Here is a 221,993-nt window from a genome sequence, read left to right on the forward strand (position 1 = left end):
TCGAACTTCGCCGGCGGCCAGCCAAGTGCGGTGCCCAGCTCGTCCTGCTTGGCGGCGATCCGCTCGGTGCGACCGCGCTGCTTGTGCCCGAGGCGGAGCACCTCCTCGGCGGCTTCGTACAGCCCGCCCAGCAGCTGGCGCTTCCAGCCGTTCCACACGCCGGGTCCTACGGCGCGGATGTCCACCACGGTCAGCGCCAGCAGCATGCGCAGGCGCTCCGCGCTCTGCACCTGGGCGGTAAAATCGAGGATGGTCTTGAAGTCTGCCAAGTCGCGCTTGAACGCGGTGGCGGACATCAGCAGGTGCCAGCGCACCAGCCATGCGACCATCTCTGTCTCGCCGGGCGTGAGGCCGAGGCGCGGGCAGAGCCGCTCCGCCACTTCGGCCCCCAGGACCGAATGGTCGCCGCTGCGGCCCTTGGCGATGTCGTGGAGCAGGACCGCGACGTACAGCGCGCGGCGGGAGGCAAGCTGGTGCAGCAGGCCCGAGGCGAGCGGGTGGTCTTCCTTCAGCTGCCCCTTCTCGATCCGGCTGAGCAGCCCGATGGCGCGGATCGAATGCTCGTCCACCGTGTAATGATGGTACATGTCGAACTGCATCTGCGCGACGACGCGGCCGAAGTCCGGCACGAAGCGGCCGAACACGCCGGCCTCGTTCATCCAGCGCAGCACCGTCTCGGGATCGCGCGGCGACGTCAGCACGTCGAGGAACAGCGCATTGGCACGGGGATCGTTGCGGACGTCGTCGACCAGCTTGGCGTCGCGCGCGGCGGCGCGCATCGCCAGCGGATGGATCTCCAGCTCGTGCTGGTCGGCCAGCGCGAACAGCTCGATCAGGCGGACGGGATCCTCGCGGAAATAGGTGTCGCGCGGGATCGCCAGCCGGCCACGCTCGAGCACGAAGCCCTTGAGCTTGCGCCGCCCCCGCCACAGCGCCGGGAAACCGAAGCGTCGGCCGCGCGCGGCGAACTTCTCGTCGAGATGCGCCAGGAACACGCCGGTGAGGTCGCCCACCACCTTCGCCTGGAGGAAGTAATAGCGCATGAAGCGCTCGACCTTAGACATGCCCGGCCGATCGGCGAAGCGCATGCGATCCGCGATCTCGCGCTGCACGTCGAAGGTCAGCCGGTCCTCGGGGCGGTTGGTGATCAGGTGGAGCTGGCAGCGCACCGCCCACAGGAAGTTCTCGGCGCGGCGGAACTGGCGGTATTCGGCGGGCGTCAGCAGCCCGGCCTCGACCAGCTCGGCGGGTTCGCGCACGTTATAGGCGAACTTGCCGATCCAGAAGAGCGTGTGCAGGTCACGCAGGCCGCCCTTGCCCTCCTTCACATTGGGTTCGACGACGTAGCGGCTGTCGCCCATCTTCTTGTGGCGGGCGTTGCGTTCCTCGAGCTTGGCGGTGATGAACCCGCGCGCGCTGTCTGCCTGGACCTCTGCCTTGAAGCGGCGCGCCGCCTCGTCATAGAGGTCGGTGTCGCCCCACACATAGCGCGCCTCGACAAGCGCGGTGCAGACGGTGACGTCGGCCTTGGCCTGGCGGACCATCTCGTCGAGCGAGCGCGAGGAATGCCCGACCTTCAGCCGCATGTCCCACAGCGAATAGAGCATCGATTCGATCACCTGCTCGCTCCAGCCGGTGACCTTCCAGGGCGTGAGGAAGCCGATGTCGATGTCCGAATGCGGCGCCATCTCGCCGCGGCCATAGCCGCCCACCGCGATCAGCGTCATCCGCTCGGCGGCGGTGGGGTTCGCGTTGGGGTGGAGCCTTTCGACCGTGAAGTCCCACAGCAGGCGCAGGATCTGGTCGGTGAGGAAGGCGCCGGCCGCTGCCGCTTCGAGCCCGCGGGAGGGGTGCTCCGCCAGACGCCGCGCAATTTCCGCCTGCCCTGCGTCGAGCGCAGCCTTGAGCGCCGTGGCACCGGCCTGGCGCAGCGCGGCGGTGTCGCGGGCCTCCAGCGCGGCGAGGCGTTCGGCGACGGCGCGGCGGTCGATCAGGGCGCGCCGGTGGGGGACGGAAGCGAAGCGGGTCGGCATGTGGAGTCAGATAGGAGGATTCGGGGGGAAGTTCACGCGGGAAGGGGTGGGGCAGGGCATTTCTCTTAAGCCCCTCCCCTTCAGGGGAGGGGTTGGGGGTGGGGGCTGACCGAGAAGTTTAGCCCTTGCGGATCCGTCATGCCCCACCCCAACCCCTCCCCTGAAGGGGAGGGGCTATGGCGAGCGACGCCGTCGGGGAACAAACCAGCGTTGCGCGGGTAGGGCGCGGCAATCTGATGTGGAGACGCCGTTTGCTTTTGAAGACCTGCTCCATCGCCGCGACTTTGCTGCTCCTGGCACCGCTGGCCGCCTGCAACGGCCCCCAGCCAGCCGGCAACGTAGCCACGGCGAATGTCGACTCTCCGGTCGTCGCAACGCCCAGCCCTACGCCGACTCCCAGCACCACGCCGGTGGCAAAGGACGAAGCCTCACCCCACTCCGCCGCCAGGCAGTGCCGTTTTGAGGTCGACGGTAAGACGCTGCTCGATGGCCGCTGCCAAGTCTATCCGATGGGTGATGGCGGCTACACGCTCAACACCTGGAGCGCCGGCAAGCCCACCCAATCCCATTTCGCGGTGGTCACTACGCGTGCCGACGGCAAGGCCGATGCGACCTGGAATGCCGATCCCGACGACGACAAGGCGATGGACCCGCTGGGCACCGTGACGCTGCAGGACGGCTGCTGGGTGAACGACCGGGCACGCATCTGCGCGCGGTGATCGCGATCGGCGCGGAACAGGCCGGCGCCTCGGCCCGTTGACCGTGCCGTAACCGAAAGGAGATTTCGATGGCAACCGCCAGCAAGACGCCGAAGTCCACCACCCCGCGCAAGCGGACGCCGAAAGCCGCAGCCGCCGCGCCGGCGGCCGATACCAAGGCGGAGCCGGCGGCAGCGAAGCCCGCACCCAAGGCACGCCCGAAGCGCGCGCCCAAGGCCGCTGCTCCGGCCACCAAGGTCCAGAAGCGCTCCACGCTGCGCCGGACTGGCCTTGCCGCGATCGCGGCAACGGGCCTCGGTGCGATCGGCGCGCTTGCCTTCAACGTGCTCCGCAACCGCCGCGCCGCCGCGGCCGAGCCAGGCACCGTTCCGACCGACCTGATGGGCGACCGTCATCCCGACGGCAGCCAGCGCGCGATCGAGCAGTTCCGCCCTGATCCCACTGCGTCGATCCCCGCGGGCGAGCGCGAAGCATTTGCGCCGGCGCTGGCCGGTGGCTCGGCACCTACGCTGGTAGCCGGCCAGGCCGACGAGCTTCGCCGGAACGACGCCGCACCTTCCTGATACTCCCCGGATCGGCACGGCCGCGCAACCTTCCGCCCGGCCGTGCATTGCCCCAGCACTTCAACATGGATCAGGAGAAAGACCCGATGCGCATCTTCGCTCTGAGCATCGTCGCCGCGGCGACGCTGGTTTCAGGCTGCGCCGAGGACGGCTACGGCCCCGGCTATGCCAGCGATCGCGGCTATAGCCGCTACGATTATAACCGCCCGGATCCGGCCTATAACGGCTATTACGCCGACCGCTATTACCGCGAAAATCAGCGCGCCCGCGAACGTCGCCTGTCGCGGAACGACCGAGTGTATCGCGGTCAGGACGGGCGTTATTACTGCCGCCGCAATGACGGCACCACCGGCCTGATCGTCGGCGGCGTCGCGGGCGGCCTGCTCGGCAACATCATCGCGCCGGGCGGCTCGGAAACGCTGGGCACGCTGCTCGGCGCAGCCGCAGGCGCAGCGGCGGGTCGTTCGGTCGACCGCAATAACGTCACCTGCAAATGATAGGCACGGGCCGGGGTCGTTCCCCGGCCCGCTTGTCATCAAGGAGTCTGCCATGACCACGCGCACCGCCACCGCCCGCTACACCGGCTTCGGCAAGACGGGCAAAGGCCAGCTGACCAGCCCCTCGGGCGTGCTGGAGGCGACGCCGTACAGCTTCAACACCCGCTTCGGCGACGAGAAGGGCACCAACCCGGAAGAGTTGATTGCCGCCGCTCACGCCGGCTGCTTCACCATGGCGCTGAGCTTCGCGCTGGCGCAGGCGGGCTTCAGCGACGGCACGCTCGAGACCACGGCCGCGGTGAAGCTGGAGCAGGATGGCGACGGCTTCACCATCACCCGCTCGGACCTGAAGCTGCGCGCCGAAGTGCCGGGCATCAGCCAGGATCAGTTCGAGGCGCTCGCCAAGGGGGCCGAGGCCAACTGCCCGGTGTCCAAGCTGCTCAAGGCGCAGATCGCGCTGGAGTGGGAGCTGGCCTGAACCCTATCCCCATAAGGGGCGTGGAGAGGGCGGGCGGGTGCGTATCGCACCCGCCCGTTTTCGTGTCAGCGCAAGGGGGCCACGCGCAGCGACGCCATCGGCGCGTCCTTGGTGCGGGTATCGACCTTCCAGGTGATCACCTTGTCGCTGCCGACCGTTTCTGCGCCGGCCTCGTTGTTCTGGCTGATCACCTCGGCATCGGTGGTGAGGGTGAAACTGCCCTCCATGCGATCGGCCGCCTCTGCGCCTGCGGCCATGCCGCCGCCCATGCCGCCGAGGCCTGACGCCTCGTTCTTCTGGCGGGCGAAGCCTTGCGCCTTCACGCGCACCGCGTCCTTGCCGCGCAGCTCGATCGCGATCCAGGGCAGCACGATCTCGTTGTCCTGGTTGTACGGATAGACGAAGGCGTGGTCGAGCACGCCCGAGAGCGCGAAATCGACATAGAAGATGCCGTCGCCGCGATATTCGACGCTGCGATAGCCGGCTTCCTTGGCCAGCTCGACCGCGAGCTTGCGATATTCCTCGTCGCGCTTCGCCTTTTCCGCAGCCTTCACCTTGGCGGGATCGGCCGAGCCGTTCTTGCCCTTCTTTCCTTCCTCTTCCTCGGCGAGCTTCATGAAGTCGCCGCCCAGCCCCTTGAGGTCGAGGGCGACGACCTCGCCCTTGTAGGTAAAGGTGAAGCTGCGATCGCGGTGGATGGTGAGCGCGGAATCGAACTTGCCCGGCACGAACAGGCAGCTCGCCAGCGCGATCGGCGCCAGCAGCACCAGCGCCAGCGTGCGCAGCATCTTGGTCATGAGCTTTTTCCCTTTCAGCCGCGCGTGTTCACCGCGTAGAGCGCCACGGCCGCGGCGTTCGACACGTTCAGGCTTTCCACCTTGGCCGAGATCGGCAGGCGGGCAAGCTGGTCGCAATGCGCTTCGGTATTCTGGCGCATGCCTTCGCCCTCGGCGCCGAGCACCAGCGCGACGCGGCCTTCGCCCATCACTTCGCCCAGCGTCGCCTTGGCATGGCCGGTCAGCCCGACGCGCCAGAAGCCGGCCTCGGCAATCTCGTCCAGCGCGCGCGACAGGTTCACCACGCGGACCCAGGGCACCACTTCCAGCGTCCCCGCCGCCGAGCGGGCGAGGGTGCCGGTTTCCGGCGGGGCGTGCCGGTCCTGCGTGACGATGCCAAGCGCGTCGAAGGCGGCCGCCGAGCGCAGGATCGCGCCGACATTGTGCGGATCGGTTACCTGATCGAGCACCAGCAGCGGGCGCTTGTCCTTGGCGCCCTGCTCGAGAAGATCGCCCAGCCAGATCTCCTCGAGCGGATCGACTTCCGCCACCAGCCCCTGGTGCGGCGCATCGGCCGGCACGAGGCGGCCGAGATCGGCCGCGTCGGCATAGGTGATCGGGATGACCGGGGGCAGGTCCAGCGCCGACAGCGCCTCGCGCGTGCCCCAGATCTTGCGCACCGTCCGCTCGGGATTGGCGAGTGCCGCGAGCACCGCATGGCGGCCGTAGAAACGCGGCCGGGATGCAGGGGCTTGGCTGGGACGATGGCCTCGACGTTTCATCAGTGTGCGGACTCCGGGAAGGGATAGAATTGATCGGCCGGGGTCGGCGCGGTCGCAAGCGGCGCGCGCGGCAGCGGCTGATCGCTGTTGGCGGCGTTGATCAGGAATGCGGCGAGGATGGTTGCGCCCTGGCGCATATCGTCTGCCTTCAGATGATCGAACGTGTCGACGTCCGTATGATGCACCATGGACCCATAGTCGAGGGGGTCCTGGATGAACTGGAACGCAGGAATGCCCACCGCGTCGAAGAAGACATGGTCGGTGCTGCCGGTGCGCCGCGCGGAAACCATGGTGGCGCCCATGCTGTGGAACGGCGTGAACCATTGTGCGAAGATCGGCATCACCGCCGTGTTGCCCTGCGCATAGATGCCGCGGATCTTGCCCGATCCGTTATCGAGATTGAAATAGGCGGCGAGCTTGCCATGGTCGGGCCCCGGCGTGATCGGATAGGCGCGGCTCCACGTCATGTAGCGGACCATGCCGGCAGCGCCGGCGTCGACCGGGCGCTTGGCGATGTGGTTCTCGACATAGGCCATCGAGCCGAGCAGCCCCTGTTCCTCGCCCGCCCACAGCGCGAAGCGGATCGCGCGCTTGGTCTTGATGCCTGAAGCGCGGATGATGCGCGCCGCTTCCATCACCATCGCGCTGCCGGCCGCGTTGTCGGCCGCGCCGTCGCCCATTGCCCAGCTGTCATAATGCGCCCCTGCCATGACGTAGCCGGCCTTGGGATCGGTGCCGGGGATGTCGGCGAGGATGTTGTAGGCCTTGGTGTCGCTGTCGTCGAAGCGATTGACGGCGTCGATCTCCAGCGTCGGCTTGGCACCCATCCTGGCGAGGCGGGCGAGGCGACGATAATCCTCGGCCGCGATCTCGATGCCGGGCAGTGTGCCAGACTGGCCGACCTGGAACTGGCTGTTCTGGCCGTGCACCAGCTTGCCGTTGCGGCTGGACATGATCGCATAGCCGATCGCGCCTTCTTCCTTCAGGAACGCATCGCGCTTGGCCGCGAAGGTGAGGCGGGCAGGGTTGAACGGGCGTTCGCCGGCACCGTTCGGCAGGTCGTAAAAGTCGCGCTTGGCCATCTCCTCCACGCTCCAGCGCTTGAAGGGCGCCTCTGTCGGGTCCTCGATGTCCTTCGGCTCGGTGAGCAGCACCACCTTGCCCTTCAGCTTGCCCTTGAACTGGGCAAAGGCGGCTTCGTCGGCGAGCGGGGCGAGCACGACCTCGCCGGTAACCGCGCCGTTGGTGCCCGGGGTCCAGGGCAGGGGAGCGGCGATCAGCTGCAGCGGGCGCGGGGCCACCATGCGCACGGCCAGCTTCTCGCTCGACCAGCCGCGGCCGAACTCGAACCCTTCCTTGTGGACGTTGGCCAGGCCCCATTCGCGGAACTTGGCCTGGGTCCAGTCTTCTGCCTTGCGAATGCCGGGAGAGTTGGTGAGGCGCGCGCCGATCACGTCGGTGAGATATTGCGCGATTCGCATCACCTCGCTGTGGTTCGTGCCTTGATCGATCACGCGGTCGGTCGGCGTGGCCTGGATCGTCTGCGCGGCGATCGGCGCGCCGGCGAGCAGCGCGACAGTGAGAGCAAGCATGGTGCGACGCATTGGTTTCCCCCCGAAAAAGTGAAGGCGGGACGCTATGCGCGCAAAAGAGTGCACGCAAGGCGTTGACAGGTTCGATTCGCTTCGGCATTGGGCCCCCTCGCTCGCAAGCGGCGGTCTCCATGGATAGGTGGCCGAGTGGTTAAAGGCAGCAGACTGTAAATCTGCCGGGCTTCGCCCTACGGTGGTTCGAATCCATCCCTATCCACCACCGCCGCTGCGAGCGATCCTCTTCAGATCGCCGATGGGAACGTCCGGAGCCAGGGGGCTCCGCCGCGCTGGTTGAATCAACGACTGCCGTACAGCGCCAGGGTGCGGTCGCGATATTCGATCAGCTGCAGGAGGTGGTCCAGCTCGCAGATGCGCTGGACCGGCGCACCTTCCCGAATGGCCGCTTCGATCTGCTCGAGAAGATAGGCTGCGCTGCCGGACCCGTGCGTCAGATAAATGGCTTCGGTGCGCTCGACGAGCGTGGAAAGCGGCGTCACGAGGCTTCCTTGCCGATAAAGGCGATACCTTATCCAAAATGAACCTAGTGGCGCAATGTGCAAGCACTTGCGATTGCGTTGAGCCGTGCTCTAGGTGTGTCCCGTGTCGGGATAACTCCTGACTTGTCCCTGCGTGCTTAAAAATCCAATGTGGATATAAGGATACGCGAGTTTTTGATAATGGATGATCGGGGCGCAGGGATCGAGACGGTGTGCACGCACCTGGTGGATGCGATCGCGCTGCTAGACCAGTTGGACGAGGATGCCGAAGCCGCGCACGTCTCGCTGTCGTTGGAGCGTCTGACGACCAAATACGGTGTCATGGTGCCGTCGGGTGCGTTGCGCGATCCAAGATGAGGTCGAAATACCGGTCCAGGGCGGCGCCGGTCTTCTCGCTCAGTTCCAGATAGGTGAACCGGCGATCGGTTGCGAGGCTGCGCTTGTGGATCATGCCGCGCCGGGCAAGTGCGTTGATCCAGCGTAGCGCCGTCGTGGTGGGCACGCCGGACGCGGTGCACGCGGCGGAGGTCGATACGTCCTTTCCGTCGGCTCGACTGACATAGAGCGTCAACAGGATGTTGAGCGCCGGATCCGCGAACAGATCCCGAGCGACTTCGCGCTCCAGCAGCACACGGCCCCACAAAATCATGCGCGCCAGTTCAAGCCGGCCGAAGGACCTCTTCTCCGATTCGTCGGCGGACGCAGGAGCGTCGCCGGCGAACTGTGTGAAAAGTCGCTTGATTTCGCTCAGCCGCGCATCGACTTCATCGAATAGTTCGGTGCCGCGCACCCCCAATTTGTCCTCCATCGTCGCCTGTGCTTAGGCAGCGATCGTTACTCGATCAACATATGGACGTCGTTAGGATAGCTTAAACCTTCGACTTCATGAATATCGGCCAATCGGAACTGGCATTCCTCAGAAGACGGCGGCGACCAACTGGCGGAACGCATCAGCGCGATGGCTCATGCCATGTTTCGCAACTGGATCCATTTCGCCAAACGTTTCCACATGACCATGGGGGACGAACATGGGATCATAGCCGAAGCCGTTTTCACCGCGTGGCGGCCAGGCGAGTTCGCCGTGCACCCGGCCCTCGAACCATTCCACATGGCCGTCCGGCCAGGCGAGGGCCAGGGCGCAGACGAAATGTGCGGCGCGGCTGGTCTCGGGCGGGAGCGCCTCCAGCTTGTCGTGGACGCGTCGCATCGCAAGGCCGAAGTCGCGGCCCTCGAACGGAGCGACCGGCTCCAGTCCGTCCATGCCCGGCGCCGCCGCGCCCCAGCGCGCCGAGTAGATGCCGGGCGCCAGACCAAGCGCCTCGACGCATAGTCCCGAATCATCGGCCAGGGCTGGCAGGCCCGAGAGGTCCGCTGCCTGCAGGGCCTTCAGTTCGGCATTGGCGACGAAGCTGGTGCCCGTCTCCTCGGGCTCCGGCAGGTCGAGCTCGGCGGCCGAGACCGGCTCGATCCCGTAGGGACCGAGCAGCTCGCGGATCTCGCGCACCTTGCCTGCATTGTGGCTGGCGATCACCAGCTGTCCCGGCGCGAGCTTGCGGATCGCCTGGGGGGTGTCGGCCTCACCGCTCATCCGACGGCCTTCAGCTGGGCGTCGAAGATGCGACCGCAGCCGATGCGGGCCAGGCGGAGCAGGCGCAGCAGGCCTTCCTCGTCATAGGTGGCACCCTCGGCGGTGGCCTGGGCCTCGGCGATGTTGCCGTTGGCCAGCAGCACGAAGTTCGCGTCCGCGTCGGCCGACGAATCCTCGGGATAGTCGAGGTCGAGCACCGGCGTGCCCTGATAGATGCCGCAGCTCACGGCCGCGACCTGCGTCGTGATCGGATCGACGGCAATCGCGCCTTCCGCCATCAGCTTGTTCACCGCGAGGCGCAGCGCCACCCAGGCGCCGGAAATCGCTGCGGTGCGCGTGCCGCCATCGGCCTGGAGCACGTCGCAGTCGAGCGTGATCTGGCGCTCGCCGAGCAGCTTGAGGTCGGTCACCGCGCGGAGCGAGCGGCCGATCAGCCGCTGGATTTCCTGCGTGCGGCCGGACTGCTTGCCCTTGGCCGCCTCGCGCTGGCCGCGGGTGTGGGTGGCGCGGGGGAGCATGCCATATTCGGCGGTCACCCAGCCTTCGCCCTTGCCGCGCAGGAACGGCGGCACGCGTTCTTCGACGCTGGCGGTGACGAGCACGCGGGTGTCACCGAAGCCGATCAGCACCGAGCCTTCGGCGTGACGGGTGAAGTTCGGCGTGATGGTGATTTCCCGCATTTCGTCGGGGGCGCGGCCGGATGGGCGCATGCGATTCAGTCTCCCTAAAGATCGAGCCGGGCACCTAGACCGTGGCGGCGCGTTCCGCCAGTCTTGCACGATAAGGGGAGAAAGACACGCATGCGCCTGTTGGTTGCACTGGTTTTTGCTGGAGCGCTGCTCGGCGGCTGCATTCCGCAGGTGGCGCCGCCGGAGCGACCCGCGCGCCCGGCGCCCGTGCGGCCCTCCCGCCCGGCACCGCCGCCGCCGGCCTCGGGCGGGACGCCCGCCGCACCGTCCGCGCCGATCGTTCGGGGCGAGATGATCCGCTACACCACCAGCCCGTGCGGCGGCGCATGCCCGGTCTATTCCGTCACCGTGCGGCCGGACGGGACCGGCACCTTCGAGGGGCAGCGCTTCACCGCAGTGACCGGCGCGCGCGACTTCCGGGTCTCGCCGGCGCAGTATGAGGCGTTCCTCACCCGCCTGGCGCCGTACCGGCCGCGCAGCGGCACCGTCCGCTATCCGCCGGGCGAGCCACGATGCGGGCAGGCTGTAACGGACATGCCGAGCGTGGAGGTGCAATGGGACGGGAAGGCCGGGCATCGCGCGCTGTCCTTCTACTTTGGCTGTGACCGCGAGCGGAACCGGGCCATGGCCGATGCGCTGGGCTCGGCGCCCGATCTGCTGCCGATCGCAGGGCTGATCGGCGCGCGGCCTTGAAGCCGACCCGCCGCACCGCCTAGATACGAGGCACCATGATCACGCCGCCGATCCACGAGCTGACCGACCGCGCGCGCGACGTGTTCCGCATCGTGGTGGAATCCTATCTGGATACCGGTGCGCCGGTGGGGTCGCGCACCATCTCGCGCATCTCGGCGCTCAACCTGTCGCCGGCCTCGATCCGCAACGTGATGCAGGATCTCGAGGAGTTCGGGCTGCTCGCCGCGCCGCACACCAGCGCGGGCCGGATGCCGACCGAAAGCGGGCTGCGGCTGTTCGTCGACGGGATGATGCAGGCGAGCGAACCCTCGGTGGAGGAACGCGCGGCGATCGAGGCGCGCGCCGGCATCGGCGGCCCGGTGGAGGATGCGATCGCGGAGACGACCGCGGCGCTGTCCGGCCTGTCGGCCTGTGCCGGGCTGGTGCTGGTGCCCAAGGCCGAGACGGTGCTGCGCCAGTTCGGCTTCGTGCCATTGAGCCAGGACCGCGCGCTGGCCGTGCTGGTCGGTGAGGACGGCTCGGTCGAGAACCGGGTGGTCGAGCTGCCCGGCGGGGTCGATCCGATGTCGCTCCAGCGCGCGGCCAATTATATGAGCGCGACGCTTGCCGGGCTCACGCTCGCCGAGGCGCGCGGCCGGATCGAGCGCGAGCTTCGCCAGCAACAGGCGGCGCTCGACGCCGCTGCCTCGGAGCTGGTCGAGCGTGGCCTTGCCGTGTGGAGCGAGGACAGCGGCCGGCGTCCGGTGCTGATCGTCCGCGGCCAGGCGAGGCTGATCGACACCAGCGCCGCCGAGGATCTCGACCGCGTTCGCCAGCTGCTCGACGAACTGGAGGGCAAGGAAGAGATCGCCCGGCTGCTCGACAGCGCCCGCGAAGGCGAGGCGGCGCGGATCTTCATCGGCTCCGAGAACAAGCTGTTCGCGCTTTCCGGCTCGTCCGTGATCGCCAAGCCGGTGCGCGCGCTGGACGGCCGCGTCGTCGGCGTCGTCGGCGTGATCGGCCCGACCCGGTTGAACTATGCCCGCGTCGTGCCCATGGTGGATTTCACGGCGGCCACATTGGCCCGTTTGCTGGCCTGAAGAAAACAGGGAACCATGTCCGAGAATATCGAAAATACCGAACCGACCCAGGGCGAAACGCTGCGGGAAGAGACTGCACAAGCCGCGCCGGAAGTGGCCGAGCAGGATCGTGTCGCCGAGCTGGAGGCGCAGCTGGCCGAGGCCAAGCAGGCGCATCTCTACGTGCAGGCCGACATGCAGAATCTGCGCCGCCGCACCGAGAAGGAAGTGGCGGACGCGCGCGCCTATGCCGCGACCAGCTTCGCCCGCGACATCCTGTCCGTTGCCGACAATCTCGGCCGCGCGCTGCAAGCCATCCCGGCGGAGCTGCGCGAGGACGAGAAGATGAAGGGCCTGGTCACTGGTCTCGAGGCCACCGGCCGCGAGCTGGAGGCGATCTTCGGCCGCCACGGCATCTCCAAGGTCGTGGCGCTGGGCGAGGCGCTCGACCCCAACAAGCATCAGGCGATGATGGAAATGCCCGTCGCCGACAAGGAGCCCGGCACCGTGGTGCAGGAGATCCAGTCCGGCTATATGATCAAGGACCGGCTGCTGCGCCCGGCGCTCGTCGCCGTCGCCAAGAAGCCCGACTGACCGGCCTCCGCCCCGCTCCCGTGCGGGGCGGGGACCTGCCGCCGCGGTTCGTCGCATTGCGGCACGAACCCGTGATTCCCGTCGGTTGACACACGTCCCGGCCGCGCCCATTTGCGGGGCGGTCGCGGAACAGCCGCGACTCTTTCGCAACGGATCCGAGAAGGAACCATGCCCAGTAACGATCAAAGTAGACCGACCGTGCCTGCCAGGGCCGCCGCGCTGAACTGATCGTTCCGGTCACTTCACTTGCGCCGGCCCCGGTGGGCCGGTCGGCAGTGAGGTGTGCCCATGAATGCAGCCATTCGTTTCCTGAACGACCTGCGCCGGATCGGTGCGTCGCGGGACCTCAACACGGTGTTCGACGAACGCCTGACCTTCGGCGAGCGCCTCGCCGATCGGGTCGCGGCGGTCGGCGGCTCGTGGGGGTTCATTATCGGCTTCGGCCTGTTCCTCGGCGCCTGGGCGCTGCTGAACACGGTCGTGCTGGCGGCGCACGCCTTCGACCCGTTTCCGTTTATTTTCCTGAACCTGATGCTGTCGATGCTCGCCGCGCTTCAGGCCCCGATCATCATGATGAGCCAGAACCGCCAGGCGTCGAAGGACCGGCTGGAGGCGCGGATGGACTATGAGACCAACCTGCGCGCCGAGGCGCAGATCGAGGAGCTGCACGCCAAGATCGACGCGCTGCATGCCGATATCGCCCGGCTGGTCGAGGTGCGGGCGCCGCGCTGAGCGGATCAGAAGGAGACGGCGCGCGCTTCCTTCTCGGCCTCGTTGAGCGCGCGCTGGGTGGCGACGCGTTCGGCGCGGACGGCCATCGCTTCCCAGGCGGCCTGGGACCGGAGGTGCCGCTCGCGGACGTTGTCGAGCCCGCTCTGGGCAGCGGCGGTGCCGGCTTCGTCGGCGCGGGCGCGGAACAGTTCGATTTCGGTCATCGGCGGGGCCTCGCTGGGGAAAGAGGGAGGGACATGCGAAAACGGCGGCCCCGGAGGGGGCCGCCGTCTTGGTCTTCAGGTCAGTCAGCCGCCTGGAGGTTGACTGCCGCCATCTTGCCGCGGCGATCCTGCTCCAGCTCATAGGTCACGCGCTGGTTCTGCTGCAGCGTGATCATGCCGGCGCGTTCCACTGCCGTGATGTGGACGAAGGCGTCGTTGCCGCCGGTATCCGGCGCGATGAAGCCATAGCCCTTGTCGGCGTTGAAGAACTTGACGGTGCCAGTGATGCTCATGAGTGTTTTCCTTGCATTGTCGGCGCGCCCCGTGTGGGCGGACCTCGCGCTTCAGGGGCAGGGATGGAAGGAAAACGGAGCCGCAAAGCACCAGAGACCAACGATTTGCGACTTCAGCCCGCCCTATGTGGGCCTCCGGCGCGCCGATTGCAATGGCGCTGCGCGGGATCGCGCGAGCATGCGGCGTTTCAGGTGTGGCAGCGGGCGACGCGCAGCGGCGATGAAAACCGCCCGCATCGCCCGCTATGCGCAGGCGGAAATCGCTGCTGTTGCTTCAGCGATTTCCGGCCGGGACGCCGCTCTTGCCCGCGATCGAGTAGGTGGGGGCGACGTTGCCGGAGAGCGTCGCCGGCCCCGAGGTGCGGATCCAGGACCGATATGTCGGGCCTGCCGTGATGGTGTTGTTCCGTATCGTCAGGGCCTTGTCCACGCCGGCGACCGAGATCGCGTGCCACATAAGCGACGACATGACGTTACCCACGATCTGGATGTTGTCATAGCCGCCGACATTCGCTTCGTCGCCGAAGAACACGCCCTGGAACTCCCGGCCCGGCGCGCCGAAGAACTTGTTGTACGAAATGGTGATGTTCTTGCAGCCGGTCGTCTTGCCCGCGGTCCAGCACTGGATTCCGTCCGGGTGTGCCGTGGGCGCCGGGTTGAACAGGAACATGGAATTCTCGGTGATCACCCCATCGCGGGTGCCGGGAATTTCCATCGAGTCGACGCTGATATAGCTGAAGAAGTTATTCTCGATCCTGAAATTGCTGCTGTCCTCCACGATCAGCGCGATCGCCAGATCGTGGAACGAAACGCCGTTGATCCGAATGTTCTTCGAGTTGCGCACGTACATGCCGCTCATGTCGTCGACCCAGGACCCGTTCGCAGTGCCGTGGACGAAGCCGCCGGTGAGCGAGACATTGGTGCTGTCGGAGACTTGCACCATTTTCGTGTAATAGGGGTCCTTGCCGCGCGCGCGGGTGATTTCCAGGTTCTTCAGGGCGACGTTGTTCACCTTCAACAGCTTCACCGTGCTGAAGCTGGCCGGCGTGAGTGGATTGGCGCTCTGCAGCGTCACCACCCGGTCGAACTGACGTCCGTTGAGCACCAGATCTCCATATTGCCCGCGCGCGAGCTGGATCACATCCCCCCCGCGCGCGCGCTGGAGCGCTGCGTCCAACTGGGCCTTGGTGCTGACGGTCACGGCCGAAAGCAATGCGAGCGTCGCAAGCACGATATTTTTCTCCAGAAACGCGATGAAACGAGGAACTACTTCGTATTCGCGACTGGTTAACGGCTTTTTCGCCAACGTATGATGCGCTGCGGTGAGACGGCTCTCCAGCAGGACGAACGTAGTGCGTCGCGTGTCAAGCCTGCTATTTTCTGCTCGATTTGAGCAGGTTGTCTCAAGCGCGCGACCCATTCTGGGACGAATCGCCATCTCGTCTGTTTATGCTCAAGAATGCAGTGAATCGAGTCGCGACTGCTGCGTCGCAGCACGGGCGCGTTTCAGCGTGGGTGGCGGGCAGGGGGTGTCAGGACGCTCCGCATCCCGCGCGCGCGCGTCAGCGCGGCCGGTGGGTGGTGCCGAGGCCGGGGGTGATGAAGATCGCGGTGCAGCTTTCGCCCGGCGCGACATCGGCGGTGTGCCAGGTGCCTGGCGGATTGATGGCGTAGTCGCCCGGGGCGAGCGTCACGCGGTCGGTGCTGCCGTCGGCATGTTCCTGGTGAAGCGTGCAGGCGCCCTGGGTGCAGATCACGAGTTCCGCGCCGTGCGGGTGCATCTCCCACGAGTCCCAGCTTTCCGAAAAGGCGAACTGCGAGACCAATCGGCCCTCCTGCCCGTCTGCGGCATGGCGGGCGGCATAGGCCTCGAACCAGTCGGGGCCGGTGAAGTCGGGCTCGACGGTGGCGCTGGCGGCGCGGCCGAGATGGGCGGGGTTGGTAGGGAGGTGGGGCATCAGCCTTTTGGCTCTTTGCGATGACGAGCCTTATGATTGTCTATATATTCCCGTCTTCTATCTAAAGAAGCCATGATCGTCTCTGCTAGACGGTAAAACGTGTATAAAATCTCAAGAAATATAAATAACGTCAACGCATTCATCGCCACAAAAATAACGGTACTTGCGATAGATGATGCTTTAGTTAGATAAATCCCAATCGAGCACGATTTTGCAGCGAAAGCCGAAGAGAGATGTGGGTCGGGTTTGCACGCGAACGTTGGAATTTTCAGGTGAATGCTTAGCACTAGAATTGACAACAACCCCAAGACAGAAAGGGTGATAAAGAACCGCGAGCGAACACGAAAGTTGTGGCTGAGCGCCGTCATTATCAAAATATCATTCCTCTCCGTCTCGTTCTCTGGCGCCGGAAGATCGCCTACTGTCAAGTAATGACTTGAAAATAGGGCGGTAAAGGTGAAACCAGCTAAGATAGATATTGAAGAAGAAATTGTAGGGAGGGCGTCCTTAGAAATATCTGAACCCAGGTAAGCTGCGCCGAGCGATAATATGACAGCGGCGGTCACGCGTCTGCGATGCCATCCGCGATCTCCGCGATAGCTTGCATAAACTTCTCGAAGAGAATCTAAAAACATATTAGGGCAAAAGTGGCGTGATGTGTTTGCGCATGACGCGTACAATCTCGCGTTTAACTTGTTCTCTATCCGTCATTCCCTCCTGATTGATTTCAGTATCAAGAGGAAACTTCGTAGAATTGTTGTTGTCTCCAATGAAATATACCGTTCGGTGTTTGCCTTGTTGCCTTATGACGGCGGAGCAACCAATAATTTCATCAGAGTCTAGCTCAATAAGATCGCCCTGATTTACAATTTCGGCTATGAGCTTTTTGCGTTCAAGCTCCGTCCCTTTCGAGGCTCTCGCAATCTCGGCAACTTTGTTGTCGAAATCCTCGCCAAACTCGGAGCTCTTGACGGCGATCACGCCAGATGTATCAAAAAGTCCTTTTCTCTCGACGCGGTCGGCTTTCTTTCGGTAGGTTAACTTCACTTCCACCGGTTGGCCGGAGCCAATTTCACTTGAAATACTTTTGAGTGTTTTGGACAAAATGCGATGATTGCCTCGCAGGAGATAGGTAAAGCATTTGTGCAAGCCTTCGTAGTCGCCGAAAATTCCGTGGTAGGTTACACCCACGACGATTTTTCCTTCTCTCGTCATCGTCAGAAGGTAGTGGAATCGACGAAGATTCAAGCTGTGAGGGTCGATCGCACCAAGCAAGTTGTTGCGGTACCGTTGGCCATAATATGCGCCTTCAAAATCACCGAAGAAAAGTCCCGTCTCCAGTTCCTCGAAGTAGGTGAACGGTATCTCAGTGCCGGCCTTGATAGCTGAAACTACCGCGTCATCTTTGTCATTTAGTTTGCTGGTGTCTTCAATTCGTTTAAGAATTTTGCGAAATTCATCTTCGGTGAAGCCGCTTTCATCGTATGCTCCCGAGCCGTCTCCTCGCGGGGTGCCTTTCACCAAATAATGAAATGCCGCTGATACTAAGGTATTTTTCTGGCGCTTCGCCATAAATGCAGCCCTCCCCTTATGCTGCCCTTTACTGGATCGCGCCTTTGGTTTTCGTCAAGCGAGCCTGTTCAATTCGATAAGAATAAATCGGTAAAGATGACGACCTTACTCCGCCGCCGCCTTCGCCTTCCGCGGCTTGAGCAACGGCGCCAGATACCGCCCGGTATAGCTGCCCGGCACCTTCGCCACCTGCTCCGGCGTGCCTTCGGCGACGATCTCGTCGCCCTGCATCAGACAAGTTCAGCGAGGATGCGGAAGCGCTGGTCGCGCCCCTCGGCGCGCCACCGCGCCACGTATTTTGCGTAGATGATCACGCTCTCCAGCGGAAAGCGCAGCCTCCGCCCGGACGGCTCCAGCTCGTCGATCACCTCGTAGATGCCGTCCCGGTACGTGATCACCTGCGCATGCAGCATCACCTCGTCGACCGCGCTGGTACGTAGCGCCAGCAACTGCTCGAAGGGATAGGGATTGTCTGGCTGTGCGAAGTCGCAGTCGCTGCAGCAATTCCAGAGCGCCCGGTCGAGGTCGGTGGTGCCGACCGACTCCACATCGCTCCGCTCGGCATTCCAGCGCAGATGGCATTCGTGCTGCTGCATGTCCGTGCTTTCCCTTCCGTCTGGACTGGCTGGCGCGGGTGCCGCGTCGGTCGGGCCGCGTGCCCGGCGGCTCCGTCAGGCCCCACCCCAACCCCTCCCCTGAAGGGGAGGGGCTAAGGTTGGGTTACTCCGCCGCCACCTTCGCCTTCGCTTTCCGCGGCTTGAGCAACGGCGCCAGATACCGCCCGGTATAGCTGCCCGGCACCTTCGCCACCTGCTCCGGCGTGCCTTCGGCGACGATCTCGCCGCCCTTCACGCCGCCTTCGGGCCCCAGGTCGAGGATCCAGTCGGCGGTCTTGATCACGTCGAGATTGTGCTCGATCACCACCACCGTGTTGCCCTGTTCCACCAGCGCGTGGAGCACTTCCAGGAGCTTCCGCACGTCCTCGAAGTGCAGGCCCGTGGTGGGTTCGTCGAGGATGTACAGCGTCTGCCCGGTGGCGCGGCGCGCCAGTTCCTTGGCGAGCTTCACCCGCTGCGCCTCGCCGCCCGACAGCGTCGTCGCCTGCTGGCCGACCTTCACATAGCCGAGGCCCACTTCGGCGAGCATCGCCATGCGGTCGCGGATCGGCGGCACGGCCTTGAAGAACTCGACCGCGTCTTCCACCGTCATGTCGAGCACGTCGGCGATCGACTTGCCCTTGAACTTCACCTCCAGCGTCTCGCGATTGTAGCGCGCGCCGTGGCACACGTCGCAGGTGACATAGACGTCGGGGAGGAAGTGCATCTCGATCTTGAGCACGCCGTCGCCCTGGCACGCCTCGCACCGGCCACCCTTGACGTTGAAGCTGAACCGGCCGGGCTTGTAGCCGCGCGCCTGCGCCTCGGGGAGGCCGGCGAACCAGTCGCGGATGTTGGTGAAGGCGCCGGTATAGGTCGCCGGGTTCGAGCGCGGGGTGCGGCCGATCGGCGACTGGTCGATGTCGATCACCTTGTCGCAATGCTCGAGCCCGGTGATCTTGTCGTGCTTGCCGGCGAGCACGCGCGCGCCGTTGAGCTGGCGCGCGGCCGAGGCGTAGAGCGTGTCGAGCGTGAAGCTGGACTTGCCCGAGCCCGAGACGCCGGTGATGCAGGTGAAGGTGCCGAGCGGGATGCTCGCCGTCACGCCCTTGAGGTTGTTGGCGACGGCGTTGTGCACCGTGATCTTCTTGCCGTTGCCCTTGCGGCGCTTGGCGGGCAGCGGCACCTCGCGGGTGCCGTTGAGATAGTCGGCGGTGACGCTGCCTTCGGTGGCGAGCACCTCGTCGAGCGTGCCCTTGGCGACGATCTCGCCGCCATGGACACCGGCGCCCGGCCCCATGTCGATCACATAGTCGGCGGTGCGGATCGCATCCTCGTCATGCTCGACGACGAGCACGGTGTTGCCGAGGTCGCGCAGCCGCTTGAGGGTGGCGAGCAGCATGTCGTTGTCGCGCTGGTGGAGGCCGATGCTCGGCTCGTCGAGCACGTAGAGCACGCCCGACAGGCCGCTGCCGATCTGGCTGGCGAGGCGGATGCGCTGGCTCTCGCCGCCGGACAGCGTGCCCGAGGTGCGATCGAGGTTGAGATAGTCGAGCCCGACATTGTTGAGGAAGCCGAGCCGCTCGTCGATTTCCTTGAGGATCGCGCGGGCGATCTCGCGCTGCTGGGGCGTGAAGGTCTCGGGCAGCGTCTGGAAGAAGCCGAGCGCGTCGACCACCGAGAGATGGGTGGCATAGGCGATGTCCTTGCCCGCCACCTTCACCGCCAGCGCCTCGGGCTTGAGGCGGGCGCCGCCGCAGACCTCGCAGGGGTGGCTGGCCTGGTACTTGCCCAGCTCCTCGCGCATCCAGGCGCTTTCGGTCTGCAGCATGCGGCGATTGAGGTTGCCGATCACGCCCTCGAACGGCTTCTTGACGTCGTAGCTCTTGCGGCCGTCGACGAAGGTGAGGGTGACCGGCTTGCCGCCGGTGCCGTGGAGGATGATCAGCTGCACCTCGCCGGGCAGGTCCTTCCACGGCGTATCGAGGCTGAAGCCGAACTCGCGGGCGAGGCTGCCCAGCACCTGCATGTAATAGGGCGAGGGCGGGTTGGACTTGGCCCAGGGCACCACCGCGCCCTTCTTGATGCTGAGATCATGGTTGGGGACGACGAGATCCTCGTCGAACTCGAGCTTCTCGCCGAGGCCGTCGCAGGCCGGGCAGGCGCCCTGGGGGGCGTTGAACGAGAACAGCCGCGGCTCGATCTCGGGGATGGTGAAGCCGGAGACCGGGCAGGCGAACTTCTCGGAGAAGACGATGCGGTTGTCGGGGATGCCGACGCCCTTCATCTTCTTCTTCGCCTTGGGGCCTTCGCCTTCCGACGCAGTGTCGTCGCCTTCCACCCGGAACGCCTGGGGAGCCTCGCGCACCGCATTGCCCTGCAGCGCCTCCACCGTCGTATCCACCAGGTCCACATAGGCCAGTCCCTCGGCCAGCTTGAGCGCGGTCTCGAAGCTTTCGGCCAGCCGCGTGCCGATATCGTCGCGCACCACCAGGCGATCGACCACCACCTCGATGTCGTGCTTGAACTTCTTGTCGAGCGCCGGGGCTTCCTCGATCAGGTACATCTCGCCGTCGATGCGGACGCGGCTGAAGCCCGCCTTCTGCCACTCGGCGAGTTCCTTGCGATACTCTCCCTTGCGCCCGCGCACCACGGGGGCCAGCAGCAGCAGGCGGGTACCCTCGGGCAGCGCCAGCACGCGGTCGACCATCTGGCTCACCGTCTGCGCGGCGATCGGCAGGCCGGTGGCGGGGGAGTAGGGCACGCCCACGCGCGCCCAGAGCAGGCGCATGTAATCGTAGATCTCGGTAACCGTCGCCACCGTCGAGCGCGGGTTGCGGCTGGTGGTCTTCTGCTCGATCGAGATGGCGGGGCTGAGGCCCTCGATATGCTCGACATTGGGCTTCTGCATCAGCTCGAGGAACTGGCGCGCATAGGCCGAGAGCGACTCGACATAGCGGCGCTGCCCCTCGGCATAGATGGTGTCGAAGGCGAGGCTCGACTTGCCCGAGCCAGACAGCCCGGTGATCACCGTCAGCGTGTCGCGGGGAATGTCGATGTCGACGCCCTTGAGATTATGCTCGCGCGCGCCGCGGACGGAGATCGTGGTGAGTGCCATAGGGGAGGGTTCTAGCTTTGTTCTGAAAAGGATGCCAGAGCCCAGATAGGAAGCGAATGCCTCCGCTGCGAGGGGTGCAGGGGGACAGGTGCATCCATGCCCCCCGGATCTACCCGTTGATCTTCAAGGACGGCGGGCAACCAGCACGCCGGCGACCGACAAGATGTCCGCCGCGTTGTTGCTCCCCGTTAGCGCGTAGCCGCCCTGGAAGTGCAGTGCTGCCTCTTCCGCAGCGGGGCCGAAGAACAGGCCCGAGCCGCGGCCAGTAAAGGTCTGCGTTGCCCCGGCAGCAGCGGTGAGATTCCCGTCGAACTGGTTAAGGCCAGACGCGATGGCTCCGGCGAAGCTCAGGTCGCCATAGCTGAAGCTTGCTCCGCCACCGGAAGGCGTAAAGACGGGCGACAAGGTTCCGGTAACACTGCCGCTGGCAAAGGCGACGTTCAGTCCGCCGGTGCCGCGAAGCTCATAGCCGGCGTTTACTCCGATCCGCTGGCCGTTGCCATACAGCTGTCCGGTGAAGCTGGCGGTGCCGACGCGCGGCAGTGCCGCAGCAGTGGTCTGCAGCCCATAGGTGAACCACGTCTTCACGCCGTCGTCTCGCCACGAGGGCGCCTGCGAGAGCAGCGTGCTATATTCGCCGAAGCCCGCATAGTTCAGGACCAGCTCCCCACTGCCGCCGGTGGGAGCGTAGACGCGCAGCGTGCTGGCGCGCTCGGCAGTGGCGATACGATAGGTCTGGATCCGCGAACTGCTTTCGGCGACTACCAGATTGGCCGCGGTGAAGCTGTTCCCGAAAATTGCATAGCTCCCGGCACTACGATCGATTGCCAGCGTGCCTGCGTTGAGAATCGCCTGCGTATAGGACGGCGTGACAAGGCCCGGTGTGTCGCCACGCACATTCTGCGCCGAGTAGACCAGCGAGCCCGAATGCACATCAAAGCTGCGCGGGGTTGCGACTGTCGCGAGCGTGTCGCCACTGGTGCCGCCCTTCCGCCCGGTAATCGTGCCGACGCTGCGGATCGCGCCATCGCTGGTAAGGCTGACAGTGGAAAAGGTTGCGCCGACTTCCTCAGCACCAGGGCCATAGAAGCGCCCGTTGAGCGTGCCCGAATCCCCGAATAGCGAGAAGGACATGTTGCCGGCGAACTGCCCGGTGGCGCTGGAAAGCGTCGCCACGCTCAGGAAGTCGAGATTGTTGACGCTGCCCTGCACCAAGCCCACGCTTCGCGCCTTGCCGCTGATACGAACGCCGCCGCCCGCAAAGTCGACGTCGAGCCTGCCGCTTCCTGCCAGACTGGCGAGTTCCGCCGGGTACGCCTGTACGCCGATCAGATCGACCGCATAGTTGCCGAACCCGGTGCGCGGCACGGCAGTTGCGGGAGTTCTGACGCCGTAGGTGAAGGCGTCAACGGTACCGGCCGCCGCATTGTTACTGCGTCTGGTCTGCTGCCAGAAGCCGCCGCCGACATATTGGTATCGGTACGCGCCCGAGGTGCCGGTGTTGGTGAGCGTGAGCGAATCGGTCACGTCGCCGGTAGTGCGCTGGAAGACGGTGAGCTGCGCGCTGCTGTTGGCCGCATCCTTGTCCGTAGGCCGGAAGGACTGGCTGCGGCTGCCCGACGTAACGGTGTAGCTGCCGTTCGCAGCGTCATAGGCGACGGCGATCGTAGGGCTGCCGGCGGTTACGGTTCCTGCACCAGTGCTTGGATAGCTTGCCGAGACGGCGGTGCCGTCGGTGGCGAACGTCTCACTGTTGGTGAGCGCGAGAAGCGATGTATTCGGTGTTGGCGCCGGCGTGGGCGTTGGCGTCGGTGCCGGTCCGGGGCTCGGCGTCGGCGACGTCCCGCCGGTGGTAGGCGCTGGTGCGCCGCCGATACCGCCACCGCCTCCGCCGCTGCACGCGGACAACAGGGCACAGGCCGCAAGCGCGGCGATCGAGCTGCTCGTATACTTCATGACTTTTCCCCCTTGGATCGATCTAGCGATGACATGACTGCGCGATCAAGATCCGCTTCCGGCGCTTTTTGCTAGCACATGATTGGGGTTCCGGTGCCTGCGCATCGCTTCGATCGGAAGCGGCGGCTACGCATGATTCATTGCGCGCGCGTGACGGATGTCACACGGGCGCGCCGTCTGCCGTGCCAAGACAGGTTCAGCGCCGGCGGCATGCACATAGCCCGCGGCGCACCAGGTCTCCCAAGGGCCCGCGATTCGGGGGAAGCGCGGCGCCCATGCGGGCGGGCATGTCCAGGCCGGGGGGCTGGAGATGTCCGCCCGCTGCTCCTCCTGCGGCATCCATGAGGCGGGGGGCGGGAGCCGCCGCGCCTGTTGCTGCCGATCGGATCGCCGCCGGCAATGCTTCTTCGCCGCCGCGCGTGGTCGCGCTGCCTTTCCCTCACTCGTCATTCAAGGGCGAGCGCTCGCCCAGATCGCGCCCGGATAGCGGGCGTGGGCAGGGTGTAGGCGCGCCGGCTCAATTGGTTGTGCTTGCCGCCCCAGCGATCGACCCGGCTGCAGCCGGACTTCTTCGCCGAGATCTGAAGGCGGGGAAAGGACGGAGGGAGCGTGCGCACAGGGGAATGCGCCGCCCCCTCCGCCAGGCGCGGCCCGTTTCCGCCCTCCTGGCCGGCGGGGCGGGAACGGGTGCGGGGGACGACTAGAATGCCATGGCGCCAAGTGCCTGCACGGTCGCCCGTGCCGCGGCGCTGGGCCCGGCGGCAACGGCCGATGGCGCGTTCGACTCCTGGAAGCTGTTTGCCTGGCGGGCGAGCTTGTCCACTTCGCGCGCCAGGTTCTGCGCGGCGGCGGAGGTTTCCTCCACCATCGCGGCGTTCTGCTGGGTGGCCCGGTCCATGTCGCCGATCGTGGTCGACACTTCCGTGATCGCGGTCGCCTGAGCCTGGTTGTCGCTCGCCATCTGCGACAGGAGGTCGTTCACCGTCGCCACGTCGCCCGAGATGTTCGACAGCGCGCCGTCGACCTTCTCGACCATGCCCACGGCGGCAACGATGTCCGCCTGGGTGGCGGTAAGCTGGTCGCGGGCGCGGCCTGCCTCTTCCTCGGCGCGCATCGCGAGCGCCGAGACGAGATCCGCGACCACCGCGAAGCCGCGGCCTGCCTCGCCGGCGCGGCCGGCCTCCACCGCAGCGTTCATCGCCAGAACGCGCGTCTGGAAGGCGATCTTGTCGAGTCCTTCGATCACGCTGTCGATGCCCTTGGCGCTGTCCGACACCCGCTCCATCGCGGCCACCGCCTGTTCGGTGATCGCGCGGCCGGTATCGACCGTCGCCTTGGCGCCGTCCGCGCGCTCCACGGTGCGGCGCGCATTTCCGGCGGTGGCCTTGAGGCGCTGGTCCATCTCCTGCACCGAGGCCGCAGTCTCGGCCAGGCTGGCGGCATTGGCTTCGGTGCGGCGGGACAGGTCGCCCGACGCCTGGGCGATCTCCTGCGAGCCGGTGCGGATCGCCTCCACGGTCTCGTTGATTGCGCCGAGAAGGCCGGATAGTGCCGTCTCGCGCTCCTGCAGCGCTTCCATGGCCTTGGCGCGGCCGGCCTGTTCCTGCTCGAAATAGATCGAGACCGACATCTCGAGGTCGATCAGCGCAGCGGTGACGATGGCGCGCAGCTGGTTGAAGCGGGGATCGGGCTTGCGGCGGCCGAAGGGGAGGCGGGGACCGCCTTCCATCGCGGCGAAGCTTTCGATCATCGAATCGAGGATGATCGCGTAGCTGCCGATATACCATTGCGGCGTAAGGCCGATCTGGGCGTGGCGGGCGCCGATGCGCTTCACCCGCTCGACATAGTCGGCATCGAAGGCGGCGCCGGAGAGATGCGCCCAATGTTCGGACTGGAGCTGCTTGGCCCTGGTGATGTGCGACTGGCCGGAAAACATCCTCGCCGTTTCGGGATGCGCGGCGATCTGGGTGTAGAGCCGGTCGAGCGCGGGAGCGAGCGCTGTCTGGATGGTGTCGCGCGCTTCGGCGAGCAGAGCGCGCTTGTCTGCGGTATAGCCGACGAAATCGAGGCGGGTTGTGAGTTCGGGGTGCAACATCCTGCTCCTGGATCGGGCCGATGCCCGTTTCCCGAATCTATAGAGCAGCGCCGCCGCCGGACGGGCCGGAAGTCCGTGTACCTTGGGACATTCCGGGGCCGCGCGGAGGCGACGTCAGAAGGCGCGGGTAAGCCCGATCGTCGCCGCCTTGCGGGTGAAGTCGTAGATGCCCACGGTGGAGCTGTTCCGCTCCCAGTCCAGCCGGATGATCGGCGCGAAGCCGTGGATCTGGAGGCGGCGGAAGGTAGCGCCGGCACCCAGGCTGACATTCCAGTCCCTGCGCCGCTCTGGAAACAGGAACAGCCGCGCATCGCCCTCCAGGCGGCGCAGTCCGGCGGTGGCATAAAGGGTGGTGCGGCCGAATTCGCGCCAGCCGAGCAGGCTGGCCGCACCCGAGGCGGTGGCATAGCCCGGGTCCTTCGCCGTCTGCCGGGTGGCAGACAAGGTGACGCTGCCGCCGGCGCGCGAAGAGAAGGCGCGCTCATAGGCGACTGCGCCGTTGAGCAGCAGGCCGTTCTGCAGCGCATTGCCGCGATAGGTGGTGTCCGCAAGGGTGGCGCTGGTGGTGAGCTGCGCCTTGGTGCCGAGCGGGTGCTGCCAGTCGACCGCTGCGGTCGCGGTGCGGGCATAGGGGCTGCCGCCATACCAGCGCTGGGTGCCGCCGATGGAGGGGCGGAGGCGGTCGCGGCCGAGGCTCCATTCCAGGCCGACCAGCGCCGAGGCCGAGACGTCGTTGAAGCGGCCCTGGCGGTAGAAGTCGCCCTGGCCCGAAACGCGGGGGACGAGCGCAAGGTTGGTCGCCACCGGCACCCGGGCATAGAGCTGGCCGCCGACATGGGCGCCGACGCCGGATTGCTCGCGGGCATCGCGCGAGAGCTGGAGCGGGGCGAGCACGGTATCGAGCGTCGCCGCATCGGTGGCGCGGTTGACGTTGCTGTCCGGCACCAGCGCGACTTCGAGGCTGGCACCCCAGGGCTTGCGCGAGCGGAGCGCGGCGGCGAACTGGTCGACAATCTGCGCGACCTGCGGCGGCAGGCCGCCGGCCTGCGCCTGGCGCAGCTCGCGCCGTGCGGCGCCTTCGTCGCCCATCTGGGTGAGGAGACGGGCGAGTTCGAGGCGAACGCGGGCGGCGCCGGGCTTCTCGTCGAGCAGCGCGCGATAGGTCGTCGCCGCCTCGCGCTTGCGGCCCAGCTTCTCGAGCAGCTGGCCCAGCCGGAAGCGCGCCTCGGCCCGGACCTCGGCATCGGGATCCTTGGCGAGTGCGCGGTACATCGTCTCCGCGTCGCCCGGTTGGCCGCCTGCCTCGGCCCGGGCGGCGAGCGCGAACAGCTCCACCGCCGAGACCTGATGCTGCTCGGACGTCTGGGCGAGGGCGGGGATCGGCGCCAGCAGGGCCAGCGCCAGGGGAATCGCGATGCGGTGAGTCACTGCGCCTTCTTAGCGAGCGCCGCGCCGTTGAGAACCGCCTTGTCGCCATTCGCCAGCGTGCGGGTCGCATCGAAGGTCGCGCCGAGCTCCTGTGCCTGCGGGCCGAAGAACCAGCCGGTCAGGCTGCCCGCACCGCCCGGCGCGGTGAGCGCGCCGGTGAAGCCGTTGGCGGAGATGCCTGCTCCCTGGAAGGCGAAGGTGCCGAAGTCCCGGCTGCCCCCGGCACCGTTGCCGGTGATCGCCAGGCTGCCGCCCGCGCTTGCCCGTGCGAAGTCGACGGTGAAGCTGCTCGTGCCGCCCAGCGTGTAGCCGATGCCGCCGGCGGTGCCGGTGCCGAACACCAGGCCGGCATAGCTGGCCGTGCCGGTGCGCGGCATCTGGTCTGCCGTGGTGCGCTGGCCGAAGGGGAGGTACCAGCGCTGCGGATCGCGGCCCGCCGCGGCGTCGTTCGCCAGATAGGCGAGCTCGGCGAAGCTGGCATAGCTGAGCGCGAGCGGGCCCTTGCCGCCGTCGTAGATCCGCGCCTGCACGGTACCGGCGGCGATGGCCTTCCGGTACAGGTCGAAGCCGACGTCGCTGGTGATCGCCTCGCGATCGGCGGCGGTGAGCAGGACCAGGGTCTCCGACAGGCCGGGAAGGCCCGTCACGCCATAGTCCCCCGCGGCCGTGCGCGTCACTTCTGGTGGCGCGAGCATGCTGCCGGCGGCGAAGGTGCCGCTCGACTTGGCACCGACCAGGCTGACCGCGCCCACCGCGCCGTTCGCCCCGGTCAGCGCCGCGCTGGCCCCCGTTTCATCGGCTGCAGGGCCATAGAAGTGGCCCAGCAGCGTGCCGCTATAGCCGCCCAGCAGCGCCAGGTTGAGCGCGCCGGTGAAGCTGTTGGCGCTGCTCGACAGCGTTGCCGATCCGCTGAAGCTTCCATTGGTGGTGCTGGTGATGCCGCTATTGGTGAAGCTGGCGATGGCGGTGCCGCTGGTGGTGATGGCGCCGGTGGCGAAATTGGCGGACAGCGTGCCGTTGCCGGTCACCGCAAGCGGGCCAGGCTGGCTGGCATCGGCAAGCGCGCCGGCCAGCTGCACGGCATAGCTCGCCGATCCGGTGCGCGGCAGCGCGGCGGCGGGGGTGGCCATGCCGAAGGTGAAGGCGTCGGTCAGGGCGGTGGTGACGCCGTTGCTGCTGGTGCTGCTCGCCCAGCGACCGGCGCGGACATAGCGCATGCCGTTCAGCGCATCGAGGGTCAGTTGGTCGACACCGCCGCCGCCGCTTGCCGAGGCCGGGAACACGCCGGTGCGTGCGCCGGAGATGATCACATAATTCCCCGAGGCTGCGTCATAGCTGACGGTCACCGGCTGTGCGGTGGTACCCGTCGCGCCCAGCGCGCCGGTGGCATCGGTATAGTTCGCGCCCAATGTGGCGGCCTCGCCGGTGAAGATCTGGCTGGCGGTGAGGTTGGCGAGGCTGGCATTGCCGGTCTGCGCACCCGACTGGCGGCCGATCAGCACGCCGCTTGCGGCGCGGCCGTCGGCATTGGCCGCGCTCCACGACGCACCGACTTCCTCTGCTGCCGGGCCGTAGAAACGGCCGTCGAGCGTGCCCGCAAGGTCGCCGTCCGAAAATGCGAACACACCCGAAAAGCGATTGCTGCCGGCGGCAAGCTGGGCAAGGCCGACGAAGGTGGAACTGGTGATCGTCGCGCCGGTGCTGGTCGAGACCTCGCGCACCTCGCCGCTGGTGACGATGCGGCCGGACAGGAAATCCACCTGCAGCGTGCCGCCGCCCACCAGGCTTTCCAGCACGCCATAGCCCAGCGAACCGACCAGATCGATCGCGTAGGCGCCGCCGCCGGTGCGGGGGAGCGCCGTGTCGGGCGTCTCGACGCCATAGGTGAAGGCATTGAAGCGGAAGCTGCTTTCGCCATTCGCGGCCATGTCCGCGCGCTGCCAGAAGCCAGCGCCGACATAGCGGTAGGTCAACGCGCCGCTGGTGCCGGGCAAGGTGAGCGACAGCGTGTATTCGCTGTTCGCGCCCGCATGGCGATAGACGCGGAGCACAGAGTTGGACTGTGATGCGTCGATGTCACCGGGCAGGAACGTCTCGGTGTTGACCCCATCGCTCACGGTGTAGCCGCTGGTCGTGGCATCGTAGCGGATGGTCAGGGCCCGCGTCGCTGCAAGGCAGCCGCAGGCGCGCGCATCAGGGTAGAAGGTGCCGGCAAACCCTCCGGCATCGTTGTCGAAGCGCTCGGTGCTGGTGAGCGACAGCAGCGAGGCGTTGATCTGCGGGTTGGTGGGTGTTGGGCTGGGCGCAGGGGTGGGGGCCGGCGTCGGCGTGGGGCTCGGCGCAGGTGTCGGCGCAGGGGTGGGGGCCGGCGTCGGCGTGGGGCTCGGCGCAGGGGTGGGGCTCGGCGCAGGGGTGGGGCTCGGCGCAGGGGTGGGGGCTGGCGTCGGCGTGGGGCTTGGCGCGGGTGTCGGGGCCGGCGTCGGCGTTGGGTTCGGTGCCGGCGTCGGGCTGGGGACGGGCGCGGGAGTCGGCGACGGCGCGGGGCTAGGTGCCGGCGTCGTGTCGGGTACAGGGCTGGGCGCCGCGGGTGTCGTTGCCACGCCGCCGCCGCCGCCGCCGCCGCCGCCGCTGCACGCGGCGACCAGCGCCAGAGCTGAAACCATCGTCGGGAGCATGATCGAGCGCCGCATGCCGAATCCCCTGAGAGCCGCATTAATCATGGCTCGGGTTATGCCCGGGCGGGATATAAGTTTTGGTTAATTGAGGATTTTTCATTTTGTTGCCGGTGATTTCTGCTTTGTCATGTTTTGTTCACCGCCGACGGCCGATGCTGGCGGCAACAGGATCGACGAGGTGACGCGATGGCACGGTTCCACCCCCTATTGCTGAGCGCAGCGTGCGCGACGTTGCTGTGCGGCTGCACCGAAGCCGGCTTCGCGCAGGATGCGCATGTCGTGTCGGCGGGCTCTGCGGACGTCGATGCCGAGGGCGAGGACAGCTATCGCTGGATCGACCGTGCCCGTGCGCTTTGGGACACGGTAGGAGACGCGCCGCCCGATTACAGCTTCGGCTTTGACGGCGGTACGCCCGTCGCCTGGGAATTGCGCGACGGCTACTGGGTGGTGGTGGAGGAGCGGGCAGAAGGCGCGCGCACCTATTTCTTCGCCCCCGGCGATCGCGGGCCCTTCCTGGTGCGCGAGGCCGACCGCAGCTTCGGCTATCAGGACGGGAATGTCGCCGCGGTCTATGACGGCGGCGGTCGGCTGACGCCGCGTAGCGCAGGCGTGCGGGACATCGACACGGGCGAGCGGCTGTACGATCGCGGACGGCGGCTGCGGAACGCGCTGCTCGATCGGCAATGGGCGCCCGTCGACACCACCGCCTGGGGCAATCTGAACCTGTTCTTCGTCGGCATCGATCCCGGCTGGGACTCGGGCTGGCGCTATCGCAACGACGGTTTTGCGTTCGCCGAACAGCGCCGCTGGGCCGAGGAGCGCGCCCGCCGCGCCGCGATGGCCGCGGCCTTTGCCCGGTGGCGGAGCGGCGGCTTCCAGGGGCCGCCGCCGCCGGGACTTGGCCAGCACTGGCAGCATCGTCCGCGCCCCGGTCGCCCCCCGAACGCCGGGACCCCGCCGGGGACCGTGCAGCCGGGGCGGCCGTGGATGTGGGGCGGACTGCCGGGGCAACGCCCCGATCGTCCGCAAGGCACACGTCCGCCCAGCCCGCCGCCTTCGGCAGGAACACCGGGACGGCACGAATGGGAGGCCGGGGGGGCGATCGCTCCTCGCCCGGACGGCGTTGGCGCGCGTCCCCCGCGCGGGGACGGCCAGGGGCGTCCCGGCTGGCAGGGGTCGAGGCCGGGCTGGCAGGGCGCGCGTCCCGGCTGGCCGGGGCCGCGGCCGGATGCCGGCGCCCCGCAGCCGGCACCGCCGCCCGCCGCCGCGGCGTCGCCACCGCCGACTGCCCCGGCAGAGGCCGCCCCGCGGCGCGGCGGGTGGATGTCGCCCGGCTGGATGCGACAGGCGCGGCCGGATGCCTCCGGAGAGGGAACGCCGCGGCCCGTGTTCCGCCCGCCTTCCGCCCGCCCTGAGGGCATGCCGAACCGGCCGGCGCCAGCACCTGCCGCGCCGCCCCCGCTACCCGCCGCGCGGCCGGCGCCGCCTCCGGCAGCGCGGCCCGCGCCCGCACCGGAGATGCGGCGGCCATCGCCGGTTGCGCGCGCGCATGAAGAGGCGCGGACCGACTAACAACGGCCGTCCGACGTCGCGCCCGGGCCAGGCAGGCGCGCGGCGGTCGCCCGTTCGGGGGGTGTCGGGGCGCCCCATCCGGGATTGCCCGCCGGCGCTGCTTCGGTCACCCGTGGCGCGAAAGGATCGTCGCCATGACCCGCCTCGCCTCCGCTCCCGTGGCTGCCGCGCAACCCGTGGTGTTGATCGTAGACGACGATCCGCTGGTGCGCGGTTCGCTCGATTCGCTGTTCCGCTCGGTCGATTTCGCGGTGCGCAACTATGGCTCGGCGCAGGAACTGCTCGATGCCGCGCCGCCGGAAACGCCGTGCTGCCTGGTGGTGGACGTGCGGATGCCGCACATCGGCGGCTTCGAATGCCGCGACCGGCTGGCCGAGCGCGGCATCGACCTGCCGGTGATCTTCCTGACCGGGCACGGCGACATCCCGATGTCGGTCAAGGCGATGAAGGGCGGGGCGGTGGACTTCCTCACCAAGCCGTTCCGCGACCAGGACATGCTCGACGCGGTCAATGCCGGGCTCGCCCGCGCCGCCGAGCGCCGCAGCGTCGCGCTGGAGAGCGAAGGCGTGCGCCGGCGCTTCGCCACGCTCACCGCGCGCGAGCGGCAGGTGATGGAAGGCGTGGTGCGCGGGCTGCTCAACAAGCAGATCGCTGGCGAACTGGGAATCGCCGAGATCACGGTGAAGCTCCACCGCGCCAGCCTGATGCGCAAGATGGGGCTGCGCACCGTCCCCGATCTGGTCCGCGCCGCGGGCACGCTGCCGTCCCGCGACGGCACTGCGTAGTTCCCCCGAATAAACGCCCGTATAGCTTACAGCGCGAGCCCGTCTCTCTACCGTTGCAGCCATAGTCGCGGATAGCCCGGCGGCGATGGGAATGTGCGCGTGCGGGAAAGCCTGATTGCCGTGATCGATGACGATGCGCTGGTGCGCGATGCGGCGGCGAGCCTCGTCCGTTCCCTGGGATATCGCACGGCGACCTATGCCTCGGCCGACGAGTATCTGGGCACCGAGCTCGACTCCGCCGCCTGTGTGCTGACCGATCTGCAGATGCCCGGCCGATCGGGGCTGGACCTGCGCGAGAGCCTGCGCGCGCGCGGATCGACCGTGCCGGTGATCCTGATGACGGCATTTCCGACCGACGAATTGCGCGCCCGTGCGGCGGGGCTGGGCCTGATCGCGCTGCTTGACAAGCCGGTCGATCCCGACCTGCTTTCCAGCGCGCTGGCACGGGCGACGGGCGAATAGCTCAGGCGGCGAGCGGCAAGTCGATCGTCGCGATCGCGCCGCCATCGGGATGATTGGACAACGCGATCCAGCCGTCGTGCAGTTCCACGATCGAGCGGCAGATCGACAGGCCAAGGCCCATGCCGCCCGGCTTGGTGGTTGCGAAGGTCTCGAACGGCTGAACCATTGCCGGATCCAGCCCTGGCCCATGATCGCGCAGCAGCAGCTGGACACGGCCGTTCCGCGGCTCCAGCGCCAGCTCCATGCGCTTGTCGGAAACGCCCGCTGCCTCCATCGCCTGCAGCGCATTGGTGATCAGGTTGAGCAGCAGGTGCTTGAGCAGAATCGAGTCGCCCATCACCCGCGGCTCGCCGAGCGGCGACACCCGGATGCGCGCGCCGTGCGCGTCGAGGTCGCGTGCCGCGATGGTGAGCGTGTCGGCGACCAGGCTGCCGAGCCCCAGCGACTGCATCTCGCCTTGTGCACCGCCGACCAGGGACCGGACCCGCCGGATCACCGTGTGGATGTTCGCCACCGCCTGGCCGAGCCCGGTGAGCGCCAGCCGCACCTCGTCCAGATCGGGCTCGGGCCGGGCCAGCCAGCGGGCCGCCGCCTCGGCATAGCTCTGCACCGCCGCGATCGGCTGGTTGATCTCGTGCGCGATCGAGGCGGACATGGCGCCGATCGCGGCGGTGCGCTGCACGCGCTCCAGCTCGATGCGGGTGCGCTCCACGGTGGTCTCCAGCCGCTTGCGCGGGCGGACATCGAGGATGCTGCCCGGTACGCGCGCCAGGCAGGTGCCGGGGGCGAGGCTGAACGCCACGATGATATCGATCGGGGATCCGTCTGCCGCATGGACCTGGGTTTCTGCCTGGAACATCGGCCGCTGCTCATCGATCGCCAGGATGCAGTCGGCGAAGCTCGCGTCGGTTTCGGGCAGGAAGTCGCCCAGCTTGCGGAAGAAGGCTGCCTTGCTCGGCACGCCCATCAGGTCCAGCGCGGTCTGATTGACGTCGGTGATGCGCACCAGCCGGCGGGTTTCGGCGACAAAATCTGGGTGCGCGCGAAGATAGGCGGCGAGATCGGTCACGCCTCGTGCGCGGACCCCCGCGATCGCCTCTGCGACGGGGCGGAAGTCATGTTCCCAGATCGCGATGGCGAGCGTGTCGGTCATCGTTGCGTAGCGGCGCTCCTCGCGGGCCATGCGCGCGTCTAGCGCTACGCGGTGAAGCAGCAGCGCAGCTGTGACAGCGTTGGCGGCAAGGCTTACCAGCAGGCGCAGCATCGCTTCGCTCGCCGGGGCGCCGCGATGGACGATCATGAAACTCGCCAGGGTGAGCGCGGCGCAGGAAAGCGCCCAACCGATCAGCTGGCGCCGATCAAGGCCAGCGCCCGCCAGGAGCAGAACGACGACATACAGCGTGGCTATCGCGCTGTGGAAGCTAGTGAAGCTGTCGATCCAGAAAATGCCGAGTGCCAGCAATGATGCTGCGAGGACGCGAAGGCGCGCGCCGTTCCATGGCCCGCGCTGCCGCGCTCCGCCCGACAAGGCGACGCCGCGGCCGCCCATGGCCTGATCCCCGAAATTCGACATGGGGCAAGGATGGGGGAGGGGCCGGCGCGCCACCAGCCCAAGGCGAGCGCTGCGCACCCCCCCATTTGGGGGGGGGGGGCCGCGCGCCGCCGCGTCCTCGCCGCTACGGCGGGAAGGGCGGCAGCGGCGGCTTACAGGATTTCCCGCACCTTCTCGGGCGGTCGACCCAGGCGAACGCCGCGCTCGGTGACGACCAGCGGGCGTTCGATCAGGATCGGGTTTGCTGCCATCGCGTCGAGGATGGTGTCGTCATCCGCGCCTTTCAGCGGCTTGGCGGCGTCCTCCGCGATGCGCAGCCCTTCGCGTGCGGTCATGCCCGCGCGCTTGTAGAGCTCCGCCAGCGTCTCTCGGCTCGGCGGAGTCTTCAGATATTCGATCACCGCCACCTCGGCGCCGGCGTCCGTGAGGATCGCCAGCGCCTCGCGCGATTTGGAGCAGCGCGGGTTGTGGTAGATCGTGGCCTTCACGCCCCGGCTGCCTCGTCGTGCTTGGCAAGCCATTCTTCCAGCCACTTGATCGTGTACTCGCCCTTCTGGAATTCGGGGTCGTCGAGCAGTGCCTGGTGGAGCGGGATCGTCGTCTTGATGCCGTCGACCACGAACTCTTCCAGCGCGCGCTTCAGTCGCAGGATGCAGCCCTCGCGGGTGCGGCCATAGACGATCAGCTTGGCGATCATCGAATCGTAGTAGGGCGGGATCCGGTAGCCCGAATAGATGCCGCTATCGACGCGGACGTGCATGCCGCCCGGCGCGTGGAAATGCGTGATCGTGCCAGGCGAGGGTGCGAAGGTGCGCGGATCCTCGGCGTTGATGCGGCATTCGATCGCGTGGCCGCGGAACTCCAGATCCTCCTGGCGCACCGACAGGCCGTGGCCTTCGGCGACGCGGATCTGTTCGCGGACCAGGTCCATGCCGGTGATCATCTCGGTCACCGGATGCTCGACCTGGAGGCGGGTGTTCATCTCGATGAAGTAGAACTCGCCATTTTCCCACAGGAACTCGATCGTGCCGGCGCCGCGATAGCCCATGTCGGACATCGCCTTGGCGACGATCGCGCCCATCCGTTCGCGCTCTTCCGGCGTGATGACCGGGGAGAGGGCCTCTTCGAGCACCTTCTGGTGGCGGCGCTGGAGCGAACAGTCGCGCTCGCCGAGATGAATCGCGGCGCCGTTGCCGTCGCCGAACACCTGGAACTCGATGTGGCGCGGATTGCCGAGATATTTCTCGAGGTACACGGTGGCGTCGCCGAACGCCGCCTTCGCTTCCGAGCCCGCCTGCTGCATCAGCGTTTCGAGCTGATCCTCGCTGGTGCACACCTTCATGCCGCGACCACCGCCGCCCGAGGCGGCCTTGATGATCACCGGATAGCCCGCCTTGGCGGCGATCGCCTTGGCTTCTTCCAGGTCGCTGATCGGGCCGTCCGAGCCCGGCACCAGCGGCAGGCCGAGCGCGCCGGCGGTGCGCTTCGCCTCGATCTTGTCGCCCATGGTGCGGATATGCTCGGGCTTGGGCCCGACGAAGATCAGCCCGTGCGCCTCGACGATCTCGGCGAACTGGGCGTTCTCCGAAAGGAAGCCATAGCCCGGGTGGATCGCATCCGCGCCCGAGATCTCGGCGGCCGAGATGATGTTCGGGATGTTGAGATAGCTCTCCGCTGCGGCCGGCGGGCCGATGCAGATCGCCTCGTCCGCCAGGCGCACGTGCATCGCATCGGCATCCGCGGTGGAGTGCACCGCCACCGTCTTGATGCCCATTTCGTGGCAGGCGCGGTGGATGCGCAGCGCGATCTCGCCGCGATTGGCGATCAGCAGCTTATTGATCTGGGCCATGGCCGTTCCGTTACTCGACCACGACGAGCGGCTGGTCGAACTCGACCGGCTGGCCATTCTCGACCAGGATCGCCTTGACCGTGCCGGCGCTGGGGGCGTGAATCGGGTTCATCACCTTCATCGCCTCGATGATCAGCAGCGTGTCGCCCGCGGCGACCTGCTGGCCGACGGTCACGAAGGTCTTCGCTTCGGGATTCGGCTTGAGATAGGCAGTGCCGACCATCGGCGACTTGACCGCGTTGGCGGCTGGCTGCGGCGCGGCGACGATCTCGGCCGGCGCGGTGGCAGCGGCCGGAGCGGCGAGCATCGGTGCGGCGGGGGCCGCATACTGCATCGTCGCCGGAGCGGCGGTGACCTTCCGCGCGACGCGGACGCGGCGTTCGCCGTCCTCCACTTCGATCTCGGTCAGCTGGGTGTCGTCGAGGACGGCGGCGAGCTGGCGGACCAGCTCGATATCGACCATCATTGCACCCGACTTGGTTTCTTCGGCCATACGACCCTTCTTTTAAATTCTGTAAATGAAACGGCGCCCTCTGTCAGAGACGCGCGGCGGCTTCAAGCGCGAGTATATAGGAATGCGCACCGAACCCTGCGACGGTGCCCTTCGCCGCCCGGCTTACATAGCTGATATGGCGGAAGGATTCGCGTGCGTGCGGGTTCGACAGGTGCACCTCGATCACCGGCGTGCGGATGCTCTTGATCGCATCGTGCAACGCGACCGAGGTGTGGGTGAACGCGCCCGCATTGAGCAATACCGCGCGGGCGTCATCGGCCTGCGCCTCGTGCAGCCAGTCGATCAGATGGCCTTCGTGGTTGGATTGGCGCATCTCGATTTCCAGCCCGAGATCGCGGGCGCGATCCTCCAGCATGCCGGCAATGTCGTCCAGCGTGTCCGACCCATAGATTTCCGGCTCGCGGAGCCCCAGCAGATTGAGGTTGGGACCATTCAAGACGAAGATCGTATCGGCCAATGCAAAGCGCCTTTCGGTTGCGGGCAGGATGCGGCTCTCCCTATATAACCCCGCGTCTCCAATCAAATCCAAGGCACCTCATGCACAGCGACGGTACCGTCTCCATCCGGGTCAACGGCGAACACAAGCGCATCACCGCCGGGCTCACGCTCGCGCAGCTCGCGACCGAACTGGGGCTGGTGCCCGAAAAGGTCGCGGTGGAACGCAACCTCGAAGTGGTACCGCGCTCGACGCTGGGCGACGTGATCGTCGAGGATGGCGACGAGCTGGAGATCGTGCACTTCGTTGGCGGGGGCGACCATGCCGGGCCGCTTGCCGACGACAGCTGGACGGTGGCGGGCAAGACCTTCCGCTCGCGGCTGATCGTCGGCACCGGCAAGTACAAGGATTTCGAGCAGAATGCGGCCGCCGTCGCCGCTTCGGGGGCCGAGATCGTCACCGTGGCGGTGCGCCGGGTGAACGTCAGCGACCCCAAGGCGCCGATGCTCACCGACTATATCGACCCGAAGAAGATCACCTATCTGCCCAACACCGCCGGCTGCTTCGATGCCGATTCGGCGATCCGCACGCTGCGGCTGGCGCGCGAGGCGGGCGGCTGGGAGCTGGTGAAGCTGGAAGTGCTGGGCGAGGCGCGGACGCTGTATCCCGACATGGTCGAGACGCTGCGCGCCACGGAGGTGCTGGCCAAGGAAGGCTTCCTGCCGATGGTCTACTGCGTGGACGATCCCATCGCCGCCAAGCGGCTGGAGGACGCGGGTGCCGTCGCGATCATGCCGCTGGGCGCGCCGATCGGTTCTGGGCTGGGCATCCAGAACCAGGTGACGATCCGGCTGATCGTCGAGGGCGCCAAGGTGCCGGTGCTGGTCGATGCCGGCGTCGGCTCGGCGTCGGACGCGGCGGTGGCGATGGAGCTGGGCTGCGACGGCGTGCTGATGAACACCGCGATCGCCGAGGCCAAGGATCCGATCCTGATGGCGGCGGCGATGAAGGCTGCGGTGGAGGCCGGGCGGCTTTCCTATCGCGCCGGCCGCATGGCGAAGCGCCGTTATGCCGATCCGTCGAGCCCGCTGGCCGGGCTGATCTGATGCGGCGCGCGCTGGCGGCACTGGCACTGGTCGCGGTGGCGGGGTGCCACCCGCGCCCGCAGGGCGATCCGGTGGAGAATCAGGGGCCGATCTCGGCCGAGCCGGTGACGTTGCGCGCGGCGGACGGGGTGAAGATCGCCGGCGTCTACACGAAGGCGGCCAAGCCCAAGGCGCTGCTGCTGCTGTTCCACCAGGCGGAATCGGGCAAGGACGAATATGCCCTGCTCGCGCCCCAGCTGGCGCAGGCGGGCTATTCGTCTCTCCGCATCGACCAGCGCGCTGGCGGCACATTGTTCGGTGTGAACGAGACCGTGAAGATGCTCGGCCACTCGGCGAGCTATGCCGATGCGAAGAAGGACCTGGATGCGGCGTTCGCCTGGGGCCTTTCGCAGAAGCTGCCGATCATCCTGTGGGGCAGCAGCTATTCCGCCGCGCTGGCTTTCCCGCTCGCCGCCGAGCATCCCGGGCAGGTGAAGGCGCTGCTGGCCTTTTCGCCCGGCGAATATCTCGACGACAAGGGCGCAGTGGCGCGGGCTGCCGCCAAGGTGACGGCGCCGATCTTCGTCACCTCCGCGCAGGACGGCCACGAGGAGGATGCAGCGCGGACGATCCTCGCTGCATCGCCCTCGACGCAGAAGACGCAGTTCGTGCCGAAGCTGGGCGGCGTGCACGGCACGTCGACGCTGTTGCGGACCAAGAACCCGAACGGCGCGCAGGAAGCATGGCGCGCGACCAAGGCGTTTCTCGACGAGGTTACCCGCGGCTGATCGGGAACGGTCCCGCCCGACATACGTTATTTCAGGCAAGTCGCAGGTGTCGTGTCGTGTGGCACCCGACCTTAGCCAGGAGTATCGAGCATGGGCGAGCTGACCGACAAGATCAAAGGCAATCTCAACGAGCTGGCCGGCAAGGTGAAGCAGCAGAGCGGCAACCCGGAAACGCGCGACGAAGGCGCGGCGCAGGAGCTGAAGGGCAAGGGCCAGCAGCTCGGCGGCAAGATCAAGGGTGCGCTCGGCGACGACATCTGAGTCGCCTGAGAGACCGACATGAAGCGGGCCGCCCTGACAGGGGCGGCCCGCTTTGATTCTACCTAAGCCCCTCCTCCTTGGAGGAGGGGGTGGGGGTGGAGGGATTCCAGAACGCCTGTGGTCTCTGTGAGACACAGCCCCACCCCAACCCCTCCCCTGAAGGGGAGGGGCTAAGGACGGAATCAATCCGGGACGTAGAACGCCCACATCTCGGGCTCTACCTGCGCCGCGGCGAAGCGGACCGGCGCGGAGGCGGGCCCCACTTCGCAGATCATGAACGAGAACATCTGGTCCGTATGCAGCGGATGCGGCAGCCGCACCGTGTTCTTGTTGATCCAGCGCCACTCGCATTGCCAGATCTGCCGTCCGCCCAGACGCACGCGATCCCCCCGCTTGCCGAGATGGGCCGTCCGCCATCGCTCTTTCGTCTGCTGTCCCATGCAGCGATTCTAGAACGAAGGCGGTTAACGGGTTCCTATCCGTTCAGCGATTTCGCAGCTTTGTGATCGTCGTCGCGGCGCTGATCACTTCGACGTCCGTCTTGCAATGCAACAGCTTGAGCCCCGGCTGGGCGAGGGCGAGCGCAAGAGCGGGGGCGAAGGCCTCGGTCGTCTCCACCGTGGTCGCCCAGCCGCCGAACGCGCGGGCGAGCGCCGCGAAATCGGGATTGCGCAAGGCAGTGCCCGAAAGGCGCTCGGGGAATTCGCGCTCCTGGTGCATGCGGATCGTGCCATAGGCGCCGTTGTCGACCACGATCACCAGCAGATCGGCGTCGTGCTGCACGGCGGTGGCGAGTTCCTGCCCATTCATCAGAAAGTCGCCGTCGCCCGCGACCGCAACCACCTTGCGCTCCGGGAAGCGGAGCGCCGCGGCGACCGCGGCAGGCACGCCATAGCCCATGGCACCGGCGGTGGGGGCGAGCTGGCTCGGCTGCGCGGCATAGGGCCAGTAACGGTGCCACCAGCCGGAGAAATTGCCCGCGCCGTTGCAGATGATCGTGTCCGCCGGCAGCGCCTTCCGCATCGCCGCGACGCAAGGACCGAGATCGAGTGCAACACCCGCGCGCGGTTTCGGTGTCGACCATTCCAGCCACTCGGCATGCGCGGCGGCGCCGTCGAAGCGGGGGAGACCGGCGGCTTCCGCCGTTGCCGCGGCGGCCACCGCGAACTCGAACGGGCGCGCGCAGATCGGCAGATCGACTCGGTAGACGCGGTGGAACTCGCTTGGGTCCGGATGGACGTGGACGAGGGTCTGCCCGGGATGCTCGGGGGTGATCAGGCTGTAGCCGTCGGTGGTGGCCTCGCCCAGCCGCGCGCCCACCACCAGCAGCAGGTCCGCCGCCTTGATCCGCGCCACCAGCTTGGGGTTCGGGCCATAGCCGAGATTGCCCGCCCACACCGGCGAGGCATTGTCGATCGCATCCTGCCGCCGGAAGGCGCTGGCGACCGGCAGGTCGATCGATTCGGCGAAACGGGCGAAGTCCTCCGCCGTATCCGAATCCCACCCGCCGCCGCCGACGATCGCGATCGGGCGCTCGGCCCCGCGGAGCAGATCGTAAAGCTGGTCGAGATCGAAGGCGTCTGCGGCCTGGATCGGTTCGGCGATGGCGGGGCGGTCGACCGCCTCCACCATGTCCAGCAGCATGTCCTCGGGCAGCGCGATCACCACCGGGCCCGGCCGGCCCGAGGTCGCGACGTTCCAGGCGCGGGCGACATATTCGGGGATGCGCCGCGCATCCTCGATTCGCGTCGCCCATTTGGCGAGCGGGGCGAACATCGCCGGCAGGTCGACCTCCTGGAAGCCCTCGCGGTCGCGCATGCCGCGATCGACATCGCCGATGAACAGCAGCATCGGCTGCGAATCCTGCATCGCGACATGCACGCCGATGCTGGCATTGGTGGCGCCCGGGCCGCGCGTTACGAAGCACACCCCCGGCCGCCCGGTCATCGCGCCGTCGGCACAGGCCATGAACGCCGCGCCGCCTTCCTGGCGGCACGTGACCAGATCGATGCTGGGCTCGTCATGCAGCGCGTCGAGCACGGCGAGAAAGCTCTCGCCCGGCACATGGAAGATCCGGTCGCAGCCCTGTGCCACCAGATTGTCGACGAGGATCCGGCCCCCGGTACGTTTCGCGGTCATCGCGGGATGGTAGGCCCGGCGGGGCGGGGAAGTCGAGCCGGCAGCGCGGGCGACGCGCACGAAAAAGCCCCGCATCGTCGCCGATGCGGGGCCTTCGGGAATGCGAGGCGCGGGGGCGCGCCTCACTTCCGTTGCTTCGCTCAGAAGCGGTAGCCGACGCCGGCCAGCACCTGGTGGCGCACCACGTCCTGCGACGCGTTGGTGTAGCGATACTCGACCTTGCCGTAATAGTGGCCGAAGCTGCGCTCCACACCGGCGCCCAGACGGATACCGTCCAGGTTCTCGGCGTCGCGCAGGTTGCCCGAGCGGGCGATCACGCGGCTGTTGTCATAGCCGACCTTGCCGTACAGCAGAGTCGCGGGGGCAACGACGTAGCCGATGCGCGCGCCGGCGTAGAAATCGCGGCCGCCCTTGATGGTGCCGAGGTCGAACGTCTTCTTGGTGGTGGTGCCGGTGATTTCACCGTCAACGCCGACAACGAAGTTGCCGCGCTGCAGGTCATAGCCGGCTGCGCCGCCATAGACGAAGCCCGACGCGCTGATGCCATCCGACTTGATGTTGTCCCAGCCGCCGACTGCCTCGATGCGCGGACCCTGGAAGGTCGCGTCCTGTGCCAGGGCGGGGGTTGCGGATGCCATGAGGGCGAGCGTCGTCGCTGCGAAAATACGCATGATTAGATACCTTTGGACTTGTTACTTGTTATCACCGGATGGCCATCCAGGTGCTCTAGGTAGGCTTTTGGTTCTCGGGTGCAATATGACAAATGCATTACATGTTTAGGTGTTGCAGTTGCGCAACAGTTGGCCTTTCCGCAGGGGAAACGCCGTGCAGTTGAACGCTGGTTCAGGTTTGCTTGACCGCGCTGGCTCGGCAGTATTATCGCCGCTCCAAACATCTGGAGGAATCGTCGATGGACAAGCTCTACCCCAACGCGAGCGCAGCGCTGGAAGGGCTGCTGTTCGACGGGATGATGATCTGCGCGGGCGGTTTCGGCCTGTGCGGCATCCCGGAGCGGCTGATCGACGCGATTCAGGCTTCGGGCGTCAAGGACCTCACCATCGCTTCGAACAATGCCGGCATCGACAATGAGGGGCTGGGCAAGCTGCTGCGCAGTCGGCAGGTGAAGAAGATGATCTCTTCCTATGTCGGCGAGAACAAGGAATTCGAGCGGCAATATCTCTCCGGCGAGCTGGAGGTGGAGTTCTGCCCGCAGGGCACGCTCGCGGAGCGCTGCCGGGCAGGGGGCGCGGGCATCCCGGGCTTCTACACCAAGACCGGGGTCGGCACGAAGGTGGCCGAGGGCAAGGAAGTGAAGCTGTTCGACGGGGAGGAGTATATCCTCGAACGCGGCATCCGCGCCGACATCTCGATCATCAAGGGCTGGAAGGCGGACGAGGCGGGCAACCTCATCTTCCGCAAGACCGCGCGCAACTTCAACCAGCCGATGGCCACCGCCAGCCACCTCTGCGTCGCCGAGGTCGAGGAAGTGGTGCCGGTCGGCAGCCTCGATCCCGACCAGATCCACCTGCCCGGCATCTATGTAAAGCGGATGATCGTCGGGGCGCCCTACGACAAGAAGATCGAGTTCCGCACCGTCCGCCCGCGCGAGGCGGCATGATTCGGCAGGCGCTGCTGCTGGCGAGCGGGCTGGCGCTTTCGGGCTGCGTGGTCGACACGACCGTGGTGCAGGGACCGGCGCATCCTGCACCGGCCGAGCAGATCGCCGCGCCGGCGGGGATGCAGTATCTCTATGGCTCGGGCGAGGCGGCGGCGCTGAGCGTGCAGGCCTATAACGCGCTGGTCGACCAGGTCCGTGCGCGCATGGCCAAGGACGACCCCAAGGGCCCGCATCCGCGCACCTCGGTGGTGCTTACCCCGGACGCGACGCTGGCAATCCCGCGCTTCCAGCCCTGCGGCGACAAGCCGGCGGCGGCGGTGTTCGACGTCGACGAGACGATGCTGCTCAACCTTGGCTACGAGGCCGACGATGCCGAGCGCGCCGGCCCCTATGATCCGGCGCGATGGGACCGCTGGGAGAAGACCGGCGCGATGAAGGTCGCTGCCGTGCCGGGCGCCGTTGAAGCGGTGCGGGCACTCCGGGCGATGGGGGTGACAGTGATCTTCAACACCAACCGCGCCGCGGCCAATGCCGAGCAGACCGAGGCGGCACTGAACTTCGCCGGGCTGGGGCCGGCCAGGCATGGCGAGACGCTATTCCTCAAGGGGGATGTCGACGGCAAGTCCGCCAAGGATGGCCGTCGCAATCTGATCGCGCAGCGCTGGTGCGTGGTGGCGATGGGTGGCGACCAGCTTGGCGACTTCACCGATGCGTTCGCCGGCCTCACCCCGCCGGAGCGGCGCGTGGCGGTGGCCAGTCCGGTGATCGGCGCGATATGGGGGCGCGGGTGGTTCGTGCTGCCCAACCCTGTTTATGGAACCGGGATCGGTTCCACCTTTGACCAAACCTTCCCGCCGGCGACGCGCTGGACGGATCCGCAGGAGAAGCACTGATGGCCTGGACCCGCGACGACATGGCGGCGCGCGCCGCGAAGGAACTGCGCGACGGCTTCTACGTCAATCTGGGCATCGGCATCCCGACCTTGGTGGCGAACCACATCCCGGCGGGGGTGGAAGTGACGCTCCAGTCCGAGAACGGCATGCTCGGCATCGGTCCGTTCCCGCTGGAAGGGGATGAGGACCCGGACCTGATCAACGCCGGCAAGCAGACGATCAGCGAACTGCCCAGCTCGGTCTATTTCAGCTCGGCGGACAGCTTTGCGATGATCCGCGGCGGGCATATCGACCTGACCGTGCTCGGCGCAATGGAAGTGAGCCAGGCGGGCGACATCGCCAACTGGATGATCCCGGGCAAGATGATCAAGGGCATGGGCGGCGCGATGGACCTCGTTGCCGGCGTGAAGAAGATCATCGTGGTGATGGAGCATACCGCCAAGGACGGAAGCCCCAAGTTCATCCCGGACTGCACCCTGCCGCTGACGGGCAAGAACGTGGTGGACATGATCATCACCGACCTCGCGGTGTTTTCGCGCGTGGATCACACCTCGCCGTTCCGGCTGATCGAGCTGGCGCCGGGGGTGACGGCGGAGGAAGTCGCGGCGAAGACCACGGCGCACTATGAGGTCGCGTTGGCCACGGCGTGAGCCGAGCGCCGGGACTGCCGCGCAGACGCGGCACCGCTGTCGATGCAGCTGCCGGTGTGCGTTGAGAGCTTCCAGAGTGGATGCGGTCGGCGGTGCGCGGCCATAACGGTCATATCGGCAAGACAGATCGTCCGGCCTTTGCTAGAGGAAGTGCCATGAGCATCGCCACCCTCCTTTTCGCCCTGGCCTCAATCACCGTCAGCAGCAACGCCGAGCTGACGTCCGCGCTGAACGCGGCAAAAGGGGGCGAGCGGATTGTGCTCCGGCCCGGTAACTACGGCGCCGTGATCGTTCGGAACCGGACCTGGAAAAATCCGGTGACGGTCGAGAGCGCCGATCCGACGCATCCCGCCATCATCAGCCGGTTCGTGGCCATAGACACCAGCGGAATGACGCTGCGGAACATCGAATTCACGCGCCCGCTGGGCAGCGAGCGGAAGTGGTCGAAGATGGCCGAAGTATCGGGTGGGGCAAACATCCGATTTGACGGCGGCTCATTTCACGGCACGCTGGACGGGGACCCCAGCAACGACATGCAGGGCATGATGGCTCGCGGTACAAGGAATCTGGTGGTGTCCGGTGTGAAGTTCCAGGACCTCAATCTCGGTATCACGTGCGACGATTGCGCTGACTTCGTGATCCAGAACAACGACTTCAGTATTCTGGGCGTGGATGCGATCGATATTCCGGGAGCGCGCGGGGCAAGGATTGCGGACAACGTCTTCCACGACTTCCGGCCCCTGCCCGGCGAGCACCCGGACGGCGTGCAATGCTGGACGACGCGCAAGGCATCCGGCTGCAAGGACGTGACGATCGTCGGCAACACCTTCCGCGGCGATCCTGGCCACGAGATGCAGGGCGTGTTCTTTGGCGACGAGGCAGGCGTCGGCGGTTATGACCGGATCACGATCGCGAACAACACCTTCATTTGTACCATGTGGAACGCGGTGAGCATTGCTCGGGGCGATGACATCCAGATCGCGAACAACCGGATCTTTGCAGGCCCGAACTACAAGCCCTGGTTCCGAACAGCAGGGCCGGCGAAGCTGACCGGTAACGTGGCCCCAAGTTATTTCGTGCAAAACAAGGAAGGTGTGCCCCCAGGCAACAAAACCGGAGGCATGTTCAAGAAATAGCGTTCTGGCGAACAACGAAACGAAATGGTGGGGGGCTGCCTTCGCGTCGCTCGCCGGTACCCGCGGCGTCTAGCCTTCCCGGTGATGCCCGCACGGGCGGGCACGCGCCATGACGTATGAGGACTTCTACCGACAGTGCGGGTCGATGAATCATCGGCCTGCGCCGCGTTGAATGGTCTGGTGCCAACCCCGCGATGTCAGGGCGCCGTGGCCAATGCACGCGCCGCGATCGCGGCGTCGCTGGCCAGCTTGTCGGCGCGTTCGTTGTCCGGGTGGCCGGCATGGCCCTTCACCCATTTCCACTCGACCCGGTGCGGCTTGGCGGCTGCCAGCAGTTCCTGCCAGAGATCGGCATTCTTGACCGGCTTCTTGTCGGCGGTCTTCCAGCCGTTCTTCATCCAGCCATGGATCCACTTGGTCAGGCCGTCCATCACATAGCGGCTGTCGGTGGAGAGCGTCACCCGGCACGGGCGCTTGAGCGCGTTCAGCCCCTGGATCGCCGCCATCAGCTCCATGCGGTTGTTGGTGGTGTGCGCCTCGCCGCCGGACAGCTCCTTCTCGACCTCGCCCATGCGCAGCAGTACCCCCCAGCCGCCGCGGCCGGGATTGCCCTTGCACGCGCCGTCGGTCGCGATTTCGACATGCTGGAGTTCGGTCATGCGAGCGCCGCCAGGGCGGATTCATAGGCACGCGACCGCCGCCAGAATGCGAGCGGGTCCTTGCGCGTCACCAGTGCGTCGGCCGGCGTGTTGAGCCAGTCCCAGGCGCGCGAGAGAGTGAAGCGGATGCATGCGCCGGTCGCCAGCAGCGGCAGGATCGCGCGCTCCTTCTCGGAGAGCTTGTAGCTGGCCTCATAGCCCGCGAGCAGCGCCTCGGAGACGTAGGGGTCGAACCGCTCGCCGGTAGAGTCGAACGCCCAGGCGGTGTGCATCACCGCGAGATCGTAGAGCCGCAGGTCGGTGCAGGCGAAGTAGAAGTCGATGAGGCCGGTCACCCGGTTGCCGAGCATCAGGACATTGTCCGGGAACAGATCGGCATGGATCGCGCAGGTGTCGAAGCCCTCGCGCGGCCATGCCTTGGTCACGCGGTCCAGCGCCTGGCCGAGTTCGTCATACAGGCCGGGCGCGATGTCGTTGAGGCTGTTGCCGCAGCGCTCGAACAGCGGGCGCCAGGTGTCGATGCCCATCGAGTTCGGGCGGCCTTGCGGGAAGTCCGTGACTGCCTTGTGCATCCGGCCCATTGCCTCGGCGGCCGCACGGGCCTGCGCCGGGGTGGGGTGGGAGACCGAGACGCCCGAGAGGAACTGGATCAGGCAAGCCGGACGGCCCTCCAGTTCGTGGATCAGGCGGCCGTCGCGATCGGGCACTGCCGGGGGCACCGGCACGCCGCGATCGGCGCAGTGATCGAGCAGCGCCATAAAATAGGGCAGGTCGCCCTGATCGACGCGCTTCTCGTACAGCGTCAGGATGAAGCGGCTCTTGCTCGTATCGACCAGATAGTTGCTGTTCTCCACCCCCTCGGCGATGCCCTTGGCGGAGACCAGTTCACCGACGTCGAAGCGCTCGAGAAACGCGGAAAGCGCCTCGGCCGAAACCTGCGTGTAGACGGCCATTACGCAGCCTCGAGCCCGCGGGGCAGCTTGAACACGACGCTCTCTTCCACCGTCTCCACTTCGCGCTCGGAGATGGCGAACTGAGTGCCGAGCCGCTCGACCACTTCGCGCACAAGCACTTCGGGCGCCGAAGCGCCGGCGCTGATACCCACCTTGGTCACGCCGTCGAACCAGGAAAAGTCGATCTCCGCCGCGCGCTGGATCAGCACTGCGCGGGCGCCGCCACGCTTGGCGACCTCTACCAGCCGCAGCGAGTTGGACGAGTTGGGCGCGCCGATCACCAGCACCAGCTCGGCCTGCTCTGCGATCGCCTTCACCGCGCCCTGGCGGTTCGACGTGGCGTAGCAGATGTCGTCCGCACCCGGCGCCAGGATGGTCGGGAAGCGACGCTTGAGGATGCCCAGCACCGCGGCGGTGTCATCCACCGAAAGCGTTGTCTGGGTGAGGAAGGCGAGATTCTCCGGATCGGGCACCGTGACCGATTCGGCATCGGCCTCGGTCTCGACCAGCGTCATCGATCCTTCAGGCACCTGGCCAAAGGTGCCGATCACCTCCGGGTGGCCTTCATGGCCGACGAACAGGATGTGCCGCCCGGCGGCGACATGGCGCTCGGCCTGGCGATGCACCTTGGAGACCAGCGGGCAGGTGGCGTCCAGGTACGAAAGCCCGCGCTGCTCGGCCTTGTGCGGCACTGCCTTGGGCACACCGTGGGCGGAGAAGACCACCGGCACCCCGTCCGGCACATGGTCCAGCGTCTCGACGAACACGGCGCCCTTGGCGCGCAGATTCTCGACGACGAACTTGTTGTGGACGATCTCGTGCCGGACATAGACCGGCGCGCCGTATTTCTCGATCGCGAGTTCGACGATGCGGATCGCGCGGTCGACGCCGGCGCAGAAGCCGCGGGGCGCTGCGATCAGCAGCTCCAGGGGACGCTTTTCGGTGTTTGCCATCGGGTCGAGCCTCTACGCGATTGCTTGCGCGGGCGGAAGGCGGTTCCTATGGTGCGCGCCGTTCCGGCCCCGGTCCGTGTGAGATGGGGGGCGGCTGTTCGGTTCGAAAGGTTGCCTTCCCTTGTCTGTGCCTAAGTTCACCGTTCCCGCCCTGATCCTGCTCGCCGCCGGCGGCTGCGCCCGCACCGGCGAAATCACCGAGGGCGGCATCAGTGCGGTCCGCACCGCCTGCCCGACGGTGGCGATTCCGGCCGGCACCGGCGATGTGACCCTGTTCGATCCGGCGACCAGCCGCGAAGCGAGCGCGATCGACGTGGTGGCGACGATCACCAACGTCCAGTCGAGCTGCAACGATGCCGGCGCCCAGGTGGTGACCGATATCAAGTTCGACGTGCTGGCGCGCCGCCGCGATGCCGGTCCGGCGCGCGACGTGGTGCTGCCGTACTTCCTTACCGTGGTGCGTGGCGGGACGAACGTCGAGGCGAAGCGCGTCGCCAACGTCACGCTGCACTTCGAGGCGGGCCAGCTCCGCGCGAGCGCGGTCGGCCAGGCAACCAGCAGCGTCTCGCACGCCGCTGCAACGCTGCCCGACGACGTCCGCCGTCGCTTGACGCAGAAGCGCAAGGCCGGCGAGGAATCAGCTGCGACCGATCCGCTTTCGGATCCGTCGATCCGTCGTTCGGTGCTGTCCGCGACGTTCGAGGCGCTGGTCGGCTTCCAGCTCACCGACGACCAGCTGAAGTACAACGCGACGCGCTGATCGCTCAAACCCCTCCCGCAAGTGGGAGGGGAGCACGTTCTGCCCGGATTTACTCTCAATCCCGATTGACTCCGACAAGCCGTCCCGCCAAGGCTCGCCGGCGTCGATGCCGGGCAACCGGCATGGGCATGCGCGGGAGAGAATCCGGTTCGCCGGATCGCCGAAGGAGCAACCGCCCCGGAATCTCTCAGGCACCGAGGACCGCGCAGGCCACGACACTCTGGAAAGCGAGACGGCCTCCGAGGCCGGGCTCCACCGAAGGGGTAAGCCGGGCCCAAAACCCGCGCGAAAGCTCTCAGGTTCCGTGACAGAGGGGGCGATGGTGTTGTGGGGGCCGTTCGGTTCCATGCGCATCGTTGACCCTTGATGCCCGGAGTGCCCCGATGAGCGAAGCCGCCGAAGACACCGTCACCGACCTGCCGATCGAGACCCTGCCGCTCGACGCCTGGCACCGCGCGCGGGGCGGCCGCATGGTCCCGTTCGCCGGCTATGCGATGCCCGTTCAGTATGAAGGCATCATGGCCGAGCATCTCTGGACGCGCGAGCATGCCGGGCTGTTCGACGTCAGCCATATGGGCCAGCTGCTCTTCTCGGGCGTCGAGTTCGACGCCGGGCTCGAAAAGCTGCTGCCGGGCGACGTGAAGGGCCTGGGCGAGGGGCGGATGCGCTATTCGCTGCTGCTCAGCGAAGAGGGCGGCATCCATGACGACCTGATGATGACCCGTCTGCCCGCCGACAACGCCTTCGAGATCGACGGCGGCGCGATCTACATGGTCGTCAACGGCGCGACCAAGTGGGACGATCTGGGCGTGTTCCGCGAATTCCTCCCCGACGAGGTGACGATCAACCATCTGGAAGACCAGGCGCTGCTGGCGCTGCAGGGGCCGGAGGCGGTGACCGCGCTCGCCCGCGTGCTGCCGGGTGTCGAAAAGCTGGTGTTCATGACCGCCGCCGCGTTCGAGTGGAACGGCAACCCGCTCTGGGTCAGCCGCTCGGGCTATACCGGTGAGGATGGCTACGAGATTTCGCTGCCGGGCGAGGCGGCCGAAGCCTTCGCCGACGCGCTCACCGCGCAGCCCGAAGTGAAGCCGATCGGCCTGGGTGCGCGCGATTCGCTGCGCCTGGAGGCCGGCCTGCCGCTCTACGGCCATGACCTGGATCTGGAGACCACGCCGGTCGCCGCCGATCTCGGCTTCGCGCTGTCCAAGCGCCGCCGCGAAGAGGGTGGCTTTGCGGGTGCCGAGCGCATCCTCGCCGAGCGCGAGCAGGGCAGCGCGATGAAGCGCGTCGGCCTGATCGTCGAGGGCCGCCAGCCGGTGCGCGAGGGCGCAGGCGTCGTCGACGCCTCGGGCGCGGAAATCGGCAAGGTCACCTCGGGCGGCTTTGCGCCGAGCGTCCAGAAGCCGATCGCGATGGCCTATGTGCCCGCGGCGCTTGCAGCGGCCGGTACCAAGATTACGCTTGTCCAGCGGGGCAAGCAGCATTCCGCGGAAGTTGTGGCTATGCCCTTCGTCCCCCACCGCTATGTCCGAAAGGGAGCGTGACATGAGCCGTTATTTTACCGAAGACCATGAGTGGATCGACGTCGATGGCGATGTCGCGACCGTCGGCATCACAGAATATGCCCAGAGCCAGCTCGGCGACATCGTGTTCGTCGAGGTGCCCGACGAGGGCAAGGAACTGAGCAAGGGCGATGATGCCGCGGTCGTCGAGAGCGTGAAGGCGGCGTCGGACGTGTACGCGCCGGTGTCGGGCACCATCGTCGAGGGCAACAGCGACCTCGCCGACAACCCTGCGCTGGTGAACGAGGATCCGGAAGGCGAAGGCTGGTTCTTCAAGATGACGCTCAGCGATACCAGCGAGCTCGAAGAGCTGATGGACGAGACCAAGTACCAGGCCTTCGTCGCGAAGCTGTGATCGCATACTAGCCCCTCCCCTTCAGGGGAGGGGTTGGGGTGGGGAACTCTCCATGAGCGACCTGCCCGCTGACCTGACGGCCCCACCCCCAACCCCTCCCCTGAAGGGGAGGGGCTTAGAAGTGGGGAAGCCCCTTCCGAGGGGCGCGTTCCCCTCCCGCTTGCGGGAGGGGTTAGGGGAGGGGATGGCAGCCGCCAGTCCTTCCCAAAGAACCTCAGCCCCTCCCCCGACCCCTCCCGCAAGCGGGAGGGGAGGAAAGAGGGAAGGGAACAAGGAACCGTGATGCGCTACCTGCCCCTTACCCCGGCCGACCGTCAGGCAATGCTTGGCACGATCGGCGCCCAGTCGATCGACGACCTGTTTGTCGACGTGCCCGAAAGCGCCCGCCTCAGCGGGCCGATCGCCGGCCTGCCGATGCACGCATCGGAACTCGCGGTCGAACGCCACATGACCGCGCTCGCGCGCAAGAACCTGGCCGCCGGCGAAGCGCCGTTCTTCCTCGGGGCAGGGGCCTATCGCCACCATGTGCCGGCCTCGGTCGACCACATCATCCAGCGCGGCGAGTTCCTCACCGCCTACACGCCCTACCAGCCGGAGATCGCGCAGGGCACGCTGCAGATGATGTTCGAGTTCCAGAGCCAGATCGCGCGTCTGCTGGGCTGCGACGTCGCCAACGCCTCGATGTACGACGGCTCGACCGCGTGCTGGGAAGCGATCTCGATGGCGCGCCGCGTCACCAAGCGCGGCAAGGCGATCCTCTCGGGCGGCCTGCACCCGCATTATGTCTCGGTCGCCAAAACGATGGCGCGCTTCACCGGCGACCAGCTCGTCACCGGCGTGCCGACGCTGAGCCCTGAGCCCGACACGCTCGACCTGATCAACGCGATCGACGCCGACACCTCGTGCGTCGTCGTCCAGTATCCGGACATTCTCGGCCGCATCGAGGACATGTCGGCGCTAGCCGATGCCTGCCACGCCAAGAAGGCGCTGCTGATCGCCGTCGTCACCGAGCCGGTGGCGCTGGGCGCGATCAAGGCGCCGGGCGAGATGGGCGCGGACATCGTCGTCGGCGAGGGCCAGTCGCTCGGCGTCGGCCTGCAGTTCGGCGGGCCCTATGTCGGCCTGTTCGCCTGCTCGGAAAAGCTGGTCCGCCAGATGCCGGGTCGCCTCTGTGGCGAGACGGTGGACGCCAGCGGCAAGCGCGGCTTCGTGCTGACGCTCTCTACCCGCGAGCAGCATATCCGCCGCGAAAAGGCGACGTCGAACATCTGCACCAGCTCGGTGCTGTGCGCGCTCGCCATGTCGGTGCACATGACGCTGCTGGGCGAGAAGGGCCTGCGCCAGCTCGCCGAGCTCAACCATGTCGGCGCCAGCGCCGCCGCCGATCGCCTGGCCGAAGTGGACGGGGTGGAACTGGTCACCGACCGGTTCTTCAACGAATTCACCCTGAAGCTTTCCAAGGAAGCGCGGCCCGTCGTCCGCCAGCTGGCGGACAAGGGCATCCTGGCCGGCGTGTCGCTCGGCCGCCTTTATCCGGGCGTCGAGGAATTGCAGAACGGCCTCGTCATCGCGGTCACCGAAACCACCACGGAGGAGGACGTCGAGACGCTTGCCTCCGCACTCGAGGAGGTGTTGGCATGAGCACGATCAATCCGTCGGGCTGGCGCCCCACCACGCCGTCGCAGGGCGGTGAGACCGCCGAGGGCACGTTCACCGGCAACCGCGCGCTGATGCTGGAAGAGGCGCTGATCTTCGAGATCGGCTCCACCGACACCACCGGAGTCGATTTCGGCGAGGCCCCCGCGGGCAAGTCGCGCCTGGCCGGCATGGAGCGCAGCAAGCCGATCGGCCTGCCGGGCCTGTCCGAGCCGGAGACGGTGCGGCACTATACCCGCCTCAGCCGCCAGAACTATGCGATCGACCTCGGCCTGTTCCCGCTGGGCAGCTGCACGATGAAGCATAATCCGCGCCTCAACGAGCGGATGGCGCGCCTGCCGGGCTTCGCCGACATCCACCCCCTGCAGCCGGTCGATACCGTGCAGGGCGCGCTGGAGGCGATCGACCAGCTCGCGCACTGGCTGATCACGCTCACCGGCATGCAGGCGGTGGCGATGAGCCCCAAGGCCGGCGCGCATGGCGAACTCTGCGGCGTGCTGGCGATCCGCGCCGCACTCGACGCCAAGGGCGAGACCGCGCGCCGCATCATGCTGGTGCCCGAGTCCGCGCACGGCACCAACCCGGCGACGGCGGCATTCGCGGGCTTCGCGGTGGAGGACATCCCCGCGACGCCCGAGGGCCGGGTCGACGTGGCGGCGCTCAAGGCGCGGCTGGGGCCGGACATTGCCGGCGTGATGATCACCAACCCGAACACCTGCGGGCTGTTCGAGCCGGACCTCAAGGACATTTCCGACGCGGTCCATGCCGCCGGCGGCTATGTCTATTGCGACGGCGCCAACTTCAACGCGATCGTCGGCCGGGTCCGCCCGGGCGACCTCGGCGTCGATGCGATGCACATCAACCTGCACAAGACCTTCTCCACCCCGCATGGCGGGGGCGGCCCGGGTTCGGGCCCCGTCGTGCTGTCGGCGGCGCTGGCGCCCTATGCGCCGCTGCCGTTCGTCGAGAAGACCGCGGATGGCTATCGCCTCGTCGAGGAAGAGAATGCGGAGGAGCATCATGCCGGCACCTTCGGCCGCATGACCGCCTTCCACGGCCAGATGGGCATGTTCACCCGCGCGCTGACCTATATCCTCAGCCACGGTGCCGACGGCCTGCGCCAGGTCGCCGAGGATTCGGTGCTCAATGCCAATTACGTGCTGCGCGCGATGGAGGACGTGCTCGACGCGCCCTTCGCCAAGTCCGGCCCGTGCATGCATGAGGCGATCTTCAGCGACAAGGGCCTGCCCGAGGGCTTCTCGACGCTCGACATCGCCAAGGGGCTGATCGACGAGGGCTATCACCCGATGACGGTGTATTTCCCGCTCGTCGTCCACGGCGCGATGCTGGTCGAGCCGACCGAGACCGAGAGCAAGGCGGCGCTCGACCAGTTCATCGGCGCGTTCCGCAACGTCGCGACCAAGGCCAAGCAGGGCGAGGCGGCGCTGAAGAGCGCGCCGCACTTCGCGCCCCGCCGCCGCCTCGACGAGACTCTTGCCGCGCGCAAGCCGGTGCTGGCCTACAAGGACGCGGCACCCGCCGAAGCGGCCGAGTAAGCTCCCGACCCTACACCCCCCGAGAGGGTCGCACACGCCGGCTGGAAGCCCCCGCTTCCAGCCGGCGTTTTGCGTCTGGAGACGGGGCCGGGACGCTTGCGGTAGCGACCGGTGCTCTGCATACAGGTCGCGCCCGTTCGCACTGCGCCGGGTCCGCATGGGGGAAGCGGCGGGGGACGCGCCTTGGGCCCTCCTTCCTGCGGCTGGCCGAATCCTCTCCTTCGGAAAGTTGCTCGATGCGCCTGATCGCCTGCTGTCTCCTGGCTTCCCTGACCGCCGGCACGGCGACCGCGCAACAGCGGCCGGTGCTGACCGATGCCGACTATACCCGCGCCGTGCATCAGCTGGGTCCGTGGACGGCGCCGCTCGTCGATCACGCGGTGCGCTCGGCACATTGGATTGATGCGCGCCGCTTCTGGTATGTCGACACCGACCACGGCGTGCCGACGATCATGCTGGTCGACGCCGCCAAGCGCACCAAGAAAGCCGCCTTCGAGACCACGGCGCTGCTGACCTCGCTCAACGCGGCCGGGCTGAAGGAGCAGGACGCGGCGAAGCTGACGATTGGGGATTTCACGCCGGACCTCGCAAAAAACAGCGCGGTCCTCAGCGTCGGCGGCAAGCGCTATGCCTGCGCGATGGTGCAGCCCTACGCTTGCAAGGAATCGGCAGCGCCGAGCGCCGGGCAGATCGCCGGCTATCTGGCGCAGCAGGGCCCGGCCGACGCGGTGCTCTCCCCGGACGGAAAGCGCGCCGCCTTCGTGCGCGACTGGAACCTGTGGGTCCGCGACATGGCGACGGGGGCGGAGCGGCAGCTGACCACCGACGGTGTCAAGGATTTCGGCTACGCGACGGACAATGCCGGCTGGAAGCATTCGGACCAGGCGATCGTGATCTGGTCGCCGGACTCCAGGAAGCTCGCGACCTTCCAGCAGGACCAGCGCGCAGTGGCCGACTTCTCGATCACCACCACCCAGGTCGGCCATTCGCAGGTCGAAACGTGGAAATACCCGTTCGTCGGCGACAAGGAGATCATCCAGATCCAGCGTGTCATCGTCGACGTCGATACGGCGCAGGTGATCCGGCTGAAGATGCCGGCGGAGCCGCATCGCTCCTCGCTGTGCGACGACGTGGTGTGCGGCGAGGGCCCGCAGGACATGCAATGGGCCAACGACGCCAGGACGCTCGCCTTCGTGTCGACCTCGCGCGATCACAAGGTGGAGACCGTGCGCATCGCCGATGCGGCCAGCGGCGCGGTGCGCGACGTGTTCACCGAGACCGTGCCGACCTGGTTCGACAGCGGCTATAACGACGAGGGGATCAACTGGCGCTACCTGTCCGAGCGCGGCGAGATCCTGTGGTGGTCGCAGCGCGACGACTGGGGCCATTACTATCTGTATAGCGCCGCCACCGGCAAGCTGATCCGCCAGGTGACCGGGGGCCAATGGAATGTCGACCACCCGGTCTTCCTCGACGAGCGCAGCGGCAAGATGCTGATCGCCGGCGTCGGGCGCGAGCCGGGCACCGATCCCTATTACCGCAGCATCTACGCGATCGATCTGAAGGGCGGGGCGCCGAAGCTGCTCACCCCCGAGAAGCAGGATCATATCGCGATCCCGTCGAGCGACGGGCGCTACTTCGTCGACATCTATTCGACCCCGCAGCAGCCGCAAACGGCGGTGCTGCGCCGCGCCGACGGATCGGTCGTCCAGCAACTGGCGAAGGGCGACGTGACGCGGCTGCAGGCGGCGGGCTGGCAGGCGCCGGGAAGCATCGCCGTCCAGTGCAGCGACGGCAAGACGCTGTGCCACGGCCTGTTGTTCAAGCCGGCGGGGCTCGATCCGCAGCGCAAATATCCGGTGATCGACTATGTCTATCCTGGTCCGTTCATGGGGACGATCCCGTCGCGGCAGTTCGCCGCGGCGCAAGGGGATGCAGGCGCGCTGGCGCAGCTGGGCTTTGCCGTGGTGGAAATCGACGCGCTGGGCACGCCGCGCAGGTCGAAGACCTTCCAGGACTATTATTATCGCGACATGGGCAAGCAAGCCGTGCCCGACCAGAAGAGCGGCATCCAGGATCTGGGCAAGCGCTATGCCTGGCTCGACCTCGACCGTGTCGGCATCTGGGGCCATTCGGGCGGCGGCAATGCCACCGCGGCGGCGATGTTCCTCTATCCCGATTTCTTCAAGGTCGGGATCGCCGAGAGCGGCAACCACGACAACCGCAACTATGAGGACGATTTCTACGAGAAGTATCTCGGCCTGCTCGAACGCAATGGCGACAAAAGCAACTACGACCTGCAGGCCAATCAGGACATCGCCAAGAACCTGAAGGGCAAGCTGCTGCTGGCGCACGGCATGCTCGACGACAATGTGCCGGTATCGTCGACGCTGCTGGTGGTCGATGCGCTGGAAAAGGCCAACAAGGATTTCGACCTGGTGCTGTTTCCGCGCGCGCACCACGGCTATGGCGACCAATCCTACTACATGATGCGCCGCCGTTGGGACTATTTCGTCGAGAACCTGATGGGGGCGACGCCGCCGAAGGAATACCGGATCGAGCGGCCCGGCAACTGACGTCGCGCGGAGCAAACGCATTGTCCCGCTCCGCCACAGGCGTTCGGGACAATGCGTGAAAACGGCGTTTTGACGCCGCTGCGCTTCCTCCTATGCTGCGCTGCATCGCTTCCGGGGGGAGTCCGCCATGCAGCTCGATACACCGCACCTCATCCAATATGGCATCACCGCCCTCGTTGTCGGGCTGATCCTCGCGCTAAGGGTACGGCGAATGGCGAAGAGCCGGCCGCTGACGCTCGAACGGCTGTGGATCATCCCGGCGCTCTATGCGCTGCTCGTCGCCAGCCTGTTCCTGCGGACGCAGCCGAGCCTTGGCGGCTGGGCGCTGTGCGCCGCCGCGCTGGTGGTCGGCGCCGGGCTCGGCTGGCAGCGGGGCAAGCTGATGCATCTCTCCGTCGATCCGGAGACGCACCAGCTCAACCAGAAGGCGTCGATCGGCGGGCTGTTGTTCATCGTCGTGCTGATCGCGGTAAAGATGATCGGCCAGGCGGAAGGCTCGGCGCTGCACCTCAACGTGATGCTGCTGACCCAAGCCTTCGGCACGATGGCGCTGGGGCTGTTCAGCGCGATGCGGGTGGAGATGTATCTGCGCGGCAAGCGCCTCCTCCAACAGGCGCGGGCGGCGGCATGAGCGATCGCGACCGCAGCTGGCTGGCGCCGCCGGAAGGCGTCCGGCGCCATGCCCCCGCGACGCTGCGCAACCGCGCGGCGATCGCCACGATGCTCGGCGAGCTGCAGCCGTCGGCCGGGGCCGTGCTTGAAGTGGCGAGCGGCAGCGGCGAGCATTGCGCCTATTTCGCCGAGCATTTCCCCAAGCTGGAATGGCACCCGAGCGACCCGGACCCGGATGCGCTCGCCTCGATCGCCGCGTGGTGCGAGGGGCTGGACAATGTCCGCCCGCCGGTCGCGCTCGATGCGACGGCGGCGACGTGGCCGGTCGCCCATGCCGATGCGATCCTGTGCATCAACATGGCCCATATCAGCCCCTGGGCGGCAACGCTGGGGCTGATGGCGGGGGCAGGGCGGCTGCTGCCGCCGGGCGGCCCGCTGATCCTCTACGGGCCCTATCGCGAGGCGGGCGTGCCCACCGCGCCTTCCAACGAGGAATTCGACCAGTCACTGCGTGCGCGCAATGCCGAATGGGGGCTGCGGGTGCTGGACGACGTGATTGCAGCGGCGGCGGCGCAGGGACTGGCGTTCGAGCGGCGGGTGGCGATGCCCGCCAACAACCTCATAGTGGCGTTTCGGCGTAGCTAGCGCGCCCGCGCGCCAGCTTCTGTTCGCGATAGACGATGTAGAGCCCGCTCGCGATGATCACCGGGGCACCGAGCCAGGTCGAGAAGGTCGGGAACACGTCGAACAGCAGCCAGCCGTAGAGCGTCGCCCAGATCAGCCCCGAATAGTCCATCGGCACGACGGCGGAGACAGGGGCGAAGCGCATCGCCCCCGTCAGCGCCAGCTGGCCGACGCCGCCGACCAGCCCCGTCGCGATCAGGATCGCCCAGGTCTCGGCATCGTGCGGCTTGTAGTGGAAGGCATAGATCGCGCCGAGCACCGGCACCGAGAGCAGCGAGAACCAGAAGACGGTGGTGCCGGCGCTCTCGGTCTTGCCGATCTGGCGCAGCGTGATCGCAACGATGGCGACGAACAGCGCCGCCATCAGCCCCACGAACGCGCCGAAGATCGGGATCGCCTCCTGGCCCGGCTGGACGACGATCAGCACGCCAATGAAGCCGACGATCACCGCGCCCCAACGGTGCCAGCCGGTCGGCTCGCCGAGGATCAGCGCGCCGAGCAGCGTGGCGAAGATAGGGACGGTGAACTGGAAGGTCTGCGCCTCGGCCAGCGGCAGCAGGATCACCGCACCGAAGGTGAAGATCATGCCGGTAAGCCCCACCGCAGTGCGCCAGACATGCGCGCCGAACCGCGCGGTCTTCAGCGATTTGAGGCCGGGCCCCATTGCTACCCACAAAGTCACCAGCGGCACCGCCCAGAGCTGGCGATGGAACATGGTCTCGATCAGCGAGGCGCCGCGCAGCTCCGACATCTTGATGAGCGCCGACATGGTCGACATGCAGGCGATGGCGAAGAGGCGGAGCGCCAGGCCGGTGGCGATACGATCGGGACGGGCTTCAGGCACAGGGCGACGGTTAGGGGCCGGCGCGGCGAGCGGCAAGCCGTTTTGTCGTTGGAGCATGGATGCCTATTGCGCGGTGCAGCAATCCTCGGTTGCCCGGCTAGGGAATATCCCCTATCCGGTAGCTTGAGTGGCGGCAAAAGGACAGGGCACAGATAGTGCAACGCGCAGGTCTCTCGCGACCTGTTCCGTGTACGTTGTTCGGGGCGGGCTGTTGCCGCGGCCGGGCTTCTTCGTTTTGCTAGAGCGGGGCTGATCGAACCAATGCTGCATGTACTTCTGACGCGCTTCAACATCGCCAGCCCCGGCCGCGAGGTGGCGATTCGGAACTCGCCGGGCTGGCTGGATCGGCGGTTTGGCCTGTTCGAGCAATTCTGTCTTCCCAGCATCGCGGGACAGACCGAGCGCAATTTCCACTGGCTGATCTATTTCGACAAGGACACCCCCGCCGAATTCCGCGAACGGATCGAGCGCGATCGCCAGATCTTCAACTTCACCCCTCGCTACGTGGGGATGTTCGACAAGGCGGTGATCGCAGAGGACGTGCGTGAGCTGGCGGCGCCCGGCGAACGGTTGATCGTTACCAGTCGGCTCGACAACGACGACGCGCTCTCCAGCGACTTCGTCGCGCGAGTGCAGGCGGCAGCTCAGGATGCCCCGGCGCAAACGGTGCTGAACTTCACCCAAGGCATCGCGATGCGGGGTGGGCGTCTGTATACCGCGAGCGATCGCAGCAATCCCTTCACCTCGCTGGTTGAGCGCGATCTCGGGGGTGTCGAGACGATCTGGGCCAAGCCGCACCATGAGCTCGGAGACAAGTGGACCATCGTCCAAGTGCCGAGCCAACCGCTGTGGCTGCAGGTGGTACACGGCGAAAACGTCACCAACAGGATCAAGGGCAAGCTAGTTTCCGACGTTGCAGTCATCGACTCATTCAAGATCCGCGGCGATGTCGCGGCAGAAAAGGTGAGCGCAGTCGGTGTACTAGTGGATCACCTGATGATGTCACCAATTCGCGTAGTGCGCGAAGCTGCAATCAAGCTGGTCAAACCGCTAGTCGTGGCTATCCGCGATCGTTAACTCGTGCTCCGAAATTTGGCAGATGATGAGCACGGATTTCGGGGCAGCAGGCGGTTCGACGCAAGGGCTGGGACCCATAGTCGGGATTTCGTTGGCGCAAGGGAAGTGACTCACCCTCCACGTTGACGTGGAAGGTAATTTGCCGGGGGAGTTCTGGCGGAGCGACGATCAGCGGGGTCGGCTAACCGCTGTTGCCCAACAAGCCGCGAGGTGCGCCGCCGGTTCACGGCCGTCGGGTGATCAGTGGCATCGTCCTGTGCTGCAGGCGGGTTGCCGTTGGAAGGACGCGGACGCCTATGATCCGTGCAAGACGCTGTTCAATCGGCACAAGCGTTCGTCGGAAAGGGCGTTTGGCAGGCGGTGTTTGAAGCGCCGGCCGCTGCCGGCGGACCACCGGCTGAGGTCCTGATCGACAGCACGCATGTGAAGACTCACCGTTCGGCTGTCGCTGGAAAGGGGGGCATACGCCCAGGTGATCGGCATCAGCCGAGGCGGGCGCAGAACGAAGATACATGCCCCCGCCGACGCCGAAGGCAAGCCGCTCGCCTTCCTCGTGATTCGTTCAAGCGACCGACTGTCGGGCAGCGGAGACGTTGCACGACAGCCTGCCAGCCCGCGGCATCGTCCATGCCGATCGCGCCCATGATCCCAACCGTATCCGGGAGCTCAGCGACTGGCGGGGTGCTGTTCCCAACACGCCCCCCAAGGCGAGCCGACGCTGGAAAGCTGCTTCAGCCGCAGCCTCTACAAGGGCCGCAACGCCATCGAGCGCAAATTCTGCCCCCTCGAGGACTGCCGACGCCTCGCCAAGCGCTATGACCACACCGCCGCCATTTCCTTTGCAGTATCCGCCAGGGTCATGTTGTTCTTGTGAGCCCCAGTCCTTGACCAGCAAGCCCGTGTCGCTGCCGTTAGATCAGCCGACGAAGCACGACGGCCAGTGACTCCTGCCAAACCGGCGCACGGTAGCCGAAAGTATTTGCGAAGTGCGTGCAATCCAGGCGCGAATTTGCCGGGCGCTTGGCGGGAGTCGGGTAGCTGGAGCTGGGAATGCCGGTCACCGCGGCGCGCGGGCCGCCACGTGTGGCGCTTTCCGCGAATATAGCGCGGGCGAAGTCGGCCCAGTTGGCCTCACCCGATCCGGCGAAATGATACAGGCCGCTGGTGGCGCCGTGCTGCTGCCAGTGCCCGACCACCTTCAGGATCGCCGTGGCGATGTCGAGCGCCGAACTGGGGCAGCCCTGCTGGTCTTCAACCACGTTGAGCGCATCGCGCGTCTCGGCGAGCCGAAGCATCGTCTTGACGAAGTTGTTGCCGAATGGGCTGTAGACCCAGGCAAGCCGGATCACGGCGTGAGTAGCGCCGGAAGCCTGCACCGCCTGCTCGCCGGCCAGTTTGGTTGCGCCATATACGCCGAGCGGGCCGGTGGGATCGTCCTCGCGCCAGGGGCGGTCGAGGCTGCCGTCGAATACATAATCCGTCGACAGATGGATGATCGGCGCGCCGATCTTCGCCCCCGCGCGCGCCAGCACGCCGGGGCCGTCGCCGTTGATCGCCATCGCCAGCTCGGGCTCGCTCTCGGCCTTGTCGACCGCAGTGTAGGCAGCGGCCGACACGATCAGTTCGGGCTGGATTCGCGCCACCGCGGCCTCGATCGTCTCCGGCTTGGCAAGATCAAACTCGGGATAGCTGGTGAAGACCAGATCATGGCCCTGCGCCTGCTCCGCAAGCGACTGGGCGACCTGGCCATCATGTCCGGTGATGAGGATACGCATCAGGCGGTCTGGCCCAGGCGCTCGCCGGCATATTTGCCGGAGCGGATCGGGCCCCACCACCACTCATTCGCGAGATACCAGTCGATCGTCGCGGCGATGCCGGTGTCGAAATTCTCCTCGGCCTTCCAGCCCAGTTCAGTCTCGAGCTTGGTCGCATCGATCGCATAGCGACGGTCATGGCCGGGGCGATCGGTGACGAAGGTGATCAGCTCGCGGCGCTTGCGGCCGTCGGCGAGGGGAATGCGCTGGTCGAGCAGGTCGCAGATCGTCTCGACCACCTGGAGGTTGGTCCGCTCGTTGCGGCCGCCGACATTGTAGCTCTGGCCGACCTTGCCGGTCGTCGCGATCGTCGCCAGCGCCTTGGCGTGGTCGTCCACATACAGCCAGTCGCGGATATTCTCGCCCTTGCCGTAGACCGGCAGGGGCTTGCCTTCGAGCGCATTCAGGATCGTCAGCGGGATCAGTTTCTCGGGGAAGTGGAACGGCCCGTAATTGTTCGAGCAGTTCGACAGCACCACGGGCAGGCCATAGGTGTGACCCCAGGCGCGGACCAGATGGTCGCTCGCCGCCTTCGACGCCGAATAGGGCGAGGAGGGATCATAGGGCGTGTCTTCGGTGAAGATGCCGCTGTCGAACGGCAGGTCGCCGAACACTTCGTCGGTGGAGATGTGGTGGAATCGGAACGCATCGCGCTTCTCGCCTTCCAGACCGCGCCAATATTCGAGCGCCGACTGGAGCAACTTGAAGGTGCCGACGACATTGGTCTCGATGAACTCGCCCGGGCCGTCGATCGAGCGATCGACATGGCTCTCGGCGGCGAGGTGCATCACCACATCGACCTGCTCCTCCCGCAGCAGCGGCAGGATCGTCGCGGTGTCGGCGATGTCGGCATGGACGAAGCGATAGTTGGGGGCGTTCTCGATCGCGGTCAGCGAGGCCGGGTTGCCGGCATAGGTGAGCTTGTCGAGATTGATGACGCGCGCGCCCTGCCGGACGAGGTGGCGCACCACCGCCGAGCCGATGAAGCCGGCGCCGCCGGTGACGAGGAAGGTCTGCTGCTGCATGGCTCAGCCCTGATAGAAGAAGGGGGTGTTGAAATCGGCGAAAGACGGCGCGACGGCATCCTTCTCGGACAGGACCGGCGCCACGCCGATGTCCGGCCAGGCGATGGCGAGATCGGGATCGTCCCAGCGAATCGCCATTTCCTCGTCCTTCGCGTAGCGCGCGCTGACCTTGTAGAGGATCTCGCAATCCGGAACGAGCGTCATGAAGCCGTGCGCATAGCCGGCCGGAACCAGCAGCTGGTTCCACTTCTCCGCCGACAGCTCGACGCCGACCCAGCGGCCATAGGTGGGCGACCCGCGGCGAATGTCGACCGCGACGTCGAAGATCGCGCCGCGCAGCACCCGCACCAGCTTGGCCTGGGCGAAGGGCGGGGCCTGGAGGTGCAGGCCGCGGATCGTGCCGGGCTGGGCGGAAAAGCTCTGATTATCCTGCACCCAGCGTGCCTCGACGCCTTCGGCATCGAGCACAGACTGCTTGAACACCTCGGAGAAGAAGCCGCGGTGATCGCCATATTTCGGCGGCGTAAACTCGATCACGCCGGAAAGTTCGTGATGATGGACCTGGGTCATGCCGTCGCCGCCACCTTGCGGAGATAGGCGGCATAGCCGGTCTTGCCGAGCCCGGCGGCGCGCTTGAGCAGGTCGTCGGCGCCGAGCCAGCCGGCTTCGAAGGCGACTTCCTCGGGGCAGGCGATCTTCACGCCAGTACGATGCTCCAGGGTGCGGACGAACGAGCCGGCCTCGTGCAGGCTGTCATGCGTGCCGGTGTCGAGCCAGGCATAGCCGCGTCCGAGGCGGGTAATGTGGAGGTCGCCGCGCTCCAGATAGACGCGGTTTACGTCAGTGATCTCGAGCTCGCCCCGTGCGGAGGGCTGGATCGACTTGGCGATGTCGACCACGTCCTTGTCGTAGAAATAGAGGCCGGTGATCGCCCAGTTGGACTGAGGATTGGCGGGCTTCTCCTCAACGCTGGTGGCGACGCCCGTTTCCGGATCGAAGGCGACCACGCCGTAGCGTTCGGGGTCATCCACATGATAGGCGAACACATTGGCGCCGCCCTGCGCTGCCTGCGCGGCAGCTGCCTTGCAGCGCTCGCCCATTTTTTCGCCGTGATAAATGTTGTCGCCCAGGATCAGTGCGCTGGGCTCGTCGCCGACGAAATTTGCACCGATGATGAACGCTTCCGCAAGACCATTCGGCGACGGCTGCTCGGCATAGCTGAGGTTGATGCCGAAGGCGGAGCCATCGCCCAGCAGTGCCTGGAACATCGGCAAATCGCGAGGGGTGGAAATGATCAGGATATCGCGGATCCCCGTCAGCATCAGCACCGACAGAGGGTAGAAGATCATCGGCTTGTCATAGACGGGAAGCAGCTGCTTCGAGATCGACAGCGTTGCGGGGTATAGGCGCGTGCCACTGCCTCCCGCAAGGATGATGCCCTTCATTCAATAATCCCCCATGGGGCGGGCTGAGCCCGCAACTACTATGAAACGACAGATGTGGAAGTGAGGTGGATGTCAACCCGCTGGCCACCACGAAGACGCTGGGGCGCTTCAGAATGCGTTGGAATGCACGATAACCCGCAGCGTCTTGAACAGGATGGTGATGTCACGCCAGATGTCCCACCCGTCGATATATTCCATGTCCGCCTGGAGGCGGTTGGTCAGGTCGACGCGGCGATCGGTGGCGCCGCGGAAGCCGCGCACCTGAGCAAGCCCGGTCATTCCCGGCTTGAGCGTGTGGCGGTGCCAATAGCGCTCGTCGATTTCCCAGAACAGATGGTCGGCGGCGCGCGAGCCGAGCGCGTGCGGGCGGGGCCCGACCACGCTCATGTCGCCCCGCAGCACGTTCAGCAGCTGCGGCAGCTCGTCGATGCTGGTCTTGCGGATGAACCGGCCGACCTTGGTGATGCGATCGTCGTCGCGGCTGGCCGAGACATTGCCGTTGGCGTCGCACAGCGTGACGCGCATCGAGCGGAACTTGAGGATCTTGAACAGCCGGTTGCCGCGGCCGACACGGTCCTGCGCGAACAGCACTGGGCCCGGGCTCTCCAGCTTGATCAGGATCGCGACGAGGATCATCAGCGGCGCCAACGCCATTACGGCAGGCACGGTGATCGCGAGGTCGAGCGCGCGCTTCTTGGCGCGGTTCGGCATGCTCAGCGGCCCCTGCGAGACGACCAGCGTATCCTTGCCATCAAACGAATCCACGCCGATCGCGCCCAGCGCATTGAACTGGGGAACGAGGATCTCGCCCTTGATGTTCATGCCCTTGAGCAGCAGCGCCCAAACAGCGCGGTGCTCCTCGGTGCAGGCGACCACCACCCGGTCGAAGCCGACCACCGTGGTGCCCAGCCGGTGCAGCATCTGCGGATCGCGCGGATTGGGCGACAGGTTGATGATCCGTGCATCGAGCGCGACGGCATTCCCGGCGACGTCCAGCGATACGCCGTCGATGATCACCAGCTCGTCCAGCAGCTTTCCGCCCGTTACTGCCCGGACGTGTCGGCGAAACAGCAGTCGGCCAGTGGTGAGGAAGACCAGCGCCAGCATTGCCCCCTCGGCCAGCTGCACGCGGGACAAGGGAAGTTCGGCAGTAAGCATGTAGCTGCCGAGCAGCACGACGAAGATCGAGAAAAAGAACGCGGAAAAGATGTTCTTCACCCCGCTCACCGGGTAGCGGAGGCAGGTCAGCGAGTAGGTGCCGCTGGCGAGCGCGGTCCCCAGCGTGACCGGCAGCAGGAACACGCCGACGTTGATTCCCGCGAGCGATAGCCAGTTGCCGTCGCGCGTGCAGGCCGCGATGTAGAAACCAGCCATCAATGCCATGCTGTCGAGCAGCAGTAGCTCGGTGTACAGCATCATCCGCAGGGTCGAGCGGCGCCAGATGGGAGCCGTTGCCGGTGCGATCCGGGCATGGGCCCGAAGCTGCTCCTCAAAGGCGCGCTGTGCTTCGAAAGCGTTCATGGCCTCATCGGGCTCCCTCAACGAAATCTGCACGCTGACAGCGGCCGAGTCGGCCTGTTGCACTGCATTATAATGGGACGGATTGCGACCCGAAAGTGTCCGTTTCCACCAAACGGTGTGTTTTTGGGACCGGAATTCAACAAGATCGCACCCTACTTTGCTGGCAGTGACGAAGGGTCAACCCGCATATACGCGTGAGCCCCGAGCAAATATCCCTGCAAACCGACATTATTTGCCGTATTTCGGTGAAGAAGCGACCGAGCGGGGGTTTATCCGCAATTTTGAGCCGTGATCAAGGGCGGCTTCGGACACGCTGCAGCCACCGGGCGCTTCATCTTCGCAGCTGCAGCACATTTCTGATCTGAAATTGCTGCAATGCACCTCAAAATCCCTGGTCCGTCGCGGTTGTTCCGGAGGCGTGTTACGCCGATCCGCTTTACGATCCTCTAATGGAGCAGGCCGCAAGGCCGTGCAGACCAGCAAGCCATCGCGGGGAAGGGCGATGACCTACGCATAAACCACAGAAACATCTGGCTTAATCGAGTCTTTACCAGCCTTCTTCATCATGCCTCCGGTTAGTAGCGCCATGGAGGCAGAGTTCCGGAAATGACACGCGACGAGATGCAGGCCCACCTGCAGAGCGCTTTCGCTGGCCCGCCGGCCGCGGAAAGCGAGGCCGAGCTGCGCGAATCCGGGCTGGTGGCGCTTTCGCTGCTGCTCGGCGTCCACAATATCGCGATCACGCCCGAACAGCTGCGCCATGCGCTGGGGCACGCCGAGGCGCCAACCGCGGACGACCTGATCCTCCTCGCCAAGCGCCAGCAGGGCGTGCGCGCCAAGGCGGTGGAGGTGCCGCGCGGCGGGCTGGCCCGCCAGCCGCTGCCCGCGATTGCGGACGGACCCGACGGATGGTTCGTGATCGGCGGCCTGACCGAACATGGCGTGATCATCCAGCGCCCAGGATACGCGCCGGAGCAGGTCGATCGCGACGGGTTGGATGCGATCTGGTCCGGTACGCTGGTGCTGCTCACCACCCGCGCGGTGGCGGGGCGTCCACTGCGATTCGGCTTCTCCTGGTTCACCGCGCAGTTCGTGCGTTATCGCAAGCTGTTCCTCGAGGTTCTGGGCATTACCCTTGCGCTGAACCTGCTGGGCCTCGCCGCCCCGCTCCTGTTCCAGAGCGTGATCGACAAGGTGCTGATCCACAACAGCATGAGCACGCTGAGCGTGCTCGCCTTCGCCTTCCTGGCCGTGTCGGTGTGGGAAGTGGCGCTGGGCTGGATCCGTACCCGGCTGTTCACCGAGACCGCGCAGAAAATCGACGTCGAGCTCGGCGCGCGGCTGTTTCACCACCTGCTGGCGCTGCCGCTGCAATATTTCGAGAAGCGTCGGGTGGGCGACACCGTCACCCGCGTCCGCCAGCTCGAGACGATCCGCGAGTTCCTTACCAACGCCTCGTTGACGGTGATGGTCGATCCGCTGTTCACGCTCGTCTTCCTGGCGGCGATGCTGTTCTATTCGCCGATGCTCTCCGGCATCGTGCTGGTCTCGCTGATCGCCTACGCCATCGTTTCGTTCAGCGTTGCGGGGCCGCTCCGTGCCCGCGTCGAGGACAAGTTCGAGAAGAGCTCGGCCAGCAATGCGCTGCTCGTCGAGAGCGTCTCGGGTATCCACACGATCAAGGCGACCGCGGTAGAGCCGCACTGGCAGAATCGCTGGGAACGCCAGCTCGCCGCCTATACCGCCTCCTCGCAGCGGCTGATCAACACCGCCAATACCGGCAGCCAGACCATCGAGCTGATCTCCAAGCTGAGCTTCGCCGCGATCCTGTTCTTCGGGGCCCAGGCGGTGATCAGCGGCGCGATGAGCGTCGGCGCGCTGGTTGCGTTCAACATGTTTGCGCAGCGCGTCTCCGGCCCGGTGATCCGCATGGCGCAACTGTGGCAGGACTTCCAGCAGGTCCGCATCGCGATCGAGCGGCTGGGCGACGTGCTCAACCATCCGGTCGAGCCGCGCCCAGCCTCCGCCGCGACGCTGCCCGTGCTGCACGGCGCGATCCGCTTCGAGAATGTCAGCTTCCGCTATGCCGAGGACCAGCCGCCGGTGCTGAGCGACATCACGCTCGACATTCCGGCGGGGAGCTCGCTCGGCATCGTCGGCTCGTCCGGCTCGGGCAAGTCGACGCTGGCCAAGCTGCTCCAGCGGCTCAACCTGCCGAGCAACGGCCGCGTGCTGGTCGACGAGGTCGACCTGGCCCAGCTCGATCCGGCGTGGCTGCGTCGCCAGATCGGCGTGGTGCTGCAGGAGAATCTCCTGTTCAGCCGCACGATCCGCGAGAATATCGCGCTGTCCAATCCCGCCATGCCGTTCGAGCACGTCGTGGCGGCCGCAACGCTCGCCGGCGCGCACGACTTCATCCTGCGCCAGCCGCGCGGCTATGATACCGAGATCGTCGAGCGCGGCGTGAACCTGTCGGGCGGCCAGCGCCAGCGGCTCGCCATTGCGCGCGCGCTGGTCGGCAATCCTCGAATCCTGGTATTCGACGAGGCGACTTCCGCGCTCGATGCCGAGAGCGAGGAGCTGATCCAGAACAACCTGCGCGCGATTTCCGCGGGCCGCACGCTGGTGATCATCGCCCATCGCCTTTCGGCCGTGCGCGGGTGCGACCGGATCATCACGCTCGAACAGGGCCGCATCGTCGAGAGCGGCCGCCACGACGAACTGCTGCGCCTGGGCGGCCGCTACGCCGACCTGCACCGCCGCCAAAGCGGCTATGGGGAGATTGCCGCATGAACGCCGTCGTCACCATGGGCCGCACCGGCCCGCTGTCGCGGATCCGCGGCACCGTGCTGCCCGCCCGCACGGTCGATTACGACACGGAATTCCTGCCCGCCGCGCTAGAGATCATCGAGCGGCCGGTCTCACCCACCGCGCGGCTCACCGCCAAGGTGATGCTGGCGGGGCTGGCGATCACCGGCGCCTGGCTGGCGATCGGCAAGGTCGAGGTCGTCGCACCGACGCAGGGGCGGATCGCGCCGATCGGCGAGACCAAGATCGTCCAGTCGCCTGAATCGGGCATTGTCCGCCGTATCCTGGTGGGCGAGGGGCAGAAGGTCGCCCGGGGCCAGGTGCTGATCACGCTCGATCCGACGATGAGCGCGGCCGAGGCGGCGCAGGCCAAGGTGGCGCTGGTGACCGCGCAGCTCGACGCTGCGCGCAACCAGGCGATCATCGACGCGCTGGACGGCAAGGGCTTCCGCTTCGCGGCACCTGCAGGGGCGAGCCCCGCCGAGGCGGCGACGCACCGCGACCTCGCTCGAGCCCGGCTCGGGCAGATCGAGGCGGCGTTCGCCGGCGGCCGTTCCGACAGCGGCGCCGCCGTCTCCGCCGCCGCCGAGGCGCAGGCGCAGGTGCGCAAGCTCGAACAGGCGCTGCCGCTGCTCGAGCAGCAGGTCGCCGCCAACGAGGCGATGGCCGCCAAGGGCTATGTCTCCAAACTTCGTGTCGTCGAGCTGCGGCGCCAGCTGATCGTCGAGCGGCAGGACCTGAGCGCCGCGCGCGCTGCGGTCATGAAGCTTGGTCAGCAGTCGCACAGCGCCAGCAGCCTCTCCGCCAAGACGCGGGAGGAAGCACGAGCACAGGTGCTGCAGGATCTGGTGAAGGCCGAAGCCGAGGTGCGCGCCCGCAGCGAGGACGTCGCCAAGGCGACGCTGCGCAGCTCGTTCCGCGAACTGCGCGCGCCGGTGAGTGGCACCGTTTCCCAGCTGCAGGTCCATACCGAAGGCGGGGTGGTGGAAGGCGCCAAGCCGCTCCTGTCGCTCGTGCCGGACAAGGCCCGGCTGGAGGCCGAGGTGATGGTCGCCAACAGCGACATCGGTTTCGTCCGCACCGGCATGCCGGTGAAGGTGAAGCTGCAGGCGTTCCCGTACACGCGCTACGGCATGATTCCCGGCACGGTAGTGGGCATCAGTCCCGAGGCCGTGCAGGTGAAGGAGGGCGAGCCGCCGATCTACAAGGCGCGGATTGCGCTGGATCGCAGCTATGTCGTCGCCAATGGCGGGCAGGTTCCGCTGCGCCCCGGCATGGTCGCTAGCGCGGACATCGTCACCGGCAAGCGCACGCTGCTCAGCTATCTCGTCGGGCCGGTGCTTGAGACAGGGAGCGACGCGCTGCACGAGCGGTGAGACGGGATGTTGCCGGTGCGTAATAGTATTTGCGCACCGGCAACTCCGTAAAACTGCAATGCACCTGTCTCGGCCGTGCCAAATCAGGAAGTGCTGAGAATATCGCAGATACTTCCCGCGCGCGAAGCGCGCTAATCGGCCCCCCACGTCAAAAGCCGGACGACTACCTTCATGGGGAAGGGGTCGCGGGCTTCGTTCAAGGAGGGGGTTCCCATGCGCCTGTTTTCCATCGCGGCTCTTGCCGCCGCACTCGCCGCGTCGCCGGCCGTTGCTGCACCCGATCCCGCCGCGGGCCTGCAGGCCCTGCGCGAGCTGAACCTTGTGGTGTTCGACACGCTGACCACCAACGGGCAGGAAGTCGAAGGGCGCACGTTTGTCGGCGCGCTGGCGGCTGCCAACTTCACCAATTTCGGCATCGGCAACAGCAACCAGGGTGCCGCGGCTTCGTCGTTCGACGTGCTGAGCGTGGTGGGCAACGCCACCGGTTCGTTCCGCCTGAAGGCGGGATATCAGAACGGCGCCAATGGCATTGTCGGCACGACGGCGCGCGTCGGCGGCAATGTCGGTTCGATGGACTTCAACACGGCGGGCGGCGTGAACGGCGCGCTCGTTGCGGGTGGCAATCTCACCGCCTCGTTCAACATCAACAATAACAGCGTGCGCTATGGCGGCAGCGCCGTGGGCGGCCTCAACGGCGCGGTGAAGGACGGCAGCCTGGCCGCCGGTGGCGCGAACGACGTGGCGGCCGCGCTCCAGGTGCAGATGGGCGCGCTCCAGGCAAACCTGACCGGCCTCTCGACCCTGCTCGCCAAGATGCCGTCGCTCGCCACCATCACCTCGACCGTGGCCCCGCTCGACTATTCGGGTGCGCAGAACGGCTTTGCCGTGTTCACGATGACCGAGGCGGCGTTCGAGAATCAGAATGCCAATTTCGACACCCTGTTCACGGGCATGCCGAGCGGCATGACGACGATCATCAACGTGCTGGGCACGAACCTGGTCGAGCAGGGCAACCTCAACAGCAAGTCGCTCAACCAGACGGTGATCTGGAACTTCAACGAGGCGCAGAGCCTCTCGCTGAAGGGCTTCCACGGCAGCGTACTGGCGCCGAACGCCAGCGTGTCCAACAGCAGCGCGCTGGAAGGCAGCATCGTCGCCCGCAACTTCACGCTGAACGGCGAGATCCATCTGGGCACCTATAATGGCACCGGCAGCTTCCTCACGCCGCCCTCGGGTGTGCCGGAACCGGCCACCTGGGCCATGCTGCTCTTCGGCTTCGGCGCGCTGGGCGCGATGGTTCGCCGCCGGCGGGACATGCTGGCAGTCGCACACTGATAGGCAGGCGCGCCGGGAGGTCGGATCGTCCTCCCGGCTCGGCTTCGGGACGGAAGCGCCCGCCCCCATGGCGAAGGGCCTGGAGCAGCGCGACGAGACCCCGCCCGGGGGCACGTGCCCGATATGCGGCCGGCGCGTTCATGAAGATCAGAAAGGAAGGGGGGTAACGGCGGCGTTGCCCCCATTTTTCGTTCAGGCGCTTGCGCGGTGATGCGGCTCGATGGCCTGCGTCATTCGGGTGCCGAGCAGCGGGCGCAGCACACGCGGGTCAAGCGTCTTCACCAGCTCGCGGGCGAAGTCGAGATTGGCAGCCAGCCCGTCTGCCGCCTCACTGGTCACCGTGGAGATGCGCACCAGCACGCCGTCGACGATCCAGCCTGCCAGCTGGCTCTTCAGCCGTGCCAGCAGCTGCTCATTGCCGGACTGGGGCAGATATTCGCCGACGCGTGCCCAGTAGAGGATCTGCTCTGTGCGGTTATAATTGGTCGCGGTAAGGGCGCGGCCGGGGATCGACACCTGGTCCGCCACCGGGATCATCTGCGCGTGGCTCTCCAGCACCGTGAAGCCGAAGAAGGGGTAGCATACCTCCGGGCGGTGCAGCTGCAACAAATCGGTCTGGGCGTTGCCATAGGCGATCAGCAGCATCACCGTGGTCCCGTCGGGCCGTGAAAAGGCGCGGCTGACCACCTGGTTGTACAGCTTGTCCTCCAGGCTGCCCTCGCGCGGCGGTGCGATCAGCGCCCCGGCGTCCTCTGCCTTCCAGGCACCGAAGGCCTTGGGCATCAGCGCGTCGAGCTTGGTTGCGCCGAGCAGGTCCATACGCCGATGCGGCTTGAGTCCGAGCGAGGCGCCAGCCGCGGCGAAGCAGCCGCCGCCGATCAGCAGGTCACGCCGGTTGAACATGGGACCTCCGATGCAGGTACAGCTGCGCTTGCTCGACGACCCAGTCGATCGCGAAGATGCCCAGCAGCGCGACCACGAACATCACCATGCCGGTGGAGACGTGGAGGAAGCTCTGCGCCGCCTCGTCACCCAGGTGATACGTGATCAGCACGAGAATGATGATGCGCAGGATGTTGGTGACCACCGCGACCGGAATCACCAGCGCGGCGATGAACAGCGCGTAGCGCCAGGACGGCTTGTTCTTGATGTAGATGTACAGGAGCGTCACGACGACCAGGCTCGAAAGCGACCGCAGGCCGGAGCACGCATCCTCCACCAGCAGCTGGTACGGGCCGACAAATAGCGTCACGCCCTGCCGCAGGATCGGATAGTCGAACCAGGAGAGCAGGCTGGTCGCCACATGGGAGACGAACTCCTTCAGCGGGGCGGTCACGCGGTCCACTGCCCAGCCCGGGGGCGGTACCAGGAAGAACAGCCACAACACCGGGAACCAAGCCGCGCGCAGCGCCCTTCCGCCGAAATAGAGATAGCCGGTGGTGATCACGGCGCCGACCAGGCCGAACGTCTCGACGCTGATGAAGTCGAAGACGCGCCCCAGCGTATAGACCCCCAGCGACAGCAGCAGGAACAGTGTGCCGATGAGGAGGTTGCCGGGCGCGCGCAGCTCCTCGATCACACTGCGCTGCCGCGCCAACATCCAAGCGCCGGTGGCGAGCACGATCGGGCCGTGCACGCCGCCTTCGGCGCTCCACACCTGGCGACCCAGGGTGATGAAGGTCGGGATGGCGAGCGCCAGCAGGCCGGCGACGGCGAACCAATAGCCACCTCCCGTCCTGCCTTGCTGCCGCTCGAGAGCGGTGGCGGTCATGTGGTCCAAATCAATAGCCGTTCAGCACACAGCCGACGACATTGGTACGGTCCGCCCGCAGCGTGCGGGTGAGCGTGTTCACGTCGCGGATATAGCTGGTGTCCTTGCGGGCCACGATCATCGCATAGCCGGCGACGTTGGCGACGCGCTGCGCATCGGCGCAGGTGTTCGCCGCCGTCGTGTCAAAGATCGTGATGTCGAATTCGCGGAGCAGCTGGGTCGTCACGTCCCGGAACTGTTCGGACGAGAGCAGTTCCTGTGGACTGTGGTCGACATGGCCGGCGGGGATGATCGACAGCTGGTCCAACCCAGTCGGGTGGATGATCGAGGCCAGCTCGACATCGCCTGACGACAGGTAATCGGCGAGGCCCGGCTTGGCCGGATCGATCCCGAAAGCGGCGCCGACAGTCGGGGCGCGGAGATTGGCATCGACCAGCGCGGTCTTGATGCCGATCTGTGCGAGCGCGGTCGCGAGGTTGATCGCGACGAAGCTGCAGCCGGCGCCTTCAGAGGCGGCGCACAGCGCCAGGGCGCGGCGACCCTCGCGCAGGTGCTGCGCGACGATGCGAGTGCGCAGCGCGCGGATAGCTTCGGCTTCGATGCCGGTCGGATCGGACAGGACGAGCTGGTATTCGAGCGCGCCGGTGGTGTCCGGCGTGGTCGGTACGGCGCTCGGACGATCGCCTTCGGGCAGCGGTTCGGGCGTGGTCATCGCGTCCATTAGTTTACTGCAGCTCCGTGCGATTCGGCGGTTGCGCCGAGAGTTTCATGGGCGCGGCGAAGGCGGGCGGCAAGCGAGGCACGGCTCTGCACCACGCCCAGCACCGGCGCGTCGACCGCGGCTTCGAGGTCCTCGGGGCTGCGCACCCGGCGACCAAGCAGCTCGACCAGCAGCGCGACGAGCAGACCCAGGCCGAGGCCGAAGCCGGCGGCACCGCCGATGATCATCGGCACCTTCGGATAATAGGGCGAATCTGGTGCACTGGCTTCGCTCAGCGTCGACATGCCGGTGTCGTTGCTGCTCGCCTCGAGACGGAGGTCCGCAACGCGCTGTGCGGCCTTCATATACTGGTCCTGCTTCAGCGCGACGTCGCGCTGAAGCTGGGCAAGCTGATCGACTTCCTGACGGTTACCAAGCACACGGGCGCGCTGAGCATTTGCCGCGCTCTCAATCGCGCTCTGCGCCGAGCCGGCACCGCCAGAGGCCTGGCTACGCTCCTGCGCTGCCGCCTTGGCGTAGACCGAGCGCTGGCGCTGCAGTGCCTGGAACGCCGGGTGGTTGGGGCCGAGATTGGTCGCGGCCTGCTGGATCTGCTGGTCGATCTGGGCAAGCTGCAGCTGCGCGGGGCCCATGCCGCCAGCGGCGACGACCGGGGCGGCCGGCACTGCCGACTGGCCCTGGAGCTGCGCAAGCTTCTGGGTATCGAGGTCGGAACCGGTCTCAGTCATCACGATGCCCGACTTCTTCACGAAGGCGGTGCGGGCCTCGACCGAGGCGAGCAGGGCCTGCCGTGCCGACTCGGCCTGCTGTGCGTACCAGTCCGCCGACCTGGTCGCTGCTGCGCGCTTGGCGGCGAGCGACTGCGCAAGGAAAGCGGTGCGGATCATGTTGGCGATCCGCTCGGCGCGGTCCGGCGAACTGTCCGAATAGGAAATCTCGAGGATGTTGCTCCCCTCGATCACGTTCGCGCTCGTGTTGGCGATGATCTGCTTGGACAGCCAGCGCCGGATATCGCCGGTGCTTGCCGCGGGCGATGCGTTGAACGCCGCGATATTCGCCGGATCATTGGCCCAGCCAAGCTCGTCGACCACGCGGCCGGCGGTGGCAAAGTCTTCGATCAGCTCTGTCTGGGTCTGGACAAAGGCGCGCATGTACTGCGAGCTCATCACCTGTCCCGTTATCGGATCGGGCTTGAAGGTGTCCAGCACCAGCCGAGTGGTCGCCCGGTAGCGTTCGGGAAGGAACTGTACCACCAGCGTGGCAGTGGTGACACAGACGAGGAACGCCGGGAGGATGATCCACCGGCGTACCCAGAGAATGCGGAAAAATTGTACGATATTCACTGGTGCGCCTCGTCAGCTGCCAACATTGCCAAGATCAGAACAATCGCTCGCCGATGACGATCGTGTCGCCGGGCTTGATTAGATCGTCCATTTTCAACCTGATCTCCTGGCCGTCGCGCGTGACCTTGACTCGCTTGATCGACCCTGCCGGCCCGAGACCCCCGCCCTGCGCTACCGCACGGCGGAGAGTCATGTCGGCCCGAAGTGGATATACACCCGGCGCGTTTATTTGACCATAAATGTAGAATCGCTCGACTTCCGGCACGAACACCTTGTCGCCGGCGGTCACCGTGGGATCGTCCTCCGGTCCGCCCTGGGCGAGCTTCTTGTAGTCGAGCTTCAGGCTCGTGCCGTCGGCGCGCGTGAGTACGACATAATCGGCAGCATCGGCCTTCAGGCCGCCTGCGCGTGCGATGATCTCCGACACGTGATAGCCGCGATCCACCGGCTGCAGCCCGGCCCCACCGACCTGGCCCAGCACCGTGACATAGTTGCTGACGAAGTTGACGATGTCGACGCTGACGATCGGCTTGGCGTAATAGCCACCCGCCTTCAGAAGCCCCTCGATCTTCTTTACCAGCGAAACCGATGTCTCACCCTTCACCGGGACCGGACCGAGATAGGGCAAGGTGATCGTGCCGTCCGCCTGGACACGCGCGCGGGTCTTGAAGTCGCCCTGGCCGAGAACATCGACTTCCAGCACATCGTCGACGCCGATCTTGTAGCCAACCGGCGCCGATCCTGAGGGGATCGGCGCGGGAATGGTGCTGGTCTGCGTTGGGGCGGCAGGTGCCTGCTGCTGCTGGGCCTGGGGCGCGGTCGGCCGCGGCCGGGGCGGGGCGGGCGTCGCGATCTGTGCCGCAGCCGGTGCAGCGAGCGCCGCCATGCCGGCGAGCGCGGAGACAAACATAAACCTACTCTTGTCGTACATGGATACGGCCCTTGTCAGAGCGCCAGCGACGCCGATAGACCGACGCGCTTGGCATGAAATTTGAGGAGGCGGGTACTCGACGTCCGTTCATTATAGCTTGCGTTCAAGCTAAAACGCAGCCGTCGAGTCGCGTTGTAGGACGCATTCGCACCCAGCGACAATATGTTGTCGTTGCCCGAAATCGGGGCGCCTTGGAAAAGCGTGGACGAGGCGTAGTCGCGCCACGTCTTGCTGGCGTTCAACGATACCTGGGTGCGGGCGTTGAGTTCGTGCGTGATCGTTCCCGAAAGCCCCGTCATGATCTCGTAGCTGACGAAATAGATTGCCGCGGGCTGCGCAGCCCGCGAACCGGAAACCTTCACGGTGAACAAATCCGCCTTATACAGCGCGGAGAGGTCGAAGCCGAGGCCGGAAAAACCGCTCGTTCCGGGAAGGCGGGGATCCACCTTGGTGTAGTTCACCGAACCGCGCAGATCCAGGCGGCCGGAGATGTTGCGTTCCAACTGAAGGCCGGCGGCATAGCTCTTCAAGCCGTCCCGGCCCACGACACCCGGCGCCTGCAGTCGATGGATATAGACGCTGTTGGCATAGCGGCCAAAAATCGAAATTGTGCCGAGCGACGGGGACTGCAGGCCAAGCTGCACGGTGAGGGCATCGGTATTCGCGTCGGCATATGCGCGGGTCGCCTGGCTGTTGCGAACTTCCGTCCGCGAATAGGCGACCGCGGGGCGCAGCCCATAGGCGCCGCCGCAACCGACATCTGCGCTGTATTGGCGCGCTTCCTCGACGTTATTGAAGCTATCCGGGGCATCGAGCGCATACAGCGTCGAAAGGTCGCTGATCCTCCGTTGATAGCCGAGTTCACCATGCACGAGGCACGATGAAAGCCGCTGATCGGCGCCACCCGTCAGCGAGATGTTCTCCCGGTTAAGGTTCGTGTATTTCTTGTAGAAGCTGTAGCCCACCGAGCCGGCCAGATAGGTGCTGCCCGTGGCGCGGGGCAGCACCACACTGAGATCGAGCGACGGCGACGCCGTGATGTCGCCGCTGCTTCCGCCGCGGCTGATTCGCGGGTCGTTCGCGACGACATTGTCGTTATATTCGATAGTCCCAGCCGCCCGTATGTCGACCTGCCGCTCGCCGCCGCTGGGGCGGGCAGTGAAGGCGCTGCGCTGCGCCAGTGCGGGCTGTGCCGATGCTGCAGTCGCGAACAGCGCAACGAGGCGGCACGACCGCGCCAGGCGGCCCGACGGCCGCAATTTTCCAGCCTGTTGAATGTCGTGTACTTGCACGATGGTCCCCCCGGGTGCTCGCTTCATTACCAATGGCCTCCTGTACAAGCAACCGGACAACGCCTTGGCAAAGGCGCCGGAACCTGCCCTGGCTCTGTCCCCCGACCGCTCCCCATGCAGGTAGCGTCGAGCCAGGCGCAAACTCCCATTTCGAGGCGGTGGTTGCTTAACGGTGCCTTATCACATCTTGGGGCATCTAGCGAGTTGCGTCGCGCGCTGCTAGTGCAGCTGCGAACGACGCGGGAAATCATTTGATTCCTGCGGCGAATGGAAAGGACATGCATGCAGACGCCATATGATTGGGTCACTATCGCGATATTCGCCGGCCTGATCGTTATCTTCCTGCAACGTTCGCAGGCTGATTCGGTTGTCCGCGACACGATGATCAGCTATTTGCCGCCGGCGATAGGCTGCGCCGTTGCGAACTATCTGGGGAACGAGAACTATCACGTGTTCGCAATCCTCACGATTGTGCTGGTGCTTGCGTACATCGCGTTCGTGATCAAGCCGTACGAATTCATCAAGCGTCGCTGAAGCAGGCTGCGCCGATTCGCGAAGAGGATGTCCCGAGGCAGTAGCCCGGGGTAGCCACGGTTTTCCGTCGGCGAATTTTATTAAGAGGTGATCGAGTGGCTTTAGGTTCCGCGCTGAAGTTCTTGTGGCCGTTCGGGCGCCGCGACATGGCGGAGGACGACGGTTATTTTCCGATCGCCGCCACCGTGGTGCCGCATCGGGATGCGCATGGCGGCAGCCGCCAGCGGCCCGATTTCCCCACCTTCCGCGCCTCCGCGCTGGATCGTCCGCTGGATCGCCGCCGGGAGGAGCGCCGGGAAATCACGCGTGCACGCTTCGCGCTGGCGACGTATTTCACGCCTACCCAGCCGGTGGCCGACCGGTCGAGCTTCGCCGGGCGACTGGGTGTCCTGGCGCGCCTGATCTCGTCGATCGAGAGCCAGCGGAGCCACGTGGTTCTCTATGGTGAGCGCGGTATCGGCAAGACCTCGCTGCTGCACGTGCTGGCGGATGTTGCGCGCGAGAGCAGCTATATCGTCAGCTACGCGACCTGCGGTGCCAACGCCAACTTCCCGGACCTTTTCCGTGCCGTGCTGCAGGACGTGCCGCTGTTGTTCCACCGCGACGTGGCGCCCAACGCCGGCGAGGCGGAGGGCGGCGGCAGCCTCGCGGCTCGCTTGCCTGCCGGTACCTTCGGCGCTGGCGAACTGGCTGATCTCTGCGCGGATATCACCGGCACGCGGGTGCTGATCGTTCTCGACGAATATGATCGGGTGGCCGATACCGCCTTCCGCCAGCAGGTCGCCGAACTGATCAAGAATCTTTCGGACCGCTCTGCGCGCGTCCAGCTGGTGATCGCGGGTGTCGCCTCGAATCTCCAGGAACTGATCGGCTATGTGCCCTCGATCCGCCGCAACGTCATCGGCCTGCCGATGCCGCGGCTGGAGGAGAGCGAGGTGCAGGAGATGATCGCGCTCGGCGAAGTCGCCTCGGGCGTAAAATTTGATCCGAACCTGACCAGAATCATCCATCTGCTGGCGCTGGGCTCGCCGTATTTCGCGCGGCTGCTCTGCCACCACGCGGCGGTAGAGGCGCTCGATCAGGGCCGGCTGACCGTCGACCAGGGGCATCTGCGGCGCGCGCTGGATGCTGCCATCGTCGAAATGGAAGGGCGGATGGCTCCGCGCACCGTGCTGGACATGCGCAAGTTTGTCGGCGGGCGCTATGATCCGCTGCTCGCCGCGCTCGGCGAGGCGTCGCGCTCGATCGATGGCTGGTTCGGCGGTCGCGCGATCGTGGACCTGCTGCCCGGCGCCACGGTGACGGCACAGCAGGTCGAGCAGGAACTTGCCGGCCTAACGACGCAGCTTGGTCTGGAGACGGAAGTGCAGGACGGCGAGCGCCGCTTCCGCTTCACCGATGACACGCTGCCGATCTACCTGTGGCTGATGGTCGGCCGTCTGCGGCTCGACAGCGGCACGCTGGAAGACGTGCTGGCAACGGTATGACGATGCAGGCAGCGAGGGGGCGGCCCCCTCGCTGCCGCGGGTTCAGATCCTGATCCCGATCGACTGAAGCAATCCGGCGCCGCCCCGCCAGCTACGCAACGCGATCAGGGCGCCTAGCGCGCGCAAGCGCGCGCCTCGGGTGCCGGGCGTCCGCACGATCCGCATGAAATCGGAAGGGATGAACACCGGTTGCAGGGCGGATCGCGCGACCCAGCGCATCCTGCCGCGTGGCTGTTCCAGGTTCAGCAGGAACATCTCGCGCTGTATCCGGCGCGTCTTCTTGAGCAGCGCAGGCCAGTCTGGTCGCGGCGGATGGCCCACCGAGGCCTCGCCGCAATAGGCGATGGTCATGCCGAGGCGAAGGGCACGGCGGCACCATTCGACGTCTTCGGAAACCCCGGTGCGGAACCCGCCGACCCGCTCGAAATCTTCTCGCCGCACGAACAGGTTGGCAGTGACCGTGAACTGCGCGTGACGGACATAGCGTTCATTGTCGAACGCCAGCGCCAGTTCGAGTGCGGCGCTGCCGGTCAGCTTGCCCGCGGGCGGCAGCACGAACATGTGGCCGCCGATGAACATCCCCGGCTTCACCATCGCGGCGCCTGCCGCCAGCCAGCCCGGCTCGGCCACGCAGTCGCTGTCGATGAAGGCGAGAATCTCGCCGCGCGCTTCGGCCGCAGCGCCGTTGCGGGCGGGGCCTGCCCCCTTTTCGGCGACGGTGATCACGCTGGCGCGCCCGGCGACCACCGTTTCCACGGCCTCAAGGCCGCACGGCGAGCCATTGTCGCCGACGATGATCTCATAGGCGCCGCGATCGATCGTCTGCCTATCGATCGAATCGAGGCAGAGCGCGAGGCCGTGCAGGTCGTTGTAATGGGGAATGACGACGCTGATCCGCGGGGCGTTCATTGCTTGGTGCTCCACTCCGCCAGCAACTGCCGCAGCCGGTTGGCGAGCGCCGTCTGGTCGGTGGTCGCGAGCTTGGGCTCCGCCGCCTTGGCGGCGGCCACCGCCTCCCCGAGCTTGTTTTCGTCGCGCACGGCCTGGAGCAGCCCTCTGTCGGCAAAGGTCTGGGCGATCTCTTCCTGGTGATCGTCATAATGTTCGCCGAGGTCGAAACGGCGCGGGAAGGCGACGACGCGGCAGCCGGCCCGCAGGGCAGTGACCAGCGATCCCGTGCCGCCATGACAGATCACCATGTCGGCGTCGCGCAGCAGCAGCTGGAGATCGTCGAACGGGATGGTGCGACGGATCTCGACGTCGGGAATGCCCGGGTCCGCCAGGTCCTGATCGCCATATTGCAGCACCAGCTTGCCCGGCAGGCCGCCGGCGCGCTTGAGATCGAGCACCGCCTGCACCAGCCGCGGGAAGGGCAAGGTGGCGCCGACGGTGGCGAAGGTCAGCGCCTGTTTGGGCGGGCGCGGCGTGTCGAGCATCCGGAACGGATCGAACAGCTCGGCATCGGGCCAGGTCTGCTTGAGCGCGGCGGACTGGACGAAGGTCACGGTCGCCACGCCCTTCGCCATCTTGCCGAAGGCGGAAGGGTGGTGGAAGCGCGCGAAGCTCTCGATATGGACGAATTTTGCGCCTGCGAGCTTGGCAAGCAGCGCCGTGAAAAACACCGCGCCGGCGCCGGTCGAGATCACCACGTCGGGCCTGTGCCGGCGGACGATCGACAGGCTCTGCCGGAAGTTGCGCCATGCACCGCCGAGCATGTGCAGCGGATGACCGAGGCGCGCCTGACCAAGCGCATAATGCTCGACCAGTTCCACCGGATGCTTTTCGGCCAGGCTGCGGCCCAGCGCAGTATCTTCGGTGACGAAGAAATAGTCATGTTCCTTCCACACCGATTCCAGATCGAGGATCTGGCGCAGATGGCCGCCGCCGGAGGCAGCGAGGCACATCTTCAGCGGCTTGCCCGCATTTTGTTCCGTTGCGGTCGCGTCTGCCATGCCGTCCCCTTCGTACCATTTGTCTCCCGGCGGGAGTCATGCTGCGCTGCCAACACTATTGCGGATGCCCGCCCGCCCGAATAGGTTCAAGTAGAAGTTTGGGCCGTGCGCAATTCCGCGGCGGCGGGGAGGTTTTCATGAAGAAATGGTTCCTGGTGACGGCGGTGGCTGCGGCCGCGCTCGCCGTATCCGGATGCGGGGGCAAAGGCGGCAAGCTCGACAAGGGGCAGGTCGTCGCCAGCGTAGACGGCGACGAGATCACCATTTTCGAGCTGAATGCCGAGGTTCAGGCCTCGCCCGTGCCGCAGGGCACCGACCGCAAGCTGGCCGAGCAGCTGGCGCTGCAGCGCGTCATCGAACGGAAGATTCTCGCCAAGGTCGCCCGTGAGCAGAAGCTGGACAAGACCCCGGCCTTCCTGATTCAGGAGCGTCGCGCCGAGGAGCTGATCCTCACCACGATGCTGCGCGACAAGATCGCCGGCGGCATCGCCCAGCCGACCGACGCCGAGATCGCCCAGTACCAGACGGCGCATCCGGACCGGTTTGCGCAGCGCAAGATCTACAGCGTCGAGCAGATTACCTTCCCGCCGCCCAGCTCGGCGGACAAGTTCAAGCAGTTCGCGCCGCTGAAGACGCTGGACCAGTTGGCCGCCAAGCTGACGGCCGATGGCGTCCAGTTCCGCCGCGCGCCGACCCAGATCGACACTGCCGCGATGCCGCCGGAGATTGCCGGCAAGATTGCAGCGCTGCCTGCTGCCGAGATGTTCATCCTGCCGACCCAGCAGGGCCTGACCGCCAACGTGATTACCGCGACGACGGTGCAGCCGCTGCCCGCCGACCAGGCACGCGAGCTGGCGTTGAACACGCTGCGCAGCGAACGCTTCAGCAAGGCGGCCGACGCCCAGCTCAACGAGCGGCTGAAGAAGGCGCGCGCGACGGTGAAGTATCAGCCGGGCTATGGTGCGCCGCCGCAGCTGAACGCCGGCCCGGTCAAGCCGGCCGGGGCGCCGGCCGCTCCGGCGCAGAACGCGACCCAGTGATGCAAGGCGGGGGTGGGGGGCTTGTGCGCCGCCACCCCCGCAGTTGTTTGCGCTCTGCCGCGTCGGGAGGCTCCCGTGGCGTTGCTCAGCGGCCCTCGTTGCCGGTGCGGTAGCCGTACCACCAGCGCTGCCGCTCGCGGACGATCGGCGTCCAGGCCTGGCTCAGTGCCGCGAAACGCTCGCGCTTGGTTGGCGCCAGCCCTGCCAGCACCTTGCCGAACACGGCATATTTGAGCGCGGCAGCCCAGATTCCCCAGCCTGCGACGACCGCGCCGATGCTGCTGTAATGCTTGCGGGCATAGTGCATCCGGCCGATCGTCATGAACATGATCCGCCCGGCGGAGAGCGCGTCGCCGCTGCCGGCGTCGTGCATCACCTTCACGCCGGGGTCGACCAGCACGGTATAGCCCTTGTCGCGGATGCGTTTGAACAGGTCGACTTCCTCCGAATAGAGGAAAAAGCTCTCGTCGAACCCGCCGATCTCGCGCCACACATCGGCGCGCACCATCATGAAACCGCCGTTGAGCACGTCGACCGCGCCGTGTTGCGTGGCATCTTCCGGAAGGCCCCCGCGGCGCAGCCGACCGGCCGATACCACCGAAAGAACGAAGTCGGCGGGGGTGGGAAGGGCCAGGAAATTGGCGGCGTCCAGCTTGCCGCTTGGATCATAGGAGCGCCCGCCCCAGGCTGCTGCGTCGGGCGTAGAGCGGGCAAAGGCGACCAACCGATCGATGGCGCCGGGCTGCGGCACCGCATCCGGGTTGACCAGCAGCAGAAAGGGCGCGCGCGCATGTGCCGCGCAGCGATTGTTGCCGGCGCCGAAGCCGATATTGCCTTCCGACGGCACGATCCGCACCTGCGGCAGCTCGGCGCGCACCAGCGCTTCGGTATCGCCGCCGCCATTGTCGATCATCAGGATCTCGTGCGGGGTGGCCACCGCAGCCGCGGCGATGCCGTCTACGCACTGCCGGATGAAGGCAGTGGAATGATACGCGACCACCAGGATCGAGACATGCGGAGTTTCGTCGGCGCTCATGCGCTGGCTCTATCGTTTCCCGGCGTGGGCGTCGAGCGGAGACCAGTTGGGAGTCATAGCTCCCGTGGCATCCGCTACTGCCCCGGTGCCTAAGTAAATTTCCCGAAAGCCAGTGCAGTGGGTAGAGGTGCGGGCGAGGTTAACCAATGTAAACCATCGGAATGCACTGAAATTTCACAGAGAATTGGCATGTTTGCTCCCGGGATTAATGTCGATTTGGGGTCGACCAGTAAAAGGTGATTAACATGCCGGTGATTACTGTTACCAATCAGGCGCAGCTTGACGCTGCGATGAAGGCGGCCAAAGGCGGCGACACCATCCTGCTCGCAGCAGGCAACTACACGGGGCTGTCGACCAACAACTTCAATCCGACGAGCAACCTGACCATCCAGTCGTTGGATGACAAAAATCCCGCCGTTTTGAAGTCGCTGTCAATGATCTCGAGCAGCAACGTTACCCTGAAAAACCTGAACTTCGTTCAGGACTATCGGCCCGCGCAGGATTATGAAACTGCCAATCGGGTTATGAACTCGAAAAATATCGTCATCGACGGAGTTCGCTTTAGTGGTGGTACCGGCGACGCCAGCAACTCGTTGGGTATCGGTCTGACGGTGCGCGGCGGATCGAACGTCAAATTGCTCAACTCGTCGATCGATCACTTCGCAGTGGGTCTGAACGGGATGACCGTCGACAACATGGTCATTCAGAACAACAATTTTCACGACAACCGGCGCGATCATACCAACTTCGCGGAGATGAGTGATCTGGTTATCGACAGCAATTACTTCACCGCCCTGTACCCCATCAATGGCGAACATCCCGACGCGATTCAGTTCATGACTGCAGGTCGGACCAAGGGCAACACGAATATCACCATTTCCAACAACATAATCATGCAGGGTGATGGTCGAGCTTCTCAGGGTATCTTTTTGGGTGAAGAAGCTGGTAACCTTTGGTACCAGAATGTCGATATCAAGAACAATCTCCTGTATGTCAGTGGTATGTACAATGGCATAGCAATGTTGAACGGAAATAACGTCAATATTGATTCGAACAGCGTTATATCTGACGCCGACGGCACGTCGTTCTGGATTCGGCTACGGAGCGTCAACGGAGCTGTGACTAACAATGTTGCGGATGACATTGTTCTTGATGGCAGCAACAATGTTACGCAAAGCGGTAACGTCGTTCTTTCGCGCGATCCGGCCGCCCTCCGAAAGATTGTAGACATCAACATGGGGTCAAAGGCGCGCGTGGCAGGGTTGCTCGTCGATGGCGTTGGTTACAAGCCTCCGGTCGGCAGCGCGGCAGCGGCGCTGGTCGCGCAGCAGCAGTTGCTCCTCCCGAAGTCAACGGGCGGCCGGTTGCTGTTGGACCTCAACTTCACACCCACCGGGATGGTCGACTACTCAACGTGGAGTTCTGACGAGACGTCCAAGCCGGTCAATCTCGCGTCGATCTCGAATGGCATGTACAAGATCGCAACTGGCGCTGGTATTGATCTGGCGCGTGCAAACTCGCGGCAACTTTTCGGTCTGTCCGCGTTCACTCTCAACTTCAACATGAAGCGCGACGGTGTCACCGCGCCGGCTGGGCAAATCATGGGCGTTTTCCTGAGCTGGAATGTCAGCCTGCGTGCGGATGGCGAACTCAGCTTCTCCATGACCAACACGGCAGGGAAGACTTTCACGCTCACGACCAGCGGCGCAAAAATCCTCGACACGAACAACCACAAAATCGCTCTGACCTATGACAGCACGAAGGGCACGGCCGCGCTCTACGTCGATGGATCGGTGAAGGGTACGGCCGCCATGTCGGGCACCATGTTGCCCCCGGCCAGCCAGCCCGTATACCTCGGGAACCCCTTCGGTGCGGCGTTCTCCGGCTATCTTGGTGATATCGAGATGCGAGATGCGGCACTTAGCGCTGCGGAGATCGTTGCGCTCAACACCAGCACGGTGCCCGACACGACGACGGCGGCCAATATGTTGAAGACCATGGTGGCCAAGGGTGTGGCCGACAGCGCCGCGACTCTGGCGGCGACGACGAATGCCTGGGGTGGCGCGCTGACCGCGCCCTCGACGCTGAGCCTCGCCGGCGCGTTCAAGACCACGAGCGCCACGTCCTCGCCGCTGGCAGCCCTGTTGGCCAATACGAACGCGATCGGCGCGCTCCCGACGACCACTGGCGCGCTATCGACGTTCGGGGCGCCGCGGGTGTACGCCTACGACCTGAACCACGTCTGATCGAACTGCCCCATTGTGCTTGCCCCGCGCGGAAGCTTGTCTTAAGCGCGGGGCGCATCTTTAGGGGCGTTCACTTTGAAGCTTGAGAACTTTCATCTGCGCGGCGTGCGCGGCCAGATGGTGGTCGGTTTCGGGGTAAAGGGCCTTGGAGCTGTCACCAGCTTCCTGTTTACGTGGCTGCTCGCACATTCAGTAGGGGCGGAGGGTGTCGGCACCTTCGGCACCTCGCTCACCACGGTCCAAATGGGCGTGGTCGTAGCGTTGCTTGGCCTGGACGCCATTTTGATGCGATCGGTCGCGGTCCATCTCTCGCAAGAGAAGACGGGACTGGCCCGCGCTGCCGCGCGGCATGCCATCCAGATGGGCGTGTGTGCCGGTCTGGCGCTGACCACGATCATCGTGATCTTCCACTGGCAGATCGCAGTCGACCTGATCGGCAGCCCGGCGATCGCGCAGAGCCTGATGGTGCTCTCGCTCGTCATTCCGATCATGGTTTATTGCCGCCTCGTCTCGACGGTGCTGCGGGGTGTGAAGTGGATCGGCCTGTCGCAGTTCGTCGACGGCCCGCTGACCACTTCGTTCGGCAGCATTGTGCTGGCCGTCGTGATGCTCATGGGCCTGCCCGTCAGCACGGTATTTCCATCACAGTTGTATGTGGTGGGATGGGTGATCACCGCGGCGCTGGCTACCTATTTGTTCCTGCGGGCGATGCGTACCTGGGCGCCGCGCGAGCCGCTCGAGGAATCGCTGCTGCGGCCCGGGTTCATGATCCTGGTGTCCAATGCCAACAACATCTTCGCGGACTGGTTCGTGACAGTGCTGCTCGCAGCCACGCATGGACCTGCGGAAGTGGGCTTTTTTCGCGTGGGATACCAGATCGCCGCCACGCTCAAGCTTTTCTCCGCGACATCCGAGACCGTGTTGCAGCCTGTGTTCGCCGTCAGCTATCGTGCGGGTGACCTGAGGCGCATCGGACGGATCATGCGGCTGACCATTCTTGGTCTGCTCCTCTTGTCTGCGCCGCTCGCGATCGGCGTGGTGGTGGCGCCAGAATGGATCATGCGGATTTTCGGTAAGCAGTTCACCGCCGGATCGATCGCGATGCAGATCATGGTGCTGGGGCAGGTGTTCAGCCTTATCTTCGCCTCCAGCGGTAGCGTGCTGATGATGGCGGGCCGCGAGCGGTTGATGGTGATCCTGACGACGGCTTCGGCGGTTCTCGGGATCGGGATCGGACTTCTGCTCATCCCGTCCTATGGAGTGCTCGGCGCGGCCTGTGCGCTTGTTGGTCCGTTGCTGTTCCTGCGTCTCGCATGCATGATCGCGGTGGCGCGCATTGGTATTCCGGTTTTTTAAGGAGGCACGGTTGGCAGGCGCGGTGCGAGGTTCGAAGGCAGGCTTCCTGCGCTGGCGCTCAAGCGTCGCTGCGCTCGGGCCGCGCGCGCTGCTGGCGCCGCTGCTCCGTCCGGGGCGCGATGTGCTGCCCGTGTACCACCGCGATCGCCCCGGCTGGGTAGTTGCGGCGCGGCGGCTGACCCTGGTCGCTTTCATAGTCCTCTTCGCATTCGTCTATGGGGTCTTGGCCGCGATTTTGCCGCCGTCGATGCTGGCGGTCGCGGGGGCGCCGCTCGCGGTGCTCGCGCTGCTGGTGATCTGGGCGCTCCCGGACACGAAGACGGCGCCGACGCGTGCATTGGCGATCGTCTTCACGGCCTTTTTCGCGAGCATTATCATATGGCCGAATTATCTGGCGATTTCGGTGGCCGGCTTGCCTTGGATCTCGATGCGGCGGCTGATCGGCATCGTGATGTCGGCCCTGATCTTGATCTGCCTGTCGACCTCGAAAGCATATCGTGAGGATATGCGCGCCATCTTCCGTGCGTCGCCGTGGGTTGCGCGCTGCCTGCTCGGGTGGTTCATCGTTCAGGCTATCGCATCGCTCGTATCCGGTGCCCCATCGGGCACGATCGCGCGCCTCATCGCCAGCACCATCACTTCCACGGCTGCCTGTTTCGCTGCGATCTGGCTGTTTGGTCCAGGCAAGAAATCAATCCTGTGGTTCACCAACTGGCTGCTCGGTCTGGTTTTCGCACTCATGGTTGTCGGTGTCTTTGAAGCGCATGCGCAGCATGTGCTTTGGACTGGCCATATTCCAAGTTTCCTGCAGATCGACCCGGAGACGCTCGCGCGATTGATCCGACCAAATTTCCGCGGCGGGTATCGGGTAGTGACTACCTATACGACGCCGCTTGCCTATGGAGAGCTGCTGGCACTAACCGCGCCCTTCGTCTTGTTCCGAATTGTAAACGCATCGACGCTTTGGCGGCGCTGCTTGTGGATCGGCTTTCACCTGTTTCTGCTTCTCTCCATCCTGCTCAGTGGTGCACGCTTGGGTTTGGTGGGGTATATCGCCGCACATGCGATCTTCGGGCTGCTTTGGGGCATTCATCGCTGGCGCAACCATCGCGGCGACATGCTCGGCGTCTCCGCGACGATGTTGTACCCGGCGTTCGTTGTTGCGCTATCCGTTGCGGTTGTTGTCGTGCCTGCGGTCCATGTACGCGTGCTTGGCGATGGTAAAGCACAGGGCAGCACCGACGCCCGGAAGGTGCAATGGGCGATGGCGAAGCCGGTGATTTTACGACGTCCCCTGTTCGGCTATGGGCCGGGTGGCGGCGGAATCGCGATCAACTTTCGTGCGCCTGATGGCAGTTTGACCATCGACCTCGGACTGGTTTCCGTCGCGGCTGATTACGGTCTATTGGGGCTCGGCGCGTATCTAGGCGTCATCATCCTTTCCATCCTTGAGCTTCTGCGCATCGGCCTGCTGGAACGACGATCACCATTTTCGGCGGAGTTCGGGCTGGCGACAGCACTCTGCGTATTGATATCCACCCGGCTGGTGCTGGCGCAGCCGGACAATGATTCATTCTTCAGTATTCTGTTCGGCGTCGCGCTGGGCTCCTTATACCTGGCCAAGCGGGAGCAGGGAAAACTGAACGCGGCCAATGGGACTGCGGTGCCGGCACCAGAGGAACGTCGTCCGGCGCTGGCTTGAGCGAAGCAGCGCGAGGGGACCGATATAGCTGCGATAGCAGCAGCCGATGCGCCGCCCCTTGCGTCGGCGCGCGGCTTCGCTAAGCGCGTGGCATGATCAAGCACGCCCTTTCCGTCACGCGCGACGGTGACTTCGCGCAATGGTACCAGACCGTCATCAGCGAAGCCGACATGGCCGAGGATTCGGGCGTGCGGGGCTGCATGGTCATCCGGCCTTGGGGCTATGGCATCTGGGAACGCATCCAGCGCCTGCTCGACGATCGCATCAAGGCGACGGGGCACGAGAATTGCTATTTCCCGCTGTTCATCCCGCTCTCCTATTTCGAGAAGGAAGCCGAGCATGTCGACGGCTTCGCCAAGGAGATGGCGGTCGTCACGCACCATCGCCTCGTCCAGAAGGACGGCCGGCTGGTGCCCGATCCCGAGGCGAAGCTGGAAGAGCCGCTGGTCGTCCGCCCGACTTCGGAGACGGTGATCGGCGCGGCGATGTCGCGCTGGGTGCAGAGCTGGCGCGACCTGCCGGTGCTGATCAACCAGTGGGCGAACGTCGTCCGCTGGGAGATGCGCACCCGCATGTTCCTGCGCACCGCCGAATTCCTCTGGCAGGAAGGCCATACCGCCCACGCCACGGTGGAAGAGGCGCAGGAAGAAACCCTCAAGATGCTCGAGGTCTATCGCAGCTTCGCCGAGGATTGCCTGGCGATGCCGGTGGTCGCGGGCGAGAAGCCTGAGAATGAGCGTTTCCCCGGCGCCGTCTCGACCTTCTCGATCGAGGCGATGATGCAGGACGGCAAGGCGCTGCAGGCCGGCACCTCGCACTTCCTGGGCACCACCTTCTCCTCGGCGCAGGACATCAAGTTCCAGAACTCCGAAGGCCAGTTCGAGCTGGCGCAGACGACCAGCTGGGGCGTCTCCACCCGCATGATCGGCGGGCTGATCATGGTGCACGGCGACGACGACGGCCTGCGCGTGCCGCCGATGGTGGCGCCGTGGCAGATCGTGATCGTGCCGATGCTGCGCGACCAGCCCGAGGACGCGGCGACGATCGACTATTGCAAGTCGCTCCAGGCCGAGCTGGCCAAGCTGAGCGCACTGGGCGAGCCGGTGCGCGCGCTGCTAGACCTCAAGGCGGTGAAGGCGCAGACCAAGCGCTGGGGCTGGGTGAAGAAGGGCGCGCCGATCGTGATCGAGGTCGGCGGGCGCGACGTCGCGGGCGGCAACGTCTCGGTGATCCAGCGCAACAAGCTGTACCGCGAGGACGGCAAGCTCGATTCGCAGATCATGCCGCGCGGGGACTTCGTCGCCGAGGCCGCCGCGATCCTCGAGAGCATCCAGCAGGGCCTGTATCTCGACGCGCGCGAGCGGCTGGACAGCAACATCCGCCGCGACGTGGCGGACTTCGACACGCTGGCGGCGATGTTCGCTGATTCGGTGAAGTTTCCCGGCTGGGCGGAAGTCAGCTGGGCCAAGCCGACGGGCGCCGAGCTCGATGCCGTGGTGGAGCGGCTGAAGGCGCTCAAGCTGACCTTCCGCAACGTGCCCGGCGATGCCGCACCGGCAGAGGGCACCTGCCTGTTCACCGGGAAGCCAGCGGTCGAGCGCATCCTGGTCGCGCGGGCGTACTGACCTGTACATCCTCCCCGGGGACGGGGAGGATCTGCGTTGACGCAGCGCATCCACCCTGCGACCAGCCTGCTCCCATAGGGGGAGCAAGCCGATGCGGGTGGTACTGGCGACGCTGGGCACATTAGGGGATGTCCACCCCTTCATCGCGCTGGCGCTGGGGATGCAGGCGCGGGGCCACACGCCCGTTTTCGCTGGTGCGGAAGCGGTCCGGCCGATCGCCGAGCGACACGGCATCGAATTCCACCCGATCAGGCCGGACGGGCCGCAGCTCCTCGCCGACACCGGCATGGACGAAGGCCAGATCACCCGCGCGATGGCGACCGATTTCGGCTTCGTCATCGACCGGGTGCTGGTGCCCTATGCCGAAGTGACGCTGGCGGACCTGAAGCCGGTGGTCGCCGGTGCGGAGCTGGTGCTTGCCAGCAGCTTCTCGATCCATGCGCGGATCGCCGCCCAGGCGGTAGGGGTGCCGCTCGCTACGGCGCTGCTCCAGCCGATCACCTTGCTCTCGGCCGAGGATCCGCCGGTGCTGACGCGCGGCGAGACGGCGCTGGTGACGCTGCGCCGCTGGTTCGGCCCGGGCGCGGTACGGCCGTTGCTGCGGCTGGCCGAGCGCGCCTATGCCAAGGGCCTGAAGCCTTTTGTCGCTTTGCGCAAAGCGGCTGGCGCACCACCCTTTGCGGGCAACGAGATGCTGGCGGGGCCGCTGGCGGTGGCGCGTGCCATCGGGCTCTGGTCGCCCGCCTTCTCGCCCGCGCCGGCCGACGCACCCGCCTGCTTCGCCCAGACCGGCTTCGTCTTCTACGATGGCGGGTTCGCAGGGAAGGGGCTGTCGGCGGCGCTCGAATCCTTCCTCGATTCCGGCCCGCCGCCGCTGGTCTTCACGCTGGGCAGCATGGCGATCTATGCCGAGGACGGCTTCTATGCCGCCAGTGCCGCGGCGGCGCGGCGGCTAGGGCTGCGGGCGGTACTGCTCGTCGGGGAAGACCAGCTGGAAAAGCATCGCCATCTGGCTGGCGAAACGGTGCTGGTGGCAGGCTATGCACCGCACTCGCAGCTTTTTCCACGTGCGGCGGCGGTGATCGGCCATGGCGGCATCGGCACCACCGGCCAGGCGATCCGCGCCGGCGTGCCGCAGCTCGTCTGCCCAATCTTCGGCGACCAGTTCGACAATGCCGCGCGGATCGTCCGCGCCGGGCTGGGCGGCGTGCTGCCGAAGCGCCGCTATACCGCCGCGCAGGCCGCCGCCGCCATCGCGCGGCTGCTGGCGAGCGCCACCATCGCGGATCGGGCAGCGCAGGCAGGCCGCGCAATCGCCGCCGAAGACGGGGTTGGCCGGGCGCTGGACACGCTGGGACTCGGCGCGACCGCCTGATCCCACCCGACGATTCGATTCGGGTGCCGGCGCCGCGACGGCCGGATTCCCGGGCGCTTTTGCGCCCGGCCGGTCCCGCATTGCCGCGAAGGATGGTTACCACGCAAGCGAATCGTCCCGTTCCGCGTCACTCGGGAAAGCTGGGCTGCCGGTAATGCCCCTGATTGATGGTAAACGCGCTTTTCATCATCCAAATCGAACCCCATAACGGGGTAAGAGGGGCCGATCGGGAAGGCCCGATGGAGCAGAGGACGGCTGAGCGGTGACCGCATTATCTCGATTCCCGCGTTTCTTCGTGACCAGCCCGTCGCCTTGCCCGTATCTTCCCGGTCGCCAGGAACGGAAGATCTTCACCGAGCTGTCCGGCCAGCATGCCGGCGAGCTGAACGATGCGCTGAGCCGCATCGGGTTCCGCCGCAGCCAGTCTGTCGCCTATCGGCCAAGCTGTGCGGGCTGCACCGCCTGCGCCTCGGTTCGCGTCGTGACGGACGGTTTCCAGCCCAATGCCACCCAGCGCAAGCTGCTGAAGCGCTACAGCGACCTTGAAGTCACCGCCTGCAAGCCCTGGGCGACGGGCGAGCAGTACGACCTGCTCAAGCGCTACCTCGATTCGCGCCACCCGGGCGGCGGCATGGCGGCGATGGACGAGAGCGATTATGCCGACATGGTCGAGCAGTCGCCGGTCAGCTCCTATGTGATCGAATATCGCGAGCCTTCGGTCGACGGCGAGCGCGGCCGGCTGGTTGGCGCGTGCATCACCGACCAGCAGGGCGACGGCCTGTCGATGATCTACAGCTTCTTCGTTCCCGACGACGAGGCGCGGCCCGGCATGGGCAACTTCATCATCATGGATCACATCCTGCGCGCCCGTGCGGCGGGCCTGCCCTATGTCTATCTCGGCTATTGGGTAAAGGGCAGCGCGCGGATGGCGTACAAGACGCGCTATCGCCCGATCGAAGTGCTCGGGCCCACCGGCTGGTCGCTGCTCACCGACGAGGAAGAGGTTGGGCCGATGCCGAATGCCGTGGCGGCGGCGCTCGCCTGAGCCGCCTGACACTATGTACCGTCATCCCGGCGGAAACCCGGGCCCGGTTGCCTACCTGTAAAAGCAAGAGTCCAGACGGAGACCCCAATCGATCCCGGCTTTCGCCGGGATGACGCACCTGGAGGCGGCTCGGCTGACCGCTACTCCTCGTTTCCCAGCCGATCGACCTGCAGGTTCACGGCGAGCTGCTCCTCGCCGTGGCCGATCCGGTGCCCCGCCACCGCCGCGGCGCCCTCCGAATCCAGCCCGACCGCCACCCGCACATAGCCGTCGTCCGGCGACAGGCCGGTGACGGGATCGAACGCAACCCAGCCGAGCCCGCCGATCCACGTCTCGCACCAGGCATGGGGCGCGCATTGCTGGGTGCCGTCGAGATGATAGCCGGAGACGTAGCGGGCCGGCGCCTCCAGCGTGCGCGCGGCGGAGACGAACATCTGCGCCACGTCGCGCGAAGCCTCTGCCTTGCCGGCAAAGGCTTCGGCTGCGGTAAGGCCGGTATCCGGCACGTCGGGCACGCAGCGGAAGCGGGCGTGGAGCGCCTGGTTCAGCCGGTGCAGCTTCTCGATCGGATCCCTGGTGCCGGTGCTCACATCCGCGGCGAATGCCGACAGCTGTGGGCTCGGTGCGGTGCGCGGTGTGGTGCGCAGGAACAGGGCAGGGGGCAGCGGCTCGGGCGTACCGCGCAGCACGCCGGCATTGTCGTTGGTCAGCACCTCGCCGGTCACCGCGATCTCGATCGCCTCGATCGGACCTTCGGCGTAGAGCATCGTCACGGCATTGCCATAGCCGTCCACCGCGTCGCGCAGCCGCGCGTCGCAATCGACGCCGACCATCCAGCTCACCACCGTCTGGTGCTGGGTGTCGCAGGGGGTGAGGCGCAGCATCTGGACGATCCGCGCCTGTGGCTGGGTGAAGCGATAGATGGAGCGGTGTTCGACGGCGATGCGCATCAGAGGAACCGGAACTGGCGAGCGATCGCGCTGTCGAGCAGCGCGTTCTCCGCGATGAAGGTCTCCAGATATTCGTGCAGCCCGCCGACGATGATATCCGGCGTGCGCGCCTTCTGGCACCGGGCGAGGCGGGCGCGGGCCATGCGATCGGCCTCGCCCTGCAGGCCGGTGCGCTTGGCGAGCTGGCTGAGCAGCATCACGCTCTCCTCGACACAGGCGGCAAGGCTGCGCGGGAGCTCCGACCGGCTGACCAGCAGGTCGATGACGTTGTCCGGCCGCAGCCCCTCCGAATAGAGCCAGCGATAGGCCGTGACGGCGGAGACGGTCTGCAGGATCGTCGTCCACTGGTCACGATCGACAGCGCCGCCGATCGTCTCGCCGGCGGGCAGCAGCAGATGGTATTTGACGTCCACCAGCCGCGCCGTGTTGTCCGCACGCTCGATGGCGGCGCCCAGCTGGATCAGCAACGTCGCCTCGTTGCGCATCATCCGGTGTGTTGCGCCCTCGAACCCGCGCGTCTCGCCCTTGATCTGCTCGACCAGGTTGAGCGTCTCGGTCGCGCCGCCCGTCGACGCGCGATTGGCGAACAGCCACCAGGCGCGGTTGATCGCGGTCCAGGCGTCGCGGGTGAGCGCGGTGCGCACGGCGCGGGCGTTGTTGCGCGCCATTTCCAGGCAGCGGATGATCGAGCCGGGATTGGTGGCGTCGAGCGTCAGGAAGCGCGCGACATGGGCCTGGGTGGCGGGGTGGCCGGTCGCGGCAAAGATCTCGTCGGTATAGCTGACGGTGAGCGCGCTCAGCCACGCGGCCTCACCCGCGGGGCGCGCGGACAGCGCGTCGAGCCGGATCGTCGCCTCGACCAGTCGGGCGATGAAGTCTGCTCGCTCGACATAGCGGCCGAGCCAGTACAGCGCAGCGGCGGTGCGGGAGAGCATCATCATCGGCGTGCCTCCCGGACCATATCGGTTTCCACGCCGGCGCCCGCCAAACAACCTTCGTCATTCCCGCGAAGGCGGGAATCCATTCGCCTGTGCGTCTGGGGCAGGAACCGCGAGATCAGCGTCAATGGATCCCCGCCTTCGCGGGGATGACGGAGCAGGGTGCGAGCTGTGCGCCCGCCGTCGTCCCATGCAGGATCGAAATGCCCCACCTCATGCCGCATCCCCCAGCAGCACGAAACTGTCCTTCGTCCCGCCGCCCTGGCTGGAATTCACCACCAGCGATCCTTCGCGCAGCGCCACGCGGGTGAGGCCGCCGGGGACCACCCGCACCTTGTCGCTGCCGGTCAGCACGAAGGGGCGGAAGTCGACATGGCGCGGGGCCAGGCCCTTCTCGGTCAGCGTCGGCACGGTCGAGAGCGCGAGGGTGGGCTGCGCGATATAGCGGTGCGGCTCGGCGATCAATGCGGCGCGGAAGGTTTCGATCTGCTCCTTGGTGGCCGTTGGCCCCACCAGCATGCCATAGCCGCCGGAGCCGTCGACCAGCTTCACCACCAGCTCGGGCAGATGATCCAGCACATAGCGAAGCGCCTGGGGTTCGCGGCAGCGCCAGGTCTCGACATTGGGCAGCTTGGCCTCGCCGCCCGAATAGAAGCGGACGATCTCCGGCATGTAGCTGTAGATCGCCTTGTCGTCGGCGATACCGTTGCCCGGCGCGTTGAGCAGCGCGACATTGCCCGCGCGATAGGCGGCGATCAGCCCCGGCACGCCGAGCAGCGAATCCGGGCGGAAGACCAGCGGATCGAGGAAGTCGTCGTCGATGCGGCGGTAGATCACGTCCACCCGCACGCGCCCGGCAATCGTCTCCATGTAGACGATGTCGTCGTCCACCACGAGGTCGGCGGCCTCGACCAGCTCGACGCCCATCGAATCGGCGAGGAAGCTGTGTTCGTAATAGGCCGAGTTGAAATGCCCCGGGGTGAGCACGACGCACACCGGTCGGGCGCGGCCGAGCGGCGCGACCGAGCGCATCGTCTCCAGCAGCATGTCCGGATAGCTGTCGACCGGCGCCACGCGGAAATCGCGGAACAGCTCGGGGCACAGGCGGATCATCGCCTCGCGATTTTCCAGCATGTAGGAAACGCCGGAGGGCGTGCGGGCATTGTCCTCCAGCACGTAGAATTCGTCCGCGCCGGTGCGCACCAGGTCGATGCCGCAGATATGCGCCCATATGCCGTGCGGCGGGCGGATGCCGGCGACTTCGGGACGGAACTGCTCGTTGCGCAGGATCAGCTCGGGCGGGATGATCCCCGCATCGAGGATGCGGCGCGCGCCATAGATGTCCTCGAGGAACGCGTTGATCGCCTCGACGCGCTGGACGAGGCCCTCGCTCAACTTCTCCCACTCGCGCTGCAGGAACATGCGCGGCACGATGTCGAAGGGGATGATGCGTTCGGCGGCGTCGCTGTCGCCATAGACGGCAAAGGTGATGCCGAGCTGGCGGAAGGCCGCTTCCGCGGATTGCTGGCGGCGTTGCAGCTCGTCGGGGGGCGTGTCCGCGATCCATTGCGCCAGCGCCGTGAACGCCGCGCGCGGCGCCTCCGGACCGCCATGGCCCCAAATTTCGTCGAACGCCCCCAGTGATCCCATCGAAGCTCCCAAACGCCCGAGTGACCGATTGGCTGCATGCTGCAATGCTTCGTTGCGGCGCACAAGCGGCGAATGTGCACGTTTGCGCGTCGGCGGATTTTTAAGGGCAGGCGTGGCAGGATGCGGGTATGTCGATCCTGCTTCTCGCGCTCGCCGCTGCCGCACCCTTTACGATTGCCCAGACGGGGCAGGGCTTCCCGACGCTCGCCGCCGCCGTGGAGGCGGTGCGCGACGGCACCGCGACGATCCTGATCGCGCCGGGCACCTATCATCAATGCGTGGTGCAGGCGGGCGGGCGGATCACCTACAAGGCGGTGCAGCCGGGCACGGCGATCTTCGAGCGCACCGTGTGCGAGGACAAGGCAGCCTTCGTGTTGCGCGGGCGCGGATCGGCGGTGGACGGCGTGGTGTTCCGCAAGCTCCGCGTGCGCGACGGCAATGGGGCGGGCATCCGCATCGAGATGGGCGACCTGACGGTGACGCGCTCGACCTTTCTCGACAGCCAGGAGGGCATTCTTGGCGGCGGGCACCCGACCGTGCGCAGCATCACCATCGACCGCTCCAGCTTTGCGGGGCTCGGCCAGTGCGATGAGTCACCGAACTGCGCACACTCGGTGTACCTTTCGATCGACGGGCTTGTGACGATCACCCGAAGCCGCTTCGAGCGCGGGGCCGGCGGCCACTATGTGAAGCTGCGTGCGCGCCGCGTGGCGATCACCGGCAACAGCTTCGACGACAGCTGGGGCCGCAAGACCAACTACATGATCGACCTGTCGGAAGGCGGCACCGGGACGATTGCGCAGAACATGTTCGTACAGGGCCGGGACAAGGAGAACCGCTCCGGGCTCATCGTCGTCGCGGCAGAGGCGCGGACCTACCCCACGGACGGACTGCGGGTGGAGGGGAATACCGCCAGCCTCGCGCCGGGCGCACCGGCGGATCCGGCGTTCGTGGCGGATCTGTCCGGCGGGCGGATCACGGTGGCGAACAACCGCCTTGCGGGAATGCGCGGCTTCGAGAAGCGGTGAGATCCTGCTGCCTGTGGAGGGCATTCGAGAGGATTGAAAACGATCGTCATCCCCGCGAAGGCGGGGATCCATTGGCGCTGAAGCCGAGGTTCTTTCCCCCAGCGCACCGGCGAATGGATTCCCGCCTTCGCGGGAATGACGATCATTTTGTCAAAGACGGCCTACTCCCCGTCATGGGGAGCACTTGGTTACTTGCAGCTATCCGCCACACCCGCGTCGATATCCAGGCAGCGCCCGTCGATCTCCACCGGCACCGGCACCTTGATCAGCGCGGCGAGCGTCGGCGCGATGTCGACCGTTTCCACCGACAGCGGCTGTTCGAAGCCGGTCATGCCCTTGCGCCAGAACAGGATCGGCACGCGGCGGTCATAGTCCCAGAAGCTGCCATGCGTCGCGACATTGCCGATCGACGGATCGAGGATCGGCGTCACCCGCGGCTTGAGCGCGACCACCAGGTCCCCCGAACGCTGCGGATCGTACGAGGCGCGGGCGCGCTCGAGCAGGCTCCAGGTCTCGGCGGGCGTGTGGACGATCGGCGTCGCCTCGATCTGCGCGCGGGTGAACACCGCCTGCACCTGCGGGTTCGCCGCATAGAGCTTCACCGCCTCCGCCAGCACCGCGGTGCGCTTGGCCTGCGGGACTGAAGGCGTCACATACACATCGCCGCCGGGGCCGCCGACCAGCACCTGGCCGGTCAGGCCCAGCTTGCCGGCCAGGGCGCGGCTGATGTTGGTGGTAGTCACGTCGGCGGTGATGCGCTGCTCGGTCGGCGCGCCATGCTCGCGGTGGCGCTCGGGCAGGTCATGTCCGCCATGATCGGCGGTCAGCACCACCTGATAGTCGACGCCGGTGCGATCCAGCGCGTCGAACAGCCGGCCCAGCGTCTGGTCGAGCGAGAGCAACTGCAGGCACATTTCGCTGCCCTCGGTACCATAGGTATGGCCGACATAATCCGTTGCCGAAGCACCGACGATCAGCAGGTCGGTATGGCCCTGCTGGCCGAGCTTCATGTCGGTGGCGAGCTTGGCGCCGAGCGCGAGCACCGCATCGTCGAACTCGGGCGAGATACGGAACGCCTTGGCGTCACCCGCCGCACGGGCGAAGCGGCCGTCGCCCACCGTCTTGGTCGCGCTGACCGGGATGGCGCGGCTGCGTGCCTTGCAGAAGCCCGGCAGGTCGAGCGCGGGCTGCGCCTCGGCGATGCGCGCGGCGGTGGCCGCGTTGATCCTGGTCACGGCGTCGGGCGCGGTGCGGCCGGCGTATGACACGAACGCCTTGCCGTCCCACCACCAGAGCTCGTCGACCTTGTGGCCGCCCATCATCACCGCGGCGCGGTCCTTGCCCGCAACCGAGACGACACGCGACTGCGGATCGGCCTGCTTCATCCATTCGCCGAGCGTCGGCACCTTCAGATGCTTGTCGGAGACGGTGTAGTGGTTCGAATCCGTGCCCGGCACGGTTTCGTCCTCCGCGCAATAGACCGTCTTGTCGGCGCGCGGCGCGGCGAAATCGGTCCAGTCATTGGCGATGATGCCGGTGCGCGAAGGGTGGTCGCCGGTGAGGATCGTCGAGTGGCCCGGGCAGGTCTCGGTCGCGGCATGGCTCTGATAGCCGGCCGGGAACACCGCGCCGCGCATCAGCCGGGCGAAGCCGCTGGTGAACTGGCCGCGATATTCGGCGAACAGGTCGGCCGAGAACTGGTCGACCGAGATCACCACCACCAGCTTGGGCGGGGTGGCCGGAGCGGCAGGCGCAGGCGCGCTCTGCTGGGCGAAAGCAGGGGTCGCAGCCAGCGTGAGGGCGGCGAAAGGGGCAAGCAGTTTCATTCGGGGCCGGCTCCGGGCACGGGTGGACGTTGGTACACCCAGCTATTGTCGAATGCAGCGAACTGGGCAAGGACGGCGCCATGGCCCAGCTTCGTTTCGCTTTGATGTCGCTCCTGCTGCTCCTCGCGAACGTCGCCCCGGCGGCGGCGCAGGGTTTCGCCAAGGGCCCGCATGTCCGCAGCGAACTGGTGGCGGAAACGGCGGTGCCGAAGCCCGGCAGCGACGTGACGCTTGCGCTGGTCTCTACCCCCGATCCCAAATGGCATGCCTATTGGCAGAATCCCGGCGATGCGGGGCTGCCGGCAGAGGCGCGTTGGACGCTCCCGGCCGGGGCCGCGGCCGACGCCTTCCGCTACCCGGTGCCGCAGCGGCTGCTCATCGCCGGGCTGATGAACTATGTCTACGAGGGCACCTTCGTCCGCCTGACGACGCTGCATATCCCGGCGGATGCGAAGGGCGTGCTGCCGGTGAGGCTGAAGCTCGACTATCTCGTCTGCACCGACACGCTCTGCGTGCCCGAAAAGGCCGAGCTGGCGACGAGCCTGACGATCGGCGACGGCGCGATTGATCCGGCGGTGCGGGCGAAGTTCGACGGCTGGCGCGCGAAGCTGCCCAAGCCGCTGAGCACGCCGGGCAGCTTCCAGGCGGAGGGCGGCGTGCTGCGGATCGCGGTGCCGTACCCGGCGGGAGCGGCGGCGAAGGACGTGTATTTCTATCCGCTGACCGCCAACGCGGTCGATTATGCCGCGCCACAGACGGTGGCTCGCGACGGCGACCGGCTTGTGATCGAGACCAAGGCGCGCACCGCGCCCGCGGCGCTGGAGGGGGTGCTCGCGATCGAGGGGCAGGGGCTGACGGTCACCGCCAAGCCGGGCGCGGTACCCCCGGCCAGGCCGGTCAGCGCGGCGGCGCCGTGGCTGGCGGCAACCGGCGCGTTCTTCGCGGCGGTGCTCGGCGGGCTGATCCTCAACGTCATGCCCTGCGTCTTCCCGATCCTCAGCCTCAAGGCGCTGAGCCTAGCCAAGGCCAATAACGACGAAGGCAGCCCGCGCGCCGAGGCGCTGGCCTATACGGCGGGGGTGGTGCTGGTGTGCCTGGCACTGGGTGGACTGCTGCTCGGGCTGCGCGCGGCCGGAGCGACCGTGGGCTGGGCCTTCCAGTTGCAGGACCCGCGCGTCATCCTGGTGCTGCTGCTGCTCGTGGCGGCGATCGCCTTCAATCTGGCCGGGCTTTTCGAGATCGCGACGCCGGCCTTCGTCAACCGTGCGGCCAGCAAGGGCCATGGCGGCGCTTTCGCCACGGGCGCGCTGGCGGCGTTCATCGCCACGCCGTGCACCGGGCCGTTCATGGCCTCTGCGCTGGGCGCGGCGCTGATCCTGCCCTGGTTCGCTGGGCTGGCGATCTTCGGCGGGCTCGGGCTGGGCATTGCGCTGCCGTTCCTGCTGCTTGGCTTCGTACCGGCCTTCCGCCGCAAGCTGCCCAAGCCCGGCGCGTGGATGGCGACGATGCGGCACATCCTATCGGTGCCGATGTTCCTCACCGCCCTGGCACTCGCCTGGGTGCTGGGCAAGCAGGCGGGCGTCGACGGCATGACCATCGGGCTGGCGGCTATGCTGCTCGCCACGCTCGGCTTGTGGTGGGCCGGTGCCCGGCAGGCCAAGGGCCGCAGCCGGGCCTGGCTGCCGGCGCTACCGCTGGTGCTGCTGGCGCTCGGCGGCGTCGCGCTCGTCCGCCCTGCGGCAGCGGGCGGTCCGCCTGCTGCCATGGCCGGCGCCGAGCCGTTCAGTGAAGCGCGACTTGCGGCGCTGCGGGCGCAAGGGCGGCCGGTGTTCGCCTATTTCACCGCGGACTGGTGCCTCACCTGCAAGGTCAACGAGAAGGCGGTGATCGAGACGGCAGCGGTCGAGAAGGCGCTGGCCGACGGCAAGGTCGCGGTGCTGGTCGGCGACTGGACCAACGGCGACGCGACGCTGGGTCGCTTCATCGAAGCGCACAACCGGGCGGGCGTACCGCTCTACCTCTGGTACAAGCCCGGCCAGGATGCGCCCGAGGTGCTGCCGCAGGTGCTGACCCAGGATCTGCTGGCGAGCCGCGCCAAGGGCGGGTGAGGTTTACCCTCACCACCCAACCACCGTCATCCCCGCGGAGGCGGGGGTCCATTTGCCAGGACAGTTCGGCGCCTTCTGAGACGCACAGGCCAATGGATCCCCGCCTTCGCGGGGATGACGAGGTGAGTGGGAGTGCCATCGGACATACTCAGCGCAGCGTCTTGATGATCCCCGAGAAATCGAGCCCCGCGCCTTCGCCCTCGACAAACGCCGCGTAGAGCTGCTCGGCACGCTCGCCCATCGGCACCTGCGCGCCGACGCTCGCCGCCGCTTCCATCGCCAGCTTGAGGTCCTTGAGCATCAAAGGCGCTGCGAACCCGCCCTGATACTCGCGATCCGCCGGGGTTTCCGGGCCGACGCCGGGCACGGGGCAATAGCTCGTCATCGACCAGCTTTGCCCCGAGGAGACCGAGGCGATGTCGAAGAAGCGCTGCTGGTCCAGCCCCAGCTTCTCGGCGAGCGCGAAGGCCTCGCAGGTGGCGACCATCGTTGCGCCGAGGATCATGTTGTTGCAGATCTTGGCCGCCTGGCCCGCACCGCTGGCGCCGGCATGGATCACGGCCTTGCCCATGTCCTCTAGGAAGGGCTCCGCCCGCTCGAACGCCGCCACCGCGCCGCCGACCATGAAGGTGAGCGTGCCCCCATTCGCCGCAGCGATTCCGCCGGACACGGGGGCGTCGACCGCGAGCAGCCCGCGCTGACTGGCTGCCTCCGCCACGCGGCGCGCGGTGGCGACGTCGATCGTCGAGCAATCGATCAGGATCGCGCCCGCCTCGGCCTGGTCGAGCAGGGTCTCGGTGTACAGCGCTTCCACATGGCGCCCGGCGGGCAGCATGGTGACGATCGCCTCGGCGCCGGCGATCGCTTCCGCAGCGTTGGCGGCGGGCAGGCAGCCGGCCTTCTTCGCGCGCTCCAGCGCTTCCGCCGACAGATCGAAGGCGCGGACGTCGTGGCCGGCCTTGGCGAGGTTCGCCGCCATGCCGCCGCCCATGTTGCCGAGGCCGATAAATGCTACGCGTGCCATCTGCTTCCTCTCTACGTTCCCCTCCCGCTTGCGGGAGGGGCTAGGGGAGGGGATGACGGTTGTGCCTGCCCTCCGCTCTCCATTCCAGCCCCTCCCCCGACCCCTCCCGCAAGCGGGGGGGTCGGGGGAGGTCAGCAAGTCCTCAACGCCCGGACCAGTTCCCCGGTCGCTTCTCGACGAACGCCGTCATGCCTTCCTTCTGGTCCTCGGTGCCGAACAGCGCGTGGAACAGGCGGCGTTCGAACTGCACGCCCTGTGCCAGCGTCGTCTCGAACGCGACGTTGACCATTTCCTTGTTGGCCTTCACCGCCAGCGGCGGCATCGCGGCGATCGTCGCGGCGGTCTGCACGGCCTCTTCCACCAGCTCGGCGGCAGGCAGGATGCGGCTGACCAGCCCCGCGCGCTCGGCCTCGGCGGCGTCCATCATCCGGCCGGTGAGGCACATTTCCATCGCCTTCGCCTTGCCCACCGCGCGGGTCAGCCGCTGCGAGCCGCCCATGCCGGGCGAGACGCCCAGCTTGACCTCGGGCTGGCCGAACTTGGCGGTGTCCGCCGCGAGGATGAAGTCGCACATCATCGCCACTTCGCAGCCGCCGCCCAGCGCATAGCCTGCGACCGCGGCGATGATCGGCTTGCGGGTGCGGGTGAAGGCATCCCAGCCGGCGAAGAAGTCATGGCCGTACATGTCGGCAAAGCCTTGGACCTGCATTTCCTTGATGTCGGCACCCGCAGCGAAGGCCTTTTCACTGCCGGTCAGCACCGCGCAGCCCTGCGAAGGATCGGCATCGAAGGCGCGCATCACGTCGAGCAGCTCGGTCAGCACCTGGCTGTTGAGCGCGTTGAGCGCCTTGGGGCGGTTGAGCGTGATCAGCGTGACCGCGCCGCGCTGCTCGACCAGAAGGGTTTCGTAGGAAGACATGGGGTTCTCCGTTCAGGGCGCCCAGGCCGCGTCGGCGGGCAGGGGGGCGAAGATGGCGTCGATCGCGGCGCTGTCCACCGCGTCGGGGGTGGCGGGCGACCAGCGGGGCGCATTATCCTTGTCGAGGATCACCGCCCGCACGCCTTCGGCGAAGTCGGGCAGGCGGCAGACGCGGGTGGCGACGGCATATTCTTGGCGCATCTCGGCAGCGAAATCGGGCATCTCGCGGCCCTCGCGAAGGATCCGCAGCGATACCTTGCAGGCCTGGGGCGACTTGGCGCGCAGCGTCGCGAGCGTCGCGGCGGCCCATTCGCTGTCCTCGGCTTCGAGCGCGGCGAAGATGTCCTCCACCGTGTCGCCGGCGAACAGCCGGTCGATATCGGCATAGTGGGCCAGGATCTTCGCGATCGGCGGCTCGGCGGAAAGGTCGGTGAGGATCGCCAGCGCCTTGTCGGGCGCGGTGGCGATCTGCGCCTTGGCGGACGCCAGCGCCTCGGCCGGAAGATAATGGGTGGCGAGGCCGAGCGCGAGGCATTCGGCGCCGTCGAGCCGGTGGCCGGTCAGCGCCAGATACTCGCCCATTCGCCCCGGCAGGCGGGAGAGATACCAGCCGCCGCCCACGTCCGGGAACAGGCCGATGCCCGTCTCGGGCATGGCGAACCTGGTGTTTTCGGTCGCTACCCGGAGCCGCGCCGGCTGCGAGATGCCGACACCGCCGCCCATCACGATACCGTCGGCGAAGGCGACGACCGGCTTGGGATAGGTGAACAGCCGGTGGTTGAGCCGGTATTCGACGCGGAAGAAGTCCGCCGCGCCCTTGCCGTCGCCGGCGCCGCTCTCCGCGATCATGCGGATGTCGCCGCCGGCGCAGAAGCCGCGGCCCTCGGCATGGTCGAGCAGGACGATGTGGACGGCGTCGTCGTGCTCCCAGGCGTCGAGCGCGTCCAGCATCGTCTGGCACATGCCGGTGTTGAGCGCGTGCAGCGCCTTGGGCCGGTTGAGGCGGAGGCGCGCGGCGGCGCCTTCCAGCTGCGTCAGGACGTCGCTCATTCGCGCACCAGTTCCCGGCCGACGATCATTCGCATCACCTGGTTGGTGCCCTCCAGGATCGAGTGCACGCGCAGGTCGCGCCAGAAGCGTTCGATGGGATAGTCCATTAGATAGCCATAGCCGCCGTGCAGCTGCAGCGCACGATCGACCACCGCGGAGCCGGTATCGGTCGCCAGCCGCTTGGCCATCGCGGCGAAGCGGGTCTTGTCGGGGGTATTCGCGGTCACCTTGGCGGCGGCGAGGTAGAGCAGGGCGCGCGCCGCCTCCAGCTCGGTGGCCATGTCCGCGAGCATGAACTGGGTGTTCTGGAAATCGGCGATCGCCTTGCCGAACTGCTTGCGCTCCCGGGTGTAGCGGATCGCCTCGTCGAGGCAGCGCTGGGCGCCGCCCAGCGAGCAGGCCCCGATGTTGAGCCGGCCGCCATCGAGCCCCATCATCGCGATGCGGAAGCCTTCGCCCTCGGCACCGATCAGGTTCTCGACCGGCACGCGGACGGAATCGAAGTTCACCTGCGCGGTCGGCTGCGAGTGCCAGCCGAGCTTGCGCTCCTGCGCGCCGAAGCTGACGCCGGGCATGTCCTTCTCGATCGCGAGGCAGGAAATGCCCTTGGGGCCGTCCTCGCCGGTGCGGACCATGGTGAGGTAGAGATCGTTCTCGCCGCCGCCCGAGATGAACTGCTTGGTGCCGGTCACGACATAATGATCGCCGTCGCACACGGCACGGGTCTTGAGCGCAGCGGCGTCCGAGCCGGAGCCCGGTTCGGTGAGGCAGTAGCTCGCCAGCCGGTCCATGGTGACCAGGCTGGGGAGATACTTGTCCTTCACGCCCTGGGCGCCGAACCGGTCGATCATCCAGGCGGCCATGTTGTGGATCGAGATGAACGCGGATGTGGAGGGGCAGCCATAGGACATGGCTTCGAAGATCAGCGCGGACTCGAGCCGGCCAAGGCCGATGCCGCCCGATTCCTCCGAGACGTAGATCGCGGCGAAGCCGAGCTCGGCGGCGGCCCGAATCGTCTCGCGCGGGAAGATGTGCTTCTCGTCCCACTCGGCCGCATGCGGGGTGATCGCATCGGCGGTGAACTTCTGCGCCATCTCCTGGATCTGGCGCTGGTCGTCGGTGAGGTCGAACTGGTGGGTCATGGGTTCAGCCGTGTTGGATCTGGGAAAATCCTCCCCGGAACGGGGAGGGGGACCATTCGCGCAGCGAACGGTAGAGGGGGCGTGCAGCAAGCGAGTTCGGTGTGGCGGCCCCCCTCCACCACGCGGCTGTGCCGCGCGGTCCGCCGCCCCGTGCCGGGGAGGATCGAGGGGTCTGCCAGCACCCGCATCACCCCATGGTCGGGATGACGAAGGCGTTGCTGCCGTCGGGGGCGCCGTCGGGCCAGCGCTGGGTGACGGTCTTTACCTTGGTCCAGAAGCGGACGCCTTCCATGCCGTGCTGGTTGACGTCCCCGAAGGCCGAGCGCTTCCACCCCCCGAAGCTGTGATACGCCACCGGTACCGGGATCGGTACGTTGATGCCGACCATGCCGACATTCACCCGCGCGGCGAATTCGCGCGCGGCATGGCCGTTGCGGGTGAAGATGGCGACGCCGTTGCCGTACTGGTGCTCGCTCGGCAGGCGCAGCGCGGTCTCGAAATCGGGCGCGCGGACGATCTGGAGGACCGGGCCGAAGATCTCCTCCTGGTAGCTCTTCATCGCTGGCGTGACGCGGTCGAACAGCGACGGGCCGATGAAGAAGCCTTGTTCATGCCCCTGCAGCTGGAAGCCGCGGCCGTCGATCACCAGCTCGGCGCCTTCGTCGACGCCGGTCTGGATCCAGCCTTCCACGCGCGCCTTGTGCGCGGCGTTGACGACCGGGCCGTACTGCGCCTCGGCATCGGTGGAGACGCCCACCCGCAACGCCTCGATCGCCGGGATCAGCTTCTCGCGCAGGGCATCGGCGGTCTTGTCGCCGACCGGCACCACCACCGGCAGCGCCATGCAGCGCTCGCCCGCGGAGCCGAACGCGGCGCCGGAGAGGTCCGCCACGACCTGGTCGAGATCGGCGTCCGGCATGACGATGCCGTGGTTCTTGGCGCCGCCCATCGCCTGAACGCGCTTCCCCGCCTCGACGCCGCGGCGATAGACATAGTGCGCGATGTCCGACGATCCGACGAAGCTCACCGCGCTGATCGCCGGATGATCGAGGATCGCGTCGACCATTTCCTTGTCGCCCTGCACCACCTGCAGGATGCCCGCCGGTGCGCCGGCCTCCAGCATCAGCTCGGCGAGGCGGACGGGGACGCTCGGGTCACGCTCGGAAGGCTTGAGAATGAAGGCATTGCCGCAGGCGATCGCCACCCCGAACATCCACATCGGGATCATCGCCGGGAAGTTGAACGGGGTGATTCCGGCACCGATGCCGAGCGGCATCCGCATCGAATAGACGTCGATCCCGGGGCCGGCGCCCTGGGTGTACTCGCCCTTCAGCGCGTGCGGGATACCGCACGCGAATTCGATCACCTCGAGCCCGCGCTGGATATCGCCCTTCGAGTCTGCGATCACCTTGCCGTGTTCGGAGGAGAGCAGGTGCGCGAGCGCGTCCATGTTCGCCTCGACCAGCTCCTTGAAGCGGAACATCACGCGGGCGCGGCGCTGCGGGTTGGTCGCGGCCCAGCCAGGCTGCGCGGCCTGGGCGGCGGCGATGGCGCGGTCGAGATCGGCGGCGGTGCCGAGCGGCACCTGTGCCTGCACGGCGCCGCTATTGGGGTCGAAAACGTCCGCCGTCCGGCCTGCGCCGCCACCGGCATGGCCGACGATCACATGATCGATAACACGCATCATACTCTCCTGCGGATCGGCTGGACGCCGACTCATCCGTTGTAATTAAGTTGCGCAATGACACAGCGCCTTCCCGATGTCACCCCGGGCGATGGGGAGGGGCAACGCATCCTCTCGCGTCATCCCCGCGAAGGCGGGGATCCATTGATGGAACGGCGCGGCGCCATCCCCAGCGTCCTGGCAAATGGATTCCCGCCTTCGCGGGAATGACGGCTGGGAAGTGGAGAGGCTTTCCCGCGCCACCGCCTTTGGTGTAGTACACCGCTGCAACACATGCAGGAGAGACCCATGCCGCCGATGAGCCCCTGGTCGCACACGCGCCGCGAAGGCTATGCCGACGACATCGATTTCGAGATCAAGGGACAGGAACTGCAGTTCGTCGAGATCGAGCTCGATCCGGGCGAAAGTGCCGTGGCCGAAGCCGGCGCGATGGTGTGGAAGGATGCACCGATCGTCATGCAGACCGTTTTCGGCGACGGCAGCAACGCCGCCGGCGGAATCATGGACAAGCTGCTCGGGGCCGGAAAGCGGCTGGTCACGGGCGAGGGGCTGTTCACCACCGTCTTCACCCACCAGGGCAGCGGCAAGGCACGCGTCGCCTTTGCTTCCCCGACGCCGGGCGCGATCGTGCCGCTGCGGCTGGCCGATATCGGCGGCACGCTGATCTGCCAGAAGGACGCGTTCCTCGCCGCCGCCAAGGGCGTGCAGATAGGCATCGCCTTCCAGCGCCGGGTGATGACCGGGCTGTTCGGCGGCGAGGGCTTCATCATGCAGCGGCTCGACGGCGATGGCTGGGTGTTCGTCCAGATGGGCGGCGCGATCGTCGAGCGCGAACTGGCGCCGGGCGAAGAACTCCATGTCGATACCGGCTGCCTCGCAGCACTCACCCCGTCGGTGGATTTCGACCTCGTCTCGGTCGGCGGGGTGCGCAGCATGCTCTTCGGCGGCGAGGGCGTGTTCTTCGCGCGGCTGCGCGGCCCCGGCAAGGTGTGGATCCAGTCGCTGCCGTTCGCGCGGCTGGCGGGGCGGATGCTCGCGGCGGCGAATGGGGGCGGGCATAATCGTGGCGAGGGATCGGTGCTGGGTGGTCTCGGCGACTTCATCGGCGGCAATCGCTGAGATGGCCGAAACGCCGGTGCTGGCCACCGCGCGGCTGCGCCTGCGGCCGCGCACCGTGGACGATGCGGAGGCGCTGTTCCCCAGCCTGTCCGACGCCGCGCTGATGCGCTGGTGGAGCCACGCGCCCCACCTGACCGTCGACCAGACCCGCGCCAGCCTGGCGCGTGGCGACCCCGCCTGGCGCGTGTGGGCGATCACGTTTCGCGAGCAGGATGCCGCCATCGGCTATGTCGCTGTTGGCGAGAAGCGGCCGAACGTAAGCGAGATCGGCTATCTGCTCGCCCGGCAGCATTGGGGGCAGGGAATTGCCGAGGAGGCGCTCGTCGCCACGCTCGACCAGCTCTTCCTCGCCGAAGGCCAGCGGCGGGTTTTTGCGGACACGGACCCGGACAATGTGTATTCGCGCCGGCTGCTCGAACGGCTGGGCTTCCGGCTGGAGGGCGTGCTGCGCGCCGAATGGGAAACCCATATCGGCATTCGCGACACCACGCTCTACGGGCTGCTGAAGGAAGACTGGACATGCCGACCCCGCCCCGCCTGAACGACCCTGCCGAACGTGCCGCCTACAAGGCCGAGCTGCGGCAAATAGCGCGGCCGCTGCGGATGGGTGCGGTATGGCTGGCGGTGCTCGGCGCGCTGCTCGCGGCGCTCAGGGCCAAGGTGCTGCCGATGCCGGTCGCGGTGCCCGCGGCGGTGCTGGGGCTGGCCTTCTTCCTGATGGTGCTCGGCATCACCGTGCGGGTGAAATACCACCAGCGGCGGATGCGGGGCGACCTATAGGTAGCGAAGCCACCACGCGTCGCTCCTGCGCTTGAGGTTGCCAAAGGCGCGGGTAGCGAACCAGCATGGCACCGCGACGCCCGCTGCCAGCAGCCACAGCGCGGCGACATCGGGTACGCTGATCGGCCCGTCCACGCCCGCGAGCCGGCGGCCCAGCTGGTTCAAGCCGCCCAGCAGATACAGGTGGAGCAGGTAGAAGAACAGCGGCGCGCTGCCCAGCACCGCCAGCAGCCCGGCGGCCCGCGCCGACAGCCGCTCGAACGCCGCGAGCACGATCAGCCCCACGCCCAGCGTCGCCAGCACGAAGTCGGCCGAGGGCGGATATTTGGTGAGGTTGACGAACTGCAGCGCGGTGCCGAGCGCGTCCTTGCCCGCCTGCCACGGGTGGAGGTCGCCATAGAGACTGGTCGCGCGCAGCAGCACGAACAGCGCCAGCGCGGCGGCCCCCAGGGTCACCAGCCCCCGCCGGCGTGCCGCGCCGTCGGCATCGGGCGCGAACCACGGCCCCAGTGCATAGCCGAGCGCGATCACCCCGATCCAGGGCAGCAGCGGATAGCTGATCCGCACATGCCCACCCCATGGCAGATCAAGGACGGCGCGTTCGTGCAGCACCGCCCACAGCACCCGGCCCGGTCCGCTTGCCACATGGACGTCGTCCAGCAGATTATGGCCCAGCACGATCGCGAGGCCGAGCGCGATCAGGGCGGAGCGGGGGAGATGGACGAGCACCGCCAGCGCCAGCATGGCCAGCCCGATCACCCAGATCACCTGCAGATAATGCATCGGCGGCGTCGGATCGAAGCTCCAGGCGAAGTTGACCACGGTCAGCTCCAGCACGATCAGGAACAGGCCGCGCTTCCACAGGAAGTCGGAAGCCGCGGCTGCCCCGCCGCGGGACCGGCCATACAGCCATGCCGCCAGGCCGGTCAGGAACACGAAGACCGGGGCGCAGAAATGCGCGGCGAGCCGGGTGACGAACAGCGCAGGCGGCGTGTCCGTCCCCAGCGGATCGGACACCGGCACCTGCGAATAGAAGGATTCGCGGGTATGATCGACCAGCATCAGCAGCATCACCAGCCCTCGAAGCGCGTCGATGGAGCGGATGCGCGTGCGGGCGGAAACGTCAGGGCGGACGGTTGACAAGCTCTGCAACATGCTGCAGCGCAATGATACAACATTACACAAAGGGCAACCTATTTTGCGCGTGACATTTGCCACGGCCGCCTTGCTTTCGATGGGCGCGATCTTCCCCGCCGCTGCCGACGAGCGGGAGCCGGATACCGATCCCGCCAGCCAGGAAATCGTTGTGCTCGGCACGCGCGAGCAGCATGCGGATCGCGCGCTTTCGGCCGATCCGGCCACCGAACGCATGTCGCAATCCAGCCGGGTGCTGGAGCGCGACCTGCTCACCGCTGCGGGAGCCTATCGTCTCGCCGATGCGCTTGAACTGATCAGCGGCGTCAGCAACCAGAACAATCGCGGCGGCGTGATGGACAATTTTGCGATCCGCGGCTTCCTGGGCACGCCGGATGGCGGTGCCGAATATTATGTCGACGGCTTCCTCGCCAATCGCGGCATGGCCCCGCCGCGCGATCCTGCCACGACCGAGCGGATCGAACTGCTCAAGGGGCCGATGGGCGCGCTGTTCGGCGATGCCGATCCCGGCGGACGGGTGAACCTGGTCAGCAAGACGCCGGGCTTCACCGCCACCGGCAGCGCGACGCTGACCTATGGTTCGTTCGATACGCGGCGCGTCGAGCTGGACGTGAACCAGCCGCTCACCCGCACCCTGGCGGCGCGTGTCGTCGCGGCGGGCGAGGACAGCGACGGCTGGCGTGATTTCGTGACGCTCAAGCGGCGCGTGGTGGCGCCCTCGCTCACCTGGCGCCCGTCGGACGGCGTGCAGCTCACCTATGTGGGCGAAATCACCCGTTTCGACACGCCGTTCGACCGCGGCATCCCGGCCATTGCCGGCGATGCCAATGCCCTGCCGCGCAACCGGTATTATGGCGAGCCGGCGAACGGCGTCACCCGCTTCCGCAACGAACGCCACCAGCTGACCGGGGAGGTCGCGTTTGGCGGCGGCTGGGCGCTGAACGGCGGCCTAGCCTGGCGGACGGGTTCGCTGCGCGGATTCTCTGCGGACCAGTCGCGGCTGGTCGGCACCAGCCTGTGGCGGCAGCGGCGCGAGCGCGGCTATACCGTGGACGATGTCTCGGCCCGGATGGAGCTCACCGGCCGGATTGCCCGCCACCATCTCAGTTTCGGGGTGAAGGGCTATGTGCTCGACTATCACGAACTGCTGCTCCGTCGGAACCCCACGGCAGCGGCGTCCTATGCGATCGATGTGTTCGCGCCGGTCTATGGCGGCACCGCGCTGCCGCTGGCCCCTTTTGTCGACAATCGCGAGAAGCGCTGGGCCGCTACCGCCTATCTCCAGGATCTGTGGGAAGTCACCGATCGGCTGACGCTGAGCGGCGCGGTCCGCTACGATCCCTATCGCCAGCGCATCACCAACAACCGCACCGGCGCAGTGGGCAGGGCGGTCGACAATCCGGTGCATTTCCGGATGGGCGCGCAATACCGGCTCGATCCGCGCTTTGCGCTTCACGCCAACTGGGGCGAGAATTTCGTGCTCAATTCGGGGACGGGCCGTGCGGGCGGCGGCTTCGCGCCCGAAACGGGGAAGGGCTATGAGCTCGGCGCCTCGGCGCGGCTGCCGGGCGTGGACCTCTCGGCGAGCTGGTTCGCCATCGAGAAGCGCAACATCCTGACCAACGATCCGGTGGATCCCAATTTCAACGCGCCGGTCGGCCGGCTGAAGAGCCACGGCATCGAGCTTGACGGCTCGGCCAAGCTCGGCCGCAACTGGCAGCTGGTCGCCAACTATGCCTGGACGCATGCCCGCACGCTGGACCGCAGCTTCGCGACCGATCGCGTGCTGGACGTGCCGACCCATGCGGGCACCGTGTTCCTGCTCGGTCGCTTGCTCGACGCGAACGGGCGCGGGCCTTCGGTGAGCGGCGGGCTTGCCTATGTCGGCGAGCGCACCGGCGCGATCGACGGCAGCGGGCTGGTGCTGCCGGCCTATGTGAAGGCGAAGGCCGCGGCGGAATATGCCTTCTCGCGCCGGGTGAGCGTACGGCTGGAGGCCGACAACCTGTTCGACGCGCACTATGCGATGAGCTCGTACAGCAGCCTGTGGGTCTATCCCGGAGCGCCGCGCACGGTGCGAGGCTCGGTGCGGATCAGCTACTGACCGGGGCGGGCGGGCGCGCGGGGGGGCGCTGCCCGCCCCTCCGCCTCAGGCGTCGATCACCTCTTCGTCCAGCCGCGCCGCATTCTCCTGGATGAAGGCGAAGCGGTGGGCCGGGTTGTTGCCCATCAGCCGGTCGACCAGGTCCTTTACCCCTGCGCGCTCCTCATATTCCTGGGGCAGCGTCACGCGCAGCATGCCGCGCGTCTTGGGGTCCATGGTGGTTTCCTTGAGCTGGTTCGGGTTCATCTCGCCGAGACCCTTGAACCGGCTGACCTCCACCTTCTTGCCCTTGAACGCCGTCTTCTCGATCTCGATGCGGTGCGCATCGTCGCGAGCGTAGAGGCTCTTCGATCCCACCGTCAGCCGGTAGAGCGGCGGCTGGGCGAGGTAGAGGTGCCCCTTGCGCACCAGATCCGGCATTTCCTGGAAGAAGAAGGTCATCAGCAGCGTCGCGATGTGCGCGCCGTCGACATCGGCGTCGGTCATGATGATGATGCGTTCGTAGCGCAGATGGCTGGCGTCGCAGTCCTTGCGCGTGCCGCAGCCCAGCGCCTGGATCAGGTCGGCGATTTCCTGGTTGGCGAGGATCTTGGCCGAAGTCGCGCTGGCGACGTTGAGGATCTTGCCGCGGATCGGCAGGATCGCCTGCGTCTTGCGGTCGCGCGCCTGCTTGGCCGAACCGCCGGCCGAATCGCCTTCGACGATGAACAGCTCGGTGCCTTCAGGGCTGTCCGCCGAACAGTCGGTCAGCTTGCCCGGCAGCCGCAGCTTGCGACCCGTCGTGGCCGACTTGCGCTTGACCTCGCGCTCCTGCTTGCGGCGCAGACGATCGTCCATCCGCTCCAGCACATAGCCGAGCAGCGCCTTGCCGCGCTCCATATTGTCGGTGAGGAAATGGTCGAAATGGTCGCGCACCGCCTTTTCGACGAGCGCGGTCGCCTCGGGGCTGGTGAGGCGGTCCTTGGTCTGGCTCTGGAACTGCGGCTCGCGGATGAAGACCGAGAGCATAACCTCGGAGCCCGTCACCACGTCGTCCGGGTTGAGGTCCTTGGCCTTCTTGTTGCCGACCAGGTCGGCGAAGCTTCGCAAGCTCCGCACCAGCGCCTGGCGCAGGCCCTGTTCGTGGGTGCCGCCGTCGGGCGTGGGGATGGTGTTGCAATACCAGCTATAGCTGCCGTCGCTCCACAGCGGCCAGGCTACCGCCCACTCGACGCGGCCCTGCGCATCGGGAAATTCCTGGGTGCCCGCGAAGAAATCGGCGGTGGCGCATTCGCGCGCTCCCACCTGCTCCTTCAGGTGATCGGCGAGGCCGCCGGGGAACTGGAACACGGCCTCGGCCGGCGTATCGTCCGTAATCAGGCTCGGATCGCACTTCCAGCGGATCTCTACGCCGGCGAACAGATAGGCCTTGGAGCGTGCGAGCTTGTACAGCCGCGCCGGCTTGAACAGCATCTCGCCGAAGATCTCGGGATCGGGGGTGAAGGCGACGCTGGTGCCGCGCCGGTTGGGCGTGCCGCCCAGCTTCTCCAGCGGCCCCAGCGTCTGGCCCTGGCTGAAGCGCTGGCGGTAGAGCTGCTTGTCGCGCGCGACCTCGACCACCGTGTCGACCGAAAGCGCGTTGACCACCGAGATGCCGACGCCGTGCAGGCCGCCCGAGGTGGCATAGGCCTTGCCCGAGAATTTGCCGCCCGAGTGCAGCATCGAGAGAATCACCTCGAGCGCCGACTTGTCCGGGAAGCGCGGGTGCGGATCGACCGGCATGCCGCGGCCATTGTCGACGATGGTGATGCGGTTGGGCGCCGACAGCGTCACTTCGATGCGGTTGGCGTGCCCCGCGACGGCCTCGTCCATCGCATTGTCGAGGATTTCGGCGGCGAGATGGTGGAGCGCGCGCTCGTCGGTGCCGCCGATATACATGCCCGGCCGGCGCCGCACCGGCTCCAGCCCTTCGAGCACCTCGATCGACGAGGCGTCATAGGTGCCGGCGGGGACGGAGGGCGCAGCGAAGAGGTCTTCGGACATGCGGAACGTATAGGGGGTGCGGGGGCTCCCGCGCAAGGCGGGGGTGGGGGAGGGATTTGCCGGAGGGGGAGTTAGCGGCCATCGCTCCCCTCCCGCTCGCGGGAGGGGTCGGGGGAGGGACCGATGTGGAAGAAGCGCAACTGGATTTCAGCCCCTCCCCTAGCCCCTCCCGCAAGCGGGAGGGGAACGCGGGTGGAGAGGCTTGCCGAGCCTCAACGCGGCCGCGGGGTGCCGCCGAACGGCATCGGCGGCGCCGGGCGACGGTCGCGGCGGGGAAGCTGTGCCTGATAGGCATGGCCACAGTGATCGACGCAATAGGGGAAGCCCGGGTTCACCTTCTCGCCGCAGAAGTGGAAGTCCGGCTCGCCGGGGTGGCCGAGCGGCCATTTGCAGATCTTGTCGTTCAGATCGAGCAGCGTCGTCTTGCCGGCGATCGCCTCGCTGGGCTTGGCGGGGACGAGGCGGCGAGGCGGGGCGGGGGTGCTCGGCGGGGCCTGCTCACCCGGATTCTGGCGGATGAAGCCGCCCGGGCCGACCGAGCGGAGCACCGGCTGCGGCGCGCGCGGTGCCGCGGCCTCGGCAGCCTCGGAGTCGCTGTCGAAGTCGGCATCGTCGACGGGCGCAGGTGCCGCAGGCGCGGGGGGCGCCTGGCGCGGGGCCGGTGCGGGCGCGGCCGCCTGGGGGCGCGGCGCCGCGGGTGCCGGGGCAGGCTTGGCCGCGGGCGCCGGCTTGGGCTCGGCCGGTGCCGCCGCCGCAGGGGCTGCCGCGGCGGCTGCCTTGGCTTCGTTGGACTTCACCGGTGACGGGCGCGAGGGCAGGCCGAGGCGGTGGGCCTTGCCGATCACCGCGTTGCGCGACACGCCGCCCAGTTCCTCGGCGATCTGCGTCGCGGTCAGGCCGCTGTCCCACATCTTCTTCAGCGTCTCGATACGCTCGTCGGTCCAGCTCACTTCGGTTCCTTCGTCTTGCGGGCAGCGGCTTCAGCGGGTACGCGATCGCGCCATGAGCAGCCACCCCGAAATCGGTTCACAGCTTCCCGAGCCGGGCGTTCCGGTGATTCGCAACGTCAACTGGGGAGGCTTGCGCACCCTCTATATCAAGGAGGTGCGCCGTTTCTTCAAGGTGCAGCTCCAGACGGTGTGGGCGCCTGCCGTCACCACCTTGCTGTATCTGGTGATCTTTACGGTGGCGCTGGGTGGCGGCGGGCGGATGCTCGTGCTCGACGGTGTCCCGATTCACTACGCCGATTTCATCGGGCCCGGCCTGATCGTGATGGGCATGCTGCAGAACGCCTTCGCCAATGCCAGCTTCTCGCTGCTGGTCGGCAAGATCCAGGGCACGATCGTCGATTACCTGATGCCGCCGCTCTCGACCGGTGAGATGCTGGCCGCGCTGGCCGGCGGATCGGTGACGCGCGCCTTCTGCGTCGGCGGCACGGTGTGGCTGGCGATGGCCCTGTGGGGCGTGCACGTCTTCCCGGCGCATCTCTGGGCGGTGCTGTGGTTCGGCTTCCTCGGCTCGCTGTTCCTCGCGCTGATGGGCGTGCTGACGTCGATCTGGGCGGAAAAGTTCGATCACGCCGCCGCGATCACCAATTTCGTGGTGGCGCCGCTGTCGCTGCTGTCGGGCACCTTCTACTCGGTCGAGAATCTATCGCCCGTGTTCCGCGCGATCAGCCATGCCAACCCGTTCTTCTACATCATCTCCGGCTTCCGCTACGGCTTCCTGGGCGTCGCTGATTCGCCGATCCTGCTGGGCACGGTGGTCATCCTGACGCTCGACGTGGTGCTGGGGCTGTTCTGCTACGCGCTCCTGCGCCGGGGCTGGAAGATCAAGAGCTGAACGACGGCGTTACGGAAAACCAACGAATCGGCGCATAACGACGATCGGGGACGATTCCGCGGGGGCGGAATCGCGGAGATCGTGGGGGATTATGCGGATCTGGAAGTCGTTGGTGCTGCTCGTCGCAGCGGGCGCGTCGCTGGCCGGGTGCAGCCAGCCGCGGCCCAAGCCGATCCTGGGCTGTGCCTATCAGCTGGTGCCGCTTACCCTTCGGGCAAGCGCCGTGCGCATGTCTGCGGGCATGGCGGCGTTGCAGGCGGCTGCGCCGGACAGCGCGGGCGAACGGCTGGGGGCCATCCTCCGCGCCCGCCGCGCGATGCGCCAGGCCAAGGCCAGCGCGGCGGCGGCGGCGCCGCGGCGCGAGGCGCCCTCCGACCAGTTTCTCGCGCTGAGCGGCGGCGGCCAGCACGGCGCGTTCGGTGCCGGCTTCTTCTACGGCATGGGCAGGCTGCCCAGCTGGGACATCGTCACCGGCGTCAGCACCGGCTCGCTGCAGAGCACGCTGCTGTTCCTCGCCAACCAGCCGGTGCCGGAAGATCGTACCGACTATAGCTGGGTTGACGGGCCGCTGTCGGGCAAGCAGGGCGATACCGGCTTCGTGGTGAAGCCCCATGTGTCGAACGTCGGCGATCTGGTGCTTGCCTATTCGATCGCGCGCGAAGCCGATCTGATGCGGGTCCGCCGGGGCGGGGCGGCGCTGGGTACGGTGTTCCGGGGCTCGGCAGCACATTTCGCGCCGCTGCGGGATCGGCTGCGCAGGATCATGACGCTCGGCACGTTGCGCGCGGTCGGCCGCGAATGGCGCGACCAGAACCGCCAGCTGTTCGTGGGGGTGAGCAACCTCGACGACGGCGAAGGCTATGCCATCGACATGACCGAGCTGGCGGCGCGGACGCTGGCGACCGATGCCCCTGCCGAACTGGCGCGGATCCAGGGCTGCTATGTCGATGCGCTGCTTGCCTCGTCGTCGGTCGCCCCCGGCGTGCCGCCGATGACGCTGGAAACCAGCCGCGGCGCCGAGATGTACATGGACGGCGGGGCCCGGTTCGGCGTGTTCCTGGAGCCGGTGCTGCGTGCCTTCCAGGGCGCGGGCGGCGGACGGGCGCAGGTTACGCTGATGGTCAACACCACCATGGAAGCACCGCGCTGGAGCGGGGGCGAGGGCGCGCGCCAGCGCTGGTCCGCCGCCGATGCGGCCGCGCGCGCGGTGAAGCTGCTGGAGACCCAGGTCTATCGCTTCTCCGCGTTCAGCGTGGAAACGCTGGGCGCCCTGCAGGGCGGGGTGGACATGGCCTATCTGGGCAATGCCGAGATCCCGGGCGGCGAGGCGCCGCTCGACCATGTCTTCAACGGCAAGCGCTGCGCCGCGTGGCAGGCGCTGGATGCCGCCGCCAGGCCGCTGCAATTCTCGTCGCGCTACATGGCGTGCATCGCCGATTACGGCCGCGCGCGCGGGGCCGCCGCGCAGTGGAATCGAAGCCTGGCGAACCAGCCCTAAAGGCAGGTTGACCTCTGCCCCCCACGGGCCGTAAACACCCGCTCCGGGCGGCCCGGATAGCCGCCCTTTTGCGTTTCTGGAGTTCCACCCACTTTTCGTTTGTTCAGGAGGTACAGTTCCCATGACCATCACCCCGCTCATGCCCGTCTACCCGCGGTGCGGTGTGCGGCCGGTGCGAGGCGAGGGCTGCTACCTGATCGGTGAACGAGGGGAACGCTATCTCGATTTCGCCGCCGGTATCGCCGTCAACGCGCTGGGCCATGGCCACCCGCATCTGGTGAAGGCGATTGCCGACCAGGCCGCGACGCTGATGCACGTGTCGAACCTCTACGGCTCGCCGCAGGGCGAGGCGCTGGCGACACGCATCCTGAAGCACAGCTTTGCCGACACGGTGTTCTTCACCAATTCGGGCGTCGAGGCGATCGAGTGCGCGATCAAGACCGCGCGCCGCTATCACTATGCCAATGGCAACCCGCAGCGGCACAAGCTGATCACCTTCAAGAACGCCTTCCACGGGCGCTCGCTGGGGGCGATTTCGGCGACCGACCAGCCGAAGATGCGTGACGGGTTCGAGCCGCTGCTGCCGGGCTTCGACTATGTGCCGTTCAACGATCTGGAGGGCGCGCTCGCCAAGATCGACGGCGAGACCGCCGGCTTCCTGGTCGAGACGATCCAGGGTGAGGGCGGCATGACCGCTGGCAAGGTCGAGTTCATCCAGGGCCTGCGCAAGGCCTGCGACGAGCACGGCCTGCTGCTGATCCTCGACGAGATCCAGTGCGGCTATGGCCGTACCGGCAAGATGTGGGCCTATGAGCATTACGGCATCACGCCCGACATCATGACCTCGGCCAAGGGTATCGGCGCGGGTTTCCCGCTCGGCGCCTGCCTGGCGACCGAGGAAGCGGCCAAGGGCATGGTGGCCGGCACCCACGGCTCCACCTATGGCGGCAACCCGCTGGCGATGGCCGCCGGCATGGCGGTGCTCGACGTGATGGAGGAGCCCGGCTTCCTCGAGCATGTCACCCGCATGGGCGAGCGGCTCCGCCAGGCCTTCGAGCAGATGATCCCCAACCATGATCATTTGTTCGAGGAGATTCGCGGCAAGGGCCTGATGCTCGGCATCAAGATGAAGGACACGGTGGTGAGCCGCGACTTCGTCGCCCATCTGCGCGACCATCACGGGCTGCTGACGGTGGCGGCGGGCGAGAATGTGTTCCGCGTGCTGCCGCCGCTGGTGATCGACGAGAGCCACATCGCCGAAGCGATCGACAAGCTGAGCGCGGGTGCGCGCAGCTTTGCGCCCGCGGCTGCGGCCTGAGGTTCGTCCTGCCGATCCTCCCCCGGAGGGGGAGGGGGACCGCCCGCAGGGCGGTGGAGGGGTGTCCCGGCCGGTGACGGCGGACCGCCCCTCCCGCGGGGACACCCCTCCGTCAGGCCTGCGGCCTGCCACCTCCCCTTGCAGGGGAGGAATTGAAGAGCGTTATCCTCCCACCTGCCCTGCCATTTGCGGAGCCACCATGACCCGCCACTTTATCGATCTCACCGATGCCGGCCCCGACGCGATGGCGGCGATGCTCAACGATGCGATGTCCCGCAAGCAGGCCCGCGCCGGCTGGCCCAAGGGCAAGCCGGACGCAGACGCGCCGCTCGCCGGGCACGTGCTGGCGATGATCTTCGAGAAGAACTCCACCCGCACCCGCGTTTCGTTCGACATGGCGATCCGCCAGCTCGGCGGCACCAGCATCGTGATGGACGCCGGTTCCATGCAGCTCGGTCGCGGCGAGAGCATCGCCGATACCGCGCGCGTGCTTTCCGGCTATGTCGACGCGATCATGATCCGCACCGGCGATCACCAGAAGGTGCTCGACATGGCGGCGCACGCCACCGTGCCGGTGATCAACGGCCTGACAGACGCTTCGCACCCCTGCCAAATCATGGCCGATCTGCTGACCATCCTGGAGGCCGGCAAGGCGCTGCCGGGCCTCAAGGTCGCATGGCTGGGCGACGGCAACAACGTGCTCGCCTCGATCATGGAAGCCGGCGGGCTGATGCAGTTCGACGTCGTCGCCGCCTGCCCGCAGGGCTATCAGCCGAGCGATGCCGAGGTGGCGAAGGGCAAGGGCCGTGCCCGCGTGGTCGGCACCGCGCGCGAGGCGGTGGAAGGCGCCGACATCATCGTCACCGATACCTGGATCTCGATGGGCCAGGCCCATGCCGAGACCAAGCTCAAGGCGATGATGCCCTTCCAGGTCGACGAAGCGCTGATGGCCGCCGCCAAGCCCGACGCCCGCTTCCTCCACTGCCTGCCCGCGCATCGCGGCGAGGAAGTGACCGACGCGGTGATCGACGGTCCCCAATCGCTGATCTGGCCCGAGGCGGAGAACCGTCTCCACGCGCAGAAGTCCGTCCTGCGCTGGTGCTTCGGGCAACTCTGAGAGCCTTCGCGCCCCTTCCCTCAAGCGGAAGGGGTGTGCGGACGAGTCAGCGGATCCCCTTCTGGAGTGACGACTCTCACGCCACCCAGCGGACGATCACGATGGACAACGGCACGACCGCAAGCGCGAAACGGAGCAAGGTGATCCGCGCGATGCACGCCAGCGACGCAGCGGCGGAGATGCCGAACAACAGGGGTGCGGTTGCAAGGTGATCCGCGACGACCCTGTTGGTCTCCATGCCGGAGAGCGCGGCACCGGGGATAGACGGCAGGAAACAGGTAGCCGAAACGAGCCCCGTCACGACGGTGACGGCCTTGCCCAAGCCTTGCAGGATGCGAAAAGTAGCGGGCGCCGGACCGGATGCCATGCATCAGGCTAGCACGCGAGCAGAGGCGGCAGAAGCGTCAGACGCCCATCGCGCTACTCACCGCACCGGGATCTGCGATCGGCAGCGCGCCTACCGCCTGTTCGACCGAGGCGAGTGCCTGCTCCGCCGATTGCTTGTCGCCGCCGTCGCGGGGATCGTCGTCGCGGTGCTTGTGGTCCTTGCGGCGCAGCGCGGCCTTGAGTTCGCGGGCGAGCGCGCGGGCTTCGTTCTTGAACTCGTCATCGGCCTTCGCGCGCGCGGCGTCGGCGGCGCGCTTTTGGTCAGCCTGCTTGGTCGCTTCGGGTGCGGTCGCCTCTGGCTTGGTCGCTTCACCCTCCGCCGCCGTCTTGTCCTTCCCGATGCCTTCGGCGGCGGGCGTCGCTTCGCCTGTGCCTGCGCCCTCCGCCTTGGCCTCGCCGCCCGGCGCAGCCCCGCCGGCAGATGCATCCCCGGCCTCCGCCCCGCCGAGCTCGATCGTGCTTCCGCCGGCGCTGGTATAGCTCTTCACCGCCGCAGCGAGCTCGCGCGCGATCTGGGCGGCGGCTCTGGCGAGCTTCTTGGGATCGCTCGCATAGATCATCTTCAGCGCCTGGAGCCGTGCCTTCAGCTCCTTCACCTTCTGCGCCGCGCGCGCTCTCTCGTCGTCGCTGGTCTTGGTCTTGATCGTCGCCAGCGTGGCGACGGCGCTCTTCGCCTCCTGTAGCTTGCGGGCGGCGATCTCCTCCGCCTTGGAAAGCGGTGCAGCGGCGGTGCCGGTGGCGCCGACGCGTGGCTGCGCGACCGGGGCGAAGGCGGCGAAAGGCGCGAGCGAGATCTTCATATCTACTTCATAGAAGAAATAGGTGCCGCAAGACTCAACGGGTTGCGGAACAAATTGAACAGGACGCCTAACAATCCCGGCCGGGCACCCCATATGGATGGGGCTGACGTCGCATGCGACGGATATCGGGCCGCCTCGGCTCCTCCCTTTGTCCCTTTCTAGCCTCACCGAAGCCGGGATGCGCCGCTGTTGGCGCATGCCCGTCATGCCTGGGACAAAGGATGCCCGAAATGATCACCGGAACCGTGAAATTCTTCAATAACGACAAGGGCTATGGCTTCATCGCGCCGGAAAGCGGCGGCGGCGACGCCTTTGTCCACATCTCGGCCGTCGAGCGCGCAGGCATGCACACGCTCGATAAGGACCAGCGCGTTACCTACGAGCTGGAGACGGACCGTCGGGGCAAGACCTCGGCGGTGAACCTTCAGTCCGCCTGAAGCACGGCAGTTCGGGCGGGCGCCATGGTGCTCGCCCGAACCCATGAAGATCCGGCGGGGGAGACCCTGCTTCAGGGAATGGAGGATTGCATGTCCAGAGCAATCAATGTGCGCGCGGCCAAGGAGCATGTCGTCGCGACCTGCGCCAAGCGCAAGATCGCGATCAGCGCGATCGAGACGCTGCAATCGGGTGGAACGCGTGTCGTGATGAACAGCGCGGCCGATACGGCGATCATCGCCAAGGCCTATGGCAGCAAGGTGATCGCCGGTGCCGTTACGCGCGTGCCTACGCGCATGGGGAGTTTGTAGAATATGGCGGCATATAGAGCCCCGAATTTTCAGGAACGCGCCACTGCGGCGTCCGAGGCCAAGCGCAAAGCGCTGGCCCAGCTGCGGGCAAGGCCCGCGGCGGATGCGGTGACCCTGGCGGCTGCCAAGGAGCGGCGCCTGGCCGCTGAACGTGCGGACGCCGAGAAGCGCGCCGCGGTGCTGGCCGAGCGCGAGGAACGCGCCGCTGCCGAGCGGGAAAGCAAGGCCGAGGCGGTCCGTGCGGCAGAGGCTGCGGCCGAGGCCGCAGCGGCCGTGCCGGTGTTGACCGAGGCCGATCGCAAGGCCGCGCGCGACGCCAGATATGCGGCGCGCAAGAACAACAAGCGCGCCCGCTGATCCGATCGCGACCGCACGGTCGTGACGGCGCAAGGTACAGGAGCAGCGATGGCCAAGGGTCAGAAGAAGTCGAACAAGGAAGTTCGCAAGCCGAAGGCCGAGAAGCCTCCGAAGCAGAACGCATCCAACCCGAGCAGCAAGGGCAAGCCGGTTGAGATGACCACCCTCAAAAGCTGAGGAAGAAGGGGCGCGCGTCTGCGTGCCCCTTCCGCCGTCGGGCGACGCTTTGCGATACGCGCGGCGCGGGCGATGGCAGCTTCTGCTGAAGGCGACCCGCATTGTTTCCCGCCGGCAAGCCCCTATTTACACCTCCGAACCCAGAAAATGCGTTCGTCGGAACGCGCGGAGTCACCCTGACTTCTCGCGGCCGCAAACGAATGCCGGAGACGAATCGTGACCAACCCCGTTCCCGCCGCCGATCTCGATCGCGTGACCGGCTTTGCCATTCCCGACCGCCATGTTCGCGGCCGCATCACGCGGCTGGGGCCGGTGCTGAACGAGATCCTTTCGGCCCATGCCTATCCCGCGCCGATCGAAAAGCTGCTGGCGGAGGCGCTGACCCTCACCGCGCTGCTCGGCAGCACACTCAAGGATGCCGAGGGCCAGATGACGCTGCAGGCGCAGACCCAGCGCGGCATCGTCAGCCTGATGGTGTGCGACTACAAGAATGGCGAGCTGCGCGGCTATGTGCAGTTCGATGCCAAGCGTCTCAGCCAGCTCGGCAAGAACCCGTCGCTCAGCGCGCTGTTCAACGGCGGCTATCTCGCGGTGACGTTCGATCAGGCGGTCACCAAGGAACGCTACCAGGGAATCGTGCCGCTGGAAGGCGCGTCGATCGCCGAGGCGGCGCAGAGCTATTTCCTCCAGTCGGAGCAGATCCCGACGCTGGTGCGCCTGGGCGTGCAGAAGGACAAGGCGACCGGCCGGATCATCGCCGGCGGCCTGTTCCTCCAGCATCTGCCCGAGGGCGAAGTGGGACGCGAGCGCCTGCACGTGCGGCTCGACCACCCCGAGTGGCAGCATGTCGAGGCGCTGGGCAGCACCATGGGCGCCGACGAGCTGGCCGACCCGGCGATCCATCTGGAAGGGCTGGTGTGGCGGCTGTTCAACGAGGAAAGCGAAGTGCGCATGCTCGCCGGGCATGACCTGTCGCGCGGGTGCCGCTGCGGGGCGGACTATATCCAGCAGGTCCTCGCCAAGTTCCCGGAAGAGGAGCGGGCAGCGATGGCCGATGAGGGCGGCGTGATCAAGGTCGACTGCGCGTTCTGCTCCAAGCAGTTCCCGGTGGCACTCGCCGATTTCGTTCCGCCGGCGTTGTAAAGCCGTAACGCTCCTATGATATGTGAATCGGTGGGCGGTGCTGTGGGAGCGGCGCCGCCGCCGAGATGGAGTTTGAACGGGTGAACAAGCGAGTGGCGTGGGTGCGTTTGGCGGGGGTCGCGTGCCTGGGACTGGTGACCGCGGGCGCCGCGGCGCAGCAGCAGCCGCGGCCCGCAATGCAACGGACGGTGGACGTGCCCGCGCTCAACATCGTCCAGAAGGGCAAATGGGCGGTGCGCGACAGCGAGGGGGGCGAACGCACCATGTGCCTGCGCGATCCCTATCAGATCCTGCGCCCGGAACGCGTTGCCACGCCCTGCCAGCACGTCGTGATGGAAAGCGCTTCGAGCCGGGCCACGGTCCGCACCACGTGCACCGGCCACGGCACCATGCTCACCCGTCTCACCGTCGATACGCCGCGCCAGGTGACCGTGGAGATGCAGGGGGTGATCGATGGCCAGCCCTTCTCGGAAACCTATGATGCAAAGCGCGTCGGCGAGTGTTCCTGATCGCGCTGGTTACCAATCGTTAACCGATCGGGGGTAGAAGGAAGGGGTTCCCAGGGAGGTGTCTCTCTCTGGTTTGGTTTTCCCATTTCTATCCTTTCCGGCCGTCCCTTCGGGGGCGGCCATTTTTTTGCCGGCGAAAGTCCCTAGATGGCCCCGATGACTCACAGCATCGCCATCGCCCTGGTTTCGGGCGGACTCGATTCGATGGTTTCCGCCGCGCGTGCCCGCGAGGACGGCCACCGCCTGCTCGCCCTGTCGATCGACTATAATCAGCGCCACAAGGTGGAGCTGGAAGCCGCGGCGAAAATCGCCGCCATGCTCGGCGCTGAGCGCCATGTCGTCCTGCCGCTGGACCTGCGCGCGTTCGGCGGCTCGGCGCTCACCGCCGATATCGACGTGCCGAAAACCGGCGTCGGCAGCGACATCCCCATCACCTATGTGCCGGCGCGTAACACCATCTTCCTCAGCCTCGCGCTCGGCTGGGCCGAGGCGGCCGGCGCGCGCGACCTCTATATCGGCGTCAACGCGCTCGATTATTCGGGCTATCCCGATTGCCGGCCGGAATTCATCGCCGGGTTCGAGAAGCTGGCCGAGCTGGCCACCAAGGCGGGCGTGGAGGGGCAGCCCTTCCGCATCCAGGCACCGCTCCAGAACATGAGCAAGGCCGATATCGTCCGCGAGGCCGCGCGATTGGGGCTGGATGCCGGGATGAGCTGGTCCTGCTACGATCCGACGCCGGAAGGGCTGCACTGCGGGCTGTGCGACAGCTGCCGCCTGCGCTCGCGCGGGTTCGAGGAAGCCGGGCTGCCCGATCCGACCCGCTACGCCACCCACCCATGAGCTACGCCGTCAAGGAGATGTTCCTCACCCTGCAGGGGGAGGGCGTCAATGCCGGCGCGCGGGCGGTGTTCGTCCGCTTCGCTGGCTGCAATCTCTGGTCGGGCCGCGAGGAGGATCGCGCGACGGCGGTGTGCCGGTTCTGCGATACCGATTTCGTCGGCATGGACGGGCTGGGCGGCGGCCGATTTGCCGATGCCGATGCGCTGGTCGCGGCGGTCGAGAGCCATTGGGGGGCTGGCTTGGACAGGCGTTTCGTGGTGCTGACCGGCGGCGAGCCGATGCTGCAGATCGATGATGCGCTGGTCGCGGCGCTCCACGGACGTGGCTTTCGCATCGCGATCGAGAGCAACGGCACGATTCCGGTGCACCCCGGCATCGACTGGGTGTGCATCAGCCCCAAGGCGGGCAGCGAGGTGGTGCAGCGGCGCGGCGACGAGCTCAAGCTGGTGTGGCCGCAACCCGGCACCGATATCGCGGCGATCGAGGCCTGGGACTTCGCCCACTTCCTGATCCAGCCGATGGACAGCGCCGAGGCGGAGGCGAACACCCGCGCGGCGATCGCGGTGGCCATGGAGCGCCCGCGCTGGCGGCTGACGCTGCAGACCCACAAGATGCTCGGGCTGCGCTAGCAAAAAGGGGTGGCGTTTCCGCCACCCCTTTTTTTGATTCAGCCCAAGGATCCGCATTTGCGGGATTGGTATTCGCCGTTGCGCCAGCACTTCTCCTGCCCGAACTGGGGCAGCGGACGCAGCACCGGCCAGACGAAGTTCAGGCGGCGGGTACGGAAATGCTGTTCGCCCCAGGCCTTGAGGCTCTCGCGCAGCTCGCGCATCCGGCGCATCGCCACGTCGCCCAACGTTCCGTGCGGCGCGTACACCGCGTCCTGGCCGATTGAGGCGGTAGTCTGGCAGAATGACAGCTGGCCGGAGACAGTCGAAAAGCTCGAATAGACGCGGGTGGAAAACTGATCCAGCGCGGTCTGTGCGGCCTTTTTCGTCTTCGCCGTTTTTAGGAAATATTTCTCAAGCGTATCATATGCTTTATTGAACTCGTCGTCATGGTCTTTGCGCACCGCGACATAGTTGTCGTCCGCGAGCAACGTCGGTTCAAACTTGCATTGCAATGCAGCAACGTTGAGCGCGGCGCGCAGGCTCCACACCATCGCCGCGCGCAGCTCCGCCGGAGAAGCGCCGGGCATTGCCTGGGCGATCATGCCGGGCTCGTTGCCGGTGACGGGCGGACCCGACAGGTCCACCGGCTTGAAGAAGAATTGCGCCGAAGCCGGCGCCGAAACGCACAATGCCGCGAGCGCAGCCATGCCCAAAGTGATACGCCTACCGAGCATCCCATCCTCTTGATACCGCTATGAGGAATATTCGTTAGGGCGTTTCGATTCGTCGCCCAAGCCCCTTTTTTCCAAACGCGACGATCCGTGGCAGCGGCGGGGAGGGACGGTTCCGAAACGAGAAGGGCCGCCCGGTCGCCCGGACGGCCCTTTCGTAGTGCACGCAAAAAGCGCGATGATTACATCGCGTTCGAAGCGTTCATCGTGCCGTTGTCGACAACTGCGTTGTCAACCGGAGCAGCCATGTCAACGTTGGTCACCGAAGCGTCGGTGGTGTTTTCCGGAGCCACGACTTCGGTGGTGTTGTTGACGCTGGTGGTCTCGTTGTTGGTGCACGCCGAGGCCAGGAGGGCCGCACCGGCGATCATCGAACCAGCAACGATCTTCGAAAGGACTGCACGCATGTAATAGCTCCCTAGATAATGGATTTGGACGACGGTTGTACGCCGTTAATACCCAAACCGTGCTGGACATTAGACGGTTCGGGGGACACCCTCAAGACTCGAATTTATCCCGCGCGATCCAGAGCGTCCAAAAATGGCAAAAATGTGGCCTGGAGGGCGGCATTGAAGCGTTCTGTCGCAATCGGTTTGCCCAGCGCGGCCGCGCTGGTGACCGGGAATTCGGCGATTCCGCAGGGCACGATGCCGGTAAAGTGGGTCAGATCGGGGTCGAGGTTGATGGCGAAACCGTGCAGCGTCACCCATTGGCGGATTCGCACGCCGATCGCGCCGATCTTCGCCTCGACGCCGCGATCGAGCGTCCAGATGCCGATGCGGCCCGGCGCGCGGAACGCCTCGATGCCGCAATCGCCGAGCGCCGCGATGACCCAGCCTTCGATCGCGTGAACATAGTTGCGCACGTCTCGCAGGCGCTCGCGCAGGTCGAGCACCACATAGCCGATCCGCTGGCCGGGGCCGTGATAGGTATAGCGCCCGCCGCGCCCGGTGCGGTGCACGGGGAAGCGCGGATCGAGCATTTCGGCGGGATCGGCGCTGGTGCCGGCGGTGTAGACCGGCGGATGTTCGAGCAGCCAGACCAGTTCCTGCGCCATATGCGCGGTGACGGCGGCGGCGCGCGCCTCCATTGCGGCATGGGCTTCGGCATAGTCGATCGGCTGGGGCTCGACCCGCCATTCGATGGTTTCGTGCATGATCGCCGCCGCTTGCGCCCTTCCGGCCCCCAAGGCAAGCATTGGCAAGGCGGTGCCCCCCGGCTAACACCCCGGGTCCCTCACGCAAGGACTAGGCCGCATGGCAAAAATGAGCATCGTCTGGGACCGGACCGCCGCGTTCGTAGGGGAGCGGCTCGGCACGCTGCTGCCGGTGGCGCTGGCGGCCTTCGTCCTGCCCGGCGTGGCCGGCAGCTGCGTGCAGGTGCTGGCCGCGAGTTCGCCAAGCGGCGCCCGGCTGGGCCTGGGGGCGCTGTCGCTGCTGCTGTCGCTGCCCTCGGTGTGGGGCTCGCTCGTCGTGATCGGGCTGGCGACCGGCGTCGACCGGCTGGGCGACGCGGCCAGGCTCGCGATGCGGCGGCTGCCCGCGACCATCCTGGTATCGATCATTCTCGGGCTGGTGGCGGCGCTCACCATGCTGCCGATTGCAGTGATCCTGGCGGCAAGCGGCTATGACGTGGCGGCGATCGCGGCAGGGCAGGCGGGCAAGGTGGTGGTCAATCCTCAGGCCTCCGGCATGGTTGCACTCTATTTCATCGTGCTGGTCCCGGTGCTGCTGTTCGCCTTCACCCGGCTGCTCCTGGTAACGCCGGTGGTGCTGCGCGAAAGCGTGCTCTTCGGCGCCGTCCGCCGGTCCTGGGTGCTGACTCGCAAGCATGGCTGGCGGATCTTCGGCATGCTGCTGCTGTTCGGGCTGATCGGCGGGATCGCCCAGCTTGCCGCCCAGGCAGTGTTCGGCACCGTCTTCACCTTGCTGGCCGGCGGCGGGCAGGGCCTCACCACCGCCTTCGTGCTGACCACGATCGCGACGACCTGCGTGCAGGCCATCGTGATGGTGCTGCTCGCCGCGTTCCAGGGCAGGCTCTATGCCGCGCTGACCACCGCCGATTCGGTGTGGCGCGCATGACGCTGCGCCTTGCCGGCCTGTTCGCCGACGCAAAAACGCTGTGGCAGCGCGAGCGCACGCTGGTGCTGCCGGTCGCCGGCCTGTTCTTCCTGCTGCCGAGCCTCGGGCTCCTGCTGCTGATGGCGCAGGGCGCGGTCGAGCTCGAATCGCTTTCCGATCAGGCGGCGCTGCTCGCCTTCTACCGGAAGTTCGTCGAGGCCAATGTCGTACCGCTGATGCTCGCCTATCTGGCGGTCGACTACGGCATCTTCGCGCTGTTCAACCTGTATCTGCGCGGCGACGGGCAGACGCTGGGGCAAGTGCTGCTGCAGACATTGCGGCGGCTGCTCCCCTTCCTGGTGATCGAGGTGGCGGTGAGCCTCGGCTTCCAGCTCGGCTTCTCGTTGTTCATCGCGCCCGGCCTGTTCCTGTTCGCCAGGACCTGGCTGGTCGCGCCCGCCTATGCGGCCCGGCCCGAGGCCGGACTGATCGAGGCGTTCAAACAGGGCTGGGTCCGCAGCGGCGGGATCACCTGGCTGCTGTTCCTGCTGGTCGTGGCGATGGTGTTCGTGGCGGGCGTAGGCGCCATGGCGGTCGCCAGCGTCGTCACCGGTCTGATCGCCACGGTGGCGGGCGGCGGCGCCGTGCCCGAATTCCTCGGCTATCTGCTGTTGTCGGGGATCGGCGCGGGCGTGTGGACGGCGCTGGTGATCCTCCGCGTCGCCGCCTATCGCGCGACGTCGCCCAGGCAAGGAACATGAGGCGCCGCCTCGGGCGGTAGCACGCCGATCAGGCGGGGGTCCGGGAACGTCTCGATCGTGCGCTTGTACGGCACGAAGCCGTGACGCCGGTAGAAGCCGAGCGCGGCGGGGTGGTCGAGCGTGCAGGTGTGCACCCACACCCGCGTCACGCCCTTGCGCCAGGCAAAGGCGAGCGCCTGCGCCATCAGCCAGCCGCCCTGGCCCTTGCCGGTGATTTCCGGCACCAGCCCGACATAGGAAAGCTCGCAGGTGGCGGCTTCACGGAAGTCGAGCTCGAGCATGCCGACCTCCACGCCGGCGCGATCGACCACCGCGTGGACGGCAACCTGCGGATCGTCGAGAATCGCGCGCAGCCGCGCCTCTTCCATCACCAGCCGCGAAAACCACAGCCATGGCCCGCCCACCCGGCGGAACAGGGTGCGGTACTTGTCGCTGTCCGGCGCGGGCCAGTGGACCAGCCGGAACGGGGAGGGCGGGACGGGCCGGGGGCGGGGCCGCTCCCGCATCTCCAGCGCGGTGACGATGGTGGCGAGGTGATCGTTGGCAACGGGCAGCAGGCCCATGGGGTCAGCTCCAGGCGGCCATCGGCGGCAGGCTCATCAGGATGGCGTCGACATTGCCGCCGGTCTTCAGCCCGAACAGCGTGCCGCGATCGTAGATCAGGTTGAACTCGGCATAGCGGCCGCGCCATTCGAGCTGGCGCTGGCGATCGGCCGCGTCGAAAGGCTGGTCCATCCGCCGCCGTACCAGCTTCGGGTAGACATCGAGGAACGCGCGGCCGACATCCTGGGTGAAGGCGAAGTCCGCCTCCCAGGCGTTTTCCAGGTGATCGTAGAAGATCCCGCCGACGCCGCGATGCACCTTGCGGTGGGGGATGTAGAAATAGTCGTCCGCCCATTTCTTGAAGCGGGGATAATAGGTCGCGTCGTGCGCATCGCAGGCTGCCTGCAGCCGGGCGTGGAAATCGGCGGTGTCTTCCGCATAGGGCAAGGGCGGGTTGAGATCGGCGCCGCCGCCGAACCAGCGCTTGGTGGTCGTCAGGAAGCGCGTGTTCATGTGAACCGCGGGCACGTGCGGATTGGCCATGTGCGCGACCAGGCTGATGCCCGTCGCGAAGAAGCTCGGATCCTCGCCCGCGCCGTGGATGGTCTTGGCGAAATCGCCCTCGAACGCGCCGCCGACGGTGGAGACGTTGACGCCCACCTTCTCGAACACGCGGCCCTTCATCACCCCGCGCACGCCGCCGCCGCCGGGCGCGCCGCTGGCATCGCTGCGGTCCCAGGCGAGATAGTCGAACCTCGCGTCGGATCCGGCCTCGCGCTCGATCGCCTCGAATTCGGCGCAGATCGAATCGCGCAGGCCCTCGAACCAGGTGCGTGCGCGCTGCTGCTGTTCGTCGAGCGTGATCACTGCGGGAATCCCTCCGTCTGGCGTAGCGCCTCGGCGAGCCCGATGCCCGTTGCGACGGCGAGGTTCAAGGAGCGCAGCTCCGGCCGGAGCGGAATCCGCACCGCAGCATCGGCGCGGGCATGGACCATGTCCGGCACGCCGCTGCTCTCGGCGCCGAACAACAGGGTGTCGCCGGTCTCGAAGCGCGCCTCCGGCAGGCGAACGCCGCCGCGGGTGGTGAACAGCACCAGGCGGGCGGGCAGCCGCGCTTCAAAAGCATCCCAGTCGGCGTGGCGAACGGTTTCCGGTTCATAGTCCATCGCGGCACGCTTGCGGGCGCGATCCCCCCAGGGAAAACCCATAGGCTCGATCAGGTCGACGGCGACCCCCATGCATGCCGCCAACCGCAAGATGGTGCCTACATTCCCTGCAATTTCAGGCTGGAACAACGCGATGCGAATTGTGGAGGGTGAAGTCATTTTGCAGTGCAACATTAAGGCCTTGGAGACGAGAATATGAAAAACCCTGTTGGCAAAGCTGCATTGCGCCGTCTATCAAACTTGTAACGCCACCGGAAATCCGGCCGGCACTGAGCTTCGTTTCGTCCGCGTTCCTCTCTCCGCGGTTCTCGCGCGGAAGAGTTCCCGAAGTGCAAGGGCTAGAGCATGGCAACGTTTGAAGAAGGCGTTTCTCCCGAACAGACCGTAGGCCCTGGCGGCGAAATCCTCGAGAATCCCCGTCGTCGCGATTATCTCACCTATGCCGCGGGATCGGTGGCGGCGGTCGGCGCCGGCGTGGTGGTGCTGCCGCTGGTCAATTCGATGAACCCCTCGGCCGACGTGCTCGCGCAATCGACCACCGAAGTGAATCTCGCCGCGATCGAGCCCGGCCAGGCGATCAAGGCCAGCTTCCGCAAGCAGCCGCTGTTTGTCCGCAACCTGACCCCGGCGGAGGTGGCCCAGGCCGATGCGGTGCCGGTCTCGAGCCTGCGCGACCCGCAGACGCTCGACCAGCGCACCAAGGAGGGCCACAAGAACTGGCTGATCACGCTGGGCGTATGCACCCATCTCGGCTGCGTGCCGCTGGGCGCGGGCGAGGGCGAGAGCCGGGGCCCCTTCGGCGGCTATTTCTGCCCGTGCCACGGTTCGGCCTATGACACGGCCGGCCGCATCCGCCAGGGGCCTGCGCCGAAGAATCTCGAAGTACCAAAATATAATTTCACGTCCGACACCGTCGTCGTTGTTGGGTGAGGAGAGACCTGGATGAGCTTTCCCTGGGCGCGCCATTACGAGCCGAAGAACCCGGTGATGAAATGGGTGGACGATCGGCTGCCGCTGCCGCGGTTCGTCTATAACGCGATCGGCGCCGGCTATCCGGTGCCGCGCAACCTGAATTACTTCTGGAATTTCGGCATCCTCGCCGGGCTTTCGCTGGTGATCCAGATCGTCACCGGCATCGTGCTGGCGATGCATTTCCACAGCTCGGCCGCCGGCGCCTTCGAATCGGTCAACGGCACGATCATGCGCGACGTGAACGCGGGCTGGTTCCTGCGCTTCGCCCACGCCAACGGCGCCAGCATGTTCTTCATCGTGGTGTACATCCACATCTTCCGCGGCCTCCATTACGGATCGTACAAGGCGCCGCGCGAGATGGTGTGGCTGCTCGGCGTCGTCATCTTCCTGCTGATGATGGCCACCGCCTTCATGGGCTATGTGCTCCCCTGGGGGCAGATGAGCTTCTGGGGCGCGCAGGTGATCACCGGCTTCTTCTCGGCGATCCCCGTGGTGGGCGACTGGATCCGCGTGTGGCTGCTCGGCGGCTATGCGCCGGACGACGCGGCGCTCAACCGCTTCTTCTCGCTCCACTATCTGCTGCCCTTCGTGATCGCGGGCGTGATCATCCTGCACATCTGGGCGCTGCACATACCGGGCTCCAACAACCCCACCGGCGTGGAGGTGAAGGGCGAGCAGGACACGGTGCCGTTCCACCCCTATTACACCGCCAAGGACGGCTTCGGGGTGGGCATCTTCCTGATCCTGTTCTCGACGCTGATCTTCTTCTATCCGGACTATCTGGGCCACCCGGACAACTACATCCCGGCCAACCCGCTCTCGACGCCCGCCCACATCGTGCCCGAATGGTATTTCTGGCCCTTCTACGCGATCCTGCGCGCCTTCACCGCGGACTTCATCCTGCCGGCGAAGCTGTGGGGCGTGCTGGCGATGTTCGGCTCGATCCTGCTCCTGTTCTTCCTGCCCTGGCTCGATCGCTCGCCGGTGCGCTCGGCCAATTACCGGCCGATGTACCGTGTCGCCTTCTGGGTGCTGGTCGCCGACGTGCTGATCCTCGGCTGGTGCGGCGGTTCGCCCGCGGAGCCGGTCTATGTGATCACCAGCCAGATCGCGGCGGCCTATTATTTCGCGCATTTCCTGATCATCGTGCCGATTATCTCGCGGATCGAGACGCCGCGCCCGCTGCCCAACTCGATCACCGAAGCGGTGCTGAAGGGTGAAGGCGGATCGCGCATCACCGCCACCGCGGCGACGGCATAAGGGGGCCGGGAACCATGACGTCGATCTTCTTTCGCTCGATCAAGTTCCTGATCGGTGCCGGCTTCGTGTTCGTGCTGCTGCTCGCCCTGCTGGGCAGCATCACCGGCCTGATCAAGGAGCCGCCGAAGCAGACCGCCGAGCAGGCGCTGCACAAGCACCCCAAGGAGCTGGACATCGCCTCGAACGGCCCACTCGGCAAGTTCGACCTCGGCCAGCTCCAGCGCGGCTTCAAGGTGTACAAGGAAGTCTGCGCGGCATGCCACTCGCTGCACATGATTTCCTTCCGCAACCTCAAGGACCTGGGGTACAGCGATGCCCAGGTGAAGAAGATCGCCAAGGAATGGGCGATGAAGCAGCCGGCGTTCGACGAGAAGGCCGGGACCTGGGGCGAGCGCGACAATATCCCCTCGGACCATATCCCGAAGGTCTATTATGCCGGCACCGGCAATCCGCCGGACCTGAGCCTGATCACCAAGGCGCGGCATGATGGCGCGGCCTATGTCCACTCGCTGCTGACCGGCTATGGCGAGAAGCCCGATCCGGCGAAGGCGGCGCAGTTCCCGGAGGCGATGAAGACGCCCGAGGGCATGTACTTCAACCCCTATTTCGCCAATCTCAACATCGCGATGCCGCCGCCGCTGACCAGCGAAGGCCAGGTCCAGTATGACGACGGCACTCGCGCCACGGTGGACCAGATGGCGAAGGACGTCTCCGCCTTCCTCGTCTGGACCGCCGAGCCGACGCTGCAGACCCGGCACCAGGCCGGCCTCGCGGTCGTGATCTTCTTGCTGTTTGCCACCGGGCTCGCCTATGGCGCGTACCTCACGGTTTGGCGCGGCATGAAGCATTGATGGACATCGATCAGAACGAAGACATTCGCAGTCGCATTCGCACGATCCCCGACTTTCCCAAGCCGGGGATCCTGTTTCGCGACATCACCACGCTGCTGCTCGATCCAGAGGGGCTGCGGCTCACCATCGAGAAGATGGCGGCGCAGGTGGATGGCAAGGTCGACCTGGTCGCCGGCGTCGAGGCGCGGGGCTTCGTGTTCGGCGCGGCGCTGGCGGTGCAGCTCGGCACCGGCGTGCTGCTGATCCGCAAGGACGGCAAGCTGCCGGGTGCCACGATCGCCGAGGACTATGCCCTCGAATATGGCACCGACCGGATCGCCATCCATGCCGATGCGCTGGTGCCCGGCGCCCGCGTGCTGCTGGTCGACGACCTGATCGCTACCGGTGGCACGGCGCGCGCGGCGGTGCGGCTGCTGCGCAAGGCAGGGGCGGAGGTGGTGCAGGCCTCGTTCGTCGTCGACCTGCCCGACCTTGGCGGCGCCGATGCGCTGCGCAGCGACGGGGTCGCGGTCTCCGCGCTGGTCGCGTTCGAAGGCCACTGACGGAACGCATCGTCGGTCCCGCGCGCTTCTCCGGGTGAGGGGCGCGGCCTGGGGCATCGCCCTGCCGCGCGCCTCCGGTACAGGAGCGTGACCAATGCACATGGGTGTGAAGACGATCTTCGGCGCGGCGCTGCTCGGCGGTGCGGCGATCCTGGGCGGCTGCATGGACGGGGGCTATGGCTATGGCGGGTCGCGCGTCGCGGTCGGCTATGGAAGCGCCTGGGGCAGCGGCTTCGGCGACCCCTATTGGGGCTGGCACGACGATTATTATTATCCCGGCACCGGCGCCTATGTGTACGACCGCTATCGCCATCGCCACGCCTGGAACGATGGCCAGCGTGCCTATTGGGAGCAGCGCCGCGGCAGCTGGCGCGGCAGCCCGCGTTGGCGCAACAACTGGCGCGACTTCCGTGGACATCCCGGCGGATGGCGCCGCCGCTAAGGCAAGGCTGCGCGGCGCCGTCGGCACTGCGGTGGCGCTGTCAGCCTGATCGACGAGGCCTTGCCGGTAATCGAAGCCCCGGCCGACGCGGCCATCCGGCAGAACACCGCGATGGTGGAGCAGACGTCCGCCGCCACCACCCATTTGCTGCGCGAGGTGGAAGTGCTGCGTGGCCAGACCGGCACCTTCAAGCGCACGCGCCGTGCGGTGCAACGCAAGGCGGGCTTCCGCACCGGCGCGCTGCAGGCGGCCTGAGCCGACGCCGCCCGCTCAGCGCGCGGAGCCCGCCGCGCCCCCTGGGTCGAAAGCCCCGGCACGCGCGCCTGCCAGCAATTCGCCGAACCGGTGCCCCGTCGTGTGACCGTTCGGTGCCATCTTCGCATGGCAGATCGACAGCAAATGGGCAGCCACGTCCAGCGCCAGCGGCGCCCAGTCCAGCGTGCCCGGCTTGATCAGGCAGATGCGGCCATAGCTCTCAAGGTCGGCCTGCTCGGGCAGCTGGTTGACCGCCCATTCGAAGCGGCGGTCGCGCCGCCGGATCGCCTCTCCTTCCAGCAGCCCCAGATCGTCGAGGAAGCTGTAATAGCGTGGGTTCGTTCCGCGATCACGCGCCAGGAAGGCACGCGCATCAGGGTTGGGCTGTGTCCGTTGAAGTGACGGGAAGACGGGGATATTGGTCTTGGCCTGCACGACGCATGTGTTTTTTCGGACGAGGTCTTCGCCATGACTGCCGAATCGGCCGAGAACAGGAAGTTGGCGCTCGACGAGCGGCGGCTCGCGTTCGAGGAGCGCAAATGGGAAGCGGAGCAGGCCAAGCGGCCGGAATCGCCGTGGAAGAGCCCGCTGCTGATCGCGATCCTGACGGCGGCGGCGGCGGCGGGTGGCAGTGCGGTGGTATCGCGGCTCAATGCAGACGCGCAATTGCGTGTCGAGCGGCTGAAGGGCGAGCAGGCGCTGATCACCGAGATGATCAAGACCGACGGCGATGTCGGAAAGACCGCGAACAATCTCCGCTTCCTGGTGGATACCGGCCTGATCAGCGATCCCGATCGACGGGCGAAGCTCGAGCGCTATCCCAACAAGGTCACACCGGAACGGCTTCCGTCGCTGGCATCGCCCAGCGGTACGGCTGCGCCGCTTTCGACCGCCGCCCGCGCCACCGGACTTGCTGTGGGGGACGGCTGCCGGGCGCGGGGCGCCAAGGGCGCGCTCTGCGTTGAAAAGGCATTCTGCTGCGGCCGGACGGCAAGCCGTTCGAGGTGGTGGACGTGACCCAGAACAAGTCGCCGCTGCGGGCTGCGCCAGTGGCGGTCGTGGCGCACTATTCGGCCGGTCGCGACGGGGAACTGAAGCGGATGTTCAAGGATCCCGGCGCACCGGGCGGCGCACATCTGGAGATCAATCGCGACGGTTCGATCACCCAGCTCGTGCCCTTCGACATCATCCGCCAATCATGCCGGCGCCAGCGCATGGCAGGAGCTGAAGGGCCTCAACGGCACCACGCTGGGCATCATGTTCGCCAACTATGGTCGGCTCGACGGCCAGCCGGGCGCGTGGCGAAACCTCCGGGGGGAAACGGTGCCGGACGGGCAAGTGCTGGTGGTGCGGGAGGCGGATGGGCGTGCAACGGGCTGGGAGCGCTACACGCCTGCGCAGCTCCAGGCGGCCGAGAAGGTGCTGCGCGCGCTGAAGGCCGCCTATCCCAGCCTTCGGGCCGTGCTCGCCCATAGTGCGATCGCCGTGCCGCGCGGGCGCAAGCTCGATCCCGGTCCGGCGCTGCCGATCGACCGGCTAAACGCGTTGGTGGCGGGGCGGTGAAGCCTTGACGGGGCGCGGGTTCAACCCGCCGTGCGGCGAGCGACCAGGGCGTTGGCGATGAAGGTCAGAACCGGCTCGTCCTTCTGGTTGAACGTCGTCATCCGGCTGCGCACGATGCCCATTTCCGGCCGGCTCTGCGAGGCGCGGGCTTCCAGTACTTCGGTCTCGCAGCGGAGCACGTCGCCCGGATAGACGGGTTTCAGCCAGCGGAGTTCATCGATGCCCGCAGCGCCCAGGCTGGCGATCGGTGCTTCCTGGTGGTGCGCGACCAGCATCGCCATGGTCATCGCGTTGGTGTGCCAGCCGCTCGCTGCCAGCCGACCGAAATGCGTGGCCGCCGCCGCCTCGTCTGACAGGTGAAAGGGCTGCGGGTCGTATTTTCGGGCGAAGTCGAGCACTTCCTCGCGAGTGACGTCATAGCGGCCGAAACTCGCCCGCTCGCCTGGCTGGATGTCGTCGAAGAAGCGCATGGCGACGAGTTTCAATCAGAAACCTGGTTCTGGCAAGCGCTTTCAGCGGGCCTGGAGAAGCCCCCTGAACGGTGCGTCGTCGCCGTCGAGGCCCGCCTTCGACGGCAGTCCCAGCACGTCGCGCAGCAGTGGGGTGATGTCGACATTGTCGAACGCCGGCACCGTGCCGTGTCGAAAGGCGGGCCCGGCAGCGACGAACAGCGCGGCCATTTCCGGCGCCTGATTGTCATAGCCGTGATTGCCGCCGGCGAAGGGCTTTTCGGGCGGCTTGTCGAGGATCAGCCAGCCGGTCTCGGCAAGGCAGAAGATCGCCGGAATCCGGGGATGGGTGCCGTAGCGCAGCCGGGCCGGGATCGCGCCCTTGCGCCAGCACTCCATGTGCGGGTGGCGGCCGAGCAGCGCCTTTTCGACCGCGGCTTCGTTACCGGGTAAGGGCGTCAGGCTGGCATAGGGGCCGGTCTCGACCACATGCGACAGGGCCGCGGCCTCGCCGAGCGTCACCACCCGGTCGCTGCTGGTGGCCGCCATGCCGTGATCGGCGACGATGACCAGGTTGGCGGGCTGGTGCAGCACGCTCAGCCCGTCGACCAGCGCCCCGATCTGCCGGTCCACCTCGGCCGCGGCGGCGGTGGTGCGTGCATCATCGGGACCGAAGCCGTGGCCAGCCGTGTCGACCGCGTCGAAATAGAGGGTGAGGAAGCGGGGGCGGATTCCGGCCGGGCGGCGGAGCCAGTCGAGCACCGCATTGACCCGCTGCTCGCCGGTGACGGCCTGGTTGAACTGCTGCCAGTCTTGGGGCCGGGTGCCGCCCTTCACCGCACCGTGGCCGCCGCCGGCTTCCCCGCCAAAGGCGACGTTCGCACCCGGCCAGAACATCGTTGCCGTGCGGATGCCGGCCTGTTCCGCATCGACCCAGATCGGCGGCGTCGCATTCCACCAGAAGGGGTCGTCGGTCGCCATGGTGAAGACTTCGTTCGGGCGCGCCGGATCCTCCATCCTGTTCGCCACGATGCCATTGTGATCGGGCACCTTGCCGGTGACGAGCGTCCAATGGTTCGGGAAGGTCTTGCTGGGAAAGCTGGGCCGCATCGGGCCGCTGATGCCGGCCGCCGCCAGCCGGTTCAGATTGGGCGTGACGCCGCGCTGCAGATAGTCCGCGCGGAACCCGTCGATCGATACCAGGATCGTGACGGGCACGCGCGCCTCGACTGCCGCGGCGGGCGGGGGCGGGGTATAGGCCGGCGGCGTGGCACAGGCCTGGAGAACCGCGACTAGCGCGGCGGCGGCGATACGGGTGGTCCAGCGCATGGCCGCTCCATGCGCCGGATTTGTTGCGAGGGGAAGACCGCGGCGGTGGGAGAAGCGCCGGTCCTTACCGCCCCAGCGCCAGCCGCGCGAACAAGGTGTAGCTCACCGGTGCCTTGCCATAGGCCGCATCGAGCGCGCTGGGCTTGGCATAGGTGGCGACCGATCCGCCGAGGGCCAGCTCCGTCTGGTGCGCAAGCGGGATGCGGTACGCATAGCCGCCCTCGAACCGCGTGACGCGGAACCTGGTGTCGTGCAGCGCATCGTCATGATCGGGGAACAGCTCGTCATTGGCGACATTCTCCACCCGGCCAAACAGGCTGTGGCGGCTGGTGACGTCCCAGTTCGCCTCCGCGGTCCAGGCGCTTAGCACCGGTCCCGGCAGCCGGTGCTTTGCGGCATAAGCAACCATCGCGGACACCTTGCCGGTGCTGTAGTGGAGGCTGGCGGTGGTGCGCTGCTCGTCTTCGCCCGGATGGGTGACCTCCGGGCTCTTGAGCCGCCCGGTCGAGACCTGTGCGACCCAGCGGTCGGTGGGGGACCAGCTGGCGCGCATGCTCCAGCTGTCGAGCTTGATGCGATCGATGTCCCAGCGATGCTCGTCCGGCTCCCGACCGTTGAACCACGAGCCTTCGAGCTGCACGCGCCCCGCCTGCACGCCGCCGGTCACGACGCCATAGGTGATGTGGCTGCTGTCGAACCAGTGATGCGAGATCGGGGAAAGCGCGAAGTATCGGGCCGATCGGCGGTGCATGAAGGCGCTGGGGCCGAGCGCCGGCTCGGCGACGGGGCCGCCATAGACGAACAGCTTGGTGCCCGGCGCCACCTGGGTGTCGACGCGGGCGGAAAGCTCCATGAACAGGTCATGCGGATGTTGGCGATCGACCAGCGGCTGGCCGTTCGCCGTTTCGCCGCCGGCAAACAGATTGGGATAACCGCGCTGGCCCATGGCGGGCTCCAGGCTGCCCATCGCGCGGAGCTGGAGCGTGGTGCCGTTGCCCCAGTCGCGCGTCGCGCTGAGCATCGCCATCGATTCGACGAAGGCCTCGTCGCTGCCGCGCCTGCCGCCCTGATCGGTATAGACACCCCAGAGATAGCCGTGCGCCATCACCATCCAGTCGCCGTGGCTGAGCATCACTCCGCGCATCGGGCCGTCTGCCTGCGGGAGCAGCGCGGTGCCCGAACCGCCTGCAGCATGGTCGGAGCCGCCCATCCGCATCATCGGCATCGGCTGGTTCGCGTCCATGCCCGGCATGGTGTGGGCCATTGCGGCATGGTCCTGCGGCGTCGGTTCGGCCGCCATGCCGGACATGTCGTGCATGCTGTGGTCTTCCTGCGCCAGCGCGGGCAGGGGGGCGAGCAGGGCGAGGGCGGGCAGCAGGGTACGCAAAGGATCAGACTCCCAGAACGGTGCGCGCGAGCATCCAGACGCCCATCGCGATCATCATCAGGTTTTCGGTGAGCGACACGAAGCCGAGCGGCACATTGCTGTCGCTGCCGACACAGGCGCATTTGAGGTCGCGGCGATCGACATAGACCGCCTTGAATACGGATACGGCGCCGATGCCGCCGATGAACAGCGCGAGCGGGGCCGAGAACCAGGTCAGCACGTTCGCCGTCATCAGCAGCCCGGCGACCGCCTCCGCGAAGGGGTAGAGCGTGGCATAGGGCACCCAGCGCCGGGCGAGCAGGTCGTAGCCGAGGAACATCGTCGCGAAGCCGGAGACGTCGCGCAGCTTGAGCATCGCCAGCAGGCACATCGAGAAGCTGACGAACCATTCGCCGGCCCGCATCGTGAACGGCGTCGCATAGGCTGCCTGGCTGGCGGCGATCGCCATCAGCGCGGCGATGGCGAACAGCGCGATTACGGGACGATAGGTCTTCGCCTTGGGATCGCGCACGTGCAGGCCGAGATGCCGGCGGAGATCGTCGTGCCCGCCGATCCGCTGCTCGCCGATGAAGACCTGCGGGGTGGTCGACACGGCGTGCCGCGCCTTGAAGGCATCGGTCTCCTCGCGGGTGGTGAGATGGCGGTCGTCGACCGTGTAGCCGTGACGTTTCAACAGGTGCAGGGCGCGCAGACCCCAGGGGCAGACATGCTTGCCCATCACCATGCGGTAGAGAATTGCGGTCTTGTTCGAGGCGGACGGCATAGGCTTTCCTTGGCTCCGCAGCCTCTATAGGCTCTGTACCATGGTACGGAGTCAAGGGATGTCGCAGCTCACGATCGGAAAACTTGCCGAGGCCGGCGGCGTGGGGGTGGAGACGGTGCGCTACTACCAGCGCCGCGGGCTGCTCCCCACGCCCGCGCGGCGCGCCGGGCCGGACGCGGGGGTGCGTCGCTATGGCGAGGATCAGGTGCGGCGGCTGCGCTTCATCCGCTCGGCGCAGGCCGCAGGGTTCACGCTGGAGGAGATCGGCGAACTGCTGGAACTCGACGCCACCGACGACCGCGCCCGGGCGCGCGAACTGGCGCGCGCGCGGATCGTGGCGCTCGACGGGAAGATTGCCGAGCTGGTGCAGGCGCGCGAAGGGCTGGCGCGGCTGGCGCGTGAATGCGGATCGGGCAGCGCCGGGCCGTGCCCGATCCTCACGGCATTCGAGGGATAGGGGAGGCGATCCTCCCCTATCCTCAGGGCCTGTTTGGAAATCCGCGGAAGAGCGAATTCTCGGGCCGCGCCAGCGGGCCGGTGCCGCAAGACGCGTCGCGGCGCGGCTTCAAACAGACTCTCAGTGCATCATCGCGAAGGCGGGGGCGGCGGCGCTCTGGCCCCGCACCGGTGCATCGTCGTCGACGCGGAATGCCTCGGCGTTGCGGAGCAGCAGGCTGGCCTCGCTGTCGAGCGAGCGGGCGGCGGCGGAAGTCTCTTCCACCATCGCGGCGTTCTGCTGCGTGGCGGCCTCCATTTCCATTACCGTGCGCGTGATTTCCGAGATCGCCGTTGCCTGCGAGTGATTGTCCTCGCGCAGCGCCTGGAGCAGCGTCTGCACGCCGTCGAAATCCGCGACGATTTCCTCCAGCGCAGCGTCGACGGCGCGCACCTCGCTGGCGGCGCGGGCGACATCGACCTGCGTCTCGTTGATCAGTTCGCGGCCGCGCTTGGCCTCTTCCTCGGACCGCAGCGCGAGGGCGGAGACCAGGTCGGCGACCACCGCAAAGCCGCGCCCGGCCTCGCCGGCGCGCCCTGCCTCGACCGCCGCGTTCATCGCGAGGACGCGCGTCTGGAACGCGATCTTGTCCAGCCCTTCGACCACCGTGTCGATCGCGTCGGCGCGTTCCGAGACGTTGTTCATTGCCGCCGCGGCATTCTGCGCGGTGCTGCGGCCGGCATGAACGGCAGCCCCTGCCTGTTCGGCGCGCGCCATCGTCGTCTCGGCCGACTGGCTGCTGCTCTTCAGGCGGTTCTCGATCAGCTGGATCGCGCTGCTGGCTTCCTGCAGCGAATGGGCGGTGCCTTCGGTGCGGCGGGCCAGGTCCTCGGAAGCGGTGGCGATCTCGCTCGAGCCGGTGCCGATGTTGCGCGCGCTCATGATCGTGGTGCGGAGCATCGCCGACAGCGCACCGGCAGCCCGGTTGAAGCTGAGGCGCACGGGCTCGTACATGCCGGGGAAGGCGGCAGTGATGCGGTGGCGCAGGTCGCCCTTCTCCAGGGCCGCCAGCGCGGTGGCCAGCATCTCGCCGACGCTTTCCTGCTCGGCGAGGTGGGCCGCGTCCATCTCGGCCCGGCTGCGCGCCGCGGCGTGGAAGCGCGCGACAGCCTGGGCGATCTCGCCCAGCTCGTCGGTTCGGTCGCGATAGGGGATGGGGGTATCCTGCCCGCGCGATAGCGTGGTGGTGGCCTGGGCAACCTGCGACAGCGGCCGTGCAAGCTGCCCCGTAAGCCACCAGGCGAACCAGCCGATTGTCCCGAACAGTGCCAGTGCCAGCAAGGCCAGCACGATCAGCGATGCCCCGAGCGACTGCGCCGAGCGGTCGCCCAGTGCGGCCTGCTCCTCGCCGGTGGCCTTGACGAGCGCGTCGATCGCCTTGCGGTGCGCGTCATAGGCTTCGCTCAACTGCGCGTAGCTGCGGCGGGCAGCTGTCATGTCGTTGGCGGCGACGGCGGCGAGGAACGGGCCCTGTGCCTCCTGCCAGAAGCGCATCGCCGGCCTATGGGTATCGGCGAGGATCGCGCGCTTCAGCCGATCGGGCAGGGCCGACTGCTCCCATACGGCGTGTCGATCGTCATATTGCTTGCGCAGCTCCGCCAGGCGGGCGCGTGCCGCGGGCAGCCGCTCCGGATGGTCGAGCAGCAGCGTCGCCTCCAGATAGGGCTCGATGATATATTCCGGCGGCGGCAGGATATCGGCGTTGAGATCGGCGATCTGCATCGACGCCTGGTGCATCGGCCCACCCATGCGGATGGTGTGGATGCGCCATGCCGAAACGGCGAAGGCAATCCCGAGAAGCAGGATCAGCGCCACGGCGCCCCCACGAACCCGCGCGGTAATCGTCATCTATGTCCCCCCGAGTGCGTTCTGCCCCCGTAACGGGCACATTATAGGAATTTTCCCAGCGCGTTGCGGGCGTGCCTGCGCAAATTGTTGCAGGTCAGGCGGTGCGAGGCTCGCTGCCCTCGGCCGGCCGCATCCAGCGCGGCAGTTCGGACAAGTGAACTATTGCGCTCCTGAAACATTGTGCGTGTCGCCGTGGGACGGCGCGGTGGGCCAGGTGGAGGAGCGTGATGGGCGATGCGGATTACCCGATAGGCGGGGGGGAATTGGGGCAGATGATCCGCGACTTCGATTGGGCGGCGACCTCGATCGGGGCGCTGGCGCAGTGGCCGCAAAGCCTGAAGTCGGTCACGCAGATGCTGCTGCTCTCGCCCGTGCCGATCGTGCTGCTGTGGGGCGAGGACGGCGTGATGATCTACAACGACGCCTATTCCGAATTCGCCGGCAGCCGGCACCCGGCGCTGCTGGGGTCGAAGGTGCGCGAAGGCTGGGCCGAGATCGCCGACTTCAACGATCATGTCATGCGGGTCGGCCTCAGCGGCCAGACCCTTGCCTATCGCGAGCAGGAGCTCGCCCTGCAGCGCCGCGGCAAGCTCGAGCCCGTGTGGATGGACCTGGACTATTCGCCGGTGCTCGATGAGACCGGTACGCCTGCCGGCGTGATCGCGATCGTCGTCGAGACCACCCAGAAGGTGCTCGCCCAGCGCCAGTTGCGCGAAAGCGAGCGGCGGCTGCGCGCCTTTGTCGAGGCGACGTCCGACGCCATCTACCGAATGAACCCGGATTGGTCCGAACTGCTGCACCTGGATGGCGGCACCTTCCTGGCGGACGCCAGCCACACGATGCCGGACTGGATGCAGGTCTATCTGCATCCGGAGGATCGCGCGCGGGTGCAGGCGGCGATCGACGAGGCCGTTGCGACCCGGCAACCGCTCGAGCTGGAGCACCGCGTTCTCCAGGCGGACGGCAGCGTCGGCTGGGTGGCATCGCGCGCCGTGCCGCTCACGGATGAATCCGGTGCCATTCTCGAATGGTTCGGCGCGGCTTCGGACATCACCGAGCAGCGGCGTACCAACGAGCATCTGCGGCTGGTGATCAACGAGCTGAACCACCGGGTGAAGAACACGCTGGCAATGGTGCAGGCGATCGCCATGCGCACCTTCCGCGCCGCGCCGGACCTTGCGGTGGCGCAGGAGCAGTTCGCCGCGCGGCTGGTGGCGCTCGCCCAGGCCAATGACCTGCTCACCGGCGAGCGCTGGGCAGGCGCCTCGCTGCGGGAGGCGATCGAGCAGGCGGTACGGCCGCACCAGCATGATCCGGCCCGATGCACGCTGTCCGGCGGCGATGTGCGGATCTCGCCCAAGACGGCGCTGGCGATGGCCTTGGCGATGCACGAGCTTTCCACCAACGCCGTGAAATACGGCGCCTGGTCGAACGAGCGCGGCCGGGTGGCCATCGACTGGTCCGTGGCTGGAGACCGGCTGCAGCTGGAATGGCGCGAGCAGGGCGGCCCGCCGGTCGTAACACCGGATCGTCGCGGTTTCGGTTCACGGCTCATCGAACGGGGCCTGGCGGGGGAACTCGGCGGCAAGGTTACGCTTTACTTCGAGCCCGAGGGGCTGCGCTGCACTGTCCAAGCGCCGCTCGCAGCCGTCGCCGTGGAATAGGATGAAGCCGTGCGTGTCCTGATCGTCGAAGATGAAATGACGATCGCCTTCCTGATCGAGGACATGCTGGAGGATCTCGGCCACGAAGTGGTGGAGATCGCGATGCGCCTGCCCGAGGCGCTGGAAGCGGCGCGCCGGGTAGAGGCCGACCTGGCGATTCTCGATGTCAATCTGGACGGCCACCGTTCCTTCCCGGTGGCGGATATTCTCGCCGAGCGCGCGATCCCGTTCGCGTTCGCGACGGGCTATGGGGCTCTGGGCCTGGAAGACGCCTATCGCGAGCGGCCGGTGCTGGCGAAGCCGTTCCTGCGCGAGCATCTGGTGGCGCTGATCGCCAGGACGTGTGGGTAGAAAGCTTGCTTAGCCCCTCCCCTTCAGGGGAGGGGTCGGGGTGGGGCAGAGTCTCACCAAGACCCACTTCTGGTCTGGAATCCCTCCACCCCGACCCCTCCTCCCGGGCGGAGGGGCTTGGAAACTCAGCTGTGCAGGAAGTGCATCACGTCGCCGTCCTGGACGACATAGGCCTTGCCTTCCGCGCGCAGCTTGCCGGCTTCGCGCGCCTTGGCTTCGCCGCCGAGTGCCACGAAATCGTCGTAGGCGATCGTCTCGGCACGGATGAAGCCTTTCTCGAAGTCGCTGTGGATCTCGCCCGCCGCGTTCGGTGCGGTGGCGCCGCGATGAACGGTCCAGGCGCGCGCTTCCTTGGGGCCGACGGTGAAGAAGGTCAGCAGGTCGAGCAGCGTGTAGCCCGCACGGATCACGCGCGCGAGGCCGGTCTCTTCCAGGCCCAGCTCGCCGAGGAACTCGCCGCGCTCCTCCAGCGGCATGGTCGCGATCTCGGCTTCGATCGCGGCGGAGACGACCACCGCCTGCGCACCTTCGGCCGCCGCCTTGGCGAACACCTTGGCCGAGAGCGCGTTGCCGTTTGCTGCGTCTTCCTCGTTGACGTTGCACACGTAGAGGACCGGCTTGGCGGTGAGCAGCTGGGCGAGGCGCAGATGGCGGGCCTCGTCCTCGTCCTTGGGCTGGGTGAGGCGGGCGGGCTTGCCGTCGCGCAGCAGGTCCAGCGCCTGGCCGAGCACCGATGCGGCGGCCTTCGCCTCCTTGTCGCCCTGCGCCGCCTTCTTGGCGAGGTTGGGCACGCGCTTTTCGAGGCTTTCGAGGTCGGAGAGCATCAGCTCGGTCTCGACCGTCTCGGCATCCGCGATCGGATCGACGCGGTTGTCGACATGCTGGATGTCGTCATTCTCGAAGCAACGCAGCACGTGGACGACCGCGTCCACCTCGCGGATGTTGCCGAGGAACTGGTTGCCCAGGCCTTCGCCCTTGCTGGCGCCGCGCACCAGCCCGGCGATGTCGACGAAGCCGAGCTGCGTCTCGATGATCTTCTGCGAGCCGGCGATTTCCGCCAGCTTGTTCAGCCGCGGATCGGGCACCGCGACGTTGCCGACGTTCGGCTCGATCGTGCAGAACGGATAATTGGCCGCCTGCGCCGCGGCCGTCTCGGTCAGCGCATTGAAAAGCGTGGACTTGCCGACATTGGGCAGGCCGACGATGCCGCAACGGAAACCCATGGTACTTCGATCCTGTCGTGAAGGGGCCGGCGGGCGCGCCGGCAATATGCGGCGCTCGATACGCGCAGCCCGCGGCTTTTTCCAGTGCGACGCACCCATCCACGCGTCTAGCCTTGACGCAGGCCCGTTCACCTGCGGTACAGGAGCCGCACGTCTTTCCTGCTGTGCGCCAAGGTTCTCGAGGAGTTTTCGTATGATTCGCCGTTATGTCATTCTGGGCAGCGCCGCGGCTGCGGCCGCACTGGCGAGCTGCAGCGGCGGTGGGAATTCCTCGTCGACCCCGACGCCGACCCCGACCAGCTCGCCGACGCCGACGCCCACCCCGACGCCGACCTACACCGCGTTCCCGCTGGCGGCCGCGACCGAGTTCAACACGCTGAACGCGACCACCAACTACACGGGCGATCCGGCCACCGGCGCCGTGACGCTGGGCGTGACGGCAACCGAAACCTTCACCAGCCGCGTCAAGCTGGCCGCCACGGCGGACCTGACCAACGGCACCTTCGTGATGGACGAGGCGGCGGAGGAATCGCGCTTCACCAACACCAACGTGCTGACCACCGCGGCACCCACCGTAAGCGAGTTCGTCTATCGCAGCGTCAGCACGGCGACCGGCGCGGGCGCGGGCAATTTCAGCCAGCTCGAAGTGCTCAACAATATCGGCGCAGCGACCGTCGTGACCAGCGACAGCCTGCTCAAGCAGCTGACCGTGCTGAGCTACGCAAACTGGTGGCGGGGTGATTCGACCACTGGCCAGAAGCGCCTGACCTACTCGATCTGGGGCTATCCGACGCTGTCCTACGACATGCCGACGACGGGCACCGCCACCTACACCGCGCGCATCGTCGGCCGTGCGGTGAGCGTCGCCAACAGCGCCACGACGCTGAACCGCGTCGGCGGCACGGCAACGGTGACCGTGAACTTCGCGACCGGTCTGGTGACCACCGTGATGAACCTGACCACGGTACCGACCAGTGGCGCCGAAACCGCCTATCTGACGCTGAATACCCAGGGCGCGATCCCGATTGGCCAGAACCAGTTCAGCGGCAGCTTCGCCAGCGGCACGCCGGTGACCGGCACGATCACCGGCGCTTTCTATGGCGCCAAGGGCGTGAACATCGGCGTCGTGTTCGGTGCCTCGGGCACGATCAACGGCGCGGACACGCGCATCGTCGGCGAAGTGGTCGGCGTGAAGCAGCAATAAGCGACGCCTGGCATCGAAAAGGGAGGGGCTCGGGAACCGGGCCCCTCTTTTTTTGCGCCCCGTCGCGCTGCGCTCAGTGGAGCAAGAGCAGGAAGGGTAACGCGAGCAGCGCGAGCAGGAGCAGGCAACCGAAAGACGCGAGCCATTCGACCCACCACGGCCTCCCGCGGCCGAACTGATAGCCGAACACGTCCGCCACGATCCCGACCGCGAGATCAATCAGCGAGCTCACGCCATCCTGCCCGCGTTCAGGCGTCGCTCAGCGCACCGGCGCGAGCGGCGGCGAATAATCAGCCATGGTCATGAAGATGCTGTCGACCCTGGTCACCAGCTTGCCGTTCGCCTCGGACTCGGCGACCACCTTCTGCCATTCGGGATCGGCACCGAACGCCTTCCAGTCGGCCTCGCGTGCCTCCCGGCTGGGATAGGACAGGATGTAGACCACGCGGCCGTCCGGCGCGTCGGCGCGAGGCAACTCGTTCCAATAGGCCAGGTTGCGCATGCCGTGCTTCTCGAACAGCTTGAGCGTGTGGTTGCGGAAGCGGGCGTTGAGCGCGTCAGCCTTGCCGGGAGCGGGGGTGTAGATGCGCAGCTCGTACACCGGCTGCTGCGCCGTGGCAGAGGTGGTCTGCGCGCAAGCGGGGGCGGCGAGGGGCAGCAGGGCGAGCAAAGCGGGCAGAACAAGGCGCATCGGGCATCCCTTCATCGAGGTCGGCGCAAGGATGCCATGACTGCCGCCGGCATCAAGCCACAACGCGCTGAAACTGCGGTGGAAATGTTCGCTCGCGCCGGCGCTCAGTCCTGCATCCGCCGCGCCACTTCGTTCATGAACCGCACGTCGTCGCCGGCCGCCAGCCACGGCGCCTCGGCGGCGATGGCGCCCAGCATGTCGCTCAGCGGCTCGATCTCCGTCTTGGCGTAGTTGCCGAGCACATAGCCGGTCACCCGGTCCTTGTGCCCGGGATGGCCGATGCCCAGGCGGACGCGGCGGAAATTCGGCCCCAGATGGGCGTCGGTCGAGCGCAGGCCGTTATGCCCCGCCGTGCCGCCGCCGCGCTTCACCTTCACCTTCATCGGCAAGAGGTCGAGCTCGTCGTGGAAGACGGTCACGTCTTCCGGCGCCAGCTTGTAGAAATCCATCGCCGACCGAACGGCGCGGCCGCTCTCGTTCATGAAGGTGCCCGGCTTCAGGAGCACGATCTTCTCGGTCCCGATACGCCCTTCCTGGGTCCAGCCCTGGAACTGCTTCTTCGGGGCGGAGAAGCCATGCACCTCAGCCAGCGCGTCCATCGCCATGAAGCCGACATTGTGGCGGTGCATCGCATATTGCGGCCCCGGATTGCCGAGACCCACCCACAGCTGCATCACCTACTCCCTGAAAGCAAAATCGCCCCCGCACCTAGGGTGCGGAGGCGATCTTTTGAACCCGTGACGGGAAGGGCGATCAGCCCTCGGCCGACTCGGCGGCTTCGCCATCGGCCGACTTCAGCGCCGACGGCGCGACGACGGTGGCGATGGTGAAGTCGCGATCGGTGATCGCGGGGGTCGCGCCCTTGGGCAGGGTCACGGCCGAGATGTGCAGCGAATCGCCGACTTCGAGGCCCTTGAGCGAGATTTCGATCTGCTCGGGGATCTCGGCCGCGTCGACCACCAGCTCCAGCTCGTGGCGGACGATGTTGAGCACGCCGCCGCGCTTCAGGCCGGGGGCCGCTTCCTCGTCGACGAACACGATCGGCACTTCGACATGGACGGTCGCGTGCTCGGAGATGCGCAGGAAGTCGACATGGAGCGGACGGTCGGTCACGACGTCGAACGCGACGTCCTTGGCCAGCGTGCGCTCGCCGTTGACCATGATCACCGAGTTGAAGAAGTGGCCGGTGTTCAGCAGCTTCTGCAGCTCACGCTCGTTGACGTGGATGCTCTGCGGATCCTGCTTGTTGCCATAGATCACGGCGGGGACGCGGCCTTCACGACGCAGCGCCCGGGAGGCTCCCTTGCCAGCCCGGTCGCGCGTTTCGGCCGACAGCGTAAGCGTGTCGCTCATGTGTCGATTTCCAATGCGCTAAATGTTTCAACGTGCATGCCGGTACAGGCCTCCAGGGATGACCCTGTGCCAGCAAGCGCGCGCCTATAGTCGAGACGGGCGGAAATCGCAAGGCACAGCCTCATTGCAGGCGCTCGACCTTCAATCCTGCCTGGGCGAGCAACGCCAGAACGCTTTGCCCCCCGGCCAGATGCCCTGCGCCCACCGCGACGAACACGACACCCGGACGCTGCATGCGGCTCCGGACCCAGTCCGCCCAGCGCTGGTTGCGGCGGAGCAGCAGCGTCTCGCGGAGTTCGAGGTTTTTCGCGAGGTCGGCGTTGAGCTGGCGGGCCAGCGTATCGGCATCGCCCCTGCTCCAAGCGGCGACCGCGGCGTCGATGGTCGTGCCGGTTTCCGGCAGCCCGTCCAGCGTGTCCGCCAGCAGGCGGCCCTGCGCGGCGGCGGAGAGGTGGTCGAAATAGCCGAACTGCTCCTCGGCGGTCTCCAGCCCCTGCACCTGCTTGCCTGCCTTGTTCGCCGCAGCCTGCAGCACCTGCTCCACGCCGTTCGCATCGTCATAGCCGAGCTTCTGGAGCGGCAGCAGGGACAGGGTGAGCGCGGCCAGCCAGGGCTCGTCCCGGTCGAGCGCTTGGGAGGCGAGACCCGCCTGGCGGAGCGCGCCTTCGAGCTTTGCGTGTTCGGGCGGGGGCAGGGCGGCGACGGTGGGGTCCCCGGGGGTGCGGCCGAGCTTGTCGAGCAGTGCCTGCGTCTCGGCCTCAGGCGGCATCACCAGTTCGAGAACCAGCGTGTCGCTCGCGTCGAAGGCGGTGTGCACCGGGCCCTCGAACCACCGCAGGTCCGGGGGGAGCAGGTGGACGGTGCCGAACAGATAGACGGTAGTGTCGCCATCGCGCACCGCCCAGAGCGCGGGCTTGGCCTCGCGGGGTGCGGCGCCGCAGCTGCCGAGAAGAAGAAGGGCGGCGAGAAGGAGGGCGCGGAACATGGGGCCTTGTGGAGGAGCAGGCCGATCAGTTCAACAATCCCGCATGAGGGGGGCCGCGGTTGACCCCCTCCGCGCCCTGCGCCAAAGCGCTCTCCAAACCTCACAGGGTGACCAACTTGTCCGAACCTCTCAGCTTCCAGCGCATGATCCTGACGCTCCACGACTATTGGAGCACGCGCGGCTGCCTGATCCTGCAGCCCTATGACATGCGGATGGGCGCCGGCACCTTCCACCCCGCCACCACGCTGCGCGCGCTGGGGCCGGATCCGTGGAACGCCGCCTTCGTCCAGCCCTGCCGCCGCCCGACTGACGGCCGGTACGGCGAGAACCCCAACCGGCTCCAGCATTACTACCAGTATCAGGTGATCCTGAAGCCGAGCCCGCCGGACCTGCAGGAGCTGTACCTCGGCTCGCTGGCCGCGATCGGCATCGATTTCACGAAACACGACATCCGCTTCGTGGAAGACGACTGGGAATCGCCGACGCTGGGCGCCTGGGGCCTGGGCTGGGAAGTGTGGTGCGACGGGATGGAAGTCACCCAGTTCACCTATTTTCAGCAGATGGGCGGCTATGACTGCAAGCCGGTGGCGGGCGAGCTGACCTACGGGCTCGAACGCCTCGCCATGTACATCCAGAACAAGGACAGCGTGTACGACCTCGCCTTCAACGATGCGGGCGTGACGTATGGCGACGTGTTCCTGGAGAATGAGCGCGAGATGTCGACCTGGAACTTCGAGGTCGCCGATACCGAGGCGCTGTTCGACCTGTTCCGCAAGGCCGCGGCGGAGTGCGAGCGCTCGCTGGAGGCCAAGCTGCCGATCCCGGCCTATGAACAGGCGATCGAAGCGAGCCACATCTTCAACCTGCTGAACGCACGCGGCGTGATCTCCGTAGCGGAGCGCCAGGCCTATATCGGCCGGGTGCGCGATCTGGCGAAGGGGGCTTGTGCGGCGTGGATCGAGAAGAAGAGCCCCGAATGGGAAGCCGCCTATCCGGGATGGTCGGCGTGATGCGCCTTTCGTTCACGCGAAGGCGCGAAGGCGCGAACAAGTTTTGGGTTCGCGCGGAGGCGCGGAGGCGCGGAGCTTGCCGTCCAAGCTGCGGCGCCAGCCGGCCTCAAGCCCGTGGCCAATCTGGTGTACGCTTTGGAATGGGGGCCGCTGGCGCGGCGGAGACGACCTCCGCGCCTCCGCGCCTCCGCGTGAACCAACCTTCTCCCTTCCTTCGCGCCCTCGCGCCTTTGCGTGAAAAGAAATCATGACCGACTTCCTCCTCGAACTTCGTTCCGAAGAAATCCCGGCGCGCATGCAGGAAAAGGCGCGGGAGGATCTCGCGCGCCTGTTCGCCGCCGAGCTGGACAAGGCCGGCCTCAAGGCCGCCGAGACGATCAGCTATGCCACGCCGCGCCGGCTGTCGCTGATCCTCAAGGGCCTGCCCGAGCAGACCGCCGCGGTCTCCGAGGAGACCAAGGGGCCGCGCGTCGGTGCGCCGCCCCAGGCGCTGGAAGGCTTTCTGCGCAAGACCGGGCTGACCGCCGACCAGCTGGTCGAGCGCGACGGGGTGTTGTTTGCAATTGTGGACAAGCCCGGCCGCGCGACCGCCGAGGTGCTGGCCGCCGCGATCCCGGCGGTGATCCGCGCGTTTCCGTGGCCCAAGTCCATGCGCTGGGGCGCGCCGTCGCTCTCGACGGAGAGCCCGCGCTGGGTGCGCCCGCTCCAGGGCATCGTCGCGCTGTTCGGCAGCGACGTGGTGCCGTGCGAGATCGCCGGCGTGACCAGCGGCGCGGCGACGGTGGGGCATCGCTTCCACCATCCGGGCGTGATCACGATTGGCTCGGCCGATGATTATGTCGAGAAGCTGCGCGCCTGCCATGTGATCGTCGACGGGGCCGAGCGCCGCAACATCATCGCGCTGGGCGCGAAGATGGCGGCGCAGAAGGCCGGGCTCAGCCTGGTTGAGGACGAGGGCCTGCTGTTCGAGAATGCCGGGCTGACCGAGTGGCCGATGCCGCTGCTCGGCCGCTTCGACGAGGCGTTCCTGGCAGTGCCGCCCGAGGTGATCCAGCTCACCGCGCGGGTGAACCAGAAATATTTTGTCTGCCGTGATAGTGCCGGCAAGCTGGCCAACGCCTTCGTGTGCGTGGCGAATATCGACGCGGTCGATGGCGGCGAGAAGATCGTCGCGGGCAACCAGAAGGTGCTGGCCGCACGGCTGAGTGATGCGCGCTTCTTCTACGAGACGGACCTGAAGGTGCCGCTCGCCGAGCAGGCGGGGAAGCTCGAGAAGATCGTCTTCCACGAGAAGCTGGGCACGGTGGCCGACAAGGTCGAGCGCATCGCCAAGCTGGCGCGCTGGCTGGTGGAGAGTGGGGTCATAAAGCCCTCTCCCCTCCAGGGGAGAGGGTTGGGAGAGGGGGACTCTCCACAAGCCACTTCGCCTGCTGCACTGCCCCTCTCCCCAACCCTCTCCCCTGGAGGGGAGAGGGAGCTTTTGGCCACCCTCGCCGAACGCGCCGCACGGCTCGCCAAGGCGGACCTCGTCACTGGCATGGTCGGCGAATTCCCCGAGCTGCAGGGCCTGATGGGCGGCTATTACGCCGCGGCGCAGGGGGAAGACCCGGCCGTCGCCGCGGCGATCCGCGACCACTACAAGCCGGTCGGGCAGGGCGACGACGTCCCCACCGATCCGGTGACGGTGGCGGTGGCGCTGGCGGACAAGCTGGACAGCATTACCCAGTTCTTCGGCGTGGACCTCAAGCCGAGCGGCTCCAAGGATCCGTTCGCGCTGCGACGCTCGGCGCTGGGCGTGCTCGCCATCCTGCTCGACAACGGCCTGCGCTTCCCGCTGCTCCGCTCGGTCAGCCAAGACGTGCTCGACTTCTTCGCCGACCGCCTAAAGGTTCAGCAGCGCGAGGCCGGCGTCCGCCACGACCTGATCGACGCGGTGTTCGCGCTCGGCGGCGAGGACGATCTCGTCCGGCTGCTCGCGCGGGTGAAGGCGCTGCAGGCGTTCGTCACCACCGAAGACGGCGCCAATCTGCTCGCCGGCTACAAGCGCGCGGCGAACATCCTCAAGAAGGAGGAATGGGAAGCCGGCGCCGTGAACCCCGCGCCCGAACCCGCCGAAGCCGCGCTCGCTGCTGCGCTCGACGACGCCGAGCCCAAGGCGACCGCCGCGATCGAGGCCGAGCAGTTCGAGGATGCCATGGCCGCGCTCGCGATCCTGCGCGCGCCGATCGACGCGTTCTTCGATCAGGTGACGGTCAACGATGCCGATCCGGTGAAGCGCGCCGCGCGCCTGGGCCTGCTCGCGCGGATGCGTGATGCAGTGCACAAGGTGGCGGACTTCGCCAAGATCGAGGGTTGAAGCGCCTAATTGTACGATTAATCACGGGCAAATTGGCCTGAAACTGGCATTGTTCCGAAATAATCCGGCACCGACAACGTAATCAGCGGTTCCTGAGTCTTCGCAGCTGCGGTAGCGCCCCTTCTGTCTTGAAGGGGCGCTTTCGATCGGAAGGGGATCAGAATGACGCAATATGTGTACCGCTTCGGCGGTGGTGTTTCGGACGGTGGTGCGGGCGACAAGAATCTGCTCGGTGGCAAGGGCGCGAACCTCGCCGAGATGGCCTCGATCGGGCTGCCGGTGCCGCCGGGCTTCACCATCTCCACGGCGATGTGCACGCGTTATTATGAGGAAGGCGAGACCTTCCCGGAGAGCGTGAAGGCCGAGGTCGCGAACGGCATCGCGCATATCGAAGGCATCACCGAGAAGAAATTCGGCGATGCGGCCGATCCGCTGCTCGTATCGGTCCGCTCGGGCGCGCGCGTCTCAATGCCCGGCATGATGGACACGGTCCTCAACCTCGGCCTCAATGACCAGACCGTGCAGGGCCTGGCCGCCACCAGCGGCGACGATCGCTTTGCGTGGGACAGCTATCGCCGCTTCATCCAGATGTATGCCGATGTGGTCCTCGGCCTCGACCATGGCCGGTTCGAGGAAGCGCTGGAGATCGCCAAGGAAGATCGCGGCTTCACGCTCGACACCGAGCTGTCGGCCGGCGACCTGCAGGCGCTGGTCGCCGAGTACAAGAGCATCGTCGAGGAGCTGTGGAACAAGCCGTTCCCGCAGGACGTGCACGACCAGCTGTGGGGCGCGATCGGCGCCGTGTTCGGCTCGTGGCAGTCGGAGCGCGCCAAGGTGTATCGCCGCCTGAACGACATTCCCGCCGACTGGGGCACGGCGGTGAACGTGCAGGCGATGGTGTTCGGCAATATGGGCGACACCTCGGCCACCGGCGTGGCGTTCACCCGCGATCCCTCCACCGGCGAGCGCGCTTATTATGGCGAGTTCCTGATCAACGCGCAGGGCGAGGACGTCGTCGCGGGCATCCGCACGCCGCAGTACCTCACCAAGCGCGCCCGCGAGACGGCAGGCGCCAAGCCCGCCTCGATGGAAGAGGCGATGCCCGAGGTGTACGGCGAGCTGGCGGCGGTGTTCGACCGGCTCGAGACCCATTACCGCGACATGCAGGACATCGAGTTCACCGTCGAGCGCGCCAAGCTGTGGATGCTGCAGACCCGCAGCGGCAAGCGCACCGCCAAGGCGGCGCTGAAAATCGCGGTCGACATGGCGAACGAGGGGCTGATTACGCGGGAAGAGGCGATCCTGCGCGTCGATCCGCAGGCGCTCGACCAGCTGCTCCACCCGACGCTCGACCCCAGCGCACCGCGCGACGTGCTGACCAAGGGCCTGCCCGCCAGCCCCGGCGCGGCCTCGGGCCTCGCGGTGTTCGACAGCGACACCGCCGAGAAGCGCGCCAATGCCGGCGATTCGGTGATCCTGATCCGCGTCGAGACCAGCCCCGAGGACATCCACGGCATGCACGCGGCGCGGGGCATCCTGACGGCGCGCGGCGGCATGACCAGCCATGCGGCGGTCGTCGCGCGCGGCATGGGGCGGCCGTGCGTCTCGGGCGCGGGCAGCCTGTCGATCAACGCGCGGGAGAAGGTGATGCGCGTCGGCGACCGCGAAGTCCGCGAAGGCGACATGGTCACCATCGACGGCGCGACCGGCGAAGTGATGGCCGGCCAGGTGCCGACCGTGCAGCCCGAGCTGTCGGGCGATTTCGGCACGCTGATGGTGTGGGCCGACGAGGTCCGCCGCCTCAAGGTGCGCGCCAATGCGGAGACACCGCTCGACTGCCGTACCGCGCGCGAGTTCGGCGCGGAGGGGGTCGGCCTGTGCCGGACCGAGCACATGTTCTTCGATTCTGCGCGCATCACCGCGGTGCGCCAGATGATCCTCGCCGAGAACGAGGCCGGCCGTCGCGCCGCGCTGGAGAAGCTGCTCCCCGAACAGCGCAGCGACTTCCTCGAGATCTTCGAAGTGATGGCGGGCCTGCCGGTGACGATCCGCCTGCTCGATCCGCCGCTCCACGAATTCCTGCCGCACGAAGAGGCGGAGTTCGCCGAAGTCGCCACGGCGGCGGGCGTGGATGTGGATACGCTCAAGCGCCGCGCGGCCGAGCTGCACGAGTTCAACCCGATGCTCGGCCATCGCGGCTGTCGTCTGGGTGTGACCTATCCCGAAATCTACGAGATCCAGGCGCGCGCGATCTTCGAGGCGGCCATTGCCGTCGCCGAGAAGTCGGGTGCGGCGCCGGTGCCGGAAGTGATGATCCCGCTGGTCGCCACCCGGCGCGAGCTGGAGCTGATGAAGACGGTGGTCGACAAGGCGGCGCAGGCAGTGTTCGCCGAGAAGGGCCGCACGATCGACTATCTGGTCGGCACGATGATCGAGCTGCCCCGTGCCGCGCTGATGGCGGGCGAGATCGCCGAGGTGGGCGCCTTCTTCTCGTTCGGCACCAACGACCTCACCCAGACCACGCTGGGCGTGAGCCGCGACGATGCCTCGCGCTTCCTGACGACCTATGTCGAGAAGGGCATCTACGCCAAGGACCCGTTCGTGAGCCTCGACGTGGAGGGCGTCGGCCAGCTGATCGCGCTCGCCGCCGAGCGCGGCCGCGCGACGCGGGGCGACATCAAGCTCGGCATCTGCGGCGAACATGGCGGCGATCCGGCATCGATCGCATTCTGCGAGAAGACGGGGCTCGATTATGTCTCGGCTTCGCCCTATCGCGTGCCGATCGCGCGGCTGGCGGCAGCGCAGGCGGCTATTCGAGGGAAGTGATGCTGATTGCGACGGTGGCGGTAGCGGCGGCGACGGAAGGTGCGGCGGAGTTGAGCCGCGACCTGCTCGCCAGCCCTACTGCCACCGCCGTGCTGGAACGCCGCTGCGGCGGGCCGATCCGCGCCGAAGTCGATCGCCAGGCGCACAAGGAACCCAGCCCCGAGCAGCGCAAAAGGCTGGGCGTCGGGCAGGGCGAGCGGGTGGCATATCGCAGCGTCGTGCTCAGCTGCGCGGGCGTGGCCTTCTCGATCGCCGAGAACTGGTACGTGCCGTCGCGCCTTACCCCGGACATGAATGCCGCGCTGGAGCAGGGCGATACCCCGTTCGGTGCGGTGATCCGGCCGCTCCACCCGCACCGCAAGGCATTGGAGCAGGTGCTGGTTGGCATCGCACCCTATGTCCTGCGCCACCGTGCGCTGGTGCTGGACGGCGAGGGGCGGACATTGGCCGAGGTGGTGGAGAATTATACGGCGGCGGTGCTGCGCTAGGCGCTGCAGCCTGCAAGCCCTTCCTCTTCGGGAGGCGTGGGGTGGAGAACGCTCCAGAGCGACGGTCTCGGTGAGACACGGCCCCACCCCAAACTCCTCCCCTGAAGGGGAGGCGCTTCCTGTTTGGTTCTACAGCTTCACGGCAGCATTGCCGCCATCGGCCCAAAGTGCAGAGCCGGTGACGAAGCTCGCCATGTCGCTGGCCAGGAACAACGCGGCCTGGGCGATCTCCTCCGGCGCGGCGATCCGCTTCATGGCATGCAGCCCCGCCGCCCAATCGCGTTGCGCATCGTCGCCGGCCATCTCGGTCGCGGTGCCGCCGGGGAGCAGGGCATTGGCTCTGATTCCGGCGGCGCCATAATCGGCGGTGATGCCGCGGACGAGGCCCAGCAGCCCCGCCTTGGCCGCGGCATAGGCGCTCATCCCCGGCAATCCCACGCTCGCGCCGACGAAGCTGCCGGTGAACACCAGCGAACCGCCGCCGCGCGCCAGCATCGCCGGGATCTGTGCGCGTGCGCCCAGGAAGGCGGCGGTGAGGTTGGTCGCCAGCACAGCCTGCCACTCCGCCGGATCGATTGCCGCCAGTGGCTGCAGCGGACCCACCAATCCCGCGTTGTTGAACGCGACGTGCAGGCCGCCGAACGATGCCAGGGCTGCGGCAACGGCGGCCTCGTGTGTCACGGCGTCTGTCACGTCGCCGGCCACTGCCACGGCTCTGCCGCCCGCGGCGTTGATCTCCGCTGCCAATGCGTCGAGCCGCTCCTGCCGCCGCGCCACCAGCACCAGCGATGCGCCCTGCGCGGCAAAGAGCAGGGCGGCGGCGCGGCCGATCCCCGAACTGGCTCCCGTGATGATGGCTGTCTTGTCCGCGAGCAACGTCATGTCCGATCTCCCTTCATGGAGCCGGACGGGTAGCGGCAGGGTGGCGCGGGCCGCGTCCCGTTGCTTGTCTTGAAACGAGCGGGATGCCCGAAACAGGAACGCCCCCTTCCTTGCGGAAGAGGGGCGCTGCCGAAGCCGGCCGGCCCTCGTCGATCAGGACGTGGTCATGGCTGGCGGGTAGGGGGGGAACCGATCCGGGCGGGTATCTCGAAGGTGCCCCTGTCTGGGCGTTCCATCTCGGGCCGGCGGTACGGCACGATCAGGCGTGGTGGCCAAACCTGCGGGCGTGTTCGTCGGTATCGCCGGCGCGCAGCAGGGCTGCCTGTTCGCGCCAGCGCTCGTCGACGATCGTGCCGTGCGGGAGGCCGAGGCGCTCCTCCAGCGGCAGCTCGTCGCCGCGGGGCAGTTCCTCGATGTCGCGGAAGTGCTGGATGCCGAGCTGGTTGAGCTGGCGCTCGCGATGCTCGTCGATGCCGCGGATGCGGGCAAGCACGTCGGTGCCGCCGTAGAACCAGCTGCGGATGGCCGAGTCCCGCTTGGCGGGCGCGGCATCGGCCACCGGCGCGGCCGGGCGGCGATCGGCCAGCGTGCGCTCAAGCTTCGAGTTGGCGGCTTCCAGATCGCGGATCCGGGTGTTGGCGGTGGCCAGCTCCTCGCGCAGCGCCTGGTGCGTATCGCGCTCGGCTTCATAGCGCTCCCGCCAGCGGTGACCACTCCTGCTGCTGGCCATGCCGAGCAGCCAGCCTGCCACCAGGGCAAGCGCGAGACCGATGAACTGAAGCGGGGTAGTGTAGGGTAAGTCGTTCATAAGTCAGGCTCCGGGCATCCCGCCCATAACCTGCTGCGCCGCCCAAGGTTCCGTCCGCTTCAATGCATCAGCGAATCATTGATCGAGCAGGCGGCGGGGCCCAGGATCACGATGAACAGCACGGGCAGGATGAACAGGATCAGCGGCACCGTCATGATGGCGGGCAGCCGGGCGGCCTTTTCCTCGGCGCGCATCATCCGTTCATTGCGGAATTCTGCCGAAAGCACGCGCAATGCGGAGGCGAGGGGGGTGCCGTACTTCTCGGTCTGGATCATCGTCGTGACAACGCCGCGGATCGCCTCGAGGTTGATGCGCATTGCCATGTTCTCGAACGCCGCGCGCCGATCGGTGAGGAAGCCAAGCTCGATCGCGGTCAGGGAGAACTCCTCGCCCAGCTCGGGATAGGCGCGACCCAGTTCCTTGGCGACGCGGCTGAACGCCGCGTCCACGGTGAGGCCGGCCTCTGCGCAGATCACCAGCAGGTCCAGCGCATCGGGCAGGCCCTTGCGAATCGCGTCGCTGCGCTTCTGGATGCGGTTCTTCAGGTAGAGATCGGGCGCCTTGTAGCTCAGGATGAAGCTGCCGGCGACCAGACCATAGGCCTTGAGCGGGGTCCAGTCGGCGAACAAGCCGGTGCCGTAGACGAAGTAGAGCATGGGCCCGCCGATCACGATCGGCAGCACCAGCCGGCCGAAGATCACGCCCACCGCCCATTCGCGGCGGCGAATGCCGGCCTGGAGCAGTTTTACCTGCGCCACCTTGACCTGTTCGTCCTGCAGCACCTTGAGCGCGCTGAGCAGGTTGCGAATGCGGTCCGTGGTGTCGCTGCGCTGGACCAGCTTGGCGCGACGCTTGGACGGGGCGGCGGCGATGCCGGCCTTGAGCTGTTCGCGCCGCTCATTGAGCGCCTTCACCCGGCGCGACATCGGGTTGCGAACCGTCGTCGCGGCATAGATGGCGACGAGCACGGAAAACGCCGCGATCGCCGACAGGATCGTCGCGACCCAGGTGACGTCGATGCCGAGCAGGGTGGGGCCGGTGGGTTCCATCGCCGTCAGATCTCGAAATTGACCATCTTGGCCATGATGAAGGCGCCCAGCGCCATCCAGATCAGCCCGCCCCCGCCGGCGACCATCAGGCGCTGATCGAGGAAGAACTTGGTCATATATTCGTTGTTGATCGACCAGATCAGCCCAAACACGATGAAGGGCAGCGCGCCGACGATGAACGCGGAGGCCTTGGCTTCCGACGACATCGCCTTGATCTTCAGCTTCATCTGCGCGCGCTTGCGCAGCACGTCGGACAGGTTGCTGAGCGTTTCGGCGAGGTTGCCGCCGGTCTCGCGCTGGATCTGGATGGTGATCGTGAAGAACTGGAATTCCGGCGTGCCCAGCCGGTCCGCGGTTTCCTGCAGCGCGGCGTCCAGCGCGCGGCCGATCTTCATCTTGTCGCTGATCGCGCGGAATTCCTCGCCCACCGGTCCGGGCATCTCGAAGCCGACCACCCCGATCGTCTCGGTCACCGGCAGGCCCGAGCGCAAACCGCGCACCAGCAGGTCGATCGCGTCCGGGAAATGGGTGGTGAACTTCGCCACGCGCCGCTTGATCAGGAATCCAACGACGAAGTGCGGCACGCCGAGCCCGACGAACAACCCGAAGACCAGCGAAAGCAGCAGCGGCGCGCCTTCGAACAGCAGCAGCGCGAAGACGGCGAGCACCAGCCCCAGCGTGGCAAGGCCGTACTGGCCGAGCGTCCAGCTCTTGCCGGTCATCGCCAGCCGCTTTTCCAGCTGTTCCTGGTTCGGCAGCAGCCGCGCAAAGGTGAGATCGAAGCCGCTGGCCTGCGCGGTGGAGATGCGGCGCAGCTGCGCTTCCATCGCATTCGCGCCGGTGGCGCTTACCATATGGCGGTCGCGCAGCGACGTCAGGCGCCGCGCGCTGGCCCGCTGTGCCGAGGGACCCGACAGCGCGAAGGCCAGCAGCACCAGCACCGCGGCGGCGCCCAGGCCCAGCATCAGGAGCGGCAGCAGCGGCATCGGCCGGCTACTTCTTCTTGCTCGCCATCAGCGCCTTCAGGTCGCCGAGCTTGCTGAGCAGCGAGCCGCCCTTGGCGATGGCCTTTCGTTCGCCGTCCTCGCCGGCATCGGTGATCTCCAGGATCCGGCGGGCGAGCTCGCCGATCGGGGCAAGGCCGCGATGGGTGCGGCCCACTTCGGCCATGGCCTTGCCCAGCTTGGCGGCCTGGCTGGCGATCTTCGGCTCGAAGGGCACGACGAAGTCGATCTGGCGCTCGATCGAGCCTTCGAAGTCCTTGCGGCTGATCTCGAGCATCGCGGGCTGCTGCATCTTGTTGGCGAGGATGAAGAGCTGGGTCTGCGGCGCGTTGGACTTGAACCAGCTGAGGAGGCGGATCGTGTCGCGCGCGGCCGCGAGCGTGAGTTCTGTGACCAGCACCGCCACCTGCATGTCGGCGATCAGGTGCGGGTGCTGCACCAGCATCTGCCGCGGCAGATCGGTGATGGTGCATTCGAACGCGCCGCGGATTTCTTCCTGCAGCTGGTAGAAGGCGGCGCCGTCGCCGGTCATCGGCGCGTTGATCGGCGCCTCGGCCGAAAGCACCGCCAGGCGTTCGGAAGCGCGCACCATTGCGCGTTCGATGAACAGCCCGTCGATTCGGCTTGGGTTCTCGATCGCATCGGTCAGGCCGCGCCCGGGTTCGAGGTCGAGCGCCAGCGCGCCGGTGCCGAAGTGCACGTCGAGATCGAGCAGCGCGGTGGTGCGGCCCTGCCGCTCGCCCATCAGCCACGCCAGCGAGGTGGCGATGCTGGTCGCACCGCAGCCGCCGCGGGTGCCGATCACCGCCGCTGCGCAGTGCGGCCGCCCGACGCTTGCCTCGCTCTGCTTCGGCGCGGCCAGCGCGGTCTGCGCCTGGAGAAAGGCGTCCCGAAGCATGTCCGGGTTGATCGGCTTCAGCAGATAATCCTGGATGCCGCTGGCGATCAGGTCCCGGTACAACCGCACATCGTTGACCGCGCCGGCGGTCAGCACGATCGTGCCCGGCTCGCAGACTTCGGCAAGCGCATTGATGTCGTTGAGCGGATCGCCCGATTCGGACAGGTCGACGAACAGGATGTGCGGGCTGGCGGAGACGGCGAGCGTCTGCACCGCGTTGCGCAGGCCGCCCTTGTTGACCTTTTCGGGCGACCAGCCGAGCTCGACGGCGATCGGCCGCATCAGCTCTGCGGTCGCCTCGTCGCAGACGAAGCCGGCGAACGGCTCGCGACTTGCAGCGCGGGCAGGGTTGAAGGGTGCGTTCACTTCGGGCCTCCGGCCGAATCTGCCTTCACCGTCGCGCCGCCTGCGCCCGACGGAACGGCCGCGCGATAGGCGCCGATCGCCTTGGTCATCGTCATCGGATCGGCCGTGGGGGAGCCGGGCGCGCCGCGTACGAGATCGGCGGGATCGGCAACCATCGCGGCGAGGTTGGACGCAGTGGCGCAGCCGAAATTGGAGCTGGTGCTCGCGTCCGCCGTCATCCCGCTGGGGTGCGCATAATCGGGGCAGCCGGGAACGGCGGCGGTGGTGCGGGTCAGCACCACGCGCACGATATCGGGGGTGTCCGGGCGGCCGGTGGCAGGCGCGCGATCCGCAAGCATCAGGCCGTAGCGACCCGCCGCCGCCGCCACTTCGGCGCGACCGGTGCTGCCCTCGCCACCATCGTCGATCGCGAGACGGTCGCCGTAGCGCAGGTTCATCGCGCCCATCCATTCGGCGAGGCGCCGTTCCTCGCCGGGCGCGAGCCGCCCGCCATCGGCCTGCAGGTCCAGCGTCAGGTCCTGACGGCTGACGACCGGCTGGTGCACCGAATCAAGGCTGCCGTTATAGCCGGCACAGCCCGCCAGCAGCAGCGCGGGGGCGAGAAGGGCGAGAGCGGGACGCGGGAACAAGGCGGTTCTCCTCGAGGGGCGCATCACAGGCCGAAGCCCGGTGCGGCCGCGGCATTCTTGGACTTGCGCGCCGGGGCGGGCGGCGCGATCGGGGCAGGCGCCAGGGCGTCGCTTGCGGGCGCGGCGCTGGACGGCGCCATCGACGGCATCGGCCGTTCGCCGCCGCTCTTGCCGCCGGCCAGTTCGCCCATGAAGATCCGGTCGAAGTCGTTCGGCGCCTTGTAGCCGTCGGTCGGCAGGCGGATCTGGTTCGCGTTGACCGGGCGGACCAGATAGGGGGTGATCACGATCACCAGCTCGGTCTCGTTGCGCTGGAACGCGTTCGATCGGAACAGCGCGCCGAGAATGGGCATGTCGCCGAGGCCGGGCGTCTTCGTGATCGAGTTGTTGTGCGTGTTCTGGAGCAGGCCGCCGATCACCATGCTCTCGCCCGAGCCCAGCTCGACGGTCGTCTCGCTGCGGCGGGTGGTGAGCGCCGGGATGGTGGTGTTGGCCAGCGTCACCGCGCCAGAGGAGGAAAGTTGCGACACTTCCGGCCGTACGTGCAGCGAGATGCGGCCGTCCGCCAGCACGGTGGGCGTGAAGGCAAGGCTGACGCCATACTGCTTGTATTCCACCGTGGTCGTGCCGAGCGCCTGGGCGATCGGAATGGGGATCTCGCCGCCCGCCAGGAAATTGGCCGTCTCACCCGAAAGCGCCGTGAGGCTGGGCGAGGCGAGGGTGGAGACCTGACCGATCGTCTCGCCGAAATCCAGGCTGGCGAGCAGATCGGTGCCGAGGAAATGCCCGGCGGCGCCCAGCAGCGTGTTGCCCGTGCTGGGGCTGGGGAAGGTGAATACCTTGCCCCCCTTTATCGCGCCGCTCGCCGGATCCTGCGTCTCGCCGGTCCAGTTGGTGATCGACCCCTGCTTGCCCTGGTTGATGCCGAACAGGAAGCTGCCATGGTCGCGGTTGGTCAGGTTCACGTTCAGGTTCTTGACGAAGCTGCGGCTCACCTCGGCGAAGCGGACCTGCAGCTGCACCTGCAGCGGCGTCGCGGTGCGCAGCCGGTTGACCACGCCGATCTTCAGCGCGACGTTTGCGTCATTGAGGTTGATGCCGGGGTTGAGCAGGCTGGTGACGAGCCGCTGCGCCTGTTCGCTGTCCTGGGGCGAGCGCACGGTGCCGTTGAGCACGGCGATCTGGCCCACGGTCGTCACGGTGATGTCCGAATCGGGCATCGCCGCCTTCATCATCGTGTCGATGCTGCTGATGTTCTGGCTGACCCGGACGTTCGCCGAATAGACGATCGCGCCGCTCGCGCTGGTGGCGAACACCGTCGCCTCGCCAAAGGCCTTGCCATAGAGGTGGATCTGCCGGGTGCTGGCGACATAGACGTCGGCGACACCGGGGTTCGACGTCCACACGTTCGCGGCGGCGGCGGGCAGGGTGACCAGCTCGCCCTCGCCGATCGAGAGCAGCACTTCGCGGGCCGGGCGCTGGCTGCCGGCGGGCAGCTGCGCCATGCGGGCGACCGGCTTGGCGGTATGGCTCTGGGCGAGCGCCGGCTGGGCGGCGAGCAGCAGGGCGAGGGTCGCCGCGCCGAGGGGGAGGGTGCGCTGCATTTTCAGTTCTTTCCGCCAACGGGGACGAGGCTGGCATCGCTGCCGCGCACGACGCGCACCACCGGGCCGATCGATTGCGCCGCCACGGGTGCGCCGGCCGCCGATACCGGGGCCGAGGCCATCATGCCGGCGGGCGCGGCTTCCTTCGACGGCACGGTGCGGCGCTGGAAGCGCGAGACGTCGGCGCCGGTGACGTAGGAGTCGCTTTCGTCCTGCGGGCGGCTGGTGGCGCGGGCGAGGAACGCCTTTTCCTTCTTGGGATCGTCGGGCACGCTCACCGCGCCGCTGGCGATCGCCTCGTCGAGATCGCTCTGCGTGTCGGCCAGCGAGCGCAGCGACAGCGAGAGGGTGCCGACGGTCTGGGCGACGGCGATCTTCTCGGCGATCTTGGGCGTCGCTTCGACGGTGACGGTCGAATAGGCGGTGACCACGGTCTTGCCCTTGTCGTCGGTCTGCTTGTCGGTGCGCTGGTCGGTGGCAAGCACGCGCAGGTTCCGCAGTACCGTCTCCGATGCGCGCAGCGGCGCGCCCTCGCCGATCACCGTCTGGGTGAGGATCAGGTCGATATGATCGCCGGGGAAGACAAACCCTGCCACGGCGCTCTGCGCCGACACGGGGACGGTGACCGCGCGCATGCCCGGGCCCAGAGCTGCGGCCAGGAAGCCGCGGTCGCCGGGCTTGACCAGTGCGCCCTGGGTTACCGGCTGGCCGGCGGGAATTGCGAAGCGGACGACGGTGCCCTGCAGCTTGGCGGGATCGCTTTCGGCGCGGACATAATAGGCGCCCTGCACTAGGTCCTTGGGCCAGGGGCGAAACTCCAGCGCGGTGGCGTCGAGGATGGTGCCCACGGGCAGCGCCCGCTTCGCGACGAGTACTTCGGTGGTGTTGACCGGCGGAGGCGGAGCCGCGGCGACGCCGTTTGCCATCGCGCCGGCGGCAGGGGCGCCCGATCCGAGCACCAGGCTGCGCGCCATGAACGCGGTCACGGCCGCGACCACCAACGCTCCCACGAGCAGCAACAGCCTACGTGCGTCCATGCTGAATTACGCCTTCTCGAACTCTTTGGCCGACCCGGTTGTGGCGGCGTTAAGTATCATCCAATCCGGTTAAGAATCGGTTCGTACAGGACAATCAGAGCGCCGATGGCGATCGCCACGCCGTACGGCACCTCGATGGGCGCATCGCGCCTTGGCCGGCGCAGCTTGGCGTGGAGCAGCATCCCTAGGGTGAGCACCCCGCCGAGCAGCGACATCAGCACCAGCATCCGCAGCAACGGCGCCAGCGGCAGCCACAGCGCCAGCGCGCCGATCAGCTTCACGTCGCCGCCGCCCATCATGCCGAAGGCGAACACCGCGACGAACAGCCCGAAGACGAGCGCGGCACATCCGATCTGGATGGCAATGTCCGGCCAGAGCGCCATGCCGGTCGCCCACCACCACAGCGGTGCGCCCAGCGCGATCGCGGCATTCTTGGCGTTGGCGATCGTCCGGAAGCGAATGTCCTCGATCCCGGCGGACACCAGAAGCAGCGCGAGCACGCCGAGCAGACAGGCCTGGAAGATCGCCCCCATGGCCCAAGTGGGTAGACGGACCGGCTTACGAAACCGTAACCACGCAACATGGCAGTTTCCCGGAATGTTTCCCGTCAGCTTCCCCCAGATGCGGTGGTGGACCGCTGGCCGGCGCCCGATGGATGGCCGCTCCGCCGCTTCCACTGGCCGGCGGGGGACAGCCCACGCGGCAGCATCCTGTTCCAGACTGGCCGCGGCGACGTGTTCGAGAAATATCTGGAAAGCTTCGCGCACTGGCACGCGGCGGGCTGGACCATCACCGCCTTCGACTGGCGCGGGCAGGGCGGCTCGGGGCGGCTGACGCCCAAGGCCAATTGCGGCCATATCGACGATTTCGGGACCTATATCGCCGACCTGCGCGCCTTCGTCGCTGCCTGGATGGCGGATACGCCCGGCCCGCATGTGGTGATGGGCCATTCGATGGGCGGCCATCTGGTGCTGCGTGGACTGGTCGACGGCGCGATCGCCCCCGACGCGGCGGTGCTGGTTGCGCCCATGCTCGGGGTGCGCAGTGCGCTGGGCTGGCTGGCGCCGCCGATGGCGCGGCTCCTCTCGCGACTCGGCGACCCGCGTCGCCCCGCGTGGAAGGGCAACGAGAAGCCCTATACGACCGAGACCCGGGCCAACCTGCTGACCCATGATCCCGATCGCTATGCAGACGAGCTCTGGTGGCAGGCGCAGGACCGCGCGCTGCTGACCGGTCCGCCAAGCTGGCAGTGGCTGGTCGAGGCGTTCCGATCGATGGCGGCGCTGGAAGCAGCGCCGGTCGAGGCGGTGCATACGCCGCTGCTGCTGCTCGTCGCGGAAGCGGATGGGCTGGTGGACGCCCGCGCCGCGCTGCGGATCGCCCCGCGGCTGCCGGACGCGGATGTGCTCCGCTTCGGGCCGGAGAGCGCGCACGAGATCCTGCGGGAGGCCGATCCCGTGCGGAACCGTGCGCTTGCCGCGATTGACCGCTTTCTCGAAACGCGGGCGCCGCGCCGGTGAACGGGTTCGACGTTGCGATCATCGGCGCCGGCATCGCGGGGGCCAGCCTTGCCGCAGAGCTTGCGCCGCACGCACGGGTGCTGCTGCTCGAGGCCGAGGATCGGCCCGGCTATCATGCAACGGGACGTTCGGCCGCCTTCTGGTCCGAGACCTATGGCGGGCCGGACGTCCAGCCGCTCACCACCGCCTCCGGGCCGATGCTGCGCGACGGCGGGTTTCTCGATCCGCTGGGCGAACTGCACGTCGCCCGGACGGGCGACCAGCGCCGGGTGGATGCCTTTCTGGCGGCCTTCGAGGGCAGCGGCGTAGCCCTGGAGCCCGTGGACCCGCGCAGGATCGTGCCCGGCCTGCGCGAGGGCTGGTCGCTGGGGGTGCACGAGCCGGGCTGCGCCTATATCGACGTGGCCGCACTGCATCAGCATTTCCTCGCCCGCGCCCGGGCAGCGGGGGCCGAGCTGCGGTGCTCGGCCGCGCTTGTCGGCGCAGCGCGGGCGGCGGGTTCGTGGCGGCTGGAGACGCGGAGCGGAGTTTTCGCCGCCGATCTCCTCGTCAACGCGGCCGGTGCCTGGGCGGATCAGGTCGCGGCGCTGGCCGGCGCGGCCCCCATCGGCCTTCGGCCCTACCGCCGCACCATGGTGCAGCTGCGCACCGATCCCGCGCCTCCGGCGGGATGCCCTTTGGTCAGCGATCTGGGCGGCAGCTTCTACTTCAAGCCCGAAGCGGGCGGCCGCCTGTGGCTCACGCCGCATGACGAAGTGGACAGCCCACCCTGCGACGCTGCGCCCGAGGAGATCGACGTCGCCACCGCGATCGATCGCTTCGAGCGGGTGGTGGACTGGCGTGTCGCAGCGCTTGAGCATCGCTGGGCCGGGCTGCGCAGTTTCGCGCCCGATCGGCGGCCGGTCTATGGTTTCGATCCGGCGACGCCCGGCTTCTTCTGGTGCGCCGGGCAGGGAGGCTTCGGCATCCAGACCGCGCCGGCGGCCGGACAATTGGCCTGCCAGCTGATGCTCGGCCAGGCCCCCTTGCTCGATCCGCATCGCTATGTGCCTGATCGGTTTCGGGATTGATTGGTAAGGCCAGAGGCTTTGCGAAAACCCGCCGCTCGCCTAATAGATAGGGTGATGAAACTCAACCGAAGCAAACTCTACCAGCGTGTTGCGGCGTCGATCGCCGACGGTATCGAGGGCGGCCGCTGGGCGCGCGGCACCCGGCTGCCCGGCGAACGGGATCTTGCCGAGGAATATAAGGTCAGCCGCCCGACGATCCGCGAGGCGATGATCGCGCTGGAGATGAAAGGCTGGATCGAGGCGCGGCATGGCTCCGGCCTGTACGTCACGCACCGCGACAATTCGGGCGGCTTGCGTGAGGACGCGCTGAACCTGGACATCGGTGCCTTCGACCTCACCGAGGCGCGCATTCTGTTCGAAGGCGAGGCGGCGGCGCTGGCGGCGGTGTCGATCACCCCCGAGCAACTGGCCGAGCTCGACCAGATCGCCGCGGAGATGGCCGACCCGGCGACCGGCAATGCGACGCTGTTCGATGCCGATCACCGCTTCCACATCGCGGTGGCCAATGCGACCGGCAATGCCGCGATCCGCAGCGTGGTGGAGTATCTGTGGGAGCTGCGCACCCGCTCGCCGCTCTGCGCCAACATGTTCGATCGCGCGCGCCGCAACGGCGTGAACCCGCGGTATGACGAGCATCGCCCGGTTCTCGATGCGCTGCATGCTCGCGATCCGCACGGTGCGCGCGCGGCGATGCGGCGGCACCTGCGCGGTGTGGTCGACGACCTGCTGGAGGCGACCGAGCTGGAACTGCTGGAGCGCGCCCGGCATGAGCTCGACACGCGTCGCGACACGCTGGCAAAGCGGCTGGAAATCGGGCCGGCCTGACCGTTTTCCGCTACGGCAGGGGGCTCCGGTGCAATTGTTCGTGATTCCGCGCCCGACGGGTCGCTTGTTCGGCGCATCTGTACTATGATGCCTGGGTGAGCAACACCGCGATTCCCTTCGAATTCCGGGTCGACGTCGCCCAGGACGACATCGACTTCATGGGACATGTGAACAACGCCTCCTATTTGAAATGGGTACAGGCGGCGGTGGTGAGCCACTGGCAGGCGCTGGCCCCGGTAGAGGCCGTGGCCGAGCATCTGTGGGTCGCGCTGAAGCACGAGATTACCTATCGCCGCCCGGCCTTTCTGGAAGACGACGTGGTCGCCACCGTGCTGCTGGAAAAGGTACAGGGCGCGCGCGCCTTCTACGAGACGATCATCCGCCGCGGCTCCGAGGTGCTGGCCGAGGTGAAGTCCAGCTGGTGCTGCCTGGATGCGGAGACCAAGCGGCCGGCCCGGCTCGCCAAGGACGTGATCGACCATTTCTTCGTCAAGGCGGCTGATTGACGGAAACATTCCGGACGCATAGCGTCCGGCGATGTTGTCCGGTTTCCGCCGCCGCTATCTCGACCTGCTGGGGTCGATCTACATCTACAACGAGCATCGCGGCTATACGAGCATCGATCGGGTGCTGGAGGCGGTCCGCGCACGGGCGCCGGACGATCACGCGCTGATCGCCGCGATCGAGAAGCACCGCGCCGACGAACGCAAGCACTATCAGATGTTCAAGCGCTGGTTCGAGCTGCAGGGCCGGATGCCGCTGACGGTCGACCGGACCTGCGGGCATATCGACCGCTTCGTCGAAATCATGTTCCGTCGCACGATCGATGCGCTCGACACCCGGACGCTGATCGAGGATGACGCGCAGTTCGAGAAGCTCTGCCGCGTGATATCGCTCACCGAGCAGCGCGGCCACCGCCAGGTGCATATCCTGCTGAACCATCCGGCGGTGCTGAGCGACAAGGTGCTCACCCGGATCTTCCGCATCATCGAGAAGGATGAGCCGAGCCATTGGGCACCGTATGACGGCTGGCTGCGGGCGCATGGCAAGCGCGCGCCGCGCTGGTGGGAGCGGGCGGTGGACAGCTTCATCCATTCCGAGCTGCTGTTCGTGAAGCTGCCCTTCCTGTTCCTGAACCCGTTCGTGCGGCGCCGCACCGACTGGGCCGACGCCGGGGAAGGATTGCATCCGGTGCAGGTGCCGGCAGCGGCCTGAGCGCTTGCACGGGCGTACGCCCGCGCGCATGGGCGGGCGCAGTTTAAATGGTGCGAGTATCCGCATGGCTGCCCTTCGTCGCTGGATCGATCCCTATCTGTTGATGCTGCTGGCCACGGTCGGCCTGGCCGCGCTGTTCCCCGCACGGGGCATGTGGGCGAACATCGCCGACGAGGCCGTGACGATCGCGGTGGCGCTGCTGTTCTTCCTGTACGGCGCACGGCTGGCGCCCGCGGCGATCTGGGCGGGCCTCACCAACTGGCGGCTGCAGCTGACGGTGTTCCTCTGCACCTTCCTGTTCTTTCCGCTGCTTGGGCTGGGCGCCTATGCACTGGCCGGGCAGGTGCTGCCGGGCGGCATCGCGCTCGGCATCCTGTTTCTGTGCCTGCTGCCCTCGACCGTGCAGTCGTCGATCGCCTTCACCGCGATCGCGCGCGGCAACGTGCCCGCCGCCTTGTGCAGCGCTTCGGTGTCCAACTTGATCGGCGTCCTCATCACGCCGCTGCTTGTGGCGTTGCTACTGCCTAGCAATAGCGGTGCGGGGTTTTCGCTTTCTTCTTTGGAATCGATCGCAATACAGATCCTGCTGCCGTTCGCGGCGGGACAGGCGGCGCGGCCGCTGATCGGCGCGTTCATCCTCAAGCACCGTACGCTGACCATGACTGTTGATCGCGGGTCGATCCTGCTGGTCGTCTACGCGGCGTTCAGCGAGGGCATGGTCGCAGGGGTGTGGGGCCGGGTGTCGCTGGCCGATCTGGCGCTGGTGCTGGCCTTCAACGCGGTGCTGCTCGGCATCGTCATCGCCACGACGATTATCGGCAGCCGCAAGCTCGGCTTCTCCAAGGAGGACGAGATCGCCATCGTGTTCTGCGGCTCCAAGAAGAGCATGGCGAGCGGCATTCCGATGGCGACGATCCTGTTTCCCGGCGGTGCGGTGAGCCTCATCGTGCTGCCGCTGATGATCTTCCACCAGCTCCAGCTGTTCGTCTGCGCGGTGCTGGCGCGGCACTATGGGAGCCGCCCCTGATGCGAATACTTCTCACCGGATCATCCGGCTGGCTGGGGCGCTTCCTGGCGCCGATGCTGCGCGAAGCAGGGCATCAGGTCACCGGGCTGGACGTTGCGCCGGGCGCGCATACCCAGCTGCTCGGTTCGGTTGCCGATCGCGCGCTGGTCGAGCGGGTGTTCGCCGAGCAGGGCATCGAGGCGGTGATCCATGCCGGCGGGCTGCACAAGCCGGACATCGTGCGCTACCCGGCGCAGACCTTCGTGGACGTGAACATTGCCGGCACGCTGAACCTGCTGGAGTGCGCGAAGGCGGCGGGGCATGACCGGTTCGTCTTCACCTCCACCACCTCGCTGATGATCAGCCAGGCGATCCGCGACGAAGCCGGCGACGCGGCGGTGTGGCTCGACGAGACGGCGGGCCCGATCGAACCACGCAACATCTACGGCGTGACCAAGCTGGCGGCGGAAGGGCTGTGCCGCATCGCGTGGCTGGAGCACGGACTGGCGACGATCGTGCTGCGCACGAGCCGCTTCTTCGCCGAGGACGACGATACCCACGCCGTCCCCTCCGGCGAGAATCTCAAGGCGAACGAGTTGCTGCACCGAAGGCTGACGGTGGAGGATGCCGCGCGCGCGCACCTTGCCGCGCTGGAGCGGGCGCCCGCGGTGGGCCATGGGGTGTTCGTGATCTCCGCGCCCACGCCCTTCACTCGCGCGGATTGCGCCGACCTCAAGCGCGATCCGGCGGCGGTGATCGCACGCGCCTTCCCCGAGGCACCGGCCCTCTACGCCGCGCGCGGGTGGACGCTGCCGGGCAGCATCGGCCGGGTCTATGATGCCGGGTTGGCCGAGCGGGTGCTGGGCTTCCGCTGCGACACCGATTTCGCCGCGGTGCTGGCCGCGCTTCGCGACGGCACGCCGCTGCCGTTCGCGCACGATCCCAGCTATGTCTCGCCCAAGGAACGTGGCGGAGATGGGGCGCTTCTGGCATAGCTTTGCCCCGTCTTTCCGGGGGAACGGCGATGCGGATCTGGGCGCGGCTGGGGCTTGGTGTGGCGGCGCTCGCGCTGCTGGGCGCGGGCGCGCTCTACGGCGCCTCCGAATGGGTGATCCGCCGCAGCCATGCCGCGCCACTGGCGCCCATCGCGGTCCCGCACGATGCCGCGGCGCTGGCGGAAGGAGCGCGGCTTGCGACGCTTACGGGCTGCAAGAGTTGCCATGGCGACGGCAAGGGTGCGGTGTGGACGCCGGTCGACTGGCGCGAGGGGCAGGTCGCCCCACCCCCGATCGCCCGCAGCGCCGCCCGCTATTCGGATGCCGAGCTCGCCCGGCTGATCCGCCAAGGCGTGACCAAGGAGGGGCGGACGGTCTTCATCATGCCCGCCTGGTCGATGACGTACCTTGCGGATGACGATGTCGGCCGGATCATCGCCTGGGTCCGCAGCCTCAGGCCCGCACCCGAAGACGTACAGGCGACCACCTGGTTCGGCCCCGTCGGCCGCTGGAAGATCCTGACCGGCGCAACCCGGCCGAGCGTGGTGGCGGAGCCGCACGGGATGGCGAAGCGACCGGCCGATTCGGGGTGGTATTGGACGCAGGTGCTGTGCTCCGAATGCCACGCGCTCACCGAGGCGCGCGCGCATGACGGCAATTCGGTACCGCCGCTGGCACCGATGGCTGCGAGCTATGCGCCGGCGGACTTCCAGCGGCTGCTCCACGAGGGCGTCGGGGCAGGGGGGCGATATATCGGCTTCATGGGCACGATCGTGAAGGAAAACCTCCATGCACTCGGGCCCGGCGAGGTGGACGCGGTGCAGCGGTATCTGCGGGGGGTGTCGGCTCGGCGTTGAGCCATAGGCGGAGGCGGTAACCGTCAATCCTGTTGGGAGGGCCAACTTGCCCAGATGCCTGCGACAAACCAGCAAGCCCATGCTGCCCAATATATGTGATACGGATATAGTGCCGCCGGGTAGTTCTTCGCGTGCAGCCAAGCCCAAAGGACCCCGAAGAAGGCTGCTACCTGAAGGGATGGGTAGTAACCAGAGCCGCCAGCGCGACCTGCGAGCCGCCAACCACGCCCTCGATGCTCTTCGGCCCTGGCGTAAATCGAAAAGGCAAATCTTGCAAAAGGGTATGCAAGGGCAATTGTCAGGACAAAGGCTGCCAGTTCAACGATCGGAATGTAATCGCTGAAACACGGGTCACGGTACCGCGTGACGGCTTCTCGGTGGCAGCGATACTGGAATGTGTCGATGCTCCCCTGCCAAGATACGAACGGATACGCGAACCAAAGCAGTAAGCCGCTCCAAGCTCCGACCTTGCGAAGTTTGTCTGTGGTCAACGTGGAACACGCTCTTTCATGAGCCTGTTATGCATGGAAATGTATGTTTTGCCAGAGGCAGACGGGGAGCGCTCGTTGCGCTGGGCAGTAGATGGGGGCCTTAACCACCCAGCATTGCTCGGCGGCAGAAAATGTCCTCAAAGCTTGCATCCGCGCACGATTCGATTAAAGCGCGCGCATGTCGCGTGAACCCCGCACCCTGTACGAGAAGATCTGGGCCGACCATGTCGTCGAGCGCCGGGACGATGGCACCTGCCTGATCTATATCGATCGGCACCTCGTCCACGAAGTCACCAGCCCGCAGGCCTTTGCCGGCCTCCGCGCGGCCGATCGCACGGTGCGCCGCCCCGACCTTACCCTCGCGGTGCCCGATCACAATCTGCCGACTACGCCGCGCGTCGATGCCGCCGGCAACCCGCTGCCGATCGCCGATCCGGCCAGCGCAGGCCAGCTCTCGGCGCTGCGCGGCAATGTCGCGGAGTTCGGCGTGCCCTACATCGACGCGCTCGATGCGCGGCAGGGGATCGTGCATGTTGTCGGGCCCGAACAGGGCTTCACGCTGCCCGGCACGACTTTGGTCTGCGGCGACAGCCACACTTCGGCGCATGGCGCGCTGGGGGCGCTGGCCTTCGGCATCGGCACCAGCGAGGTCGAGCATGTGCTCGCCACGCAGACGCTGCTGCTCAAGCAATCGAAGACGATGGAAGTCCGCGTCGACGGCACGCTGGGCCACGGGGTCAGCGCCAAGGATGTGGTGCTGGCGATCATCGGCAAGATCGGCGCGGCCGGCGGCACCGGCTATGTCATCGAATTCACCGGCGAGGTGATCCGCAATCTCTCGATCGAGGGGCGGCTGACGATCTCCAACATGTCGATCGAGGGCGGCGCGCGCTCGGGCCTGATCGCGCCGGACGAGAAGACCTTCGCCTATCTCAAGGGCCGGCCGATGGCGCCGACCGGCGAGGCGTGGGATCGCGCCATCGCCTATTGGAAGACGCTGCCGACCGACAAGGGCGCCGTCTACGACAAGGTGGTGACGCTGGACGCGGCGGACATCGCGCCGTCGATCACCTGGGGCACCAGCCCCGAGGACGTGGTGCCGATCACCGGCGTCGTGCCCGATCCCGAGAGCTTCGCCGATCCCTCGAAGCGCGCCGCCGCGCAGCGCTCGCTCGACTATATGGGCCTCACCCCCGGCACCGCGATGCAGGACATTCCGGTGGAGCACATCTTCATCGGATCGTGCACCAACAGCCGGATCGAGGATCTGCGCGCCGCCGCTGCGGTGGTGCAGGGCCGCAAGGTCGCGGACCGCATCCGCCAGGCGCTGATCGTGCCGGGCTCGGGGCTGGTCAAGCGCCAGGCCGAGGAAGAGGGGCTCGACCGCATCTTCCTGGAGGCGGGCTTCCAGTGGCGCGAGCCGGGCTGCTCGATGTGCCTGGCGATGAACCCGGACAAGGTGCCGGCCGGCGAACGTTGCGCTTCCACTTCGAATCGCAATTTCGTAGGACGGCAGGGACCGGGTTCCCGCACCCACCTCGTCTCGCCCGCGATGGCGGCGGCGGCGGCGGTGACCGGGCACCTGACGGACGTTCGCGAGTTGATGGCGAGCAACGCGTACTAGTGAAGGGGAGAGACGCCGTGAAAAAGGCGCTCGTCGCATTGATTGCCGGAACCATTCTGAGCGGTGTCGCCGCGGCCTATGCGGGTGCCTATCCGCGGCCGGAGACGCCGATCAAGACGATCCCGGCGCTCGAGCGGGCCGTCGTCGCACCGCGCTGACGCGGGCGGCCGATTGCCGGAAATTGGGGTGGCCGCCGGCCACTCGTTAGGAAAGCTGTGTCCATGCATCTGAACACCGTGTCGGCGGAGCGCCGCTGATGGAGCCGATCCAGCAGGTTTCGGGCCGCGCCTATCCCTGGGGCGCCAAGAACATCGATACGGACATCATCATCCCCGCGCACTGGCTGAAGACCACGACGCGCGAGGGGCTGGGCAAGGGCGCGTTCGAGAGCGTCCGCGCGGAGCCGGGCAATCTGTTCGACGATCCCCGCTATGCGGGTAGCCCGATCCTGGTGGCGGGCGAGAATTTCGGCTGCGGCTCCAGCCGCGAGCATGCCGCCTGGGCGCTGGCCGATATGGGCATCAAGGCGGTGATCGCGCCGAGCTTCTCGGACATCTTCTCGGGCAACGCCTTCAAGAACGGCATCGTCACCGTGGTGCTGCCGCAGGAGGCGATCGACCGGCTGGTGCAGGTGGCGACCGCCAACGAGATCACCGTCGACCTGGAGACGATGACCGTCACGACCGACTTCCAGGATCGCTTCGCCTTCGAGCTCGACCCCTTCCGCCGCGACTGCCTGATGCAGGGGCTGGACGAGATCGGCATGACGCTGGCACAAGATACCGCGATTTCGAAATACGAATCCGCGGTTGCGCACGAACGCCCGTGGATCGCTGTAGGAGGCGGACATGAAGGCGTTGCTGTCGAAGGTGTCGGGCGGACCTGATACTCTAAGCCTGGAAGAGGTGGCCGACCCGCAAGTCGGGAAAGGCCAGGTTCTGGTCGCGGTGAAGGCCTGCGCGATCAACTACCCCGACGTGCTGATCATCGAGGACCGCTACCAGTTCAAGCCGCCCCGGCCGTTCGCGCCGGGCGGCGAGATTGCCGGCGTGGTGGAAGCGGTGGGCGAGGGCGTCACCGACTGGGCGCCGGGCGACCGGGTGATCGCGGTGCCGGGGCATGGCGGGCTGGTCGAGAAGCTGGTGCTGAGCCCGGCGCAGCTCTACCGCCTGCCGGAGGGCCGCAGCTTCGAGGACGGGGCGGCGCTGCTGCTCACCTATGCGACGACGATCCACGCGCTGCTCGATCGGGGCAGGCTGAGCGCCGGGCAGACGCTGCTGGTGCTGGGTGCGGCGGGCGGCGTCGGGCTCGCGGCGATCGAGCTGGGCAAAGCCTATGGCGCGACGGTGGTGGCGGCGGTTTCCTCCGAGGAGAAGGCCGAGGCCGCGCGCGCGGCGGGCGCGGACGCGACGCTCGTCTATCCGCGCGGGCCGCTCGACAAGGAGGCGTCGAAGGCGCTGGCCGAGGCGTTCAAGGCGGCGGTCGGCCCCAAGGGCGCGGACGTGGTCTACGATCCCGTAGGCGGCGACTATGCCGAGCCGGCGCTGCGTGCGATCGGCTGGGAGGGGCGCTATCTGGTGGTAGGCTTCCCGGCGGGCATCCCCAAGCTGCCGCTCAACCTCACGCTGCTCAAGAGCTGCGACGTGTGCGGCGTGTTCTGGGGCGCCTTCGCCGCGCGCGACCCGCAGGCGAACCGCGCGCATGTCGACACGCTGTTCCGGCTGTGGAGCGACGGCAAGATCGCGCCGCGGGTAACGGAGGTGTTTCCCTTCGCCGAGGGCGGCGCGGCGATCGCCAAGATGGCGGCGCGGGCGGTGATCGGGAAGGTGGTGGTGCGCGTGGCGGAATAGGTCCGGTCCCGCCCAAGAATTTTCACGCGAAGGCGCAATGGGACAAAGGCGGGAAGAAGAGCTGGTTCACGCGGAGGCGCGACGACGCGGAGTCTGTTTCGCGCAGAGGCGCAGAGAGCGCAAAGGAGCTTGGTCCTGCTGCGCCGACGGGGGCCCTTCTCTGGCGCGAAGCGCCGCGCTCTCTTCTCCGCGTCTCCGCGCCTCCGCGCGAAACAAACTCTCCTTATCTTCGTGCCTTCGCGTGCAATCTATCCTCCCCCGCAAGGGGGAGGTGGCGCGCGACGCGCGACGGAGGGGGAGGATGCCAGAATCTCGCCCGTCGGGCTTCCTCCCCCCCCCGTCAGGCTGCGCCTGACACCTCCCCCTGGCGGGGGAGGATCGCTTGCTCGCCGCCATCCGGAACCTCCCCGTTGCCAGCGCGGCCCCTCCCTCCTATCTCGGGCCCGAGTTTAGGTAAGGGGCATATGATGACCACATTCGACGATCGCGAACGGGCGTTTGAGGCGAACTTCGCGCGCGAAGAGGATATGGCGTTCCGCATCACCGCGCGCCGCAACAAGCTGCTCGGCCAGTGGGCCGCCGCCAAGATGGGCCTCACGCCCGAAGAGACCGACGCCTATGCCAAGGCGGTCGTCCAGGCCGATTTCGAGGAAGCCGGCGACGAGGACGTGATCCGCAAGCTGCTGGGGGACATGCTCGCCGCCAATGTCGAGATCGACGATGCCACCATTCGCCGGCAGATCGAGGAAAAGACCGTCGAGGCGCGTCGCCAGCTGATGGAATCCAAGTAACATGCCGATGGCCGCTGCCGAGATCGAGGCGCTGATCCGCGCCGGCATCCCCGATGCCCAGATCGAGATCACCGATCTGGCCGGCGATGGCGACCACTATGCAGCGCGCGTTGTCGCCCCCATGTTCAAGGGCATGCCGCGCGTGCGGCAACATCAGGCAGTCTATGCTGCGCTCGGCGGACGAATGGGCGGCGTGCTCCACGCGCTCCAGCTGACCACCGAAGCGCCAGCCGAGGAGTAACCAATGACCGACGATACCCAGGCCCGCATCCAGCAGCTGGTCGACAGCAACGACGTGCTGCTGTTCATGAAGGGCAGCCCGCTGTTCCCGCAGTGCGGCTTTTCCAGCCGCGCGATCGCGATCCTCAACCATCTCGGCGTTGAGTTCGAAAGCGTCGACGTGCTGCAGGACCAGGGCATCCGCCAGGGCATCAAGGCCTTTTCCGACTGGCCGACCATCCCCCAGCTCTATGTGAAGGGCGAGTTCGTCGGCGGTTCGGACATCATGATGGAAATGTATGAAAGCGGCGAGCTGACCCAGCTGATGGCCGACAAGGGCGTCGCCGCTTCAGCCTGAGGCGCGGATCGTACGGATTCAAGGGAAGGGCTCTCGCCGGCGGCGGGGGCCCTTTTCGTTTGTGTGGGCGCCCCTCTTCCCCAGCCGGACGTCATTCCCGCGAAGGCGGGAATCCATTTGCCAGGACGTCGCCGAAAGAGCCGTGGCGGGCCCACCAATGGATCCCCGCCTTCGCGGGGATGACGGTGGTGTGCGAGGTCGGCGCGGGGAGGGTGGAGGCGTGAGGCTGTGTGGGTGAGGGGCCTGGAGGAACCCCGGTGCGGGCGGGTCGATGGCCATGCCGGTGAACCATCGACCCGCCCGGAAGCGTCCTTGGGGGGACGCTGGAGCGTCTTTGGGGAACGCTCAGGGTACGCATAGACTTGCAGGGCGCGTGCCAGAATCGCGGATCCGCGCAAAGCCGCGCGGTACGATGGTCAACGCGTGTTAACCCGGTGCTGCAGGTGTAAATTCCCCCGACGCTTCGGCGGGGCAATTTCGCGTTCATCCGTTGTTCAGTGCCTTGACTACAGACGTAATCGAGGCGATTACAAGCGTAGTCAGTGAGGGTGTATGACCGAGCGAATCAGCGAAGCCGAACATGCGGTGATGGAGGTGCTCTGGGAGGAGTCGCCGCTCACCGCGCAGGAGGTCACCGAGCGGGTGCCCGCCGATCGCGGCTGGAGCGCCAACACGGTCAAGACGCTGCTGGGGCGACTGCTCGCCAAAAACGTCATCGCGCATGAGGAGGAGGGGCGGCGCTATCGCTACCGCCCGCTCGTCGCGCGCGGCGATTATGTGGTAGGGGAGTCGCGCAAACTGATCGACCGGCTGTTCGGCGGCCGGCTGACTCCGCTGGTGGCGCATCTCGCCGAGCGCGACGCCATCACCGATCAGGACATCGCCGAAATCGAGGCTCTCCTGAAGGAGCTGAAGCAATGATCGGCTGGTGGATCGAAACCCTGCTTGCGAGCACGCTGCTGATGCTGCTGGCGCTGGCCCTGCGCGGGCCGGTGCGCCGGGCCTTCGGGCCGCAGCTTGCCTATGCGCTGTGGGTGCTGCCCGCCGCGCGGATGCTGTTGCCGCCGCTGCCCGGCCAGTGGCAGCTGAGCCAGTGGCTCGCGCCGCTGACCCGCAAGGCGGCGGACGCCCCGGCGGTGGCGATGGGGGTGCTGAACCCGGCGAAGCTGCCGGCGACCATGGACCAGGGCACGGTGCTCACCATCGACCTGAGCGCCGCCGGTCACCCCATGCCCGCCGCGCTGGTCGCGCCGACGCCGGTGGCCGAGGGGCTGAACGTCACGCTGCTGCTGCTGGCGCTGTGGGGCGCGGGGGCGCTGCTGTTCCTCGCCTATCACCTCGTCGCCCATCGCCGCTTCTGCCGGCACCTGCTCTCCCGGGCGCGGGTGGATCGCACCGTGGCGCAGGGGCGGGTGCGGGTGATCGAGACCGACGCCGCGCACGGACCGCTCGCCTTCGGCATCTTCCGCAAGTACGTCGCGTTCCCGCGCGATTTTTGCGAGCGCTATGACGAGGTCGAGCGGGATCTCGCGCTCGCCCATGAACTGGGCCACCATCTGCGCGGCGACCTGATCGCCAACTGGGCCGCGCTGATCGTGCTGGCCGCCCATTGGTTCAACCCGGTCGCATGGCGGGCATTCCGCGCCTTCCGTGCCGACCAGGAAATGGCCTGCGACGCCCTGGTGCTCGCCGGCCGCGCCCAGGCACTGCGCCATGCCTATGGCCGTGCGATCGTCAAGTCCGCGCATGGGGGCGCGGTCTCGGCGGCTTGTCACCTCCACACGATCAACGACGTCAAAGGGAGATTACGCATGCTCTCCATTCACCGGAAGCTTTCCCCCATCCGCATCGGCGCGGGGCTGGCCGGAATCACCACCGTCTCGCTCGCCGCGCTGGCGCTGACCGCCTCGGGCAGCCAGGCTGCCGAGCGCATCCGCGCCGGCATGGATGCCGCGATCCAGGCGCAGGACGTGCCGGCTGCCCCCGCAGCGCCTGCCGCACCCGCAGCCCCCGCTGCTCCCGCCGCACCTGCTGCCCCGGCTGCTCCCGCTGCGGCCCGCGCACCGGCCGCGCCGCCGGCACCGGCTGCGCCTGCGGTGCCGGAAGGGCCGGCTGGCAAGCGCCATGTCGTCCGCATCGATCGCTCGGTGACCGACGGGCAGGTCATCAAGAAGATGGTGATCGTCGGGCGCGACGGGAAGCGGCAGGAAATCACCATGCCGGACATGGCAGCGATCCAGGCAAGCATTCCGGAAATCCGCAGCGGCACCTGCGGCAAGGGAACTGCGCCCACGGTGGAACACCGCAGCGAGGGCAGCAAGCAGATCATGATCATCTGCAGCGACCGCATGGCCGCGATGAGCGCAAGCGCAACGAAGATGGCGGCGTTCAATGCCGAGCACAGCGCGCGCATGGCCGAACACAGCAAGAAGATGGCGATGAACAGCGCGCTGATGAGCCTGCAATACGCCCGCCGCACCATCGAGGCCCAGTCGAGCCTCAGCCCCGCGCAGCGTGCCGAGGCGCTGAAGGGCATCGACGAGGCCCTTGCCGAACTGCGCGACGACGCCAAGGACACCAGCGACGACTGAGCAAGCGTAGCGCGCCGCTGCAGTTTGCCCCGCAGCGGCGTTCTCGGCGGGGCCGGCCTACTCCTTCGGGGCCGGTCCCGCTCCCCTGTGCTTGCCTCGGCGCACGGAATGCCCAAATGCAGGCCATGACCGATGACGCGCCCATGGGCCTTGCGATCGCGCTCGAACCGCTGGTGACGCGGGTGCTCGCGAACAATCCCTCGCCCTTCACCAGCACGGGCACGCAAACCTATCTGGTCGGCACCACCGATCTGGCGGTGATCGATCCGGGCCCCGACGACGCCGAGCACCTGGCGGCGCTGCTCGCGGCGATCGGCGGGCGGCCGGTGCGAGCGATCCTCTGCACCCATACCCACCGCGACCACAGCCCCGCCGCGCCCGCGCTGCAGGCGGCGACCGGCTCGCCGATCATCGGCTGCGCGCCGCTGGTGCTGGAGGATGCCGGCCCCCGTGCCGACGCTTCCTTCGATACCGGCTACGCACCGGATGCGGTGCTGGCGGACGGCGAGCAGGTGGCCGGGCAGGGCTGGACGCTCACGGCGGTGGCGACGCCGGGGCACACCTCCAACCATCTCTGCTTTGCGCTGGAGGAAAGCGGTGCGCTGTTCACCGGCGATCATGTGATGGGCTGGTCCACCACAGTGGTGGCGCCGCCGGACGGCAATATGGCCGCCTATATGACCAGCCTGGAAACGCTGATGGGGCGCGAACAGGACCGTATCTATTACCCGGCGCATGGCGAGCCGGTGCAGAACCCGCGCCGGTTCGTGCGGGGGCTCGCGGGGCACCGCAAGCAGCGCGAAGGGCAGATCCTGCGCCTGCTGGCCGAAGGCGTGGAGGCGGTGCCCGCGATGGTCGCGCGCATGTATGTGGGGCTCGATCCGCGGCTGCACGGTGCAGCGGGCCGGTCCGTACTGGCGCATCTTCTCGATCTTCAGGCGCGCGGGCGGGTCGTTCCGGCCGACTCAGAGTGGAAGCTCGTGTCGGAGTAATGGTTCGTAACGGCTGAAGTACAGGTCGAAGTGTTTGTGGAATCGGTGAAGTAGAGCTATACTCCGCTCAACTTGGAGGGGCGGGGAAATGGCAACGATTGTGCAGGCGGCGCCACGGGTGCGTGCCGGGGATACGCGCTTTTTTCTGGTGATGGCGTTCGTGATGGGCGCGATCGACGTGGCCGGATTTTCGCTCAACCTCGCTGCCGGCCGGTCCAGCTTCGCGGTGCCGGCGATCTTCCACGTCCATGCCTTCGTCTTTTTCGGCTGGATCGCGCTCTATGTCGCGCAGAATCTGCTGGTCGATCGGGGTTCGATGGCGCTGCACCGCCGGCTGGGTTGGCTGGCGCTGCTCTGGGTGCCGGTGATGGTGGTGCTGGGTACGCTCATGACCGTGCTCTCGGTCCAGCACGGGGCACCTTTCTTCTTCGATGTGCGTGAGTTCCTGATCAGCAACCCGCTGCAATTGCTGCTGTTCGCCGGGCTTGTCGGCGCCGCGTTGACGATGCGGCGGCAGACCGGGTGGCACCGCCGGCTGATGTATTGCGGCATGGCGATCCTCTGCGGGCCTGGGCTGGGCCGTCTGCTGCCCATGCCGCTGCTGATTCCCTATGCCTGGTGGGTGGCGATGGGTGCGGTGCTGGTACTGCCGTTGATTGGCGCGGTTGCGGACCAGCGCAGGAGCGGGCGCGTTCACCCCGCCTGGATCTGGGGCATCGGGCTGATCCTGGGGGTGCAGGTCGTCGCCGATGCCATCGCGTTCAGTCCGGCCGGAACCGCTCTGACGGAGCGCCTGACGGCCGGCACCGCGGGCAGCCATCGCCCGCTCACGCCGCACTTCCCTTCCACGCCCGTCGGGGGTTGACGGTGGCTCTGGCGCGATCGCTGGCCGCGCGCCCTTGATCCCCGGTGCGCGCCGGGCCATGTGGCGGCGAAAGCAAGGGAGTTAAGGGTGATGGACGCGCGCAACGGCATCGGCGGCAGCCTCGGCGGACTGGATCTCCGCGCCGAGATCGAGCGGCTGCGTGAAGAACGCAACGCGGTGATCCTCGCGCATTACTACCAGAAGCCCGAGCTGCAGGACCTCGCCGATTTCGTCGGCGACAGCCTCGACCTCAGCCGCAAGGCGGCGGAAACCGATGCGGACGTGATCGCCTTTTGCGGCGTGCGCTTCATGGCGGAGACCGCCAAGATCCTGTCGCCCGACAAGATCGTCGTGCTGCCGGACATGGACGCCGGCTGCAGCCTGGAGGACAGCTGCCCGCCCGACCAGTTCGCCGCCTTCCGCGCGCAGCACCCCGATCACATCGCGCTGACCTATATCAACTGCTCGACCGAGGTGAAGGCGCTGAGCGACATCATCGTCACCAGCTCCTCGGCCGAGAAGATCCTGGCGCAGATCCCGGCGGACCAGAAGATCATCTTCGGGCCCGATCGCAACCTGGGCGGCTATCTCCAGCGCAAGACCGGGCGCGAACTGCTGCTGTGGCCGGGCGTGTGCATCGTCCACGAGGCGTTCAGCGAGACCGAACTGCTCAAGCTCAAGGCCGAACATCCCGGCGCGCCGATCGCCGCGCATCCGGAATGCCCCGCCTATATCCTCGACCATGCCGATTATGTCGGGTCGACCAAGGGCATCCTCGATTTCTCGAAGACGATGCCCGGCGACACGCTGATCGTCGCGACCGAGCCGCACATCATCCACCAGATGCAGAAGGCGATGCCGGAGAAGAACTTCATCGGCGCGCCGGGGGCGGACGGCAACTGCAACTGCAACATCTGCCCCTACATGGCGCTGAACACGATGGAGAAGCTCTACCTCGCGCTGCGCGACCTCAGCCCCAGGATCGAGATCGAGGAGGGGCTGCGCATCCGGGCCAAGAAGAGCCTCGACCGCATGCTCGAGCTGGCGAGCGGCACGGTGGGGCAGGGCGATCTGGGCCCGGTACCGGCCTGATCGCGCGGGCGCGGGCCGCCGAAACCCGCAGGACGCGCCGGCCCCCGGGACCGGAGATCCGGCGGTGCGGCGCGCGCGACGACGCGGGTCACGTGTCGGCCAGGGCCCGCGCAACTTCGCTGACGACCGGGGGTCCGCCTGCGTCCGCGCGTCCGCCACCTGGCGCGCGGGGCGGATGGCATCGGACCCGCGCGCCCCTTGGATCGAGCGGGCCGCCGCTGCGCCCGCTGGAGGCACCGTCGCTCCCGCCGCCGCTGCCGCCGTGTGACGGCCATGGCCGGCCCGCAGGCGATCCCCCCGCGCACCCCGCAACCCGGTCGCCGCGCCGCGGGCACATTCCGGCTTGGCGACGGTGATCTTCCCGTGCGCCGACCGAGTTTCGGGCAGCACGCGCTGCTTCATTCTGATACGGCGGCCTCAGGAACATCGACCAGCGCATTGATCTGGGGTAGTAACGATTCGCGGAATTCCGGTACTCATTCTGGGTGGGGAGAATGGAGACTTGTGCTATTTATCTCGCCGGGGCCGTTTTTGTTGATGCAGGACATGATCCGATCCGCGCCCTCCAGCGACCGCAAGTATGCAGCGACTCCCTTCGGCCGACTGATCGTTCGCCTGATCGCCGAGCTGGAAACCACGATGGTGGCCGCAGGCGTCCGCGCGCTCGACGGCGATCTGGATCGTGCGATCATCTTCATGGTGGTGGCCCGCGCCAGCGAGATGCTGTCCCCGCACGGTGCTGGCCATGCCGGCGGCGAGGGGCGGGCGGCGAAGGCGATCAGCATCAACGCGCTCGCCGCGTCGCTCGGGCGCCCCTTCGAGACCATGCGTCGGCACATCCACGCCCTTTGTGCGGCGGGGCTGTGCGAGCGGGGCCCCGCGGGTGTCACCGTGCCCGAGGCGGTGCACGGCCGGCCCGAGATCGCCGCGCTGTTTCGCGGCAACCATGATGCGCTGGTCCGCATGGTGGAGGACATGCGCAGTTTCGGCGTGGGGCTGCCGGAAACGCGCGCGCATATCGGCTATGACTGGCACACCGGCCTGGCAGCCGCGCACGACGTGCTGCTGACCGGCATCGAATTCCACGCCCATCGCTACCAGTCCTGGACCGACATGGTGCTGGTCAACGCGATCCTGTGCGCCAATGCCCGGCCGCTCGCCCAGAACCGCGAATTGGCACTGGCCTATGCGGACTTCGGCGCCGTCGCGCCCGACGCGCTGGCGCAGCCCGTCTCCACCGGCTCGATCGCGCGCGCCCTGGGCCTGCCGCCCTCGACCGCGCACCGCCGCGTCGCCGCGATGATCGAATCGGGCATGCTGGTTCGCCGGGCGCGCGGCGTGGTGCTGGCCGAGGCGGCGCTCTCCGATCCCGAACGGATCGAGGAAAGCCGCACCAGCATGCTCCATGTGCGCCAGATCCTCGTTCGGCTGGCCGCCGGCGGCTTCCGCTTCGACGATCCTGCCGCCAACTATTGCGACGGGCGGCCCAAGCCGCTGCAGATCGCATAGACGCGCGCGGCCGGGGATTCTACAGCCTGGCCATGACCTTGCTGCTCCCCGGTTTCGACTGCGACTCGTTCGTCCGCGCCACGCTCGCCGAAGATCTGGGCCCGGGCGGCGATATCACCGCCGCGGCGGTGATCCCGGCCGAGGCGCGGTTCGAAGGCGTGATGGACAGCCGCGACCCGATCACCGTCGCAGGACTTCCGATCGCCGAGGCGTTCTTCCGGGCGCTCGATCCCGCCGTGGAGATCGAGCGGCTGGTCGACGAGGGCGCGCAGGCGGCACCCGGCACCGCGTTGCTGCGGCTGCGCGGCCAGGCGCGGGCGATGCTCACCGCCGAGCGCTCGGCGCTCAATACCGTCCAGCACCTCAGCGGCATCGCGACGATGACGCGGGACTATGTCGACGCGATCGCCGGCACCGGCGCAACGCTGCTCGACACCCGCAAGACGCTGCCCGGCCTGCGTGTGCTGGAGAAATATGCCACGCGCATGGGCGGTGCGACCAATCACCGCATGGGCCTGTGGGACGCCGCGATGATCAAGGACAACCACGTCGCCGTGGCCGGATCGGTGGAAGCGGCGGTGGCACGCGCGGTGGCCGCCGGGATCGCGCGGATCATCGTAGAGGTCGACCGGATCGACCAGATCGAACCGGCGCTGGGTGCCGGCGCGACGCACCTGCTGCTCGACAACATGGCCCCGCCGGTGCTGCGCGAAGCGGTGGCGCTGGTGGGTGGCCGGGTACCCACCGAGGCTTCGGGCGGCGTCCGCCTCGATACGATCCGGGCAATTGCCGAGACGGGCGTGACCTATATCAGCGTCGGCCGGCTGACCCAGTCGGCGCCCGCCGCCGATATCGGTCTGGATTTCGCAAGCGTTTGAGGGAGATGGGGATGAAGGCGGTTCTGGGAGGCGTGGCGCTGGTGGCGGCGCTGCTGCCGGGCGCGGCGCTGGCGCAGGGGCAGATGTGCGTGGCACCGCGCAAGGTGGAGCGGCCGCTGCCGGATCTGCCCAGCGCGAAGGAGCCGCGCCGCGTGCTGCCGATCAGCAGCTATACGCTGGCGCTCACCTGGTCGCCGGGCCTGTGCCGCGCGCGGGGCGATGCACCGGACAGCCGCTTCCGGTGCGGCGGCGACACCCGCTTCGGCTTCACGCTGCACGGCCTGTGGCCCGATGCGGCGGGCAAGACCTGGCCGCAATATTGCAAGGCAACGCCGATCCTGCCGCCCGCGCTGATCCGCAAGACGATGTGCGCCACACCTTCCGAGCAGCTGATCCAGCATGAATGGGCCAAGCACGGCACCTGCATGCAGACGACGCCGTCGGCCTATTTCCAGCGCTCCACCGGCCTCTACCGCGCAATCCGCTACCCCGATATGGCGGCGCTGTCGCGCGGCGCCCCCACGGTGGGTGACTTCAAGCGCGCCTTCGCTGCAACCAACCGCGCGATTCCCGCCGAAGCGATCCGCGTGACCACCACGCGCGAGGGCTGGCTGGACGAGCTGTGGCTCTGCCTCGACACGCGCTTCCGCTATCACCGTTGCGAGGCGGGTACCGGCGGCGCGGCCGACGATACCCCCCTGAAGATCTGGCGCGGAGACAGGTGATGGCCCTGGAACGGCGCAGCTTCCTTGCCGGCGCGGCGACCCTGGGGATCGCGGGGCCGGCGTCCGCCGCGTTGCCGGCAGGTTCGCACTATGGCCTGATCGGCAAGATGACGGCGAAAGCGGGCGAGCGCGACGCGCTCGCGGCGATCCTGATCGAGGGGACCAGGGCGATGCCCGGGTGCCTCAGCTATGTCGTGTCGGCCGATGCGACCGACGGCGACGTGCTGTGGGTTACCGAGGCCTGGGAATCGAAGGAAGCGCATGCCGGTTCGCTTGCGCTGCCCGGCGTACGCGCAGCGATTGCCAGGGGGCGGCCGATGATCGCGGCGATGGAGAGGATCGCGGAAACGGTTCCCATGGGCGGCACCGGCCTGGCGGCGCGGGGCTGACCATCAAGTCCCTTCTCCTGGGAGGGCGGATGGGGGAGGGACGCCAGACCCGTTTGCTCTCGGTGAGACGCTGCCCCACCCCAACCCTTCTCCTGAAGGGGGGCAATTGGTACCCTATCCGTCGATCACCCGGCTGGCGGGGTGGTGCTTGTCCAGATAGCGCTTGATCAGCCGCACGTTGCGCGTGTTCGATCGGAAGAAGAAGTCCGGCACGGCGCCCACGAACGGGATCATGCCCAGCGCCCAGTCGACGCCGATGTTCCCGGCCATGCGCGCGATCGTCCGCTTCGGCATGCCGAGATTGCGTGCCTCCCAGGCGAGGTAGGCGCCCATCGCCGCGGCGATGCTGGGTCCCACCGCCGGCACGAAGTCCAGCAGTACGTCCAGGCCCACCTTCCGGCGGGTGCCGGGGATCGTCACCATGCCTTCCAGCAGGTGCTCCATCGCCTCGATCCGCTGGCGCACCGCCGCGGCATCGCTGCCGATCGGCAGCCGATGCGTGAACCCTTCGTTCAGTCGTGTCGCCCGTGCCATCCCTGACCTCACTGCTTGCGCAGGTGGTTCAACGGGTGCCAGGCGCGCGCGTTCCCCTGCCAGTTCGACAGGCGCAGCGCAACGATAGACCAGCGCAGCGGCTGTGCCAGCGGGATGAAGGCAACGTCGCTCGCCAGCATCGCGTCGGCTTCGGCGATGCGGTGCGTGCGGTTGTAGAGATCGGGTGCATCGCGCGCGGCGGCGATCAGGGTCGCCGCGTCGTCCGAACAGGCCCGGCAGGCATTGGCGAGATACCAGCGCCCGCTGTCATAGGGGGCCACGGCGTCGACGAGCTCCAGGTCCGCGCGGGGATCGCCCGGGGCAACGCGATGCGGGGTCAGGCCGATTGCAATCATCGCCGAGGCGAGGTGGCCCCATAGCAGGGTCGCGCCCGCGCCGGCGGGAAGTGCCAGCGTCACGTCCACCGGCCCGCGGTGGACGCTCTGCCATTCGCGGACGCGCTGGCTGGCGAGCGCGCGGCGCTGGTCGGGGGCGACGGTCATCCAGCTGCCCGGGGCAGGCGGGGCCGCCGAGTCCATCTGCACGGGGAGGATCGTCTCGGCGGGTGCCCAGTCCGGCGCGATTGCGGCGGTGAGCGCACCGCGATCGATCGCCATGGCGACGGCGGCGCGGTTCTGCGGGGTCGCCAGGAAGCCGTCGCGCCGCAGGATTGCGAGCCCGAACAGCCCGACCGCCGAATCAATACGGACATTCTCCGGCGCGATGCCCGCTGCCGCCACGATCGGCCAGTCGACCAGCGTGCCCCCGAGCACCAGATCGGACGCCCCTTCGCGGAAGCGGGCAATGGCGGCGGCAGCACGCTCGCCGCGCAACCGCACGAACTCCTCCGGCGCGGGGGTCGCCTTGGGATCGTCGCCGGGTTCCTCGGCAGGACGCAGCAGCAAGCCGTCCCGCTTGCCGGGCACGATGCGGAACGGTCCGGATCCGGCGAAGCCGCGCGCGCGGAAAACTGCCATCTCGGGCTGCGCGAACAGGTTGAGCAGATCGGGCCGCGGGCTCTTCAGGCGAACTTCGATCACCTGCGGCGTCATCTCGACGATCTCGTCGATCACCGCGAGATAGGGCGCGAGACGGCTCTGGCTGTTGGTCGCGACGGCGCGGCGCAGCACGCGGACGATTTCGCCTGCGGTGACAGGTTGGCCGTCCGGCCAGGTCGCCTCGCCCAGCCGGAAGATATAGCTGCGCGCGTCGTCGAACACGTTCCAGCGCTCGGCCAGGGCGGGCTCGATCTGGCCGCTACGGTCGAACCGCACCAGCCCCTGCGCGGTGGCGGCAAGGGCGATGGCCTGGGCGTGGTCGATAGCAGTCGTGCTGGGGTCCACCAGCAGCCTGTCGCTCCCGATCGCGCTGACAACCACTGGCGCATTGTCCTTGCGCTGGCCCTCGGGCGCGCCGCACGCGGCGACGGCGAGCATCAGGGCGATCACGGGCAGGCGCGTGGGTGGCATCGGCGGGTCCCAGTCGGCGGAGAGCAAGCTCTATGGGAGCGGGCACGTGCTGCCAAGCCCGGTGGGTTCCGTGCAGGTGCGCCAGCGCGTACGAAGGAGCGATGGCGTTCCCTCATATCCGCTCGCATCCCGTTGCCGCCGCCGCCATTGCCGCTGCCCTGCGCGGCTATCTGTTGGTGCGGACGATCGGCTGGTTCGTCACGCGGCCGCAGACGCGCGGCGTGCGGGCGATCGCGCTCACGCCGGAGGGGCAGGTGGTGCTCGTCCGGCACAGCTATATCGATGGCTGGCATCTGCCGGGCGGCGGCCACGAACGCGGCGAAACTGCCGAGGCGGCGGCGTTGCGCGAACTGCGCGAGGAAGTGGGCATGGTGTCGCACGGGCCGATTCGCGTGCTCGGCACGCTGCAGCATCGCCCCAATTTCCGCCGCGATACCGTTACGCTCGCCCAGGTCGAGCAGGTCGCGTTCGTCTTCCGGCCGTCGCTGGAGATTGTCGAGGCCCGCGCCTTCGATGTCGATGCACTGCCGCCTGGGGTTACCGAGGGGACCGCGCGGCGCCTCGCCGAATGGCGAGAGGGCCGCGGGGTCTCCGATCGATGGTAGATCCAGGCAAGCCTGGTGCGGACGGCGGGACTCGAACCCGCACGCCCCGAGGGGCAGAAGATTTTAAGTCTCCGGCGTCTACCGGTTCCGCCACGTCCGCGTGGGCGGCAGGCAAGACGCTGCCGCACGCCGCGTGTCAAGCGCGCATCACATGTTGAGGCGGATGCGCATCTCCTTGCCCGGCTTGAAATAGGGGACGCGCTTGGCGTCCACCTCCACGGATTCGCCCGTCCGCGGGTTGCGACCGACGCGGGCATCGCGCGCGCGGGTCGAGAATGCACCGAAGCCGCGAAGCTCCACGCGCCCATCTTCACTCAGCCGGCCGACAATCTCGTCGAAGAAGATCGATACGATCTTTTCGACCTCCCGGACCGAAAGGCCGGGATTTTCCTGTACCAGCATTTGAACCAACTCAGACCGGATCATCCGGACCCCTCCCTTGGCGAACGCGCCCCAAAATGGCCGCGAAACGGCTATCCCCAAGGAAACCTTAGCGCTTTTTGCCAATCTGCATCAACCAGAAGATGTGGTTGATGCCGTCCTAAAATCAAAAAAGAAGGGCCCGGGAACCGCTTTCGCAGCGCCCGGGCCCCTCTTCAGGTCGCAGAATTAGTTGTTCTGGCTGCGGGCCTTGAGGGCCTCACCCAGAATGTCGCCCAGCGACGCGCCCGAGTCGGACGAGCCATACTGCTGCACGGCCTGCTTCTCTTCGGCGATCTGCATCGCCTTGACCGAGAAGGTCGGCTTCTTCGAACGATCGAAGCCGGTGACCATCGCGTCGAACTTCTGGCCGACCTGGAAACGCTCCGGACGCTGCTCGTCGCGGTCGCGGCCGAGGTCGGTGCGCTTGATGAAGCCGGTTGCGCCGTCGTCGCCAACCTGCACTTCGAGGCCCGCGTCGCGAACTTCGAGGACAGTGACAGTGACGATCGAGTTCTTCCCCAGACGATCCGCACCACCCGTCGACCCGGCAGCGGCGACGCCGCCACGCTCGAGCTGCTTCATTCCGAGCGAGATGCGCTCCTTGTCGGCTTCGACGGCCAGAACGATCGCGGTGACGGTCTCGCCCTTGCGGTGCAGGGCCAGCGCGTCCTCACCCGAGATGCCCCAGGCAATGTCGGACATGTGAACCATGCCGTCGACATCGTTGTCCAGGCCGATGAACAGGCCGAACTCGGTGGCGTTCTTGACTTCGCCCTCGACGGTCGAACCGACCGGGTGCTCTTCGGCGAACTTTTCCCACGGGTTCTGCTGGGCCTGCTTGAGGCCGAGCGAGATGCGGCGCTTTTCCTGATCGACCTCGAGCACGACGACTTCGACTTCCTGCGAGGTCGAGACGATCTTGCCCGGATGGACGTTCTTCTTGGTCCAGCTCATTTCCGACACGTGGACCAGGCCCTCGATGCCGGCTTCCAGCTCGACGAACGCACCATATTCGGTGATGTTGGTCACGCGGCCCGAAAGCTTCGCGCCGACCGGGTACTTCACGCTCGCGCCATCCCACGGATCGCTCTCGAGCTGCTTCATGCCCAGCGAGATGCGCTGCGTGTCACGGTTGATGCGGATGATCTGAACGCGGACGGTGTCGCCGATGTTCAGCACTTCCGACGGATGGTTGACGCGCTTGTAGCTCAGGTCGGTGACGTGCAGCAGGCCGTCGATGCCGCCCAGGTCGACGAACGCACCGTAATCGGTGATGTTCTTGACGACGCCGTCGATCACCTGGCCCTCGGCGAGGCTCTGGATCAGGCCCGAGCGCTGCTCGGCGCGGGTTTCCTCGAGCACCGCGCGACGCGACACGACGATGTTGCCGCGCTTGCGGTCCATCTTGAGGATCTGGAAGGGCTGGGCGATGTCCATCAGCGGGGTGACGTCGCGCACCGGACGGATGTCGACCTGGCTGCCCGGCAGGAAGGCCACGGCGCCGTTGAGGTCGACGGTGAAGCCGCCCTTGACGCGGCCGAAGATGACGCCTTCGACGCGGGTGTTCTGGGCGAATTCCGCCTCGAGCTTGTCCCAGGCGGCTTCGCGGCGGGCGCGGTCGCGGCTGAGCATCGCTTCGCCGTTCGCGTTCTCGACGCGGTCGACATAGACTTCGACTTCGTCGCCGACCTTGAGGTCCGCCTTCTGCCCGGGGGCTGCGAATTCGCGCAGGGGCACGCGGCCTTCGGACTTGAGACCCACGTCGATGACGGCGAGGTCGTTCTCGATGCCGGTGACGGTGCCGATCACGACGCGGCCTTCAAAGCCGTCCGCCTGACCGAAGGTTTCGTCGAGCAGTGCCGCGAAATCGTCGCGGGATGGGGTTGCCGTAGTGGCCATAAAAAAGAGGTTCCTAACGTTCGTTTTTCCGGCCAGCCGGTTGGATCCGGCGGTCTTGAGGGCCAGAATCGCCGCGGCGGCCGAATGCCGGTCGCGACATCCCTTGCGCGGGTTCAGGCAGGGGACGGGCAAGACGCGCCGAAACGCGAAAAGGGCGCATGGAAGCGATGCTCCCAGCGCCGTCCCCCACGAGCACACGCCCGCAGGATGCGCGCGCCTTACTGCGGATGAGGTATGAAAGCAAGGTTTCCGGGGCATTGCACTTAGCCCCTCCTCCTTGGAGGAGGGGTTGGGGTGGAGGGATTCCAGAACAGATGCTGGTCTCGGTGAGACACTGCCCCACCCCAACCCCTCCCCTGAAGGGGAGGGGCTTAGAAGGCTCAGCCCACCCGCTTCCGCTCCACGATCTCGATCGCGCGCTGCACTGCAGCGTCGATCGACAGGAAGCTGGTATCCAGCGTCACCGCATCCGGTGCCTGGACCAGCGGTGCCTCGCTGCGCTTGGAGTCGCGTTCGTCGCGGGCGCGGATGTCCGCCAGCACCTTGTCGAGGCTGACGTTGATGCCGTTCTTGCGCAGCTCCAGATGCCGGCGCTGGGCGCGGATCATCGGGGTCGCCTTCACGAACAGCTTCACCTCGGCATCCGGCGCGATCACCGTGCCGATGTCGCGGCCGTCGAGCAGCGCGCCGCCGGGCTGCTGGGCGAAGCGCTTCTGCCGGGCCAGCAAGGCTGCCCGCACCAGCGGGTGCGCCGAGACGATCGAGGCGGTCTGGCCGACCTCGTCGGTGCGCAGCGCCGGGTCGGCGAGCAGCGCGTCCTCGAACCCGCAGGCGGCGACGGCATCGGCTTCCCTGGCCGGGTCCAGTCCTTCGCGCAGTACCGTTGCGGCAACGGCACGATAGAGCAGGCCGGTATCAAGATGCGGCAAGTTGTAGTGGCGGGCGAGGGCGCGCGCGATGGTGCCCTTGCCCGAAGCTGCCGGGCCGTCGACTGCGATAATCATGCGGTCCACTCGCCAGCATCGCAGGCAAGGTCAAGCGCTTTGCCGTGAAATCGTGCCATCAGCCGGCAGTCAGCGCATCCAGCGTGGGGAAGAAGTTGGGATAGCTGGTCGCAACCGGCGCGACATCGTCGATCGCGATCGGCTGCTCGGCGGCAAGCGCGGCCACCGTCATGCTCATCGCGATACGATGGTCGAGTCTGGTCGCGACCTTGCCCCCACCGGCGAGCGGCTTGCCGCCCGAGCCCTGGATGGCCAGGCCGTCCTCGAACTCCTCGGTCGCCACGCCGCATGCCTCGAGCGCGGTGCGCATGGTGGCGATGCGATCCGATTCCTTCACCCGCAGCTCGTGCGCGCCGCGGGCGACGGTGCGGCCCTCGGCCATCGACGCCGCCACGAACAGCACCGGATATTCGTCGATCATGCTCGGCGCGAGATCCGCGGGCACTTCGATCGCCTTGAGCGGCGCATGGCGCACGACGAGATCGGCAACCGGCTCGCCGCCGACGGTGCGGGCATGGGTTTCGGCGATGTCGGCGCCCATCAGGCGCAGTGCCGTGATCAGGCCGGTGCGCGTCGGGTTCATGCACACATTGGCGATGGTGATCTCCGAGCCCGGCACGATCGACGCAGCAACCATCCAGAATCCGGCGGAGGAGGGGTCGCCCGGCACCACGATGTGCTGCGGCTTGAGCTCGGCCTCGCCGGTGATGGAGATGATCTTGCCGTCGGGGCCGTCCTCCACCGTCAGCTCGGCGCCGAAGCCGCGCAGCATGCGCTCGCTATGGTCACGGGTGGGGACGGGTTCGATCACGCGGGTGATGCCGGGCGTGTTGAGGCCGGCGAGCAGGATCGCGGACTTCACCTGCGCCGAGGCGACCGGCAGGGTATATTCGATCGGCACCGCCGGGCACATGCCGCGCAGCATCAGCGGCAGGCGGCCGCCGGGGCTGGCAGTGATCTCGGCGCCCATCTGGGCGAGCGGGTCGATCACGCGGCCCATCGGGCGACTGGAGAGCGAGGCATCGCCGGTAAAGGTGGCAGTGATGCCATGGGCAGCGACCAGGCCCATCAGCAGGCGGGTCGAGGTGCCGCTATTGCCCATGTCGAGCGCCTGGGCCGGCTGCTGCAGCCCACCAACGCCTACGCCGTGGACGCGCCACACGCCGTCCTCACCGCGTTCAACCTGCGCCCCCATCGCGCGCATCGCCGCGGCGGTGGCGAGCACGTCCTCGCCCTCCAGCAGGCCTTCGATGCGGCTTTCCCCGATCGCGAGCGCGGAAAACATGATCGCGCGGTGGCTGATCGACTTGTCGCCGGGAACGGTGACGGTACCGCGCAAGGGGCCGCGAGCGGAGAGAGTGAGAGGGCGGGGATCGGTGTTCGACATGGGCGCGGCTTTGACAGGCGGCTTGCAGCATGGCAAGGCGCGCCCCACTTTCCGGGATCACATCCCGAAATCTCCGAACACAGTGAAAGGCGAAGAGGCAACACATGGTGAAGCCGGAATGGGGCACCAAGCGCAGCTGCCCGAAGTGCGGTACGCGCTTCTATGATCTGACCAAGGACGAGCCGGTCACCTGCATCAACTGCGGTTTCGCCTGGGAACCCGAGCCCATCCTGAAGTCGAAGCAGCCGCTGCCGTTCGAGGCAGTGAAGGCCAACCCCGACAAGCCGGAAGCGGAAGATTCCGATCTGGTGGGCGATGACGATCTGGACATCGGTGCGGACGACGAGGAGCCCTCGCCGGACGACGACGTCGATCTGGGCGGCGACGACGACCTGGGCGTCGAGACCGTCAGCGACGACGACGAGCAGTAAGTTCGAAAAAATTTGGCAAGCGCGAAAAAGGCGCTTGCCAACCCCGCAAGGCCCTTATAGAGGGGCCGCCTTCCCGGGGAATGGGGCCGTAGCTCAGCTGGGAGAGCGTCGCAATGGCATTGCGAAGGTCAGGGGTTCGATCCCCCTCGGCTCCACCATTTCCCCCGGAATTGGCACCTGGTGCGATGGGCCTCTAGGCCCGATATTCTGAAATCGTCGCCGGCAGGGCTGACCTGCACGAAGCGTCGCGCGCGTAGCCGAAGCTGCGCCTTACGCGGCTGACATTTCGCGACCTTGTCTGATGCGGCTGGCGCCCGAACGGTGCGCCCGATCTTGCGACCGGACGCACCTGTTGACGGTTACGGCTTTGTAGCTGCATTCGCGGCCGTCTGCTTCTCCGGCAGAATGTCGGCATATTGCACGGTCAGTCGGTCGTAGATCGGATCAACCGCCATCTCCCGCCATTCGGCGCCTGCCAGCTCCGGCGGAAGCGGCTTGTCGTCGCACACCAGCCACACGCGGAGCGCGCTGTCGCGGCCGTCATAATAGGAAGCATATCCCACCTGCACCTGTCGCTCGATGGTGCGGCGGCTCTCCAGCAAGATTCGGCTGCAGCCCTTTTCCTTGGCGAGCAGAGTCGCGTTCATCAGCGAAATCTCCTCCACCGTCGCGGCGGACGCGAATTTGTGGGAGAAATGCACTTCCCAGCGATTGCTGTCACCGATCTGCTGCAGTGTTGCTCCCGCCGTGGGTTTGAAGTTGAAGGCGCCGGTCCTGGGTCCGCTGGACTTGGGTTGCACCTCCGGCATTTCCGGCCGCGGCAGCAAGCGCATCAGCGCCGCCGGCGAGGTGAAGTCGGGGAGGGCTGCGGCACGGCCCTTGCGCAAGCTCGCGATCATGGCGCGGCCTTCCGCATTATCGAGAGTCGGCGCCTGCGCCAGCACGTCGGGGATCACCAGCGCTGCCTGCGGCAGGGTTCGGCCGAGTTCCTTGGCCACTTCCTCCTTCGGCAGCGTTCGCGCCGTCGCGCGCAAGGCGACGAGTTTCTTCCAGTTCTCCATGCCCGCGCGCGCCTGGACGAGATGCTTGCCATAGGCCTCGTGCTCTGCAGCCTCCTCTGCCAGTATGGTCTTGCCCTTCTTGATACCGAGGAACCCGGGTCGGTTAGGGGGAAGAGGAAGGGCGGCCTGGCGATCGATTTCTTGTTCGAAGCGGGCAAAGCGCGCCTGCGCCTCGTTCGTTTTGCCGATCACCGCTTCGGCATAGGCGGTGATGCCGGTGAGCAGCAGGTTGATTTCGAGAAGCTTGTCCTTGTCGAGCCCCCCGATTTCCTTCCAGTCGCTTTGCGGCCTGGGAGGGGCGATGACGAGGCCGTTCCCGAGCTTGACGACATCCTCCATGCGCCCCTGGTCAAATGCTGCCAGCATCGCGGCTGGCAGCCGGTTAGGATCGAGCGCGCCGTCGTGGTGTGCGCCGCTGATCCGTACATCGACAGCCGTCTTCCCGGATGCCATGGCCGATGTTGCGCGCAGCGTGTCCGCAAGGCCTTGGATCGAAGTCGCGTACGGCCGCGCGGCGGCGATTTCCTCGATCATCGGCGCGGCCGCCGCCGTGTCACCCAGCTTGATCAGGGCATAGGCGCGCACCGCCTTTTCCTCGATGTCGGAGCTGCGGGCGCGCAGCGGCGCCGAAGCTTCGAGGGGGACGGCGCGGGCGGCGTCCAGCACGGGCAGCGCATCCCGGGGGCGACCCGCGGCGATCAGGTGCATGGCCTTGGCGATGAGCAGATGATGGCGCCGCTGGGTGAATTCCGGGCGCAACAAGGGGCTCGCCAGCGCGACGTCGCACGCCACCACGCCGTTTGCGCCCAGCGCAAGCTTTTCGTCCTGGTGGTAATCATTGGTGGCGGTCACGAGGCCGAACACGCCGCTGCCGTGGATGTAGTTATCTGCAGTCTTGTCGGGTGTCTCATAGCCGTCGCACGGCGCGAAGCTTGCCTTCTCCGACGGCGGCTTCGCGAGCGGCGGGGGCACCAGCACGGGCGCCTCCGCGGGCACGGCTGGCGGCAGCGGCATCTGCTGGGCATGTGCCGCGGTCGCCGACAAAAGCCAGGATGCGCCGAGCAGCCAGGGAGCTGCAATGGCGCGACGGCGGCGAGCAGTGGTTTCCAGAAGGACGGCGGCCCGCGAGGCGGCCGTCGAGCGGTGCTGAAGAGGGTGATCCTGCATGATCCCCTTATAGTAAAAGCACCTATCAAATAGCTGGATTACAGATCGGATTGCTTATTGGGCGCGTGCCGGAGCCGGTCGTTTCTTGGTGAACAAGATCCAGGTGGCGCGTCGGTCCTGGGGCAGCGCGGCTTTTTCCGGTGCCCGGGCGGTTAAGCATGTTCCGCAACCACTCGTTTACATCCGGCTGCGACACTGGCGCATCGGAGTAGCGCCATGATCGCCACCAACATCGCCCTTACCGGGGTTCAGGCCAGCGTCGCGCGCATCAATGTCAGCGCGCAGAACGTCGCCAACGTCAACACGACCGGCGAAACCGTCAAGGCGGTCACGGCGGCCAATGCGATCGGCAAGACGGTCAACCATGCCTATCAGCCGATTGCGCTGTATCAGGCGGCCGCTGCCGGGGGCGGCGTCAACGCCAAGCCGGTGCCGGCGGTGCCGGGCACGGGCCCGCGCTACGATCCGGAATCGCAGGACGCCGATGAGGATGGAAACATCGAGGGGCCCGACGTCGATTTCGCGAGCGAGGATGTCGAGCAGCGCAAGGCGCTGTTCTCGTTTCGCGCGAACCTTTCGGTGATCAAGGCGGACGACCGGATGATGGGTTCGCTGCTGGACATGCGCGTCTAGCGCGTTCTCACTCTGGGCGAAAACGCGCTAGCTGTTTGATGGCCGCATCTTCCGAGCCGTTGACCGTTGACGGTCAACTTGAAAATGCCTTGGGCGTGCGGCCCTCTCCCGCCGGGGAGAGGGCGCTCGATCGTCAGGCCAGCGTCAGGCCGACATTCACATTGCCGCGGGTGGCGTTCGAATAGGGGCAGACCTGGTGCGCGGCGTCGACCAGCTTCTGCGCTTCCTCGCGGTCGAGGCCGGGCAGGCTGACTACCAGATCGGCGGTGATGCCGAAGCCGCCTTCCGAACGCGGGCCGATGCCCACCGTCGCGGTGACTGTCGTCTCGGCCGGGACCTTGATCTTCATGCCCGCGCCGACCGCCTTGAGCGCGCCGATGAAGCAGGCCGAATAGCCCGCCGCGAACAGCTGCTCCGGATTGGTGCCCGCACCGCCGGCGCCGCCCAGCTCCTTGGGGGTGGACAGCTTCACATCGAGGATGCCGTCTTCCGAACGCGCGCTGCCGTCACGACCGCCGGTTGCGGTTGCCTTGGTGGTGTACTTCACATCGACCGACATGGGGTGTCTCCTTTACTGCTGCGATAATGTGTATCGCGATAACGATCAGATAGGCCGGACTGTGCCTCTTGTCCAGAGGAATCTTTATCGCGATATATGTTTCGTCCCGCAGTGTCCGGCGGGGAGGAGTTTCTGCCCATGCCTGCCCCGCTTCCGCTCGACGGCCAGCTCTGCTTTTCGCTGTACAGCGCGAGCATGGCGATCACGCGAGTCTACAAGCCGATCCTCGACCGGCTGGGAATCACCTATCCGCAATATCTGGTGCTCCACGCGCTGTGGGAGACGGATGGTCGTCCCGTGGGCGGGATCGGGGAGCGGCTGGGGCTCGAATCGAGCACGATCACGCCGCTCGTGAAGCGGCTGGAGGCGGCCGGGCTGGTGGTGCGCAAGCGCAACCCGGAGGACGAGCGCCAGGTCCAGGTGTTCCTCACCGAGGCGGGCCGCGCGATCCGCGAGGAATGCGGCTGCCTTGGGGAGGCGGTGCTGGCGAAGGCGGACCTGTCCCTGGAACGGCTGGCGAGCCTCAGCCGCGAGGCGCAGGCGCTGCGCGACTCGCTGGCGCGCGACTGAGCCTTACGCACCAATCCCCGGTTTGCCGCGCGGGCCGACGCGGCTAAGGGAAAGGCGACACTTCCCCCAAATCTGCTGGAACCCGTTTTTCGATGCTGCGCCTGTCCGGACTTTCCCTGCCCCTCGACCATCCTGCCGACGCGCTGGCTCCGGCGATCGCGAAGCGGCTGGGCGTGGCGCCGGCGGATGTGCGCGGCTTCACCGTGTTCAAGCGCGGCAATGATGCCCGGCGGCGGAGCGCGATCCTGCTGGTGTACACGGTCGATGTCGACCTGGCGGACGAGGCCGAGGTGCTGGCGCGCTTCGCCGGCGACAAGGACGTGCGTCCGACCCCGGACATGGCCTATCGCCCGCCGTTCCACGCGCCCGAAGGTTGGCAGGGCCTGCGCCCGGTGGTGATCGGCGCGGGGCCCTGCGGCCTGTTCGCCGGCCTCATCCTTGCGCAGATGGGCTTCCGCCCGATCATCCTCGACCGCGGCAAGATCGTGCGCGAGCGGACGAAGGACACCTGGGGCCTGTGGCGCCGCTCCGAGCTCAACCCGGACTCCAACGTCCAGTTCGGCGAGGGCGGGGCGGGCACCTTCTCCGACGGCAAGCTCTATTGCCGAGTGAAGGATCCACGCTTCCTCGGCCGCAAGGTGCTGGAGGAATTCGTCAAGGCTGGCGCGCCCGACGACATCCTCTGGCAGGCGCACCCGCATATCGGCACCTTCCGCCTCGTGACGATGGTGGAGAGCATGCGCCGCACCATCGAGGAACTGGGCGGCGAATATCGCTGGCAGACCCGCGTCGACGGCATCGAGCTGGACGCCGAGCGCAAGATGCGCGGCCTGCACCTTCACGACGGCAGCTTCCTGGAGGCCGATCATGTCGTGCTTGCGGTGGGCCACAGCGCCCGCCCGACCTTCGAGATGCTCCACCGCATGGGTGTGCATCTGGAGGCCAAGCCCTTCTCGATCGGCGTGCGCATCGAACATCCGCAGAGCTGGATCGATCAGGCGCGCTTCGGCAAGTGCGCCAAGCATCCGGACCTGGGCGCCGCCGCCTATGCGCTGTCGCACCACTGCGCCAATGGCCGCACCGTCTACAGCTTCTGCATGTGCCCGGGCGGGCGGGTGGTGGCGGCGACCTCCGAGGAGGGCCGGGTCGTCACCAACGGCATGAGCCAATATTCGCGGGCCGAGTTCAACGCCAATTCCGGCCTCGTCGTGGCGATCGACCCGGCGCGCGACTATCCGGACGGGCCGCTCGCGGGCATCGAGTTGCAGCGGAAATGGGAGGACGCGGCCTATATCGCCGGCGGCTCCAACTACAACGCCCCGGGCCAGCTGGTCGGCGACCTGCTCGCCGGACGACCGTCGACCGCGCTGGGGCAGGTGGTACCGAGCTACAAGCCCGGCGTCACGCCGACTGACCTTTCCGCCTGCCTGCCGGGCTTCGTGATCGAGGCGTTCCGCGAGGCGCTGCCGGTGTTTGGCCGCCAGATCGCCCGCTACGATCATCCCGAGGCGGTGATGACCGGCGTCGAGACGCGCACCTCCTCGCCGCTGCGGATCACACGGGGGCCGGATCTTCAGAGCCTCAACACGCCGCGTCTGTTCCCGGCGGGCGAGGGTGCCGGCTATGCGGGTGGCATTCTTTCCGCCGCGATAGACGGCATCAAGGTTGCCGAGGCGGTAGCCACGAGCATCGTCGGCGCTTGATCACAACATTCTGAGAACCGACGAAATCGTAACTCTTCGCCGCTATAATGATCGGCGAAAGGGAACGATTGTGCAGGATTATCGCGAAGCCGCGCGACTGGATGCGCTGCACCAGCTGAAGCTGCTCGACACACCCGCAAGCGCGCATTTCGATCGCATTACCCGCATGGCGGCGCAGATCTTCGGCCTGCCGATCGCGGCCGTCTCGCTGACCGACAAGGACCGGCAATGGTTCAAGTCGCGCGTCGGCATCGAGCATTGCAGCATCCCACGCGAAAAGGCGCCCTGTGCGGAGGTTGCGGAATCGCGCGATGTGGTGGTGATCGAGGACTTCGCCGCACATCCTTTCTATGCGGACAGCCTGCTCGCCGATAACGGCACGCGCTTCTATGCAGGCGCGCCGCTGGTTACCAGGGACGGCTACGGCCTTGGCGCGCTTTGCGTGCTGGGCACCGAGCCGCGCGTCGCGACCGCGGACGAACTTGCGGCGCTCGCCGATCTTGCGGCGATGGTGATGGCGCAGATCGAACTGCAGCATGCCTTCGGCCGCATCGACCCCATCAGCGGCCTGCCGACGCGCGCGCAGTTTCATGACGATCTTGCAGATCTTGCCCGCGACTGCCCCGGGCAGAGCCGCATCGCGGTGATCGCCGACCTGGCACGGGACGACCAGATCGCGAAAATTGTGGGCGTGGTGGGCGCCGCCCGACTCGAAGAAATGGTGCGCGAGGCGTCACGTTCGATCCAAGACGCGCTCGGCGCGGAACGCACCGCCTATCATGTCGGCACCACCCAGTTCGCCTTCCTCTCGCCACCCGATATCGACGTCCAGGCATATAGCCGCGTGCTGGAACAGGGCTTTGCAGCGATGCGGGCGACGTCCAGCGTCCGCTTCGTGACGAGCGTGGCGATCGGCCTTCGTCCGTTCCGCGTGGGCGAGGTGCCGCCTGAGGATGTGCTGCGCGGCGCGGCGAGTGCCGCGCAGGACGCGCGACGCAACGACGGCGCGATCGCGCTCTATTCCGCCGCGCGTGATGGCGAAATGCGCCGGCGCTACCAGTTGCTGGAAGATTTTGGCGCGGCGCTCGAGGCGGGGGACCAGTTGCGACTTGTCTACCAGCCGCGCATCGACCTGCGTACCGGCCAGTGCCTCGGGGCGGAGACGCTGTTGCGCTGGCGACATCCCGTTCTGGGCGAGGTTTCGCCCGCGGAATTCATCCCGATCATCGAGCAGACGGCGCTCGCCCGTCCTGTCACCCAGTGGGTGCTGGACCATGCGCTTGATCAGCTTGCTTCCTGGCAGGCCGCAGGGCTGGACCTGACGCTCTCGATCAACATCTCCGCCGCCAATCTGATGGAGACGGACCTGATCCAGCGAATCCAGCTGGCGCTGCTGGCGCGGCAGCTGCGCCCGGAGCAGCTGGAAATCGAGCTCACCGAGAGCGCGATGATGGCGCAGCCGGACAAGGCGCTGGCGATGCTCCGCGAGCTTTCGGCCGCGGGCATTGCGCTGGCGATCGACGATTTCGGCACCGGCCATAGCAGCCTCGCCTATCTACAGCAGGTTCCGGCGCATGTGGTGAAGATCGACCAGGCATTTGTCCGGGCGCTGAGCGGGGCCTGGGGCGCCGATTATGTGCTGGTCGAGACGATGGTGGGCCTGATCCACAAGCTGGGCAGACGCGTCGTGGTGGAAGGCGTGGAAACCGAAGCTGCCGCGACCCTCCTCGCCGGCATTGGGTGCGAGGAGGCGCAGGGCTATTGGTTCGCCCGGCCACTGGAGCCGGACGCGTTCGTCGAATGGATCGCGGCGCGCAAGGCGCTGGCTGCCTAGGCGACCTCGTTGAACTGCAGCGCCGCCAACCGGGCGTAGAGGCCGCCCTTCGCGACGAGTTCGGCATGGGTGCCGGTCTCTACGATGCGGCCCGCTTCCATGACGATGATCCGCCCTGCCGCGCGGACGGTGGCGAGGCGGTGGGCGATCACCAGCGTGGTGCGGCCCTGCATCAGATGCTCGAGCGCGTCCTGCACCAGCTTCTCGCTTTCGGCATCAAGCGCGCTGGTTGCTTCGTCCAGCAGCAGGATCGGCGCGTCGCGGAGCAGCGCACGCGCAATCGCAAGCCGCTGGCGCTGGCCACCGGAGAGGCGCGCGCCGCCTTCGCCGAGGAAGGTGTCGAGCCCCTCCGGCAAGGCGCGCAGGAACTCGGCCGCGTTGGCGGCCTCAGCGGCGGCCCAGATTGCCTCGTCGCTCGCGTCCCACGCGCCGTAGCGCAGATTGTCGCGGGCGCTCGCGCCGAAGATCACCGTTTCCTGCGGCACCATCGCCATGCGCGCGCGCACCTCGGACGGATCGGCCTTGGGAATGGCGACGCCGTCGATGCGGATTTCCCCCGCTTCGGGATCGTAGAAGCGCTGAAGCAGCTGGAACAGCGTCGACTTGCCGGCGCCCGACGGGCCGACCACCGCCACCGTCTCGCCGGGTGCCACGAACAGGGAGAAGTCTTGCAGCGCCGAGACTTCGGGCCGAGTGGGGTAGCGGAAAGTCACTGCGTCGAACGCAATCGCGCCCTCTGCCGGGCGAGGCAGGAGCACGGGATTGGCCGGGGCGGCGATGTCCGGCTCCTGCTGAAGCAGCTCGGCAAGCCGACTGGCGGCGCCCGAGGCGCGCAGCAGATCGCCGTAAACTTCGGTCAGTGCGCCGAACGAGCCCGTGACAAGGCCGGCTGTGATGACGAAGGCGGTGATCGCGCCGCCGGTGATCTGCCCGGTCGCGACGCCCGACACGGCATCCCACATGATCAGCGTGATCGCGGTGAACAGCAGGCCGATTACCAGCGCGGTCATTACCGCGCGGAGGGCGAACCGCTTCTGCGCGGCGGCGAAGCTGCGGACCACGGCATCGTGGAAGCGCTGGCCTTCGCGGCGTTCCTGCCCGAACGCTTGCACGATGCGCATCGCGCCCAGCGTCTCGGAGGCGATCGCCCCGATGTCTGCCACCCGGTCCTGGCTGTTGCGCGAATATTGCCGCACGCGCCCGCCCAGCCACACGATCGGCAGCACGGTAAGCGGCATGCCCACGATCAGATAGGCCGCGATTTTCGGCGCCAGCACGAACAGGTAGATGACGCCGCCGATGCCGGTGAGCAGGTTGCGCAGCGCGATCGAGACGGTGGAGCCGACCACCTGCTCGACCAGCGCCGTATCCGAGGTGAGTCGCGAGGCGATCTCCGACGGCCGGTTCTCCTCGAACCATTTCGGCGGCAGGCGCAGCAGGTTGCGGTGCACGGCGACGCGCAGGTCCGCCACCGTCCGCTCCGCAACCCAGGAGATGAAGAAGAAGCGGATGGCGGTCGCGATCGACAGCACGAGGATCACCGCCAGCAGGCCCTCGAAATACACCCCGATGCGGCTGGTATCCACGCCCTTGGCGAAGCCGTTGTCGACGATCTTCTGGAAGGTGCGCGGGATCCACAGGGTCGCCAGTGACGAGGTGACCAGCGCGATCGACGCGATGACGATCTGCAACGGATAGCGGCGGGTGAACTGCCAGATGACGAGCAGGCTGCTGAGCTTGCGGCGCGGCGCCGGCGGCTGGGTCGTGTCGGCCATGGACAAGCGACTAGCGCGGTTCGCGGGGCAGGGGAACTACCTCCGGATGTCTCGGTTCCGCATAGGTACGACGTTGCGACGCACAACGGCGCCGTCTATATGAGTGGTAAGACAACCCCCGCTGCAGGGATCGGGGCACGGGGAAGGACTTTTATGCTGTACGACGCCTACGAATTCCAACGTTCCATGCTTGCCGGGGCAAGTGCTCTGGCCAATTTCGGCGCGGGCCTGCTCAACAATCCTGCCAATCCGTTTGCCTATTTCGGCGGCGGCCCGGTGATGGCGTCTGCGCTGGAAGTCTTCGCGCATGCTTCGGCCCCGCGCGGCAAGCCTGATTTCGCGCTCGACAGTACCGAGATCGATGGCCGGAAGGTCGCGGTGCATGAGGAAATCGTGCTGCGCAAGCCGTTCGGTCAGCTCAAGCGCTTCGTGCGCGAGAGCGTTGAGGGCGGGCCGAAGCTGCTGATCGTGGCGCCGATGTCCGGCCATTATGCCACGCTGCTGCGCGGCACGGTGCAGCGGATGCTGCCGGTGGCCGACGTCTACATCACCGACTGGCGCGACGCGAAGCTGGTGCCGACCAGCGAGGGCAAGTTCGATCTCGACGACTATGTCGATTACGTGATCGATTTCCTCTCGCACATCGGCGCCGAGGGGAATCCGCGGCCGCACATGCTGGCGGTCTGCCAGCCATCGGTGCCCTGCTACGCCGCCGCTGCAATCATGAGCGCGGACCAGCACCCCAACCGCCCGGCGACGCTGACCATGATGGGCGGCCCGATCGATACGCGCGAGGCGCCGACGGCCGTCAACACGCTGGCGACGGAGCGGCCGTACAGCTGGTTTGAACAGAATGTCATCGCCACCGTGCCGCGTACCTATTCGGGCTCGGGGCGTCGCGTCTATCCGGGCTTCCTGCAGCTCGCGGGCTTCATGACGATGAACCTCGGCAACCACCTCATCTCGCACTGGGAAATGTTCAAGCATCTCGTCCAGGGCGACGACGAGAGCGCCGATGCGACGATGAAGTTCTACGAGGAATATCGCTCGGTCTGCGACATGACCGCCGAATTCTACCTCCAGACGATCAACGTGGTGTTCCAGACGCACGCGCTGCCCAAGGGCGAGATGCTGCACCGCGGCCGCAAGGTCGATCCGGGTGCGATCACCGATATCGGCATCCTCGCCATCGAAGGCGAGCGCGACGACATCTCCGGCATCGGCCAGACCAAGGCGGCGCTGACCATCGCGACCAACCTGCCGGAATCGTTCAAGCAGTATCATCTGGCCGAAGGCGTCGGCCATTACGGCATCTTCAACGGCTCCAAGTGGCGCAACCGCATCGCGCCGGTCGTCGAGCAGTGGATGGCCACCCACGGCGGGTGAGTCTTGCACCCCTCTCCCCACCGGGGAGAGGGGTTACCTCTCCAGAAAATACACCGTCATCCCCGCGAAGGCGGGGATCCATTGGCGCTGAAGCCGCGGTTCTTTCCTCGAACGTCCTGGCAAATGGATTCCCGCCTTCGCGGGAATGACGGTTGATGGGTGGGGAGATCCGCCCCTCCCCACCAGGAGGGAGGATGGAAGCGGGGGGATCAAATCCCCCCTTCGTCCAGGCTGAGCAGCGTCGCGTTGCCGCCGGCACTGGTCGTGTCCACCGATACCGCCCGCTCCGCGCAGAAGCGGTGCAGATAATGCGGCCCGCCCGCCTTGGGCCCGGTGCCGGACAGGCCCTCGCCGCCGAAGGGCTGCGAGCCCACCACCGCGCCGATCATCGAGCGGTTGATGTAGAGATTGCCCACCCGCGCTTCCGCCTCCACCAGCTCGGCCGAGCGGGCGATGCGGCTGTGCAGGCCCATCGTCAGCCCGAAGCCCTTGGCATTCACCCGCGCCACCGTCTCGGCGAGCGTGCCCGCCTTCCAGGTGGCGACGTGCAGGATGGGGCCGAACCATTCGCGCGTCAGGTCCTCCGGCCGGTCGATGCGGATCATCGTGGGCGGCACGAACAGGCCGGTGGCGGGGACCGGGACGGTCTTGATCCACTGGGCCTTGGCGCTGTCGCGATAGGCCATCAGCTTGTCATAGGCCGCCTGGTCGATCACCGGGCCGATATCGGTGCGCGGATCGGCGGGATCGCCGAGGATCAGCAGCTCCATCGCGCCGCGCAGCATCTCGATCACGCCCTCGGCGATCTCCTCCTGCAGCAGCAGCAGGCGCAGCGCCGAGCAGCGCTGGCCGGCCGAGCGGAAGGCCGAGGTGAGCACGTCCGCCACCACCTGTTCGGGCAGGGCGGTCGAATCCACGATCATCGCGTTGATGCCGCCGGTTTCCGCGATCAGCGGCACCAGCGGGCGATCCTCGCCTTCCAGCAGTGCGGCGGCAATCTTCTTGGCGGTGGGGGTGGAGCCAGTGAAGGCGACCCCGGCGATGCGCGGATCGGCGGTCAGCGCGGCGCCCACTTCCGGGCCGCCGGTCACCAGCACCAGCGCGTCCTCCGGCACGCCGGCTTGATGCGCGAGGCGCACCGCCGCACGGGCGATTTCCGGTGTCTGCGGCGCAGGCTTGGCAACTACCGCGTTGCCGGCCACCAACGCCGCGGCGGTCTGGCCGAGGAAGATCGCCAGCGGGAAGTTCCACGGCGCGATCGTCGCCCAGACGCCGCGGCCTTCCATGCGCAGCTCGTTGCGCTCGCCCGTCGGCCCGGGGAGGGTGATCGGGGCGAGGCCGGTGCGTGCCTGGAGCGCATAGTAGCGGCAGAAATCGGCCGCCTCGCGAACCTCGCCGAGCGCATCGGGGATGGTCTTGAAGGCTTCCTTCACTGCCAGCGACATTAGCTCGATGCGGTTCTCCTCGAGCAGGTCGGCAAGGCGCTCGAGGATCGCGGCGCGGGTGGCGAGCGGCGTCGCGGACCAGCCGGGGAAGGCAGCCGTCGCGCGGTCGATGGCGGACCTTACAAGCCCCTCCCCTTCAGGGGAGGGGTTGGGGGTGGGGACTGAGCTGGGAGCGAGTCCGGCGCTGGAGGCGGAGTGCCCCACCCCAACCCCTCCCCTGAAGGGGAGGGGCTTAGAAGCAATTGCCATCGCCGTATCCGCGAGAATCGTCCGCTCGGCGAGATCGATGCCGCCCGAGTTTTTCCACCCGCCGAACAGCTCTACCGGCATCGGGATGCTCGGGTGGCGGGTGCCGCCGACCGCGGCGATCTTCTCCACCGGATCGGCAAGCAGCTCGGCTTCGCTCAGCTGCTCGTCCGCCAGCTGGTGGACGAAGCTGGAGTTCGCGCCGTTTTCCAGCAGGCGGCGGACGAGATAGGCCAGCAGGTCACGATGCCCGCCGACCGGCGCATAGATGCGGCAGTGATAGCCCTGCTCGTTGACGAGGCGCTCGTACAGCCCTTCGCCCATGCCGTGGAGGCGCTGGAACTCGAAGTCGCGGCTGTCGCCCGCCCAGTCCAGGATGGTCGCGACGGTCAGCGCATTGTGGCTGGCGAAGGCCGGCACGATGTTCTTCGCCGCCAGCATGTCGCGCGCGCAGGCGAGGTAGGAAACGTCGGTCGCGGCCTTGCGGGTGAACAGGGGGTAATCGGACAGCCCTTCCACCTGGGTGCGCTTGATCTCGCTGTCCCAATAGGCGCCCTTGACCAGGCGGACGTGCATCGGGCGGCCAAGGTCGTCGGCCCAGCCGATCACCGCACGCGCGCGCTTGCCATAGGCCTGCACCGCCATGCCGAAGCCGTTCCAGCCCTTCAGCTCGGGTCGGCGCGCGACCGAGCCGATGATGTCGAGGCTCATCTCCAGCCGCTCGCTCTCCTCGGCGTCGACGGTGAGCGGGATGCCCTGCGCCGCCGATTCCGAGGCGAGCTGGGCCAGCATGTCGGTCAGCTCGGGCACGCAGCGGTCGTATTGCGCGACCTCGTAGCGCGGGTGGAGCGCGGAGAGCTTCACCGAGATCGAATGGCCGGCCTTGGGATCGCGGCCTACCGCGCGGATCGCCTCGAAATAGGCCTGGAAATAGCGCTCGGCATCCGCCTTGGTGCGCGCCGCTTCGCCCAGCATGTCGAAGCTGGCGGTGAAGCCCTTGTTCTCCGGCTTCTTCATCCGCTTCATCGCTTCGTCGATGGTGCGGCCCATCACGAAGACCTCACCCATCCGCTTCATCGCGGCGCCCACCGCCTGGCGGACGAAGGGCTCGCCGGCGCGCGAGATCAGGCGACGCAGCGCGCCGGTCTTCTCGTCACCGACCAGCGCGCGGCCGAGCATCAGGCCCCAGGTGGCGGAGTTGACCAGCACCGAGTTCGACTTGCCCGAATGCGCCTTCCAGTCGGCATCGCCCAGCTTGTCGGCGATCAGCAGGTCGGCGGTTTCGGGATCGGGCACGCGCAGGAACGCCTCGGCCAGGCTGAGCAGCGCGACGCCTTCGGAGGAATTCAGCCGATATTCCTGGAGGAACTGGTTCACCCAGCCGCGGGTCTGCGCCGCGCGCAGGTCCGCCAACAGCGCCAGCGCATGATCCATCACCCGCTCGCGCGAATCGAGGGTGAGTCGCGCCCGCTCCAGAAGCGGTTTTAGAACATCGGGTTCGGCCGCCCGGTGCAGTTTGGCCATCAATTCGCGGTGGTGTGACGGTACGGCAGTCGGCATTTTCCAGTTTCCGGTCGGCTAAAGCTTGCAGGGAGGCCGGTGGCCCCACTAGATATGGCGAGCCTATGAAAGATAATTACGCGAGAGGATAGTCTTGGCAGCGACCGTCACCCCGCAGCAGATGGCCGAACGGGTCGGTGCCGAGCATGTCTCGGACTGGGTGGAAGTCACCCAGGCGATGATCGATCAGTTCGCGGAAGCCACCGGCGATCACCAGTTCATCCATGTCGATCCGGTGCGCGCGGCGGAGACGCCGTTCGGCGGCACGATCGCGCATGGTTTCCTGTCGCTCTCGCTGATGCCGATGCTGGCCGCACGTACCGATGCACCGTCCATAGAAGGCGCGCGGATGGGCGTGAACTATGGGGGGAACAAGGTCCGTTTCCTCACCCCGGTACGCTCGGGCAAGCGGGTGCGCGGGCGGTTCACGCTCAAGAAGTTCGTCGAGCGCCAGCCGGGCGTCTGGGAACAGGTGCAAGAATATCAGCTGGAGATCGAAGGCGAGGAGAAGCCGGCACTGATCGCCGAGTGGATCGCGCTGGTGTATGTTTGAGGTTCAAAAAGCCCCCCCTTCAGGGGAGGGGTTGGGGTGGGGGATGACCGATCCGCCAGCCCTTCGCTGTTAGAAAGTGCCCCACCCCAACCCCTCCCCTGAAGGGGAGGGGCTCAAGAATTAGCAAGAGAGGAACCCTATGCGCTCCGCAGTCATCGTTTCCACCGCCCGCACGGGCATCGGCCGGGCCTATCGCGGGGCGTTCAACGCCACCCCGGCACCGACGCTGGGCGCGCACGCGATCCGCGCCGCGGTCGAGCGGGCGGGCATCGAGCCAGGTCAGGTCGACGACGTCGTGTTCGGCGCCGCGCTCCAGCAGGGCAGCCAGGCGCCCAACATCGCGCGCCTCGCGTTGATGCGCGCCGGCCTGCCGGTGGAAGTGCCGGGCATGTCGATTGACCGCCAGTGCGCCTCGGGCCTGATGGCGATCGCCACCGCCGCGAAGCAGATCGTCGTCGACAACATGGACATCACCCTTGGCGGCGGTGTGGAGTCGATCAGCCTCGTCCAGACGCCGCAGATGCGCGTCGAGCCCGATCGCGAACTGATCGCGATGCACAACGACACCTATATGCCGATGCTCCAGACCGCCGAAGTGGTCGCCGCGCGCTACGGCATCGGCCGGGACGCGTGCGACGCCTATGCCTTCCAGTCGCAGCAGCGCACCGCCGCTGCCCAGGCCGCGGGCAAGTTCGACGACGAGATCGTGCCCGTCACCGCGACGATGAACCTGGTCAACAAGGAGACCAAGGAAGTCTCGCAGAAGGAAATCACGCTTTCCAAGGACGAGGGCAATCGGCCCGAGACGACGCTGGAGGGCCTGCAGGCGCTGCAGCCGGTGGTGCCGAACGGCACCGTCACCGCGGGCAACGCCAGCCAGCTGTCCGACGGCTCCTCGGCATGCGTGCTGATGGAAGAAAAGCTCGCGTCGCAGCGCGGCCTTACTCCGCTTGGCCGCTATGTCGGCATGGCGGTGGCAGGCACCAAGCCGGACGAGATGGGCATCGGCCCGGTCTATGCCATCCCGAAGCTGCTCGAGCGCTTCAACCTGAAGATGGACGATATCGGCCTGTGGGAGCTCAACGAAGCCTTTGCGGTGCAGGTGCTCTACTGCCGCGACAAGCTGGGCATTCCGGCCGAACTGCTGAACGTCAATGGCGGCGCGATCTCGATCGGCCACCCCTATGGCATGTCGGGCGCGCGGATGACCGGCCATGCGCTGATCGAAGGCAAGCGCCGCGGCGCCAAGTATGTCGTCGTCACCATGTGCATCGGCGGCGGCATGGGCGCGGCGGGTCTTTTCGAGACGCTGTAAGTACTTGACCGGAGGGTGCGGCGCGCTGCACCCTCCATCCATGACAGCAGCCAGCTATCGCGACGGGGTGTCGCTGCGCACCGGCCTTCGCGCCATCGGTCAGAGTTTCGTGTTCCGCGGCCGCTCAACGCGCAGCGAGCTGACCAGCGCGCTCATCCTGATCGCGATCGGCGAGCTGCTGCTGTTTCTCGGCTTCCACTTCTTTCATCCGCCGACGGCGCTCAACGTTACCGTGTTCTGGCGCCGCGTGGCGGTGGAGGAGGCACTGGCGCTGCTGCTGTTCGTGCCGCTGATCGGCTTGATCGTGCGGCGATTGCACGATGTGGGGCTGCCGGCGATCCCCGGCCTGCTGCTTGCCGCGATCGGCGTGGCGGGCGATCTGGACCGGACGCAGGTGGCGATCGGCCTGCATCCGGGCGTGCCGATGCTGCCCACCGCCGGCCATGTCGCGCTCGCGATCCTGGCGGTCGCGCTCTACTGGTCGCCCGCCATAGGTGCGAACCGTTTCGGCATGGATCCGCGAACTGCCTGAAAAACGCATCGGAATTGCACTAAACGACGCTTACTTATTGCTCCGGTAACTATTGTTAGCGATATCGCCTGCGCGAGCTTCAACAAGAGGCCGGTGGGGAGAGCGAGGATCCGATGGAAGAAGGCGTTGCGCTGGTGGCGGATATCGGCCGGCAGTCGGTCCGGTTCGGGCTGGCCGGCGGCGCAGCGGGCGCAGAGCCGCGCGACATCAAGCGTTTTTCCAACAGCGACCATCAGACCTTCACCAGCGCACTGGTCGCATATCTTGCCAGTGTCGGCCTGCGCGATGCGCGCCTGCCGAGCGTCCTCGCCGTGGCGGGCGCGGTGCGCGGCGACCTGATCAACCTGACCGGCAGCCGCTGGTATATCTCGCTCGCGGGCGTGGAAGCGGTACTGCGCCAGAAGCCCATCGCGATGAACGAGTGCGCCGCCAATGCGCTGGCGCTTACCCGGCTCCCGCCGACAGCGCTTACCGCATTGCCGGGTCCGGCGCTTCGGCCGATCTCGCAGGGCGGCAATTATGCGGTGATCGGCGTCGGCACCGGGCTGGGCGTGGCGGCGCTGATCAGTGCGGATGGGCGACATGTGCCGGTGCAGAGCGAGGCCGGCCATATCGGTTTCGCCGCACAGAGCGGTGACGAGGAGCGCTTCGCCGCGTTCTGCAAGGCGCGCGGCGGGCTGGTGGAAGTCGAGACGCTGCTCAGCGCGAACGGCCTGTTGCTCGCCTATGAGGCGCTGTCGGGCGGCAAGCGCCTGCCCGCGCCGGAGGATGTGACCCGCAACATCGGGCGCGATCCGGTCAGCACCGCGGTGGTGCGGATGTTCGTCGAGCATCTCGGCGCATTCGTCGGCGATCTTGCGCTGACCTTCGACGCCTGGGACGGCATTTACCTGACCGGCGCCATCGCCCGTGCGCTGGAGCCGCAGCTGAAGGAGCCGGGCTTCCGCCGCCGCATGGAGGCACGGACCGCCTTCCGCCGCCAGCTCGCCGAAACGCCGGTGGCGCTGGTCAACCGCAGCGACCTCGAACTGATCGGCGCGGCGGCGGCAATCCGGAACGCCTGAGCGGACCTGCACGTTACCCGCAGGTATCCAAACTCCGGGAGACGATCATGGCCGATACGGTCGAACTGAAGAAGCATTTCTGGTCCAAGCTGGCTGACAGCCCCTACATGATGGTGGGCCTGCAGGACGGGCAGCACAGCGAGCCGCTTACCGCCCAGCTCGACGAGGATCAGGTTGACACGATCTTCTTCTTCATCGGCAAGGACAATCGCATGGCCAAGGGCGGCCCGGCGATGCTGCAGTTCGTCTCGAAGGGGCATGATTTCTTTGCCTGCCTGGCGGGCGCCGCGCGGATCGACAACGACTTCGCGATGATCGACAAGCTGTGGAACAGCCAGGTCGAGGCCTGGTTTCCGGGCGGCAAGCAGGACCCGAATCTCGCGCTGCTCCGCGTCGACATCGACGATGCCGAGCTGTGGGAAACCGACATGTCGATCACCGGCAAGGTGAAGATGCTGTTCGGCGGCAAGATCAAGTCGGACGAGACCGGCAGCCACGCCAAGGTCGAGACGACCGCGGAGCGCTGACCCGCATTGACCTGCGGACGCGGTCGCGCGATTCAGGGCCATGGGTCCTTCGCTCGCACACCGCGTCCGCACCGAGGCGCATGCCGTATGGCTCGCCATCCGCGATCCGCGCACGCCGCTGGCAGCGCGGATCGTCGGCCTTCTGGTGGCGGCCTATGCGCTCTCGCCGATCGACCTGATTCCCGATTTCATCCCGGTGCTCGGGCTGGTGGACGACGCCATCCTGATCCCGCTGGGCGTATGGTTGTTCGAGCGGCTGATCCCGGCCGAACAGTTCGCCGAACATCGCGCGGCGGCAGAGGAAGCAAGCCACCGCCCGGTGAGCTGGGGCGGGATTGCAATCGTGCTCGGCGCCTGGGCGCTGCTGGCGTGGGGCGTGTGGAGCTGGCTGGTGACGAAATACGACTGAGCGCGCCGCTAGGCAGCGATCTCCAGCGAAGCGGGCATCAGCGCAGCCAGATTTGCCTGGATCCACTCGATCAGATCCTCGACCTTCGCGGCGGCCTCCTGCCCGAGCGGCGTGAGGCTGTATTCGACGTGCGGCGGCACGACCGGATAGCTCCGGCGCTCCACCAGCCGATGCGCTTCCAACTGCTGGAGCGTCTGCGCCAGCATCCGCTCGCTCACGCCGTTCACCCGGCGGCACAATTCGCTGAACCGAAGGGTGCCGTCCCGCAGCGCGACCAGCACGAGCAAGCCCCAGCTGCTGGTGATGCGCTTGAGCACCGCGCGCGACGGGCAATCCGGGGCGAACACGTCGCCGCGGTCCATCATCGCGGCGAGGGTGCGGGGGGAGGCTTCGGACATTTTCATACTTACCTTCGTGTGCGTACTTACGTTCCGTAAGTGGGTCGCTAGATCCTAGTCGTCAATCCACTGCAGACAAGGAGATCATCATGTACGCCGTTACCGGAGCCTCGGGCCAGCTGGGCCGCCTCGTCATCGAATCGCTGTTGGGCAAGGTGGCACCGGGCGAGATCGTCGCGCTGGTTCGCAACTCCGAGAGTGTCGCCGATTTTGCCGCCCAGGGCGTGGTTGTCCGCACCTTCGACTATGATGCGCCGGAGACGCTGGTGCCCGGCCTCGCGGGCGTGACGCGGCTGCTGCTGATCTCCGGCAACGCCGTCGGCAGCCGGGTTCGCCAGCACAAGGCGGTGATCGAGGCGGCCCGGCAGGCCGGCGTGGCGTTGATCGCCTATAGCAGCATCCTGCGTGCCGATCGTTCGCCGATGCAGCTCGCCGCCGAGCACAAGGCGACCGAGGGCCTGCTGGCGGCAAGCGGCATTCCCGCCGCGCTGCTGCGCAACGGCTGGTATACCGAGAATTATCTGATGAGCGCCGGCCCCGCGATCGACCACGGCGTGCTGATCGGCAGCGCCGGCGCGGGCATGGTGTCCGGCGCGGCGCGCGCCGATTATGCGGAGGCGGCGGCAGTGGTGCTGACGCGCGGCGAGGCGGGCACGTTCGAGCTCGCGGGTGATACCGGCTTCACCCATGCCGAGCTTGCGGCCGCGCTGGCAGAGGCTTCGGGCAAGCCGGTCGTGTACCAGGACATGCCGGAGGCGGACTATGCCCGGGCGCTGGAAGGCGCCGGGCTGCCCGGTCCGTTCGCGGCAATCCTGGCGGATAGCGACGCCCGCGCAGGCGAGGGGGCGCTGTTCGACGATTCGCGCACGCTCTCCGCGGTGATCGGCCGCCCGACCACCCCGTGGCGGGAGACGATCGCGGCAGGCGTGCAGGGGTGAGCGTGTCCGGCGGTGCTGCCGCTCGATGCGGGCAGCGCCGCCGGTCTGTCCTGGTGAGAGCCGGGTCCGCGCGGACCCGGCCACCGATCAGATGGCCTCGGCGGCGCCCATCAGCGCCGGGAAGAAGCCCTCGTGCGCGGCGCGGAGATCGTCCAGGCTCACGCAGAAATCGCCTTCCTCCATCTCGAAGATGATCCGGTTGGCGATGGTGCGGCCGATCGGATCGGCGGCGAGGCCGGCCTTGTCGGCGGCGACCAGGAAATCGGCCAGCGCCTCATCCTTCACCGTTACGACGTACAGGCCCTGGTCCTCGCCGAACCAGCTGCCGGCGACGCCGAACGGCTGGGGCTGATCGAGGATCGCGCCGATACCCGAGGCCAGCGCCATCTCTGCCACCGCGACGGCAAGGCCGCCGTCCGACACGTCATGGCAGGCAGTGATCGCGCCGCCGCAGATCGCCGAGCGGACGAAGGCGCCGGTGCGGCGCTCCATCATCAGGTCGACCGGCGGGGGCGGGCCTTCTTCGCGGCCGCAGATCTCGCGCAGCCAGATCGACTGGCCGAGATGGCCGCCGCGCTCGCCGACGGCGATGATCACGTCGCCGGTGCCCTTGAAGGCGATGGTGCAGTTCTTCTGCCAGTCCTTGAGCAGGCCGATCGCGCCGATCGCGGGCGTCGGCAGGATCGCCGAGCCGCCGCCGGTGGCCTTGCTCTCGTTGTAGAGACTGACATTGCCCGAGACGATCGGGAAGTCGAGCGCGCGGCACGCCTCGCTCATGCCTTCCAGTGCGCCGACGATCTGGCCCATGATCTCCGGGCGCTGCGGGTTGGCGAAGTTGAGGCAGTTGGTCACTGCCAGCGGGGTCGCGCCCACCGCTGAGAGGTTGCGCCATGCCTCCGCAATCGCCTGCTTGCCGCCCTCGACAGGGTCCGCGAAGCAATAGCGCGGGGTGCAGTCGGTGGTGATCGCCAGGCCCTTGTCGGTGCCGTGGACGCGAACGACCGCGGCGTCGCCGCCCGGGCGCTGCACGGTGTCGCCGCCGACCATGTGGTCATACTGCTCCCAGATCCAGCGGCGGCTGGCGATGTCCGGCGAGCCCATCAGCTTGACGAGATCGGCAGCGGGATCGGTGCATTCCGGCACGTTCTGCAGCTCGGGCTGCTTGGGCGTCGGCACGTGCGGGCGATCGTAGAGTGGGGCGTCGTCGGCCAGCGGGGCGAGCGGGATGTCGCACACCACATCGCCCTTCCACTTCAGCACCATGCGGCCGGTGTCGGTCACATGGCCGATCACCGCGAAGTCGAGCTCCCACTTGCGGAAGATCGCCTCGGCGAACTCCTCGCGGCCGGGCTTGAGCACCATCAGCATGCGCTCCTGAGACTCGGAGAGCATCATCTCGTACGGGGTCATGCCGGTTTCGCGCTGGGGCACGTCGTCCATGATCAGCTCGATGCCGACGCCGCCCTTGGACGCCATCTCGACGCTGGAGGAGGTGAGGCCGGCGGCGCCCATGTCCTGGATCGCGACGATCGCGTCCGAGGCCATCAGCTCGAGACAGGCCTCGATCAGCAGCTTCTCGGTGAACGGATCGCCGACCTGGACGGTGGGGCGCTTCTCTTCCGAATCCTCGCCGAAATCGGCCGAGGCCATGGTGGCGCCGTGGATGCCGTCGCGGCCGGTCTTGGAGCCGACATAGACGATCGAATTGCCGACGCCCGAGGCGGCCGAATAGAAGATCTTGTCGGTATCGGCGATGCCGACGGTCATTGCGTTGACCAGGATGTTGCCGTCATAGGCGGGGTGGAAGTTCACCTCGCCGCCCACGGTCGGCACGCCGACGCAATTGCCATAGCCGCCGATTCCATGGACGACGCCGGCGATCAGGTGCTTCATCTTGGGATGATCGGGCCGGCCGAAGCGCAGCGCGTTCATGTTGGCGATCGGCCGCGCGCCCATGGTGAACACGTCGCGCAGGATGCCGCCCACGCCGGTCGCCGCACCCTGATAGGGCTCGATGTAGCTCGGGTGGTTGTGGCTCTCCATCTTGAAGATCGCCGCCTGCCCGTCGCCGATATCGACGACGCCGGCATTCTCGCCGGGGCCGCAGATGACCTGCGGGCCGGTGGTGGGCAGCTTCTTCAGGTGGATGCGGCTGGACTTGTAGCTGCAATGCTCGGACCACATCACCGAGAAGATGCCGAGCTCGGTCAGGTTCGGCTCGCGACCGAGCGCCTTCAGGACGCGGTCATATTCTTCGGGCGAAAGGCCGTGCTCGGCGACGATCTCGGGCGTGATCTGGGTCATGGCCGGACCCCTTAGCGAGGTGCGGCGCGCGCGTCACCCCGGGAGTTACGGAGGCAGCGGACAACCTCGCGTTAACGCGAAACGTGTTGCAAGCGCGAGATGCTCATTCAACCCCTTCTCGGCCCGGGAGGGCGCATCGGCGATCCGCTGATCCCGCTGCCCGCCGCCTGGGAATGCGATCTCGCGACCGATGCGCTCCGCTGGTCGCCGGGTGTCTACGATCTGTTCGGCGTCCCCCGCAGCGAACCGCTGACCCGGGACGACGTGATCGGGATGTACACACCGGAATCCCAGGCGCTGCTGGAAGAGGTGCGGACCAACGCGGTGGCGCAAGGGGCAAGCTTTACCATCGACGTGGCGATCCGCCGACGCGACGGCGAACTCCGCAAGATGCGGCTGACTGCCGACGTGCAGTTCGAGAACGGCAAGCCGGTCCTGCTGTACGGCACCAAGCAGGACGTGACCGACGAATAGGGCCTACAGCACCGCCCACAGCGTGAGCAGCAGCGCGGTCATCGCGGCATTGAGCGCCATGCCGACACCGGCGAAGGTGCCGCCCAGTTCGGAGACCTGGAAGGCGCGGGCCATGCCGATGCCGTGCGCGGCGACTCCGGTCGCGAAGCCGCGGACGCGATAGTCGCTGATTCGCAGCAGGTTCAGCACCGGCGAGGCGACCATGGCGCCGAACACCCCCGCGATCAGCACCACCACCGCGGCCAGCGCGGGGATGCCGCCCAGCTGCGTCGCCAGTGCCATCGCGACGGGCGTCGTCACCGAGCGCGGGGCGACCGTGGCGAGAATCTGCGCGGTGCCGCCGAACGCCCAGACGATGCCGGTCACGCTGACGATGGCGGTCAGCGACCCGGCGAACAGCGCGAGCAGCAGGGGGCCGGCCGCGCGCTGCACAAGGGCCCGGTTGCGCCACAGCGGCACGGCCAGCCCTACGGTCGCCGGGCCGAGCAGGAAGGTGAGCACCGCCGTGTTCTGCGCGTAGACGGGATAGGGCGTGCGGGTGACGAGCAGGATCGCGATCAGCACCGGGGTGGCCGTGAGCACCGGGTGGCAGAGCGGGTGACGATTGCTCCGCTTCGACAGCTGGTCCGCGCCCTCGAACACCAGCAGCGTGACGGCGAGCCAGAGCAGCGGTGTCGCCTCGAGCGTGTGCCACATCACGGTCATGCGCCGCGCTCCGCCCGCGCCAGCGCCCAGCGAAAGACGAGCGCCGTAACTGCCATGGTGAGCAGCGTCGAGGCGAGGGTGGCGACGACGATCGCCACGCCGTTCTTCGCCAGCACCGGCCCCTCCTCGATCAGGCCCACGGCGGCGGGCACGAACATCACCGAAAGGTGCGCGGTCAGCCAGGCGGAGACCTGCACCAGCGTCGGCCGCTCGCCCGGGCGGAGGAGCAGCCAGCCGAGCAGCAGGAACATGCCGATCACGGCGCCGGGCAGCGGCAGGCCGGAGAGCAGGTGGATGCCCTCGCCGAGCAACTGGCAGAGGAGCAGGGTGGCGATGGCGGCGATCATGGCCGGTCCCATGCCATGCTGGGGCAGCGAGGTACACTGCGGGGCGGGGACATGTAGTTGCAGGCGGCGTACGCGCCAGCGCATGCGGCGCGGTCAGGCAGGGGCGGCGCTCCTGGCGCGGATCTCAGCGCTCGCCGTCATCCTTGTCTACCCGCCGTACTGGCTGCACCTCCGGATACGGCATGATCATCCTGCCGTCGGGCGCCGCCGTGAACGTGGTCTGGGTGGGGTACGGGATGCTGATGCCCTCTTCCGCCAGCTTGCGGACGATCGCCACCAGGATGCGGTCGCGCGTCGGATGCCCGACATCCCAGCTGCCGGTCGCGACTTCGGCGATCAGTTCGTAATCGATCGAGCTCGCACCGAAGCCCGAAAAGCCGTTGCGCACCGCCGTCGCGCCGTTCGCCTCGACGATCTCCTTGAAGATGTCCGGCAGGCGCTCAAGCTTCTCGGGCGGAGTCTCGTACGCGACGCCGATCTTGAACGGCAGGCGGATGCGCGTGCGATCGGTGAGGTTCTGCAGTTCCTTGTCGAGCAGCTGGCGGTTCGAGATGACGTGCAGCTCGCCATCGAACGAGCGGACGCGGGTGGACTTGAGCCCGATGCCCTCCACCGTGCCGCTGGTCTGGTCGAACTTGATATTGTCGCCGACGCGAAACGGGCGGTCGAACAGGATCGACAGCGCCGCGATCAGGTCGCCGAAGATGCCCTGCGCGGCAAGACCGATGGCGATGCCGCCGACGCCCAGACCGGCGATCAGGCCGGTCACGTTCACCCCGAGATTGCCGAGCACCATCACCAGCGCGATGGCGAACAGCGCGATCGAGATCAGCAAGCGGATGATGCCCACCGCGCTTGCCAGGCTCTCGCTGGGGCTGTCGCCGCGGGTGCGGTGCTCGATCAGGCCGAAGATCACCTCGCGGATCCAGATCGCGACCTGGAAGGTCACGGCGATCGTGAACAGGAAGGTGATGGTCTTGTCGAGCAGCGGGGGCGTCTCGGCGACGTTCACCACCAGGCGGATCGCCGTCATCACGATGAAGAAGTTGTTGGTGCGCGCGATCGTGCGGCCGAAGATCGTGTACCAGTTGGTGCCGCCGCTGTCGCTGTCCCGGCACAGCCGCATGCCCCAGCGGCGCAGCGTGTGCAGGAACAGCACGATGCCGACGGCAATCCCGGTGGCGACCAGGATGCTCAGCCAGTGATCGGCGATCCACTCCGGCGTGTCGCCGATGAATGCCTTGAGCTGGGATTCGAAATGGGTGGGCTTGGTGCGGGCGGTGATCAGCATCGGGTCTCGTCAGGCTGCCTTGGCGGGCTGTTCGGCCGGATCGGTCTCCAGAAAGACGATCAGGCCGCGTTCGTAGCGGTCGAGGTACTGTGTCGTGCGGGGCAGGCGCAACCCGGCGCGGAACAGCGCCTGGGCAGCCTTGTCGCGCGCCAGCTCGATCAGGCGGGGATGGACATAGGATTTGCGGGCAATGGCGGGGGTGTTGCCCAGCGCCTCGGTCACCGGCTCGAGCAGCGTCTTCAGGCCGATATAGTCGTCGGCCTGTGCCAGCGTGCGGAAGGCGATCACGCTCGCTCCCCAGGTGCGGAAATGCTTGGCGCTGAACGGTGCGTCCATCGCATCGCGGATATATGCGTTGACGTCGCTGGAGGTGACCGGGTGCGCTTCCCCGGCATCGTCGATCCAGCGGAACAGGTTCTGGCCCGGCAGGTCCTGGCAGCGCTTGACGAAGCGGCTGAGCGACTTGTCCGTCACCGTCATCACCCGCAGTTTTCCCGATTTGGCGCGGAACTGGAGCTTCAGCGTGCCGCCTTGCACCTTCACATGGCGCTTGCGCAGCGTGGTGGCGCCGAAGCTCTTGTTCTCCTGCGCGTAGCTCTCGTTGCCGACGCGGATCGAACCGAGGTCGAGCAGGCGGACGACGGCGGCCACCGCCTTGTCCTTGCACAGGCCGCGGAGGCGCAGATCGCTTTCGACCTTGCGGCGCAGGCGCGGCAGGCGCTCGCCGAACATGCCGCAGCGATCATATTTGGCCGCTTCCTGCGCCTCGCGGAAACCGTTGTGGTAGCGGTACTGCTTCCGGCCCTTCACGTCGTAGCCGGTCGCCTGGATATGGCCGTTCGGGTCCGGGCAGAACCAGGCATTCTCATAGGCAGGGGGCAGGCCGATGGCGTTCAGCCGGTCGATCTCGTCACGGTTCGTGATGCGGTTGCCGTCGGGATCGAAATAGCCCCATCCGTGGCGCATCTTGCGCCGGGTGATCCCGGGGGTCTGGTCTTCGACATAGACGATGTCGGCACTGTCCATCGCGCTTCCTTGGGCTGATCCTAGGCAAATGCGCCGCAGCAACAATTCGTTCCGGAACCGGAGGCGGGCCCGCCGGGTTGGCGCGGCATATTCCGAACACGGGAAAGGATGCCCCCATGGCCAATCTGCAGAATGCGCGGGTGCTGATGCTCGCGACCGACGGCTTCGAGGAATCGGAACTGTTCGAACCGCGCCAGGCACTGCTCGATGCCGGCGCGCAGGTCACGCTCGCCTCGGTCAAGACCGATCCGATCACCGGCGAAAGCGGTGGCGAGAAGGGCAAGAGTATCACGCCGGATGCGACGCTGGATCAGGTGGAAATCGACCAGTTCGACGCGCTGGTGCTGCCGGGCGGCGTCGGCAATCCCGACAAGCTGCGGATGAACGAGAAGGCGGTGGAGATCGCCCGCAGCTTCATGGATTCGAACCGGCTGGTCGCCGCGATCTGCCATGCGCCGTGGCTGCTCGCTGAAGCCGATGTGGTGGCCGGGCGCCAGCTGACGAGCTGGCCGTCGATCCGCACCGATCTGGCCAATGCCGGCGCCGACGTGGTGGACCAGGAAGTGGTGACCGATCGCAATCTCATCACCAGCCGCAAGCCGGATGATATCCCCGCGTTCAACCGCGCGGTGATCGCCGCGCTGGAAGACGTGACCGCCCCGGCCTGAACCCGAAGCGATTGATCCAGCGCTGCGCGGGGCGCTCCACCATCCGGTGGAGCGCCTCCGAGGCGGCGAGGACCAGCAGCAGGTAGCAGCCGGCGAGCGGCCAGCCGATGCTGGCGCTGCGCACAAGGGCCAGCTTGAACGCGAACCACAGCAGGAAATGGCTTAGATAGGTGGCGTAGCTAATCTCGCCGAGCCGATGGAGCAGCGCGCCTTCCAGCGGGTTTCCCGCCCGCCCGGCGGAGCACGCCAACCCGAGCAGCAAGGCGGCGAGCCCGGCCGGAACTGCAAGCGGCTCCGGAACGCCGATCCACCAGGCGGCCGCCAACAGCGCGGCGATGCCGAAGCCGGCGCGTGCGGCGCGGCGCCCCTGCCACCGCTGCCATAGCGCCTGCAGCACCGTCCCGGCGGCAAACTCCAGCAGGCAGCGGACCATGCCGAGATGGGCGATATCCTGCCCCAGCGTGTCGGCCCCGCGTGATGTGAAGACCAGCCCCAGCGTCACCAGCAACAGCCCCAGCGCGCCCAGCGCCACCGGCGCGCGCTGCCGGCGCCAGTCGACCGCCATCGCCCAGAGCGGGAACAGCAGATAGGCGGCCGTTTCGCACGAGATGGACCAGGCCGGGTCGTTCCAACGCAGCGGGTCGGCGAAGCCCCAGGACTGGACGAGCAGCAGATGCGCGGGCAGGTCGGGCAGCGGGAACTCCGGCACCGCGCGCCCGCTGGCCCGCAGGACGAGCATCAGCAGCAGCGCGAAGCCCAGCATTGCGGCGTGCAGTGGCCAGATCCGCGCGAAGCGTCGGCGGAGGAAATCGGGTACTGCAGCCGGGCCCCCGGCGCGCAGCCGCTCGCCATGCCGCAGCGCCAGCACGAAGCCCGACAGCAGGAAGAAGAAATCGACTGCGAGATAGCCCTTGGCGAGCACGACTTCGGCCATGCCCGGCAGCCCGGCCAGCGACCCGCGAAGATGGTAGAGCACGACCCACCACGCCGCGATGCCGCGGGCCGAGGTCAGCGCGCGCAGTTCGGTCTTTCTGCTCATGCCGTCGCGGCGCGGGCCCGGCGGAGCGGCCGCCAGTCCGCCGCTGCGCGCCTGCGGGCGCAATAGGTGTCCAGGCCGATCTGCGCGCCGATCAGCATGTAGATGAAGGGCTGGAAGGCGATCGCCACGAAGGCGGCGCCGAGCAGGTAGACGAGGTGCCCGTTCTGCAGCGCGGCGGCGAGCGGCGCGATCCAGGCCTGGTCGCCCT

221 protein-coding genes, 3 tRNA genes, 2 pseudogenes and 1 riboswitch (2 of these 227 running past the window's edge) are annotated in these 221,993 nt (G+C 67.2%); of the genes and pseudogenes, 119 read left to right on the top strand and 107 right to left on the bottom strand.

Annotated elements, in window-relative coordinates:
- Positions 1–2,033: the 5' portion of a [protein-PII] uridylyltransferase gene (locus V7E00_RS02245; protein WP_333571057.1), read on the bottom strand. 715 nt of this gene lie to the left of the window's left edge; only the first 2,033 of its 2,748 coding nucleotides appear in the window; the start codon lies at positions 2,031–2,033; the stop codon falls past the left edge of the window.
- Positions 2,034–2,284: 251 nt separating this feature from the next.
- Between V7E00_RS02245 and V7E00_RS02250 the strand changes: the two genes are divergently transcribed.
- The 4 genes from V7E00_RS02250 (at position 2,285) to V7E00_RS02265 (ending at position 4,290) form a co-directional block, all read left to right on the top strand.
- The gene (locus V7E00_RS02250; RefSeq protein WP_333571058.1) at positions 2,285–2,752 is read left to right on the top strand and encodes a hypothetical protein; all 468 of its coding nucleotides are present in this window, start codon (positions 2,285–2,287) and stop codon (positions 2,750–2,752) included.
- 68 nt (positions 2,753–2,820) lie between these two features.
- Positions 2,821–3,315 carry a hypothetical protein gene (locus V7E00_RS02255; RefSeq protein ID WP_333571059.1) on the top strand — a complete coding sequence of 165 codons (495 nt, stop codon included), beginning with the start codon at positions 2,821–2,823 and terminating at the stop codon, positions 3,313–3,315.
- 86 nt (positions 3,316–3,401) lie between these two features.
- Entirely contained in the window at positions 3,402–3,812 is a 411-nt protein-coding gene (locus tag V7E00_RS02260; RefSeq protein WP_333571060.1) for a glycine zipper 2TM domain-containing protein, read from the top strand.
- 52 nt (positions 3,813–3,864) lie between these two features.
- Complete coding sequence (locus V7E00_RS02265) at positions 3,865–4,290, top strand: OsmC family protein (RefSeq protein ID WP_333571061.1); 426 nt, start codon at positions 3,865–3,867, stop codon at positions 4,288–4,290.
- Between the two features lie 65 nt (positions 4,291–4,355).
- Here the strand turns inward: V7E00_RS02265 and V7E00_RS02270 are convergent, their stop codons facing one another.
- The 3 genes from V7E00_RS02270 to V7E00_RS02280 are packed head-to-tail and all read right to left on the bottom strand — an operon-like array spanning position 4,356 to position 7,452.
- Positions 4,356–5,087, bottom strand: coding sequence for a hypothetical protein (locus V7E00_RS02270; protein WP_333571062.1), 732 nt, complete (start codon positions 5,085–5,087; stop codon positions 4,356–4,358).
- Between the two features lie 14 nt (positions 5,088–5,101).
- On the bottom strand, positions 5,102–5,848 hold the full coding sequence (rlmB, locus tag V7E00_RS02275) for a 23S rRNA (guanosine(2251)-2'-O)-methyltransferase RlmB (RefSeq protein WP_333571063.1): 747 nt from the start codon (positions 5,846–5,848) through the stop codon (positions 5,102–5,104).
- Positions 5,848–7,452: a M20/M25/M40 family metallo-hydrolase gene (locus V7E00_RS02280; protein ID WP_333571064.1), complete on the bottom strand. Its 1,605-nt coding sequence runs from the start codon at positions 7,450–7,452 to the stop codon at positions 5,848–5,850. Before V7E00_RS02280 ends, rlmB begins: the two co-directional genes overlap by 1 nt.
- A gap of 121 nt (positions 7,453–7,573) precedes the next feature.
- Between V7E00_RS02280 and V7E00_RS02285 the strand changes: the two genes are divergently transcribed.
- Positions 7,574–7,660: transfer RNA gene (locus V7E00_RS02285), tRNA-Tyr, on the top strand.
- 76 nt (positions 7,661–7,736) lie between these two features.
- Here V7E00_RS02285 and V7E00_RS02290 read toward each other — a convergent pair.
- The gene (locus V7E00_RS02290; protein ID WP_333571065.1) at positions 7,737–7,937 is read right to left on the bottom strand and encodes a hypothetical protein; all 201 of its coding nucleotides are present in this window, start codon (positions 7,935–7,937) and stop codon (positions 7,737–7,739) included.
- A gap of 180 nt (positions 7,938–8,117) precedes the next feature.
- On the opposite strand from V7E00_RS02290, the gene V7E00_RS02295 reads away from it, so the two are divergent.
- A complete protein-coding gene (locus tag V7E00_RS02295; protein WP_333571066.1) occupies positions 8,118–8,294 on the top strand; it encodes a hypothetical protein in 177 nt (58 codons plus the stop codon).
- On the opposite strand, the gene V7E00_RS02300 is transcribed toward V7E00_RS02295, so the two are convergent.
- The 3 genes from V7E00_RS02300 to rph form a co-directional block, all read right to left on the bottom strand.
- Entirely contained in the window at positions 8,257–8,727 is a 471-nt protein-coding gene (locus V7E00_RS02300; protein WP_333571067.1) for a transcriptional regulator, read from the bottom strand. The genes V7E00_RS02295 and V7E00_RS02300 overlap by 38 nt on opposite strands.
- 126 nt (positions 8,728–8,853) lie before the next feature.
- A complete protein-coding gene (gene rdgB, locus V7E00_RS02305; protein ID WP_333571068.1) occupies positions 8,854–9,525 on the bottom strand; it encodes an RdgB/HAM1 family non-canonical purine NTP pyrophosphatase in 672 nt (223 codons plus the stop codon).
- On the bottom strand, positions 9,522–10,235 hold the full coding sequence (gene rph / locus V7E00_RS02310; RefSeq protein ID WP_333571069.1) for a ribonuclease PH: 714 nt from the start codon (positions 10,233–10,235) through the stop codon (positions 9,522–9,524). The genes rdgB and rph overlap by 4 nt, the downstream gene beginning before the upstream one ends.
- Before the next feature lie 90 nt (positions 10,236–10,325).
- Between rph and V7E00_RS02315 the strand changes: the two genes are divergently transcribed.
- The 4 genes from V7E00_RS02315 (at position 10,326) to V7E00_RS02330 (ending at position 13,291) form a co-directional block, all read left to right on the top strand.
- A complete protein-coding gene (locus V7E00_RS02315) occupies positions 10,326–10,907 on the top strand; it encodes a DUF6438 domain-containing protein (RefSeq protein WP_333571070.1) in 582 nt (193 codons plus the stop codon).
- Between the two features lie 35 nt (positions 10,908–10,942).
- Complete coding sequence (gene hrcA, locus V7E00_RS02320) at positions 10,943–11,986, top strand: heat-inducible transcriptional repressor HrcA (RefSeq protein WP_333571071.1); 1,044 nt, start codon at positions 10,943–10,945, stop codon at positions 11,984–11,986.
- A gap of 15 nt (positions 11,987–12,001) precedes the next feature.
- Positions 12,002–12,559 (top strand): nucleotide exchange factor GrpE, encoded by a 558-nt coding sequence (grpE, locus tag V7E00_RS02325; protein ID WP_141986512.1) that lies wholly within the window; start codon positions 12,002–12,004, stop codon positions 12,557–12,559.
- Between the two features lie 288 nt (positions 12,560–12,847).
- On the top strand, positions 12,848–13,291 hold the full coding sequence (locus tag V7E00_RS02330; RefSeq protein WP_333571072.1) for a DUF1003 domain-containing protein: 444 nt from the start codon (positions 12,848–12,850) through the stop codon (positions 13,289–13,291).
- 5 nt (positions 13,292–13,296) lie between these two features.
- On the opposite strand, the gene V7E00_RS02335 is transcribed toward V7E00_RS02330, so the two are convergent.
- The 13 genes and pseudogenes from V7E00_RS02335 to V7E00_RS02395 all read right to left on the bottom strand — a co-directional run bounded on the left by V7E00_RS02335 (position 13,297) and on the right by V7E00_RS02395 (position 29,200).
- Positions 13,297–13,494 (bottom strand): hypothetical protein, encoded by a 198-nt coding sequence (locus tag V7E00_RS02335; protein ID WP_333571073.1) that lies wholly within the window; start codon positions 13,492–13,494, stop codon positions 13,297–13,299.
- A gap of 80 nt (positions 13,495–13,574) precedes the next feature.
- On the bottom strand, positions 13,575–13,787 hold the full coding sequence (locus V7E00_RS02340) for a cold-shock protein (RefSeq protein WP_010544313.1): 213 nt from the start codon (positions 13,785–13,787) through the stop codon (positions 13,575–13,577).
- 274 nt (positions 13,788–14,061) lie between these two features.
- Entirely contained in the window at positions 14,062–15,225 is a 1,164-nt protein-coding gene (locus tag V7E00_RS02345; RefSeq protein WP_333571074.1) for a right-handed parallel beta-helix repeat-containing protein, read from the bottom strand.
- 124 nt (positions 15,226–15,349) lie between these two features.
- Positions 15,350–15,745 carry a cupin domain-containing protein gene (locus V7E00_RS02350; protein WP_333571075.1) on the bottom strand — a complete coding sequence of 132 codons (396 nt, stop codon included), beginning with the start codon at positions 15,743–15,745 and terminating at the stop codon, positions 15,350–15,352.
- Positions 15,745–16,311: a hypothetical protein gene (locus V7E00_RS02355; RefSeq protein ID WP_333571076.1), complete on the bottom strand. Its 567-nt coding sequence runs from the start codon at positions 16,309–16,311 to the stop codon at positions 15,745–15,747. Before V7E00_RS02355 ends, V7E00_RS02350 begins: the two co-directional genes overlap by 1 nt.
- Positions 16,312–16,381: 70 nt before the next feature.
- Positions 16,382–17,317 carry a hypothetical protein gene (locus V7E00_RS02360; RefSeq protein WP_333571077.1) on the bottom strand — a complete coding sequence of 312 codons (936 nt, stop codon included), beginning with the start codon at positions 17,315–17,317 and terminating at the stop codon, positions 16,382–16,384.
- 105 nt (positions 17,318–17,422) lie between these two features.
- Positions 17,423–17,548, bottom strand: a pseudogene (locus V7E00_RS02365) (hypothetical protein); the annotation flags it as partial.
- Positions 17,548–17,913, bottom strand: coding sequence for a hypothetical protein (locus V7E00_RS02370; RefSeq protein ID WP_333571079.1), 366 nt, complete (start codon positions 17,911–17,913; stop codon positions 17,548–17,550). The pseudogene V7E00_RS02365 and the gene V7E00_RS02370, both read right to left, overlap by 1 nt.
- 124 nt (positions 17,914–18,037) lie before the next feature.
- A complete protein-coding gene (gene uvrA / locus V7E00_RS02375; RefSeq protein WP_333571080.1) occupies positions 18,038–21,031 on the bottom strand; it encodes an excinuclease ABC subunit UvrA in 2,994 nt (997 codons plus the stop codon).
- A 123-nt stretch (positions 21,032–21,154) separates the two neighbouring features.
- On the bottom strand, positions 21,155–22,987 hold the full coding sequence (locus tag V7E00_RS02380; protein WP_333571081.1) for a hypothetical protein: 1,833 nt from the start codon (positions 22,985–22,987) through the stop codon (positions 21,155–21,157).
- A gap of 700 nt (positions 22,988–23,687) precedes the next feature.
- On the bottom strand, positions 23,688–25,082 hold the full coding sequence (locus tag V7E00_RS02385) for a globin-coupled sensor protein (RefSeq protein WP_333571082.1): 1,395 nt from the start codon (positions 25,080–25,082) through the stop codon (positions 23,688–23,690).
- Between the two features lie 114 nt (positions 25,083–25,196).
- Entirely contained in the window at positions 25,197–26,510 is a 1,314-nt protein-coding gene (locus V7E00_RS02390; protein ID WP_333571083.1) for a surface lipoprotein assembly modifier, read from the bottom strand.
- Positions 26,507–29,200 carry a transferrin-binding protein-like solute binding protein gene (locus tag V7E00_RS02395; protein WP_333571084.1) on the bottom strand — a complete coding sequence of 898 codons (2,694 nt, stop codon included), beginning with the start codon at positions 29,198–29,200 and terminating at the stop codon, positions 26,507–26,509. Before V7E00_RS02395 ends, V7E00_RS02390 begins: the two co-directional genes overlap by 4 nt.
- A 171-nt stretch (positions 29,201–29,371) precedes the next feature.
- Here V7E00_RS02395 and V7E00_RS02400 point away from each other — a divergent pair, with 171 nt between their 5' ends.
- The 3 genes from V7E00_RS02400 (at position 29,372) to V7E00_RS02410 (ending at position 32,004) form a co-directional block, all read left to right on the top strand.
- Positions 29,372–30,757 carry a hypothetical protein gene (locus V7E00_RS02400; protein ID WP_333571085.1) on the top strand — a complete coding sequence of 462 codons (1,386 nt, stop codon included), beginning with the start codon at positions 29,372–29,374 and terminating at the stop codon, positions 30,755–30,757.
- A gap of 134 nt (positions 30,758–30,891) precedes the next feature.
- The gene (locus V7E00_RS02405) at positions 30,892–31,542 is read left to right on the top strand and encodes a response regulator transcription factor (protein ID WP_333571086.1); all 651 of its coding nucleotides are present in this window, start codon (positions 30,892–30,894) and stop codon (positions 31,540–31,542) included.
- A gap of 99 nt (positions 31,543–31,641) precedes the next feature.
- On the top strand, positions 31,642–32,004 hold the full coding sequence (locus tag V7E00_RS02410; RefSeq protein ID WP_333571087.1) for a response regulator transcription factor: 363 nt from the start codon (positions 31,642–31,644) through the stop codon (positions 32,002–32,004).
- Between the two features lies 1 nt (position 32,005).
- Here the strand turns inward: V7E00_RS02410 and V7E00_RS02415 are convergent, their stop codons facing one another.
- The 5 genes from V7E00_RS02415 to aroQ all read right to left on the bottom strand — a co-directional run bounded on the left by V7E00_RS02415 (position 32,006) and on the right by aroQ (position 36,376).
- Positions 32,006–33,577 (bottom strand): sensor histidine kinase, encoded by a 1,572-nt coding sequence (locus tag V7E00_RS02415; protein ID WP_333571088.1) that lies wholly within the window; start codon positions 33,575–33,577, stop codon positions 32,006–32,008.
- A gap of 131 nt (positions 33,578–33,708) precedes the next feature.
- On the bottom strand, positions 33,709–34,044 hold the full coding sequence (gene arsC, locus V7E00_RS02420) for an arsenate reductase (glutaredoxin) (RefSeq protein ID WP_333571089.1): 336 nt from the start codon (positions 34,042–34,044) through the stop codon (positions 33,709–33,711).
- Positions 34,041–35,405, bottom strand: a complete 1,365-nt coding sequence (gene accC / locus V7E00_RS02425) for an acetyl-CoA carboxylase biotin carboxylase subunit (protein ID WP_333571090.1) — start codon at positions 35,403–35,405, stop codon at positions 34,041–34,043. The genes arsC and accC overlap by 4 nt, the downstream gene beginning before the upstream one ends.
- 10 nt (positions 35,406–35,415) lie before the next feature.
- Complete coding sequence (gene accB, locus V7E00_RS02430) at positions 35,416–35,898, bottom strand: acetyl-CoA carboxylase biotin carboxyl carrier protein (RefSeq protein WP_333571091.1); 483 nt, start codon at positions 35,896–35,898, stop codon at positions 35,416–35,418.
- A gap of 43 nt (positions 35,899–35,941) precedes the next feature.
- Positions 35,942–36,376, bottom strand: coding sequence for a type II 3-dehydroquinate dehydratase (gene aroQ, locus V7E00_RS02435; RefSeq protein WP_333571092.1), 435 nt, complete (start codon positions 36,374–36,376; stop codon positions 35,942–35,944).
- 80 nt (positions 36,377–36,456) lie between these two features.
- Between aroQ and thiS the strand changes: the two genes are divergently transcribed.
- The 3 genes from thiS (at position 36,457) to V7E00_RS02450 (ending at position 38,489) form a co-directional block, all read left to right on the top strand.
- Positions 36,457–37,461, top strand: a complete 1,005-nt coding sequence (thiS, locus tag V7E00_RS02440) for a sulfur carrier protein ThiS (protein WP_333571093.1) — start codon at positions 36,457–36,459, stop codon at positions 37,459–37,461.
- The gene (locus tag V7E00_RS02445; protein WP_333571094.1) at positions 37,461–38,228 is read left to right on the top strand and encodes an alpha/beta hydrolase; all 768 of its coding nucleotides are present in this window, start codon (positions 37,461–37,463) and stop codon (positions 38,226–38,228) included. Before thiS ends, V7E00_RS02445 begins: the two co-directional genes overlap by 1 nt.
- 90 nt (positions 38,229–38,318) lie before the next feature.
- Complete coding sequence (locus V7E00_RS02450) at positions 38,319–38,489, top strand: CsbD family protein (protein ID WP_333571095.1); 171 nt, start codon at positions 38,319–38,321, stop codon at positions 38,487–38,489.
- A gap of 182 nt (positions 38,490–38,671) precedes the next feature.
- On the opposite strand, the gene V7E00_RS02455 is transcribed toward V7E00_RS02450, so the two are convergent.
- The 3 genes from V7E00_RS02455 to V7E00_RS02465 form a co-directional block, all read right to left on the bottom strand.
- A complete protein-coding gene (locus V7E00_RS02455) occupies positions 38,672–38,929 on the bottom strand; it encodes a hypothetical protein (protein ID WP_333571096.1) in 258 nt (85 codons plus the stop codon).
- 43 nt (positions 38,930–38,972) lie between these two features.
- Entirely contained in the window at positions 38,973–40,628 is a 1,656-nt protein-coding gene (locus tag V7E00_RS02460) for a thiamine pyrophosphate-binding protein (RefSeq protein ID WP_333571097.1), read from the bottom strand.
- A gap of 140 nt (positions 40,629–40,768) precedes the next feature.
- Positions 40,769–41,299, bottom strand: a complete 531-nt coding sequence (locus V7E00_RS02465; protein ID WP_333571098.1) for an outer membrane protein — start codon at positions 41,297–41,299, stop codon at positions 40,769–40,771.
- A gap of 239 nt (positions 41,300–41,538) precedes the next feature.
- Here V7E00_RS02465 and V7E00_RS02470 point away from each other — a divergent pair, with 239 nt between their 5' ends.
- The 4 genes from V7E00_RS02470 to V7E00_RS02485 all read left to right on the top strand — a co-directional run bounded on the left by V7E00_RS02470 (position 41,539) and on the right by V7E00_RS02485 (position 44,925).
- Positions 41,539–42,246, top strand: a complete 708-nt coding sequence (locus V7E00_RS02470) for a CoA transferase subunit A (RefSeq protein ID WP_333571099.1) — start codon at positions 41,539–41,541, stop codon at positions 42,244–42,246.
- Positions 42,243–43,139, top strand: coding sequence for a 5'-nucleotidase, lipoprotein e(P4) family (locus V7E00_RS02475; RefSeq protein ID WP_333571100.1), 897 nt, complete (start codon positions 42,243–42,245; stop codon positions 43,137–43,139). The genes V7E00_RS02470 and V7E00_RS02475 overlap by 4 nt, the downstream gene beginning before the upstream one ends.
- Positions 43,139–43,789 (top strand): CoA transferase subunit B, encoded by a 651-nt coding sequence (locus tag V7E00_RS02480; RefSeq protein ID WP_333571101.1) that lies wholly within the window; start codon positions 43,139–43,141, stop codon positions 43,787–43,789. Before V7E00_RS02475 ends, V7E00_RS02480 begins: the two co-directional genes overlap by 1 nt.
- A 155-nt stretch (positions 43,790–43,944) precedes the next feature.
- The gene (locus V7E00_RS02485; protein ID WP_333571102.1) at positions 43,945–44,925 is read left to right on the top strand and encodes a right-handed parallel beta-helix repeat-containing protein; all 981 of its coding nucleotides are present in this window, start codon (positions 43,945–43,947) and stop codon (positions 44,923–44,925) included.
- A 197-nt stretch (positions 44,926–45,122) separates the two neighbouring features.
- On the opposite strand, the gene rnhA is transcribed toward V7E00_RS02485, so the two are convergent.
- From rnhA to ispH, 3 genes are read right to left on the bottom strand one after another with little or no spacing between them, the layout of a single operon-like run.
- Positions 45,123–45,584 (bottom strand): ribonuclease HI, encoded by a 462-nt coding sequence (gene rnhA / locus V7E00_RS02490; RefSeq protein ID WP_333571103.1) that lies wholly within the window; start codon positions 45,582–45,584, stop codon positions 45,123–45,125.
- Entirely contained in the window at positions 45,581–46,537 is a 957-nt protein-coding gene (gene thrB / locus V7E00_RS02495; RefSeq protein WP_333571104.1) for a homoserine kinase, read from the bottom strand. The genes rnhA and thrB overlap by 4 nt, the downstream gene beginning before the upstream one ends.
- Complete coding sequence (gene ispH / locus V7E00_RS02500) at positions 46,537–47,490, bottom strand: 4-hydroxy-3-methylbut-2-enyl diphosphate reductase (protein ID WP_333571105.1); 954 nt, start codon at positions 47,488–47,490, stop codon at positions 46,537–46,539. Before ispH ends, thrB begins: the two co-directional genes overlap by 1 nt.
- Positions 47,491–47,611: 121 nt before the next feature.
- Between ispH and V7E00_RS02505 the strand changes: the two genes are divergently transcribed.
- The 8 genes from V7E00_RS02505 to V7E00_RS02540 all read left to right on the top strand — a co-directional run bounded on the left by V7E00_RS02505 (position 47,612) and on the right by V7E00_RS02540 (position 57,212).
- Entirely contained in the window at positions 47,612–48,250 is a 639-nt protein-coding gene (locus tag V7E00_RS02505; RefSeq protein WP_333571106.1) for a hypothetical protein, read from the top strand.
- A 123-nt stretch (positions 48,251–48,373) separates the two neighbouring features.
- Positions 48,374–48,464, top strand: a riboswitch (glycine riboswitch).
- 169 nt (positions 48,465–48,633) lie between these two features.
- Positions 48,634–49,794 carry a glycine cleavage system aminomethyltransferase GcvT gene (gene gcvT / locus V7E00_RS02510; RefSeq protein ID WP_333571107.1) on the top strand — a complete coding sequence of 387 codons (1,161 nt, stop codon included), beginning with the start codon at positions 48,634–48,636 and terminating at the stop codon, positions 49,792–49,794.
- 1 nt (position 49,795) lies between these two features.
- On the top strand, positions 49,796–50,167 hold the full coding sequence (gene gcvH / locus V7E00_RS02515; protein WP_333571108.1) for a glycine cleavage system protein GcvH: 372 nt from the start codon (positions 49,796–49,798) through the stop codon (positions 50,165–50,167).
- A gap of 282 nt (positions 50,168–50,449) precedes the next feature.
- Positions 50,450–51,808 (top strand): aminomethyl-transferring glycine dehydrogenase subunit GcvPA, encoded by a 1,359-nt coding sequence (gene gcvPA / locus V7E00_RS02520; RefSeq protein WP_333571109.1) that lies wholly within the window; start codon positions 50,450–50,452, stop codon positions 51,806–51,808.
- A complete protein-coding gene (gene gcvPB, locus V7E00_RS02525; RefSeq protein WP_333571110.1) occupies positions 51,805–53,379 on the top strand; it encodes an aminomethyl-transferring glycine dehydrogenase subunit GcvPB in 1,575 nt (524 codons plus the stop codon). Before gcvPA ends, gcvPB begins: the two co-directional genes overlap by 4 nt.
- Before the next feature lie 236 nt (positions 53,380–53,615).
- The gene (locus V7E00_RS02530) at positions 53,616–55,955 is read left to right on the top strand and encodes a S9 family peptidase (protein ID WP_333571111.1); all 2,340 of its coding nucleotides are present in this window, start codon (positions 53,616–53,618) and stop codon (positions 55,953–55,955) included.
- Between the two features lie 127 nt (positions 55,956–56,082).
- Complete coding sequence (locus tag V7E00_RS02535; RefSeq protein ID WP_333571112.1) at positions 56,083–56,586, top strand: DUF1453 domain-containing protein; 504 nt, start codon at positions 56,083–56,085, stop codon at positions 56,584–56,586.
- The gene (locus V7E00_RS02540; RefSeq protein WP_333571113.1) at positions 56,583–57,212 is read left to right on the top strand and encodes a DUF938 domain-containing protein; all 630 of its coding nucleotides are present in this window, start codon (positions 56,583–56,585) and stop codon (positions 57,210–57,212) included. The genes V7E00_RS02535 and V7E00_RS02540 overlap by 4 nt, the downstream gene beginning before the upstream one ends.
- Here V7E00_RS02540 and V7E00_RS02545 read toward each other — a convergent pair.
- Complete coding sequence (locus V7E00_RS02545) at positions 57,187–58,095, bottom strand: DMT family transporter (RefSeq protein WP_333571114.1); 909 nt, start codon at positions 58,093–58,095, stop codon at positions 57,187–57,189. The genes V7E00_RS02540 and V7E00_RS02545 overlap by 26 nt on opposite strands.
- A 261-nt stretch (positions 58,096–58,356) precedes the next feature.
- Here V7E00_RS02545 and V7E00_RS02550 point away from each other — a divergent pair, with 261 nt between their 5' ends.
- The gene (locus tag V7E00_RS02550; protein ID WP_333571115.1) at positions 58,357–59,172 is read left to right on the top strand and encodes a glycosyltransferase; all 816 of its coding nucleotides are present in this window, start codon (positions 58,357–58,359) and stop codon (positions 59,170–59,172) included.
- A 139-nt stretch (positions 59,173–59,311) separates the two neighbouring features.
- Positions 59,312–60,046: pseudogene (locus tag V7E00_RS02555) on the top strand (IS5 family transposase).
- Positions 60,047–60,083: 37 nt separating this feature from the next.
- Here V7E00_RS02555 and rfbD read toward each other — a convergent pair.
- The 5 genes from rfbD to V7E00_RS02580 form a co-directional block, all read right to left on the bottom strand.
- Entirely contained in the window at positions 60,084–60,947 is an 864-nt protein-coding gene (gene rfbD, locus V7E00_RS02560) for a dTDP-4-dehydrorhamnose reductase (RefSeq protein WP_333571116.1), read from the bottom strand.
- Complete coding sequence (rfbB, locus tag V7E00_RS02565) at positions 60,947–62,011, bottom strand: dTDP-glucose 4,6-dehydratase (protein ID WP_333571117.1); 1,065 nt, start codon at positions 62,009–62,011, stop codon at positions 60,947–60,949. The genes rfbD and rfbB overlap by 1 nt, the downstream gene beginning before the upstream one ends.
- A gap of 3 nt (positions 62,012–62,014) precedes the next feature.
- Entirely contained in the window at positions 62,015–62,581 is a 567-nt protein-coding gene (gene rfbC, locus V7E00_RS02570; RefSeq protein WP_333571118.1) for a dTDP-4-dehydrorhamnose 3,5-epimerase, read from the bottom strand.
- A complete protein-coding gene (rfbA, locus tag V7E00_RS02575) occupies positions 62,578–63,456 on the bottom strand; it encodes a glucose-1-phosphate thymidylyltransferase RfbA (protein ID WP_333571119.1) in 879 nt (292 codons plus the stop codon). Before rfbA ends, rfbC begins: the two co-directional genes overlap by 4 nt.
- Positions 63,457–63,564: 108 nt before the next feature.
- Complete coding sequence (locus V7E00_RS02580) at positions 63,565–64,977, bottom strand: exopolysaccharide biosynthesis polyprenyl glycosylphosphotransferase (RefSeq protein ID WP_333571120.1); 1,413 nt, start codon at positions 64,975–64,977, stop codon at positions 63,565–63,567.
- A 606-nt stretch (positions 64,978–65,583) separates the two neighbouring features.
- On the opposite strand from V7E00_RS02580, the gene V7E00_RS02585 reads away from it, so the two are divergent.
- The 3 genes from V7E00_RS02585 (at position 65,584) to V7E00_RS02595 (ending at position 70,496) form a co-directional block, all read left to right on the top strand.
- A complete protein-coding gene (locus tag V7E00_RS02585) occupies positions 65,584–67,770 on the top strand; it encodes a type I secretion system permease/ATPase (protein WP_333571121.1) in 2,187 nt (728 codons plus the stop codon).
- On the top strand, positions 67,767–69,161 hold the full coding sequence (locus tag V7E00_RS02590) for an HlyD family type I secretion periplasmic adaptor subunit (RefSeq protein WP_333571122.1): 1,395 nt from the start codon (positions 67,767–67,769) through the stop codon (positions 69,159–69,161). The genes V7E00_RS02585 and V7E00_RS02590 overlap by 4 nt, the downstream gene beginning before the upstream one ends.
- 213 nt (positions 69,162–69,374) lie before the next feature.
- Complete coding sequence (locus tag V7E00_RS02595; protein ID WP_333571123.1) at positions 69,375–70,496, top strand: choice-of-anchor A family protein; 1,122 nt, start codon at positions 69,375–69,377, stop codon at positions 70,494–70,496.
- A gap of 192 nt (positions 70,497–70,688) precedes the next feature.
- Here the strand turns inward: V7E00_RS02595 and epsI are convergent, their stop codons facing one another.
- The 6 genes from epsI to V7E00_RS02625 are packed head-to-tail and all read right to left on the bottom strand — an operon-like array spanning position 70,689 to position 76,581.
- Positions 70,689–71,399 carry an exosortase-associated protein EpsI, V-type gene (gene epsI / locus V7E00_RS02600; protein WP_333571124.1) on the bottom strand — a complete coding sequence of 237 codons (711 nt, stop codon included), beginning with the start codon at positions 71,397–71,399 and terminating at the stop codon, positions 70,689–70,691.
- Positions 71,383–72,267 carry an exosortase V gene (gene xrtV, locus V7E00_RS02605; RefSeq protein ID WP_333571125.1) on the bottom strand — a complete coding sequence of 295 codons (885 nt, stop codon included), beginning with the start codon at positions 72,265–72,267 and terminating at the stop codon, positions 71,383–71,385. The genes epsI and xrtV overlap by 17 nt, the downstream gene beginning before the upstream one ends.
- Before the next feature lie 10 nt (positions 72,268–72,277).
- A complete protein-coding gene (locus V7E00_RS02610; RefSeq protein ID WP_333571126.1) occupies positions 72,278–72,979 on the bottom strand; it encodes a CpsD/CapB family tyrosine-protein kinase in 702 nt (233 codons plus the stop codon).
- Between the two features lie 8 nt (positions 72,980–72,987).
- Positions 72,988–74,331, bottom strand: a complete 1,344-nt coding sequence (locus V7E00_RS02615) for a GNVR domain-containing protein (protein WP_333571127.1) — start codon at positions 74,329–74,331, stop codon at positions 72,988–72,990.
- Between the two features lie 34 nt (positions 74,332–74,365).
- Entirely contained in the window at positions 74,366–75,241 is an 876-nt protein-coding gene (locus V7E00_RS02620) for an SLBB domain-containing protein (RefSeq protein WP_333571128.1), read from the bottom strand.
- A 35-nt stretch (positions 75,242–75,276) separates the two neighbouring features.
- Positions 75,277–76,581: an outer membrane beta-barrel protein gene (locus tag V7E00_RS02625; RefSeq protein ID WP_333571129.1), complete on the bottom strand. Its 1,305-nt coding sequence runs from the start codon at positions 76,579–76,581 to the stop codon at positions 75,277–75,279.
- Positions 76,582–76,836: 255 nt separating this feature from the next.
- Here V7E00_RS02625 and V7E00_RS02630 point away from each other — a divergent pair, with 255 nt between their 5' ends.
- Together V7E00_RS02630 and V7E00_RS02635 are read left to right on the top strand one after the other, a co-directional pair.
- Entirely contained in the window at positions 76,837–77,088 is a 252-nt protein-coding gene (locus V7E00_RS02630; RefSeq protein ID WP_093294116.1) for an XrtV sorting system accessory protein, read from the top strand.
- A gap of 95 nt (positions 77,089–77,183) precedes the next feature.
- Complete coding sequence (locus V7E00_RS02635) at positions 77,184–78,575, top strand: ATP-binding protein (RefSeq protein WP_333571130.1); 1,392 nt, start codon at positions 77,184–77,186, stop codon at positions 78,573–78,575.
- Between the two features lie 42 nt (positions 78,576–78,617).
- Here V7E00_RS02635 and V7E00_RS02640 read toward each other — a convergent pair whose 3' ends face one another.
- Together V7E00_RS02640 and welK are read right to left on the bottom strand one after the other, a co-directional pair.
- Positions 78,618–79,484 (bottom strand): glycosyltransferase family 2 protein, encoded by an 867-nt coding sequence (locus V7E00_RS02640; protein ID WP_333571131.1) that lies wholly within the window; start codon positions 79,482–79,484, stop codon positions 78,618–78,620.
- Positions 79,481–80,527, bottom strand: a complete 1,047-nt coding sequence (welK, locus tag V7E00_RS02645; RefSeq protein ID WP_333571132.1) for a beta-1,4-glucuronosyltransferase WelK — start codon at positions 80,525–80,527, stop codon at positions 79,481–79,483. The genes V7E00_RS02640 and welK overlap by 4 nt, the downstream gene beginning before the upstream one ends.
- Positions 80,528–80,664: 137 nt before the next feature.
- Between welK and V7E00_RS02650 the strand changes: the two genes are divergently transcribed.
- Positions 80,665–81,567 (top strand): EpsD family peptidyl-prolyl cis-trans isomerase, encoded by a 903-nt coding sequence (locus V7E00_RS02650; protein ID WP_333571133.1) that lies wholly within the window; start codon positions 80,665–80,667, stop codon positions 81,565–81,567.
- 85 nt (positions 81,568–81,652) lie between these two features.
- Here the strand turns inward: V7E00_RS02650 and V7E00_RS02655 are convergent, their stop codons facing one another.
- Positions 81,653–82,603 carry a glycosyltransferase family 2 protein gene (locus tag V7E00_RS02655; RefSeq protein ID WP_333571134.1) on the bottom strand — a complete coding sequence of 317 codons (951 nt, stop codon included), beginning with the start codon at positions 82,601–82,603 and terminating at the stop codon, positions 81,653–81,655.
- A gap of 245 nt (positions 82,604–82,848) precedes the next feature.
- Here V7E00_RS02655 and V7E00_RS02660 point away from each other — a divergent pair, with 245 nt between their 5' ends.
- The 6 genes from V7E00_RS02660 (at position 82,849) to V7E00_RS02685 (ending at position 91,952) form a co-directional block, all read left to right on the top strand.
- The gene (locus tag V7E00_RS02660; RefSeq protein ID WP_333571135.1) at positions 82,849–84,849 is read left to right on the top strand and encodes a LamG-like jellyroll fold domain-containing protein; all 2,001 of its coding nucleotides are present in this window, start codon (positions 82,849–82,851) and stop codon (positions 84,847–84,849) included.
- Positions 84,850–84,924: 75 nt separating this feature from the next.
- Positions 84,925–86,205 (top strand): MATE family efflux transporter, encoded by a 1,281-nt coding sequence (locus tag V7E00_RS02665; protein ID WP_333571136.1) that lies wholly within the window; start codon positions 84,925–84,927, stop codon positions 86,203–86,205.
- A 10-nt stretch (positions 86,206–86,215) separates the two neighbouring features.
- Positions 86,216–87,907, top strand: a complete 1,692-nt coding sequence (locus tag V7E00_RS02670) for an O-antigen ligase family protein (protein ID WP_333571137.1) — start codon at positions 86,216–86,218, stop codon at positions 87,905–87,907.
- Between the two features lie 92 nt (positions 87,908–87,999).
- The gene (locus V7E00_RS02675; protein ID WP_333571138.1) at positions 88,000–89,532 is read left to right on the top strand and encodes an aminoacyl--tRNA ligase-related protein; all 1,533 of its coding nucleotides are present in this window, start codon (positions 88,000–88,002) and stop codon (positions 89,530–89,532) included.
- A 91-nt stretch (positions 89,533–89,623) separates the two neighbouring features.
- Complete coding sequence (locus V7E00_RS02680; protein ID WP_333571139.1) at positions 89,624–90,907, top strand: glycosyltransferase; 1,284 nt, start codon at positions 89,624–89,626, stop codon at positions 90,905–90,907.
- 262 nt (positions 90,908–91,169) lie between these two features.
- Positions 91,170–91,952: an arginyltransferase gene (locus V7E00_RS02685; protein WP_333571140.1), complete on the top strand. Its 783-nt coding sequence runs from the start codon at positions 91,170–91,172 to the stop codon at positions 91,950–91,952.
- A 140-nt stretch (positions 91,953–92,092) separates the two neighbouring features.
- On the opposite strand, the gene V7E00_RS02690 is transcribed toward V7E00_RS02685, so the two are convergent.
- From V7E00_RS02690 to V7E00_RS02700, 3 genes are all read right to left on the bottom strand, one after another.
- On the bottom strand, positions 92,093–92,902 hold the full coding sequence (locus V7E00_RS02690; protein ID WP_333571141.1) for a transglutaminase family protein: 810 nt from the start codon (positions 92,900–92,902) through the stop codon (positions 92,093–92,095).
- Positions 92,902–93,837: an alpha-E domain-containing protein gene (locus V7E00_RS02695; RefSeq protein WP_333572362.1), complete on the bottom strand. Its 936-nt coding sequence runs from the start codon at positions 93,835–93,837 to the stop codon at positions 92,902–92,904. The genes V7E00_RS02690 and V7E00_RS02695 overlap by 1 nt, the downstream gene beginning before the upstream one ends.
- Positions 93,838–94,053: 216 nt before the next feature.
- On the bottom strand, positions 94,054–95,490 hold the full coding sequence (locus V7E00_RS02700; protein ID WP_333571142.1) for a circularly permuted type 2 ATP-grasp protein: 1,437 nt from the start codon (positions 95,488–95,490) through the stop codon (positions 94,054–94,056).
- Between the two features lie 128 nt (positions 95,491–95,618).
- Here V7E00_RS02700 and V7E00_RS02705 point away from each other — a divergent pair, with 128 nt between their 5' ends.
- On the top strand, positions 95,619–96,518 hold the full coding sequence (locus tag V7E00_RS02705; RefSeq protein ID WP_333571143.1) for a right-handed parallel beta-helix repeat-containing protein: 900 nt from the start codon (positions 95,619–95,621) through the stop codon (positions 96,516–96,518).
- 188 nt (positions 96,519–96,706) lie between these two features.
- Here the strand turns inward: V7E00_RS02705 and V7E00_RS02710 are convergent, their stop codons facing one another.
- A complete protein-coding gene (locus tag V7E00_RS02710) occupies positions 96,707–98,344 on the bottom strand; it encodes an alkaline phosphatase family protein (RefSeq protein WP_333571144.1) in 1,638 nt (545 codons plus the stop codon).
- Positions 98,345–98,424: 80 nt separating this feature from the next.
- Here V7E00_RS02710 and V7E00_RS02715 point away from each other — a divergent pair, with 80 nt between their 5' ends.
- Positions 98,425–100,452: a protein-disulfide reductase DsbD family protein gene (locus tag V7E00_RS02715; RefSeq protein ID WP_333571145.1), complete on the top strand. Its 2,028-nt coding sequence runs from the start codon at positions 98,425–98,427 to the stop codon at positions 100,450–100,452.
- Positions 100,453–100,600: 148 nt separating this feature from the next.
- Here V7E00_RS02715 and mmsB read toward each other — a convergent pair whose 3' ends face one another.
- The 5 genes from mmsB to V7E00_RS02740 all read right to left on the bottom strand — a co-directional run bounded on the left by mmsB (position 100,601) and on the right by V7E00_RS02740 (position 106,271).
- Entirely contained in the window at positions 100,601–101,476 is an 876-nt protein-coding gene (mmsB, locus tag V7E00_RS02720; protein ID WP_333571146.1) for a 3-hydroxyisobutyrate dehydrogenase, read from the bottom strand.
- A gap of 142 nt (positions 101,477–101,618) precedes the next feature.
- On the bottom strand, positions 101,619–102,395 hold the full coding sequence (locus tag V7E00_RS02725) for an enoyl-CoA hydratase (RefSeq protein ID WP_333571147.1): 777 nt from the start codon (positions 102,393–102,395) through the stop codon (positions 101,619–101,621).
- 12 nt (positions 102,396–102,407) lie between these two features.
- Complete coding sequence (locus V7E00_RS02730) at positions 102,408–103,445, bottom strand: enoyl-CoA hydratase/isomerase family protein (RefSeq protein ID WP_333571148.1); 1,038 nt, start codon at positions 103,443–103,445, stop codon at positions 102,408–102,410.
- The gene (locus V7E00_RS02735) at positions 103,442–104,587 is read right to left on the bottom strand and encodes an acyl-CoA dehydrogenase family protein (protein ID WP_333571149.1); all 1,146 of its coding nucleotides are present in this window, start codon (positions 104,585–104,587) and stop codon (positions 103,442–103,444) included. Before V7E00_RS02735 ends, V7E00_RS02730 begins: the two co-directional genes overlap by 4 nt.
- A 187-nt stretch (positions 104,588–104,774) precedes the next feature.
- Entirely contained in the window at positions 104,775–106,271 is a 1,497-nt protein-coding gene (locus tag V7E00_RS02740) for a CoA-acylating methylmalonate-semialdehyde dehydrogenase (RefSeq protein WP_333572363.1), read from the bottom strand.
- Between the two features lie 288 nt (positions 106,272–106,559).
- Between V7E00_RS02740 and V7E00_RS02745 the strand changes: the two genes are divergently transcribed.
- From V7E00_RS02745 to V7E00_RS02755, 3 genes are read left to right on the top strand one after another with little or no spacing between them, the layout of a single operon-like run.
- Positions 106,560–107,390 carry a TIGR00266 family protein gene (locus tag V7E00_RS02745; RefSeq protein ID WP_333571150.1) on the top strand — a complete coding sequence of 277 codons (831 nt, stop codon included), beginning with the start codon at positions 106,560–106,562 and terminating at the stop codon, positions 107,388–107,390.
- Between the two features lies 1 nt (position 107,391).
- Positions 107,392–107,931, top strand: coding sequence for a GNAT family N-acetyltransferase (locus V7E00_RS02750; protein WP_333571151.1), 540 nt, complete (start codon positions 107,392–107,394; stop codon positions 107,929–107,931).
- Complete coding sequence (locus V7E00_RS02755) at positions 107,910–108,170, top strand: hypothetical protein (protein ID WP_333571152.1); 261 nt, start codon at positions 107,910–107,912, stop codon at positions 108,168–108,170. The genes V7E00_RS02750 and V7E00_RS02755 overlap by 22 nt, the downstream gene beginning before the upstream one ends.
- Here V7E00_RS02755 and V7E00_RS02760 read toward each other — a convergent pair.
- On the bottom strand, positions 108,165–109,325 hold the full coding sequence (locus tag V7E00_RS02760; protein ID WP_333571153.1) for a DUF1624 domain-containing protein: 1,161 nt from the start codon (positions 109,323–109,325) through the stop codon (positions 108,165–108,167). The two genes, V7E00_RS02755 and V7E00_RS02760, sit on opposite strands and share 6 nt — an antisense overlap.
- A 49-nt stretch (positions 109,326–109,374) precedes the next feature.
- Between V7E00_RS02760 and V7E00_RS02765 the strand changes: the two genes are divergently transcribed.
- On the top strand, positions 109,375–111,429 hold the full coding sequence (locus V7E00_RS02765) for a TonB-dependent siderophore receptor (protein ID WP_333571154.1): 2,055 nt from the start codon (positions 109,375–109,377) through the stop codon (positions 111,427–111,429).
- Positions 111,430–111,474: 45 nt separating this feature from the next.
- On the opposite strand, the gene parE is transcribed toward V7E00_RS02765, so the two are convergent.
- On the bottom strand, positions 111,475–113,451 hold the full coding sequence (parE, locus tag V7E00_RS02770) for a DNA topoisomerase IV subunit B (RefSeq protein WP_333571155.1): 1,977 nt from the start codon (positions 113,449–113,451) through the stop codon (positions 111,475–111,477).
- A gap of 212 nt (positions 113,452–113,663) precedes the next feature.
- Positions 113,664–114,401 carry a GcrA family cell cycle regulator gene (locus V7E00_RS02775; RefSeq protein WP_333571156.1) on the bottom strand — a complete coding sequence of 246 codons (738 nt, stop codon included), beginning with the start codon at positions 114,399–114,401 and terminating at the stop codon, positions 113,664–113,666.
- Positions 114,402–114,453: 52 nt separating this feature from the next.
- Between V7E00_RS02775 and V7E00_RS02780 the strand changes: the two genes are divergently transcribed.
- From V7E00_RS02780 to argF, 4 genes are all read left to right on the top strand, one after another.
- Positions 114,454–115,293, top strand: a complete 840-nt coding sequence (locus V7E00_RS02780) for an ABC transporter permease (RefSeq protein WP_333571157.1) — start codon at positions 114,454–114,456, stop codon at positions 115,291–115,293.
- 91 nt (positions 115,294–115,384) lie between these two features.
- Positions 115,385–116,791 (top strand): patatin-like phospholipase family protein, encoded by a 1,407-nt coding sequence (locus V7E00_RS02785; RefSeq protein ID WP_333571158.1) that lies wholly within the window; start codon positions 115,385–115,387, stop codon positions 116,789–116,791.
- Positions 116,792–116,912: 121 nt separating this feature from the next.
- Complete coding sequence (locus V7E00_RS02790) at positions 116,913–118,109, top strand: aspartate aminotransferase family protein (protein ID WP_333571159.1); 1,197 nt, start codon at positions 116,913–116,915, stop codon at positions 118,107–118,109.
- Positions 118,110–118,308: 199 nt separating this feature from the next.
- Entirely contained in the window at positions 118,309–119,226 is a 918-nt protein-coding gene (argF, locus tag V7E00_RS02795) for an ornithine carbamoyltransferase (RefSeq protein WP_333571160.1), read from the top strand.
- A gap of 76 nt (positions 119,227–119,302) precedes the next feature.
- On the opposite strand, the gene V7E00_RS02800 is transcribed toward argF, so the two are convergent.
- Positions 119,303–119,593 (bottom strand): hypothetical protein, encoded by a 291-nt coding sequence (locus tag V7E00_RS02800; RefSeq protein WP_333571161.1) that lies wholly within the window; start codon positions 119,591–119,593, stop codon positions 119,303–119,305.
- Positions 119,594–119,630: 37 nt separating this feature from the next.
- The gene (locus tag V7E00_RS02805) at positions 119,631–120,413 is read right to left on the bottom strand and encodes a hypothetical protein (RefSeq protein ID WP_333571162.1); all 783 of its coding nucleotides are present in this window, start codon (positions 120,411–120,413) and stop codon (positions 119,631–119,633) included.
- Positions 120,414–120,643: 230 nt separating this feature from the next.
- On the opposite strand from V7E00_RS02805, the gene V7E00_RS02810 reads away from it, so the two are divergent.
- From V7E00_RS02810 to queE, 8 genes are all read left to right on the top strand, one after another.
- Complete coding sequence (locus V7E00_RS02810; protein WP_333571163.1) at positions 120,644–120,850, top strand: cold-shock protein; 207 nt, start codon at positions 120,644–120,646, stop codon at positions 120,848–120,850.
- Positions 120,851–120,940: 90 nt separating this feature from the next.
- Entirely contained in the window at positions 120,941–121,159 is a 219-nt protein-coding gene (locus V7E00_RS02815) for a hypothetical protein (RefSeq protein ID WP_093294639.1), read from the top strand.
- 3 nt (positions 121,160–121,162) lie between these two features.
- Positions 121,163–121,516: a DUF6481 family protein gene (locus V7E00_RS02820; RefSeq protein WP_333571164.1), complete on the top strand. Its 354-nt coding sequence runs from the start codon at positions 121,163–121,165 to the stop codon at positions 121,514–121,516.
- A gap of 48 nt (positions 121,517–121,564) precedes the next feature.
- A complete protein-coding gene (locus V7E00_RS02825) occupies positions 121,565–121,693 on the top strand; it encodes a hypothetical protein (protein ID WP_333571165.1) in 129 nt (42 codons plus the stop codon).
- A gap of 216 nt (positions 121,694–121,909) precedes the next feature.
- Complete coding sequence (gene hslO / locus V7E00_RS02830) at positions 121,910–122,836, top strand: Hsp33 family molecular chaperone HslO (RefSeq protein ID WP_333571166.1); 927 nt, start codon at positions 121,910–121,912, stop codon at positions 122,834–122,836.
- An 80-nt stretch (positions 122,837–122,916) separates the two neighbouring features.
- Complete coding sequence (locus V7E00_RS02835; RefSeq protein WP_333571167.1) at positions 122,917–123,345, top strand: hypothetical protein; 429 nt, start codon at positions 122,917–122,919, stop codon at positions 123,343–123,345.
- Positions 123,346–123,492: 147 nt separating this feature from the next.
- Positions 123,493–124,185, top strand: a complete 693-nt coding sequence (gene queC, locus V7E00_RS02840; protein WP_333571168.1) for a 7-cyano-7-deazaguanine synthase QueC — start codon at positions 123,493–123,495, stop codon at positions 124,183–124,185.
- Positions 124,182–124,814, top strand: a complete 633-nt coding sequence (queE, locus tag V7E00_RS02845) for a 7-carboxy-7-deazaguanine synthase (RefSeq protein WP_333571169.1) — start codon at positions 124,182–124,184, stop codon at positions 124,812–124,814. The genes queC and queE overlap by 4 nt, the downstream gene beginning before the upstream one ends.
- 38 nt (positions 124,815–124,852) lie before the next feature.
- Here the strand turns inward: queE and V7E00_RS02850 are convergent, their stop codons facing one another.
- From V7E00_RS02850 to lipB, 3 genes are all read right to left on the bottom strand, one after another.
- Positions 124,853–125,503 (bottom strand): hypothetical protein, encoded by a 651-nt coding sequence (locus tag V7E00_RS02850; RefSeq protein ID WP_333571170.1) that lies wholly within the window; start codon positions 125,501–125,503, stop codon positions 124,853–124,855.
- Between the two features lie 206 nt (positions 125,504–125,709).
- Positions 125,710–125,934, bottom strand: coding sequence for a hypothetical protein (locus V7E00_RS02855; RefSeq protein ID WP_333571171.1), 225 nt, complete (start codon positions 125,932–125,934; stop codon positions 125,710–125,712).
- Between the two features lie 104 nt (positions 125,935–126,038).
- Entirely contained in the window at positions 126,039–126,683 is a 645-nt protein-coding gene (lipB, locus tag V7E00_RS02860) for a lipoyl(octanoyl) transferase LipB (protein WP_333571172.1), read from the bottom strand.
- 100 nt (positions 126,684–126,783) lie between these two features.
- Between lipB and V7E00_RS02865 the strand changes: the two genes are divergently transcribed.
- Entirely contained in the window at positions 126,784–127,608 is an 825-nt protein-coding gene (locus tag V7E00_RS02865; protein ID WP_333571173.1) for a hypothetical protein, read from the top strand.
- On the top strand, positions 127,605–128,348 hold the full coding sequence (locus tag V7E00_RS02870) for a hypothetical protein (RefSeq protein WP_333571174.1): 744 nt from the start codon (positions 127,605–127,607) through the stop codon (positions 128,346–128,348). Before V7E00_RS02865 ends, V7E00_RS02870 begins: the two co-directional genes overlap by 4 nt.
- Here V7E00_RS02870 and V7E00_RS02875 read toward each other — a convergent pair.
- Genes V7E00_RS02875 through V7E00_RS02885 form a run of 3 tightly spaced genes read right to left on the bottom strand, consistent with a single transcriptional unit; the run spans position 128,315 to position 130,198 of the window.
- Positions 128,315–128,911 carry a GNAT family N-acetyltransferase gene (locus tag V7E00_RS02875; protein WP_333571175.1) on the bottom strand — a complete coding sequence of 199 codons (597 nt, stop codon included), beginning with the start codon at positions 128,909–128,911 and terminating at the stop codon, positions 128,315–128,317. The genes V7E00_RS02870 and V7E00_RS02875 overlap by 34 nt on opposite strands.
- Before the next feature lie 4 nt (positions 128,912–128,915).
- Complete coding sequence (hemF, locus tag V7E00_RS02880; protein WP_333571176.1) at positions 128,916–129,758, bottom strand: oxygen-dependent coproporphyrinogen oxidase; 843 nt, start codon at positions 129,756–129,758, stop codon at positions 128,916–128,918.
- Positions 129,755–130,198, bottom strand: a complete 444-nt coding sequence (locus tag V7E00_RS02885) for a tRNA (cytidine(34)-2'-O)-methyltransferase (protein ID WP_333572364.1) — start codon at positions 130,196–130,198, stop codon at positions 129,755–129,757. Before V7E00_RS02885 ends, hemF begins: the two co-directional genes overlap by 4 nt.
- A gap of 204 nt (positions 130,199–130,402) precedes the next feature.
- On the opposite strand from V7E00_RS02885, the gene petA reads away from it, so the two are divergent.
- The 6 genes from petA (at position 130,403) to V7E00_RS02915 (ending at position 134,379) form a co-directional block, all read left to right on the top strand.
- On the top strand, positions 130,403–130,987 hold the full coding sequence (gene petA, locus V7E00_RS02890) for a ubiquinol-cytochrome c reductase iron-sulfur subunit (RefSeq protein ID WP_333571177.1): 585 nt from the start codon (positions 130,403–130,405) through the stop codon (positions 130,985–130,987).
- A 12-nt stretch (positions 130,988–130,999) separates the two neighbouring features.
- A complete protein-coding gene (locus tag V7E00_RS02895) occupies positions 131,000–132,289 on the top strand; it encodes a cytochrome b (protein ID WP_333571178.1) in 1,290 nt (429 codons plus the stop codon).
- A gap of 14 nt (positions 132,290–132,303) precedes the next feature.
- Entirely contained in the window at positions 132,304–133,140 is an 837-nt protein-coding gene (locus V7E00_RS02900) for a cytochrome c1 (protein WP_333571179.1), read from the top strand.
- Positions 133,140–133,682: an adenine phosphoribosyltransferase gene (locus tag V7E00_RS02905; RefSeq protein WP_333571180.1), complete on the top strand. Its 543-nt coding sequence runs from the start codon at positions 133,140–133,142 to the stop codon at positions 133,680–133,682. Before V7E00_RS02900 ends, V7E00_RS02905 begins: the two co-directional genes overlap by 1 nt.
- 94 nt (positions 133,683–133,776) lie before the next feature.
- Positions 133,777–134,124, top strand: coding sequence for a hypothetical protein (locus V7E00_RS02910; RefSeq protein WP_333571181.1), 348 nt, complete (start codon positions 133,777–133,779; stop codon positions 134,122–134,124).
- Between the two features lie 60 nt (positions 134,125–134,184).
- Entirely contained in the window at positions 134,185–134,379 is a 195-nt protein-coding gene (locus tag V7E00_RS02915) for a hypothetical protein (RefSeq protein WP_333571182.1), read from the top strand.
- 15 nt (positions 134,380–134,394) lie between these two features.
- On the opposite strand, the gene V7E00_RS02920 is transcribed toward V7E00_RS02915, so the two are convergent.
- A complete protein-coding gene (locus V7E00_RS02920; protein ID WP_333571183.1) occupies positions 134,395–134,814 on the bottom strand; it encodes a hypothetical protein in 420 nt (139 codons plus the stop codon).
- A gap of 33 nt (positions 134,815–134,847) precedes the next feature.
- Between V7E00_RS02920 and V7E00_RS02925 the strand changes: the two genes are divergently transcribed.
- Positions 134,848–135,396, top strand: coding sequence for a hypothetical protein (locus V7E00_RS02925; RefSeq protein WP_333571184.1), 549 nt, complete (start codon positions 134,848–134,850; stop codon positions 135,394–135,396).
- 129 nt (positions 135,397–135,525) lie between these two features.
- A complete protein-coding gene (locus V7E00_RS02930; protein ID WP_333572365.1) occupies positions 135,526–135,942 on the top strand; it encodes an N-acetylmuramoyl-L-alanine amidase in 417 nt (138 codons plus the stop codon).
- Between the two features lie 20 nt (positions 135,943–135,962).
- Here the strand turns inward: V7E00_RS02930 and V7E00_RS02935 are convergent, their stop codons facing one another.
- The 4 genes from V7E00_RS02935 to V7E00_RS02950 all read right to left on the bottom strand — a co-directional run bounded on the left by V7E00_RS02935 (position 135,963) and on the right by V7E00_RS02950 (position 139,870).
- Positions 135,963–136,412 (bottom strand): MaoC family dehydratase, encoded by a 450-nt coding sequence (locus V7E00_RS02935; protein WP_333571185.1) that lies wholly within the window; start codon positions 136,410–136,412, stop codon positions 135,963–135,965.
- 42 nt (positions 136,413–136,454) lie between these two features.
- Positions 136,455–137,720 carry an alkaline phosphatase family protein gene (locus V7E00_RS02940; RefSeq protein ID WP_333571186.1) on the bottom strand — a complete coding sequence of 422 codons (1,266 nt, stop codon included), beginning with the start codon at positions 137,718–137,720 and terminating at the stop codon, positions 136,455–136,457.
- A gap of 64 nt (positions 137,721–137,784) precedes the next feature.
- Entirely contained in the window at positions 137,785–139,107 is a 1,323-nt protein-coding gene (locus V7E00_RS02945) for a hypothetical protein (protein ID WP_333571187.1), read from the bottom strand.
- Positions 139,108–139,111: 4 nt separating this feature from the next.
- A complete protein-coding gene (locus V7E00_RS02950) occupies positions 139,112–139,870 on the bottom strand; it encodes a glutaredoxin (RefSeq protein ID WP_333571188.1) in 759 nt (252 codons plus the stop codon).
- A 58-nt stretch (positions 139,871–139,928) separates the two neighbouring features.
- Here V7E00_RS02950 and V7E00_RS02955 point away from each other — a divergent pair, with 58 nt between their 5' ends.
- The gene (locus tag V7E00_RS02955) at positions 139,929–140,327 is read left to right on the top strand and encodes a MerR family transcriptional regulator (protein ID WP_333571189.1); all 399 of its coding nucleotides are present in this window, start codon (positions 139,929–139,931) and stop codon (positions 140,325–140,327) included.
- 120 nt (positions 140,328–140,447) lie between these two features.
- Here V7E00_RS02955 and V7E00_RS02960 read toward each other — a convergent pair whose 3' ends face one another.
- The gene (locus tag V7E00_RS02960) at positions 140,448–142,214 is read right to left on the bottom strand and encodes a methyl-accepting chemotaxis protein (protein WP_333571190.1); all 1,767 of its coding nucleotides are present in this window, start codon (positions 142,212–142,214) and stop codon (positions 140,448–140,450) included.
- Positions 142,215–142,486: 272 nt separating this feature from the next.
- Here V7E00_RS02960 and V7E00_RS02965 point away from each other — a divergent pair, with 272 nt between their 5' ends.
- Both V7E00_RS02965 and V7E00_RS02970 read left to right on the top strand, forming a co-directional pair.
- Positions 142,487–143,878, top strand: coding sequence for a sensor histidine kinase (locus tag V7E00_RS02965; RefSeq protein WP_333571191.1), 1,392 nt, complete (start codon positions 142,487–142,489; stop codon positions 143,876–143,878).
- 9 nt (positions 143,879–143,887) lie between these two features.
- The gene (locus V7E00_RS02970; RefSeq protein ID WP_333571192.1) at positions 143,888–144,229 is read left to right on the top strand and encodes a response regulator; all 342 of its coding nucleotides are present in this window, start codon (positions 143,888–143,890) and stop codon (positions 144,227–144,229) included.
- A 125-nt stretch (positions 144,230–144,354) separates the two neighbouring features.
- On the opposite strand, the gene ychF is transcribed toward V7E00_RS02970, so the two are convergent.
- A complete protein-coding gene (gene ychF, locus V7E00_RS02975; protein ID WP_333571193.1) occupies positions 144,355–145,452 on the bottom strand; it encodes a redox-regulated ATPase YchF in 1,098 nt (365 codons plus the stop codon).
- 193 nt (positions 145,453–145,645) lie between these two features.
- Here ychF and V7E00_RS02980 point away from each other — a divergent pair, with 193 nt between their 5' ends.
- Positions 145,646–146,656: a transferrin-binding protein-like solute binding protein gene (locus V7E00_RS02980; RefSeq protein ID WP_333571194.1), complete on the top strand. Its 1,011-nt coding sequence runs from the start codon at positions 145,646–145,648 to the stop codon at positions 146,654–146,656.
- Positions 146,657–146,729: 73 nt separating this feature from the next.
- Here V7E00_RS02980 and V7E00_RS02985 read toward each other — a convergent pair whose 3' ends face one another.
- The 5 genes from V7E00_RS02985 to V7E00_RS03005 all read right to left on the bottom strand — a co-directional run bounded on the left by V7E00_RS02985 (position 146,730) and on the right by V7E00_RS03005 (position 149,685).
- On the bottom strand, positions 146,730–146,888 hold the full coding sequence (locus tag V7E00_RS02985) for a hypothetical protein (RefSeq protein ID WP_333571195.1): 159 nt from the start codon (positions 146,886–146,888) through the stop codon (positions 146,730–146,732).
- 27 nt (positions 146,889–146,915) lie between these two features.
- Entirely contained in the window at positions 146,916–147,347 is a 432-nt protein-coding gene (locus V7E00_RS02990; RefSeq protein WP_333571196.1) for an NIPSNAP family protein, read from the bottom strand.
- Positions 147,348–147,451: 104 nt separating this feature from the next.
- Positions 147,452–148,021 carry an aminoacyl-tRNA hydrolase gene (gene pth / locus V7E00_RS02995; RefSeq protein WP_333571197.1) on the bottom strand — a complete coding sequence of 190 codons (570 nt, stop codon included), beginning with the start codon at positions 148,019–148,021 and terminating at the stop codon, positions 147,452–147,454.
- Between the two features lie 79 nt (positions 148,022–148,100).
- Positions 148,101–148,700: a 50S ribosomal protein L25/general stress protein Ctc gene (locus V7E00_RS03000; protein ID WP_333571198.1), complete on the bottom strand. Its 600-nt coding sequence runs from the start codon at positions 148,698–148,700 to the stop codon at positions 148,101–148,103.
- A 121-nt stretch (positions 148,701–148,821) separates the two neighbouring features.
- Positions 148,822–149,685: a TraB/GumN family protein gene (locus tag V7E00_RS03005; protein WP_333571199.1), complete on the bottom strand. Its 864-nt coding sequence runs from the start codon at positions 149,683–149,685 to the stop codon at positions 148,822–148,824.
- A gap of 143 nt (positions 149,686–149,828) precedes the next feature.
- Here V7E00_RS03005 and V7E00_RS03010 point away from each other — a divergent pair, with 143 nt between their 5' ends.
- The 4 genes from V7E00_RS03010 (at position 149,829) to V7E00_RS03025 (ending at position 156,365) form a co-directional block, all read left to right on the top strand.
- Positions 149,829–150,695: a glycine--tRNA ligase subunit alpha gene (locus V7E00_RS03010; protein ID WP_333572366.1), complete on the top strand. Its 867-nt coding sequence runs from the start codon at positions 149,829–149,831 to the stop codon at positions 150,693–150,695.
- A gap of 247 nt (positions 150,696–150,942) precedes the next feature.
- Entirely contained in the window at positions 150,943–153,051 is a 2,109-nt protein-coding gene (glyS, locus tag V7E00_RS03015) for a glycine--tRNA ligase subunit beta (RefSeq protein ID WP_333571200.1), read from the top strand.
- A gap of 162 nt (positions 153,052–153,213) precedes the next feature.
- Positions 153,214–155,877: a pyruvate, phosphate dikinase gene (gene ppdK / locus V7E00_RS03020; protein ID WP_333571201.1), complete on the top strand. Its 2,664-nt coding sequence runs from the start codon at positions 153,214–153,216 to the stop codon at positions 155,875–155,877.
- A complete protein-coding gene (locus tag V7E00_RS03025; protein ID WP_333571202.1) occupies positions 155,877–156,365 on the top strand; it encodes a chorismate--pyruvate lyase family protein in 489 nt (162 codons plus the stop codon). Before ppdK ends, V7E00_RS03025 begins: the two co-directional genes overlap by 1 nt.
- A gap of 129 nt (positions 156,366–156,494) precedes the next feature.
- On the opposite strand, the gene V7E00_RS03030 is transcribed toward V7E00_RS03025, so the two are convergent.
- The 9 genes from V7E00_RS03030 to V7E00_RS03070 all read right to left on the bottom strand — a co-directional run bounded on the left by V7E00_RS03030 (position 156,495) and on the right by V7E00_RS03070 (position 165,175).
- Positions 156,495–157,247, bottom strand: a complete 753-nt coding sequence (locus tag V7E00_RS03030; RefSeq protein WP_333571203.1) for an SDR family oxidoreductase — start codon at positions 157,245–157,247, stop codon at positions 156,495–156,497.
- A gap of 259 nt (positions 157,248–157,506) precedes the next feature.
- Positions 157,507–158,055, bottom strand: a complete 549-nt coding sequence (locus V7E00_RS03035; protein ID WP_333571204.1) for a hypothetical protein — start codon at positions 158,053–158,055, stop codon at positions 157,507–157,509.
- A gap of 59 nt (positions 158,056–158,114) precedes the next feature.
- The gene (locus V7E00_RS03040; RefSeq protein ID WP_333571205.1) at positions 158,115–159,104 is read right to left on the bottom strand and encodes a type II secretion system F family protein; all 990 of its coding nucleotides are present in this window, start codon (positions 159,102–159,104) and stop codon (positions 158,115–158,117) included.
- A gap of 5 nt (positions 159,105–159,109) precedes the next feature.
- On the bottom strand, positions 159,110–160,090 hold the full coding sequence (locus V7E00_RS03045; RefSeq protein ID WP_333571206.1) for a type II secretion system F family protein: 981 nt from the start codon (positions 160,088–160,090) through the stop codon (positions 159,110–159,112).
- A gap of 7 nt (positions 160,091–160,097) precedes the next feature.
- Entirely contained in the window at positions 160,098–161,372 is a 1,275-nt protein-coding gene (locus V7E00_RS03050) for an AAA family ATPase (RefSeq protein ID WP_333571207.1), read from the bottom strand.
- Positions 161,369–162,001: a CpaD family pilus assembly lipoprotein gene (locus tag V7E00_RS03055; protein ID WP_333571208.1), complete on the bottom strand. Its 633-nt coding sequence runs from the start codon at positions 161,999–162,001 to the stop codon at positions 161,369–161,371. Before V7E00_RS03055 ends, V7E00_RS03050 begins: the two co-directional genes overlap by 4 nt.
- 23 nt (positions 162,002–162,024) lie before the next feature.
- Positions 162,025–163,605, bottom strand: coding sequence for a type II and III secretion system protein family protein (locus V7E00_RS03060; protein WP_333571209.1), 1,581 nt, complete (start codon positions 163,603–163,605; stop codon positions 162,025–162,027).
- A gap of 2 nt (positions 163,606–163,607) precedes the next feature.
- Positions 163,608–164,642 carry a Flp pilus assembly protein CpaB gene (cpaB, locus tag V7E00_RS03065; protein WP_333571210.1) on the bottom strand — a complete coding sequence of 345 codons (1,035 nt, stop codon included), beginning with the start codon at positions 164,640–164,642 and terminating at the stop codon, positions 163,608–163,610.
- Positions 164,643–164,698: 56 nt separating this feature from the next.
- Complete coding sequence (locus V7E00_RS03070) at positions 164,699–165,175, bottom strand: A24 family peptidase (protein ID WP_333571211.1); 477 nt, start codon at positions 165,173–165,175, stop codon at positions 164,699–164,701.
- A gap of 48 nt (positions 165,176–165,223) precedes the next feature.
- Here V7E00_RS03070 and V7E00_RS03075 point away from each other — a divergent pair, with 48 nt between their 5' ends.
- The 24 genes from V7E00_RS03075 to V7E00_RS03190 all read left to right on the top strand — a co-directional run bounded on the left by V7E00_RS03075 (position 165,224) and on the right by V7E00_RS03190 (position 186,504).
- On the top strand, positions 165,224–166,162 hold the full coding sequence (locus V7E00_RS03075) for an alpha/beta hydrolase (protein ID WP_333571212.1): 939 nt from the start codon (positions 165,224–165,226) through the stop codon (positions 166,160–166,162).
- Complete coding sequence (locus tag V7E00_RS03080; RefSeq protein WP_333571213.1) at positions 166,159–167,232, top strand: NAD(P)/FAD-dependent oxidoreductase; 1,074 nt, start codon at positions 166,159–166,161, stop codon at positions 167,230–167,232. The genes V7E00_RS03075 and V7E00_RS03080 overlap by 4 nt, the downstream gene beginning before the upstream one ends.
- A gap of 54 nt (positions 167,233–167,286) precedes the next feature.
- Positions 167,287–168,057, top strand: a complete 771-nt coding sequence (locus V7E00_RS03085; protein WP_333571214.1) for a FadR/GntR family transcriptional regulator — start codon at positions 167,287–167,289, stop codon at positions 168,055–168,057.
- A 95-nt stretch (positions 168,058–168,152) separates the two neighbouring features.
- A complete protein-coding gene (locus V7E00_RS03090; RefSeq protein WP_333571215.1) occupies positions 168,153–168,563 on the top strand; it encodes an acyl-CoA thioesterase in 411 nt (136 codons plus the stop codon).
- A 31-nt stretch (positions 168,564–168,594) separates the two neighbouring features.
- On the top strand, positions 168,595–169,272 hold the full coding sequence (locus V7E00_RS03095; RefSeq protein ID WP_333571216.1) for a ferritin-like domain-containing protein: 678 nt from the start codon (positions 168,595–168,597) through the stop codon (positions 169,270–169,272).
- A gap of 64 nt (positions 169,273–169,336) precedes the next feature.
- Complete coding sequence (locus tag V7E00_RS03100) at positions 169,337–170,299, top strand: bile acid:sodium symporter family protein (protein WP_333571217.1); 963 nt, start codon at positions 169,337–169,339, stop codon at positions 170,297–170,299.
- Positions 170,299–171,273 (top strand): NAD-dependent epimerase/dehydratase family protein, encoded by a 975-nt coding sequence (locus tag V7E00_RS03105; protein ID WP_333571218.1) that lies wholly within the window; start codon positions 170,299–170,301, stop codon positions 171,271–171,273. The genes V7E00_RS03100 and V7E00_RS03105 overlap by 1 nt, the downstream gene beginning before the upstream one ends.
- A 29-nt stretch (positions 171,274–171,302) precedes the next feature.
- A complete protein-coding gene (locus tag V7E00_RS03110) occupies positions 171,303–172,130 on the top strand; it encodes a c-type cytochrome (RefSeq protein ID WP_333571219.1) in 828 nt (275 codons plus the stop codon).
- A gap of 669 nt (positions 172,131–172,799) precedes the next feature.
- A complete protein-coding gene (leuC, locus tag V7E00_RS03115; RefSeq protein WP_333571220.1) occupies positions 172,800–174,245 on the top strand; it encodes a 3-isopropylmalate dehydratase large subunit in 1,446 nt (481 codons plus the stop codon).
- Positions 174,246–174,262: 17 nt separating this feature from the next.
- Positions 174,263–174,403 carry a hypothetical protein gene (locus V7E00_RS03120; RefSeq protein WP_294332649.1) on the top strand — a complete coding sequence of 47 codons (141 nt, stop codon included), beginning with the start codon at positions 174,263–174,265 and terminating at the stop codon, positions 174,401–174,403.
- A 98-nt stretch (positions 174,404–174,501) separates the two neighbouring features.
- On the top strand, positions 174,502–175,131 hold the full coding sequence (gene leuD, locus V7E00_RS03125) for a 3-isopropylmalate dehydratase small subunit (protein WP_333571221.1): 630 nt from the start codon (positions 174,502–174,504) through the stop codon (positions 175,129–175,131).
- Entirely contained in the window at positions 175,094–176,095 is a 1,002-nt protein-coding gene (locus V7E00_RS03130) for an NADPH:quinone oxidoreductase family protein (RefSeq protein WP_333571222.1), read from the top strand. Before leuD ends, V7E00_RS03130 begins: the two co-directional genes overlap by 38 nt.
- A 467-nt stretch (positions 176,096–176,562) precedes the next feature.
- Positions 176,563–176,886, top strand: coding sequence for a DUF1476 domain-containing protein (locus V7E00_RS03135; protein ID WP_333571223.1), 324 nt, complete (start codon positions 176,563–176,565; stop codon positions 176,884–176,886).
- Between the two features lies 1 nt (position 176,887).
- Positions 176,888–177,127: a BolA family protein gene (locus V7E00_RS03140; RefSeq protein ID WP_333571224.1), complete on the top strand. Its 240-nt coding sequence runs from the start codon at positions 176,888–176,890 to the stop codon at positions 177,125–177,127.
- 3 nt (positions 177,128–177,130) lie between these two features.
- Positions 177,131–177,463 (top strand): Grx4 family monothiol glutaredoxin, encoded by a 333-nt coding sequence (gene grxD, locus V7E00_RS03145; RefSeq protein ID WP_333571225.1) that lies wholly within the window; start codon positions 177,131–177,133, stop codon positions 177,461–177,463.
- A 552-nt stretch (positions 177,464–178,015) separates the two neighbouring features.
- Positions 178,016–178,384 (top strand): BlaI/MecI/CopY family transcriptional regulator, encoded by a 369-nt coding sequence (locus V7E00_RS03150; RefSeq protein WP_010542593.1) that lies wholly within the window; start codon positions 178,016–178,018, stop codon positions 178,382–178,384.
- Positions 178,381–180,054 (top strand): M56 family metallopeptidase, encoded by a 1,674-nt coding sequence (locus V7E00_RS03155; RefSeq protein WP_333571226.1) that lies wholly within the window; start codon positions 178,381–178,383, stop codon positions 180,052–180,054. Before V7E00_RS03150 ends, V7E00_RS03155 begins: the two co-directional genes overlap by 4 nt.
- 125 nt (positions 180,055–180,179) lie before the next feature.
- Positions 180,180–181,046 carry an MBL fold metallo-hydrolase gene (locus V7E00_RS03160; RefSeq protein WP_333571227.1) on the top strand — a complete coding sequence of 289 codons (867 nt, stop codon included), beginning with the start codon at positions 180,180–180,182 and terminating at the stop codon, positions 181,044–181,046.
- An 88-nt stretch (positions 181,047–181,134) separates the two neighbouring features.
- Positions 181,135–181,911: a hypothetical protein gene (locus V7E00_RS03165; RefSeq protein ID WP_333571228.1), complete on the top strand. Its 777-nt coding sequence runs from the start codon at positions 181,135–181,137 to the stop codon at positions 181,909–181,911.
- 90 nt (positions 181,912–182,001) lie between these two features.
- Positions 182,002–183,003, top strand: a complete 1,002-nt coding sequence (gene nadA / locus V7E00_RS03170) for a quinolinate synthase NadA (protein ID WP_333571229.1) — start codon at positions 182,002–182,004, stop codon at positions 183,001–183,003.
- A 546-nt stretch (positions 183,004–183,549) separates the two neighbouring features.
- The gene (locus V7E00_RS03175) at positions 183,550–184,512 is read left to right on the top strand and encodes a helix-turn-helix domain-containing protein (protein WP_333571230.1); all 963 of its coding nucleotides are present in this window, start codon (positions 183,550–183,552) and stop codon (positions 184,510–184,512) included.
- Between the two features lie 32 nt (positions 184,513–184,544).
- Complete coding sequence (gene nadC, locus V7E00_RS03180) at positions 184,545–185,390, top strand: carboxylating nicotinate-nucleotide diphosphorylase (protein WP_333571231.1); 846 nt, start codon at positions 184,545–184,547, stop codon at positions 185,388–185,390.
- Between the two features lie 11 nt (positions 185,391–185,401).
- On the top strand, positions 185,402–186,115 hold the full coding sequence (locus V7E00_RS03185; RefSeq protein ID WP_333571232.1) for a ribonuclease T2 family protein: 714 nt from the start codon (positions 185,402–185,404) through the stop codon (positions 186,113–186,115).
- On the top strand, positions 186,115–186,504 hold the full coding sequence (locus tag V7E00_RS03190; RefSeq protein ID WP_333571233.1) for a putative quinol monooxygenase: 390 nt from the start codon (positions 186,115–186,117) through the stop codon (positions 186,502–186,504). Before V7E00_RS03185 ends, V7E00_RS03190 begins: the two co-directional genes overlap by 1 nt.
- Positions 186,505–186,618: 114 nt before the next feature.
- Here the strand turns inward: V7E00_RS03190 and V7E00_RS03195 are convergent, their stop codons facing one another.
- A complete protein-coding gene (locus V7E00_RS03195; RefSeq protein WP_333571234.1) occupies positions 186,619–187,038 on the bottom strand; it encodes a DUF4112 domain-containing protein in 420 nt (139 codons plus the stop codon).
- A gap of 8 nt (positions 187,039–187,046) precedes the next feature.
- Positions 187,047–188,507, bottom strand: a complete 1,461-nt coding sequence (locus V7E00_RS03200; RefSeq protein WP_333571235.1) for an ABC transporter substrate-binding protein — start codon at positions 188,505–188,507, stop codon at positions 187,047–187,049.
- 101 nt (positions 188,508–188,608) lie between these two features.
- On the opposite strand from V7E00_RS03200, the gene V7E00_RS03205 reads away from it, so the two are divergent.
- On the top strand, positions 188,609–189,112 hold the full coding sequence (locus V7E00_RS03205; protein WP_333571236.1) for an NUDIX domain-containing protein: 504 nt from the start codon (positions 188,609–188,611) through the stop codon (positions 189,110–189,112).
- Positions 189,113–189,125: 13 nt separating this feature from the next.
- Here V7E00_RS03205 and V7E00_RS03210 read toward each other — a convergent pair.
- The 5 genes from V7E00_RS03210 to aroA form a co-directional block, all read right to left on the bottom strand.
- Positions 189,126–189,212 (bottom strand) — tRNA-Leu (locus tag V7E00_RS03210).
- A 47-nt stretch (positions 189,213–189,259) separates the two neighbouring features.
- On the bottom strand, positions 189,260–189,538 hold the full coding sequence (locus V7E00_RS03215; RefSeq protein WP_333571237.1) for an integration host factor subunit beta: 279 nt from the start codon (positions 189,536–189,538) through the stop codon (positions 189,260–189,262).
- A 183-nt stretch (positions 189,539–189,721) separates the two neighbouring features.
- A complete protein-coding gene (rpsA, locus tag V7E00_RS03220) occupies positions 189,722–191,434 on the bottom strand; it encodes a 30S ribosomal protein S1 (protein WP_333571238.1) in 1,713 nt (570 codons plus the stop codon).
- 380 nt (positions 191,435–191,814) lie between these two features.
- On the bottom strand, positions 191,815–192,438 hold the full coding sequence (cmk, locus tag V7E00_RS03225; protein WP_333571239.1) for a (d)CMP kinase: 624 nt from the start codon (positions 192,436–192,438) through the stop codon (positions 191,815–191,817).
- Between the two features lie 58 nt (positions 192,439–192,496).
- Positions 192,497–193,825 carry a 3-phosphoshikimate 1-carboxyvinyltransferase gene (gene aroA / locus V7E00_RS03230; protein ID WP_333571240.1) on the bottom strand — a complete coding sequence of 443 codons (1,329 nt, stop codon included), beginning with the start codon at positions 193,823–193,825 and terminating at the stop codon, positions 192,497–192,499.
- Positions 193,826–193,929: 104 nt separating this feature from the next.
- On the opposite strand from aroA, the gene V7E00_RS03235 reads away from it, so the two are divergent.
- The gene (locus V7E00_RS03235; RefSeq protein ID WP_333571241.1) at positions 193,930–194,256 is read left to right on the top strand and encodes a TIGR02300 family protein; all 327 of its coding nucleotides are present in this window, start codon (positions 193,930–193,932) and stop codon (positions 194,254–194,256) included.
- Positions 194,257–194,338: 82 nt separating this feature from the next.
- Positions 194,339–194,414, top strand: a tRNA-Ala gene (locus tag V7E00_RS03240).
- 201 nt (positions 194,415–194,615) lie between these two features.
- Here V7E00_RS03240 and V7E00_RS03245 read toward each other — a convergent pair.
- The gene (locus tag V7E00_RS03245) at positions 194,616–196,484 is read right to left on the bottom strand and encodes a hypothetical protein (protein ID WP_333571242.1); all 1,869 of its coding nucleotides are present in this window, start codon (positions 196,482–196,484) and stop codon (positions 194,616–194,618) included.
- Positions 196,485–196,700: 216 nt separating this feature from the next.
- On the opposite strand from V7E00_RS03245, the gene V7E00_RS03250 reads away from it, so the two are divergent.
- Entirely contained in the window at positions 196,701–197,117 is a 417-nt protein-coding gene (locus tag V7E00_RS03250) for a flagellar basal body rod protein FlgC (protein ID WP_333571243.1), read from the top strand.
- A 133-nt stretch (positions 197,118–197,250) separates the two neighbouring features.
- Here the strand turns inward: V7E00_RS03250 and V7E00_RS03255 are convergent, their stop codons facing one another.
- The gene (locus V7E00_RS03255; protein ID WP_333571244.1) at positions 197,251–197,676 is read right to left on the bottom strand and encodes an organic hydroperoxide resistance protein; all 426 of its coding nucleotides are present in this window, start codon (positions 197,674–197,676) and stop codon (positions 197,251–197,253) included.
- Between the two features lie 138 nt (positions 197,677–197,814).
- Between V7E00_RS03255 and V7E00_RS03260 the strand changes: the two genes are divergently transcribed.
- From V7E00_RS03260 to V7E00_RS03270, 3 genes are all read left to right on the top strand, one after another.
- Complete coding sequence (locus tag V7E00_RS03260) at positions 197,815–198,246, top strand: MarR family winged helix-turn-helix transcriptional regulator (RefSeq protein ID WP_333571245.1); 432 nt, start codon at positions 197,815–197,817, stop codon at positions 198,244–198,246.
- A gap of 92 nt (positions 198,247–198,338) precedes the next feature.
- Positions 198,339–199,949: an NAD(P)/FAD-dependent oxidoreductase gene (locus tag V7E00_RS03265; protein ID WP_333571246.1), complete on the top strand. Its 1,611-nt coding sequence runs from the start codon at positions 198,339–198,341 to the stop codon at positions 199,947–199,949.
- 70 nt (positions 199,950–200,019) lie between these two features.
- Positions 200,020–201,783: a putative bifunctional diguanylate cyclase/phosphodiesterase gene (locus V7E00_RS03270; protein ID WP_333571247.1), complete on the top strand. Its 1,764-nt coding sequence runs from the start codon at positions 200,020–200,022 to the stop codon at positions 201,781–201,783.
- Here V7E00_RS03270 and V7E00_RS03275 read toward each other — a convergent pair.
- On the bottom strand, positions 201,780–203,558 hold the full coding sequence (locus V7E00_RS03275; RefSeq protein WP_333571248.1) for an ABC transporter transmembrane domain-containing protein: 1,779 nt from the start codon (positions 203,556–203,558) through the stop codon (positions 201,780–201,782). The genes V7E00_RS03270 and V7E00_RS03275 overlap by 4 nt on opposite strands.
- A gap of 153 nt (positions 203,559–203,711) precedes the next feature.
- Here V7E00_RS03275 and V7E00_RS03280 point away from each other — a divergent pair, with 153 nt between their 5' ends.
- On the top strand, positions 203,712–204,944 hold the full coding sequence (locus V7E00_RS03280; protein ID WP_333571249.1) for a polyhydroxyalkanoate depolymerase: 1,233 nt from the start codon (positions 203,712–203,714) through the stop codon (positions 204,942–204,944).
- Positions 204,945–205,153: 209 nt separating this feature from the next.
- Here the strand turns inward: V7E00_RS03280 and putA are convergent, their stop codons facing one another.
- Positions 205,154–208,159, bottom strand: coding sequence for a bifunctional proline dehydrogenase/L-glutamate gamma-semialdehyde dehydrogenase PutA (gene putA / locus V7E00_RS03285; protein WP_443019133.1), 3,006 nt, complete (start codon positions 208,157–208,159; stop codon positions 205,154–205,156).
- A gap of 157 nt (positions 208,160–208,316) precedes the next feature.
- On the opposite strand from putA, the gene V7E00_RS03290 reads away from it, so the two are divergent.
- The 6 genes from V7E00_RS03290 to V7E00_RS03315 all read left to right on the top strand — a co-directional run bounded on the left by V7E00_RS03290 (position 208,317) and on the right by V7E00_RS03315 (position 212,595).
- On the top strand, positions 208,317–208,748 hold the full coding sequence (locus tag V7E00_RS03290) for a MaoC family dehydratase (protein ID WP_333572367.1): 432 nt from the start codon (positions 208,317–208,319) through the stop codon (positions 208,746–208,748).
- A gap of 139 nt (positions 208,749–208,887) precedes the next feature.
- The gene (locus V7E00_RS03295) at positions 208,888–210,063 is read left to right on the top strand and encodes an acetyl-CoA C-acyltransferase (protein ID WP_333571251.1); all 1,176 of its coding nucleotides are present in this window, start codon (positions 208,888–208,890) and stop codon (positions 210,061–210,063) included.
- 40 nt (positions 210,064–210,103) lie between these two features.
- Positions 210,104–210,595: a DUF805 domain-containing protein gene (locus tag V7E00_RS03300; protein WP_333571252.1), complete on the top strand. Its 492-nt coding sequence runs from the start codon at positions 210,104–210,106 to the stop codon at positions 210,593–210,595.
- Positions 210,596–210,708: 113 nt separating this feature from the next.
- A complete protein-coding gene (locus V7E00_RS03305) occupies positions 210,709–211,659 on the top strand; it encodes a glucokinase (RefSeq protein WP_333571253.1) in 951 nt (316 codons plus the stop codon).
- 47 nt (positions 211,660–211,706) lie between these two features.
- Positions 211,707–212,186: a pyridoxamine 5'-phosphate oxidase family protein gene (locus V7E00_RS03310; RefSeq protein WP_333571254.1), complete on the top strand. Its 480-nt coding sequence runs from the start codon at positions 211,707–211,709 to the stop codon at positions 212,184–212,186.
- A gap of 40 nt (positions 212,187–212,226) precedes the next feature.
- Positions 212,227–212,595 (top strand): YkvA family protein, encoded by a 369-nt coding sequence (locus tag V7E00_RS03315; protein WP_333571255.1) that lies wholly within the window; start codon positions 212,227–212,229, stop codon positions 212,593–212,595.
- An 8-nt stretch (positions 212,596–212,603) separates the two neighbouring features.
- Here V7E00_RS03315 and V7E00_RS03320 read toward each other — a convergent pair whose 3' ends face one another.
- A complete protein-coding gene (locus V7E00_RS03320) occupies positions 212,604–212,993 on the bottom strand; it encodes a winged helix-turn-helix transcriptional regulator (protein WP_333571256.1) in 390 nt (129 codons plus the stop codon).
- Between the two features lie 89 nt (positions 212,994–213,082).
- Here V7E00_RS03320 and V7E00_RS03325 point away from each other — a divergent pair, with 89 nt between their 5' ends.
- Complete coding sequence (locus tag V7E00_RS03325) at positions 213,083–213,931, top strand: NAD(P)H-binding protein (RefSeq protein WP_333571257.1); 849 nt, start codon at positions 213,083–213,085, stop codon at positions 213,929–213,931.
- Between the two features lie 87 nt (positions 213,932–214,018).
- On the opposite strand, the gene purL is transcribed toward V7E00_RS03325, so the two are convergent.
- Positions 214,019–216,235: a phosphoribosylformylglycinamidine synthase subunit PurL gene (gene purL / locus V7E00_RS03330; protein WP_333571258.1), complete on the bottom strand. Its 2,217-nt coding sequence runs from the start codon at positions 216,233–216,235 to the stop codon at positions 214,019–214,021.
- Positions 216,236–216,334: 99 nt separating this feature from the next.
- Here purL and V7E00_RS03335 point away from each other — a divergent pair, with 99 nt between their 5' ends.
- Positions 216,335–216,709 (top strand): PAS domain-containing protein, encoded by a 375-nt coding sequence (locus V7E00_RS03335; protein ID WP_333571259.1) that lies wholly within the window; start codon positions 216,335–216,337, stop codon positions 216,707–216,709.
- 3 nt (positions 216,710–216,712) lie between these two features.
- Here V7E00_RS03335 and V7E00_RS03340 read toward each other — a convergent pair whose 3' ends face one another.
- The 4 genes from V7E00_RS03340 to V7E00_RS03355 all read right to left on the bottom strand — a co-directional run bounded on the left by V7E00_RS03340 (position 216,713) and on the right by V7E00_RS03355 (position 220,078).
- Positions 216,713–217,414: an LrgB family protein gene (locus V7E00_RS03340; RefSeq protein ID WP_333571260.1), complete on the bottom strand. Its 702-nt coding sequence runs from the start codon at positions 217,412–217,414 to the stop codon at positions 216,713–216,715.
- Complete coding sequence (locus tag V7E00_RS03345) at positions 217,411–217,761, bottom strand: CidA/LrgA family protein (protein ID WP_333571261.1); 351 nt, start codon at positions 217,759–217,761, stop codon at positions 217,411–217,413. The genes V7E00_RS03340 and V7E00_RS03345 overlap by 4 nt, the downstream gene beginning before the upstream one ends.
- Positions 217,762–217,885: 124 nt before the next feature.
- Positions 217,886–219,052: a mechanosensitive ion channel family protein gene (locus V7E00_RS03350; protein WP_333571262.1), complete on the bottom strand. Its 1,167-nt coding sequence runs from the start codon at positions 219,050–219,052 to the stop codon at positions 217,886–217,888.
- A 9-nt stretch (positions 219,053–219,061) separates the two neighbouring features.
- Positions 219,062–220,078 carry a DNA topoisomerase IB gene (locus V7E00_RS03355; RefSeq protein WP_333571263.1) on the bottom strand — a complete coding sequence of 339 codons (1,017 nt, stop codon included), beginning with the start codon at positions 220,076–220,078 and terminating at the stop codon, positions 219,062–219,064.
- Between the two features lie 116 nt (positions 220,079–220,194).
- On the opposite strand from V7E00_RS03355, the gene V7E00_RS03360 reads away from it, so the two are divergent.
- Complete coding sequence (locus tag V7E00_RS03360) at positions 220,195–220,746, top strand: type 1 glutamine amidotransferase domain-containing protein (protein WP_333571264.1); 552 nt, start codon at positions 220,195–220,197, stop codon at positions 220,744–220,746.
- Here V7E00_RS03360 and V7E00_RS03365 read toward each other — a convergent pair.
- Positions 220,697–221,785, bottom strand: a complete 1,089-nt coding sequence (locus tag V7E00_RS03365; RefSeq protein ID WP_333571265.1) for an acyltransferase family protein — start codon at positions 221,783–221,785, stop codon at positions 220,697–220,699. The genes V7E00_RS03360 and V7E00_RS03365 overlap by 50 nt on opposite strands.
- On the bottom strand, positions 221,782–221,993 hold the final stretch of the coding sequence (locus V7E00_RS03370; protein ID WP_333571266.1) for a putative O-glycosylation ligase, exosortase A system-associated. It continues 1,138 nt past the right edge of the window; the window shows 212 of its 1,350 coding nt (coding positions 1,139–1,350); its start codon lies beyond the right edge, outside the window; it ends in the stop codon at positions 221,782–221,784. Before V7E00_RS03370 ends, V7E00_RS03365 begins: the two co-directional genes overlap by 4 nt.

Source organism: Sphingomonas sp. (genome assembly GCF_036731925.1).
Taxonomy (GTDB): domain Bacteria; phylum Pseudomonadota; class Alphaproteobacteria; order Sphingomonadales; family Sphingomonadaceae; genus Sphingomonas.

What these genes read in the sequence shown, in the direction of transcription:
- V7E00_RS03245 (WP_333571242.1), bottom strand. Translation starts at nt 196,484, where the DNA reads ATGCAGGATCACCCTCTTCAGCACCGCTCGACGGCCGCCTCGCGGGCC.
- grxD (WP_333571225.1), top strand. Translation starts at nt 177,131, where the DNA reads ATGACCGACGATACCCAGGCCCGCATCCAGCAGCTGGTCGACAGCAAC.
- V7E00_RS03110 (WP_333571219.1), top strand. Translation starts at nt 171,303, where the DNA reads ATGCGGATCTGGGCGCGGCTGGGGCTTGGTGTGGCGGCGCTCGCGCTG.
- V7E00_RS03130 (WP_333571222.1), top strand. Translation starts at nt 175,094, where the DNA reads ATGAAGGCGTTGCTGTCGAAGGTGTCGGGCGGACCTGATACTCTAAGC.
- gcvPB (WP_333571110.1), top strand. Translation starts at nt 51,805, where the DNA reads ATGAGCACGATCAATCCGTCGGGCTGGCGCCCCACCACGCCGTCGCAG.
- V7E00_RS02270 (WP_333571062.1), bottom strand. Translation starts at nt 5,087, where the DNA reads ATGACCAAGATGCTGCGCACGCTGGCGCTGGTGCTGCTGGCGCCGATC.
- V7E00_RS03005 (WP_333571199.1), bottom strand. Translation starts at nt 149,685, where the DNA reads ATGTTCCGCGCCCTCCTTCTCGCCGCCCTTCTTCTTCTCGGCAGCTGC.
- V7E00_RS02385 (WP_333571082.1), bottom strand. Translation starts at nt 25,082, where the DNA reads ATGTTGCACCCCGAACTCACAACCCGCCTCGATTTCGTCGGCTATACC.
- V7E00_RS03010 (WP_333572366.1), top strand. Translation starts at nt 149,829, where the DNA reads ATGATCCTGACGCTCCACGACTATTGGAGCACGCGCGGCTGCCTGATC.
- epsI (WP_333571124.1), bottom strand. Translation starts at nt 71,399, where the DNA reads ATGTTCAACCGGCGTGACCTGCTGATCGGCGGCGGCTGCTTCGCCGCG.
- V7E00_RS02595 (WP_333571123.1), top strand. Translation starts at nt 69,375, where the DNA reads ATGCGCCTGTTTTCCATCGCGGCTCTTGCCGCCGCACTCGCCGCGTCG.
- V7E00_RS02400 (WP_333571085.1), top strand. Translation starts at nt 29,372, where the DNA reads ATGGCACGGTTCCACCCCCTATTGCTGAGCGCAGCGTGCGCGACGTTG.
- hrcA (WP_333571071.1), top strand. Translation starts at nt 10,943, where the DNA reads ATGATCACGCCGCCGATCCACGAGCTGACCGACCGCGCGCGCGACGTG.
- V7E00_RS02980 (WP_333571194.1), top strand. Translation starts at nt 145,646, where the DNA reads ATGATTCGCCGTTATGTCATTCTGGGCAGCGCCGCGGCTGCGGCCGCA.
- V7E00_RS03290 (WP_333572367.1), top strand. Translation starts at nt 208,317, where the DNA reads ATGGCCGAACGGGTCGGTGCCGAGCATGTCTCGGACTGGGTGGAAGTC.
- V7E00_RS02530 (WP_333571111.1), top strand. Translation starts at nt 53,616, where the DNA reads ATGCGCCTGATCGCCTGCTGTCTCCTGGCTTCCCTGACCGCCGGCACG.
- queE (WP_333571169.1), top strand. Translation starts at nt 124,182, where the DNA reads ATGAGCTACGCCGTCAAGGAGATGTTCCTCACCCTGCAGGGGGAGGGC.
- V7E00_RS02480 (WP_333571101.1), top strand. Translation starts at nt 43,139, where the DNA reads ATGGCCTGGACCCGCGACGACATGGCGGCGCGCGCCGCGAAGGAACTG.
- V7E00_RS02255 (WP_333571059.1), top strand. Translation starts at nt 2,821, where the DNA reads ATGGCAACCGCCAGCAAGACGCCGAAGTCCACCACCCCGCGCAAGCGG.
- thiS (WP_333571093.1), top strand. Translation starts at nt 36,457, where the DNA reads ATGCACAGCGACGGTACCGTCTCCATCCGGGTCAACGGCGAACACAAG.
- V7E00_RS02610 (WP_333571126.1), bottom strand. Translation starts at nt 72,979, where the DNA reads ATGACCACGCCCGAACCGCTGCCCGAAGGCGATCGTCCGAGCGCCGTA.
- V7E00_RS02330 (WP_333571072.1), top strand. Translation starts at nt 12,848, where the DNA reads ATGAATGCAGCCATTCGTTTCCTGAACGACCTGCGCCGGATCGGTGCG.
- V7E00_RS03360 (WP_333571264.1), top strand. Translation starts at nt 220,195, where the DNA reads ATGGCCAATCTGCAGAATGCGCGGGTGCTGATGCTCGCGACCGACGGC.
- V7E00_RS02780 (WP_333571157.1), top strand. Translation starts at nt 114,454, where the DNA reads ATGAGCAGCCACCCCGAAATCGGTTCACAGCTTCCCGAGCCGGGCGTT.
- V7E00_RS03075 (WP_333571212.1), top strand. Translation starts at nt 165,224, where the DNA reads ATGGCAGTTTCCCGGAATGTTTCCCGTCAGCTTCCCCCAGATGCGGTG.
- V7E00_RS02690 (WP_333571141.1), bottom strand. Translation starts at nt 92,902, where the DNA reads ATGCGCATCGCCGTCGAACACCGCTCCATCTATCGCTTCACCCAGCCA.
- V7E00_RS03095 (WP_333571216.1), top strand. Translation starts at nt 168,595, where the DNA reads ATGTTGTCCGGTTTCCGCCGCCGCTATCTCGACCTGCTGGGGTCGATC.
- V7E00_RS02925 (WP_333571184.1), top strand. Translation starts at nt 134,848, where the DNA reads ATGACTGCCGAATCGGCCGAGAACAGGAAGTTGGCGCTCGACGAGCGG.
- cmk (WP_333571239.1), bottom strand. Translation starts at nt 192,438, where the DNA reads ATGATTATCGCAGTCGACGGCCCGGCAGCTTCGGGCAAGGGCACCATC.
- V7E00_RS03045 (WP_333571206.1), bottom strand. Translation starts at nt 160,090, where the DNA reads ATGCCGCTGCTGCCGCTCCTGATGCTGGGCCTGGGCGCCGCCGCGGTG.
- V7E00_RS02655 (WP_333571134.1), bottom strand. Translation starts at nt 82,603, where the DNA reads ATGAGCGCCGACGAAACTCCGCATGTCTCGATCCTGGTGGTCGCGTAT.
- V7E00_RS02705 (WP_333571143.1), top strand. Translation starts at nt 95,619, where the DNA reads ATGTCGATCCTGCTTCTCGCGCTCGCCGCTGCCGCACCCTTTACGATT.
- V7E00_RS03295 (WP_333571251.1), top strand. Translation starts at nt 208,888, where the DNA reads ATGCGCTCCGCAGTCATCGTTTCCACCGCCCGCACGGGCATCGGCCGG.
- V7E00_RS03030 (WP_333571203.1), bottom strand. Translation starts at nt 157,247, where the DNA reads ATGACGTTGCTCGCGGACAAGACAGCCATCATCACGGGAGCCAGTTCG.
- V7E00_RS02475 (WP_333571100.1), top strand. Translation starts at nt 42,243, where the DNA reads ATGATTCGGCAGGCGCTGCTGCTGGCGAGCGGGCTGGCGCTTTCGGGC.
- V7E00_RS02855 (WP_333571171.1), bottom strand. Translation starts at nt 125,934, where the DNA reads ATGCGTGCAGTCCTTTCGAAGATCGTTGCTGGTTCGATGATCGCCGGT.
- V7E00_RS03100 (WP_333571217.1), top strand. Translation starts at nt 169,337, where the DNA reads ATGGCTGCCCTTCGTCGCTGGATCGATCCCTATCTGTTGATGCTGCTG.
- V7E00_RS02620 (WP_333571128.1), bottom strand. Translation starts at nt 75,241, where the DNA reads ATGTTTGTCTCCGCGCTCGCCGGCATGGCGGCGCTCGCTGCACCGGCT.
- V7E00_RS03310 (WP_333571254.1), top strand. Translation starts at nt 211,707, where the DNA reads ATGGCCGATACGGTCGAACTGAAGAAGCATTTCTGGTCCAAGCTGGCT.
- V7E00_RS03315 (WP_333571255.1), top strand. Translation starts at nt 212,227, where the DNA reads ATGGGTCCTTCGCTCGCACACCGCGTCCGCACCGAGGCGCATGCCGTA.
- V7E00_RS02445 (WP_333571094.1), top strand. Translation starts at nt 37,461, where the DNA reads ATGCGGCGCGCGCTGGCGGCACTGGCACTGGTCGCGGTGGCGGGGTGC.
- rfbB (WP_333571117.1), bottom strand. Translation starts at nt 62,011, where the DNA reads ATGCAGCAGCAGACCTTCCTCGTCACCGGCGGCGCCGGCTTCATCGGC.
- V7E00_RS03255 (WP_333571244.1), bottom strand. Translation starts at nt 197,676, where the DNA reads ATGTCGGTCGATGTGAAGTACACCACCAAGGCAACCGCAACCGGCGGT.
- V7E00_RS02405 (WP_333571086.1), top strand. Translation starts at nt 30,892, where the DNA reads ATGACCCGCCTCGCCTCCGCTCCCGTGGCTGCCGCGCAACCCGTGGTG.
- V7E00_RS02580 (WP_333571120.1), bottom strand. Translation starts at nt 64,977, where the DNA reads ATGAACGCTTTCGAAGCACAGCGCGCCTTTGAGGAGCAGCTTCGGGCC.
- queC (WP_333571168.1), top strand. Translation starts at nt 123,493, where the DNA reads ATGGCCCCGATGACTCACAGCATCGCCATCGCCCTGGTTTCGGGCGGA.
- gcvPA (WP_333571109.1), top strand. Translation starts at nt 50,450, where the DNA reads ATGCGCTACCTGCCCCTTACCCCGGCCGACCGTCAGGCAATGCTTGGC.
- nadC (WP_333571231.1), top strand. Translation starts at nt 184,545, where the DNA reads ATGACCTTGCTGCTCCCCGGTTTCGACTGCGACTCGTTCGTCCGCGCC.
- V7E00_RS02640 (WP_333571131.1), bottom strand. Translation starts at nt 79,484, where the DNA reads ATGAACGCCCCGCGGATCAGCGTCGTCATTCCCCATTACAACGACCTG.
- glyS (WP_333571200.1), top strand. Translation starts at nt 150,943, where the DNA reads ATGACCGACTTCCTCCTCGAACTTCGTTCCGAAGAAATCCCGGCGCGC.
- V7E00_RS02950 (WP_333571188.1), bottom strand. Translation starts at nt 139,870, where the DNA reads ATGCCGTCCGCCTCGAACAAGACCGCAATTCTCTACCGCATGGTGATG.
- V7E00_RS02820 (WP_333571164.1), top strand. Translation starts at nt 121,163, where the DNA reads ATGGCGGCATATAGAGCCCCGAATTTTCAGGAACGCGCCACTGCGGCG.
- purL (WP_333571258.1), bottom strand. Translation starts at nt 216,235, where the DNA reads ATGACCCAGATCACGCCCGAGATCGTCGCCGAGCACGGCCTTTCGCCC.
- V7E00_RS02865 (WP_333571173.1), top strand. Translation starts at nt 126,784, where the DNA reads ATGGCAAAAATGAGCATCGTCTGGGACCGGACCGCCGCGTTCGTAGGG.
- V7E00_RS02900 (WP_333571179.1), top strand. Translation starts at nt 132,304, where the DNA reads ATGACGTCGATCTTCTTTCGCTCGATCAAGTTCCTGATCGGTGCCGGC.
- V7E00_RS03280 (WP_333571249.1), top strand. Translation starts at nt 203,712, where the DNA reads ATGCTGTACGACGCCTACGAATTCCAACGTTCCATGCTTGCCGGGGCA.
- V7E00_RS03340 (WP_333571260.1), bottom strand. Translation starts at nt 217,414, where the DNA reads ATGACCGTGATGTGGCACACGCTCGAGGCGACACCGCTGCTCTGGCTC.
- petA (WP_333571177.1), top strand. Translation starts at nt 130,403, where the DNA reads ATGGCAACGTTTGAAGAAGGCGTTTCTCCCGAACAGACCGTAGGCCCT.
- V7E00_RS02760 (WP_333571153.1), bottom strand. Translation starts at nt 109,325, where the DNA reads ATGTTGCAGAGCTTGTCAACCGTCCGCCCTGACGTTTCCGCCCGCACG.
- V7E00_RS02725 (WP_333571147.1), bottom strand. Translation starts at nt 102,395, where the DNA reads ATGTCTTCCTACGAAACCCTTCTGGTCGAGCAGCGCGGCGCGGTCACG.
- V7E00_RS02485 (WP_333571102.1), top strand. Translation starts at nt 43,945, where the DNA reads ATGAGCATCGCCACCCTCCTTTTCGCCCTGGCCTCAATCACCGTCAGC.
- V7E00_RS02810 (WP_333571163.1), top strand. Translation starts at nt 120,644, where the DNA reads ATGATCACCGGAACCGTGAAATTCTTCAATAACGACAAGGGCTATGGC.
- V7E00_RS02910 (WP_333571181.1), top strand. Translation starts at nt 133,777, where the DNA reads ATGCACATGGGTGTGAAGACGATCTTCGGCGCGGCGCTGCTCGGCGGT.
- V7E00_RS02905 (WP_333571180.1), top strand. Translation starts at nt 133,140, where the DNA reads ATGGACATCGATCAGAACGAAGACATTCGCAGTCGCATTCGCACGATC.
- V7E00_RS02745 (WP_333571150.1), top strand. Translation starts at nt 106,560, where the DNA reads ATGCCGCCGATGAGCCCCTGGTCGCACACGCGCCGCGAAGGCTATGCC.
- V7E00_RS02715 (WP_333571145.1), top strand. Translation starts at nt 98,425, where the DNA reads ATGGCCCAGCTTCGTTTCGCTTTGATGTCGCTCCTGCTGCTCCTCGCG.
- V7E00_RS02315 (WP_333571070.1), top strand. Translation starts at nt 10,326, where the DNA reads ATGCGCCTGTTGGTTGCACTGGTTTTTGCTGGAGCGCTGCTCGGCGGC.
- V7E00_RS02415 (WP_333571088.1), bottom strand. Translation starts at nt 33,577, where the DNA reads ATGTCGAATTTCGGGGATCAGGCCATGGGCGGCCGCGGCGTCGCCTTG.
- V7E00_RS02650 (WP_333571133.1), top strand. Translation starts at nt 80,665, where the DNA reads ATGAAGAAATGGTTCCTGGTGACGGCGGTGGCTGCGGCCGCGCTCGCC.
- V7E00_RS02450 (WP_333571095.1), top strand. Translation starts at nt 38,319, where the DNA reads ATGGGCGAGCTGACCGACAAGATCAAAGGCAATCTCAACGAGCTGGCC.
- V7E00_RS02680 (WP_333571139.1), top strand. Translation starts at nt 89,624, where the DNA reads ATGCGGGTGGTACTGGCGACGCTGGGCACATTAGGGGATGTCCACCCC.
- V7E00_RS03325 (WP_333571257.1), top strand. Translation starts at nt 213,083, where the DNA reads ATGTACGCCGTTACCGGAGCCTCGGGCCAGCTGGGCCGCCTCGTCATC.
- V7E00_RS03150 (WP_010542593.1), top strand. Translation starts at nt 178,016, where the DNA reads ATGACCGAGCGAATCAGCGAAGCCGAACATGCGGTGATGGAGGTGCTC.
- V7E00_RS02280 (WP_333571064.1), bottom strand. Translation starts at nt 7,452, where the DNA reads ATGCGTCGCACCATGCTTGCTCTCACTGTCGCGCTGCTCGCCGGCGCG.
- V7E00_RS02990 (WP_333571196.1), bottom strand. Translation starts at nt 147,347, where the DNA reads ATGCGCCTTGTTCTGCCCGCTTTGCTCGCCCTGCTGCCCCTCGCCGCC.
- rfbA (WP_333571119.1), bottom strand. Translation starts at nt 63,456, where the DNA reads ATGAAGGGCATCATCCTTGCGGGAGGCAGTGGCACGCGCCTATACCCC.
- V7E00_RS02585 (WP_333571121.1), top strand. Translation starts at nt 65,584, where the DNA reads ATGACACGCGACGAGATGCAGGCCCACCTGCAGAGCGCTTTCGCTGGC.
- V7E00_RS03300 (WP_333571252.1), top strand. Translation starts at nt 210,104, where the DNA reads ATGACAGCAGCCAGCTATCGCGACGGGGTGTCGCTGCGCACCGGCCTT.
- V7E00_RS03105 (WP_333571218.1), top strand. Translation starts at nt 170,299, where the DNA reads ATGCGAATACTTCTCACCGGATCATCCGGCTGGCTGGGGCGCTTCCTG.
- ppdK (WP_333571201.1), top strand. Translation starts at nt 153,214, where the DNA reads ATGACGCAATATGTGTACCGCTTCGGCGGTGGTGTTTCGGACGGTGGT.
- ispH (WP_333571105.1), bottom strand. Translation starts at nt 47,490, where the DNA reads ATGGCAAACACCGAAAAGCGTCCCCTGGAGCTGCTGATCGCAGCGCCC.
- rlmB (WP_333571063.1), bottom strand. Translation starts at nt 5,848, where the DNA reads ATGAAACGTCGAGGCCATCGTCCCAGCCAAGCCCCTGCATCCCGGCCG.
- V7E00_RS03155 (WP_333571226.1), top strand. Translation starts at nt 178,381, where the DNA reads ATGATCGGCTGGTGGATCGAAACCCTGCTTGCGAGCACGCTGCTGATG.
- V7E00_RS02965 (WP_333571191.1), top strand. Translation starts at nt 142,487, where the DNA reads ATGATCCGCGACTTCGATTGGGCGGCGACCTCGATCGGGGCGCTGGCG.
- V7E00_RS02815 (WP_093294639.1), top strand. Translation starts at nt 120,941, where the DNA reads ATGTCCAGAGCAATCAATGTGCGCGCGGCCAAGGAGCATGTCGTCGCG.
- rdgB (WP_333571068.1), bottom strand. Translation starts at nt 9,525, where the DNA reads ATGAGCGGTGAGGCCGACACCCCCCAGGCGATCCGCAAGCTCGCGCCG.
- V7E00_RS03200 (WP_333571235.1), bottom strand. Translation starts at nt 188,507, where the DNA reads ATGCCACCCACGCGCCTGCCCGTGATCGCCCTGATGCTCGCCGTCGCC.
- nadA (WP_333571229.1), top strand. Translation starts at nt 182,002, where the DNA reads ATGGACGCGCGCAACGGCATCGGCGGCAGCCTCGGCGGACTGGATCTC.
- V7E00_RS02755 (WP_333571152.1), top strand. Translation starts at nt 107,910, where the DNA reads ATGCCGACCCCGCCCCGCCTGAACGACCCTGCCGAACGTGCCGCCTAC.
- thrB (WP_333571104.1), bottom strand. Translation starts at nt 46,537, where the DNA reads ATGGCCGTCTACACGCAGGTTTCGGCCGAGGCGCTTTCCGCGTTTCTC.
- V7E00_RS03345 (WP_333571261.1), bottom strand. Translation starts at nt 217,761, where the DNA reads ATGATCGCCGCCATCGCCACCCTGCTCCTCTGCCAGTTGCTCGGCGAG.
- V7E00_RS02850 (WP_333571170.1), bottom strand. Translation starts at nt 125,503, where the DNA reads ATGGCTGCGCTCGCGGCATTGTGCGTTTCGGCGCCGGCTTCGGCGCAA.
- V7E00_RS02345 (WP_333571074.1), bottom strand. Translation starts at nt 15,225, where the DNA reads ATGGCGATTCGTCCCAGAATGGGTCGCGCGCTTGAGACAACCTGCTCA.
- cpaB (WP_333571210.1), bottom strand. Translation starts at nt 164,642, where the DNA reads ATGGACGCACGTAGGCTGTTGCTGCTCGTGGGAGCGTTGGTGGTCGCG.
- V7E00_RS02550 (WP_333571115.1), top strand. Translation starts at nt 58,357, where the DNA reads ATGCTGCATGTACTTCTGACGCGCTTCAACATCGCCAGCCCCGGCCGC.
- argF (WP_333571160.1), top strand. Translation starts at nt 118,309, where the DNA reads ATGACCCGCCACTTTATCGATCTCACCGATGCCGGCCCCGACGCGATG.
- leuC (WP_333571220.1), top strand. Translation starts at nt 172,800, where the DNA reads ATGTCGCGTGAACCCCGCACCCTGTACGAGAAGATCTGGGCCGACCAT.
- rph (WP_333571069.1), bottom strand. Translation starts at nt 10,235, where the DNA reads ATGCGCCCATCCGGCCGCGCCCCCGACGAAATGCGGGAAATCACCATC.
- V7E00_RS02350 (WP_333571075.1), bottom strand. Translation starts at nt 15,745, where the DNA reads ATGCCCCACCTCCCTACCAACCCCGCCCATCTCGGCCGCGCCGCCAGC.
- V7E00_RS02675 (WP_333571138.1), top strand. Translation starts at nt 88,000, where the DNA reads ATGATCAAGCACGCCCTTTCCGTCACGCGCGACGGTGACTTCGCGCAA.
- V7E00_RS03040 (WP_333571205.1), bottom strand. Translation starts at nt 159,104, where the DNA reads ATGGAACCCACCGGCCCCACCCTGCTCGGCATCGACGTCACCTGGGTC.
- V7E00_RS03140 (WP_333571224.1), top strand. Translation starts at nt 176,888, where the DNA reads ATGCCGATGGCCGCTGCCGAGATCGAGGCGCTGATCCGCGCCGGCATC.
- rnhA (WP_333571103.1), bottom strand. Translation starts at nt 45,584, where the DNA reads ATGACCGAACTCCAGCATGTCGAAATCGCGACCGACGGCGCGTGCAAG.
- V7E00_RS02455 (WP_333571096.1), bottom strand. Translation starts at nt 38,929, where the DNA reads ATGGGACAGCAGACGAAAGAGCGATGGCGGACGGCCCATCTCGGCAAG.
- V7E00_RS03175 (WP_333571230.1), top strand. Translation starts at nt 183,550, where the DNA reads ATGATCCGATCCGCGCCCTCCAGCGACCGCAAGTATGCAGCGACTCCC.
- V7E00_RS02695 (WP_333572362.1), bottom strand. Translation starts at nt 93,837, where the DNA reads ATGCTCTCCCGCACCGCCGCTGCGCTGTACTGGCTCGGCCGCTATGTC.
- V7E00_RS03275 (WP_333571248.1), bottom strand. Translation starts at nt 203,558, where the DNA reads ATGGCCGACACGACCCAGCCGCCGGCGCCGCGCCGCAAGCTCAGCAGC.
- V7E00_RS03260 (WP_333571245.1), top strand. Translation starts at nt 197,815, where the DNA reads ATGCCTGCCCCGCTTCCGCTCGACGGCCAGCTCTGCTTTTCGCTGTAC.
- V7E00_RS02540 (WP_333571113.1), top strand. Translation starts at nt 56,583, where the DNA reads ATGAGCGATCGCGACCGCAGCTGGCTGGCGCCGCCGGAAGGCGTCCGG.
- V7E00_RS02630 (WP_093294116.1), top strand. Translation starts at nt 76,837, where the DNA reads ATGCAGACGCCATATGATTGGGTCACTATCGCGATATTCGCCGGCCTG.
- V7E00_RS02800 (WP_333571161.1), bottom strand. Translation starts at nt 119,593, where the DNA reads ATGGCATCCGGTCCGGCGCCCGCTACTTTTCGCATCCTGCAAGGCTTG.
- grpE (WP_141986512.1), top strand. Translation starts at nt 12,002, where the DNA reads ATGTCCGAGAATATCGAAAATACCGAACCGACCCAGGGCGAAACGCTG.
- parE (WP_333571155.1), bottom strand. Translation starts at nt 113,451, where the DNA reads ATGTCCGAAGACCTCTTCGCTGCGCCCTCCGTCCCCGCCGGCACCTAT.
- V7E00_RS02625 (WP_333571129.1), bottom strand. Translation starts at nt 76,581, where the DNA reads ATGAAGCGAGCACCCGGGGGGACCATCGTGCAAGTACACGACATTCAA.
- V7E00_RS02295 (WP_333571066.1), top strand. Translation starts at nt 8,118, where the DNA reads ATGGATGATCGGGGCGCAGGGATCGAGACGGTGTGCACGCACCTGGTG.
- V7E00_RS02660 (WP_333571135.1), top strand. Translation starts at nt 82,849, where the DNA reads ATGCCGGTGATTACTGTTACCAATCAGGCGCAGCTTGACGCTGCGATG.
- gcvH (WP_333571108.1), top strand. Translation starts at nt 49,796, where the DNA reads ATGAGCCGTTATTTTACCGAAGACCATGAGTGGATCGACGTCGATGGC.
- V7E00_RS02265 (WP_333571061.1), top strand. Translation starts at nt 3,865, where the DNA reads ATGACCACGCGCACCGCCACCGCCCGCTACACCGGCTTCGGCAAGACG.
- V7E00_RS02710 (WP_333571144.1), bottom strand. Translation starts at nt 98,344, where the DNA reads ATGAAACTGCTTGCCCCTTTCGCCGCCCTCACGCTGGCTGCGACCCCT.
- V7E00_RS03355 (WP_333571263.1), bottom strand. Translation starts at nt 220,078, where the DNA reads ATGGACAGTGCCGACATCGTCTATGTCGAAGACCAGACCCCCGGGATC.
- V7E00_RS02895 (WP_333571178.1), top strand. Translation starts at nt 131,000, where the DNA reads ATGAGCTTTCCCTGGGCGCGCCATTACGAGCCGAAGAACCCGGTGATG.
- V7E00_RS02870 (WP_333571174.1), top strand. Translation starts at nt 127,605, where the DNA reads ATGACGCTGCGCCTTGCCGGCCTGTTCGCCGACGCAAAAACGCTGTGG.
- V7E00_RS02380 (WP_333571081.1), bottom strand. Translation starts at nt 22,987, where the DNA reads ATGAAGTATACGAGCAGCTCGATCGCCGCGCTTGCGGCCTGTGCCCTG.
- V7E00_RS03190 (WP_333571233.1), top strand. Translation starts at nt 186,115, where the DNA reads ATGGCCCTGGAACGGCGCAGCTTCCTTGCCGGCGCGGCGACCCTGGGG.
- V7E00_RS02460 (WP_333571097.1), bottom strand. Translation starts at nt 40,628, where the DNA reads ATGACCGCGAAACGTACCGGGGGCCGGATCCTCGTCGACAATCTGGTG.
- V7E00_RS03165 (WP_333571228.1), top strand. Translation starts at nt 181,135, where the DNA reads ATGGCAACGATTGTGCAGGCGGCGCCACGGGTGCGTGCCGGGGATACG.
- V7E00_RS02590 (WP_333571122.1), top strand. Translation starts at nt 67,767, where the DNA reads ATGAACGCCGTCGTCACCATGGGCCGCACCGGCCCGCTGTCGCGGATC.
- V7E00_RS02370 (WP_333571079.1), bottom strand. Translation starts at nt 17,913, where the DNA reads ATGCAGCAGCACGAATGCCATCTGCGCTGGAATGCCGAGCGGAGCGAT.
- V7E00_RS02875 (WP_333571175.1), bottom strand. Translation starts at nt 128,911, where the DNA reads ATGGGCCTGCTGCCCGTTGCCAACGATCACCTCGCCACCATCGTCACC.
- accB (WP_333571091.1), bottom strand. Translation starts at nt 35,898, where the DNA reads ATGGCCGAAGAAACCAAGTCGGGTGCAATGATGGTCGATATCGAGCTG.
- V7E00_RS02735 (WP_333571149.1), bottom strand. Translation starts at nt 104,587, where the DNA reads ATGACCCACCAGTTCGACCTCACCGACGACCAGCGCCAGATCCAGGAG.
- V7E00_RS02960 (WP_333571190.1), bottom strand. Translation starts at nt 142,214, where the DNA reads ATGACGATTACCGCGCGGGTTCGTGGGGGCGCCGTGGCGCTGATCCTG.
- V7E00_RS02730 (WP_333571148.1), bottom strand. Translation starts at nt 103,445, where the DNA reads ATGAGCGACGTCCTGACGCAGCTGGAAGGCGCCGCCGCGCGCCTCCGC.
- leuD (WP_333571221.1), top strand. Translation starts at nt 174,502, where the DNA reads ATGGAGCCGATCCAGCAGGTTTCGGGCCGCGCCTATCCCTGGGGCGCC.
- V7E00_RS03365 (WP_333571265.1), bottom strand. Translation starts at nt 221,785, where the DNA reads ATGAGCAGAAAGACCGAACTGCGCGCGCTGACCTCGGCCCGCGGCATC.
- V7E00_RS03195 (WP_333571234.1), bottom strand. Translation starts at nt 187,038, where the DNA reads ATGGCACGGGCGACACGACTGAACGAAGGGTTCACGCATCGGCTGCCG.
- V7E00_RS02535 (WP_333571112.1), top strand. Translation starts at nt 56,083, where the DNA reads ATGCAGCTCGATACACCGCACCTCATCCAATATGGCATCACCGCCCTC.
- welK (WP_333571132.1), bottom strand. Translation starts at nt 80,527, where the DNA reads ATGGCAGACGCGACCGCAACGGAACAAAATGCGGGCAAGCCGCTGAAG.
- accC (WP_333571090.1), bottom strand. Translation starts at nt 35,405, where the DNA reads ATGGCCCAGATCAATAAGCTGCTGATCGCCAATCGCGGCGAGATCGCG.
- V7E00_RS02340 (WP_010544313.1), bottom strand. Translation starts at nt 13,787, where the DNA reads ATGAGCATCACTGGCACCGTCAAGTTCTTCAACGCCGACAAGGGCTAT.
- V7E00_RS03215 (WP_333571237.1), bottom strand. Translation starts at nt 189,538, where the DNA reads ATGATCCGGTCTGAGTTGGTTCAAATGCTGGTACAGGAAAATCCCGGC.
- uvrA (WP_333571080.1), bottom strand. Translation starts at nt 21,031, where the DNA reads ATGGCACTCACCACGATCTCCGTCCGCGGCGCGCGCGAGCATAATCTC.
- V7E00_RS03000 (WP_333571198.1), bottom strand. Translation starts at nt 148,700, where the DNA reads ATGAGCGACACGCTTACGCTGTCGGCCGAAACGCGCGACCGGGCTGGC.
- V7E00_RS02700 (WP_333571142.1), bottom strand. Translation starts at nt 95,490, where the DNA reads ATGGGATCACTGGGGGCGTTCGACGAAATTTGGGGCCATGGCGGTCCG.
- pth (WP_333571197.1), bottom strand. Translation starts at nt 148,021, where the DNA reads ATGCAGCTGTGGGTGGGTCTCGGCAATCCGGGGCCGCAATATGCGATG.
- V7E00_RS02465 (WP_333571098.1), bottom strand. Translation starts at nt 41,299, where the DNA reads ATGCGTATTTTCGCAGCGACGACGCTCGCCCTCATGGCATCCGCAACC.
- V7E00_RS03085 (WP_333571214.1), top strand. Translation starts at nt 167,287, where the DNA reads ATGAAACTCAACCGAAGCAAACTCTACCAGCGTGTTGCGGCGTCGATC.
- V7E00_RS03160 (WP_333571227.1), top strand. Translation starts at nt 180,180, where the DNA reads ATGACCGATGACGCGCCCATGGGCCTTGCGATCGCGCTCGAACCGCTG.
- V7E00_RS02825 (WP_333571165.1), top strand. Translation starts at nt 121,565, where the DNA reads ATGGCCAAGGGTCAGAAGAAGTCGAACAAGGAAGTTCGCAAGCCGAAG.
- V7E00_RS03135 (WP_333571223.1), top strand. Translation starts at nt 176,563, where the DNA reads ATGACCACATTCGACGATCGCGAACGGGCGTTTGAGGCGAACTTCGCG.
- V7E00_RS02740 (WP_333572363.1), bottom strand. Translation starts at nt 106,271, where the DNA reads ATGCGTGTTATCGATCATGTGATCGTCGGCCATGCCGGTGGCGGCGCA.
- rfbC (WP_333571118.1), bottom strand. Translation starts at nt 62,581, where the DNA reads ATGACCCAGGTCCATCATCACGAACTTTCCGGCGTGATCGAGTTTACG.
- V7E00_RS03205 (WP_333571236.1), top strand. Translation starts at nt 188,609, where the DNA reads ATGGCGTTCCCTCATATCCGCTCGCATCCCGTTGCCGCCGCCGCCATT.
- V7E00_RS03335 (WP_333571259.1), top strand. Translation starts at nt 216,335, where the DNA reads ATGCTCATTCAACCCCTTCTCGGCCCGGGAGGGCGCATCGGCGATCCG.
- V7E00_RS02785 (WP_333571158.1), top strand. Translation starts at nt 115,385, where the DNA reads ATGCGGATCTGGAAGTCGTTGGTGCTGCTCGTCGCAGCGGGCGCGTCG.
- V7E00_RS02940 (WP_333571186.1), bottom strand. Translation starts at nt 137,720, where the DNA reads ATGCGCTGGACCACCCGTATCGCCGCCGCCGCGCTAGTCGCGGTTCTC.
- xrtV (WP_333571125.1), bottom strand. Translation starts at nt 72,267, where the DNA reads ATGACCGCCACCGCTCTCGAGCGGCAGCAAGGCAGGACGGGAGGTGGC.
- V7E00_RS02955 (WP_333571189.1), top strand. Translation starts at nt 139,929, where the DNA reads ATGTCGCAGCTCACGATCGGAAAACTTGCCGAGGCCGGCGGCGTGGGG.
- mmsB (WP_333571146.1), bottom strand. Translation starts at nt 101,476, where the DNA reads ATGGCACGCGTAGCATTTATCGGCCTCGGCAACATGGGCGGCGGCATG.
- V7E00_RS02470 (WP_333571099.1), top strand. Translation starts at nt 41,539, where the DNA reads ATGGACAAGCTCTACCCCAACGCGAGCGCAGCGCTGGAAGGGCTGCTG.
- aroA (WP_333571240.1), bottom strand. Translation starts at nt 193,825, where the DNA reads ATGTCGAACACCGATCCCCGCCCTCTCACTCTCTCCGCTCGCGGCCCC.
- V7E00_RS03265 (WP_333571246.1), top strand. Translation starts at nt 198,339, where the DNA reads ATGCTGCGCCTGTCCGGACTTTCCCTGCCCCTCGACCATCCTGCCGAC.
- V7E00_RS03250 (WP_333571243.1), top strand. Translation starts at nt 196,701, where the DNA reads ATGATCGCCACCAACATCGCCCTTACCGGGGTTCAGGCCAGCGTCGCG.
- V7E00_RS03320 (WP_333571256.1), bottom strand. Translation starts at nt 212,993, where the DNA reads ATGTCCGAAGCCTCCCCCCGCACCCTCGCCGCGATGATGGACCGCGGC.
- V7E00_RS03305 (WP_333571253.1), top strand. Translation starts at nt 210,709, where the DNA reads ATGGAAGAAGGCGTTGCGCTGGTGGCGGATATCGGCCGGCAGTCGGTC.
- V7E00_RS03035 (WP_333571204.1), bottom strand. Translation starts at nt 158,055, where the DNA reads ATGAACGACTTACCCTACACTACCCCGCTTCAGTTCATCGGTCTCGCG.
- putA (WP_443019133.1), bottom strand. Translation starts at nt 208,159, where the DNA reads ATGGCCAAACTGCACCGGGCGGCCGAACCCGATGTTCTAAAACCGCTT.
- V7E00_RS03025 (WP_333571202.1), top strand. Translation starts at nt 155,877, where the DNA reads ATGCTGATTGCGACGGTGGCGGTAGCGGCGGCGACGGAAGGTGCGGCG.
- V7E00_RS02360 (WP_333571077.1), bottom strand. Translation starts at nt 17,317, where the DNA reads ATGGCGAAGCGCCAGAAAAATACCTTAGTATCAGCGGCATTTCATTAT.
- ychF (WP_333571193.1), bottom strand. Translation starts at nt 145,452, where the DNA reads ATGGGTTTCCGTTGCGGCATCGTCGGCCTGCCCAATGTCGGCAAGTCC.
- rpsA (WP_333571238.1), bottom strand. Translation starts at nt 191,434, where the DNA reads ATGGCCACTACGGCAACCCCATCCCGCGACGATTTCGCGGCACTGCTC.
- rfbD (WP_333571116.1), bottom strand. Translation starts at nt 60,947, where the DNA reads ATGCGTATCCTCATCACCGGACATGATGGCCAGGTCGCCCAGTCGCTT.
- lipB (WP_333571172.1), bottom strand. Translation starts at nt 126,683, where the DNA reads ATGCACGAAACCATCGAATGGCGGGTCGAGCCCCAGCCGATCGACTAT.
- V7E00_RS02260 (WP_333571060.1), top strand. Translation starts at nt 3,402, where the DNA reads ATGCGCATCTTCGCTCTGAGCATCGTCGCCGCGGCGACGCTGGTTTCA.
- V7E00_RS02335 (WP_333571073.1), bottom strand. Translation starts at nt 13,494, where the DNA reads ATGACCGAAATCGAACTGTTCCGCGCCCGCGCCGACGAAGCCGGCACC.
- V7E00_RS03350 (WP_333571262.1), bottom strand. Translation starts at nt 219,052, where the DNA reads ATGCTGATCACCGCCCGCACCAAGCCCACCCATTTCGAATCCCAGCTC.
- V7E00_RS02395 (WP_333571084.1), bottom strand. Translation starts at nt 29,200, where the DNA reads ATGCGGCGCTCGATCATGCTCCCGACGATGGTTTCAGCTCTGGCGCTG.
- gcvT (WP_333571107.1), top strand. Translation starts at nt 48,634, where the DNA reads ATGAGCGAAGCCGCCGAAGACACCGTCACCGACCTGCCGATCGAGACC.
- V7E00_RS02935 (WP_333571185.1), bottom strand. Translation starts at nt 136,412, where the DNA reads ATGCGCTTCTTCGACGACATCCAGCCAGGCGAGCGGGCGAGTTTCGGC.
- V7E00_RS03235 (WP_333571241.1), top strand. Translation starts at nt 193,930, where the DNA reads ATGGTGAAGCCGGAATGGGGCACCAAGCGCAGCTGCCCGAAGTGCGGT.
- V7E00_RS03070 (WP_333571211.1), bottom strand. Translation starts at nt 165,175, where the DNA reads ATGGGGGCGATCTTCCAGGCCTGTCTGCTCGGCGTGCTCGCGCTGCTT.
- V7E00_RS02790 (WP_333571159.1), top strand. Translation starts at nt 116,913, where the DNA reads ATGACCATCACCCCGCTCATGCCCGTCTACCCGCGGTGCGGTGTGCGG.
- V7E00_RS02750 (WP_333571151.1), top strand. Translation starts at nt 107,392, where the DNA reads ATGGCCGAAACGCCGGTGCTGGCCACCGCGCGGCTGCGCCTGCGGCCG.
- V7E00_RS03185 (WP_333571232.1), top strand. Translation starts at nt 185,402, where the DNA reads ATGAAGGCGGTTCTGGGAGGCGTGGCGCTGGTGGCGGCGCTGCTGCCG.
- V7E00_RS02805 (WP_333571162.1), bottom strand. Translation starts at nt 120,413, where the DNA reads ATGAAGATCTCGCTCGCGCCTTTCGCCGCCTTCGCCCCGGTCGCGCAG.
- V7E00_RS03060 (WP_333571209.1), bottom strand. Translation starts at nt 163,605, where the DNA reads ATGCAGCGCACCCTCCCCCTCGGCGCGGCGACCCTCGCCCTGCTGCTC.